At 61.0% G+C, this 230,686-nt stretch carries 209 protein-coding genes and 2 pseudogenes (2 of these 211 running past the window's edge); 91 read left to right on the forward strand and 120 right to left on the reverse strand.

The window, feature by feature from the left end; translation table 11 throughout:
* Positions 1-466, forward strand: partial view of an aldehyde ferredoxin oxidoreductase family protein gene (locus F4X08_02465; GenBank protein ID MYD24659.1) — the end only. The gene continues 1,364 nt to the left of window position 1, outside the view; 466 of the gene's 1,830 nt are visible here — the last part of the coding sequence; its start codon lies off the left edge, out of view; its stop codon occupies positions 464-466.
* A 63-nt stretch (positions 467-529) separates the two neighbouring features.
* Positions 530-1,900 carry an NAD(P)/FAD-dependent oxidoreductase gene (locus F4X08_02470; protein ID MYD24660.1) on the forward strand — a complete coding sequence of 457 codons (1,371 nt, stop codon included), beginning with the start codon at positions 530-532 and terminating at the stop codon, positions 1,898-1,900.
* A gap of 6 nt (positions 1,901-1,906) precedes the next feature.
* Here the strand turns inward: F4X08_02470 and F4X08_02475 are convergent, their stop codons facing one another.
* A complete protein-coding gene (locus tag F4X08_02475; protein MYD24661.1) occupies positions 1,907-2,806 on the reverse strand; it encodes an outer membrane beta-barrel protein in 900 nt (299 codons plus the stop codon).
* A 174-nt stretch (positions 2,807-2,980) separates the two neighbouring features.
* Positions 2,981-5,572 carry a carbohydrate binding family 9 domain-containing protein gene (locus F4X08_02480; protein MYD24662.1) on the reverse strand — a complete coding sequence of 864 codons (2,592 nt, stop codon included), beginning with the start codon at positions 5,570-5,572 and terminating at the stop codon, positions 2,981-2,983.
* Between the two features lie 230 nt (positions 5,573-5,802).
* Here F4X08_02480 and F4X08_02485 point away from each other — a divergent pair, with 230 nt between their 5' ends.
* A complete protein-coding gene (locus tag F4X08_02485; protein ID MYD24663.1) occupies positions 5,803-6,762 on the forward strand; it encodes a threonine/serine dehydratase in 960 nt (319 codons plus the stop codon).
* 32 nt (positions 6,763-6,794) lie between these two features.
* Here the strand turns inward: F4X08_02485 and F4X08_02490 are convergent, their stop codons facing one another.
* From F4X08_02490 to F4X08_02510, 5 genes are all read right to left on the reverse strand, one after another.
* Positions 6,795-8,132 (reverse strand): DUF4097 domain-containing protein, encoded by a 1,338-nt coding sequence (locus tag F4X08_02490; GenBank protein MYD24664.1) that lies wholly within the window; start codon positions 8,130-8,132, stop codon positions 6,795-6,797.
* 47 nt (positions 8,133-8,179) lie between these two features.
* Complete coding sequence (locus F4X08_02495; protein MYD24665.1) at positions 8,180-8,953, reverse strand: DUF4097 domain-containing protein; 774 nt, start codon at positions 8,951-8,953, stop codon at positions 8,180-8,182.
* Between the two features lie 127 nt (positions 8,954-9,080).
* Positions 9,081-9,959 (reverse strand): DUF4097 domain-containing protein, encoded by an 879-nt coding sequence (locus tag F4X08_02500; protein ID MYD24666.1) that lies wholly within the window; start codon positions 9,957-9,959, stop codon positions 9,081-9,083.
* 236 nt (positions 9,960-10,195) lie between these two features.
* The gene (locus F4X08_02505) at positions 10,196-10,990 is read right to left on the reverse strand and encodes a phytanoyl-CoA dioxygenase family protein (protein MYD24667.1); all 795 of its coding nucleotides are present in this window, start codon (positions 10,988-10,990) and stop codon (positions 10,196-10,198) included.
* Between the two features lie 12 nt (positions 10,991-11,002).
* Positions 11,003-11,974, reverse strand: coding sequence for an NAD(P)-dependent oxidoreductase (locus F4X08_02510; protein MYD24668.1), 972 nt, complete (start codon positions 11,972-11,974; stop codon positions 11,003-11,005).
* Between the two features lie 314 nt (positions 11,975-12,288).
* Between F4X08_02510 and F4X08_02515 the strand changes: the two genes are divergently transcribed.
* Together F4X08_02515 and F4X08_02520 are read left to right on the forward strand one after the other, a co-directional pair.
* Complete coding sequence (locus tag F4X08_02515; protein MYD24669.1) at positions 12,289-14,286, forward strand: hypothetical protein; 1,998 nt, start codon at positions 12,289-12,291, stop codon at positions 14,284-14,286.
* 93 nt (positions 14,287-14,379) lie between these two features.
* Positions 14,380-14,817: a rhodanese-like domain-containing protein gene (locus tag F4X08_02520; protein ID MYD24670.1), complete on the forward strand. Its 438-nt coding sequence runs from the start codon at positions 14,380-14,382 to the stop codon at positions 14,815-14,817.
* Positions 14,818-14,877: 60 nt separating this feature from the next.
* Here the strand turns inward: F4X08_02520 and bshA are convergent, their stop codons facing one another.
* The 4 genes from bshA to F4X08_02540 are packed head-to-tail and all read right to left on the reverse strand — an operon-like array spanning position 14,878 to position 20,880.
* Entirely contained in the window at positions 14,878-15,999 is a 1,122-nt protein-coding gene (gene bshA / locus F4X08_02525; GenBank protein MYD24671.1) for an N-acetyl-alpha-D-glucosaminyl L-malate synthase BshA, read from the reverse strand.
* Positions 15,996-16,739 carry a bacillithiol biosynthesis deacetylase BshB1 gene (gene bshB1 / locus F4X08_02530; GenBank protein MYD24672.1) on the reverse strand — a complete coding sequence of 248 codons (744 nt, stop codon included), beginning with the start codon at positions 16,737-16,739 and terminating at the stop codon, positions 15,996-15,998. Before bshB1 ends, bshA begins: the two co-directional genes overlap by 4 nt.
* Complete coding sequence (bshC, locus tag F4X08_02535; GenBank protein ID MYD24673.1) at positions 16,736-18,370, reverse strand: bacillithiol biosynthesis cysteine-adding enzyme BshC; 1,635 nt, start codon at positions 18,368-18,370, stop codon at positions 16,736-16,738. The genes bshB1 and bshC overlap by 4 nt, the downstream gene beginning before the upstream one ends.
* A complete protein-coding gene (locus F4X08_02540) occupies positions 18,367-20,880 on the reverse strand; it encodes an MMPL family transporter (protein ID MYD24674.1) in 2,514 nt (837 codons plus the stop codon). The genes bshC and F4X08_02540 overlap by 4 nt, the downstream gene beginning before the upstream one ends.
* Before the next feature lie 237 nt (positions 20,881-21,117).
* On the opposite strand from F4X08_02540, the gene F4X08_02545 reads away from it, so the two are divergent.
* From F4X08_02545 to F4X08_02570, 6 genes are all read left to right on the forward strand, one after another.
* The gene (locus tag F4X08_02545; protein ID MYD24675.1) at positions 21,118-23,112 is read left to right on the forward strand and encodes a hypothetical protein; all 1,995 of its coding nucleotides are present in this window, start codon (positions 21,118-21,120) and stop codon (positions 23,110-23,112) included.
* 1 nt (position 23,113) lies between these two features.
* The gene (locus tag F4X08_02550) at positions 23,114-27,682 is read left to right on the forward strand and encodes an FtsX-like permease family protein (GenBank protein ID MYD24676.1); all 4,569 of its coding nucleotides are present in this window, start codon (positions 23,114-23,116) and stop codon (positions 27,680-27,682) included.
* Positions 27,683-27,701: 19 nt separating this feature from the next.
* Complete coding sequence (locus F4X08_02555) at positions 27,702-28,859, forward strand: amidohydrolase/deacetylase family metallohydrolase (protein MYD24677.1); 1,158 nt, start codon at positions 27,702-27,704, stop codon at positions 28,857-28,859.
* A gap of 98 nt (positions 28,860-28,957) precedes the next feature.
* Complete coding sequence (locus F4X08_02560; protein ID MYD24678.1) at positions 28,958-31,027, forward strand: peptide transporter; 2,070 nt, start codon at positions 28,958-28,960, stop codon at positions 31,025-31,027.
* Positions 31,028-31,104: 77 nt separating this feature from the next.
* Entirely contained in the window at positions 31,105-32,151 is a 1,047-nt protein-coding gene (locus F4X08_02565; GenBank protein MYD24679.1) for a dehydrogenase, read from the forward strand.
* Positions 32,152-32,168: 17 nt separating this feature from the next.
* Entirely contained in the window at positions 32,169-33,227 is a 1,059-nt protein-coding gene (locus F4X08_02570; protein MYD24680.1) for an Ldh family oxidoreductase, read from the forward strand.
* A gap of 79 nt (positions 33,228-33,306) precedes the next feature.
* Here the strand turns inward: F4X08_02570 and F4X08_02575 are convergent, their stop codons facing one another.
* Complete coding sequence (locus tag F4X08_02575) at positions 33,307-33,867, reverse strand: DUF2911 domain-containing protein (protein MYD24681.1); 561 nt, start codon at positions 33,865-33,867, stop codon at positions 33,307-33,309.
* A 63-nt stretch (positions 33,868-33,930) separates the two neighbouring features.
* Between F4X08_02575 and F4X08_02580 the strand changes: the two genes are divergently transcribed.
* The 6 genes from F4X08_02580 to F4X08_02605 all read left to right on the forward strand — a co-directional run bounded on the left by F4X08_02580 (position 33,931) and on the right by F4X08_02605 (position 41,624).
* Positions 33,931-34,860 carry an RraA family protein gene (locus tag F4X08_02580; GenBank protein ID MYD24682.1) on the forward strand — a complete coding sequence of 310 codons (930 nt, stop codon included), beginning with the start codon at positions 33,931-33,933 and terminating at the stop codon, positions 34,858-34,860.
* Positions 34,861-34,868: 8 nt separating this feature from the next.
* Positions 34,869-36,518: a urocanate hydratase gene (hutU, locus tag F4X08_02585; GenBank protein MYD24683.1), complete on the forward strand. Its 1,650-nt coding sequence runs from the start codon at positions 34,869-34,871 to the stop codon at positions 36,516-36,518.
* Positions 36,519-36,540: 22 nt separating this feature from the next.
* The gene (gene hutH / locus F4X08_02590) at positions 36,541-38,142 is read left to right on the forward strand and encodes a histidine ammonia-lyase (protein MYD24684.1); all 1,602 of its coding nucleotides are present in this window, start codon (positions 36,541-36,543) and stop codon (positions 38,140-38,142) included.
* A gap of 85 nt (positions 38,143-38,227) precedes the next feature.
* Positions 38,228-39,502, forward strand: coding sequence for an imidazolonepropionase (locus F4X08_02595; GenBank protein ID MYD24685.1), 1,275 nt, complete (start codon positions 38,228-38,230; stop codon positions 39,500-39,502).
* Positions 39,499-40,752 (forward strand): formimidoylglutamate deiminase, encoded by a 1,254-nt coding sequence (locus tag F4X08_02600; GenBank protein MYD24686.1) that lies wholly within the window; start codon positions 39,499-39,501, stop codon positions 40,750-40,752. The genes F4X08_02595 and F4X08_02600 overlap by 4 nt, the downstream gene beginning before the upstream one ends.
* 17 nt (positions 40,753-40,769) lie before the next feature.
* Complete coding sequence (locus F4X08_02605) at positions 40,770-41,624, forward strand: creatininase family protein (GenBank protein ID MYD24687.1); 855 nt, start codon at positions 40,770-40,772, stop codon at positions 41,622-41,624.
* A gap of 24 nt (positions 41,625-41,648) precedes the next feature.
* Here F4X08_02605 and F4X08_02610 read toward each other — a convergent pair whose 3' ends face one another.
* The 5 genes from F4X08_02610 to F4X08_02630 all read right to left on the reverse strand — a co-directional run bounded on the left by F4X08_02610 (position 41,649) and on the right by F4X08_02630 (position 45,408).
* Positions 41,649-42,533 (reverse strand): hypothetical protein, encoded by an 885-nt coding sequence (locus F4X08_02610; GenBank protein ID MYD24688.1) that lies wholly within the window; start codon positions 42,531-42,533, stop codon positions 41,649-41,651.
* A gap of 72 nt (positions 42,534-42,605) precedes the next feature.
* Positions 42,606-43,037, reverse strand: coding sequence for a cupin domain-containing protein (locus F4X08_02615; GenBank protein MYD24689.1), 432 nt, complete (start codon positions 43,035-43,037; stop codon positions 42,606-42,608).
* 44 nt (positions 43,038-43,081) lie between these two features.
* Entirely contained in the window at positions 43,082-43,960 is an 879-nt protein-coding gene (locus F4X08_02620; protein MYD24690.1) for a hypothetical protein, read from the reverse strand.
* 9 nt (positions 43,961-43,969) lie between these two features.
* Positions 43,970-44,728 carry a class I SAM-dependent methyltransferase gene (locus tag F4X08_02625; protein ID MYD24691.1) on the reverse strand — a complete coding sequence of 253 codons (759 nt, stop codon included), beginning with the start codon at positions 44,726-44,728 and terminating at the stop codon, positions 43,970-43,972.
* Positions 44,725-45,408 (reverse strand): class I SAM-dependent methyltransferase, encoded by a 684-nt coding sequence (locus F4X08_02630; GenBank protein MYD24692.1) that lies wholly within the window; start codon positions 45,406-45,408, stop codon positions 44,725-44,727. Before F4X08_02630 ends, F4X08_02625 begins: the two co-directional genes overlap by 4 nt.
* A gap of 183 nt (positions 45,409-45,591) precedes the next feature.
* Between F4X08_02630 and F4X08_02635 the strand changes: the two genes are divergently transcribed.
* From F4X08_02635 to F4X08_02655, 5 genes are all read left to right on the forward strand, one after another.
* On the forward strand, positions 45,592-46,998 hold the full coding sequence (locus F4X08_02635) for an aminotransferase class V-fold PLP-dependent enzyme (GenBank protein ID MYD24693.1): 1,407 nt from the start codon (positions 45,592-45,594) through the stop codon (positions 46,996-46,998).
* A gap of 466 nt (positions 46,999-47,464) precedes the next feature.
* Entirely contained in the window at positions 47,465-48,652 is a 1,188-nt protein-coding gene (locus F4X08_02640; GenBank protein ID MYD24694.1) for an ABC transporter substrate-binding protein, read from the forward strand.
* Between the two features lies 1 nt (position 48,653).
* A complete protein-coding gene (locus F4X08_02645) occupies positions 48,654-49,394 on the forward strand; it encodes a HAMP domain-containing protein (protein ID MYD24695.1) in 741 nt (246 codons plus the stop codon).
* Between the two features lie 14 nt (positions 49,395-49,408).
* The gene (locus tag F4X08_02650; GenBank protein MYD24696.1) at positions 49,409-50,716 is read left to right on the forward strand and encodes an OFA family MFS transporter; all 1,308 of its coding nucleotides are present in this window, start codon (positions 49,409-49,411) and stop codon (positions 50,714-50,716) included.
* 74 nt (positions 50,717-50,790) lie between these two features.
* On the forward strand, positions 50,791-51,450 hold the full coding sequence (locus F4X08_02655; protein ID MYD24697.1) for a hypothetical protein: 660 nt from the start codon (positions 50,791-50,793) through the stop codon (positions 51,448-51,450).
* Between the two features lie 19 nt (positions 51,451-51,469).
* Here F4X08_02655 and F4X08_02660 read toward each other — a convergent pair whose 3' ends face one another.
* From F4X08_02660 to F4X08_02670, 3 genes are all read right to left on the reverse strand, one after another.
* Positions 51,470-52,174, reverse strand: a complete 705-nt coding sequence (locus F4X08_02660; GenBank protein ID MYD24698.1) for an HAD family hydrolase — start codon at positions 52,172-52,174, stop codon at positions 51,470-51,472.
* Between the two features lie 112 nt (positions 52,175-52,286).
* A complete protein-coding gene (locus F4X08_02665; protein MYD24699.1) occupies positions 52,287-53,093 on the reverse strand; it encodes a class I SAM-dependent methyltransferase in 807 nt (268 codons plus the stop codon).
* A 12-nt stretch (positions 53,094-53,105) separates the two neighbouring features.
* A complete protein-coding gene (locus F4X08_02670) occupies positions 53,106-53,525 on the reverse strand; it encodes a GNAT family N-acetyltransferase (protein ID MYD24700.1) in 420 nt (139 codons plus the stop codon).
* Positions 53,526-53,636: 111 nt separating this feature from the next.
* Here F4X08_02670 and F4X08_02675 point away from each other — a divergent pair, with 111 nt between their 5' ends.
* From F4X08_02675 to F4X08_02695, 5 genes are all read left to right on the forward strand, one after another.
* On the forward strand, positions 53,637-54,113 hold the full coding sequence (locus F4X08_02675) for an HIT domain-containing protein (GenBank protein MYD24701.1): 477 nt from the start codon (positions 53,637-53,639) through the stop codon (positions 54,111-54,113).
* A 104-nt stretch (positions 54,114-54,217) separates the two neighbouring features.
* Positions 54,218-55,636, forward strand: a complete 1,419-nt coding sequence (locus F4X08_02680) for an RNA polymerase sigma factor (GenBank protein MYD24702.1) — start codon at positions 54,218-54,220, stop codon at positions 55,634-55,636.
* Between the two features lie 129 nt (positions 55,637-55,765).
* Positions 55,766-55,984, forward strand: coding sequence for a hypothetical protein (locus F4X08_02685; GenBank protein ID MYD24703.1), 219 nt, complete (start codon positions 55,766-55,768; stop codon positions 55,982-55,984).
* Positions 55,985-56,019: 35 nt separating this feature from the next.
* On the forward strand, positions 56,020-56,559 hold the full coding sequence (locus tag F4X08_02690; protein MYD24704.1) for a GNAT family N-acetyltransferase: 540 nt from the start codon (positions 56,020-56,022) through the stop codon (positions 56,557-56,559).
* Between the two features lie 13 nt (positions 56,560-56,572).
* Entirely contained in the window at positions 56,573-57,604 is a 1,032-nt protein-coding gene (locus F4X08_02695) for a hypothetical protein (GenBank protein ID MYD24705.1), read from the forward strand.
* Positions 57,605-57,606: 2 nt separating this feature from the next.
* Here the strand turns inward: F4X08_02695 and F4X08_02700 are convergent, their stop codons facing one another.
* Positions 57,607-57,999 carry a VOC family protein gene (locus F4X08_02700; protein ID MYD24706.1) on the reverse strand — a complete coding sequence of 131 codons (393 nt, stop codon included), beginning with the start codon at positions 57,997-57,999 and terminating at the stop codon, positions 57,607-57,609.
* 54 nt (positions 58,000-58,053) lie between these two features.
* A complete protein-coding gene (locus F4X08_02705) occupies positions 58,054-60,459 on the reverse strand; it encodes an FtsX-like permease family protein (protein MYD24707.1) in 2,406 nt (801 codons plus the stop codon).
* A 204-nt stretch (positions 60,460-60,663) separates the two neighbouring features.
* Between F4X08_02705 and F4X08_02710 the strand changes: the two genes are divergently transcribed.
* Positions 60,664-63,162 carry a hypothetical protein gene (locus F4X08_02710; protein MYD24708.1) on the forward strand — a complete coding sequence of 833 codons (2,499 nt, stop codon included), beginning with the start codon at positions 60,664-60,666 and terminating at the stop codon, positions 63,160-63,162.
* Between the two features lie 22 nt (positions 63,163-63,184).
* On the opposite strand, the gene F4X08_02715 is transcribed toward F4X08_02710, so the two are convergent.
* The 24 genes from F4X08_02715 to F4X08_02830 form a co-directional block, all read right to left on the reverse strand.
* Positions 63,185-63,826, reverse strand: a complete 642-nt coding sequence (locus F4X08_02715; protein ID MYD24709.1) for a prolyl oligopeptidase family serine peptidase — start codon at positions 63,824-63,826, stop codon at positions 63,185-63,187.
* 187 nt (positions 63,827-64,013) lie between these two features.
* Positions 64,014-65,018 (reverse strand): polysaccharide deacetylase family protein, encoded by a 1,005-nt coding sequence (locus F4X08_02720; GenBank protein MYD24710.1) that lies wholly within the window; start codon positions 65,016-65,018, stop codon positions 64,014-64,016.
* A gap of 15 nt (positions 65,019-65,033) precedes the next feature.
* Positions 65,034-65,837 carry a cysteine hydrolase family protein gene (locus F4X08_02725; protein ID MYD24711.1) on the reverse strand — a complete coding sequence of 268 codons (804 nt, stop codon included), beginning with the start codon at positions 65,835-65,837 and terminating at the stop codon, positions 65,034-65,036.
* On the reverse strand, positions 65,834-67,117 hold the full coding sequence (locus F4X08_02730) for a hypothetical protein (protein ID MYD24712.1): 1,284 nt from the start codon (positions 67,115-67,117) through the stop codon (positions 65,834-65,836). The genes F4X08_02725 and F4X08_02730 overlap by 4 nt, the downstream gene beginning before the upstream one ends.
* Before the next feature lie 12 nt (positions 67,118-67,129).
* Positions 67,130-67,483 (reverse strand): tRNA-binding protein, encoded by a 354-nt coding sequence (locus F4X08_02735; GenBank protein ID MYD24713.1) that lies wholly within the window; start codon positions 67,481-67,483, stop codon positions 67,130-67,132.
* Positions 67,480-68,070, reverse strand: coding sequence for a GNAT family N-acetyltransferase (locus tag F4X08_02740; GenBank protein MYD24714.1), 591 nt, complete (start codon positions 68,068-68,070; stop codon positions 67,480-67,482). Before F4X08_02740 ends, F4X08_02735 begins: the two co-directional genes overlap by 4 nt.
* Positions 68,055-68,504 (reverse strand): NUDIX domain-containing protein, encoded by a 450-nt coding sequence (locus tag F4X08_02745; GenBank protein ID MYD24715.1) that lies wholly within the window; start codon positions 68,502-68,504, stop codon positions 68,055-68,057. Before F4X08_02745 ends, F4X08_02740 begins: the two co-directional genes overlap by 16 nt.
* 72 nt (positions 68,505-68,576) lie before the next feature.
* Positions 68,577-69,104: an adenine phosphoribosyltransferase gene (locus tag F4X08_02750; protein MYD24716.1), complete on the reverse strand. Its 528-nt coding sequence runs from the start codon at positions 69,102-69,104 to the stop codon at positions 68,577-68,579.
* Between the two features lie 84 nt (positions 69,105-69,188).
* Positions 69,189-70,055: a hypothetical protein gene (locus tag F4X08_02755; protein ID MYD24717.1), complete on the reverse strand. Its 867-nt coding sequence runs from the start codon at positions 70,053-70,055 to the stop codon at positions 69,189-69,191.
* Between the two features lie 27 nt (positions 70,056-70,082).
* A complete protein-coding gene (locus F4X08_02760; GenBank protein MYD24718.1) occupies positions 70,083-72,497 on the reverse strand; it encodes an FtsX-like permease family protein in 2,415 nt (804 codons plus the stop codon).
* 106 nt (positions 72,498-72,603) lie between these two features.
* Positions 72,604-72,966, reverse strand: coding sequence for a hypothetical protein (locus F4X08_02765; protein ID MYD24719.1), 363 nt, complete (start codon positions 72,964-72,966; stop codon positions 72,604-72,606).
* 348 nt (positions 72,967-73,314) lie between these two features.
* On the reverse strand, positions 73,315-74,406 hold the full coding sequence (locus F4X08_02770; GenBank protein MYD24720.1) for an ankyrin repeat domain-containing protein: 1,092 nt from the start codon (positions 74,404-74,406) through the stop codon (positions 73,315-73,317).
* A 105-nt stretch (positions 74,407-74,511) separates the two neighbouring features.
* Positions 74,512-76,917, reverse strand: a complete 2,406-nt coding sequence (locus tag F4X08_02775) for an FtsX-like permease family protein (protein MYD24721.1) — start codon at positions 76,915-76,917, stop codon at positions 74,512-74,514.
* The gene (locus F4X08_02780; protein ID MYD24722.1) at positions 76,918-77,715 is read right to left on the reverse strand and encodes a phytanoyl-CoA dioxygenase family protein; all 798 of its coding nucleotides are present in this window, start codon (positions 77,713-77,715) and stop codon (positions 76,918-76,920) included. It abuts the gene before it with no gap.
* 214 nt (positions 77,716-77,929) lie between these two features.
* Positions 77,930-78,757, reverse strand: coding sequence for a hypothetical protein (locus tag F4X08_02785; GenBank protein MYD24723.1), 828 nt, complete (start codon positions 78,755-78,757; stop codon positions 77,930-77,932).
* A gap of 25 nt (positions 78,758-78,782) precedes the next feature.
* Positions 78,783-79,676: a tetratricopeptide repeat protein gene (locus F4X08_02790; GenBank protein MYD24724.1), complete on the reverse strand. Its 894-nt coding sequence runs from the start codon at positions 79,674-79,676 to the stop codon at positions 78,783-78,785.
* Complete coding sequence (locus F4X08_02795; GenBank protein MYD24725.1) at positions 79,673-80,518, reverse strand: carbon-nitrogen hydrolase family protein; 846 nt, start codon at positions 80,516-80,518, stop codon at positions 79,673-79,675. Before F4X08_02795 ends, F4X08_02790 begins: the two co-directional genes overlap by 4 nt.
* A gap of 102 nt (positions 80,519-80,620) precedes the next feature.
* Positions 80,621-82,168, reverse strand: a complete 1,548-nt coding sequence (locus F4X08_02800) for a hypothetical protein (protein ID MYD24726.1) — start codon at positions 82,166-82,168, stop codon at positions 80,621-80,623.
* Between the two features lie 141 nt (positions 82,169-82,309).
* Entirely contained in the window at positions 82,310-83,548 is a 1,239-nt protein-coding gene (locus F4X08_02805; GenBank protein ID MYD24727.1) for a hypothetical protein, read from the reverse strand.
* Positions 83,545-84,393, reverse strand: a complete 849-nt coding sequence (locus F4X08_02810) for an alpha/beta hydrolase (protein ID MYD24728.1) — start codon at positions 84,391-84,393, stop codon at positions 83,545-83,547. The genes F4X08_02805 and F4X08_02810 overlap by 4 nt, the downstream gene beginning before the upstream one ends.
* 94 nt (positions 84,394-84,487) lie before the next feature.
* Positions 84,488-84,946: an HIT family protein gene (locus F4X08_02815; GenBank protein MYD24729.1), complete on the reverse strand. Its 459-nt coding sequence runs from the start codon at positions 84,944-84,946 to the stop codon at positions 84,488-84,490.
* A complete protein-coding gene (locus F4X08_02820; protein ID MYD24730.1) occupies positions 84,933-85,577 on the reverse strand; it encodes a hypothetical protein in 645 nt (214 codons plus the stop codon). The genes F4X08_02815 and F4X08_02820 overlap by 14 nt, the downstream gene beginning before the upstream one ends.
* 132 nt (positions 85,578-85,709) lie before the next feature.
* Positions 85,710-86,876 carry a VCBS repeat-containing protein gene (locus F4X08_02825; GenBank protein ID MYD24731.1) on the reverse strand — a complete coding sequence of 389 codons (1,167 nt, stop codon included), beginning with the start codon at positions 86,874-86,876 and terminating at the stop codon, positions 85,710-85,712.
* 48 nt (positions 86,877-86,924) lie between these two features.
* Entirely contained in the window at positions 86,925-87,980 is a 1,056-nt protein-coding gene (locus F4X08_02830; protein ID MYD24732.1) for a peptidase M19, read from the reverse strand.
* A 176-nt stretch (positions 87,981-88,156) separates the two neighbouring features.
* Here F4X08_02830 and F4X08_02835 point away from each other — a divergent pair, with 176 nt between their 5' ends.
* Positions 88,157-88,828, forward strand: coding sequence for a hypothetical protein (locus F4X08_02835; GenBank protein MYD24733.1), 672 nt, complete (start codon positions 88,157-88,159; stop codon positions 88,826-88,828).
* A 73-nt stretch (positions 88,829-88,901) separates the two neighbouring features.
* Here the strand turns inward: F4X08_02835 and katG are convergent, their stop codons facing one another.
* Entirely contained in the window at positions 88,902-91,034 is a 2,133-nt protein-coding gene (gene katG, locus F4X08_02840) for a catalase/peroxidase HPI (protein MYD24734.1), read from the reverse strand.
* Positions 91,035-91,305: 271 nt separating this feature from the next.
* Between katG and F4X08_02845 the strand changes: the two genes are divergently transcribed.
* Together F4X08_02845 and F4X08_02850 are read left to right on the forward strand one after the other, a co-directional pair.
* Positions 91,306-92,175, forward strand: coding sequence for a DUF4377 domain-containing protein (locus tag F4X08_02845; protein ID MYD24735.1), 870 nt, complete (start codon positions 91,306-91,308; stop codon positions 92,173-92,175).
* 99 nt (positions 92,176-92,274) lie between these two features.
* Positions 92,275-93,012 (forward strand): phytanoyl-CoA dioxygenase family protein, encoded by a 738-nt coding sequence (locus tag F4X08_02850; GenBank protein MYD24736.1) that lies wholly within the window; start codon positions 92,275-92,277, stop codon positions 93,010-93,012.
* A gap of 12 nt (positions 93,013-93,024) precedes the next feature.
* Here the strand turns inward: F4X08_02850 and F4X08_02855 are convergent, their stop codons facing one another.
* Both F4X08_02855 and F4X08_02860 read right to left on the reverse strand, forming a co-directional pair.
* Positions 93,025-93,783, reverse strand: coding sequence for a DUF1295 domain-containing protein (locus tag F4X08_02855; protein MYD24737.1), 759 nt, complete (start codon positions 93,781-93,783; stop codon positions 93,025-93,027).
* Positions 93,784-94,923 (reverse strand): DUF1295 domain-containing protein, encoded by a 1,140-nt coding sequence (locus F4X08_02860; protein MYD24738.1) that lies wholly within the window; start codon positions 94,921-94,923, stop codon positions 93,784-93,786.
* A 105-nt stretch (positions 94,924-95,028) separates the two neighbouring features.
* Here F4X08_02860 and F4X08_02865 point away from each other — a divergent pair, with 105 nt between their 5' ends.
* The gene (locus tag F4X08_02865) at positions 95,029-96,444 is read left to right on the forward strand and encodes a hypothetical protein (protein MYD24739.1); all 1,416 of its coding nucleotides are present in this window, start codon (positions 95,029-95,031) and stop codon (positions 96,442-96,444) included.
* A 5-nt stretch (positions 96,445-96,449) separates the two neighbouring features.
* On the opposite strand, the gene F4X08_02870 is transcribed toward F4X08_02865, so the two are convergent.
* The 5 genes from F4X08_02870 to leuB all read right to left on the reverse strand — a co-directional run bounded on the left by F4X08_02870 (position 96,450) and on the right by leuB (position 101,695).
* Positions 96,450-97,253 carry a phytanoyl-CoA dioxygenase family protein gene (locus tag F4X08_02870; GenBank protein ID MYD24740.1) on the reverse strand — a complete coding sequence of 268 codons (804 nt, stop codon included), beginning with the start codon at positions 97,251-97,253 and terminating at the stop codon, positions 96,450-96,452.
* 3 nt (positions 97,254-97,256) lie between these two features.
* Positions 97,257-98,390: an SDR family NAD(P)-dependent oxidoreductase gene (locus tag F4X08_02875; GenBank protein MYD24741.1), complete on the reverse strand. Its 1,134-nt coding sequence runs from the start codon at positions 98,388-98,390 to the stop codon at positions 97,257-97,259.
* Positions 98,391-98,443: 53 nt separating this feature from the next.
* Entirely contained in the window at positions 98,444-99,370 is a 927-nt protein-coding gene (locus tag F4X08_02880) for a phytanoyl-CoA dioxygenase family protein (GenBank protein ID MYD24742.1), read from the reverse strand.
* Positions 99,371-99,489: 119 nt separating this feature from the next.
* A complete protein-coding gene (locus tag F4X08_02885) occupies positions 99,490-100,596 on the reverse strand; it encodes a citrate synthase/methylcitrate synthase (GenBank protein MYD24743.1) in 1,107 nt (368 codons plus the stop codon).
* A gap of 13 nt (positions 100,597-100,609) precedes the next feature.
* Positions 100,610-101,695: a 3-isopropylmalate dehydrogenase gene (gene leuB, locus F4X08_02890; GenBank protein MYD24744.1), complete on the reverse strand. Its 1,086-nt coding sequence runs from the start codon at positions 101,693-101,695 to the stop codon at positions 100,610-100,612.
* A 171-nt stretch (positions 101,696-101,866) separates the two neighbouring features.
* On the opposite strand from leuB, the gene F4X08_02895 reads away from it, so the two are divergent.
* Both F4X08_02895 and F4X08_02900 read left to right on the forward strand, forming a co-directional pair.
* Positions 101,867-103,090: a MerR family transcriptional regulator gene (locus F4X08_02895; protein ID MYD24745.1), complete on the forward strand. Its 1,224-nt coding sequence runs from the start codon at positions 101,867-101,869 to the stop codon at positions 103,088-103,090.
* Between the two features lie 401 nt (positions 103,091-103,491).
* Complete coding sequence (locus tag F4X08_02900; GenBank protein ID MYD24746.1) at positions 103,492-104,277, forward strand: hypothetical protein; 786 nt, start codon at positions 103,492-103,494, stop codon at positions 104,275-104,277.
* Between the two features lie 117 nt (positions 104,278-104,394).
* Here the strand turns inward: F4X08_02900 and F4X08_02905 are convergent, their stop codons facing one another.
* The 7 genes from F4X08_02905 to F4X08_02935 all read right to left on the reverse strand — a co-directional run bounded on the left by F4X08_02905 (position 104,395) and on the right by F4X08_02935 (position 108,682).
* Entirely contained in the window at positions 104,395-104,595 is a 201-nt protein-coding gene (locus tag F4X08_02905) for a hypothetical protein (GenBank protein MYD24747.1), read from the reverse strand.
* Positions 104,583-104,804 (reverse strand): helix-turn-helix transcriptional regulator, encoded by a 222-nt coding sequence (locus F4X08_02910; protein ID MYD24748.1) that lies wholly within the window; start codon positions 104,802-104,804, stop codon positions 104,583-104,585. The genes F4X08_02905 and F4X08_02910 overlap by 13 nt, the downstream gene beginning before the upstream one ends.
* Before the next feature lie 17 nt (positions 104,805-104,821).
* A complete protein-coding gene (locus F4X08_02915; GenBank protein MYD24749.1) occupies positions 104,822-105,241 on the reverse strand; it encodes a hypothetical protein in 420 nt (139 codons plus the stop codon).
* Between the two features lie 138 nt (positions 105,242-105,379).
* Positions 105,380-106,237: an inositol monophosphatase gene (locus F4X08_02920; protein MYD24750.1), complete on the reverse strand. Its 858-nt coding sequence runs from the start codon at positions 106,235-106,237 to the stop codon at positions 105,380-105,382.
* 18 nt (positions 106,238-106,255) lie between these two features.
* Positions 106,256-107,191: a class I SAM-dependent methyltransferase gene (locus F4X08_02925; protein ID MYD24751.1), complete on the reverse strand. Its 936-nt coding sequence runs from the start codon at positions 107,189-107,191 to the stop codon at positions 106,256-106,258.
* The gene (locus F4X08_02930; protein ID MYD24752.1) at positions 107,121-107,933 is read right to left on the reverse strand and encodes an aminoglycoside 3'-phosphotransferase; all 813 of its coding nucleotides are present in this window, start codon (positions 107,931-107,933) and stop codon (positions 107,121-107,123) included. The genes F4X08_02925 and F4X08_02930 overlap by 71 nt, the downstream gene beginning before the upstream one ends.
* 74 nt (positions 107,934-108,007) lie before the next feature.
* Positions 108,008-108,682 (reverse strand): HAD family hydrolase, encoded by a 675-nt coding sequence (locus tag F4X08_02935; protein MYD24753.1) that lies wholly within the window; start codon positions 108,680-108,682, stop codon positions 108,008-108,010.
* Between the two features lie 218 nt (positions 108,683-108,900).
* Between F4X08_02935 and F4X08_02940 the strand changes: the two genes are divergently transcribed.
* Positions 108,901-109,665 carry an HAD family hydrolase gene (locus F4X08_02940; protein MYD24754.1) on the forward strand — a complete coding sequence of 255 codons (765 nt, stop codon included), beginning with the start codon at positions 108,901-108,903 and terminating at the stop codon, positions 109,663-109,665.
* On the opposite strand, the gene F4X08_02945 is transcribed toward F4X08_02940, so the two are convergent.
* Genes F4X08_02945 through F4X08_02955 form a run of 3 tightly spaced genes read right to left on the reverse strand, consistent with a single transcriptional unit; the run spans position 109,619 to position 112,633 of the window.
* A complete protein-coding gene (locus tag F4X08_02945) occupies positions 109,619-110,458 on the reverse strand; it encodes a phytanoyl-CoA dioxygenase family protein (GenBank protein ID MYD24755.1) in 840 nt (279 codons plus the stop codon). The two genes, F4X08_02940 and F4X08_02945, sit on opposite strands and share 47 nt — an antisense overlap.
* Before the next feature lie 40 nt (positions 110,459-110,498).
* Positions 110,499-111,164, reverse strand: a complete 666-nt coding sequence (locus tag F4X08_02950; GenBank protein ID MYD24756.1) for an HAD family hydrolase — start codon at positions 111,162-111,164, stop codon at positions 110,499-110,501.
* Complete coding sequence (locus tag F4X08_02955; protein MYD24757.1) at positions 111,161-112,633, reverse strand: arylsulfatase; 1,473 nt, start codon at positions 112,631-112,633, stop codon at positions 111,161-111,163. The genes F4X08_02950 and F4X08_02955 overlap by 4 nt, the downstream gene beginning before the upstream one ends.
* A 48-nt stretch (positions 112,634-112,681) precedes the next feature.
* On the opposite strand from F4X08_02955, the gene F4X08_02960 reads away from it, so the two are divergent.
* The 3 genes from F4X08_02960 to F4X08_02970 are packed head-to-tail and all read left to right on the forward strand — an operon-like array spanning position 112,682 to position 114,851.
* Positions 112,682-113,608: a hypothetical protein gene (locus F4X08_02960; GenBank protein MYD24758.1), complete on the forward strand. Its 927-nt coding sequence runs from the start codon at positions 112,682-112,684 to the stop codon at positions 113,606-113,608.
* Positions 113,609-113,611: 3 nt separating this feature from the next.
* On the forward strand, positions 113,612-114,337 hold the full coding sequence (locus tag F4X08_02965) for a decarboxylase (GenBank protein ID MYD24759.1): 726 nt from the start codon (positions 113,612-113,614) through the stop codon (positions 114,335-114,337).
* A gap of 28 nt (positions 114,338-114,365) precedes the next feature.
* Positions 114,366-114,851, forward strand: a complete 486-nt coding sequence (locus F4X08_02970; protein ID MYD24760.1) for a DUF3830 family protein — start codon at positions 114,366-114,368, stop codon at positions 114,849-114,851.
* 55 nt (positions 114,852-114,906) lie between these two features.
* Here F4X08_02970 and F4X08_02975 read toward each other — a convergent pair whose 3' ends face one another.
* The 5 genes from F4X08_02975 to F4X08_02995 all read right to left on the reverse strand — a co-directional run bounded on the left by F4X08_02975 (position 114,907) and on the right by F4X08_02995 (position 117,286).
* Positions 114,907-115,515: a GNAT family N-acetyltransferase gene (locus F4X08_02975; GenBank protein ID MYD24761.1), complete on the reverse strand. Its 609-nt coding sequence runs from the start codon at positions 115,513-115,515 to the stop codon at positions 114,907-114,909.
* Between the two features lie 27 nt (positions 115,516-115,542).
* Positions 115,543-116,349: an HAD family hydrolase gene (locus tag F4X08_02980; GenBank protein ID MYD24762.1), complete on the reverse strand. Its 807-nt coding sequence runs from the start codon at positions 116,347-116,349 to the stop codon at positions 115,543-115,545.
* On the reverse strand, positions 116,232-116,552 hold the full coding sequence (locus F4X08_02985) for a HigA family addiction module antidote protein (protein ID MYD24763.1): 321 nt from the start codon (positions 116,550-116,552) through the stop codon (positions 116,232-116,234). The genes F4X08_02980 and F4X08_02985 overlap by 118 nt, the downstream gene beginning before the upstream one ends.
* A gap of 11 nt (positions 116,553-116,563) precedes the next feature.
* Complete coding sequence (locus F4X08_02990) at positions 116,564-116,845, reverse strand: type II toxin-antitoxin system RelE/ParE family toxin (protein MYD24764.1); 282 nt, start codon at positions 116,843-116,845, stop codon at positions 116,564-116,566.
* Positions 116,846-117,019: 174 nt separating this feature from the next.
* The gene (locus F4X08_02995; GenBank protein MYD24765.1) at positions 117,020-117,286 is read right to left on the reverse strand and encodes a HigA family addiction module antidote protein; all 267 of its coding nucleotides are present in this window, start codon (positions 117,284-117,286) and stop codon (positions 117,020-117,022) included.
* 88 nt (positions 117,287-117,374) lie between these two features.
* Between F4X08_02995 and F4X08_03000 the strand changes: the two genes are divergently transcribed.
* Together F4X08_03000 and F4X08_03005 are read left to right on the forward strand one after the other, a co-directional pair.
* Entirely contained in the window at positions 117,375-118,289 is a 915-nt protein-coding gene (locus F4X08_03000; protein MYD24766.1) for an aminoglycoside phosphotransferase family protein, read from the forward strand.
* A 42-nt stretch (positions 118,290-118,331) separates the two neighbouring features.
* Complete coding sequence (locus F4X08_03005) at positions 118,332-119,348, forward strand: phosphotransferase (GenBank protein ID MYD24767.1); 1,017 nt, start codon at positions 118,332-118,334, stop codon at positions 119,346-119,348.
* A gap of 7 nt (positions 119,349-119,355) precedes the next feature.
* Here F4X08_03005 and F4X08_03010 read toward each other — a convergent pair whose 3' ends face one another.
* Complete coding sequence (locus F4X08_03010; protein MYD24768.1) at positions 119,356-121,758, reverse strand: FtsX-like permease family protein; 2,403 nt, start codon at positions 121,756-121,758, stop codon at positions 119,356-119,358.
* 270 nt (positions 121,759-122,028) lie between these two features.
* A complete protein-coding gene (locus F4X08_03015) occupies positions 122,029-122,706 on the reverse strand; it encodes a GrpB family protein (protein MYD24769.1) in 678 nt (225 codons plus the stop codon).
* Between the two features lie 34 nt (positions 122,707-122,740).
* On the opposite strand from F4X08_03015, the gene F4X08_03020 reads away from it, so the two are divergent.
* Genes F4X08_03020 through F4X08_03030 form a run of 3 tightly spaced genes read left to right on the forward strand, consistent with a single transcriptional unit; the run spans position 122,741 to position 125,183 of the window.
* Positions 122,741-123,610, forward strand: a complete 870-nt coding sequence (locus F4X08_03020; GenBank protein ID MYD24770.1) for an ATP phosphoribosyltransferase — start codon at positions 122,741-122,743, stop codon at positions 123,608-123,610.
* 2 nt (positions 123,611-123,612) lie between these two features.
* The gene (hisC, locus tag F4X08_03025; protein ID MYD24771.1) at positions 123,613-124,677 is read left to right on the forward strand and encodes a histidinol-phosphate transaminase; all 1,065 of its coding nucleotides are present in this window, start codon (positions 123,613-123,615) and stop codon (positions 124,675-124,677) included.
* Between the two features lie 53 nt (positions 124,678-124,730).
* Positions 124,731-125,183, forward strand: a complete 453-nt coding sequence (locus F4X08_03030) for a GNAT family N-acetyltransferase (protein ID MYD24772.1) — start codon at positions 124,731-124,733, stop codon at positions 125,181-125,183.
* Positions 125,184-125,546: 363 nt separating this feature from the next.
* Here the strand turns inward: F4X08_03030 and F4X08_03035 are convergent, their stop codons facing one another.
* The 7 genes from F4X08_03035 to F4X08_03065 form a co-directional block, all read right to left on the reverse strand.
* Entirely contained in the window at positions 125,547-125,933 is a 387-nt protein-coding gene (locus tag F4X08_03035) for a nuclear transport factor 2 family protein (protein MYD24773.1), read from the reverse strand.
* A gap of 40 nt (positions 125,934-125,973) precedes the next feature.
* Positions 125,974-126,855, reverse strand: a complete 882-nt coding sequence (locus F4X08_03040) for an alpha/beta hydrolase (GenBank protein ID MYD24774.1) — start codon at positions 126,853-126,855, stop codon at positions 125,974-125,976.
* Between the two features lie 67 nt (positions 126,856-126,922).
* Positions 126,923-127,366 carry a DUF393 domain-containing protein gene (locus tag F4X08_03045; protein ID MYD24775.1) on the reverse strand — a complete coding sequence of 148 codons (444 nt, stop codon included), beginning with the start codon at positions 127,364-127,366 and terminating at the stop codon, positions 126,923-126,925.
* Between the two features lie 38 nt (positions 127,367-127,404).
* Positions 127,405-128,259 (reverse strand): phytanoyl-CoA dioxygenase family protein, encoded by an 855-nt coding sequence (locus F4X08_03050; GenBank protein ID MYD24776.1) that lies wholly within the window; start codon positions 128,257-128,259, stop codon positions 127,405-127,407.
* 117 nt (positions 128,260-128,376) lie between these two features.
* Positions 128,377-129,456, reverse strand: a complete 1,080-nt coding sequence (locus F4X08_03055) for a DUF2961 domain-containing protein (protein MYD24777.1) — start codon at positions 129,454-129,456, stop codon at positions 128,377-128,379.
* Positions 129,457-129,556: 100 nt separating this feature from the next.
* Entirely contained in the window at positions 129,557-130,639 is a 1,083-nt protein-coding gene (locus tag F4X08_03060; protein ID MYD24778.1) for a DUF2961 domain-containing protein, read from the reverse strand.
* 140 nt (positions 130,640-130,779) lie between these two features.
* Positions 130,780-132,639, reverse strand: a complete 1,860-nt coding sequence (locus tag F4X08_03065) for an MBL fold metallo-hydrolase (protein MYD24779.1) — start codon at positions 132,637-132,639, stop codon at positions 130,780-130,782.
* Between the two features lie 304 nt (positions 132,640-132,943).
* Here F4X08_03065 and F4X08_03070 point away from each other — a divergent pair, with 304 nt between their 5' ends.
* Positions 132,944-135,130, forward strand: a complete 2,187-nt coding sequence (locus F4X08_03070; GenBank protein MYD24780.1) for a hypothetical protein — start codon at positions 132,944-132,946, stop codon at positions 135,128-135,130.
* Positions 135,131-135,135: 5 nt separating this feature from the next.
* Positions 135,136-135,912: an exodeoxyribonuclease III gene (gene xth, locus F4X08_03075; GenBank protein ID MYD24781.1), complete on the forward strand. Its 777-nt coding sequence runs from the start codon at positions 135,136-135,138 to the stop codon at positions 135,910-135,912.
* 172 nt (positions 135,913-136,084) lie between these two features.
* Here xth and F4X08_03080 read toward each other — a convergent pair.
* The 8 genes and pseudogenes from F4X08_03080 to F4X08_03115 form a co-directional block, all read right to left on the reverse strand.
* A pseudogene (locus tag F4X08_03080) lies at positions 136,085-136,390 on the reverse strand (ATP-binding protein).
* Entirely contained in the window at positions 136,339-136,596 is a 258-nt protein-coding gene (locus F4X08_03085) for a type II toxin-antitoxin system VapC family toxin (GenBank protein ID MYD24782.1), read from the reverse strand. The pseudogene F4X08_03080 and the gene F4X08_03085 overlap by 52 nt, the downstream one beginning before the upstream one ends.
* Before the next feature lie 9 nt (positions 136,597-136,605).
* Complete coding sequence (locus F4X08_03090; protein MYD24783.1) at positions 136,606-136,848, reverse strand: ribbon-helix-helix protein, CopG family; 243 nt, start codon at positions 136,846-136,848, stop codon at positions 136,606-136,608.
* Positions 136,849-137,074: 226 nt separating this feature from the next.
* The gene (locus F4X08_03095) at positions 137,075-137,476 is read right to left on the reverse strand and encodes a type II toxin-antitoxin system VapC family toxin (GenBank protein ID MYD24784.1); all 402 of its coding nucleotides are present in this window, start codon (positions 137,474-137,476) and stop codon (positions 137,075-137,077) included.
* Positions 137,473-137,709 (reverse strand): AbrB/MazE/SpoVT family DNA-binding domain-containing protein, encoded by a 237-nt coding sequence (locus F4X08_03100; protein ID MYD24785.1) that lies wholly within the window; start codon positions 137,707-137,709, stop codon positions 137,473-137,475. Before F4X08_03100 ends, F4X08_03095 begins: the two co-directional genes overlap by 4 nt.
* Before the next feature lie 176 nt (positions 137,710-137,885).
* Positions 137,886-138,338, reverse strand: a complete 453-nt coding sequence (locus F4X08_03105; protein MYD24786.1) for a hypothetical protein — start codon at positions 138,336-138,338, stop codon at positions 137,886-137,888.
* A complete protein-coding gene (locus F4X08_03110) occupies positions 138,335-139,369 on the reverse strand; it encodes a hypothetical protein (GenBank protein MYD24787.1) in 1,035 nt (344 codons plus the stop codon). Before F4X08_03110 ends, F4X08_03105 begins: the two co-directional genes overlap by 4 nt.
* Positions 139,370-139,386: 17 nt before the next feature.
* Positions 139,387-139,749 (reverse strand): DUF2089 domain-containing protein, encoded by a 363-nt coding sequence (locus tag F4X08_03115; GenBank protein MYD24788.1) that lies wholly within the window; start codon positions 139,747-139,749, stop codon positions 139,387-139,389.
* Between the two features lie 390 nt (positions 139,750-140,139).
* Here F4X08_03115 and F4X08_03120 point away from each other — a divergent pair, with 390 nt between their 5' ends.
* Positions 140,140-140,652 (forward strand): hypothetical protein, encoded by a 513-nt coding sequence (locus F4X08_03120; GenBank protein ID MYD24789.1) that lies wholly within the window; start codon positions 140,140-140,142, stop codon positions 140,650-140,652.
* 289 nt (positions 140,653-140,941) lie between these two features.
* Here the strand turns inward: F4X08_03120 and F4X08_03125 are convergent, their stop codons facing one another.
* The 3 genes from F4X08_03125 to F4X08_03135 all read right to left on the reverse strand — a co-directional run bounded on the left by F4X08_03125 (position 140,942) and on the right by F4X08_03135 (position 143,808).
* On the reverse strand, positions 140,942-141,700 hold the full coding sequence (locus tag F4X08_03125; protein ID MYD24790.1) for a carbohydrate-binding family 9-like protein: 759 nt from the start codon (positions 141,698-141,700) through the stop codon (positions 140,942-140,944).
* A gap of 107 nt (positions 141,701-141,807) precedes the next feature.
* The gene (locus F4X08_03130) at positions 141,808-142,542 is read right to left on the reverse strand and encodes a hypothetical protein (protein ID MYD24791.1); all 735 of its coding nucleotides are present in this window, start codon (positions 142,540-142,542) and stop codon (positions 141,808-141,810) included.
* 93 nt (positions 142,543-142,635) lie between these two features.
* Positions 142,636-143,808 (reverse strand): asparaginase, encoded by a 1,173-nt coding sequence (locus F4X08_03135; protein MYD24792.1) that lies wholly within the window; start codon positions 143,806-143,808, stop codon positions 142,636-142,638.
* A 17-nt stretch (positions 143,809-143,825) separates the two neighbouring features.
* Between F4X08_03135 and F4X08_03140 the strand changes: the two genes are divergently transcribed.
* From F4X08_03140 to F4X08_03160, 5 genes are all read left to right on the forward strand, one after another.
* The gene (locus F4X08_03140) at positions 143,826-144,518 is read left to right on the forward strand and encodes a hypothetical protein (protein ID MYD24793.1); all 693 of its coding nucleotides are present in this window, start codon (positions 143,826-143,828) and stop codon (positions 144,516-144,518) included.
* A gap of 112 nt (positions 144,519-144,630) precedes the next feature.
* Positions 144,631-145,488: a phytanoyl-CoA dioxygenase family protein gene (locus tag F4X08_03145; GenBank protein ID MYD24794.1), complete on the forward strand. Its 858-nt coding sequence runs from the start codon at positions 144,631-144,633 to the stop codon at positions 145,486-145,488.
* A gap of 13 nt (positions 145,489-145,501) precedes the next feature.
* Positions 145,502-146,266: an SDR family oxidoreductase gene (locus tag F4X08_03150; protein MYD24795.1), complete on the forward strand. Its 765-nt coding sequence runs from the start codon at positions 145,502-145,504 to the stop codon at positions 146,264-146,266.
* Positions 146,267-146,297: 31 nt separating this feature from the next.
* On the forward strand, positions 146,298-147,737 hold the full coding sequence (locus tag F4X08_03155) for a gamma-aminobutyrate dehydratase (protein MYD24796.1): 1,440 nt from the start codon (positions 146,298-146,300) through the stop codon (positions 147,735-147,737).
* 10 nt (positions 147,738-147,747) lie between these two features.
* Entirely contained in the window at positions 147,748-148,614 is an 867-nt protein-coding gene (locus F4X08_03160; protein ID MYD24797.1) for a bifunctional 5,10-methylenetetrahydrofolate dehydrogenase/5,10-methenyltetrahydrofolate cyclohydrolase, read from the forward strand.
* A gap of 4 nt (positions 148,615-148,618) precedes the next feature.
* Here F4X08_03160 and F4X08_03165 read toward each other — a convergent pair whose 3' ends face one another.
* Both F4X08_03165 and F4X08_03170 read right to left on the reverse strand, forming a co-directional pair.
* Positions 148,619-149,644 carry a hydroxyacid dehydrogenase gene (locus tag F4X08_03165; protein ID MYD24798.1) on the reverse strand — a complete coding sequence of 342 codons (1,026 nt, stop codon included), beginning with the start codon at positions 149,642-149,644 and terminating at the stop codon, positions 148,619-148,621.
* 95 nt (positions 149,645-149,739) lie between these two features.
* On the reverse strand, positions 149,740-150,366 hold the full coding sequence (locus tag F4X08_03170; GenBank protein ID MYD24799.1) for a transcriptional regulator: 627 nt from the start codon (positions 150,364-150,366) through the stop codon (positions 149,740-149,742).
* Positions 150,367-150,612: 246 nt separating this feature from the next.
* On the opposite strand from F4X08_03170, the gene F4X08_03175 reads away from it, so the two are divergent.
* Together F4X08_03175 and F4X08_03180 are read left to right on the forward strand one after the other, a co-directional pair.
* The gene (locus tag F4X08_03175) at positions 150,613-152,382 is read left to right on the forward strand and encodes a Rieske (2Fe-2S) protein (protein ID MYD24800.1); all 1,770 of its coding nucleotides are present in this window, start codon (positions 150,613-150,615) and stop codon (positions 152,380-152,382) included.
* A pseudogene (locus F4X08_03180) lies at positions 152,379-152,540 on the forward strand (glutathione S-transferase). Before F4X08_03175 ends, F4X08_03180 begins: the two are co-directional and overlap by 4 nt.
* 225 nt (positions 152,541-152,765) lie before the next feature.
* Here F4X08_03180 and F4X08_03185 read toward each other — a convergent pair.
* The gene (locus tag F4X08_03185) at positions 152,766-153,806 is read right to left on the reverse strand and encodes a hypothetical protein (GenBank protein MYD24801.1); all 1,041 of its coding nucleotides are present in this window, start codon (positions 153,804-153,806) and stop codon (positions 152,766-152,768) included.
* Between the two features lie 441 nt (positions 153,807-154,247).
* Between F4X08_03185 and F4X08_03190 the strand changes: the two genes are divergently transcribed.
* The 3 genes from F4X08_03190 to F4X08_03200 all read left to right on the forward strand — a co-directional run bounded on the left by F4X08_03190 (position 154,248) and on the right by F4X08_03200 (position 157,575).
* Positions 154,248-155,483, forward strand: coding sequence for an anhydro-N-acetylmuramic acid kinase (locus F4X08_03190; GenBank protein MYD24802.1), 1,236 nt, complete (start codon positions 154,248-154,250; stop codon positions 155,481-155,483).
* A 38-nt stretch (positions 155,484-155,521) separates the two neighbouring features.
* A complete protein-coding gene (locus F4X08_03195; GenBank protein MYD24803.1) occupies positions 155,522-156,958 on the forward strand; it encodes a SpoIID/LytB domain-containing protein in 1,437 nt (478 codons plus the stop codon).
* 80 nt (positions 156,959-157,038) lie between these two features.
* On the forward strand, positions 157,039-157,575 hold the full coding sequence (locus F4X08_03200; GenBank protein MYD24804.1) for a hypothetical protein: 537 nt from the start codon (positions 157,039-157,041) through the stop codon (positions 157,573-157,575).
* Positions 157,576-157,657: 82 nt separating this feature from the next.
* Here the strand turns inward: F4X08_03200 and F4X08_03205 are convergent, their stop codons facing one another.
* Entirely contained in the window at positions 157,658-160,045 is a 2,388-nt protein-coding gene (locus F4X08_03205; GenBank protein ID MYD24805.1) for a tetratricopeptide repeat protein, read from the reverse strand.
* A 212-nt stretch (positions 160,046-160,257) separates the two neighbouring features.
* Between F4X08_03205 and F4X08_03210 the strand changes: the two genes are divergently transcribed.
* Together F4X08_03210 and thiO are read left to right on the forward strand one after the other, a co-directional pair.
* Positions 160,258-161,331 carry a Gfo/Idh/MocA family oxidoreductase gene (locus F4X08_03210; GenBank protein MYD24806.1) on the forward strand — a complete coding sequence of 358 codons (1,074 nt, stop codon included), beginning with the start codon at positions 160,258-160,260 and terminating at the stop codon, positions 161,329-161,331.
* A gap of 157 nt (positions 161,332-161,488) precedes the next feature.
* Positions 161,489-162,598 (forward strand): glycine oxidase ThiO, encoded by a 1,110-nt coding sequence (thiO, locus tag F4X08_03215; protein ID MYD24807.1) that lies wholly within the window; start codon positions 161,489-161,491, stop codon positions 162,596-162,598.
* Positions 162,599-162,648: 50 nt separating this feature from the next.
* Here the strand turns inward: thiO and F4X08_03220 are convergent, their stop codons facing one another.
* Positions 162,649-164,283 carry a thiamine pyrophosphate-requiring protein gene (locus tag F4X08_03220; GenBank protein MYD24808.1) on the reverse strand — a complete coding sequence of 545 codons (1,635 nt, stop codon included), beginning with the start codon at positions 164,281-164,283 and terminating at the stop codon, positions 162,649-162,651.
* A 7-nt stretch (positions 164,284-164,290) separates the two neighbouring features.
* Positions 164,291-165,277, reverse strand: coding sequence for a threonine/serine dehydratase (locus tag F4X08_03225; GenBank protein ID MYD24809.1), 987 nt, complete (start codon positions 165,275-165,277; stop codon positions 164,291-164,293).
* A gap of 230 nt (positions 165,278-165,507) precedes the next feature.
* On the opposite strand from F4X08_03225, the gene F4X08_03230 reads away from it, so the two are divergent.
* Positions 165,508-165,849 (forward strand): cupin domain-containing protein, encoded by a 342-nt coding sequence (locus F4X08_03230; GenBank protein ID MYD24810.1) that lies wholly within the window; start codon positions 165,508-165,510, stop codon positions 165,847-165,849.
* A gap of 23 nt (positions 165,850-165,872) precedes the next feature.
* On the opposite strand, the gene F4X08_03235 is transcribed toward F4X08_03230, so the two are convergent.
* From F4X08_03235 to trpS, 3 genes are all read right to left on the reverse strand, one after another.
* Positions 165,873-166,793: an ion transporter gene (locus tag F4X08_03235; GenBank protein ID MYD24811.1), complete on the reverse strand. Its 921-nt coding sequence runs from the start codon at positions 166,791-166,793 to the stop codon at positions 165,873-165,875.
* Positions 166,794-167,933, reverse strand: coding sequence for a TonB C-terminal domain-containing protein (locus F4X08_03240; GenBank protein MYD24812.1), 1,140 nt, complete (start codon positions 167,931-167,933; stop codon positions 166,794-166,796).
* Between the two features lie 128 nt (positions 167,934-168,061).
* Positions 168,062-169,105 carry a tryptophan--tRNA ligase gene (trpS, locus tag F4X08_03245; protein MYD24813.1) on the reverse strand — a complete coding sequence of 348 codons (1,044 nt, stop codon included), beginning with the start codon at positions 169,103-169,105 and terminating at the stop codon, positions 168,062-168,064.
* Between the two features lie 351 nt (positions 169,106-169,456).
* Between trpS and larE the strand changes: the two genes are divergently transcribed.
* The gene (gene larE / locus F4X08_03250) at positions 169,457-170,239 is read left to right on the forward strand and encodes an ATP-dependent sacrificial sulfur transferase LarE (protein MYD24814.1); all 783 of its coding nucleotides are present in this window, start codon (positions 169,457-169,459) and stop codon (positions 170,237-170,239) included.
* A 104-nt stretch (positions 170,240-170,343) separates the two neighbouring features.
* Positions 170,344-170,919: a hypothetical protein gene (locus tag F4X08_03255; protein MYD24815.1), complete on the forward strand. Its 576-nt coding sequence runs from the start codon at positions 170,344-170,346 to the stop codon at positions 170,917-170,919.
* 43 nt (positions 170,920-170,962) lie between these two features.
* Here the strand turns inward: F4X08_03255 and F4X08_03260 are convergent, their stop codons facing one another.
* Positions 170,963-172,297, reverse strand: coding sequence for a replication-associated recombination protein A (locus tag F4X08_03260; protein MYD24816.1), 1,335 nt, complete (start codon positions 172,295-172,297; stop codon positions 170,963-170,965).
* A 173-nt stretch (positions 172,298-172,470) separates the two neighbouring features.
* Here F4X08_03260 and F4X08_03265 point away from each other — a divergent pair, with 173 nt between their 5' ends.
* The 6 genes from F4X08_03265 to F4X08_03290 all read left to right on the forward strand — a co-directional run bounded on the left by F4X08_03265 (position 172,471) and on the right by F4X08_03290 (position 184,389).
* Positions 172,471-174,912, forward strand: a complete 2,442-nt coding sequence (locus F4X08_03265) for an FtsX-like permease family protein (protein MYD24817.1) — start codon at positions 172,471-172,473, stop codon at positions 174,910-174,912.
* 41 nt (positions 174,913-174,953) lie between these two features.
* Positions 174,954-177,401 (forward strand): FtsX-like permease family protein, encoded by a 2,448-nt coding sequence (locus F4X08_03270; GenBank protein ID MYD24818.1) that lies wholly within the window; start codon positions 174,954-174,956, stop codon positions 177,399-177,401.
* A 119-nt stretch (positions 177,402-177,520) separates the two neighbouring features.
* Entirely contained in the window at positions 177,521-179,956 is a 2,436-nt protein-coding gene (locus tag F4X08_03275; protein MYD24819.1) for an FtsX-like permease family protein, read from the forward strand.
* A 146-nt stretch (positions 179,957-180,102) separates the two neighbouring features.
* Positions 180,103-180,705 carry a porin family protein gene (locus F4X08_03280; protein MYD24820.1) on the forward strand — a complete coding sequence of 201 codons (603 nt, stop codon included), beginning with the start codon at positions 180,103-180,105 and terminating at the stop codon, positions 180,703-180,705.
* A gap of 260 nt (positions 180,706-180,965) precedes the next feature.
* Complete coding sequence (gene nrdR / locus F4X08_03285) at positions 180,966-181,457, forward strand: transcriptional repressor NrdR (protein ID MYD24821.1); 492 nt, start codon at positions 180,966-180,968, stop codon at positions 181,455-181,457.
* Between the two features lie 163 nt (positions 181,458-181,620).
* The gene (locus F4X08_03290) at positions 181,621-184,389 is read left to right on the forward strand and encodes a vitamin B12-dependent ribonucleotide reductase (protein MYD24822.1); all 2,769 of its coding nucleotides are present in this window, start codon (positions 181,621-181,623) and stop codon (positions 184,387-184,389) included.
* A gap of 167 nt (positions 184,390-184,556) precedes the next feature.
* Here the strand turns inward: F4X08_03290 and F4X08_03295 are convergent, their stop codons facing one another.
* Both F4X08_03295 and F4X08_03300 read right to left on the reverse strand, forming a co-directional pair.
* Positions 184,557-185,696, reverse strand: a complete 1,140-nt coding sequence (locus F4X08_03295; protein ID MYD24823.1) for a flippase-like domain-containing protein — start codon at positions 185,694-185,696, stop codon at positions 184,557-184,559.
* Between the two features lie 171 nt (positions 185,697-185,867).
* Positions 185,868-186,173, reverse strand: coding sequence for a HigA family addiction module antidote protein (locus F4X08_03300; GenBank protein ID MYD24824.1), 306 nt, complete (start codon positions 186,171-186,173; stop codon positions 185,868-185,870).
* Between the two features lie 116 nt (positions 186,174-186,289).
* Between F4X08_03300 and F4X08_03305 the strand changes: the two genes are divergently transcribed.
* The 5 genes from F4X08_03305 (at position 186,290) to F4X08_03325 (ending at position 191,883) form a co-directional block, all read left to right on the forward strand.
* Positions 186,290-187,501, forward strand: coding sequence for a UPF0261 family protein (locus F4X08_03305; GenBank protein ID MYD24825.1), 1,212 nt, complete (start codon positions 186,290-186,292; stop codon positions 187,499-187,501).
* A gap of 6 nt (positions 187,502-187,507) precedes the next feature.
* Positions 187,508-188,623 carry an o-succinylbenzoate synthase gene (gene menC, locus F4X08_03310; protein ID MYD24826.1) on the forward strand — a complete coding sequence of 372 codons (1,116 nt, stop codon included), beginning with the start codon at positions 187,508-187,510 and terminating at the stop codon, positions 188,621-188,623.
* A 62-nt stretch (positions 188,624-188,685) separates the two neighbouring features.
* On the forward strand, positions 188,686-189,636 hold the full coding sequence (locus F4X08_03315; GenBank protein ID MYD24827.1) for a type I pantothenate kinase: 951 nt from the start codon (positions 188,686-188,688) through the stop codon (positions 189,634-189,636).
* A 145-nt stretch (positions 189,637-189,781) separates the two neighbouring features.
* Positions 189,782-190,882, forward strand: a complete 1,101-nt coding sequence (locus F4X08_03320) for a hypothetical protein (GenBank protein MYD24828.1) — start codon at positions 189,782-189,784, stop codon at positions 190,880-190,882.
* Between the two features lie 62 nt (positions 190,883-190,944).
* Positions 190,945-191,883, forward strand: coding sequence for a DUF4268 domain-containing protein (locus F4X08_03325; GenBank protein ID MYD24829.1), 939 nt, complete (start codon positions 190,945-190,947; stop codon positions 191,881-191,883).
* Between the two features lie 69 nt (positions 191,884-191,952).
* Here F4X08_03325 and F4X08_03330 read toward each other — a convergent pair whose 3' ends face one another.
* On the reverse strand, positions 191,953-193,542 hold the full coding sequence (locus F4X08_03330; GenBank protein MYD24830.1) for a carboxypeptidase regulatory-like domain-containing protein: 1,590 nt from the start codon (positions 193,540-193,542) through the stop codon (positions 191,953-191,955).
* Between the two features lie 281 nt (positions 193,543-193,823).
* Here F4X08_03330 and F4X08_03335 point away from each other — a divergent pair, with 281 nt between their 5' ends.
* From F4X08_03335 to F4X08_03365, 7 genes are all read left to right on the forward strand, one after another.
* Positions 193,824-196,586 (forward strand): altronate dehydratase, encoded by a 2,763-nt coding sequence (locus F4X08_03335; protein MYD24831.1) that lies wholly within the window; start codon positions 193,824-193,826, stop codon positions 196,584-196,586.
* Between the two features lie 54 nt (positions 196,587-196,640).
* On the forward strand, positions 196,641-197,687 hold the full coding sequence (locus tag F4X08_03340; protein ID MYD24832.1) for a succinylglutamate desuccinylase: 1,047 nt from the start codon (positions 196,641-196,643) through the stop codon (positions 197,685-197,687).
* Positions 197,688-197,955: 268 nt separating this feature from the next.
* The gene (locus F4X08_03345; protein ID MYD24833.1) at positions 197,956-198,417 is read left to right on the forward strand and encodes a class I SAM-dependent methyltransferase; all 462 of its coding nucleotides are present in this window, start codon (positions 197,956-197,958) and stop codon (positions 198,415-198,417) included.
* A gap of 42 nt (positions 198,418-198,459) precedes the next feature.
* Entirely contained in the window at positions 198,460-199,386 is a 927-nt protein-coding gene (locus F4X08_03350; GenBank protein ID MYD24834.1) for an NAD(P)-dependent oxidoreductase, read from the forward strand.
* Positions 199,387-199,484: 98 nt separating this feature from the next.
* Positions 199,485-201,179, forward strand: coding sequence for a hypothetical protein (locus F4X08_03355; GenBank protein MYD24835.1), 1,695 nt, complete (start codon positions 199,485-199,487; stop codon positions 201,177-201,179).
* An 80-nt stretch (positions 201,180-201,259) separates the two neighbouring features.
* Complete coding sequence (locus F4X08_03360; GenBank protein ID MYD24836.1) at positions 201,260-202,372, forward strand: lytic murein transglycosylase; 1,113 nt, start codon at positions 201,260-201,262, stop codon at positions 202,370-202,372.
* Between the two features lie 133 nt (positions 202,373-202,505).
* The gene (locus F4X08_03365) at positions 202,506-202,988 is read left to right on the forward strand and encodes an SRPBCC family protein (protein MYD24837.1); all 483 of its coding nucleotides are present in this window, start codon (positions 202,506-202,508) and stop codon (positions 202,986-202,988) included.
* 26 nt (positions 202,989-203,014) lie between these two features.
* Here the strand turns inward: F4X08_03365 and F4X08_03370 are convergent, their stop codons facing one another.
* Positions 203,015-203,806 (reverse strand): sugar phosphate isomerase/epimerase, encoded by a 792-nt coding sequence (locus F4X08_03370; protein ID MYD24838.1) that lies wholly within the window; start codon positions 203,804-203,806, stop codon positions 203,015-203,017.
* Between the two features lie 149 nt (positions 203,807-203,955).
* Here F4X08_03370 and F4X08_03375 point away from each other — a divergent pair, with 149 nt between their 5' ends.
* Complete coding sequence (locus F4X08_03375) at positions 203,956-204,177, forward strand: redoxin domain-containing protein (protein MYD24839.1); 222 nt, start codon at positions 203,956-203,958, stop codon at positions 204,175-204,177.
* Positions 204,178-204,195: 18 nt separating this feature from the next.
* Positions 204,196-204,531 carry a peroxiredoxin family protein gene (locus F4X08_03380; GenBank protein ID MYD24840.1) on the forward strand — a complete coding sequence of 112 codons (336 nt, stop codon included), beginning with the start codon at positions 204,196-204,198 and terminating at the stop codon, positions 204,529-204,531.
* A gap of 63 nt (positions 204,532-204,594) precedes the next feature.
* Here the strand turns inward: F4X08_03380 and F4X08_03385 are convergent, their stop codons facing one another.
* From F4X08_03385 to F4X08_03410, 6 genes are all read right to left on the reverse strand, one after another.
* Positions 204,595-205,014: a hypothetical protein gene (locus F4X08_03385; GenBank protein ID MYD24841.1), complete on the reverse strand. Its 420-nt coding sequence runs from the start codon at positions 205,012-205,014 to the stop codon at positions 204,595-204,597.
* 56 nt (positions 205,015-205,070) lie between these two features.
* Positions 205,071-205,394, reverse strand: a complete 324-nt coding sequence (locus tag F4X08_03390) for a nucleoside triphosphate pyrophosphohydrolase (protein MYD24842.1) — start codon at positions 205,392-205,394, stop codon at positions 205,071-205,073.
* A gap of 25 nt (positions 205,395-205,419) precedes the next feature.
* On the reverse strand, positions 205,420-205,803 hold the full coding sequence (locus F4X08_03395; protein MYD24843.1) for an isochorismatase family protein: 384 nt from the start codon (positions 205,801-205,803) through the stop codon (positions 205,420-205,422).
* A 9-nt stretch (positions 205,804-205,812) separates the two neighbouring features.
* Positions 205,813-206,739, reverse strand: a complete 927-nt coding sequence (locus F4X08_03400) for a hypothetical protein (GenBank protein MYD24844.1) — start codon at positions 206,737-206,739, stop codon at positions 205,813-205,815.
* A gap of 147 nt (positions 206,740-206,886) precedes the next feature.
* Positions 206,887-207,879, reverse strand: coding sequence for an aminoglycoside phosphotransferase family protein (locus F4X08_03405; GenBank protein ID MYD24845.1), 993 nt, complete (start codon positions 207,877-207,879; stop codon positions 206,887-206,889).
* Between the two features lie 15 nt (positions 207,880-207,894).
* Positions 207,895-208,200 (reverse strand): HigA family addiction module antidote protein, encoded by a 306-nt coding sequence (locus tag F4X08_03410; protein MYD24846.1) that lies wholly within the window; start codon positions 208,198-208,200, stop codon positions 207,895-207,897.
* A 169-nt stretch (positions 208,201-208,369) separates the two neighbouring features.
* Here F4X08_03410 and F4X08_03415 point away from each other — a divergent pair, with 169 nt between their 5' ends.
* Positions 208,370-209,524, forward strand: a complete 1,155-nt coding sequence (locus F4X08_03415; GenBank protein ID MYD24847.1) for a methionine gamma-lyase — start codon at positions 208,370-208,372, stop codon at positions 209,522-209,524.
* Positions 209,525-209,540: 16 nt separating this feature from the next.
* Here the strand turns inward: F4X08_03415 and nhaA are convergent, their stop codons facing one another.
* The 6 genes from nhaA to F4X08_03445 all read right to left on the reverse strand — a co-directional run bounded on the left by nhaA (position 209,541) and on the right by F4X08_03445 (position 216,640).
* Positions 209,541-210,767 (reverse strand): Na+/H+ antiporter NhaA, encoded by a 1,227-nt coding sequence (gene nhaA / locus F4X08_03420; GenBank protein ID MYD24848.1) that lies wholly within the window; start codon positions 210,765-210,767, stop codon positions 209,541-209,543.
* A gap of 23 nt (positions 210,768-210,790) precedes the next feature.
* Positions 210,791-211,849, reverse strand: coding sequence for a Gfo/Idh/MocA family oxidoreductase (locus tag F4X08_03425; GenBank protein MYD24849.1), 1,059 nt, complete (start codon positions 211,847-211,849; stop codon positions 210,791-210,793).
* A gap of 75 nt (positions 211,850-211,924) precedes the next feature.
* On the reverse strand, positions 211,925-213,307 hold the full coding sequence (locus tag F4X08_03430) for an MATE family efflux transporter (GenBank protein ID MYD24850.1): 1,383 nt from the start codon (positions 213,305-213,307) through the stop codon (positions 211,925-211,927).
* A gap of 156 nt (positions 213,308-213,463) precedes the next feature.
* A complete protein-coding gene (locus tag F4X08_03435) occupies positions 213,464-214,213 on the reverse strand; it encodes an SDR family oxidoreductase (protein ID MYD24851.1) in 750 nt (249 codons plus the stop codon).
* 71 nt (positions 214,214-214,284) lie between these two features.
* Positions 214,285-215,544 carry an enolase gene (locus tag F4X08_03440; protein MYD24852.1) on the reverse strand — a complete coding sequence of 420 codons (1,260 nt, stop codon included), beginning with the start codon at positions 215,542-215,544 and terminating at the stop codon, positions 214,285-214,287.
* Between the two features lie 28 nt (positions 215,545-215,572).
* Positions 215,573-216,640 carry a peptidase M42 gene (locus F4X08_03445; GenBank protein ID MYD24853.1) on the reverse strand — a complete coding sequence of 356 codons (1,068 nt, stop codon included), beginning with the start codon at positions 216,638-216,640 and terminating at the stop codon, positions 215,573-215,575.
* Positions 216,641-216,925: 285 nt separating this feature from the next.
* Between F4X08_03445 and F4X08_03450 the strand changes: the two genes are divergently transcribed.
* Genes F4X08_03450 through F4X08_03460 form a run of 3 tightly spaced genes read left to right on the forward strand, consistent with a single transcriptional unit; the run spans position 216,926 to position 219,355 of the window.
* A complete protein-coding gene (locus tag F4X08_03450) occupies positions 216,926-217,462 on the forward strand; it encodes a hypothetical protein (GenBank protein ID MYD24854.1) in 537 nt (178 codons plus the stop codon).
* A 34-nt stretch (positions 217,463-217,496) separates the two neighbouring features.
* Positions 217,497-218,447: a hypothetical protein gene (locus F4X08_03455; protein MYD24855.1), complete on the forward strand. Its 951-nt coding sequence runs from the start codon at positions 217,497-217,499 to the stop codon at positions 218,445-218,447.
* 44 nt (positions 218,448-218,491) lie between these two features.
* Positions 218,492-219,355 (forward strand): carbohydrate kinase, encoded by an 864-nt coding sequence (locus F4X08_03460; GenBank protein MYD24856.1) that lies wholly within the window; start codon positions 218,492-218,494, stop codon positions 219,353-219,355.
* A gap of 35 nt (positions 219,356-219,390) precedes the next feature.
* Here the strand turns inward: F4X08_03460 and F4X08_03465 are convergent, their stop codons facing one another.
* Genes F4X08_03465 through F4X08_03480 form a run of 4 tightly spaced genes read right to left on the reverse strand, consistent with a single transcriptional unit; the run spans position 219,391 to position 225,187 of the window.
* Positions 219,391-222,252 (reverse strand): molybdopterin-dependent oxidoreductase, encoded by a 2,862-nt coding sequence (locus F4X08_03465; GenBank protein MYD24857.1) that lies wholly within the window; start codon positions 222,250-222,252, stop codon positions 219,391-219,393.
* 31 nt (positions 222,253-222,283) lie between these two features.
* Positions 222,284-223,930, reverse strand: coding sequence for a 4Fe-4S ferredoxin (locus tag F4X08_03470; protein ID MYD24858.1), 1,647 nt, complete (start codon positions 223,928-223,930; stop codon positions 222,284-222,286).
* A gap of 20 nt (positions 223,931-223,950) precedes the next feature.
* Positions 223,951-224,529 carry a flavin reductase family protein gene (locus F4X08_03475; GenBank protein MYD24859.1) on the reverse strand — a complete coding sequence of 193 codons (579 nt, stop codon included), beginning with the start codon at positions 224,527-224,529 and terminating at the stop codon, positions 223,951-223,953.
* Between the two features lie 19 nt (positions 224,530-224,548).
* Positions 224,549-225,187 carry a porin family protein gene (locus tag F4X08_03480; GenBank protein MYD24860.1) on the reverse strand — a complete coding sequence of 213 codons (639 nt, stop codon included), beginning with the start codon at positions 225,185-225,187 and terminating at the stop codon, positions 224,549-224,551.
* A 208-nt stretch (positions 225,188-225,395) separates the two neighbouring features.
* Here F4X08_03480 and F4X08_03485 point away from each other — a divergent pair, with 208 nt between their 5' ends.
* From F4X08_03485 to F4X08_03505, 5 genes are all read left to right on the forward strand, one after another.
* Positions 225,396-226,025, forward strand: a complete 630-nt coding sequence (locus tag F4X08_03485) for a sigma-70 family RNA polymerase sigma factor (protein ID MYD24861.1) — start codon at positions 225,396-225,398, stop codon at positions 226,023-226,025.
* The gene (locus tag F4X08_03490) at positions 226,012-226,470 is read left to right on the forward strand and encodes a hypothetical protein (GenBank protein ID MYD24862.1); all 459 of its coding nucleotides are present in this window, start codon (positions 226,012-226,014) and stop codon (positions 226,468-226,470) included. Before F4X08_03485 ends, F4X08_03490 begins: the two co-directional genes overlap by 14 nt.
* Positions 226,467-226,994 (forward strand): hypothetical protein, encoded by a 528-nt coding sequence (locus F4X08_03495; protein ID MYD24863.1) that lies wholly within the window; start codon positions 226,467-226,469, stop codon positions 226,992-226,994. Before F4X08_03490 ends, F4X08_03495 begins: the two co-directional genes overlap by 4 nt.
* A 204-nt stretch (positions 226,995-227,198) precedes the next feature.
* A complete protein-coding gene (locus tag F4X08_03500; GenBank protein ID MYD24864.1) occupies positions 227,199-227,804 on the forward strand; it encodes a hypothetical protein in 606 nt (201 codons plus the stop codon).
* 165 nt (positions 227,805-227,969) lie between these two features.
* Positions 227,970-228,416 (forward strand): hypothetical protein, encoded by a 447-nt coding sequence (locus F4X08_03505; GenBank protein ID MYD24865.1) that lies wholly within the window; start codon positions 227,970-227,972, stop codon positions 228,414-228,416.
* Positions 228,417-228,487: 71 nt separating this feature from the next.
* Here the strand turns inward: F4X08_03505 and F4X08_03510 are convergent, their stop codons facing one another.
* Positions 228,488-229,726 carry a hypothetical protein gene (locus tag F4X08_03510; GenBank protein MYD24866.1) on the reverse strand — a complete coding sequence of 413 codons (1,239 nt, stop codon included), beginning with the start codon at positions 229,724-229,726 and terminating at the stop codon, positions 228,488-228,490.
* A 161-nt stretch (positions 229,727-229,887) separates the two neighbouring features.
* Here F4X08_03510 and F4X08_03515 point away from each other — a divergent pair, with 161 nt between their 5' ends.
* On the forward strand, positions 229,888-230,686 hold the beginning of the coding sequence (locus tag F4X08_03515) for a hypothetical protein (protein ID MYD24867.1). 1,049 nt of this gene lie beyond the right edge of the window; 799 of the gene's 1,848 nt are visible here — the first part of the coding sequence; its start codon is at positions 229,888-229,890; its stop codon lies off the right edge, out of view.

Raw genomic sequence — 230,686 nt, forward strand, 5'->3', positions numbered from 1 at the left:
CCGCGGTGCCTGTCACCTGCGGGCGTGGACGCCCGGCATCGAGACCAGCGGCGAGTACGATCCCCACGGTACCGACGGGAAGTCGGTCTGGGTGGCCGAGGAGCAGAACCGGACCACGGCCCACGACGCCACGGGCATCTGCATGTTCACCACGGCGGGCGCGCCCCTGGACGACCTGATCCCGGTGCTGTCCTCGGCCACCGGCGTGGACTACACCATGGACGACTTCGTGCACATCGGCGAGCGGATCTGGAACATCGAACGGCTTTGGAATCTGAAGGCCGGTCTCACCGCGGCCGATGACACGCTGCCGAAAAGACTGATGGAAGAAGCCCACAAGGAAGGACCTTCGGCGGGGGTGACCGTCGATCTCGACGCCATGCTGCCGGACTACTACGCGGCCCGGGGCTGGACGGCGGACGGACAACCCACCAGGGAAAAACTGATGGATCTGGGCCTCGCGTGACGAAACCAAACCACGGATGACCTGTACTTCGTTTTCAGGTACTTTCTTTAGAAGGAGCGGATTATGGCGACAGAACACGTGATTATAGGCGGCGGACCGGGCGGGATGAATGCCATCGAAACGATCCGCGGTTACGACGCGGACGCGTCCATCACCCTGATCTCCGACGAGCCGGCCTATTCCCGCATGGCCCTGCCCTACTATATCTCGGGGAACATCCCGGTCGATCAGGTAAATACCGGTGACGACGACTATTTTGGCAGGCTGGGGGTGAAGACCCGCTTCGGGGTCAGCGTCTCCGAGGTGAATCCCCACGCGAGCATGCTCACGCTCAGCGACGGATCCATGGTGCCCTTCGACAACCTGCTGATCGCCACGGGATCGTCCGCTCAGAAGCTGAACATACCCGGCGCGGACGGCGACGGCGTCCATAATCTCTGGACCGTGGCCGACGCGGAGAAGACCGTGGACGCCCTGGGAAGCGATGCCGAGGTGGCCTTCATCGGGGCCGGGTTCATCGGATTCATCATCCTCAACGCGATGCACAAGCGCGGCGCTCGCCTGAAGGTGATCGAACTGGAAGGCCAGGTGCTGCCGCGTATGCTGGACGCCCAGGGCGCTTCCCTGGTGGGCTCCTGGCTCGAGTCGCAGGGCGTCGAAGTCCACACCGGCGTGAGCGTGCAGGCCATCGATCACGGCCACGACGGCGTGAAGACCCTGCAGCTTTCCGATGGGTCGTCCACCCGCGCGGACGTGGTCATCGTCGCCACGGGGATCAAGGCCAACATCGGCTTTCTCGATGGATCGGGTATCGAGACCAATGAGGGTGTCCTGGTCAATAACCGGTGCCAGACCAACGTGGCCAACGTGTATGCGGCGGGTGACGTGGCCGAAGGTCCGGACCTGTCCACCGGAAGCCAGGCGGTGCACGCCATACAGCCCACCGCCGTCGACCACGGCCGGATCGCGGGAGCGAACATGGCCGGCCAGGACGTGGAGTATCCCGGCAGCCTGCTGATGAACATCCTGGACGTGTGCGGCCTGCAGTGCGCCAGTTTCGGCGACTGGTCCGGCGAAGGCGACGTCACCGAGGTCATCAACGCCAATCGTCCGGTCTACCGAAAGCTGATCTGGGACGGCTCCACGATCACCGGCGCCATCATGCTCGGACCTGCTGACGACGTGGCCATGTTGAACGACATGGGGATGATCAAGGGACTGATCCAGGCCAAGACGGATCTCGGCGCGTGGAAGCAGCACATCCAGGCGAACCCGACGGACATCCGGCGGCCCTACGTGGCCACGAAGACCGCGGAGAAGATGCTGGCCCTTACCTCGCTCGGCAAGCCGTCCGAGCACCGGTCATACCAGCATGCGCAGGATGCCGGCAAGGACCGAAGCGCGCACCAGGTCTTCGTCGATTCTACGGGATAAGAAGGGTCAATTTCCAAACAGGAAACGCACGTTCAGTGTCAGGGACCAGTGGTTCGTGGCGCTGAACGTGTTTTTGTTTGTAAGCGAAGGATCCGTATCGAAGTGGGGATGGTACTCGTACGTCCCGATGTGTTCGACGTCGTCCACCCTCGAATAGGCCGCTTTCAGGCCGACTGCGGCACGGTCGTTCAAGCTGTAGTCGGCGCCCGCGTACACATGCCCCGCGAATACCGTATCGGATAACCTGGTATCCTGCTTGCTGTTGTAGAAGGAAAGCGGAGGATCGTAGATCGTTCCCTCTCCGGAGGGGTCGCTGTATTCGATCGAAAAGAAGATCCGGGTCAGTTCTACGAACGCAATGCCGGTTCCCACCCCCACGTAAGGCGTGATCCTGCTCGGTCCGACGGGAAGGTCGTAGTAGGCGTTCAGGGTCACCGTTCTCGTCACGAGGTCTTCAAAGAAATTCATGCTGGTAGCCTGAACAAGCCCCCGTCCGAGGAAGGAACTGGCGCCCGCCGTGCTGCCATCGAGGTAAGTGATTTCAAGCGGCGGACCCTGGTCGACCTTGTTTCTCCGTTGCGCGTACGCGACCTCGATACGGGTGCGGTCGAACACCCGACCGACGGCCGCATCGAAACCGATACCCCGGTCGGCGGATGGGTCGTAACGCCACCGGTAGCCGGGGATGTCCCGCAGAATCATATCGAAACAGGCGCTGGTGGGATAACACGTGGATTCCGTGTTCGAGCCCGACTGGTCCAGGCCGTAGGCCAGGTTGCCGCCCAACCCACCGGAAACGTACCACCCGGAAGTCCTCCGATCCTGGGCCGCCGCCTCGGTAACCGAAACGAGGATCAGGCAGATTGTCATCGAGAAAACCACAACAATTGGTTTCTGTAAACTCATAATCAATCGTTCATCCCGGGTTGTTTCCCATTAGTTTGAAGGCCGGCAGGCAGGTCGGCCGGCAACGGCAATGCTAAGGCTTCAATCCCTTTTCAACGAACAGGGATTTATACAGTTCCCTGACCCGAATGTCAATCAGGAATGATTCCTTAATCCCCTGCGGAAGGAAACTGCCTACAGGTTGAACAGGTAGGAGACTTTGGCCACGATCTGCTGGTCCCGCAGCCTTAGCGGCGTCCGTTCGTAGACCCCGAAGCTTCCGTCGGTATCGAGGTCGTCGTCACGGAACTGGTTGAAGGCCAGGAAGAAAGAGTGGCCGAAGGGCGACCGGTAGGCGAGAAGGAGGTTCATCGTTACGGTATTCGTGTGGAAGTCGTCGATCTCCCGTTGCCGGTCCGCGTTGAACTGGATGAAAGAGGAAAACGATAGGTTCGGCGTGAATGCGTAACTCATCCGGACGCTCGGTATGAGCTGGGTACGATGATCGTATTCGTCGTCCTCCAGCCCCTCACGGTTGCCCCGGTCGACGCGGCTGCGCGTGATGCCCGGTTCCAGAGCGAAACGGGGATTCGGCTTAAAGGACAGTTCGCTCGATAGACTGAGCAGATCGGCGCTGTAGAACCGACCGTACCGGACATTGCCCCGCAAGGAGACCTTCCGGCCGCTGTCGGTGAAGAGGAACATGTTCCCCTGGTTGTAGGAATAGGATCCTTCGGGGAAATGCACGCCGGCGATACGCGTCGTCTTGCTCAGCGTATCGAATCGCATGTCGTACGAAGCGGAAATCCACAGGCCCCGCTCCAGTTCCAGGAACACGTTAGGCTGGAAGGACCAGGAATCGGCATCGGAGAAGCCCGTGTCCTTTCGGGTCACGTAATTACTCCGAAAACCCCCGTTGATGCGGCGTATGCCAAACCGGCGCAGAAAGGTGTTTGCCGTTAGTCCGCCCCCAATCCGCTGCAGGCCCTCGTCCCGGACCAGTCCGGTCTGGCTGATGAAATCGTCTCCGATGTCCAGGAAGGAAACGCCGTACATCAACCAACGATTCTGCCAGCGTTGGATAGCCCGGAAGGTCCAGTCCTGGTTGCTGGTGCTCAGCGTATCCGTCCAGCTCTTGGCGAAGGTGATCTGTCCCCGGTGATTGGTCGCCCGCGAGGCCAGGTTAAGGTCGAAGCCCACCACCCGGTTGTAGTCCGATTCCGCGTATCTGGGAATGGCCATGCCGATCCGGTCGTCAAACCGTGGATTCGGTTCCTTGAAGGTGGCCAGCATGCCCACGCTCGACCGTGTTCCAAAGTCCTGCCGTACCCGCAAAGCCTGCCAGTTGGTCAGCGGTTCCGTCTTCTCCTCCCCGTCGTCGTCGTACTGGGTCTCCCGGGTCTGGACGTTCAGGAACCCCACGGTCGTGTGACCGAACTTTCCGGTAAGGCGCATCCCCAGATCGATGGGAACGGTCTGTCCGTCCGGCAACTGCCGGCCGACGCGCCGGCTGAAGAAGAGCTGGGGCGTCAGGTCACCGAAGTTACGCTGGGGCCCGCGGCGCTGCGGCCGCTCGTTCAGGGTGAAGATATCGCTGCGCTCCAGGAAGAAGGGCCGCTTTTCGGTGAACTGGAATTCGAAGCGGGAAAGGTTCACGACCTCGTCGTCCGCTTCCACCTGGGCGAAATCGGGGTTGACCGTGGCGTTCAGCGTCATCCCGGAGGTAATGCTGACCTTCAGGTCGCCGCCCATTTTCCGCTGCATGTCGTTGTCGAGGGCCGTCGCCGCGATGGGAAGGACGGGTGACGGGTCGGTTTCCGTGAACCGGGAGGACTGGGCGCCGAGTACGGTGAAGGGCGTCGCCTGCACCCGCCCGCCCGGCGTGATGTCGGACAGGGCCGTCAGCCGGCCGCCCTTGCCGAAGCGATAGAGCGCCTGGTCACCGTCCCTCAGGCTCAGTGGAACCCAGAACGATTCCTCCCGGGTGCGCTGAATGCGGCGTCCGAAGTTAATGCCCCACGTCTGATCGCGGCGTCGCGGAAACCTGAGGGTATGGAACGGGATCACGTACTCGGCCGACCATCCGTAATCATAGATCTGGCTGGCCGCGTTCCACAGCCCGTTCCAGTCACGGTCGGAGTTATTGCCTTCGGCGCTGACGAAGGAGTCGGACCGGGCGCCATTGGGGTTGGTCTGGAACTCGAAGGCTTCGCGGAAGTGATCGAGCGATGCGATGACAACGGTGACCATGTCGTTGGAAAAACTCATCCGCGTGTCCCGTTGCATGTCCGGCGCCATGATCTGCTCCGGATTCGGGTCGAAGCAGACGAATCCCACGTACAGGTTCTTGTCGTCGTACATTACCCGGACTTCGGTGGGATAAGTGGCCGGTGCGCCTTCGATCGGCTCGAGCTGGAAGAAATCGTTGGCGACGTCCGCCTGCTGCCACTCGAGTTCGTCCAGATGGCCGTCCACCTGGATGGCAGAACTTACCCGCTTAGCCTCCAGCATGAAGTCCGCGGGATCCAGGTTCCGGTAGTCGAAGGGCGACTTGGATACGGGCAGGGGAACGCTGAACGGCCGCGGGTCCGACGTCCGGTCGATCTCCTCCGTCATCGCCATTACGGATTCCGTCATGTCCGTTTCAGTCGCGGTCCGGTCATGCGGCGATTGCGCCCCGGTGATGCCTGGAAGGAACAACAGACAGGCCAAAATGAAACACGTGCCGCCGGTTTTGCGGACGGATGGGAATAATGACATTAAGTCCTCCAGCATCGGACGAAGCATTCAGGAACAACGGACATCGACGTTCACTTCCATCTTATATTCTACAATCCGGCAAGCGTAAACCTTCAAGTGACGCCCGTAGCCTGTCGGGCGGGCGGAATATAGGGACCGTTCGCGGGTTTGTCCAGAAAGACACATGTTTTTCTTTGACAACGATCGTCCCGTCGCCCGGCGATAGTGAAGTTGAAAACGCTTGACGGCATGATGTCCCGGCACAGATTGTGTGGACCATGCTGATTACCCTCGAAGAAATCGAACAGGCGAGAAGGGAACTTCCGCCGGAGGTCGTCTACACGCCCGTCCTGCGGTCGGGAGCGATTTCTGACGCGACCGGCGCGGACGTCTGGATGAAGGCGGAAAACCTGCAGGTGACCGGGTCTTACAAGACGCGCGCGGCCTATACCATCCTGAACCGCCTTACCGCGGACCAGAAGAGGAAGGGCGCCGCGATCTCATCCTCCGGTAATTTCGCGACGGCGTTCGCCTACATGGGCACGCTGCTCGGGATTCCGACGGCGATCGTGATGATGGAAAAGACCTCGCCCTACAAGGTGCGGCGCACGATGGAATACGGCGCCGAAGCGGTGCTGTGCGAAAACCACAACCAGGCAAGGTGGGACACGCTGGACCGGCTGGGCAGGGAACGGGGGATCACCGCGATCAATACGTGGGAAGACGAGAACGTCGTTCGGGGCCACGGCAGCATCGGCGCCGAAATCATGGAACAGGCTTCGGATCTTGACGCCGTGATCGTCCCCGTGAGCAGCGGGGGCCTGATCGGCGGCGTCGCCACGGCCGTGAAAACGTTGAACCCCGCGGTGAAGGTGATCGGGGTACAACCCGAAGGGTCGCAGGCGGTTTACCGGTCTTTTATGAAGAAGGAGATCTGCGAGGTGCCAGAACCGGACACGGTATGCGATTCACTCGTGGCGCCCCGCCCCGGGGACCTCACCTTCGAGCACGTAATGGCCTACGTGGACGAGATGGTCTTGGTATCGGATGAACAGGCGATCGACGCGGTGAAGTACCTGATCGGGACGACGAAACTTGTAGTCGAGCCGGGAGGCGCGGTTGGCGTCGCCGCGCTTCTGAACGGGATCGTACCTCTGGAGGGCAAGAAGGTCGTGGCGCTGCTCAGTGGCGGGAACATCATGCCCGAGCAACTCGCGGGGTATCTGGGCGCGGCCTGATCCGAGAAGTCAGGTCCGCACCCGTCAAGGGCTCAGGACGACACTTTCTGAATCCTTATGTCGCCATCGCTTGTCTTGAGCCTGATGAGATGTCCGCCGCCATTGATATCGCCAGTGGCCCTTACGGTTTTACCGTTACGACCGCCATCGTCCTGCTCGTCCAGGTTGAAATCCGAATCGATACGATATTCCTTGTCACGTCCGAACCAGGATCTCCCGATCTGGATCTCCGCTTCGAGCGAGGCTTGCAGATCCTCGGGAATGCGGATGGTCAACTCCCCACCGGACGATTGCAGCAGCCAGTCTTCTTCCAGCGCGCTTACCGTCGCCGTTAAACCGGCTTCGATGTCGCCGCCCGAGGTCTTCGCCGTCACGCCCCCGCCCGTCGCATTAACGATCGAGATATCGCCGCCCGAGGTGCCCGCCTTCAATCTTCCTTCGGCGCTGTCGATGGTGACGTCGCCACCCGAGGTATGCACGTCCACCTCGCCATCGGCGCGCTCGATCGAGATATCGCCGCCGGAAGTCTTCGCTTTCACTTCTCCCGTGGTATGGCCTATCCTGATGTCTCCGCCCGAGGTAGTCGCATCGGTGTTTCCCCCGGCTTGATCTATTTCGATATCGCCACCGGAAGTTCTCACCGTCACTTCACCGTCCGTACGGCCGATCTTGATGTCGCCGCCCGAGGTCTTGGCCGATACTTCACCGGCCGCGTCGCCGATCGTGACGTCACCGCCCGAGGTGGTCGCATCCACCGCGCCCCGTGCGTCACGAATCTCGATATCCCCGCCTGAGGTGGACACCTTCGTCTCCCTTGCACCTCCCTTTACGGTCACATCTCCACCTGACGTGTGAACCCGGATCACGGCGTCCGTAACGTTGCCAACGTTGATATCGCCGCCCGAGGTGCGGGCAAGCACGTCACCCCGCAGGTCTCCGACATCGATGTCGCCGCCCGAGGTCTTGAGGTCCAGGCTGTACGTTTCCGGCACCTTGACCTGTACATCCACCGATATTCCTTCGTTCCCGTATTTCCGATCGCGCTCTATCCGGATGTTGACGTCGTTCTCCCGTTGGGAAATATCCACCGACACTTCATCGAAGGCGTCGCGGGCGCTGGCTTCGCTGATACCCGTCCGACGTTTTTCCACCTCGACGTCCACTTCGTCGTTGGACCAGCTTTCGACACGGATCGATCCGAAGTCGGTCTCTACGGTCAACGTGCCGGCCCCATCCACCGCGTATTTCTGGTAGGTTCTTTCCACGTGACCCATACCGTCGCGCATAAACGTGACCTCCTGTGCGCTGCATGCGTATGCCGAGGCAACGAGCAGACCGACACCAACCAGGTTTAGTAATAGACGCATCATTCCTCCCAATTGTCAAAACAAACGGTATTGCCATCGCCAGCGGCTTGTTACGTAGAACCGACCCTGACTTTGCCTCCCAGGGTCTTGGCCGACACTTTGCCCGTAGCGGATTCCACGGTGATGTTTCCGCCCATGGTGTAGGCAGTCAGGTCACCTTCGGTGCGTCCGACGCGGATGCTTCCACCCATCGTCTGGGCAGACACGTCACCCTTCGCGTCACCTATTTCTATACTTCCGCCCAGGGTCTTCGCGGACACGCCCCCTTCGGTCGGGCCGATACGGATGCTTCCACCCAGGGTCCGGGCGTTCACGTCCCCTTGCGTGGCGCCTATCCGGATGCTTCCGCCTGCCGTCTTGGCCATGATCTCGCCGTCCAGGTCCGCGATTATGATACTGCCTCCTGCCGTCTCGATGTCCAGATCGTAGGTATAGGGCACCTGGACCGTCATCTCGATGGACATGCCGTTGCGTCCCAGCCATCGCGAATGGTCGACGCGGATGTGCACGTCGTTGCCCCGCTGTTCCGTGGTTACCTCCACATCTTCGAAGGCGCGGCGGGCCTCGTCTTCGGAGCCTGCCTTCCGTTGCTTTTCTACGAGGATCTCCACCTTGTCGGTGGTCGCGGTCTCGATCCGAACGGATCCGAAGTCGGCATCGATATTCAGCTCGCCGCCGGGATCGACCGTGTACGTCGCCGTGGTGCTCTCCACGAATCCCCGTTCAGTTCGCGTCATCTCGGTGTCCTGTGTGTTCTGCGCGACGGAGTTCAGATTGACAGCTATGCCTACGCAGGCGACCGCCAGTTTCCAAAACGTATTCATGGGACCCGATTCCTGGTGTGGTGTGGTTAATGTTCATCGAGCTGTCGGTTCTGCGATTAAGACTCCGGCGATGATTAAATAGTTGCGTCGCCGCTAGAGGTTTCCTTCGACCGTGCCGGGCACGGCGTTACCGTGTATGGTAATTACTTTCGATTTTGCCGCTGAGGGTCGAGGTTTCCAATTTTCCCCCCACATGGCCAGTTTTAATATTCCCCGAGGTCGAAGAGACCGTCGCGTCACCATTCACAGGTCCAATCCTGATGTTACCACTTAAGGTCTCAGCGTTCAGATCTCCTTTAACGGTATCAGTTTCAATTCTGCCTGAGGTGGAAGAGAGCGTCGCGTCACGATTCACGGGTCCGATCTTGATATGCCCACTTAAGGATTCGGCGTTCAGATCTCCCTCTACGATATCTGTTTCGATTCTGCCAGAGGTTGAAGAGAGTGTCGCGTTACCATTCACCGGTCCAATTTCGATGCTCCCACTCAGTGTTTTGGTATGTACCCTGCCTACTACGCGACTGGCTCTGATATGCCCGCTGGTCGTTTCTATGCTCAAATTACCTTCGGTTGGACCGGTCGAAACGATCCCGGAAAGCGTTTCGGCCGTCACGTCTCCTTTGATGTTTCCAGTCTCGATACTGTCACTAATCGTACTGAGGTCCAGATTGAATTCCACGGGAACCGTTACTTCGATTTCCACGCGGGTTTTTTCCTGCCAAAACCAATTCTCTGCGTTGTCGTCGATTCGGTCGACATCGATTCGTACATCGTTATCCGTCTGTTCAATTCCGACTTCGACATTACTGAATGCTTTTCGAATCTGGCCCGCATCGGTTGCCCGATATCGCTTTCTCACCAGGACATCTACTTCATTTAGGATTGAGCTTTTAATGTGAATTGCCCCCAATTCGGCATCGACCGTCAGTGTACCCCCGGGGTTGACCTCGTAATTCTGCCGAAAGGTCTCGGTATAGTCCTGCCCATCACGCTCAATACCGTTCATCTGCCCGTCGCGCTCGAATCCGAACTCCCGGGTGCTGCACGCGCTTGAAATCCAAACGCACGCACATAATACCGCGACAACTCCAGTCCGGCTCATAACCTCCTCCAATCGAGATGTTTAGAATCGAAATGGTTTGCTGCGATTCTTGAACATTAGACTGATGCGACGGGAATAATGTTTCAGGAACCCAAGTAATGGTTAACTAAGGAGAGTCTTGCTGAAGGTATAAAGAAATCCTACTCCACCCAGTGAGACACGAGGGGCTTCAGCTCACCGGGCAGGCCGTCGAAGACGTCTTTGGGGAGGGTGGGGACCAGGTTTTCCGTTATGCCGGTTTCGTCCACCAGGAGCCGGCGGTCTTCCGAACCGGGCCGCAGCACGTTCAGGTTCAACCACCAGGGCGCGTAGCGGACGACGACGGCCACGCGGGGATCCCTGGAGGAGTTGGCGGCCGTCGAATGCCAGAGCCGGCTGTCCATGACGAGGACGCTTCCCGCCTCGCCGGTCACGTTCAGCTCGTTCGGATGGGGTTGATCGGGCGGTACCCCGTTATTGCCGGTGGGATTGTTGTCCTTGCGGTGGCTGCCCGGGACGATGAGCGTGCCTCCGTTTTCGCCGGTGAAGGAGGAGAGCATCCAGATGGTGGTGAGGTGCATGACCGCGTCGGGGTACGGAGCGGGCACATGTCCCGCGTTCCGCTGGTTGAAGGGCCAGTCCGCGTGCCAGCCTCCGCGGTCGTTACCGGGTTCGTTGATGGTGGCCGTGGTGAAGGAGATGCGAAAATGGCGTCCGAGCAGCGCGCCGGCCAGGTCGAGGAGCCGCCGGTCCGCGAGCCAGGGTGCGAGCGACTGGTCGTACTTCAGAAAACCGCTCACGTGGCCGATGTTCGCGGGCGCATCGGGATTCCGGTGGCGGTTGGTGGAAGCAATGACCTGGTGGCGTACCTCGTCCAGCCTGTCCCCCGGGATGATGCCGTCCAGGACGCACCAGCCGTCGAGCCGCATGGCCTGTATCAGTCGCTCCAATGACATGCCGTTTCGTCCCTACAGGTCGTCCGTGCTCAGCGTGCCGGCCTCGTGATGGCGGCGGAATACGTCCCAGGTCTCCCGGATCCCCTCGTCCAGCGGCGTGTAGGGGATCTCGCCCACGTCCTCCTGGATGGCGCGGTCATCGAGGTCGGGCGCGATGGGCAGGTTAAGATCCAGGTGGGAAATGAGTCCCTCCGAACCCGGAACGACGCGCTCGATGGACGCGATGACTTCGTCGATGGTCACGACGTCGCCGCGAATGCTGTAGGCCCCGGCGCCACTGGAGGCGGCCTCGGCGCATCGGATGAACGTACGGGCGGTGTCGTTCACGTACTGCATGTTGTTTCGCCCGCCGTACCCTATCTCGTACGGCCGGTTCAACAGGGCGGCCTTGACCGCCTTCGTGGGGTCGGAGGTCAGTCCGAAGTCCCGGCCCGGCCCGTACACGGTCCATGGCCGCAGGCCGATGCTGGAAATGCCGTGGTCGAGGTAATACACCCGCGCGTTTGCCTCGTTGCACTGCTTGAAGACGCCGTAGTGGGTCACGGGCCGCAGTACCGCGTCGTTGCCCACCGGACCCGCATCGTAGTCGTCCTCCATGCCGTAGACGGCCGCGGAACTCGCGTAAACGACGCGCTTCACGATATCGTCGTGAGTTTTCGCTGCCTCGAAGACGTTCAGGGTGCCGATCACGTTGACCGTGGCGCCCTTGATGGGGTCGGCCCGGCACACGGGCACCTGCAGCCCGGCCAGGTGGATGATGCGGGACGCGCCCGTTTCTCCGACCACCCGGGTGAAGTGGGGCCCGTCGGCGATGTCGCCCTCGATGTACCGGACCCGGGCGATCTGATCCCAGTCCATGATCAACGCCATGCGGGCGGTGTGTTCAACCAGATCGTAGATGGCAACATCGTGTCCGTCGTCGACCAGGTTCTTCACGATCCACGAACCGATGCAACCATATCCGCCGGTGAGCAGATACTGCATGAAAACGGTCCTTTTCAGTGGGAAAACAACGGCCGAAAAACAACGGCCAAAAACCTCGTTCATGGTAGGGCGCGCAGGGGCCGGTGTCAAGGGAAACAACCGCGTTCCCGCAGCCTGTTCGCCGCCCGTCCGCTGCCCGTCTGCAGCCGTTTTAGTCCTTGATCGGACCCCGCCTCGCAGATACATTGTGCGCATCCCGGAACGACCGGAGAACGACCGGCGATCGGCCGATGAACGGCCGGTGAACGGTCGGAGAACGACCGGCGATCGGTCGGTAAATCCAGTACATTCCACTCCCTCGAGCGACCCGTCCCATGAGCGTACGCGAGCGGTCTTCCGCGCCGTCCGGAAAGCCGGATTCCCATCCTCCCGGAGCGGGTGCTCCCGCCCGGCATGGGGGCCTGACCTCTGGGATGACGCTCCGGGCCGTGGGTCTCGGACTGGCACTCTCCGCGTTCATGGCGTGGTGGGTCGTGCACTCCGCCTTCGAAGCCCACTCCTCCTACCTTTCCATAACTCACCTGCCCATGGCGGCGCTCTTTCCCTTCATGCTGGTCGTATTCGTCATAAACGGCCTGTTGAAGCGCTTCGCGCCCACGCGGATCTTCACCGCGCCCGAATTGATTATCATTTTCTTCATCGTGTTCACGGCATCGGCCATTCCGGGGTGGGCCTTTACCACCTACTGGGTCGCCGTACCTTCGATCCCCCACTACTACGCCAATGCCGAGAACAGATACGTCGAGTTGTTCTTCGAGTACCTGCCGACCTGGCTGATTATACCCGACGAGCGGCGCGCCGTGCACTGGTTCTACGAGGGTCTGCCCTCTTCGGGCGTCATCCCCTGGAGGGACTGGATCATCCCCATGAGCTGGTGGGGCACCTTCTTCCTGGCGCTCTTCTTCGCCAGCGCATCGCTCATGGTGATCCTGCGCAAACAGTGGATCGAACGGGAGCGGCTGACCTTCCCGCTGGCCCGCGTTCCCCTGCTGCTCATCGAAGAGGACGGGAGCGATTCCGTGCTGCCCCGGATCGCCCGGTCGAAGGTATTCTGGTACGGTTTCTCCATCCCCCTCTTCGTCATTCTGTGGAATATCGTCTCCTACTGGGACGTCGTGCCGCCCATCAGACTGGGCGGGGACTACCGCATTCCGATCACCCTGGCCGAGTCCTTCCCGCCGATTCAGTTCAAGATAAACTTCGCTTTCATCGCAATAGGGTTCTTCACGGACCTGAATATCCTGTTCAGTATCTGGGTGTTCTTCCTGCTGGCCACGATACAGATCGGCGTCATGAGCCGGTTCGGCATTCCGAAGACAGCCGAAATCGTGACGGCCCAGCACCTGGGCGGATTCTTCATGTACACGCTGTTCGGACTATGGATGGCGCGGCGCCACCTCTACGACGTGGTGCGGAAGGCCATCGGCCGGGGACGCGACATCGATGATTCGGGGGAATTCTTCTCGTACCGGACCGCCATGGCTGGCGTGGTGTTCGGCATCGTCTACATGTTCTTCTTCCTGATCAGCATGGGCATGTCCTTCGCCGCCGCGGCAACGCTGCTGGCCACCTGCATGCTGCTCTTTATCGGGGTCACCCGCGTGGTGGCGGAAGCGGGGCTGATCTACCTGGACCTGCCGTACAATGCCCATGAATTCACGGTTTTTTCCTTCGGATCGGCGAACCTGCACCGGGCGGACCTCACCATTCTGACCCTGTCGCAGACGTTCTCGCGGAACTGGCGCACGCTGGGCATGTGCGCCATGGCCCACGTCAACAAGGTCGGCGACGAGGTCGGCGGCGCCCGGCGTGGCATATTTCCCGTCATCGTCTCGGCCCTTCTTATGGCCGCGGTCATATCGGTCATATACACCGTCTTCCTCGGTTACGATACGACCGGGGCGGACGGGTTCAAGGACGCCTTCGGCAACGCGAAGCGAGGTTACGAGACACTCGCGTCGTGGATCAACAACCAGACGCAGTTGACCGGCGGCGAGTATGCCGGCCTCGGGATCGGCGCCTTGATCGCCTGGGTGCTGATCCTGGCCCACCACAATTTCCACTGGTGGCCGCTGCATCCCATCGGCTGGGCGGTCGCCAAGACCTGGGCTATCGGAATGATCGCCACGTCGATATTCATCGTGTGGCTCATCAAAGCTATTATCCTGAAACTGGGCGGCACGAGACTCTACCGCCAGGCACAGCCCTTCTTCATCGGCATGCTGGTGGGTTACGTGCTGGGCGTAGCGCTTTCCTACGGCGTCGATGTGATCTGGTTTCCCGCCTCGGGGCATATCGTGGAGACGTGGTAACCGTCGGCACACGACAAGTCACAGAAGACTGGCGGGATCGCGTTCGTCCGAGACGTCGATCGCGTAAGTGGCAAAACCGAAAGGAGAATTAAAATGAGTGTGGAACAGGTCATGCCCGACGAGGCGGCCAGGCTGGTCGAATCCGAGGGATACGCATACATCGACGTCCGGTCGGTTCCCGAATTCGACCAGGGCCATCCCGCGCCGGCCGTGAACATCCCCTTGCTGCACGCGGACGAGCAGACCGGGCAGATGACGCCCAACCCCGATTTCGTCCGGGTGATGAAGGCGAACTTTGAGGAGGATTCGAAGCTGGTACTGGGTTGCCGGACGGGCCAGCGCTCCAATCACGCCGCCGAATTGCTGAAGTCGATGGGATACCAGACGGTCGTCAACATGCGCTGCGGGTTCAGCGGCGAGATGACGCCCTTCGGCCAGGTGGTCAATCCGGGTTGGGAAGAGGTAGGCCTGCCGGTGAGCCATGACAGCGGTGAGGGCGTGAGTTACGCGTCGCTGGCGGCAAAAGGGTGAGTCACGCATCGCTTGCGGCTAAGTCGGAAGTGGACTGACGGGGTTGTCCGCGGGTTCCGTCTATCCCCGCAACACCTCTTCGTAGTAGGCTTCGTAATGCGGGACCACGGCCTCTTCCGCGAAGTGGTCCAACACCCGCTGCCGGGCCTGCCGGCCGACCGCCTCTCGAAAGTCGTCGTTCACAAGCAGGTCGGTGGCGTGCCGGGCCATCTGCCGGATGTCGCCCACTTCGGTGATATAGCCCGTCTCTCCGTGGCGCACGAGTTCCGGCAGGCCGCCGGCGTTGGCGCCGATCACCGGGACGCCGCAGCTCATCGCCTCCAGGGCCGACAGGCCGAAGCTCTCCTGTTCGCTGGGAAGCAGATACAGGTCGGAACAGGAGAGGATCCGGTCCACACCCTCCTGCTCTCCCATAAAGACCACGCCGTCCTGGAGCCCCAGTTCCCGGGCCAGTTCCTGCATGGGGATGCGCTCCGGACCTTCCCCCACCAGCAACAGCTTGCACTTTACTTCGCGCCGCACCTCCGCGTACATGCGGATGATGTCCCCGATGCGCTTGACCGGCCGGAAATTTGACACGTGCGCGATGACCTTCTCGTCATCGTCGACGAAATTGCTGATGTCGCAGTGGCCGTCCCCCCGGCGGAACCGTTCGACGTCCACGAAATTGGGGATCACACGGATGTCCTTTTCGATGTCGAAAAGGGACAGCGTGTCGCGCTTGAGGGACTCGGAGACCGCCGTGACCCCCTGGCTTTCCTCGATGCTGAACCGGGTGATCCGGTAGAAGGACTTGTCGCTTCCCACGAGGGTGATGTCGGTGCCGTGGAGCGTCGTGATGACCTTGACGTCCCGGTCGCTCAGCATGTGCCGCGCCAGGAAGGCGCAGGTGGCGTGGGGCACGGCGTAGTGCACGTGGAGTATGTCCAGCTCCGCCTCGGAGGCCACGTCCGCCATTTTGGCCGCGAGCGCGAGGGTGTAGGGCGGGTACTTGAACAGTGGGTAGGGCATGACCTCCACGTTGTGGAAGGAGATGTTCTGGCTGTATTCCTGCAGGCGGAAGGGGATCGAATAGCTCACGAAGTGGACCCTGTGCCCCTTCCGGGCCAGCGCCTGTCCCAGTTCGGCGGCGATGGCGCCGCTTCCTCCATAGGTGGGATAGCAGGTGATGCCGATGTTCATCTGTTGCCGCCTATGCCTCTACCTTCGCCCACGAAGTGGGCCAGGGGATCGTCGATCGAAAGGTACTCCCGGACGACGAAAGGCTCTCCGTACCGCGCGCCGATCAGCTGTCCGTAGTAACGGCTCTGGGCTTCGACCTCTTCGAGGAAACCGGGCCGGCTGATGAAGGTCTCCGGTTCGGTGGAGTCCGGGTCGTGGAACTGCGACCGGTGGGCCTTCACGGCCTCGATCTTGCGGCTGTACGTAGACGTGATGTCGACGATGAACGATGGCCGGGGTTCCTGGTAGCGGTGGTGGGTAAGGTAGAAGACCACTTTCCGGGGCCGGAAGGCCGGGTGGTCCGTCTCGAGTTTCTCCAGGCCGGCCAGAAAGGCCGCGTCCCGGGCCAGCCGGGCGGTCGCCCCGTGATCGGGATGGCGGGCGATCTCGTGGGGAACGAGGAGCATGTCGGGCTGGTACCGGCGTATGGCGTCGATGAGGGCGTCGCGGTGCGTCGGGCAGGTACCGACGTGGGCGTCCGGCAGCTCCAGGTTCATCCTTTCGGACAAGCCAAGCACTTCCGCCGCCGCCGCCGCTTCCCCTTTCCGTCCGTCGACCGTTCCCCGGGTTCCCATCTCGCCAAGGCTCATGTCGACGATACCTGTGGCATATCCCAGGTCGGCGAACCGGATCATCAGTCCGCCGCAGTGCAACTCCACGTCGTCCGGGTGCGGGGATACGGCAAGCACATCGAGTTTCATAGCGGGGTCATCCTGTGTCTGAAGTCCGTTTCGTCCGTGGCCTCGATGAGGGTATTCATGACGTCGAAACCGTGAAGGGCGACGTACTGCCAGATGTTGGCCACCCGTTCCTGGAGGTGTCCGTTGGGATACAGCAGGCGGTCCGCCCGCATGATCTGGCCGCGCATGACCCCGTCCGCCTTCTTCAGGGCGCGGAGGGTCTTTTCTTCCAGCCTGCCCAGGGCGAAGCGGGTCTTCCGCTCCGAAGCCTCGACGATCCGGCTCAGTCCGGGATCTATGGACGTCACGTGTCCCTTCAGGTTTCTGTAGTGGGCTTCCACGTCGCCCCGTGCGGCCCGGAGACCCTCGGTGACCGGTACCGGCATCTCTTCCCGGAGTTTCCGGTCGACCACGGATTCGATGCCGTGGACGAAATGGGAGATCGCGAGGCCGTGTTTCTCCAGGACCCGGGCGGTCCTCGCGCCCACCAGCGTATGGGACGCACGGGGATAGACCACTGGGAAGGGCAGGCCGAACTGCCGGTAGACCCCGCCGAGCTGGCCGTAGTAGGCGATTTCCGCCGGACCGCCGATATAGGTCAGCGTCGGAAACAGCGTGTCCTGCACCAGGGGCCGGGTGATGACGTTGTGCGTGAACCGACCGGGCGTATCCTTAAGCATTCCTAGCAGTTCCTCGCCGGTAAAGGAGAGGCTTTCGTCCCGGCTGCTGAACCGCCCTTCCTCGTAGCGCAGGGCGTTGCGCTGCCCGTCCCGGTACAGAAACAGGTTCACCGCGTCCGGGGACCGGGAGACCTGGGGATGAAACCCGGCGTCCTCCAGATCGCGGGACGCCTCCAGGACCGAACGCGTGGTCGCGAGCGGCGCGCGGATTTCCCGCTCGAACACGGGGCGCATAAGGGGTTTCAGCGCCGGGTCGGTGGGGTCGACGAGAACCAGGCCCTGTTCCCGGAACAGCAGCGTCATGAGCCGCGCGAAGGCATCGGACAGCGAAGTCTCGGCGGTGCAGTGCCGCCGAAGCGCCTCGATGGCGGACGGACGGTACTCCGAGTCGGGCAGGGCCTCGGCGAACTGCCCGAGCAGCGTTTCGATACCGGGTCCGAGCAGGCGGTCGCTCGCGGACCGGCGGTCGTTGGGGTCGTCGGGGCTCAGCTCGAACCTGAGGGCGTCCCCGTCCGTCCGGCAGACGTGGACATGGTTGATTTCGGCGTAGTCATGGTCGTCGGCGGCCATCCAGAAGACGGGCACGGCCCGCACGCCGGTTTCCTCCGAGACCCGCCTCGCCAGCTTGACCGCCGTTACGGCCTTGTAGATGGTGAACAGCGGTCCGGTCAACAGGCCCGTCTGCTGTCCGGTGGAAACGACGAAGGTATCGTCCCCGGCGAGGGAACGGGCGTTGGCGATGACCGTCTCGTCCGCCCCGAACCGGTCGTTCTGGACCTCGAGGATCCCGGCAAGCGCCTTGCGCGGCGGCGGCACGGCGCGAGATCTGACGGCCTCGATCATGCGCGGCCATACCTCCGGATCGCGTGGATCGTGGGTGTAGAAAGGCCGCAACGACTCGAAGTCTTCGAGAAAGGTATGCAGCAGGTGGTTCGGCAACACCTGGCGGTAATCCACTGCATGAGTGTTCATGAAACCGGCCTTGTTCGGCGCTTTTCCATGATGAGCAGGTAGGCGGGCAGGGCGACCAGGGCCGTCGCCAGCGTGGCGATCTCTCCCACGTTGGCCATGATCCCGAAGGAATGCAGGCCCCGGTTGGACGTCAGCATGAGCGAGGTGTACCCGATCAGCGTCGTGGACGAACACATGACCAGAGCCGAGCCCGTATGCTGTACCATATTACGTATGGAACCCCGTCCGTCAAGGCGGTAGCGTTGATACAGGTTCACGCTGTAGTCCACCCCGATGCCCAGCGTTGTGGGGATGACGATGAAGTTGAAGAAGTTCACCTTGATGTCGAAGACGGCGATGACCCCGCCCATCACCAGCATGCCGCCCAGCAGGGAGGCCAGGATCACCACCGACGCATGGATGCTCCGGAATGCCAGAACGAGGAGCGTGATCACGCCCACGAAGCAGGCGATCGTGGCGATGGGTCCGTCGCGGTCCACGGCCTTAAGCATGTCGGCGAAGACCACGGCCTCTCCGGAAGAATAGATGACTTCATCGTCCGGCAGGCGGTTGGAACGGACGACCTCCGCGAACCGGATCAGGTTCCGGCCGTTCCAGAGCCCGGCGTCCGACCGCGGGTAGACGTAGATCAGGCGGCCCACCGTCCCGTCCCGCTCCTCGTAGGGCCGCGTGAGCGCTTCCGGCAGGTCGTCCACGGTGATCCCGTCCAGGCTCAGGTTGTCGCGGAAATCGTTGATCTTCGCGAGCTGGTCGGGCGGTATCCCGAGTTCGTCGGGCGGATTCGTGTCGAGCATGTACTCGATGTCCCAGAGGACGTCGATCTTGTCTTCCTGGTCCTCCGGCAGCAGGTCGTAAATAGTCCGTACCCGGTCGATGGTCGGATTGGGAACTTCCTTTTCGGCCTCTTTCTTGTCCAGCACGGCCCGGCGTATGCCCGGCACCTGGTCCAGGCGGTCCGCCAGGATGACGGCCGGCGACTGCGATATGCCGAAGAGGGCGTTGACGCGGTGGTTGAGGATCCGCTCGTAGGTGTCGCCCCGCGGCTCGTTGCGGAGTTTCGAGAAGTCGTACTCGAAGGAGTTCGGTAGCCACCACACCAGCATGGCGGCGCCCAGCACGACCAGGGAGAAACTCGTGCCCACCACGGCCCGCGGTTTCTTCTGCACCAGGTTGGCGAGGCGGCTCATCGACCTGCCCCGGGAGACCTTCCGGGTCCAGGTCTTCCGCCCGAACGCGGTACGGTCCCAGAGCATCAGCAGCGCCGGCAGGATGGAGAAAGTCGAAAGCCAGCACAGCAGCATGCCCAGGCCGCCGATGAACCCGAAATGATTGAAGCCCCGGAAATCGGTGATCATGAGGGTACCGTAGGCCAGGCCGGTGGACGCCGCCGAGGTGACCGTCGCCGTGAGCGTGTTCCGGAAGGCGATCTGCACGCCGTCCCGTGCGTTCTCTCCCCGCAGCCGCTCTTCCTTGTATCGGGACATCAGGATCAGGCCGTAGTTGATGCCGTTCCCGATGATGATGGCGCCCAGGAAGGCGGTCTGCATGTTCAGGTAGCCGATGCGGAAGTAGGTCAGGCAGAACGTCCAGAGGATGCCGACGACCACGACCAGCGTGATGTTGATGACCGGGACGATGGTGCGGAAGTAGAGGAATATGGCCAGGGCGACCAGGGACAGCGTGACGCCGGCCGACGTGAAGATCTCCCGGTTAACGGACTCGTACTGGTCCAGGATCAGGCGGTACTTGCCGGTGAGCCCGACTTTCAGCGACGGGTGGTAGGACGTGGGTTCGAGGCCTTCCGCGATGGCCAGGACCCGTTCGCAAAGGTCCCGCGAGAAGGACACGCCGGTCGACGATCCGAAGGGTTTCAGGACCATGACGAGAAACCGCCCCTGCTCGTCGTGTCCCGTGAAATAGCCGTCCACCCACTTGTCCAGCTTCTCCGACGCCTCTTTCTCGTACTTCTCCTCCAGGTCGCTCACGGTGAACGGTTCGTCATCCGTCTCCAGGCCGAGGTCTTCCTCGGAAACGAAAAGGGGATTCTGTTCCAGTTTCGTCTTCAGTATCTGCCGGCTCAGCCGGCTCTGGATCTCTTCCAGGTCTTCCAGGTCGGCGTACAGGTACTTGTGGTCTTCGTAGAACCGCTTTTCGTCGTCCACCCGGTACTCGATGTAGCGGACATATCCTTCAGGGAGATCGGACCGGAGCCTGCCGGCGAGGTCGTCGGCGTACCGCTGGGCGGCCGCCAGGTCTTCCGTTTCTATGACGACGGTCAGGTTGCCGATGCCACCGACGCGCTCCGTGAGCCGGTGTATGTCGTCGACGCTCCGGTAGCCTTCGGGGAGCAGTTCGACGAAGTCGGTTTTAAGCTGAAGCCTGGAGGCGAAATGGACGGAAATCGAGGCGGAAAGCAGCGCGAACAGCAGGACCTTTACCGGATGGCGGCAGATGAAGGCGATGTAACTGTTCAGGAAGCGGTCTAGGGCGGCTCTGGTCTCGGCCTTCACGGTGCATTCCTCGTGTGAATCGCGCACATCCAAGGTATGGAAATATCCCGGTAAACCACTGGGGTGTCAACCACTAAAACGGCGAATGCAACGGGGCTGAAGGGCTTCGGCGAAAGGCGTTTTTCTTTGACTTATCCCGCGCCCGACCTTACATATGCTGGACCCGTTTTTTTAATACAAACCATTGCTAAAAAAAGCGAAAGCCGTACTCCGCCCACTACATATTCCGCCCACTCCATGGCCTCAGTACAGCAAAGTGTTTCCGCCTCGGCTGTCCGTGCGACCGCGACCCGGATCATTACGCCGCGATCCATTCTCCTGGGCCTGACGAGCGTCGTACTGATTTCCCTCATCGTCCCCTATTTCCAGTACACCATGGCCTCGTCCCAGCTGGGCGCGGATCATCTCCACATCGGCGCGCTGTTTCTGGCCTTCGCGTACCTGGTCGTATTCAACGTGGTGCTGGCCAGGTGGAAGAAGGACTGGGCCCTAACGCCCCACGAGTTCGTCATCCCCCTGGCCATGGGCATGGCGGCATCGGGGCTGACGACCAACGGCATGGGCGCCCCGTTCATCTCCACGCTGATGGCCCCCTACCTGCTTGCGACGCCCGAGAACCAGTGGGCCGAGTACTTCTACCCGTACCTGAAGCCCTGGGCGACCGTCACGAACCAGGGCAACGCCCTCACGTGGCTGGTAGACGGCATCCCGCCCGGCGCGTCCATTCCCTGGAGCGTGTGGGGCATTCCGTTGTTCTGGTGGCTGACCTTCATCGTACCGATCATCTTCATGGGCCTGTGTCTCGTGGTCATCCTCAGGCGGCAGTGGGTCGAACACGAGAAGCTCGTCTTTCCCATGATGCAGATCCCCCTCGCCTTCACCCGCGGCATGGAATCTCCGAGCCGTGTCCCGGCCTTTCTCTCGGAGAAGCGTTTCTGGATCGGCTTTTCCATCCCGTTCTGCGTGATGATGTACAACATCGTCGGGTTCTTCACCCCGGTCGTGCCCCAGTTCCCCTATTTCGGGTCGGCGCCGCCCATCGTATTCGGCGAGGGGTTCCCCCCGCTGGAAATCAACTTCCGCCCGGCCATCCTGGGCATTTCCTATTTCGTCAACCTGGACGTCCTCGCCGGTTTCTGGGTGTTCTACATGATCGGGATCATCCAGGTGGGCATCGCTCACCGGATCGGGTACGACATCCCGGGACGGGACAACTACACGTCGATCCACCCCATGCTGGACTGGCAGAACATGGGCGCGTTCATCCTGTTCGTGGGATGGGGGCTCTGGCGAGCGCGGTTTCACATCCGCGCCGTGTGCTCCCAGGCCTTCGGCCGCAGGTCGGACCTGGACGACTCGCAGGAAATGCTGCCCTATCGGGTCGCAGTCTTCGGATTCATCGGGGGTTTCGTCTACGGGGTGGTCTGGCTGAACCAGCTGGGCATGAGCGTGCCCATCGCCGTGTTCCTCCTCGCCGGCGTATTCGTCATTTATATCGGCGTGTCCCGCATCATCGCCGAGGCCGGGCTGCCCTATGTGCGTTCGCCCATGATCGCCCAGGTGCTCGTGTTCTATTCGGTCGGGTCGGCCAACCTTTCCATGTCCACTATGACGGCCATGGCCCAGACGTACGGACCCGTCAGCGAGATCAAGTCGACCTTCATGCCCGCCTTCATGCAGGCGGCCAAACTGTCCGAGATCGGTACACGCTGGCAACGCGGCCTGGGCTGGTCGATCCTGGCCGCCGCGGTGATCGGCGTGGTGATCTCGCTGGTCTGGACGATCTATATGGGGTTCGACCAGGGCACGCGCCAGTTCACCAACGGCTGGTGGTTCGGCCGGATCGGTTCGACCATCCCCTACAATGAAACGCTCACCAAGATCCGGGACCCCTTCGGTCCGGACACGTCGCGGCTGATGTTCTTCCTGGTGGGCGGTGCGCTCATGTTTCTGCTCATGACACTGAGGGCCCGGCTGCCGGGCTGGCCGCTGCATCCCCTCGGATTCTTCCTTTCATACTCCTGGCCCGCCCGGGCGATCGTCTCGTCCATGTTCGTGTGCTGGGTCATCAAGAGCATCATGATGTGGGTCGGCGGCATCGAACTGTACCGGAAGGGACAGCCCTTCTTCCTGGGCCTGATCTTCGGCGTGGTCACCGGTGTGATTATCTCCATGTTCGTCGACTACGTGTGGTTCCCCCACGCGGGCCATCATATCTACGGGATAGACTAGCGTGTATTCGCGCATATTCGGTTACTTTTTCCTCGCCGTGGGCGTCCTGTTGTTTCTCGCCGTGGCCGTCGCCGGCCCGGCCTGGGTGACGGAGCACGTGATCCTGAGGATCGTCTCCCTTCCCGAGGACGTGCCGCCCAGACCCCTCGAGGAGGCGCCGGTGTCCTGGGAAGAGGTCTCCGAAATCGTTACCCGGGAACACGTGGAGGCCCATGTCCGGGCGATGAGCGAAAACCCGTCCCGCGTCGTCGGCTATCCGGGCAACCGGGCGGCCATGGAATACGTGGTCGATGCCTTCCATGCCGGAGGCCTGTCCGACGTAGCCGTCGACACCTTCACGGTATCCTCTCCCGTCGACCACGGATTCACGCTGACCGTGCACGACTCCGTCGAGACCGAGATACCGGTGTACCAGTTCTGGCCCAACCTGGTCCGGCTGAATTCCTTCCCCGACGGGATCCGGGGGGCCCTGCACTACGGCAGGCGGGGCGAATTCCAGGCCTTCAACGGGAAGGAGATCGAGGGGAGCATCGTCCTGGTCGATTTCGACGGGCGCGACCAGTACCTCAACGCGCGGATGCTCGGTGCCCAGGCCGTGCTGTTCCACGACAGCGGCCCCGGTTCCGTGACCAACAACCAGGCCCAGCGAAAGATCCTGGACGTGCCCGCCGACGTGCCGCGCTTCTGGGTCCCGGACCCGCATGCCGCCGAGGTCCTGGCGGCCGCGCGGTCCGGCGAGGTCGAAGTGACGATCCGGGGACGCATGTCATGGGAACGGGCGGAGACCTGGAACGTCATGGGGTGGATACCGGGCAAGGACGAGCCGCTGCCCGGAGGCGACGGCACGGAGAAGTGGAAAGACCGGATCGTCGTGCTGTCAACGTTCTACGACGCCATGTCGGTCGTACCCGGACTGGCGCCGGGCGCCGAGAGCGCGGGGGGCGTCGCCGCCATGCTGGAGCTGATAAACGTGCTCCGGGCCCATCCGCCGGGATACACGGTGCTGTTCCTGGCCACGTCCGCCCATTTCCACGGGCTGCAGGGCGTGAACGACTTCCTGGACCGTCACCAGAGGAAAGACGAGTTCTTCCTGGAACGGATCCCCGAAGCGGACCGGATCCCCTTCGACCTGTTCCTGGGCCTGGACCTCACCAGCAGGGCGGACCAGGTCGGCCTGTTCAGCTACGGCGATTTCATCTTCTTCACCTCGAATCTGGAGATTCTGTACGAACCCTATGCGGACCGGTACCTGAATTACGCGCGCAAGGCCGGGGTCCACGACGAAGCGGACAGCCGGACGGCCTACCTCAACACGCTGACGCACCCGCTCCGGTCGCAGGAAAGCTTCATGCCCGCCGGTCCCGCCTTCGACCACGAGATGGTCACGCTCGCCGGGCTCAACGGCATGACCTTCGCCACGGTAAACGACAACCGGCTCCTCATCGATACCCCGAAGGACCGGATCGAGTACGTCGATTTCTCCAACCTGGTCCGGCAGATCCGGACGCTGGGCACCCTGCTTCCCGCCATGCTGTCCGATCCCGAGGCCTTCGACGTGGACGAGTCGATACGGCTCAAGGACGAGGGCCGCGATATCGAGGGCCGGGTCCTCGAATTCGACCGCACCGTCGATTTCTTCAAGCCCAATACCCCGGTTTCCGACGCCCTGGTCGTCTACGAGCCGGGATACCAGAGCCACAGCGGCGTGCGGGGGTTCATGGTTACCCACGCCGACTCGCTGGGGTATTTCCGGCACTCCATGGTCCGGTTCCCCCGGGGACCGACGGAACTGCGCAGCTACGGCCTGGGCGCCGACGGCCGGATCGTGTACGCCCCGGACCTGGGTGAAGAAGGCAACGCCACCTTTCCTCTCGCGGTGCCGAATGCTGCAAAGGTGAACAATACCATACAGGTCCTCTTCCCCTGCGAGGAGATCAACCTCTTCGATATCGTGGACCCCGGCGTCTTCGTCGCCCTCGACAACCTGACCGTACTCGGCCGGGACAACAGTCCGTTGCGCAAGTACGGCGCAGCCTTCGTGGAAGACCAGAGTTTCTTCGGCAACTGGATGACCAACGCCGCAGTGGTCTTCGCCAGGCCCGAGGACCGGGTCAAGATGTTCATGAGCTCAGGGCCCCGGGGCGTCAAGTATCTGCTGACCAACACGCCCGAATCGTGGCTCGACGAACCGCCGGAGAGTATCTCGGACGACGCCATGGCCCTGGCCCAGGGACGGGGATTCACGGCGGACCACGGCCTGATCCTCTACCCCTTCTACCAGAGCGCCCTGGACCTGTGGTCGCTCAACCGGGCCCGCCTGATGAAACTGGAGGACCACGGCGTGACCAACGCCCGGGCCGCCGAACTCCACGAGGAAAGCACCGAGGCGCTTCGGGCCGCCCGGGAAGCCCTGGAGAATCGCCGCTACGACGCCTTCGCCGCACAGTCGCGGGAGGCTTGGGGCTACGAGGCGCGGGCCTATCCCGACGTGCGGTACGCCGCGGACGACACGGTGGACGGCATCGTGTTCTACTTCATGCTGCTGGTCCCTTTTTGTTTCTTCCTCGAACGGCTTTTCTTCGGTTTCACGGACATTCGGAAGCGGCTGGCCTCGGTGGGCGTGATCTTCGCGGCGGTCTTCATGCTGCTGCAGAACGTGCACCCCGCCTTCCAACTCAGCCTGACGCCGTACATGGTCTTTCTCGCCTTCCTCATACTGGCCATGGCGCTGATCATCATCACCATGATCGTGACCCGGTTCGACACCGAGATGAAGAACCTGACCCGGTCTGCAGCCGGACTCCACGAGGCGGACATCGGCCGGCTGAGCGCCACGGCCGTGGCCATATCCCTGGGGATATCGAACCTGCGCAAGCGGAAGATGCGCACGGCGCTGACCGCGGTCACGCTGACCCTGCTGACCTTCACCGTGTTGTCCTTCACTTCCTTCCGGACCGGCATCCAGTTCTATACACTGGACCGCGAGAACACCCCGCCGTACGACGGCGTCCTCATGCGCAGCCTGTCGTGGCACTCCCTGCCCACCTCCTTCCTGCCCTACGTGGAGAATGCCTTCGAAGACCAGGCGGACGTGGTGCCCCGGTCCTGGTACGAGCCGGAGGACATGACCAGTCCCTATATCGATCTGCGCGTTCCGGGCAAAGGGACCGCCACCACGGTACAGTCCGTCCTGGGACTGCACGCCGACGAACCGGCCGTCACCGGCCTGGACCGCTACCTGGTGACGGGCGGACGGTGGTTCGCCCCGGACGAAAGGACGGTCTGCCTGCTGCCCACGGAACTGGCCGAGCGGTTGAACGTGGGGCCGGAGGACGTGGGTACGGCGGAGGTGGAGATCCTCGGGGGACGCTATACCGTGATCGGACTGCTCGATTCCGATGGATTCGACGCCTACCGGGACATGGACGACGAGAGCATCATGCCCGCCAGTTTCTCCATGACCCGGACCCTGACCGAAATGGACATCGAAGTGTTCATGTCCACTATCCAGGCCTCCGAGCACCTGCCGTCCCGCAACGTGCTGGTCCTGCCCTATCGGCAGACGCTCGACCTGAACGGGTCCACACGGTCCGTGGCGATCGCGGGGTTCGCCGACGGCGATCAGCTACGCGATTCCGTGGAGGCCTTCATGTCGCGGGTCCTCCTGGCCGTGTTCGTCGGCATGGAAGACGAAGTAAGGGTTTACAGCTCCCTGGGCGCCACTTCGGTCTCGGGCCTGGCCAACCTGATCATCCTGGTGCTCATCGCAGCGTTCCTGGTGTTGAACACCATGATGGGCGCCGTGTTCGAACGGTTCCGGGAAATCGGCGTGTACAGCGCGGTGGGCCTGGCGCCGAATCATGTCGCCGCCCTGTTCATCGCCGAAGCCGCCGTATTCGCGACCCTCGGGGCCGTCTTCGGTTACCTGGCAGGCCAGATCATTACCATGGGGCTCTCGCAGTGGGACCTGCTGGGCGGCATGTCGCTCAACTATTCCTCCCTGTCGACCGTATACGCCACGATGGTCGTCATGGCCATCGTCTTCCTGTCCACCCTCTACCCGGCTAAGAAGGCCGCGGACATGACGGTAGAGGACGTGACACGGCGCTGGTCGCCCCCGCCGCCCGATGACGACGACTGGTGCTTCGAGTTCCCGTTCACGGTGACCGTCCCCGAAGCGTTGCCGCTGTCGGGTTACCTCAACCACATCTTCCAGACGCACGAGGACAGTTCGGCGGAGGACTTCGTCGCCGAGGGGACCTCGCTCGACGCGATACAGGGGGATACCTTCGATACGTATCACGTGGCGTCCACCGTCTGGCTGGCGCCGTACGACCTCGCCATCAGCCAGGACGTGCGGCTTGAACTGGAGCCCGTGCTCCACGAGAGACTGTACCGCATCCTGATCGTGATCCACCGCCGCAGCGGAGACCTGGCGCAGTGGCAGACGATCAACCGGCGGTTCTTTTCCGTTTTGAGGAAGCGGTTTCTCGTGTGGCGGACCCTCGCCGAGCCCATAAAGGCGCGGTACCGGGATATCAAGGCTTTCGATCGCCACACGGCCCTGTAGCCGGCGGAGAGGAGCGGCGATGTACGATTTGATCATCAAAGGCGGCCACGTCATCGATCCGGAGAACGGCATCAGCGGAAGCCGGGACGTCGCCGTCGACGGCGGCCTGATCGCGGCGGTGGAGCACGACATCCCGGCGGAACACGGCCGGAAGGTCGCCCGCGTCCACGGCCATTACGTCACGCCAGGGCTGCTCGACATCCACATGCACGCCTACGGCGGTTACCGGGGGTGGGTGTTCCCCGACGCCCACGTGCTCCCCAACGGGGTGACCACTGTGCTGGATACGGGAGGCGCCGGCTGGAGGAAATTCGAAGACTTCAAGGACACGGTCATCGCGGATTCCACAACCCGGGTCCTGGCCCTGATCAATATCGTGGGCGCCGGCATGGAAGGCGCCGTGGAGCAGGACGTTTCGGAGATGGACCCGGTTCCCTGCGGGGACATGATCAGCCGGTACCCGGAGCACGTCGTAGGGTCCAAGACCGCCCATTTCGGCGGTCCGGGCTGGGAGGCGGTGGACGGCGCCGTCGAGGCAGCCCGGCGAAGCGGCACCATCGCCATGATCGATTTCGCGCCGAAGCCGACCCGGAGCTACCGGGACCTGCTGCTGAAGAAGCTGAGCCCCGGCGACATCCATACGCACCTCTACGCGCAGCACATCCCCCTGCTGGACGAACACGGACGGGTGAACGACTACGTCCGGGAAGCCCGGGACAAGGGCATCCTCTTCGACCTGGGCCACGGCGGCGGCAGCTTCTGGTTCCGCATCGCCGTGCCGGCCATCGAGCAGGGGTTCCTGCCGGATACCATCAGCACGGACCTCCACAAGTACAGCGCCCTGATGCCAAACGCTAGCATGAACACGACCATGTCGAAATGCCTGAACATGGGGATGACCCTGGAGGACGTGATCATGCGCTCCACGCGAAACCCCGCACGCGCCATCCGGCGCCCCGAACTGGGCACGCTGAGCATCGGCGCGGAGGCGGACGTCGCCGTGCTGGAGCTGGAATACGGAGAGTTCGGTTTCGTGGACTCGGGCCATGCGCGCATGCGCGGCGACCGGCGGCTGAGGTGCCTGCTGACGGTGCGGGCCGGTGAGGTGGTCTGGGACCTGAACGGCCTGACGCGTCCGGACTGGGACAAGGCGGGGAAGTACATCAGGACCGAGTAGGCGGATGGGCGAAGGCGGAAGGGTGGCGTAAGTAAATGAGCGAGGAAACAGGGATCCGGGCAAGCGGAAGCACGAACGGATAGGGACTGGGATAGCGAATGAGTGACACCAGCCGGGAACAGCGGGAACAGAGGGAACGGGACGAGAAGGCCGCCGGACAGGACGCGACTTCCAACGGACAGGACGACCGGTGGCAAATCGTGCCGGACAGCCTGCCCTACGAGGACGGGTTCAGCAGCAGGATTATCTGGGCCGCCTTCTTCGTTGGGCTGGTCATGCTCCCGGGGGCGATCTACCTGGAACTGGTGACCGGAAAGAGTTTCGCGGGCGCCGCGGAGTGGGTCACCATCATCATGTTCATCGAGATCGGGAAGCGCCTGTTCATCAAGCTGAAACCCCAGGAAGCCATCATACTCTACTGGCTTGCCGCCGGTCTGGCGGCGACGGGCCTGGGCGCCAGCGGCATGGCGGCCGGATCATCGGTTCACGGCGCGCCTTTCGCCAAGATGATCTGGTTCCAGTATCTGATCCAGTCCCCCCAGGCCGACGGGCTGGCCCAGCTTCTACCCCAGTGGGTATCGCCGCCCCGGGGTTCCGATTCCCTGATCACCCGGACCCTCTTCTCCATGGAGTGGATGGAACCCATCCTGCTGGCCATCCTCGTGTCCATTCTCGGCCTGGTCAACGCCCTTTCGCTGGGATACGTGCTCTTCCGCATCACGGCGGACACCGAGCGCCTGCCCTTCCCCCTGGCGCCCGTACAGGCGGCCGGCGCCACCGCGCTGGCGGAATCGTCGGCGGGCGAGGAGACCTGGCGATGGCGCCTGTTTACCGTCGGCGCCATGATCGGCCTGGGCTGGGGCATACTTTACGTGGTCGTCCCGACAGTATCGGGCGTGGTGCTGACCAAGGGCGTCGAGGTCTTCCCCATTCCCTTCGCGGACTTCACGCCGCGGGTCCGGGACGTGCTGCCCGCGTCGCCCATCGGCATCGGCACGGACATGGCCACGCTCCTGGTGGGTTTCGTCCTGCCCTTCTGGATCGTGGTCGGCACCTTCATCAGTTCTTTCGTCGTCACTTTCATCGCCAATCCGGCCCTCTACCACTTTGGCCTGCTACACAGCTGGGCGCCGGGGATGAGCACCATCCCCACGTCCATCAACAACACCATCGATTTCTGGCTGAGTTTCTCCTCCATCGGCACTTCCCTGGTCATCGGCCTGATCGGTCTGGTCGCCTTCGCCCGCGCCCTGAGGCGAGACCCGGACGGCGCATCCGGAGTCCAGGGACCCCGCCGGCCGCCGCCGGAACGGGGCGATTTCAGGCTGCCCATCCCCATCGCGCTCTGGGCGTTGTCGACCCTGTGCTTCATCGCTCTGGTCTACTACCTCGAACCCACGTTCCCGGTATGGATCTCCGTGGTGTTCGGGTTCTTGTGGACGCCCTTCTTCTCCTACATCGGCGCCCGCATGATCGGCCTCACGGGCTCGCCCTACGGATCGTCCTTCCCCTACGCGAGGGAGGGGTCCTTCTACCTGTCGGGCTACAAGGGCGTGGCCATCTGGTTCGCGCCGGTTCCGCTCTTCGATCACAGCGGCGTGGTCGCGACCTTCCGGCAGCTGGAACTCACCCGAACGCGATTTCCAAGCCTGGTCAAACTGTATATATTGAGCCTGTTGCTGCTTATCGTGTTCAGTTTCCTGTTCTATGCCCTGATCTGGAAACTGGCGCCCATACCGTCCGCGGCCTATCCCTTCGTCGAGAAGATGTGGCCGCTGCAGGCGACGATGGAGACGATCTGGATCAAGTCGACCCTGCCGGGCGGATCGGATGTGATCGGGCAACTCATCAAGTGGGAGTACATCGGCGCCGGGATGGGGTTCACGGTGGCCCTTTACGGGGTCCTGAGCCTGCTCAAGGCGCCGCCGCTGTTGTTCTACGGCCTGGTGGCCGGACTGGGTACGGGGGCCTGGATACACTACACGCTGCCCACGTTCATCGGAGCGATGCTGGGCCGGTTCTATTTCGGGCGGCGGTACGGAGAAAAAAGGTGGCGCGCCTACGCGCCCGTGATCCTGGCCGGATACGGGTGCGGACTGGGACTGATCGGCATGGCCGCCGTCTCCCTGGTGCTGATCGCCAAGTCCACGTCCCAGATCCTGTTCTGAGGTCCCGGACCTCGTTCTGACGTCCCGGATTCTGTTCGGATTAACTCTGATTCGTATCCGAAAGGTACCTGTAGTTTATGCCCGATGATTTTCGCGTAGCCCTGGTCGCCGACCTGCGGGGTTCCGACGGCGGGGTCGTGTTCGACAATTTCGGCGTCGACCTGCTGGACGAAGCCGGGGTCTTTCATGCCTTCCTGGAAGAGGACCGGTCGCCCGTAACCCCGGATCAGCTCGAGGATTTCGACGCGGTGATCTCCATGGGCCAGCCCTACACGCAAGACTCCTTTGCCGGGGTTGAGCGCGTGGCGCTTATCGCCCGGACGGGCGTGGGCTACGACATGATCGATATGGACGCCGCGACGGAGGCGGACGTCATGGTGACGATCACGCCGGAGGCCACGCGCAAGCCCGTGGCCAGCGCCACGATGGCCCTGTTGCTCGGTCTCTGCCATCGGGTGACGATCAAGGACGCCATCGTACGGAACGACGACTGGGATATCCGGTTCGATCACATGGGATGTGAGATCCGGGGCCGCGTGGTCGGCCTGATCGGCATGGGCATGATCGGGTGCGAGGTGGCGCGCATGCTGGCGCCCTTCGAACCATCGGAGATCCTCGTTTCCGATCCAGCTGTGACCGCGGAAGAGGCCTCTCAACTGGGCGTAACGCTGGTGGACCGGGAGACCCTGCTCAGGCGCAGCACATTCGTCACCATCCACTGTCCGTTGAACGAACACACCCGGTACCTGATCGGTTCAAGGGAGCTGCGCATGATGCGGGAGGACGCCTATCTGGTCAACACGGCGCGCGGTGCCATCGTAGACCAGAAGGCACTGGACCAGGCGTTGCAGGAAGGCTGGATAGCTGGCGCGGCCATCGACGTTTTCGAGCAGGAACCACCAGACGCCGACGATCCCCTGCTTTCCCTGCCGAACGTCATCCTGGCGCCTCACGCTTCGTGCTGGACCTACGAGCTGTTTCGGGATATCGGACACGACTGCATGAAGGCGGCCCTGGCCGTTTCCAGGGGTGAAGAGCCTCCCTACGTGGTCAACCGGGCGGTGCTCGAGCGTCCGGGAATGAAGAAGAAACTGGAGCGATTCAGGACACAGAACGCAGGTTAGACCAGGAAAGGAAGATAATGCCCGTAATTACCCCCGAGAAACTGCATCGAATCGGCTGCGAAGTGATGGAGGCGGCCGGCTGTACGGCGGACGACGCCTGCAGCGTCGTAGACCACCTCGTGGATTCCAACCTCTTCGGCCATGATTCCCACGGCGCCATCCGGATCCCGGAATACGTCAAGGCCATCAAGGACGAGGGTCGCTTCAAGGCCCGGGCGGACGTGCGGATCCTGAGGGAGAGCCCGTGCACGGCCGTTGTGGACAACGGCGGCGCGCTCGGCCAGGTGGGCGGTACCGTCGCCATGCAACTGGCCATGAAGAAAGCCCGAGAACACGGTACGGCCACGGTTTCGCTCAGGCGTACCAGCCACGTGGGACGCGTGGGCGCCTATCCGCTCATGGCTGCCCGGGAGGGCCTGATCGGACTGGCCTTCGTCAACGCGGGCCGGTTCGGACGCCAGATCCCGCCCTTCGGCGGTATCGACGGGCGCATCAGCACCAACCCCATCGCTTTCTCCGCGCCTCGCCGGGACGACGATCCTGTCATGGTGGACCTGACCACTTCGGTCGTCGCGGAAGGCAAGGTGCGGGTCGCCGCGAACAAGGGCGTGCGGGTTCCCGAGGGCTGGTTGATCGACCACGAAGGGAATCCCACCACGGACCCAACCGTGATCAAGGGCCCGCCGCCCAACGGCGCCATCCTGCCCATGGGCGGCATCGTCGCCCACAAGGGCTACAGCCTGGGGCTGCTCGTGGAGATCCTGGGCGGCACGCTGAGCGGACAGGGATGCGCGCAGGGCGAGCAGACCGTATCGAGCAACGGGGTGCTCTTCACCGTCTACGATATTTCGTTCTTTACGGACCTGGACTGGTACTACGAGGAAGTCGAGGGGTTGATCCGCCACGTGAAAGCCAGCCGGACGGCACCCGGATTCGACGAGATACTCATACCGGGCGAACCGGAGTTCAGGCTGGCGGCGAAGCGCCGGGAGGAAGGCATCAGCATCGACGACACCACCTGGCAGCAGATGAAGGAAGCCGGGACGCGGGTCGGTCTGAATCCCGATGAATGGTAAGCCCGCTGAAATGAAAAAGGGACAGGAGCATAACTACCCCGGTCCCTTTAGAGATGTTCTTACAGGATAGCGGCGGAAACTACTTGGCGGCGAAACTGCCCTTGAGCCGGTGGGTTCCCCACGAAACGGACAGCCTTCCCTTCCCATCCGAATCCTTGAGCTCCACGGTGAGCCGCTCCACCGATTCGTCGCCCGTGCTGTAACTCAGCGGTACTTCCAGCACGTCGTTCTCCCGGCTGGCGCCCGGTGCGCCCCAGATCCCCACCTCACTGTTGAAGATGAGCGACCACGAATCGCCTTCCACGTGCTTGATCCATGCGCTGTAGGATCCCTTGGCCAGGGTCTGGTCTCCGAACATTAGATCGGCGTCAGAAGCAAAAGTGGTGGACTTGTTGCTGCCGAAGCGCCATACGAATCCTGCCGGCGCCATGGCGAGCATGTCCCTGCCCTTCATTTCGGGACGGCCGTAGTCGATGGATACCTTGCCGCCCGACAACGCGACTTCCGCCATGCCCCGGCCGGGATCCATGCCTTCACCGCCGGCTGGCATGGTTGTCTGGGCATCGGCGGTCCCGCCGCCCAGGGAAGTAAGGGCCATGGCAAGGACCAGGCCGCCGATCATACGGGTAATGCGTAGCATAAAAACCTCCTGAAAACGGTACTTGTTCCGACATCCTTTGAAGCAGGTCGTACGGGCCAAAAAATGAAAAGAATCAACGTTGCTGTCAACGGATTTGCATCGACCCGACGTTGCCCGGGAAACGGACCAGGGCAAAGTCGACACGCATGCCGCGACCAGCCTCGGGAGACGGTAGGCCGGCGGTGTATTTCCCTTGATTTCTGGTTCTTCCCGGTCGATTTTAGCCCGTGGGGCTCTACGTTCAACAACCCCTTCCTGCTGCGACGATTCTATATACGTCCGATAACTGTAATTCTTCAATTTAAAGGAGCTACTGGGATGACCCGTGTAGACGATGCCGTATTGAACGGTCTGGCCGGATTCGACTCGGCCACGGTTTACAACGCCGTGGAGAAAGTGCAGGGCGTTTCGAATGACGATTACACCGGACCGGAGATTCAGTACCTGACGCCTGAATTCGGCGCCGTGATCGGGTACGCCGTGACTTCCGAGGTCACCCCGCTGGACGCCACACCGGCCAATATGAGCTGGTCCGACTACTACGACGTGCTGAACGAGACACCGGGTCCCATGATCGCGGTAATGAAGGACGTCGACACCCGTCCGAAGCGCGCCGCCCTCTTCGGCGACGGCATGGCGCATATCCACAGGAAGCTCGGCGTAGTCGGCGCCGTGGTCGAAGGCTGTGTCCGTGATCTCGAGGGCATCCGGGCAGCGGGTCTGCCTATATGGGGCCTCGGTACGGTATCCGGCCACGGCCCCTTCAACGTGCGGGCCGTAGGCCGGCCGCTTGTGGCCGGACAGTTGCTTGTGCAGACCGGCGACCTGTTGCTCGCCGACGTGGACGGCGTGGTGAAGATCCCGCTCGACATCGCGGAAGACACCCTGAGAAAGGCGAATGAGACCAGGACCTGGGAACGGTCCCACTTCGACATGATCAACAGTCCCGAATTCACCTACGAAAAATGGAAGAACCGGGAATCGCAGGCGTAAGCCGCCTATTGGACCAGATCGTGAAATCACCAACGGGCACCGAGCTGAATTGCAGAAACTGGCTCATCGAAGCGGCCTACCGCATGATCCAGAACAACCTGGATCCGCAGGTCGCCTTCGATCCCGAAAACCTCGTCGTATACGGCGGCAGGGGCAAGGCCGCCCGGAACCGGGAAGCCCTTGAAGCCATCCTGAACGCATTGCGGAACCTGGAACCCGACGAGACCCTCATGGTGCAGTCGGGCAAGCCGGTGGCTGTGTTTCGCACGCACGAGGACGCGCCGCGCGTCCTGATCGCCAACTCGAACATGGTGCCGGCCTGGGCGACGCAGGAGAATTTCGACGCCTGGGAGCGCGAGGGACTGACGATGTACGGCCAGATGACGGCCGGCAGCTGGATCTACATCGGCACGCAGGGCATCCTGCAGGGTACTTACGAGACCTTCGGCGCGCTCGCTCGTAAACACGGTTGGGGCAGCCTGTCGGGAAAGCTCGTGGTTACGGCCGGCCTGGGCGAGATGGGCGGTGCCCAGGCGTTGGCCATCACCATGAACGGCGGCGTGGGCCTGCTGGTGGAGGTGGATCCGTGGCGCGCGCGCCGTCGCCTGGAGCTTCGCCAGGTGGACACCGTGGCGGAGAACCTCGACCTCGCGTTGAGTTGGGTGGACGAGACCCTGGCCGCGGGCGAAGCCCGGTCGATCGCCCTGATCGGAAACGCCGCCGAGGTCCTTCCCGAACTGTTTGGTCGGGGTATCGTGCCTGACGTGGTCACGGACCAGACCGCGGCCCACGATCCCCTCTACGGATACATTCCCGCCGGGCTGTCGCCTGAAGAAGCGCGCCGGTTGCGCGAGCGCGATCCGGACGCCTACCAGGAGCGTTCCCTCGCTTCCATGACCGTCCATGTCCAGGCCATGCTCGCGTGGCAGCGGAAGGGGGCCGTGGTCTTCGACTACGGCAACAACCTGCGGCAGCGGGCCTATGACAACGGGGTGGAGCAGGCCTTCGACTATCCCGGTTTCGTCCCGGCCTACATCCGTCCCCTGTTCTGCGAAGGCAAGGGTCCCTTCCGCTGGGTCGCCCTCTCGGGAGATCCCGAGGACATCTACCGGACGGACCAGGCCATTCTCGAGCTGTTTCCGGAGGACGATCACCTGTTCCGCTGGATCACCATGGCCCGGCGGCACGTGGAATTCCAGGGGCTTCCGGCCCGAATCTGCTGGCTGGGATACGGAGAAAGAGCCCGGGCGGGACTGAGATTCAACGAGCTGGTCGCTTCGGGCGAGGTCACCGCGCCCATCGTCATCGGTCGCGACCACCTGGACAGCGGTTCCGTTGCCAGCCCGAACCGCGAGACCGAGGCCATGAAGGATGGGTCGGACGCCATCGCGGACTGGCCCGTACTGAACGCGTTGATCAACACGGCGAGCGGCGCGACCTGGGTGAGCTACCACCACGGCGGCGGCGTGGGCATCGGATACAGCCTCCACGCCGGGCAGGTCATCGTCGCCGACGGCACGCCCGAGGCAGCCGCGCGCCTGGAGCGCGTGCTCACCAACGACCCGGGGATGGGCGTGGCCCGGCACGTGGACGCCGGCTACGAAGAAGCGCTGGCCGTGGCGAGATCCCGCGGCGTCAAGATCCCCATGATGGACTGAACCTCAAAAGCAGTGATCGAATATGGCTGGTTCACGGAAACCCCCGGTCCATACGGACCCCCTGGCCCTCACCGGCCACGATCTCACCATAGACGACGTGGTCGCCGTCTCGCGGGGCCGAACCGTCGCCATACACCCCGATGCCCTTCCCCGCATGGAACGGTCCCGGGAGGTCGTGGACCGGCTGGTCTCGGAAGGACGGATCGCCTACGGCATCACCACGGGGTTCGGCCGGTTCAAGGACAAGCTGATCTCGGCCGGCCAGGTCGCCGAACTGCAGTTGAACCTGATCAGGAGCCACGCGGCCGGAACCGGTCCGGAACTGGACGAGGAGACCGTGCGGGCCATGCTGGTCATCCGGGCAAATACGCTCGCCATGGGCTATTCGGGCATTCGGACCGAAGTCGTGCAACTGATGGCGGACATGCTGAACGCGGGCGTGCATCCCTGCATACCCGGACGGGGATCCCTCGGTGCGAGCGGAGACCTGGCGACCCTGGCCCACATGTCCCTGGTGCTCATCGGCGAAGGAGAGGCCGTGTGCAGGTCCCGTCGGCTCGACGGCGCATCCGCGCTGCGGGAGGCCGGCCTCCGGCCCGTAACCCTGGGTGCCAAGGAAGGCCTGGCGCTGACGAACGGCACCACGCTCATGGCCGGACTCGGCGCTTTGCTGGTCCACCGGGCGACCCATCTCGCCCTTACGGCGGACATCGCCGCCGCCATGACCCTGGAGGCGCTGGCAGGCACCGACCGCGCCTACGACGCGCGGGTGCACGCCATACGGCCCCACCCCCGGCAGATCGCCTGCGCGGGCTTCCTGCGGGACATCCTGAACGGCAGCCGGCTGCTGCGTTCCGACAATCCGGGCAACGTCCAGGATCCCTATACCCTGCGCTGCGTCCCCCAGGTACACGGCACGGTCCGGGACACGATCGACTACGCCCGGTGGGTGGTGGGCATCGAACTGAACGCGGCGAACGACAATCCGCTGGTCTTCGCCAGCGACGATCCCGCCGACGCGGAAGTCATCAGCGCGGGCAATTTCCACGGCGAACCCATCGCCGTCGCCATGGACAGCATGAAACTGGCACTCGCGGACATGGGCAACATGAGCGAGCGGCGTGCGGCCCGGCTCGTGGATGCCGATTCCAACGAGGGCATTTTGCCCATGTTCCTCACGGACCACGGCGGACTGGAAAGCGGCCTGATGCTCGCCCAGTACACGGCGGCGGCCCTGGCGTCGGAGAACAAGGTGCTTGCCCACCCGGCCAGCGCCGACTCCATTCCGAGCGGCGCAAACACGGAAGATCACGTAAGCATGGGCGCGGCGTCGGTGCACCACACGCTTCAGGTGGTGGAGAACGTGGAGACCATCGTCGCCATCGAATTGATCGCCGCGGCCCAGGCCATCGATTTCAGATGCAGGGAACCCGGGATCACCCCGGAAGCGCTGGGCGCCGGTACCGGCCTGGCATACCGGTTGATTCGCCGGCACGTCCCCTTCCTCGACCGCGACGTCCCGCTCTCTCCACTTTTTGAGACCATACGAGAACTCGTCGCGCGGGGCGATGTGACCGCCGCGGTCGGAGAGAAGGTGGAGATTCCCGGACCGACGCTGGATTGATCCTTTCATCCCCACGGGTCGAACACGTCCCGGCAAGAACGTAAAATTCGATTTGACGTTCGCCGCCGGATCATAGATGAGTAAAATGGAAACCGTAGATCTGTACCTCCACAATGCGGAGCAGGTCGTGACCTGCGCGTCCCGTGGACCGAAGCGCGTCCCGGCCATGGCGGAGGCCGGTGTGATCGAGCGCGGCGCCGTGGCGGTTAAAGACGGGCGTATCCTGGCGGTCGGGCCGGCCGCACAACTGGACGGAACACTCGCGGCCGAACGCGTGATCGACTGCACCGGCCGGTCCATCTGCCCCGGCTTCGTGGACGCCCATACCCACACGGTCTTCGGCGGAGACCGGGCGGCGGAATTCGAGCTGCGGATCAAGGGCGCTTCGTACCTGGAAATCATGGCGGCCGGCGGCGGTATCGTCAGTACCGTCCGGCATACGCGGTCGGCATCCGTGGACGAGCTCGCGCGCTCCGCCACTGCACGCCTCGACGAAATGCTGGCGCTGGGCACCACGACCGTGGAGATCAAGACCGGTTATGGCCTGAGCGCTTCCGACGAACTGAAGATGCTCCAGGTCATCGAAGGGCTCGACCGCGACCATCCCTGCGACATCGTACCCACGTTCCTGGGAGCGCACGCGGTGCCTCCAGAATTCGACGGGAATGCCGAAGCTTACACGCGGTGCGTCATCGACGAGATCCTGCCCGAAGCGGCAGCCTGGCATTCATCGTCCCGGTTCGCGGCACGCGGCGTTCCCATGTACGTCGACGTGTTCTGCGAAGACCACGCCTTCGATCTCGACCAGTCCCGCCGCGTGCTGGAGGCCGGGATCGAGGCCGGTTTCAAGGCTAAATTACACGTGGACCAGTTCAATAGTTTCGGTGGCGTTTCCATGGCCCTGGAACTCGGCGCCGCTTCGGTAGATCATCTCGACGTGACGGGCCATGGTGAAATCGAGATGCTCGGGGGATCCGATACCATCGCCGTACCGCTTCCGGCTGTCAACTTCAACCTGGGCATGACGGACTATGCCGACGCCCGGGCGATGATGGACGCGGGCGCCGCCGTGGCCCTCGCCACCGACCTGAACCCCGGTTCCGCGCCCTGTCTATCCATGCCCGCGGTCATGGCCATCGCCTGCAGGTACCTGCGACTCACTCCGGCGGAAGTGCTGAACGCGTCCACCATCAACGCGGCCCACGCGATCGGGGAGGGCGAGGAGGCGGGCTCCATCGAAGTCGGCAAGCGGGCCGATATCCTCGTGCTGAAGGCGGGAGATTACCGGCATATTCCCTATTTCTTCGGTGGAAATCCGGTGCAGACCGTGATAAAGCGGGGGCGGGTAATGAGCCTATGAACCCAGGGAACGATGCGCCTGCGATTCGTTTCGAAGCCGGCCGCTGGATCATACCTGGCCTGGCCACGGCCCACTCCCACGCCTTCCAGCGCGCCCTCCGCGGGCGGACCCAGCGGCGCACGACACGGGCCGGGACCTTCCGGGGCTGGCGGGACGAGATGTACCGGCTGGTCCAGGGGATCGGACCGGACGACCTGTACGCGATTTCCCGTTTCGCCTATACCGAACTGGCGATGTCCGGAGTCACGGCCGTCGGGGAGTTCCACTACGTGCATCACGGCCCCGGTGGGCGTCCTTACGAGGTACGCACCGAACTGGCGGACGCCGTGGTTCGCGCGGCCCTGGACGTCGGCATCCGTATCTGCCTGATCCGAACGGCCTACCTGCGAGCCGGTTACCGGCAGTCCGCGGTACCCGCGCAGGAGCGATTCATCGACCCGTCGATCGATCTCGTGATGCAAGACCTCGATGACCTGCGAACGCGTTACGCAGACGATCCTCACGTGGCCGTGGCCGTGGCCGCGGCCGTTCATAGTGTTCGGGCGGTGCCGATACCCGGGATTCGGACGCTGGCCGCGTACGCGGACGAGCACGATATTCCCTTCCACATGCACGTCAGCGAACAACGCGGCGAGCTGGAGGAATGCAGGGCGGAGCACGGGACGACGCCCGTGGCGCTGCTTTCCAATGAAGGCGTGTTGTCCCCGCGCTTCGTGGCCGTGCATGCCACGCATCTGGAGGACCCGGAAGTCTCCGCACTGGGCGAAAACCACTCTTTCGTGTGTATTTGCCGTACCACGGAAAGGGATCTCGGCGACGGACTCCCGCCCACGTCCGGACTACTTGACGCCGGCGCGCGCCTCTGTGTCGGCGTGGACAGCCACGCCTGCGAGAACGCCTTCGAAGAAGCGAGGGCCGTGGAACTCGACGAACGGTCCCGCCTGGAGAGGCGACACGCCACGGCGGAGGGACGGGATCTGCTGGACGCGGCTACGAGACAGGGCTACGCGGCCTGTGGATTGGAACCACAGTGGCAGGAGGATCGAGTCCATCTGGATGGGAACGATCCGTCCATCGCCGCCATCGACCTGGATTGTGCACCTGACGCGATCTTCTTCGGCGCCACGCCCAGGGCGGTAGAATCAGTCGTCGTTGCGGGGCGGCAGATCATAGCCGAGGGCTGTCACGCCCAATACGACGAGACATTGGCGCTGTACCGCAAGTCACTGAAAAAACTGCAGTTGATTTGAATCAGAAGGAGGTTTTAATGGCATCGATCAAGTATGACTACGCGGAGATGATCTGGAACGAGGTCAGAGACGCCGCGGCCCAGGACCGGGTCGCCCTGCTGCCGGTGGCGACCTACGAGGACCACGGACCCCATCTGCCGGTAGACGTCGACGTGGTCCTGGCGACGGAGATCTGCCGGCGCGCCGCAGCCCGCATCCCGGAAGAGGTCGTCCTCGCCCCGCCGGTGACCCACGGCTACAGTCCCCATCACATGGATTTCCACGGGACGATCACCATTCGGTGGGACACCTTCATCAACTACGTCCGGGACGTATGCTGCAGTCTGGCCTATCACGGTTTCAAGCGCATCCTGATCATCAACGGCCACGGGAGCAACACCTCACCCCTCGACCTGGCCGCCCGCCTGTCCGTGATCGATTTCGAAGGACGTATCCTGTGCGCCAGTGCAAACCACTGGGGACTGAGGCTGGCGAGGGAGACGGGTAATGCGCTCCGTGATTCGGACTACGGCGGGACGTCCCACGGCGGGGAATACGAGACGTCCCTCTACCTCGTCCTGAAACCCGACCTGGTCGAGATGGGCAAAGCCGTGGACAACAGGAGCCCGCTGCCCGACAGTTTCAAGACGGATCTCCTGTCCGGCGGCCATCCCGAGGCTTCCGACGCCCGCCTGGTACCCTACTGGAGTTCGATTTCACCCAGTGGGGTCATGGGGGACGCCACCAAGGCGACGAAAGAGAAGGGCGAGAAGTTCCTGGAGGCCGCCATAAACGGCGTGATCGAACTGATCCGGGAGTTGCGCAAGACGCCCATACTGGCGAGGCGCGTCCAGCACGGGGATGTGCCGGATACGAAGTGGAAGATGACCTAGGGGATTGCGAGCGACAACCCCCACTCAGCCCCGCGATGGCTCGCTCATGGTTTCCCGGGCCTGGCGGCTCAGTTCCGGCAGGTGATCGTCATTGGCCATGACCTGCTCGAGGTGACGCAATCGATCGGGGGAAGCGGTTCGCAGCATTGCCGGACCGTACGCTTCGTCCAGCCAGAAGCGGGATGCGCCGCTGATGTAGTCGCGCAGTTCCGGGATGAGATGCTCGGGATAGCGCTGGCACAGGTTCATGGTGAACATCCGCCGGCGTCCACCGCCGCCGAACGAGGCGTGCTTGGTATTGTGGTTGAAGCAAACGATGTCACCTGGACGGGTCTCCAGCGCCATGGCCGGCACATCCCGTGGATCCGTATCCCACAGAGACGAACTCTCTCCGACGTTTTTCTGCAATGCGTTCCCATAAACGTCATCCCGCTTGTGACTGCCGGGAATGACCCGCAGGCAGCCGGTGTCCCGCGTCAACGTATCCAGGTAGAAGGCGATCTTGATATGCAGGATTTCGGGATGCCATCCATCGGAGTGCCACCTCGTATCGCCGGCATAGTAGTTACCGTCGCTGCCCATGTAATTGAAATCGTCGCCCAGGAGACTGGTCGCTATCCCCCGGATCCGTTCGTCGTCCAGCAGCGAGGATAACCGGTCATGCTGGTCGATGAACGGTACGATGCAGGAGCGTTCCTTGCCGTCATGAGGCTGCCCGTGGTGCCCGCCTCCGCGTTCTGTCCAGACCTCCTCGAAGTCGTTGATGATGTCGTCGATGCGATCATCCAGCAGACCCGGGAATCCCAGGTATCCGAACGTATCGAAGAAGGCGAGTTGCTGCGCAGTAAGATAACTCATGACCTTATCCTCCTTGACCGGACAAGCCGGCTTTACCCGGCAAACCAGCATGTCGCGGGGTCATCGATCGAGACGTTCAGCGGTCCGCGAGCGTCAGTGTCACAAAACATGATCCTTCTCCGTCTACGGATTGGGAGGAGAGGTGCAGATGAGTACGACCAGGGTTTCGGTACCGGTGTTTTCTATACCGTGCAGACACCAGGGCGGAAGATAGACGAAGTCGCCCTTTTTCACGTCACGTTTATAATTCGCGAAGGTCATTTCCCCCGATCCCTCGAGGATGACATAGGTCTCTTCGGTGGGATGCGAACCTGGTTCAAGAATGACATGGGGCGGCACGTAAAACAACACCAGCCCCATGTTCTCCGCGGGGGCGTTGGGATTCACCGGATGCACCACTCTGACCCCCAGCCCGTTGCATCCCGGATAGACGACCGGCACACCGTCCTGGGCGTTGACGATCATGGGATCCGGTGGCGTCTCCGGTTTGGGAATGTCGGGGATTTTGGCCTGGTCTTCACTGGTGTATCCTTTGAATTCGGTGATCTTCGCCATGTGATGAGCGCTCCTATGCTTTTGCAGCTGGGGCGATTTTTGTGTTAACCGTCACGTCTCGACGTGTATTCGAAATCGAACTCCAGTGTATCGCCCAGAGGCACGTAGCCGATTTTCTGATAGATGTGGTTGGAGGCCGGGTTCGACAGGTCGGTATGCAGGTTACAGAAACTGTACCGGCCCGCAAGCAGTTTCTTCGTCAACGCGTAGACGCACGAAGTCGCGTATCCCCGGTTTCGTAACGCGGCAGGAGTGTAAACCATTGTGACGTTCGTACCGTTTTTCATGGCCCGCGACTGCCTGGCGATCGACACCGGTCGATCGTCCTCCCAGATGTACAGATTTCTCTCCGCGATGTACTTTTCAGCGTTGCGTTCCGCCTTCCCCGGTCCGGCATCCTCCCCGACCGCTTCCCGCGTGAACGCCGCGACCCACTGCGCCATCAGGCGTTGGTCCGCCATTTCGGCCGGCCTCAGCCTGCCCGGGGCGAGCGGCACGTCGATCACGCTTCGAGCCTCGAATACCCGCAGCCGTTTTCGCGGTATCGCTGAACACCCGGGGAAAGTCCTTATCCACTGACTGGAAAAGTTCCGGGCTTCAGCCTCCGGTCCCACTACGCCCGGCACCCGTACCTTCCCACTTTGCAGGTGCCGAACAAGCCGGTACATGGCACCATCGATTTCCGTGTCGTGTATGCTCAGGACGAGTCTGTAGGGCGGCGACCTGACCGCTACACCCACCGGATCGCCGCTTTCCAGAATGCTCAGGAGCAGCGGCGGATCGTCTCCGTAGTAGTACGGATCAACGGCCAGCGTGTACGCCAGGCCCAGGGGCAGGTTGTTCTCGCTCTCGCGTTTTTCCAGGTAGGAACCGGACAGCGCCAGAAGTTCACGGGCGTGACCATGTTGCACGATGTCGTACATGACGCGGCCTCAGGACAACTCGTACCGGATCCACCACCAGTAGTTGCCGATATGCACCATGAGGTTTTTCGACAGGGGCTCGAATATGCGCCTCAGTTCGTCTTCCGTTGGATCATTCTCGACCATGACGAATTCCGAACCATCGGACAACTGTCTTGTCGTGAACTGGTCCGCGTGACCTTCGGCCCTGAAGAGCCTGCTCACGGCATCGGGACTCGTCGGCCTGGACGACCGCATGAACACGACAGATCGCTCCTCGAGCCGTGCGTGGAAGCCATGCAGAAACTCCGCATGCCTCGAAGAAGGACAGGTGTGCAGAAACCCCGCCGCGAAACCACCGTCAAAACGCTCGCCTGGCGCGATGGATCCAAGGTCGAAGGCGTCGCCGACCAGGTAGTTTACGTTGGGCGGGTTGTCGTTTCCCGCGGCCAGGTTCAGCATGTTGGGAGCGATCTCTACCCCCGTGACAGACACCGCGGTTTCTGCGATTTCCCGGGTCGCAGTTCCCGTGCCGCTCGCTACCTCGAGCACTCTCCGGCCCCGCATGGCCTCCTGCGATTCCCGGACCATCCTGGCCTGTTCGGGGGGCAGATCAGGCGCGGGCCCCCGGGGGATCTTGTGCGGCATGTCGCCGTGGACCTGGCGCAGGTTGTAATACTCGATGGTCGCCCGATGCAGGTTCTCCGGTTGCAGATTGTCCGGATCCGGCACTGGCCCGCGACCGTGCAAATCCGGCGCTGGTCGACGGTCGCGCGTTTTCCCGCTCATTGGCGCACCGTTCCCGTGACGGCGAGGTAGAGCTTTCCGTCGTATTGCACGGTGAAATCCATTTCGCAGGTATCGGACATCCGGTCGAAATCGGCCCCGTCGAAGTACCGCTTGTAGATCTCGAATTTCCGCCCGTCATTGAGGGTACGTACCGTGGTGCCTTCCTTGGGCCGGGATCCGCGGAACCGCGTCCAGTTGGAGTCCAGGATGAGCACGCGGCCGCCCGGATTCAGTGCGTTTCGCAGCCCCTTTAGAAAAAGGTATATCTGGCTGTCCGTGACGTGGCTGAGAAAGAACCCCACCAGTACGGAATCGAAGGACCGGTCTTCCAGCGTCACCTCGAGGGCGTCGGTCTTCATGAATTGGGTGATCGGCTCGACGCCATGGGCGCGCGCCTTCTCCCTTCCCTCCCCGAGCATGTTCTCCGACTGGTCCACGAGCGTGATCGCCGAACAGTTTGCCGCGTAAAACTGTAGCCAGTAGCCCGTTCCGCAGGGGATATCCAGGACGCTGCCGCGACAGTGTTCCCGAACGAGATTCCCCAGGGACCGGGCCTCTTTCTTGTACAGCTCCGGATCCGTAACCGTACCGGGCGGCCGGCCCAGCGTGTAGATTTCGTCAAACTCGGCCGCCCGTTCGTTGTAATACTCGTTCATGCTTTGCCGCAGGCGTGGGTCCATGGATGCATCACTTTTAAGGTCGAAGCTACAGGTTGTTGTGTGATGTCTTGAATGTCCTGGGAATCCAATGTGTAAAACTGTTTATTACGCAGTCAAGGATGCATTCCCTACGCAAGCACCGATCCGAAGCCAGGATGCTGGATTGAGGATGCCGGAAGCCCCGAGAATCAAAGGAGTTTTGTCATGAGATCGGAAAACAATGCAATCGACCTTCCCACGGGACGCCGGAATACCATGGAACGGCGGCATTTCCTGAAAACCGCGGGCGTGACGGCCGGACTGGCCACGTTCCTCGGCCCCGATTCCTTCCGGGGCGTCGAGGCCGCGGTTAGTGAAATCGCGGATCTCACGCCGCAAGAGGCCGCCCGTGACGAAGGGCTCTGGCGCGAAGTCAAGCGGGCATTCACCGTGGACCGCAGCCTGATCAACCTGGATAACGGCTATGCCTGCCCTACGCCCCGCGTCGTCACCGAAGCGTTCATTCGATACATATGGGAACAGGAACAGAACCCGTACGGGGTGTTCGTTGACATGGCCAGGGACCGCATGAGTACCGTGAAGAAGTCCGTGGCACGGCAGTTCGGGAGCAGCCCCGATGAAATCGCCCTCGTACGCAACACCACAGAAGCGCTCAAGACGGTCCTGTACGGCATCCCGCTGAACCGGGGTGACGAAGTCCTCACGACGACCCATGACTATCCTTCCCTGGTGCGGGTCGTTCGGGATCGGGAGAAGAAGGAAGGGATCAAACTGGTCGAGGTGCCCGTACCGTATCCCGCCGGGTCTCTGAAAGACCTGGTCAAGGTCATCGAAGATGGCATTACATCGAGGACCCGCGTGATCATGGTGTCCCACATCACGTACACCACCGGACAGGTGTTTCCGATCCGGCAGATCTGCGACCTGGCCCATCGGCACGGGATCGAAGTCGTCGTGGACGGCGCCCATGCCGTCGCCCAACTGGATTTCAAGGTCTCGGACCTGGATTGCGACTATTACGGAGCGAGCCTGCACAAATGGCTCAGCGCGCCGAAAGGGACCGGCTTGCTGTACATGAAGCGCGAGCACGTCGAGAAGATCGAGCCGCTGTACGGCCCGACCATGAGTCTCAGATTCAACCCCCTGACGAGCATGCAGAAATTCGAATCCGTCGGTACCCAACCTCTACCGCCGTTCCTCGCCATCGGCGAGGCCGTCGCTTTTCACAACGCCATCGGACCGAAGCGCAAGGAAGAACGGCTTCGGTACCTGAAGAATTACTGGGCGGAACGGCTTCAAAGCCATCCCCGGATACGGCTATACACCCCGACGACCCCCGAAATGAGTTGCTGTATTGCGGGGGTCGGTATCGAAGGGGCCGATCCGACCGGTATTCGGGACTACCTTTGGAATGAACATCAGATTCGGACATCCCGGGGCCGGTACGACCGAGAGGACACCGGTCGAACGTGGGTTCGTATCACGCCGAATCTGTACACCACGCTGTCTGAGCTTGATTACTTCGGCGACGTGATGGAAGAGGTGGCGGACAACGGCCTGCCGGATCCGTACAGCGAGTACACGTTCGATCCGAGTATAATGCGCAGGTAGGATCTCCTCTGAGAGGCGGCAGTCCGTCACCCGATGTTTGAAGTGGCTTAAGGTGCCCCAGGGCATTGCTCACGGTCGCAAAAATACCTTGCAACGGGGTAATCCCGGTCTTATCATTTTGAATCATTATAACAGTTTCCAAGACGAAAATAATCGGTACATTTCCCATACCAGAAATTTGTACTGCGATTCCCGGTATAGTCAAGGTACCGGCCCGGATTCGGTTGCCGGACGGCCGTGAGATGCACGAACAGGAACCTTCACGGCTCAATTGATGACGAGGAAGCGTATGAGTGGGCGTGACGGTAAAGGTCAATCAGGGGATAGGCCCGGGTCGCCTGCGCCGTTGTTAACGCGGAGGACCATGTTGCGCCGCGGCCTGGCGGGACTGCTTGTGGTTTCCTGCGCGGGCTTGAAGGACGCCGGTACATTTTTTGGAGGTTTGAACATGGTCTCAGCACAGGAAATGGAAACCGGATTCGAAGGTGCGACGGATGATGAGATCATCCTGGGCATGTCGGCCGCGTTCTCCGGTCCTTCCAGGGGTCTTGGCAGCGAGCTGTATCGCGGCGCCATGGCCTATTTCAATCATGTAAACGACAACGGCGGCGTGGCCGGACGCAAGATTACCCTGAAGCTCTACGACGACGGTTACCAGCCGGATCCATGCGTCCGGAACACCATGAAGCTCATGCTCGAAGACAACGTGTTCCTGCTCTTCGGGTACGTGGGCACGCCGACCGTAACGCGGGTGCTGCCCCTGCTGAAGAAGTTCCAGGACGAGCAGGTCTACCTCTTCTTCCCCTTCACCGGCGCCCAGCCCCAGCGGGAGCCGCCGTACGGTGATTTCGCCTTTAACCTGAGGGCGTCTTACCGGCAGGAGACGGCCGGACTCGTGAACAATTTCCTCGCCGCGGGCAAGAGGAAAATCGGCGTGTTCTACCAGGCCGACGCCTACGGAAGAAGCGGATGGGCCGGGGTGAGGGCGGCGCTGGACCGGCACGGCGAGCGGCTCGCGGGTGAGGCGACCTACCGCCGGGGCTCGCGTTTCACCGGCAGCATGCGGGAGCAGGTGGAGATCCTCAAGTCCAATTCCCCGGATGCCGTCATCTGCATCGGGTCGTACGCGGCCTGTGCGGCCTTCGCCCGCGACGCGGTGGACCGCGACCTTCGAGTACCCATCGCCAATCTCTCGTTCGTGGGCAGCGAAAACATGCTCCAGTTGCTCAGCGACCTGGGGGAGGACGTGGAGACCTACTCCCGTTACCTCGTCAATTCCCAGGTGGTCCCGAGCTACGAGGACACGTCCATCCCGGCCGTTCGGGAATACCGCGAACTGATGGAACGCTACGATCCGGAGGTTCCAGAAGAACTCGTCCAGGAGTCGTACAGTCCCTTTCCGCAGAGTTTCGTGAGTCTCGAGGGTTTTCTGGACGCCAAGCTGATGACCGAGATCCTGCGGCGCCTGGGAGGAAGTCCCGACCGCGACGGGCTGGAGGAAGCCGTATTCTCGGTCGACAACTACGACCTCGGGATCGGCGAGCGGGTCTCCTTCGGACCGGACCGCCGGCAGGGTCTGCAGACCGTCTACTACACCGTCGTCCAGGAGGGCCGGTTCGTGACCCTGGAAGACTGGCAAGGCTGGCTATCCTAGCATGAAAGTACAGAAGCTCTTCCAGCGCACCCGATTCGGGATCTTCCTGCTCTTCGGCGTCATCGTCCTCTGCACGTCCGCCCTATGTATATACACTGTAGATACACAGTTGACGTCGGAGTACGAGACCAACAGCCAGAACATCGCCAAGAGCATCGCCGACTCCAGCGTCGACATCCTGCTCAACCGGAACCTGGCCACATTGCAGTCCATGATCGATCAGTTCGTCGAGATCCAGGGCATCCGGTATATCTACATCACCAGCGAGGACGGCGAGTATCTCGCCCATACCTTCGTTCCGGGGATTCCCGAGCAGATACTCGCGAGCGATCACGCGAGTACTGAGCCGGTCGAACGAAGCATCCCCGGCCTGGGCGATTTCCTGGAGGTCGGCAGCCCCATCCTGGCGGGTGTCGCGGGCACGGTGCACGTCGGCATGGACCAGGATGAGGTCGCCCTCAAGATCCAGCGCGCCATCGGCCAGCAGGTTATCCTCATATGTATTTTCCTGGTCGTGGGCGTCCTCGCATCGATCTGGCTGGTCAATCTCGCTGCGAAGCCCCTCGCGGAACTGCTCGCCTATGCCGTCAGCATCGCGGGCAACAAGGAGACGGAATCCACGGCCGACGATCTTCTCGGACGCGACGATGAAGTGGGCGACCTGGCCCGCCTCTTCCAACACATTTCCGATCAGCCGTCCGGCACCGGTTCGTCCGGCGCGCCACCGGAGAACGTCCGGTAAGAGGAGGATAAGCGATGCGCATTCCCCGAAGCGCCATCGCGCTCTTCTGCACGGCGCTTCAGATCTGCTTCGGAACGGTCTACGCCTGGAGCTTCTTTCAGACTATACTGGTGCGCCAGATCGGCTGGACGCACACCGAAACGGCCTGGGCCTTCAGCATCGCCATCTTCACCCTGGGCGTATCGGCGGCTTGGGCCGGGAACATGCTGCCGAAGATGGGGCCGCGCAAACTCGCGCTGATCGGCAGTTTCATGTTTGCCTGCGGGTACCTGATCTCGGGCCTTGCGCTGGAGATGGAGTATATCCCGCTGTTCTATCTCGGATACGGGGTGGTCGGCGGCGCCGGCATCGGGCTGGGATACGTCACGCCGGTCGCGACGGTCGCCAAGTGGTTCCCGGACCGCAAGGGACTGGCTACCGGCATCGTGGTCATGGGGTTCGGGGTCGGGGCTTTTCTGCTCAGCAAGGGCCTGGCGCCCTTCCTCATCGTGCGGACCGCGGGCGCCCTGCCGGAAGTCTTCATCTGGCTCGGCGTCATCTTCGCCCTGATTCTCATCCCCTGCAGCCTGGCCCTTTCCGACCCGCCGCCGGACGCTACGGGACCTTCAACCACGGCCGCGGCCGATCCCGACGAGGCCAACGAACCGAAGTACGCCCGCACCTACCTGGGCACCACGCAGTTCGTCTTCATGTGGATCGTCTTCTTCTTCAACATCGCGGCCGGGATTTCAGTCGTCAGCTTTCAATCTGAGATCCTCCAGGAAATCTGGGGCCTGGCGGATGATACCATCGAACCGACCGTACTGGCCGAATACGGCGCCACGCTCATCGCGGTGAGTTCGATCTGCAACGGCCTCGGGAGGCTGTTCTGGGGACTGCTGTCCGACAAGTTCGGACGGGTAACGGTCTTCAGGGTGCTGCTCGGCAGCCAGATGGTGGTCTTCGGCATACTCATGACGGAGACCAACCCCTGGGTCTTTTCCGCCCTGGTCTGCTACGTGCTGCTCTGCTTCGGTGGGGGCTTCGCCACCATGCCTTCCTTCGTCCTCGACGTGTTCGGCACGAAGAAGATGTCCACCATCTACGGCGCGGTGCTGACCGCGTGGGCGGCCGCGGGGATCTTCGGTCCGCTGTACGTCGGGTACCTCAAGGACGTCTATCCAGACCGAGCGGTCATGTACTGCTTCCTCATCGGGATCCTCATGCTCGGCGCCGGCTATCTGTTCTCCTACCTGCTGAACGACGGCCGGATCCGCCTGGGTCGTCCGACGCTCGAGACCACGCTGCAGCGGTACGGGATCGCCGTGCCGGGGCGGGGTTGAGGCGGGTTGAGGTGAGGGACTGCGCAAATCCAACTTATCATTCAATTTAGAGCGATATCTACGAGGGAAATACGATGCGAAACCTGAGATTCGGGTTCATTGCCGTCTTACTGCTGGGTCTGGATGCATCGCCCGTTATTGCACAGGGGGTTACGGGATCCGTTCAGGTGGGCACGCTCGGAATCGGGGCGCAGGTCGCTACGCCACTCGCAAGCCGGATCAACTTCCGAGGGGGGATCGATTTTCAGCCGGTCAGCTTCGAAGTACTCGCGGATGATGTGGAGTTGGATGTAGAACTTCCCGCGGCCACCGTGACGGCCGTGGTCGATCTGTACCCGAACGAAAGCGGTTTCCGGCTGAGTGCGGGCGTGCTCTACTTCGGGGGGTCCCTTGGACTCGAGGGTGCTCCGACGGAAGATGTGGAGCTTGGGAACAACGTATACACGCCGGCCCAGGTGGGCACGATCCGCGGCTCGCTCGGGACCTCCAGCCTTGCCCCCTACGCAGGCTTCGGGTGGGGAAATGCCGTCGGAACCGGTTTCGGCTTTGCACTGGATATCGGGATTGCCTACCACGGGACGCCGGAATTCAGCCTCGAGGCAACCGGCCCCGTATCCTCGGACCCGCAGTTCAGAAGGGACCTGGATGCAGAAGCCGAATCGGCCAACGAAGACATCCCCGGCGTCGCATCCGTGTACCCGGTCCTGAAACTGGGGCTCAGCTACGGGTTCTAGCCAGATGGCGGAATCTGCCTCAGTTCCCGATTTTACCTAGACCTAAAACCCCGGGCAGGTCGGCCAGTGAGGTGATTTCAACGTCGGCTTTGACCTCAGCATTGTTTTCCATCCCTTCGCGGTTCAGCCAGACCGTTTTCGCGCCGGCTCCATGCGCACCCATTACGTCGTTCTCGAACGAATCTCCGACATGTAGAAGCTCGTCCAGTGTACAGCCCGCTTCCCGTGCGGCGATCTCAAAGATTCTCCGATCGGGCTTTCGAACCTGCACATCCTGCGAAAAGACCACGAAGCCAAAACGGCCCTCGAGCCCACATCGCTCGGGGTAACTGTTCCCGTTGGACAGCAGTCCAAGCTTGAAGTGCGGCGCAAGCCGATTGAGGGCCGGAATCACGTCCGGATACAGCTCGATGTCTTCGAAGCGATGCTTGAGGTAGAGCTCATTCAGATGGACGGCGAGATCGCGGTCCGGAGAGCCTATGCTTTCGAGCGTCCGCTCGAAGGCGAGGAGTCTGAGTTCCTCGTGGTTCCTGGTTCGCCCCTGCTCTTCTTCTTCGACCCGGCTGCGGATCGCGATCATCTCTTCCACCGAGAGGTCCGCGGCGCCTTGCGACGGAACCAGCCGGCGCAGTTCCGCCAGGGCTTTCTTCAATGAATGACGCATGACCTTCCGGAAGTCCCACAGGGTCATGTCGCCGTCGAAGGATATGGCTGTAATCCGCAAGATATCGCCTCTACAATTGGCCCAAACTCTTGGACCAATCAAAAAGGTGTAGGTAACCCTAGATTTCCCTATGAACCGCTTCGCCTTAACGCTTTGCTGATGCCGGCACTCGTCAGGGCGCTTTCGCGACGGTGAGGATGTGCGCGCTCACGCCGATGAGTGAGGTTTCCGACTCGACCAGCTTCAAGAAAGTGAGCAGATCCTTACGCTTGGCCTCGTCCGCCCACAGATCATCGAAATTACCGAGAAGCCAGGCAGGACCCTCCAAGCCGATAGTCTTCACCAGGTCGAATCCCGCAGCCGTGATCTCTTCTTCGAGTGCTTCAGGCCGGTGGAAACATGCCGTAGTAAAGTAACGGGGATCCATGTCCGGGTTTTCATGTCGCCCTTCATTCAGGTCTTTCAGTACGATACGGGCGAACTCAGGATTGAAGAGATACCCCTGTTTCATGCCGTCCATGAATGAAGCGAACCTGGAGATGGCCGCACAGATCAGCACACCTCCCGGTTTCAGCACACGTAGGGATTCCTCTAGAGCCGCGATCCGGTCCGGCCGTTCTTGCAGGTGATATAGAGGACCCATCAGAAGGACCGCGTCCATGGAATGCGTCTCGAAGTCCAGCGTTCTGGCGTCGCCGACCGCCGCGCTCTTCAGAATTCCGTTTTTGTTCCATTCCTTCGCCTGCTCGATGTGGCGTGGAACGATGTCCAGCAAATGCACTTCGTAGGACTGCCCGGCAAGCCAGAAGGCATAGGCGCCCGGCCCTCCGCCTGCATCAAGAATGCGGGCTGGCGGTGCGGGGAGATGTTGCCGAAGGATCTCCCTGGTCCTTTCGCCTTCCAACCGGGCGGTTCCCTTCTCGAGCCGCTCGGATTCGTTCTCCAGTTCTTCGTAATATCGGATTACGTTACGGTCCACTTCGAACTCCGGTCATGGTTTGATCTGTTTTGAAATCCATATTTCCTCAGGGCATCGGGGGTTGTCCGTCCTGGATCGCTTGTACACCTTGAATCCGTGTTTCCAGTAGAATCGTCTGGTCAATTCGTAGGGTTGGTACGCGATGCTTTCGCTCAGCGTGTACGTCGCCAGTTCGTCTATTCGCAGTTCCCGTGCCATTGCTTCGGCGGCGTCCAGGAGACGGCTTCCAATACCATGCCCTTGCATCTGCCTATCGACTGCGAGCCATCCGATGTGCATCCGTCCCTCTGCGACGTACAGGGTAATAAACCCGATCACCCATTGATCTGAGACGGCCACAAATCCGGTTTGATTCCGTAAGTCGGTGGGGACAGACCTGGTTCTGGCGGTATCGTCAAACCATTCGGGAAGGTTCTCTACAACGGCAAGAATCCCGGAATGATGTTTTTTTCAAGGGGTTCGATATGGGTACTGACCGATTCGACTCGCACACGCCTATGACCGATTTGATACGATAACAGGTGATTTGAATTTAACCCTGATCTGGTACTACATTCGGGTGTAAATTACATACCGATCCCTGGCCCGTCTAATCTTATTAATCAGGCAGATCCGGAGACCAAGCGTCGTTCCGTCGTAAAACTGGAAGGAGTGTGCTCAGTGGCACGGAGAGATTGGTACTGTGAGGATGTTCTTTCAGGTAAGCTCGACGTGGATTGTGTCTACGAAGATGATCGTGTACTGGCGTTTCATCATCCACGTCCCGTATCAGAGGTCCACGTGGTCGTCGTACCAAAAGCCCACGTAGGCGGTCTCATGGACGGGGCCGCATTGGATGGAAACCTTCTTTCCTCGATGGTCCAGGCTGTCCAGCAAACTGCGACCTCCACAGGTCTCTTGAATGGCGAAGGCTTCTATGTCCGAGCCAACGCGGCGGCGCCCGGCGTTACGCCACATATGCACTGGCATGTTATCGGCCCGGGAGCTGGCGCCGACTGGCCGGATTCCGGATCACGATGAGCAAGCCAATTACGCCATCGCGCTCCTCGATATTGCGAATGATCTCGCCCACTGAACCTTTTCCCTTCGAACTTCGCCCTGTTAGATGAAGGGAGAGCGATCTAATGGGGTTCCTCGATGATCAGATGCTGGTCCAACAGATCCGCGCCGGCGAAGAGCAGGCCTTCGTGACGCTGATCCGCCGTTACGAACGTTCGCTGGTTGCACTGATCCGGGATCGAATCGGTGCCGTGGACGCGGTCGAAGACGTGCTGCAGGAGACGCTCGTACACGCCTGGTCGGGACTGCGTGATCGAGCTCCCCGGCATGTGCGGGCCTGGCTCTATCAGGTCGCGCGCAATCGTTGCGCCGACTACCTGCGTTCGACGCAGCGCAGGGAACGATTCGTCGAGTCCGAGGAACTCGCGACGATGTTGAACCGTTTCGGTGTGCTTAAGGCCCGGCAACGCCGGGCAGCGGAGGACGTGGTCGATGCTATCGATCACGTACCCGAGAACGAACGGGCGGCACTCAGGTCGTTCTACCTGGATGGGTTGAGCATAGCGGAAATCGCGGCCCGGCATCGCTGTCCGCCGGGCACCATCAAGAGACGGTTGTCCCACGGCAGGGACATGGTCCGCACCGAACTGGGCGTGACCACGAATAGAAGGAGTACGGCCATGAGCGCAGAAAGCAGAAGAGAGAAAGGGGCCTTTCCGGAACTTCGGCCCGACATATCCATCGAGCAAAGTTCAGGTACCCCATTCCCCATCGATTTCCGGGAGCTTGCCTGGTGGTTCATCGTTCCGGAAACCGGCGATCGGGTGCGATGGGCCGACTACGAGTCAACCCGAGATGGTACGGCTTGGAAGTTGACCGAGGAGAAGACCGCAACTGCCTGCCGTCGTGCGATCATTCACGGACGGGAATGCGTCGAAATCGAGATTGAAGAACATCGCCATAAGGACCGGGAAAGGCTTCTACCGCTCAACCACGATCCGGATAAGGTAGCCCGACATACCCGGTTCTGGGGTCGTCTGACAGAGACCGAGGTGCATTGGCTGGCCGTCGAGAGCATGAAGTCCGATGGCACCAGGGAACTGCTGACCTGTCTCGATGAAGACTTTGGTTGGGATTGGGGCATGGCGGCTCGTCGTGTCGAAGACAAAGGCATCCTGTCGGAGCAGCCGGACGGAACGTATATCCAAAACCCTGAGGCGCCGCAGGTGTTCTCGCATGGCCTCTACACGGTGCACATCGGCGACCGGGCTTTCGAATGCATGCGCGTGTTCGACATCGACGAAGACGCGTCCGAACGGGCGGTGCTGGTCATGGCGTACGTCACCCGCGCGGGTCGCACGGTCCTGTTCCGTCGATACAACGGAAACCTGTGGGGAAAGCGGGAGAAGCCACCCCACTCCTGGGGCGTCGAAATGACGTGGGATGAGGATCTGCCGCACACCGACCGGCTCGTGATCGAAGGCGTCAAGTACGTGCATCACTACGACAGCCTGACGGACGTGGCCTGTGGACTGAGCGCGTAATCGGAGCAGTAAATAACGGAGCGAGTGCGTGAATATCACTAGATTCAACACCAAGAATCCGACTACACTATAAAGATCAGAGTATCATCGATATTCACGACGTTTACTGTTATAGAAGGAGTTGATTTCATGGGATGGCTTTACGAATCAATAAAGCAACGACACAGGGAGGAAGGTCGTGAAGAGGGTCGTGAAGTGGGTCGTGAGGAGGGTCGGAGAGAAAGAGACCAGGCCTACAGAGAGTGGATCAGCAGGGAACAGGAGGCTGGGACACTTGGCACACCGAAGCAAAGTCCGCCACCGTTTCTTGATGATGCTGTCTCACAATCAGAACGAGGCTCGGTATAAACCGAATTAGCACGAGTCGTCTGGAACTGGTATCGATGTGCCCGGAACTGCTGGAAGCGCTGCTTGCCCGGAATCGGGAGTTGGCGGAGAAGATAGGCGGCTTCACGATACCGGAAGATTTCGTGATTAACGTTCGCACTTTACGAACTCGACTGAGACAGCTACATGCTCGTCCGGAGGCGCAGCCCTGGTTGTTGCGGGCCATTGTCTTAACGCAGTCTCAGACGATGTGCGGACGAATCGGTTTCCATTCCGAGCCGGGTCCCGAGGAGCTGCGAAATGTAGCGGCGGATGGAGTAGAACTCGGCTATGAAGTTGGTGAATCCTTCCGCAGACAGGGCATAGGCAAGGAAGCGGCAATTGGGTTGATGAATTGGGCGTATGAAGAACATGATCAGCGGGTTTTTGTCCTGTCGATTGACCCGGGTAACATCCCATCCTTGAAATTGGCCCGGTCGATGGGGTTCCGAGAAACAGGCTCACATATCGATGAAGAGGACGGCCTGGAACTGTACTTCGCGCGCCGGCTGCAATGTTGGCCTGCCGAATGGGCAACAGCATACGGGCGCTGTTGAGTAGGGAGCTTGAATGCCGAGTCAGGATTTTAGAAACAGGCCTATCGAGGAAGTAAAGGCTTTGCTCGATAGCCAGCGTGGTCTTTTGCCGCTCGAACTGCACTGCGACACCCGTGAAATCTCGTGGCTCGACTTTGGGGACATGCATCTTCGCGAGACCTTTCTCGAGATCTCCGCGGAAGAACGACTGTCGCAGCATGCCGACGCTATGTCCGTGGTTACCAATTTCGATGTACTCGAGACGCCGGATCTATATGCTGACACCCTTGCGCCTTCAGGCTTCATCTTCCACGTCGGGCGATGCGGATCGACCTTGCTTGCCAAGGTGTTGTCGAGCCTGGACCGGCACATTGTTATCAAAGAAGCGGAACCTGTACAGCAACTATTGGGTGTTGAATACGAAGAGGTATTCAGGAACACACGCCCAGCGTATTTTCGGTCGCTGCTGAACATATATGGTCACAGACGGCTGCCGGTACAGGAACGCTTCTTCGTCAAATTCTCCAGCAATCATGTTAAGCGGTTGAATATGGTCCGAAGACTGTATCCGGGTGTTCCCTGGTTGTTCCTCTATCGCAATCCTTACGAGATCATTCCGACCTTTCTCGAAGGACCCGCCTGGTTCATCCGCAACAAGAATACAGCCGAAGGCGCTTTCGATGCCGTTCTTCCGATAGAAGCGGTCGAAGGGATGAGTGACCTGGCCTTCAGCGTGCGGGTTGAATCGTCCACCCTCCGGATCGCCATTGAAAACACCTGCGATCACTGCTTGTTCGTGGACTATACGCGGTTGAAGCCCGAAAACCTCCCGAGGATCCTGCGCTTCTTTGGACTCAAGGTGACCAGGGAGGAATATGATAAAATGTTCGAGCCGTTCGGATTCTACTCGAAGAGCGATGGGGAGTCCGTGCCGTTTGTACCAGACAGCGTAGCGAAGCAAGATAAAGTGACGGACGAGATCAGAGAGGCCATCGAGGAGGAACTGTGGGATCTGTATCAGTCCCTCCATCACTCGGAACGTAACCTGGATAAGGTCTTTTCCTGAAGCTATACCTGGTGGGGGATCTCGGCCATGAGCGCCAGGAGGTTCGTCTCGCTGTCCCGGAAGAACGCCATCCATAGCTCGTGATCCTCAAGATCGGCGATCTTGTGTGGCCGTCCAACGAACCGTACGTCCCGGTCCTTCATAATCCGGTAGGCGTCCTGGATATCGTCGACTTTGTAATACAGTATTGAAGTGTGGATATCTTCAAACCCCTCCTCGGGGATATTCAACATGAGACGTACGCCCGCGCAGTCGAAGAACGCCATGTTCGGCACCTGGAACAGGAACGGCATGCCCAACTGATCGCGATAGAAGGCAACGGCTCGGTCGAGATCCTGCACCGTGACGGAAACCTGGCCGATGGCCGAAAGGCCGAATTCGTTTTGTTGCGACATGTTGGACCTCCTGTTGACCGCTCGTCGACTCCAGTCACTTTCGTGACCGTAACTTCAGTTCTGCTTCAGCGCGTTGACCGGGTTTCTGCCCGCCGCAGCCAGCGCATGCGCCCCGATCGTCAACCAGGCGATGACGAGCGCGACGACGCCTCCCGCGATGAACCACGCAAAGCTGATTCCCGCCGAATAGGCGTAGTTCTGCAGCCATCGGGACATGACGAAATACGCCAGCGGCCAGGCGATGACGTTGGCCAGCAGGACATACTTCATGAAGTCCCTGGAGAGCAGCAGCACGATGTCTGAAACGGTGGCTCCGAGCACCTTTCGGATCCCGATCTCCCGGGTTCTCTGCTGGATTGAGAAGGAAGCCAGACCAAGCAGCCCAAGGCACGCGACGAGGATCGCAAGAAAGGCGAAGACCGCGAAGACCGTGCCCAGTTGCTGCTCGGCGCGGTAGAGGCTGTCGAAATCGTCGTCGAGGAACGTGAATGCCAGTGGGTAAAGGGGATCGACCTCCTGCCACACCTCCTGGATCCGGGAGATGGTGTCCGTTACGTCCTCCGGCCTGATCCGGATAAGCACATCGGTGAAGTAGGGGGGATAGTGCGTGAATACGATCGGCTCGATTTCCTCGCGAATCGACTGAAGGTGAAAATCCTCCACGACCCCCAGCACGCGTCCCCGCAATCCACCGTATTCAATCCATTCAACTGACTTGCCGATCGCATCGGGAGGCGCTTCCCAGCCCAGTTTCTGTACCGCAGTCTCGTTCAACATGATGACCATGGTCGAATCCATACCCCATTCGACCGGAAAGTTCCGGCCCGCCACGAGGTCTATTCCCATGACGTCCAGGAACCGGTCGTCCGATGTAAGCAGGGATACAATGAGATTGTCCTCGGGGCTCATCTCATCAGAACGGACGGCCATAATCCGCGGTGCCTTCACGCCCGGGACCCCATCGGTCGTCGCCATTCCGACCACACCGGGCAACTGCGCCAGCCGCTGTTTCAGTACCGGGGTGCTTTCCCGTTGCTCACGTCCTGTGATTTTCACGACCATCACGTGCTCTTTGTTGAAACCGAGTCTCATGTCCTGTATGTACGTGAGCTGGTCGTAGATGACAGCGGTGCTGACCAGCAGAAAGATGGACATGACGAATTGTATCACGACCAGGACCTGACGGAGTCTCATCCCATGTGTTCCCGACTTCAAACTTCCTTTCAATACTTCGGTGGGCAGGAAGCCTGAGAGATAGACCGCGGGATAGCTGCCGGCCGCTACTGCGATCACGAGGGTACCCGCCACGAGCGCCACCAGCACCAATCCGTTCGACAGCGCGAAGTCCAGTTGCTTTCCGGCCAGCGCGTTCACGCCGGGCAGGCAGAGGTACACAAGCGCGACCGCGACGACCATGGCGATTCCCGCCATAACGACGGCTTCTCCCAGGAACTGCCCCAGCAACTGCAACCGGTTGGCCCCCATCACCTTGCGCACGCCCACTTCCCTGGCGCGCATGGCCGACCGCGCCGTGGCCAGGTTCACGAAGTTGATGCACGCGATGAGCGGTATGAGGAACGCGATGATCAGGAAGAGCACCACGTAGCGGAAATCACCGTTGGGCTCGAGTTCGCTGTCCCGTTGCGAATGCAGGTGAATGTCCAACAGGGGCTGCAAAGAAGGTCTTAATACCTTGGTCGATTCGCTGAACCTGCCTGATTTGTTCCGTTCCAGAAAGGCGGGCAGTTGCGCTTCCAGGTCATCCGGAGAGGCGTTTTCATGCAACCTGAGATAGGTATATTGATTCTCGTGCATCTCCCATTCATCGAGGCTGTTCGGATACAGGGCATTCCGAGTCACAAGGGATATGATCATATCCGGGCGCATATGCGAATTGGCGGGGATGTTCCACATGACGGCGGTCACCGTGAAATCCCACAGGTTATCCCCCCTGAGGACTTTCCCCATGGGATCATCGTCGCCGAAGTACTTGAAGGCCATTTCCTCCGAGACCACGATCGAATACGGTTCGGTCAGCGCGGTCCGGGGATCGCCGGTGACGAAGGGAATAGAAAACATGTCAAGCAGGGCCGCGTCGGCCCAGATGACCTTTTGCTCGTAGAAACGCTTTTCCTCATGCATGATGAACCAGGCCGATGTCGTGCCCCTCACCCGGGCGAACAGCTCGATTTCAGGAAAATCACGCTTCAGGGCGGGTCCCCAACCCGAAGGCGATCCCGCCGTCCGGACGGTCTGTCCGGCGCTTTCTATGTCATCGACGATCCGGTAGACCCGGTCAGCATTGGGATGATACCGATCGTAGCTCAACTCGTCCCAGACGTAGAGCAGGATCAGCATGCAGGCCGACAGCCCGATCGCGAGCCCCACGATGTTGATGAGCGTGTAGGCAGGGTACCTGAGGAGGTTGCGAACGGCGATGGTGAGGTAGTTTTGGAGCACTTCTGTCTCGCGTAAAGGAAGATTAAGTGCTATGCTGGAACGTGTTATTTATGCAAGATACATCCTGATTTCAGTTACTCAACATAAGTTACTATCGCAATCCTGGAATCCCGGAAGTTGATGATGACTGATCCCTCGACCGATCCGATGACCGACACTTCACATCAGGCGTCGATCCCCGTAATCCGCCATGAAAGACCGCGGTTGTACAGGCCTGCCGACGATCCTGGCTTCCGTTTCGAGGCTCCGGCCGATCCGGTCCGTCGTCGCATCCTCTCCAAACTCCTGGCCGACTGTGAACTGTATGCAGGCCAGCGTCCCTGGCGACGGGTTCCGCGTCGGGCGCACAGCCCCCATCCGAACCACCAGCTCTACCTGACCTTCTATACTGCCATGCACGCCACGGCCCTGATCGAGAATTACGCCTTTGCCTGGCGACTTACGGGCGACCCGCGCTGGCTCGGACGGGCCTGCGCATGGGTGCGGGCCGCGGCGAACTGGGACCACGGCGATCACGTGGAGGAGCACTTCTACACGGTCAACCGGTATATGCAGGCATTCGCGCTTGCTCTCGACCTGATGGACGAGGTATTGCCGGAAGTGGAGAAGCGCCAGGTCCGCGACTGCCTCGTAGGGCTGATGGATCGCTGGTGGCCGTACGTGGACGAACGACGGCACTACACGGCAGGAGGGCACCACACCGTCGTCGACTATGGACACTTCGGCGTGGCCGCGGTTCACCTGCTGGGTGAACACCCCCGGGCGGAAGCCTGGGTACAGGCGGTTGTAGATCGTTTCCGCGGCGCCCTCCTGCCCAACGGATGCGGTCCCGGCGGAGAGCCCATCGACGGTCCCACATTCTGGGGATTTGAAAACCTCTGGCTGCTGCATTTCGCCGATGCAATGCGCAATGTGACCGGTGTCGACCTGCTAAGCGAGGCACCCGCCAGACTGCGTCTGCCGCTGAACTGGTTCCGCGCCCACTGGACGGCGCTTCGCGATATTCCAGATATGGTCTACTATCCCCCCAATGCAAACGTCCTGCTCGGTGGCCAGCTCAACGTCAATTCGCCCGTACTCCTGAGGCTGGCCCAGGAAGCCGGAGACGGGAGACTGCGGGACGTGGGCCTTTCCGATCCCCGCCTGGGCCGACTGTATCGCTTCGGAATGGGCGCCAGGGGTACGACGGCGGAGTGTATGATTTCCTACGGACCGTACGCCTATTGCTACTACGATCCCGCGTTCCGGCCGGCCAGGGCGCGGCGCGTGACCACACTGGCGGGACGTTTCGACATGTACACGGGCCGTTTCGCCGTGATGCGCAGCAGTCATGGTTCCGATGCGGCTATCCTGTGCGTCAGCGGTTATGACGGCGGTCTGGCCGCCTGCTTCATGGAACTGCACGTTCAGTGGTCGGGCAGCCCTTTGCTGCGTACCATCAGCGCCTTCGAGGCCCAGCCGGTGCGTTGCGGCAGCCTGCCCTGCGTGGGCGGCCAGAACGAGAACGTCGCCAAATTGGGCGGCCTGAAGCGCACGAAGGACTGGCAGCGGCTGCTCGTCTCCTCCCGGCGAACCGAGCATGAATACTGGATTTCTCGCGGAGATCATCCGGTCCTGCTCGTAGCGCTGAGGCGACGTATGCGCGGCGTGCGGAAAGTCGCTGACGGCAGTTCGCTGGTCCGGCTGCGTGGCGGCGACGTCCTGCAATACGAAGCGGAACGCTGGTTCCGCGCGAATGGGGGACGCCTGCGGATTCGCTTCCGCCTGCGGGGACGCGCGAGCGTACACGAAAATGCGAGCGGACTCGAAAACGCGAGCGGTCCCAGGGTGCTGTTCAATGCAGGGAACGGTGTCGGCGGGCATTTCGGGACGGGGGTCAACACCTTCGCGCTCTTCGTAGACACGGACGGCCGATTGTGTTTCAGCGTGCAAAGCCAGAACAGCAACCTGGTTACCGTGCATGCGCCGGGTACGGCAGGCGTGGGAACCTGGCACGAAGCGCAGATCGCCTGGGACGGCTTCAACCGGCGCGGCGCCAATCCGTGGATGGAGATTGCCCTTGATGGCAAATCGAATCGACTGGACGACCCGGCGGTCTTCGGCGAGCTGGGACGGGACTCGCAGGGACTCGCTTCGCGGAAGGAGCCGCGCACGTTCTACGCCAGGCCCAATACCGCCCTGGCCTTTGGCGGCTCGATACAGACGCCCGGAGTAACGGCGGACTGCGATCTGTCCCTGATCGACCTTCGATGCCCGGGCAGGCGCCGGCTCACCGTGGACCCGGCCGTTGGCCTGGGACCCGAGACCGGTGGCGGCGAGCTGACCTACAAGCTGAATCCCGTGGAACTGCTCGGCCTGGAGGGAGACCGCGCCCGCCTTGGTGCGGGATCTCGGGAGGTGGAGTTGATTTCAGTATTAGGTAGCGGCCTGACCATTCGGAAGGAAGAGGTGCCCTATGCGCCTCCGGGGCTCGCAGCCGGTAGCCTGGTCAGCTTTCTTCCGGATGCTACCGAGCCATCAACGCGGCTGGTGGCGGGTACGGACGGTGACATCCTGGTCCTGGCATTTAGCGACAGTTCGTCGAAGGCTCGAATTTCCCGGGTGGACGACCGGTTCAGACTGAGTGCGGGCGGCCGGGCGTATGCGTTTGAAGTTTCGCGGAGCCGTGGTGGGATACTGCGCCTTCACCAGGGACCTGAGTAGAGTTTTCCGGATCGCGTTGGCTTCAATCGTCCCGCCGCTGCTTCACCAACCAATCCCAGAGTTCAGGATCGCCATACGCGTTTTCCCATGCCCCGACATGTCCCGCTTCCGGGTACACGGTAAATCGGACATTGCCCCCGGCCTTCTCAAGCGCATCGACCATCTCCTGCGATCGCTCCAGCGGAACGGCCTCGTCTTTAGCGCCGTGGAAGACCCAGGTCGGAATCTCTTTCATCAGCGGTGCCTTCTCCGGCTCCCCGCCCCCACAGATGGGAACGGCTGCGGCGAACAGGTCCGGATAGGTGTAGGCCAGTCCCCAGGACCCGTATCCGCCCATGCTGAGACCGGTCACGTAGATCCGGGACGTATCGATGCGATGCGTTTCGACGACTTCGTTGATCAGCGCATGAAGCGTTTCGATTGACCACCACACACCTTCAGGACATTGCGGTGATATGACCACGAAGGGGAAGTCCTCGCCTTCCGCGATCATCTTCGGCGGACCGTGGACCTTTACCAGTTCGAGGTCGTCTCCACGCTCGCCTGCACCGTGCAGGAAAAGGAGCAGCGGCCATTCCTGCTCGTTCGTTTCGTATGCCGGTGGCAAATACAGGAGGTAATTCATCTCACTGGTCTCTCCATTGCTGGTTGGTGCCAGACGCATTTCAGCCTGTCGTTTAGAGGACTGGGCAGCGCCTGGGTGGTCGATCAGCAGGTTGCAACAGAGCGCAAAAACTAGTGTGAAGAATAGACGTGAAATCATGGCGGATTTCTCTCCTTCGATATAGCGGAGTCGTGGATGTTCGGCGGGAGGTACTATGCAAGGTCGTGCGGGAACGTATTGGAACCATTCAGGATCTCGGCCGGTCACCCATCTCGACCACTGTCCCGTCTCGCACCTGCGTCGTGAAACGCAGCACACCGGGCCGTGCAACTTCTGCGGCCAGTTCCACACCGTCCACCACGACACGGGGATCGCGGCACCAGGCCGGCGGGACACCGGCTTCCAAAGTCAGACTGCGAAACGGAACCTGGTTGGGCAAATCCGGCAGCCCAATTCGGTAGCGTTTCGAGTCGCCCTCACCACCCGCCTTCTCAATCTGCGCATGCCTTCGCATAAGGTGGTAACTGAGCGCTTCTTCGGGCACTGCGCACCAGACATCGTCGCCTCCTTCGGACAGGACCGTTTCAAGGCGTTGCCTGAGCTGGGCTTCGGAGCAGTCCTTGTTGGGATGAACGGCCGTCTCCAGCGGGCAGTGGCAGTAATCGATGAGCCAACCCTGCACGGTCTGGGCCTGGCGGATATTCCGGAAAGGATCGTAGGCGCTGTAAAAGGGCGGGTAGTAGTGGTCGTGCAGCGGAGTTCGATTGATCCAGAACAGTTCATCTTCGGGGAGATTCAGCGCGTCCGTCAGGCTCATAGCGCCCAGGTAGCCGTAGCGGCGGCAGGCTTCGAGGACGTGGTCGGCCATGTTGGTGTTGTCGCCTGGTGAGCAGTAGAGGATGATCGATTCGCCGAGGGCTTCCTCCAAAACCTGCTTCGCGTGGCCAATCTCTTTATCCGCCATCTCTGGCGTAATAACGTCGTGGCTCCACGAGTGGTTGCCCACGCCCCAGCCGCGGGCGAGCAGGTCGCGCAGCTCGTCGCCGTTCATGTGGCGATAGCCGTTGAAGCTGGAGTTACCGATATTGCGGACCTCGCCCATCTGGCCGACGACGACTTCCACGTGGCCGGGGATCTTGTACTCTTCGTGCATGGGAACGGCGAAGCGATGCAGGTCGGCGAGGGCCTCGTCATAGGTGATCGAGTAAACCCAGCGTTTGCCGTATTTCCAGGGACAGATGTCCAGGCTCATGGCGCGTGTCTCACATCAGTTGGACCGATCGTCCTGAATTTGCTCTATAGCCTGCTGGAACTGCGCAAAGGTACAACCATGTCCGAGGGTCCACTCGAAGATGTGGAGCCCATAGTTGGTCGCCAGCCGTTGCGGAAAGGTGTCCGGCGACTCGACGCCGACAGTCGCATCTCGCATCACCACGCAACGATAGCCGCGCGCCAGCATGGGCCGGGCGGCTCCCTCGGCGCCGAGCAGGCACATGTCGGCCGCGAATCCCATGTAGATGAGCGTTTCGATGCCGCGTTCCCGCAGGTATTCGTCCAGCGTGTCGGAGTAGAAGACGAGGGGCTCGTCGCCAACCGGAGAAACGATTTCGGCGCGCTGCATCTCCGCCAGGGGCGAGCGGGCCATGTAGTCCTCGCCGTGGGCCCGATCGAACAGCTCCTGCCTGACCGGGTGAACGGTTGCCGCAGCGTTCGACCGCCGTGATTCGATGTGGGGATACTTCCGGTCCATCCAGTCCGTTTCGACGTGGCAGACGGTCATCCCGATCGAGCGCGCCAGGTCCATGGCCGGGCGGATGACATCGGCCATGATGCGGGCGGCCTCCGCCGTCGCCTGCGGCCAGCCCATGCCGACACAGTAGTTGGCGTCCGTGGCCGGACCGTCGGGACAACCGATGTTCCAGCAGTGGAGGCCGACCAAAGCGGTCTTTTCGATGGGCAGCGAAAGGGTGACTTCCACGTATCCCGCGTGGTCTGTGGGTACGGAACGATAGTAACGGGCGGGAACGCGCAGCGTTTTCTCCACCGAGTGATTTTCGTCTCTTTCGCTCATATCCGGTTCTCGTCGGCAACGCGGTGCACGATCGCGGCCGCCTGTTCGCAGTGGTGGGGCTCGTACTTGTCGCAGAACGAACTCCAGCGGATGTAGCGCTCCAGGATCTCGTGTGCGTTCGGACAGCTTTCTGCGTCGTATCGGTAGGCACGTGACGCCGGGGGTTGTGAATAGGGGAAGCGTTGCCGCGTTGCCGCATCGTTCAGGAAGGGCAGGGCCACCGGCAACAGGTAGTAGCGCATCGGACTCGCCCCGGGGATGCCTCCTGTCGCCACCTGCGCACCAAGTGCCTCCACGTCGCATCGGAACTGTTCCGGGTCGATGGTGAATCCCGCCATCCAGCAGGAGTATACTTCGGTCTCAGGGGGGATCGGTAATGCCGCAATGCCCGGAATCTCGTTGAGGAGCGCGCTCAGCATGCGGATCATGCGATCACGCTGCTCAACCTGTGGACGGATGATCTCCAGCTGGGCCAGGCTGATTGCCGCGGTGGACTGCGTCATGCGATGGGCGAAGCCGTTCGCCGTGTGTATACGCCCGAAGTGCTCGACCATTTCTCCAGCACGACTCTGGCCGATAAACCGCGCCCGTTCGGCCAGCGCATCGTCGTCGGTGAGGATGCAGCCGCCCACGTCCGAGCCCATGGTCTTCTCCGCGTCGAAGGAGAACCCCCCGGCCGTCGCCAGGGTGCCGGCATAGCGGCCCTTGTAGCGGCCGAAGACCGACTGGCAGGCATCCTCGTAGACCACCAGTCCGTGGCGCGCGGCGACTTCGTTGATGGTGTCCATGTCGCAGATCAGGCCGCTGAGGTGCACGGCGAGGATCGCCCGGGTTCGATCTGAAATGCACGCCTCGATGGTCTCGGCGCTCACGTTGATCGTACCGGGCGCGGTGTCGGCGAACACGGGAATGTACCCGGCGCTGATCACCCCCTGCACGGTACCGAAGTCACTGACCGAGCTCACGATGATCTCGTCACCGGGTTCGAAGTCGAATGCCGCCGCCAGTACGGCCAGTGCCGGCGTGCATCCCGGCGTGGCGATACAGTGGGCGACGCCGTTTGCCTCGGCGAAGGCGCGCTCGAACCGGCCCACCATGTCGCAGGTCAGCCCGGAATCGACGACCTCGGCCAGGTACTCCATGGCGCGCGGACCGATCTCCCGGGGAAAAGGCTGCGGCAGCGGACCGTCGGATGCCTGCTGGGTATCGGCCCCGTAGCGCGCGTGCTCGCGCTCAAGGCGGTCGGATACTGTTTCGGACGCCATCCTACCTCCATTCATGCTTTGTGCGCGTCAACCCGCCCTTGCACCGTCTGGTACAGGTAGTTCGGGTACCAACAGGCATGGTGTAAGCCCGTCCGCATACCCGATGTCGAAGAGCATTCCCTGGGAAACCTCTCCAGCCATCTTCCTCTCAGCCAGATTCACCACGAAGAGGGCTTGCTTTCCTTCGATTTCCTTCGGATCTGACCGCTCTTGCTTGATTCCCGCAAGGATCGACCGGGTGTGATCCCCGAAGTCGACTACCAGCTTCACGAGTTTGTTCGACGCGGCCACATCTTCGACCGTGGTGATCGTACCGGCGCGAATGTCGAGTTTCTCGAAATCCTCGAAAGAGATGGTTTTCTTTAGTGGAGCGGGTTTCATGATTTAATGACCTCGAATTCTGATTTCAAAATGCCGAACACTATCCTGTCCCAGCGTTGATTGGACCAGTACACGGCCTCGCGTTCGCGTCCTTCCTCGCTAAATCCAAGCTTCTCCAGTACCCTGATGGCGCCAGCGTTGTTCGAAATGGTCGCGGCCGAAATCCTGTACAGGTCCAGGTGCTCAAACCCGTACCGAAGCATAACCCTGGCAGCGTCCGTGCAGTACCCTTTACCCCGGTCTTTTCTGCGTGCAATGCCGGCACCGAGGCTCGCCGTGCGATTCCTCCAGTCGATACCGGACAGTTGTATGTCGCCAACGATGTTGCCTTCATCATCGAAGATGCCTAGGTAGATTTGACTCTTTTCCTGTTTTTCCTGGATCTCCTCAAACCATTTATCCGAACCTTCGACTGAAAGACCCGGCCTGACCAGTTCAGTCGGCACGGGTTCCACGGGCTCGTAGTTTTCCCACAGGATGCGGCAATTCGCGCGTTCCATGGTCTGCAACACCACTTTCTTACCACGCAATTCAATCATCAAAGTAACCCGCCATCTAAGATATCCCATCGCTATTTTGTTGGCCATACCAGCTTGACCGCGAACTCAGCCAGCGGTCCAAGCGGCAGTTCCCGAACCCGGTTTTCGGTCAGCCACTCACAGTGATCGGTCGATCCTTCTTCTTCAGGTCTCAGATCGAACGTAGCGAGAACAACCTCATAGACGATTCCGATGTGGTGAACCGGGTCGCCCTGCCAATCCGTTCGGCCTTCATAGGCATGGGAATACACGGCAGACACTCGGTACGCCTTGATGTCTACGAGTCCCGTCTCCTCCTCCAACTCGCGGCGCAACGCGGCATCCGGATGTTCGCCCCATTCGATTCCGCCGCCAGGCATCGTCCACAGACCTCCGTCCTCGAGACCGGCCGTCGCACGAACCAGGAGCAGGCGATTTGAGGGGTCGCGGCACAACGCGTAGGCGCCGATGTGAACGTGCTGACTATCGGGTTCTGTGGCCATTATGTTTTTCTCTCGCAAAGTATATGGTCTGGGTTATCTGTTCTTGACGGCACACCGATTTCGTCACCGGTTTCAACGAACGATGGGCATGTGAATAGCATGCACGTTGTACTTGTCGATCAGATGTTCCGTCTTCCGGCTTCGGTCCGCCACCAGCACCGAAACACCCAATACCTTTCCCTGTAGGCGCTCGATCAACTTGATCATGGCCTTAACCTGGGCGCCGGTGTCGATCACATCGTCAACGATCAGAATGCGTTCACCGGGTTTTATCAGGTCTTTATTCACCTCCAGGGACTTTTTTCTGTTCGTGTAGTCTACAAAAGAGATTCTCGACCGGTGCTGACGATGGATGGGAAGTTCCCCTCCTTTACGGAAAGGAATGAAGCCCCGGTTCAGCCGCTGGGCTACGGCACTGCCCAGGATGAATCCCAGTGATTCCGGACTCGCCACCTTGTCAAGATCGACGTTGCGGAATGGACGGGCGAGATCGAGTATCAGGTTCCTGCGGACTTCCGATTCGTTACACAGGGGCGTCAGGTCTACTTTGTTGCCGGGAACCCGCCGGTCAATATGAGGACGGTAGTAGTCCCACTGCATAGTGGTATCTTTCGGAATGATGGTTTGGTGTCCGTGGGTGGCTGTCCGTGGGCGGGTGTCCGTTGGTATGCTCCTGCTGTATGTTCAGTCTTCTAATTGCAGCCTCAATCCGTCATAAGCCAACCGGTAGCCGTGCCCCCTGGCGTATTCGTCCAACTCGTCGTGTTCCAGGTTCCCCTCGTGGGACAGATGGGTCGCGTAAACCACGCCGCCATCCTTGAGCAATCCGTGCTCTCGAAATCGATCCGCGTGAGCGGCGACGTCCTTCGAAGCGAGATGGTCCGCCGGCCTGGACTCGAAACCGATTCCGTAGGTGTGATCGAGAATGACCACGTCATACCGGATGCGTGCTCGCTGCAGGTGTTCCCAGACCGCTTCGGACAGCACCGACGTGTCGGTACCATAGAATACGGCCTGGTCTCCCAGCTCGATTGAATAAAGCAGAAACCCCTGGTCGTTGCCGTGGTTGGCGGGATATCCGGTAACTCGATAGTCTCCCATACGGTACGACTCAAAAGGCTTAGAAGACAGGATTTTCAAATTCAACGCAGACTGCGTTTTCGGGTCGAAAAGGCTCCCGTACGCACTCTGTTGGCGGACAAGCGCATCGATCGCATGAAGCGTCTCATCAGAGCCTCCAAGCAACAGATCGCCTGATACCGTCGTCCCGTATTCGGCATGCCTTGCGAGAATGAATCCGATGTCCAGGTGGTCTGTATGCGGGTGCGTCTGAATACATAGGCCGATGCCGGCGAGCGAAATTCGGTGCTGGAACGACGCCGTGGCGATGTCGGGTCCGATGTCCACCAGCAGATCATCGTTGATCACCATCGACGATCTCCTGCGGAGATTCTTGCCTCCAATTCTCCTGGCTTCCGAACAGACCATGCAGGTGCAGAAGGGGATCGGCATCGAAGGCGCGGCCGCGGTTCCGAGAAAGGTTAGGTTCATCTGTCCGTTCGTTACGATTCACCGACTTCATTCAGACCTAAGGGTCTCCACCGGGTTTACCATAGCGGTCGCAATCGCTTTTACACTGACCGTAACCAGGGCGATCACCAGCGCCAGAAGACCAGCGACCAGGAACCATCCGGGACCGATATCGACGCGGTACGCAAAGTTCTGCAGCCAGTTGCTCATGGCCCAGTAGGCCAGGACCCAGGCGACCGGCACGGCAATCGCCACCAGCTTGAGGAAGTCTTTTGAAAGCATATAGAATACACGAGCCACCGAAGCCCCCATTACTTTATGGATTCCGACCTCCCTGGTCCGCTGCCGGGTGGCGAATGAAGTCAGGCCGAACAGGCCCAGACACGCGATAAAGATGGCCAGGAAGCTGAAGGCGCCCAACAGATTTGCGGTGCGTTGCTCCGACAGGTACAGTCGCTCGAAATCCTCATCCAGAAACGAATAGGCCAGGGGGTAATGGGGAAATACCGAAGCCCATGATGCTTCGATCGCACTGATTCCATCGAGTATATTCCGCGCCTGCAGCCGTATCGCCGACTGACCGCCGCCGCGTCTCAAGAGCCTCAACTGCATGGGGCCAGCCGCGTCATGAAGGCTTTGCATATGGAAATCCTCGACGACGCCGATGATCCTGATTGGCGGGCCTGTTCTGTATCGTATATGACGTCCTGCGACTTCCTCCGGCGCGGCCTGGCCCATTCGTTCAATCGCGGACCGATTCAGGATTACCGCGTTATTCGTATCATCGTCCAACGCACTAGAAAACGCGCGCCCGGACAGCAATTCAAGGCCAAGGGTCTCTACAAAACCGGTAGATACAAACAAGGCGGGAATCCCGATCAGGTCTTCTTCCGGCTGATCCGCCATGCGTGTCGGAAAGGAAGGAATCATAGCGGAACTGGCCATGCGTCCCGGCATCAGAACAGATCGAGTCATACCCTGAATATGCGGACTCTGGGAAAGTCGTGTCTTGAAGGTGTCGAAATCCTGCTCCACCCCTGCGACTAGCGGAATAACGACGACCTGGTCCTTGTCGAATCCCAGGTTTCTACTTTGCATGTAATCCAGCTGTTGGTACACAATCGCGGTGCTGACGATCAGCAGAATCGATAGCGTAAACTGTACCACCACAAGACTTTTTCGCAGCATGGATCCTGTCATGCCGCTCGTCATTTCATCCTTGAAAATCTGGATCGGGTGAAATCCGGAGACAAACAATGCCGGATAGCTGCCGGACAACAGGCCCGCAAAGACCGCGATGCCCAACAGCCATAGCAACATCCCGGGGTTGTCCAGGTAACCGATCTGTATGGCTTCTCCCGCCAGCGTGTTGAACCAGGGCAGGATGGCCGTAAAGAGCCCCAGGGCCACGATAAAGGCCAGGCCGGCCGAAAGCATGGCCTCGCCCATAAACTGTATCAACAACGCGCCCCGCTGGGCCCCGAAGGTTTTCCGAATGGCCACTTCTTTGGATCGGGCGGCGGACTGCGCCGTGGCCAGATTCATGAAGTTGATACAGGCGATGAGCACGATAAAAACCGCCACAGCCGTGAAAACGTAGATATAGCCGATATCACTGTTGCCGCCCATATCCCGTTCCAGGTGCGACCGCAGATGGATGTCGGTCAACGGCTGTAGCCGGGGACTGAAGGACACACCACGCGCCGCGAGCGTTTGAAGAGGCACATAGGTATCTACCCACCTGGCGATTTTGTCCTCCAATTCTCCAGAAGCCGTACCCTTCGCCAGCAGAATGTACGTGTAGTGCTGCGCACCTTGCTGCGCACCAGACCAGGACGTTGCATAAACCTCGCGGCGGTTTTCGATATTGAGATTCTCGCTGACAAGATAGTCGGCGGCGAAGTGGGAATTGGACGGAACCGCTTCCATGATGCCCGTCACACGGAAGTCGTACCTGTCATCCGCGCGGATGAACTTGTCCATGGGATTCTCATCGCCGAAGAGTTTGGCCGCCATGGGTTCACTGATGACAATAGCCCGCTCGGGATACGCGAAATCGTCCAGCGCAGTTTCCGGGTTGCCCTGTTTGAGCGGAAAGGAAAAGACGTTGAAGAAGCCTTTTCCTACCGTATAGACATCGCTTTCCAGAAACGTGTTATCCCCATAGGACATCATCCAGATATTCGTTGTGCCCCGCATCCGCACGAACTCTTCGACCTCCGGAAACTGCTCTTTGAGCGCCAGCCCCAACGCGGGTGGCGTGCGTGCGAAGTTGCCGTTTACCACACGGTAAATCCGATCGGCTTTCTCATGGAAACGGTCGTAGCTCAATTCGTGCTGGATATACAATACAATCAGCATGCAGCACGTGATGCCGATCGCCAGTCCGAGGATGTTGATACTGGTGTATCCCGGCTGCCGGATCAGATTACGGAAAGCAACGCTGAGATAATGAAATACCACGAGTACCTCAGATCGAGGAAACGGTTGGCGGTGAGGAATTGCTGAGGAGAACGAGTGGATGCGCTACATGCTCAGTTAACGGATGAATCTGCCAAACTTTCCTGGCTCAGTTTCCCAGTCCCAGGCGTCGTGTGGTTCGATCTGTTGGACGGCCTTTCAGTTTACCCAGCCAGGCCAGTACTACAATAACCACAGGCCACAACATTGTGTTGATAAGATCGTGAATACTTGCTGTCAGAGCAGCCATACGAATGAAACCCTGATCTGTATAGTCATCTCTAAGGTCAAGCAACTCCATCAAGGACGTGACAATTACCACAGGAATCAGACACCGAACATCAATCGAGCCCTTTCTCCATAAGATTACAGCTGCAAAAAACACGAGCAATCCTACATGAATGTGGACCGCGTCCTTTGAAATCTCCAGGATGGACAGGATTACCAGCTTCAAGTTCTGGTATTCGGACATTTCCCAATCGATCTCCTACCGCTCAATCACCCCTGTCTCAGCGCGTTGACCGGGTTCCTGCGCGACGCCCCGACTGCAAAGGTCTAGTGCCCTACCAACAGCAACAAACCATGGGCACGGACGTGTCATGTGCTGTGGGTAGATATTCCTTTACGAATCCCCTCAAGATATCCTTGAGCTTTTCCGCTTGCCCAAGCCAAATCTGGTGATGCGCATGCTCAAGAAACTCCAACCGCGCGTTCGGCAACAGTTGAGCAAGTTGCTCGACTGGCCAACTCGGCCTGATATCCTGTCTGCCATACACAAAGACCCATTGCACACAACATTTCACGAATTACGACCCCCAACTTATTCCTTCAGTTTCCTGCAGTCCAGCCGCGCCACCTGCAGCGGCGTCTTACCGTTCTTTGATTCCAGCTTCGTGGCCGCACCCAGCTCTATGAGCGCTTCCGCCGCCTCCAGACGGCCTTCGTAGGTAGCGCGGTGGAGGGGAGCGCGGCCCTTTTTATCCTGTACATTCAAGCTGGCGCCGTGTTCCGCAAGGAGGCGGATCGGCTCGGTCTGTCCCCTCTCAGCGGCCAGGTGCAGGGGGGTTCGTTTCGTGACGGTCTCGGCGTCGACCTCGGCTCCGTTCCGCAGCAACCATTTCACACACCCGGTTGAACCGGCGCGCGCCGCCCAGTGCAGCGGCGTCATCTCCGCCTCTCCCCTCAGTGTCACCGCTTTTGCATCCTTCCCAGCCAGTTCGCGCACCCGCTCGAGGTCGTTTAACCCGCACGCAGAGAAGATATCGTAGAACGCCCCATGCTCAAGGAGAGCACGGACTGTGTCAGCTACCAATGGGTTCCAGCGCTCGGTCCCACGGCGTGCCGCCGCCTCCTGCAAGGGCGTGTTTCCTCGCTCCCCGTTCCCGGAGAACGGCGCTTCCGGGTCGGCGCCGTACTCGAGCGCGAACTCGGTGTACTCGACCGGTCTGCCGACCGCCCAGAACAGCAGCGAGGTGTTCGCCGGCCATCCCACGTGAGACGTGCTGATGACGGAGGCGTCGGTGACACCGGCCTCGAATACCGTGCGCAAGGTATTGAAGTTTCCGTGGTAGAACGCCTTGGTTACCGGCTCGTGCTGGTGTTTTCTGTCAAGTCCGGTCTCGCAGTCGTAGAATTGGTAAATCCCGCGATCCAGCAGGAAGCGAACCGCTTCGTGCGTGCCGTGGTAGGAGGCCGCCATCGAGAGCGCGACCGAACCAACCGTTTCGAGAAGCGAGGGACTTTCCTTGAGCAGGGCTTTCATTCGGGGGACGTCGCAACTGGCATGGCTCAGGTCCGTCGCGTCGTGCGCCGTGGCTCTCAGGAATTGGTTTTCGAGCGAGGTCAGCTTCCTGCCCTCTTTCATTTCGAAAGCCCGCGTCATCTTTTCCAACAGGTATTCGGTGTCGTTCATTAGAGGTGAGCCTCTTATGTGGACTTACATCTCTGGAGTTTGAAAGGTGCCGCCATGCTCGGACCCAAAGTCACCTCTCCGGTGGCCTGTGACCGTTCGGTGTAATCACCCCTGCCTCAGCGCATTCACCGGATTCCGGCGCGACGCCGCGACCGCATGCGCCCCGATCGTCAGCCAGGCGATGACCAGCGCAACGATACCGCCAGCAAGGAACCACGTGAAATCAAGAGCCGCTGCGTAGGCGTAGTTCTGCAGCCAACTACTCATGACGAGGTAGGCCAACGGCCAGGCGATCAGGTTCGCCAGGATCACGTACTTCATGAAATCCCTCGACAAGAGAATCACGATACCGGAAACCGATGAACCGACTACTTTGCGGATCCCGATCTCCCGGGTGCGTTGCTGGATCGAAAACGAGGCGAGACCCAGGAGGCCCAGGCACGCCACGAAGATCGCCAGAAACGCGAAGATCGCGAAGATCTCGCCAAGCTGATGGTCGGTCCGGTACAGTGCGTCGAAATCCTCGTCCAGGAACGTATAGTCGAGCGGGAACCGGGGATCCACGTCTCTCCACACTTCCTCGATGCGCCCGATGGTTTCGGGGATATTATCAGGCGCGATCCTGATCAAGACGAAAATGTGATAGGTGCTGGTCATGATCGCCGCGGGCTCGATCTCTTCGTGTATCGTCCGTAGGTGAAAATCTCGAACCACACCAATTACGCGCCCTGGAACCACTCCTTCAAAGGACAGCCGCTCAAACTGCCTGCCGAGCGCGTCGTCGGGCGTTCCCCATCCCAGATTCCGGACGGCCGTCTCGTTCAGCAGGACTCCACCGGTCGTATCCGTGCCCCAGTCCGGCGAAAAGTTCCGGCCGGCTATGACATCGATATCCATGACATCCAGGAAGTTCTCGTCCACGTGTAGCGTGGCCATCATCAGGTGGTCCTCGGGCGGCATCCCATCGGGCCGGACCTCCATGATCGGCAACACCCTCATGCCCGGTACGCCGGTAGTCGTAGCGACACCGACTACACCCGGCATTCCGGACAGGCGCTGCTTCAGCACGGGGGTATTGGGTACCTGGTGGGAGCCTGTGATGGGGACGACCATGACGTGCTCTTTGTCGAAACCCAGCCGCTTGGTCTGGATGAATTCGAGTTGATCATGGATGACGGCCGTGCTGACCAGCAGGAAGATGGACATGGAGAACTGGACCACCACTAGTACCTGTCGCATGCCCAGGCCTTTCTTTCCCGTTTCTGGGTTGCCTTTCATTACAATGGCGGGCAGGAATCCTGACAGGTACGCCGCCGGATAGCTACCGGCGGCCAAGCCGATCAAGATCGTACCAAGGACCAGCACGACCAGCACCATCCAGTCGGTCAGCGGCAGCACGAGTTGCTTCCTTGCGATCTCGTTGACGGCGGGCAGCGCCAGTTGAACCAGTAGAACCGCCACGATCGCGGCGAGGCCTGCCATGAGGACCGATTCTCCAAGGAACTGCCGGATCAACTGCAACCGATTGGCGCCCATCACCTTTCTTACGCCTACTTCTCTGGCGCGCATCTCGGAACGGGCTGTGGCCAGGTTGATGAAATTGATGCATGCGATGATCAGGATCAGGAACGCGATGGCCATGAAAAGGGCTACGTACCGGATATCACCGTTAGGTTCGTGTTCACTCTCCCTGTTAGAATAGAGTTGGATGTCAACGAGGGGCTGGAGCGATGGCCGCAGGCCGATGCCCGCCTCCCGGTACTGGTTGCCCGCGTGACGCTCCAGGAAGGCCGGCAGCTTCGCTTCGAAATCACTCGGTGATACGTTCTCACGTAGCCGGATGTAGGTATACAGGTTCCGGTGAAACTCCCAGTCGCCCAGGTCCCAGGACCCGATCACGTTCATCGTGGTGTAGGATACGAACATGTCCGGCCGCATGTGGGAGTTGGTCGGGATGTTCTTCATGACGCCCGTCACCATGAAGTCCCAGCGATTGTCGAGATTGACGACTTTCCCCACGGGATCTTCGGCGCCGAAGTACTTGAAAGCCAGATCTTCCGAAATCACCATTGAGTACGGCTCGTCCAGCGCGGTGCCCGGGTCGCCCAGGACCAATGGAATGCTGAACATTTCAAACAGGTCCGGTTCCGCCCAGATGACCTTGCGTTCGTAGTAGATGGTGTTTCCGAGGTCGACGAGCCAGGCGGATTCGGTGCCTCTCATGCGGACGAGGAGCTCTATCTCGGGGAAGTCGCGCTTCAGGGCGGGTCCCCAGGCCGTGGGCGTACCGGCGGTCTGTACGGTCTGGCCCCCGCTCTCGATATCGTCCACGATCCGGTATACACGATCGGCATGGGGATGATACCGGTCGTAGCCGAGTTCATCCTGGATATACATGAGGATCAGAATGCACGTGGCCATGCCGATGGCAAGCCCAGCGATGTTGATGAGCGAGTAGGCGGGATGCCTGCGGAGGTTGCGCAGGGCCACGCTGAGATAATTGTGGAGCACTTAGGCCTCTTCCAATCTGTCCAGTCTGCGGACCCGTTCCGTTATCACGATTCTCGGCCGGTCGCCGCGGTTGGGAGATGCGGCATGGATGATCCAGGGGTGCATGAAGATCACGTCGCCAGGATCGCCCGTGAATTCGACGGCCTGTACGGGAATGCCGGAGACGTCGACGGGATTCACAAGGAATCGGTCTTCGCGGTCTCCGCCCAGGTCGCGGGACCATAGATCCCGCAGACTCGGGGAAGCCCGCTTGACCGCATTGGTGATGTCTTTGGACCGGCCTTCGCCGATCAGCTCCGGTTGACGTGCGATATGGCGGACGAGCCGGTGGGAACCGGCGAGGGCAATCGTCGCGCCGCCGCGGTCGGCCAGCGGTTCCAGTATGGCGAAAACCTGTACGCCGGGGTTTTGCTCTGACGCAGTGTCTACGGCAATCTGCAGGTCCATGTGCCATGATTGATTGGGCAGAAACCACGGGCCCGCAGCGGGGAAGGTAAGCAGAAGCGCCCCCCAGGGACTAGGTTTTTCCCAGTGTCCAGGTTCGAGGAATTCGTCTATCGCATCCTTTACGGCCTGGTTGCAGGTAGGTTCGAAGGCGCCGGACCGCATCAGCCTGTTGAAACCTTTCGGCTTTGCTTCCGGCCAGGTTTTTGGGTCATCGCGCGGAATCCCGCACCTTTGCTCCAGGTCGTCCCAGACGCGGTCGAGTACGGACTGGACCTCCGTATCCGGAAGCATGCTCGGCACGCGGACCCAGCCGTGCTCGTCGAATTCGGATTTCTGCGCAGCGGTCAACATGGTTGTTCAACTGTTACATTCGGGACTACGGGTTGTTATGACGGCTTTCTTGCTATAATCTCAGACCAGTCCAAATCATACGGGAGAACACTTATGAGCTCGAGCCCTGAGCACTTGATCAATGTCTTCGATTTACCAAGAATGGCTGTGTTTTCGAAGTCATTTCCAGCGTAGTCTCGGTCGCTATTCATCGTAGACTCGTGTATCTCAAAAGTCAGACAACATTCCAACGGACTTTGTAGATGTGTTCTCCCGGAAATTGAAGATCGGAATCAGGATTCAAGGTGAGGATTGTCTCTGACCACCATTCGCCCGGATCCGCCCGGACGTAGACCAGTTGATCTGTGTCAGGATGTATCGATATGCTTTTAACGTCTTTTTCGTTCGCAAGCCGGGGTAGAGGACTGAAGATCATTCGGTCCCGGTCAAACAACCAACAATGTTTCTCCGTACTGACCGCCAGGAACGCTGTGTCGCCAACCGGAATCAGATCGTGACCCGATACATCTGGGAGGTCAATCGCCTCGACCGTCGCAAGAGACGGATTAGAGGTGTACCAGTACTCTAGATGGTACGTCCAAAGTTTGGTATCGGATAGCGCCCAGAGAACTTGGCGAGTCTCATCCCAAACTACGCCATGCCCCCATGACAGTTCTTCACTGAATAGTTCCTTATCCGGGGTGCTAAGATCGTAAACAATCAGTCTGTCGCCACCGGGGGCGTGAGAGGCGGCAACTGCTACCCTGTCCCCGGGAAGCAAGTCGGCGGAGTGAGCATTCGGTACGCTCGCATAGAAAACAACCGAGCCTGTTTCGCGTTCGATGAGCGCGGCCCCACCGCCGGATGACGTGATCAGTATTCGTTTGCCACCGTCAATGGGCTTGCACTCATCGGTTGTACCAAACCGCGTCCTCATATAATCGGGCAATTCGTTACGGTCGGATGCTTTCCAACTCCAGACCTTTCGCTGGGTCCCGTCCTTCGTTTGACCGATTTCCAGGACAAACACTTCATCCCAGCCACAGACAATAAGTTCACTCATATCTTCGCCGGTTAAAATGTATAGATTACTGTTCCGAACCCAGCCGTTTGAGTCGGCCCATCCGTTCGGACTCGTTGTCCACCAGCCAACCGTCTTTCGACAGTTCCTGATAGGCGCGGCCAAAATGGGGCCGTGCTTCATCCGGCCGGCCCAGCGCATACAGGCACTCGGCGACTTCCTCGAAGACGTATCCATCCGACGTGCCGGTCGCTTCGTGTTCCTTGAGTAGGGACTGCTGCATGACCAGCGCTTCTTCGGTATGTCCGAGTGAGCGCTTCGCACGCCCCACGGTCCATTTAGCGATCCGCGTCGCCTGAGGATTGTCCCGCTCGGTACGCCAGGCAAGCCCCTTTTCGAAGAGTTCCAGTGCCTTTTCGTACTCGCCCGCGTCGTGGTACGTCCACCCGGTGTTGTTGTAGAGCGGTCCAAGCCAGTCCTTTGCATGCGGATCGTCCGATGCTTCCGCAGCTTCCATCGCCCTGTTATTCCACATAAGGGATGCATCTGCCGGCTCGCATATCCCCAGCATGTGGGCCGCGTCCACGGCGTGATAGTCCTCGCCGGCCTTTCTCGCCAGTTCCCAGGCCTCCTTGAAGAGTGGTCGTGCGGAATCTGTGTCGCCGGCCGAGTTGAAGGCGCGGCCGCGTTCGAGGAGAAGCCGGACCCGGGTGGTCTGTGTTGGGTCGTTGGAAGGGTTGTCAATATTGACAATCAATGTTTCAGCGTCATCGAGGACGCGGTGGGCTGCGTCGAATTCCCGTCGAAGGCTGTGGGTGCGCGCGATTTGCGAGAGAAGTTGGGCGTGGTAGTCGTGGCTACCGGCGCTTTCGGCGATGGGTAGCAGACCTCGGAAGGCCTTCTCGGTTTTCGCCGGATCGTTGTAGTCCCAGAGTTTGTCGAAGTCGGGGAGGTTACTCAATTGGAATGCGACTCTATTTGGGATTCGGACTCGTGTTGGTTTGCTGTTGGGGTTACTACGACCGTGCTATCGACTCTACTTATCTCAAACGACCGCATTTCTTCTTCTGTCCGAGAGGCCTGATCGAGAATTCGTCCCGATACGTCGCAGGCAATAGATCCACCCAGCATTCGGCGATTTTCTAATCCTGTTTGAGTGGAGATTTCTGACGCATAGGAAAGATAGTTGGATTGGATCACAGGGACGTTGTAGCAACTGGCGATTTTCCTCGCAAACTCAGCGTTCCAATCCCTGGTTATGTCTTTGTTTTCGTTGTACTCGCTCCCGCATACGCCGGGCCAGAGTATGACGTCGCTTCTCTCCAGACCTTTGCCTTGTGTGTAGTCGAGATTCAGCACTTCGGCGCAGAATATCGAACCGAACAGAATGCCCTGGAAGTTCACGGGAAGGCGGTCATCGGGTTCTACGAATCCCCAACGATTCCTGTCCCCAATGGGCAAATGAGACCTCGCTCCTGCCAGTACAGCTTCTCTTCCCGGCTCGAGCAACACCAGCGCGTTGAGTTGTCCTTCGCCAAGAAAATACGGCAATCCAACCAAAGCGCTGGTTCCAGATCTGTCGACCACGCTGCTTAGAGTTGTCAGTGCTTTATCGACCTGTTCAGGCCAACTGGCATCCTTAAATAGATCATGTAGATGAAAGTCGTAACCCGATAGCATCATTTCGGGAAAGACGACTAAGTCGGCACCTGATTGCGCCGCTTCTTCAATCCACCTGGTGGACTTTCTCACACCGTCATCAATCGAATCAGGCATGCTAGGCTGAATGGTGCAAAGCTTCATGGTTGTCGCCCGATCCTGTTCTGAGGAAATTCAGTGATCCGGTCGTCTGTCGTTCTCTGACGGGCTGGCATCCCCTGATTAGGCATTCACGCCTGCCCGCCATCACATCTGCCCGCCCACGGGCACGAGGGGCTCATCGTACTCCACGATCAATTCGACCTGGTGCAGCACGCGGTCGCCGCCCATTCCGGTGAATCGTTTATCCAGCACGACCTCGAGTTCGTTTTCCCCTTCGCGAACCAGATCGTGGGGCAGATCGAAAGTGAACCAGAAGTGAGTCAAGATGCGTTCCGGAAGTCCGCTTCTCGCGGCCGTGTAGGAGACGATGCCGCCGTAATGGTGCGTGCGCTCAGACGGCGTGACGGTCTCGCCGTTGAACCGGAAGGAGATCTCGTCCTCCGGGCAGCAGTGCCCGATGCGCACACCCAGCGTCACGCCTTTGAGTTCGCCGTCGTCACGGGCATCGGCCAGCCTGTCCCCCACCTGGAACGGCACGCGGGCGGGCACGCCTTCTTCGAGATCCACCGGGAGATACCGTTCGGGGACGTGCGGTTCCGCGTTGGGTTCCCGTTGCGCCGGGAAATAGTGCTTCTTCTTCCTGAGATGGATATCCGGATCGGCCATCTCGCGAAAGACCTGGTATTCGCGTTCGGTATGTGGCCAGGGCAGGTCCAGAAGGTACAGTCCGTCCGCTCCCATGGCGCGATAGTTGGCCGCCGCGGCCCGGTACATCTCGATGGTCGGCAGGTGGTGCCGATCGTCGTAGGGCGATCGTCCCAGCATGGGGTGTACCGGCGTCTTCGATCCGGCGGCCGCTTCGACCACCCACCCGATGGGCATCTCCTGATCGAAGAGGAAGCTTTCGGTCCAGGGAATGACAGTGTCCAGGAGACCCTCCTCGAGCCAGGCGCACACGTCCATGCCCAGGGCGAGGTTCGCTTCCTCGGTAGCGCGCACCCTGGCGGCCAGGCACAGAGATTCCCCGCGCGCCTTGCCGAGGCGATCGAGCAGTTGCCTGATCTCCCGTATGAACTCCGTGAGCACCGGCGCTTTCTCCCGCGCCTCCGACGGCTTGAAGAACACGCCCATGTAGGGATCGAACTCCAGCCCGTCCATGCCGTACCGGACGCACACCTCCTCGATGACGCCAAGCCGCTCGGCCCGCACCTCATCACGGGTGTAGTCCGCACAGCCGGCCGCCCGGGGGTAATCGGGATGGTTTTCGCCGATCATGACCTCCGGGTGCTCCAGCTTGAGACGGCCCAGCATGTAGGGGTTGTCGTCGTCCGGCGAAGTGGGCTCGGTCATTCGCAGGCTGCCCAGTATGCGCCGTCCCTTCTCGTGCGCCCGTTCTACAGCCACTTCGAGCGGATCGATACCCGCCTCAAGCGCCAGGTTCAGGTTCTTCGTCGCCCACCACCACATCATGCTCATGTTGTGCTCTTCGACGCCTTCTCCCCACTTCAGGCCGGCCTTCGTGTCGTGGAGAAAGGTCTCGCCGGAACCCAGGCCGTAGACCAGGGTATCCACGTCGGTTCCCAAGATCTCGTCCACGGGTTGCCGCCACTGGTGCAGGCTCATCGGCGGCTCATAGCGGTAGATGCTGTAGTGACGGGCGTCGTTGTAGTGGATCAGCTTCGGTTTTCGCATGACTGCCTCGCTCTGGTAGAACGGCTTCCGGCCATTTCGACCGGAAGCAGATAGGCTTACCGTATTGCTTCCGAACTGTTATTGTACAATTGTACAATAGCCAAGTCCGCAAGCGACCCATGTCCGTCTGCACGCGGTTCTTCACTTCTCGAGCACGACGCCTTCGCGCTCAATGCGGGCGAACATCTCCCGGTACGCATCGGAACCGTCGTCGTCCCAGTACTCAGTGGTAATGAGCGCGTCGTAGCTCATGGGGACCATGCCGCGCCGCCGGTCGGGCCGCACCATGAAAATGGAATCCTCCGGGTCGGCGATGTTGTACATCCGGGCGCCGTTCTCGTACCTCGACCTGATGATCCACCTATCCTGGCGCGGCAACTCGAGTCGCTTGAGCCGCTCCAGTTCTTCGCGGTCCAGCGTGACCCCTAGCCCGGGAACTTCCGGAACCCGCACGAATCCGTTGACGGGCTCGAACCGTTCCGTGACCACATCGCTCTTCCAGGTCTCCGTCGCGCTGATGAAGTGGAAGTTCGCCGACGGGAAGACCGCTGTCATGTGGGCCGTCATGGCCCGGGTGATGTTCCCACCCACGTTCTGAAGCATGAAGGGACTGTCGTCCGCGGCGAACAGGCCCGCCCGCCGCACCGCCTCGCCGATCGGTTGATGCCCCAGCATGTACGCGTCCGCGGGTTTCATCAGCACTTCGTAGGTCGCCCCCATGGGGAAATGGTGCAGCACAACAGGCAACCCGGTGCGATTGCGCAGCTCGATGTAGCCCTGGATGTCCCCCGGAGGCAGGGGGTCTTCGAAGCAACCGGCCACCGGGAACCGTTCCAGCTTGTCCAGGAGTTCGGGCATGTGGTCGTCGGTGCCGTGCATGGTGAAATCGTAATGGATCCTGAATCCATTCGGCGCTGCCGCCTGCATCGCCTCGGTCTGATCCATCACGTTCTCGAAGGGCGAGAGGTGGTACTTCATCCAGGTGTAGCCGCGCGCAGAGTACTTGCGCACCGCTTCGGCCATGCGGTCCGGGTGTGTAGACACGGTCCAGCTTCCCACCGGCACCCAGGACCTGACTTTTTGTCCGAACAGCTTGTAGACCGGCACGCCCGCGGCCTTGCCCATCAGGTCGTACATCGCCGTGCCCAACGCCAGGGAGGTTTCGTCACCGACCCATTCGAAAGGGTTCGTCCCGATGTACCGGTCGACCACTTCCTTCGGTTCCGAGTCACCTCCTTCGCCCAGTCCAATGAGCCCGTCGTCGGTATGCGCGACGTAGACCGTCCGCTTCGCCGGTCCGTAGAAATGGTTAAGCTGGTAAGCGATCCAGTCCTCGTATTCGAGGGTGATCTCGTGTGCCTCGATCTCGGTGACTTTCATGGGTTGTTCCTGTTCGTCTGATAAAACGCGATGAGTTCCTTCCGAACCGCGCTGCACCGATGGACGACGCCGTGAGATTCATCAGGATACATGATGAATTCGGCTCCGGGGATCTTCGCCGCGAGATCCCTTCCCCATGATACAGGCACTTCCCGGTCATTGGAACCGTGGACTACGCGTGTCGGAACAGCTATGCGAGCACACGCGTCCGTCAGGTCCCGGTCTAGATAGGCGGCGATGGCCCGAAGCTGGGTTTCATACCAATGCACGAGGTCCTTCCAGGTGCACTGCTTCAGGGACTGTGTAATGCGATCCTCGTACTCGGTCAGGACACCTCGCTCCTTCATTTCCTCCCGCTCCCACAGCACGTCCAGTGAAAGCACGACGCCTGGCGGCCGGTTGTCCCAGGCCGCTTCCGCGCCCCGTTTGTCGAGGATATCCAACTGATCTTTGACAATCCGGGTTACCGGGTCTTCGTCCGGCCAGAGATTCGCGGCGGTCCCTGCCAGCACGAGGGTCCGGGTTCTTTCCGGGTAGATAGCTGCGAAAAGGATCGCAATGGGTCCACCTGCGGACGAGCCGATCACATGCACTGAGTCTACTTCGAGGTGATCCAGTAACGCAACCAGATCTCGTGCCTGGTTCTCCAGATCATACCCCGACTCCGTACGGGCAGACCGCCAGCAGCCCCGGCGATCGTACGCAATAAAGCGGTAAGCCGCCGCGAAATCCGTCTCCCATGTCCACGCGCCAATCGACGGTGCGCGAAGATGCATGTCAATGGAAGGGAACCCGCCGTGTATGAGGACGACGGCCTCACCCTCTCCCTGAACTTCGTAGAACATCCTGTAGCCGTTCAGGCAAGCGAATGGCAATGTATCTACCTTGTGTATACTCTCTGATTCCGCGAGAACAGGTGTCGTTTGGATGTTGATTCTGTTACGCTGTTTCTTTTTCAAGCGCTTCTGTCAATGGTCCCGAAATGTCCTTCAGAGACGGCAACGAGTATTCCCGGCGCGCACGGCCGGCGAGATCCCGGGGATAGACGACGAGATGTCCATCATCCGTGTATCTCGGGAATACATGCCAGTGAACATGCGGCACTTCCTGAAACGCCGCGGGGCCATTCGACTGCCAGATCGACAGTCCTTCCGGCTTGTAAACCCGGCGAACTGCCCGAGCGACTTTGCAGACTGCACTGGCAAGAGCGGCAGCCGTTTGTTCGTCAAGATCATAGATCTGTTCGAAGTGGTTTTTAGGGACGACCAGGACGTGCCCTTCGTTGCTCTGGCGAAGATCCAGGAACGCCAGGGTTGATTCATCTTCGTATACGGCCGCGGAATCCAGTTCGCCGCTGATGATGCGACAAAAGACACAGTCGTTGTCATGAACCGTCATGGACCTCTCCCGCATTGCTCCGATCGGTGCGTCCAGCCTGCCGCGCTTTCTCCCTCAAGGTCATCCGCCTATTCTTTTCTTCCGCCTTTTGTCTTTTCTTCTCTTCCTTGAGTTCCCGCTCCTTAACTGCCTCCGCATACTGTGCTCGACTCGTCCGCACCTTGTCCAGCCATTCCTGCCGGGTGGAAAGGATCTCGGGACTGCTTCTGCTCCCATAGCTCAGATGGTTCAGAAAATCGATGACTTCGTTGGGCTTCCCGCCGATGAGATCGCGTGCTCCGGGTCCGGTCAGACCACCTTCGAGTTCCCAGTGATACCGGTGGATCAGCGTATCTATGAGGATCAGTTTTTCCTGGGGTGATCTCGCAACCCTGTACTTCTCCACGTATTCCTTAAGGAAGGAGGTCATGCCGGACGCAATCAGGTGTTTGCCCTGAAACGATTTCTGGTATTCGGCCCAGACCAAATCCCAGTTACAGACCTCGCAGCGCAGCAGAAACGACGGGTCGAAGTCGTGTGGGATTTCGCGCTGGCATAGCGGGCAACTCGCGAGGCCGCTGTTCGCTTTCCTGGCACGGAAGATGTGCTCGATTCTCACCAGCAGGCCGATACCCACATCGTCGATCAGCACTTCGTCACAGATTCCGAGGGCCTCCTTCTTGTACAACTCGGCGATCTTGTGGCGGGGAATCCGGCCTGGCCAGGTTGGTCTGTCGTGCCGTACTTGGGTCATGGGGCCTGCCTCGACGCTACCAGCCACATCTCACTCCGGCATGTACAAATACAGATTATCCACCAACTGCGGCCGCGGCGCGGTATCCTGGAGCCAGCGGTAAGGCTTGCTGATGATGCCGAATTTGCCGTCCAGCTCTATGACCTGGGCTTCGTGCGTACCGATCCCTGTGTCGATGACGTGCTCATCCATGTGGTCGCCGCGGCTCAGAAAGAGCAGTTGCCGGGGCGGATGCGGTTTGGTCCAGTCTCCCCGGCCCATCTCGCCCACGTAGATGTCGGGCCGGCCGTCTCCGTCGAAGTCGGCCACCTGCAAGGTGTGCGCATCGAGGAGCCGGTCGTTGAGCACTTCGGCCTCCCACGGTTTCTCGACGTCCGCGCCCGGCCTGAACAGCGCCAGCCGTCCATAGGTCTGCCCGATGTCCAGGGCCACCTCGCACACAGCGATTTCGACTCGCCCGTCGCCGTCGAAATCCGCCGCCCGGACCCGCACGCCGCCATACCCCTCGGCGAAGACGTGCCGCTCCCATTCACCGTTCGGCAGCAAGCGATACCACGAAGTCCCGGCGATGAGTTCCAGCCGCCCGTCTCCGTCCACGTCGGCGGCCGCGAAGTCCTGTTCGCTTACGCCGGTGGCCACCTTACTGACGCCGGGCCACGGAGTCACGAAGGGATCATCGGGCACCGGGACCGAGAAGATCGTCCCGGCATCGGGGTTCCATACATACAATTCGTTCCGGCCGTCGCCGTCGATATCCGCCACCATCAGGTCATGGATCCGGCTATCGGGAAGTTCGAACACCACGCGACGAGCCCAACGCTGCGTGGGATCGTCGGGGCACGCCCACCAGAATACGTGGTTGCCCCGGTCGCTGGTGCCGGAGATCAGATCGAGTCTACCATTCCCGGTGAGGTCGACGAGAGCGGTACCGACACTGATGCTTGGAAAAGTGTCATCCATCAGGTGCGGTACCCACGTGCCCTGATCGGTGCGGCCGAACCAGTGCAGTCCGTCCGGATTCCGGGTGGCGATGACGAATTCCTGCACGCCGTCGCCGTCGAGGTCCCCCACGACGCAGTCCATGCGCTCGGCGGGACCGCCTTCGTAGATGGTGTGACGATGGAATACGGGGGCTTCAGGCATGAAGCGGCCTTTTTTACAGGGAGTGAATGCCGGCCTCTTGGTACTGCCGATCATTTTCGTGGTGCCTGGTTCGGACGCGAACGAAAGCGACGCTTTTCGACGTCAACCCCACGCCGCGCGCAGCGTCCGGACCCAGTTGCCATGCATGATGTCGGCAATGTCGGTCTCCGAATAGCCGCGGCTTTCGAGGATGGCGGGGATCTTGCGCAGGTCGGCAATGGTCTCGAGATCGGCAGGACACTGTTCTTTGCCGTAACCGCCGTCCACGTCGGTGCCGATGGCCGCGTGCCGCGCGCTCCCGGTCAACTGGCAGACATGGTCGATATGATCCACCACGGTTTCAAAGGTGATGGCCGAATTATCCATGGCGACCGGATCCCACAGCGGGGAGATCATCCATATATCCATGGCTGTGCCGATGACGCCGCCGCGCTCGGCCAGGGCCCTGATCTGTTGGTCGTCGAGCTGGCGGTCGTGGTCGCACAGGGCCCTGCAACAGTTGTGGGTGGCCAGCACTGGGCCGTTGAAGTGGTCCAGCGCTTCCCAGAAGGCCTGCTCGGCCAGGTGGCTCACGTCCAGGATGATCCCGGCCGCCTCCAGGGCTTCGAGCATGGGGCGGCCACGGGGCGTCAGACCGCCGGGCGCCTGGGTCCCGTGGGCATAGGAACTGACCCCGTAGTGGCACAGGCTCACCACCCGGAGACCTTCGTCCCACCAGCCTGCCACCTGCTCGGGCCCCACGATGCCGTCCGCGCCTTCCATGCTGAGGACATACCCCAGCGGCGTCGTAAGGGGGTCGGCTTCCCATTCGGCCAGGTGGGCGTCGAGTTCGGCCCGGTTGCGCACCTGGCGAAAGACGCCCCTGGACTCCATCAGGCGATAGTAGGCCAGTTCGCCCATGCACCGGGCATAGGCGATGTCCTGGGTGCGCACGCCGGAGAAGCGCTTGCCCATCGAAGCGATCCGGCAGTTCACCGTGACAAACATGAGCCCGATTCCGCCGCGGCGTAGCTCCTCGAAATTCACCACGCCGAGGCCGCGGCCCTTCTGTGCCATGCCGGCTTCTGCCTCGCGGATTTTTGCAATGGGCTGGAAAAGGTCCCGGTCCCATTCGAGGGCGTTGTAAGCGATGTCCAGGTGGGAATCGACGATCAGCATGAAGGTTCTCCCAAAGTCAAGTCCGCGTATAGAAGCATTGCCGAACCAAGAAACTTGTACAAATCCGATCCGGAGGGTTACCTTGGATTCAAGGAAAGGCGCGCATCGACGAAAAAGCGCGCGAGAAAGGAATGGCGCGCTTCAAAGGAACGGCAAACCGAGAATAGGAGATCGGGATGGCACCCGGACTGTTCGCCGCGCTTGCGGTCGTGTTCCTGACGCTGCTCGGTATTGGAACGCGCTACTACGTCTTTAGCGACCTCAACGCCATACACAGCCTGTTGAGTCTGTTTTTCTCGGCCAATCTGCTGGTTTGCTACTGGGAGATCTGCCTGTTCCTCAAACGGGACTATATCGAGGAACGCACCGAATACTGGCGCGCCCGGAAACGCGAAACGGGCCGTACACCGGCGGTCGAGTTTCTACGGACCAGGGTGCCTTTGAGGCGGATATTCTCCCCGACGGTGTGGGCGGACGTCTGGGCTACATATTCCCTGATCGACGGGTCGTTCTCGGACCGCCGCACCTGGGGGTTTAACGTCGATGTCGCGAACGGATTCTTTACACCGATTCCGACCCTGGTCCTCTACGCGGCCCTAACCTTGAACATCATGCCGGCTGTCCTGGCCGGTATGCTCGGGCTGGTACTTTCCTGGCAGTGGACCTACGCCACGTCGGTCTACGGGGTCAGCTTCTTCATGGCCGGGCGGCAGCGTCTCATCACCAGGACCGAGCTACTTGGCTATGTCGTCGTCCTGAACGCACCCTGGGTGCTCTTCGGGTTGCTGGGCATGTACGTGTCGGCGCGCCTGATCCTGGACGGCGACTACCGCGTGCTGGGCTACTGAACCGCGGCCTGCGCCTGGCGTGCAACGCGAGTCATGCCCGGCGGGCCGAATTATCGTCCCGCACACGCCAAGACTACGCCAGGTCGAACCGGTCCAGGTTCATCACCCTGGTCCAGGCGGCCACGAAGTCGTTCACGAACTTATCCCGCCCGTCATCGCTGCCATAGACCTCCGCGTAGGCCCGAAGCTCGGAGTTCGAACCGAAGACCAGGTCCACCCGGGTGGCGGTCCACTTCACCTCGCCGGTCTGACCGTCGCGTCCCTCGTACACGTCATCCCCTTCGGACGAAGCGCTCCACGCGATATCCATGTCGAGGAGGTTCACGAAGAAGTCGTTGGTCAGCGTTCCCGGCCAGTCGGTGAGCACGCCGTGCTTCGACTGCCCGGTGTTCGCGTCCAGGGCCCGCAGGCCCCCGACGAGCGCCGTCATCTCGGGCGCGGTGAGGTTCAGCATGTACGACCGCTCCACCAGCAGGTCTTCCGGCTTGCCGTCCTGGCCGGCCTGGAGGTAGTTGCGGAACCCGTCCGCGGTGGGTTCGAGCACGGCGAAGGACTCCGCGTCGGTCCATTCGTCCGTCGCGTCGGTGCGTCCCGGCACAAAGGGTACCTGCACGCCATGACCGGCGTCCCGGGCAGCCTGTTCGACGCCCGCGCATCCGGCCAGGACGATCAGGTCGGCCAAAGAGACCCGCTTGCCGCTCGACTGCCCTTTGTTGAACTCCGCCTGGATCTGTTCAAGTTTCGGTAACACCTCGCCGAGGGCGGCCGGGTCGTTCACTTCCCAGTCCTTCTGCGGGGCGAGGCGGATGCGCGCGCCGTTCGCGCCACCGCGCTTGTCCGTGCCGCGGTAGGATGACGCCGCGGCCCAGGCCGTCGAGACCAGACGTGAAATGGACAGGCTGGAGGCCAGGACCTGCTCTTTCAGGGCGGCGACGTCCTGCTCGTCGATCAACGCGTGATCGACCGCCGGGACGGGGTCCTGCCAGAGCAGCGATTCCGCGGGGACCAGCGGACCGATATACCGGCTGCGGGGGCCCATGTCGCGGTGAAGCAGCTTGAACCACGCCCTGGCGAAGGCGTCTTCCAGATCCGCGGGACGCTCGAGAAAGCGCTCGGTGATCGCCGCGTATTCGGGGTCCGCCTTCAGGGAAAGGTCCGTGGTGAGCATCATGGGAGCATGCTTCTTCGAGGGATCATGGGCGTCCGGCACGTTGGCCACCTCGGCGGCGTTCCTGGGCGTGTACTGCGATTTGCCCGCGGGACTCTTCGTCAGCTCCCACTCGTGGCCGTAGAGGTTCTCGACGAACTCGTTGTCCCACTTGACCGGGTTGCTGGTCCATGCGCCTTCCAGACCGCTGGTGATCGTATCGCCGGCCTTTCCGCTTCCGTGGCTGCTCTTCCAACCGAGACCCTGCTGATGAATACATGCGCCTTCCGGCTCGGGACCGACATGGTCCTCGGGTCCGGCGCCGTGAGCCTTGCCGAAGGTGTGTCCGCCGGCGATCAAGGCGACCGTCTCCTCGTCGTTCATCGCCATATTCTTGAAGGTCTGGCGGATGTACTGCGCCGCCAGTGCCGGGTCCGGATTGCCGTTCGGCCCTTCCGGGTTCACGTAGATCAGGCCCATGTGGTCCGCCCCGAGCGGGCACTTGAGCTCACCGTCTTCGCTGTGGCGCTGGTCGTCGAGCCACGTCGTCTCCGAGCCCCAGTCCGTCTCGTCCGCCTCCCACACGTCCGGGCGGCCGAAGGCGAAACCGAAGGTCTTGAACCCCATGGATTCGAGCGCACAGTTGCCGGCGAAAATGAGCAGGTCGGCCCAGGAGAGGTTCCGGCCGTATTTCTTCTTGATCGGCCAGAGCAGGCGGCGCGCCTTGTCCAGGTTCCCGTTGTCCGGCCAGCTGTTGAGCGGCGCGAAGCGCTGGTGGCCGGAACCGCCGCCGCCCCGTCCGTCGAAGATGCGGTAGGTGCCCGCGGCGTGCCAGGTCATGCGGATGAAGAGTGGTCCGTAGTGGCCGTAATCGGCGGGCCACCAGTCCTGCGAGGTCGTCATCACCGCTTCGATGTCTTTGCGAAGTGCATCGACGTCGAGGTCCTTGACCGCCTCGGCGTAGTCGAATTCCTCGTCCATCGGGTCGGATTGCGGCGCGTTCCGGCGCAACGGTTTCAGGTCCAGTTGATCCGGCCACCAGGTCTGGTTGGTCGTCATTTCGATCCTCCGTTAACGTGTGCTGGATGATGGTAAAACCTATGGGATGCGCAGTTTGTCGGACATAGGAACTTACAGCTAGGAAAAATACCGATTTTACCCGTGCTCAGGCAAGAGGAATATGGGGGAAAATGAACGCTTTCGTGGAACCACCTCGCCGCAGAATCGTCTTGATGATACAGAGGAAATGTTGCAGTTTTAAATACAGATCCGGTAGTTCCATCCAGGGCAAGACACCAACCAGGCAAGACACCATCCAGAGCACGATACCATGGCATCCTCGTATACTCAAACCTGTCGCTGCGAAAGCTTCTTTCTGCCGCTCCTGGTGGCCCTTTTCACTGTCAGCGTTTTCGCCGGCTGTGACGGCGACAAGGATCCGACAGGCCCCGGCCCGGACGGGCAGGAGTACATCGAGACCCGGGTCGTTACTGTCGGCCCCACTCTGGCCAAGTGCTATGGCGTGGGCCTGCGAACCTGCATGGTGGTCGACGGCGGTTTTTTCTACGATGCGATCGAAGGTTTCGAGTACGAGACCGGCTACAACTATCGCCTCAGGATCGGAAAGTACGATCCATGGGGCGGGCGGGAGCCGCCGCAGGACGCCAGCCGTTACGCCTACCGATTGCTGGAGCAGTTGGAGAAGAACCCGGCGCCTTCCACGAAGGTAACCCTGACGGTAGGTCCCGCGCGTGTTGTATGCGCCCGGAGCGACGACTTCTGTCCGGTGGTGAATGGCGTGCCGTACGACGACACCATCAACGACTTCGATTACGAGGCGGGCTACCACTATGTCCTCGAGGCGAACCGGTACGACGATGGCCGGTACGTCCTGACGAGCGTGGTCTCGAAGACCAGGGCTGAAGGAACAGAGGATGAAGAAATCACCATCGATTGGGGAAGGGTCGAGTGCGGCGACGGCCATCCCGGGTACTGCAAGGTCTTCAACGGCACCCCCTACCGCGGCGAGATTGTCGGCTTCCACCCGAGGCACGAATTCGACTACCGGCTGCGCGTCGAGAAGTTCAGCATGTCTCCCGACGACATGACCGGATCACCCGGCAGCATGACCGGATCACCCCTGGTTCCGGCTTACGGCTATCGTTGGCTGGAGACACTCGAGGAAACGCAAGGCGGTTGATTCCGCGGCTCGGTACCGGTTACCGGAGCACGCGTCGCTAAAAAACGGCGATAACCAGGTTCCAGGTAGGGTGAACGCCGCCATTCCAAAGAGGTGCTCATGTTGAACGACGAACAAGTCATTCGTTACCGGGAAGACGGTTTTCTCGTTTTCGAATCCCTGTTACAGGGCGAGCGACTGGCCTGGTACAAGCAGGTATTCGACGAACTCGTCGCCGAGGGCAGCCGATTGACCGGACAAATGCCGCACTGGTCACTCGAGCTGAACGAACGGGGCGAACCTCGGGCGGGCTTGCTGCACAAAGTCCAGGGGGTATGCGTGGTCGAGGAACGCGTGCTGGAACTGGCGCGCGAACCGGCGATCGTAGACCGCGTGGCCGAGTTGATCGGCGAGAATCTCGACGTGTTCGGCACCAAGTTCTTTCCGAAGTTGCCCGATGGCGGTACGTCGACGGGCTGGCACCAGGACAACTTCTATTTTGGGACCGATACGGATCGCATCGTCAGCTGCGGGATCTACCTGGAAGATGCGGACGTGGAGAATGGTTGCCTGCGGGTAGTGCCGGGCAGCCACCGGATCGGCGAAATTGTCGAGCACCGCAGTGAGCTAAGCAGGCATGGCAGCTGGACGAAGGTCGATGAGGCGCAGGCCGTGGACCTGGTTATTCCCGCGGGCACGGTCGTGCTGTTTTCCGCCAATCTCCTGCACGGCGCCTACGACAACCACAGCAGCCGCACCCGCTACAGCACGGCCTGGCACTATATGCCCGAAGAACTCAATCCCGAGAAGTTCCTCAAAGGGGTTTACGAAGACCGGCACGTGGCGAGGAAGGTTTGAGCGAGCTTCTCTTCAGTACACCCCAGGAATAAGAGCCCAGCGACCCGGCGGATAATCCGGTAAGCGTTCCCGGTACCAGCGGTGATTGCTGTGGGCTCTGGGGACCAGGTTGGCGATCGTGAAGACACAGAACGCCAGCCCCGCGAGCGACCAGGTCGCAATCGCCCATCCCGTCCATTCCAATATCTCACCGAGATAATTCGGGCAGGAGACATACCTGAAGGCGCCACGGTCGGGGATGGCGTACCCTTTTCTTCCCTGTTTCCGCAGGCACACCAGAATGTGGTCGCTGTGCAAGTTTAGTAACATGCCACACGCGAAAACCAGCAGTCCGATCAGAAAACACGGCTGGGTCAACCATGAAACGCCGTACTCGCCGAAGTGAGATATGAACCGGGCGTTCACGTATGCGTTCAGTACATTGAAGAAGAACCCCGATGCCGCGGCGACCAGGGGCATGCTTCGCCCGGTGCGGATCCGGAACGGGTAAATGAGCGTCCGGTTGACGTAGTGGAACTGCCACATCGCCAGGAACACCAGCGGGACTGTGTCCCACGTCGCGTTTCCCTGCAGATAGATGTACAGGAACAGGAAGACCGCCGGGAACTCCATGCCGATCCATCCTGCCCTGCTGGAGACGGTGAGTCCCCAACCGGTTCCCTTAAAGTGTCGACCGTATGGTGCCGGTCTCCAGAGCACGAACAGGAAGGCCGCGGCGGCCAGTACGAATATGGTCCACACGACCAAGCGATAGATCTCGGGCTCTGACATTTAGTAGATCCCCGGCACGATCCGGTACTTCACCCGCTCCCGATATTCCGCCCACTTCTCGGCGCCGTATTTCTCGGCGCAGTGACGGTCGTCGTCCCATTGCCGGTACATGAACAGGGACACGATGAAGATGAAGTAGGTCCAGGCCCAGAAGTTCGTGAAGTAGCCGAATATCAGGGCGATGGACAGGGCAAGGAACCCCTCTCCCATATAGTTTAAGTGGCGGGCGACGCCCCACAGGCCGCTGCACAGGATCCTGCGTTCGCCGGCCTGGATGTACTTCGGCGCGATGAGGCCGAGGAACTTGCGGTCGGGCCATCGCTTGAAGGTGTATTTCTGCAGGTTGGCGCCGCGCGAGATGCTCCAGCCGAACAGGAACAGAGCGGACGCGCCGATGAGCCAGAAGTTAGTCCAGGCGGGCGAGAATTCGGGGTTCGGGTGAGCGGCCATGCCCCACAGTGGGAGAATGAACAGCCAGCCGTAGACCACGAGGCAGCCCCAGATCAGCTTGAAGCCGACATTCTCGTGGATCAGGTCGTAGGTATAGAGCTGTACGCGCTCGAAGACCATGTAGTCCATGATGTAAAAGGTGAAGAACGCCGCGTAGAGGATGACGCCCGGATTGGCGTTTTCGCCGAAGAGCTCGTAGTGATACACGGCGCCGGACAAGGCGTTGAGCGACAGCATAGTTCCCCCGACGACGTACATGTACATCTTCACGTCGATGCGTTCGTTGAAGAACGAAATCTCCTGCGCGCGGCCGAACCACCACGCCAGGAACCATTTCTTCACCTTGCCTTCCGGTTGAGTAAACACGGCGATCAGGGTGAAGATTATGCTGAAGACCGTTCCACCGGCCACGGCATAGACCGAGGACCGGTAAAACCAGTCGTGGGGAAGCCCGGTGAGTTCAAGCGCCCACACGACGATCGCGATCAAGAACACGAGCATGCCGTTCAGGCGGTAGTTGCGGGGCTCACCGGTCTCCGGGTTGACGACGTAGCCGGGGACCCACCTGCCGGGAAGCATGAGCTGGACCACGAAAAACACGGCGTAGATGATCAACGGGGTGAAGAATCCCCAGATGGCTTCCGTCCGGGACAGTTCGAAAAGGTGTTCGATACCCAGCCATTCGATCATGATCGAATTCCCCTTTCTAAAATGTGATGTGGATGCTTTATGTTAGTCTGTATCAACTTGCGGCGAAAGGAAAACGACGACACAGGGTCCGAAGAAAGGAAAACCATGGACGCGTCAAGCCATTTGAGCGCCGGCGCGGCGATGATCGACATATCCCCACCCGAAGGAACGCATCTGGCGGGCAGCGGGGCCGGTGACCACCGTCCGACCCAGGCCGTGATCGATCCGCTCTATGCCAAAGCCATCGTATTCCAGGCGGGCGGGCGGCGCGTCTGCCTGGTGATCCTGGATCTCACCATCGTCACTGGTGACTACACGGACCGGGTCCGCGCGGAAATCTGCGAGCAGACAGGCATTGAACGGGACGCGATCATGGTCCAGGCGACGCAGACCCATTCCGCCCCGAGCCTCGGCTACTTCATGCTGGATCCGGATTTTCCGCTGGAGACCAGCGAGGAGACGGAGTATCTGCGCGGGGCCGAACGCGCTTATGGCGATCGGGCCGCGTCTGCGGCCGTAGAGGCCGCGATCGAAGCAGCGGGCAGGCTAGAGCCCGCTCGTATCGGGCTGGGCCGCGGCGTGTCGGGTGACCTGGCTTTCAACCGGCGTGGCATACGCCGGGACGGCACCATATTCATGCCCAGGCCACAGGGTCGGGAGCGGCAGCCCTTCGGGATCTCGGATGTATGCTACCTGGAAGGTCCCATCGACCCGGAGGTGGGCGTGTGCTGCGTCCAGGATTTGAACGGAAAACCGCTGGCCTTTCTTCTGCACTACACCTGTCACCCGGTCAACGCGTACGGTAACAGCGAGACCTTCCTGGCCGCGTCTGCGGATTGGCCCGGCGCCTGGTCCCACGAGATGCAGCAGGCCTTTGGTGCCGACACAGTTCCGCTGGTCGTCAATGGGTGTTGTGGCAACATCAACCCCTGGCATCCCTACGACCCGGATTTTCAGCCGGACCACCGGCGGATGGGCCACGGATTGTCCGGCCTGAGCGAACATATCGTGCGCGAGATGACGTACGCTGAAGAAGCCGCGCTGGATACCCGGATCGACACGATAGGCCTGCCTTTTCGGGGAATCCCGGACGAGCGCCTGCGTGAAGTCGATGCGATACTCACCGAGCATCCGGAGCCGCCGCGTGAAGCGGACGGGCAGGTGGATCCGCACTGGTTCCGGGCGGCATCGACCCGCAGCGTCGAACTGTGCAGGCAGCGGGACGTTGCGTTCAGCTACGAGATCCAGGCCTTTCGCATCGGCGACCTCTGTATTATTGGACTTCCCGGGGAACCCTTCGTGGAAGGGCAACTGGCACTCAAAGTAAACTCGCCGGCTTCCTATCTGTTTCCGGCACATCTCACGTCGCACTATGTAGGTTACCTGCCGACAAGGGAGGCCTATCCCCGTGGTGGGCACGAGGCCAACGAAGACGTTACCTACTGGGCCAAGCTCGCCCCCGGCTGCCTTGAAACCGTGATCGAGCGGGCGCGGGACATGGTGCAGGAGCTGTTTGGGTAATCGAATTACCGAGGGTCGTCCTCGACATCCAGGACGTAGCGCGCCAGCGGGGACAGGCGTTGGGCCGTCTCGGCCTGGAGATACTCCCGCTGATTCGTCTGCTGGGGGTGTTCACGGGCGATGAAGGCGCAGTGCAGAGCGCGCCGGGGGGCGTCGCTTCGGTTTACATAGGAGCTGTGCCAGAGGCTGCCGTTGAATACGGCCACCGAACCGGCGCTTCCCGTCAGGTATACCTGGTCGGGGTGGTCCGCCAGACGATCGGCTATGTGGTCGGTAATACGGCCGGGTATCCGGTGGCTGCCGGGTACGCATCGCGTCGCACCGTTGATCCGGGTGAAATCGTCGAGCATCCACATGGAGTTGACGACGTGGTAGGGTCCGCAGGGCGCGGCGGGTTGGCCCCAATCGGCGTGCAGGATTTGCAGCCCGCTTCCGGGCAGCGGGTCGTGCCCGTTGAGCGAGTGCAGCTTGAACGGCCGCTGCAGGACATGGTAGACCGCCGTCAAGAGCTCGGGCTGCAGGTAGACCGCGTCGAATACCGATCCCTTGTTAATCAGATCGGCAAGCCGGCGCAAGCCTTCCATCTGCGCGACCTCCTCGCCGGCCTTGTCGCCTTCGCGGTCATGGATCTCATCGAAAGCGTGGCGCAAACCGGCGAGCCAGTCCGGCGAGATGATTCCCTCCAGCACGATGAAGCCATCGGTGTCCAGCGCCCTGCGATGCGCGGACGTCAGCGACCAGGGTACGAATCCCCGTTCCAATAATTTGCCGTCCAAAGCGGAACTTCCCGAGGTTTGATTCTCGTGGATTGATTACGGATTTGCGTTGCGCACTGTGCGGTGTGCAGCGTTTTGCGCGAGGGTCCCGACCCACCGTTCCGACTGCTCCCACAGGCGTTTCGAGGCGTCAGCGTCCAGGCTGTCAGCGCTCGGTTCGGCGACGGCGCAACGCTCGTAGTATTTACTCCCTTGCAGCGGGTGCTGGCTTGCACACATCACGATGGTCTGCGCCCCGGCAGTCGGGGACAGCAGGACCAACGAGGCCAGCGCGGAACTGATACGATGCGTAACCTTGCCGATCCGTCCTCGAAACGCCTGCGGCAGGGTCAGGTTGGTCATCACGACGCCCGGGTGTACGGCCACCCCGTGCAGGTTGTGTGATTCGGCGAATCGTCTTTCAATTTCAAAGGCCATGTGATTCATCGCCAGTTTCGACTTGCCGTACGCGTCCCAGGAGTGGTAGCGCGGCCTATCGTGGGGTGGCAAATCGCCATGCGGCAAGTTGCGGCGCGACAAATCGCGGTTCGGCCGGTGGCGGTGCGCAATCTCGCCAAAAAGATCCGCGTTCCCAGCCCGGTCGTGGAGTCCGGAGGACACGTTGACGACCCGCGCGTCGCCGCTTTCGAGTCCGCCTGTCTGCAGGAGGGGCAGCAACGCCCAGGTCAGGTGAAAGGCGCCGAGATAGTTGGTCCGCCAGTGGACCTCGAAGCCATCTTCGGTCAATGGTGCTTCGCTGCGCGGGGCCAGGGTCTTCCTGTGGATGCCCGCGTTGTTGACCAGGACATGGAGCTTGCCCTGGTGTCGGCCTCGGTACCAGTTGGCGAAGGCGGTGACGCTGTCCGGATCCCGGAGATCGAGTGCATGCGCAGTGAGGTTGTCCGCGTCGGCGCCGCGCTTGCGCAGATCATCTTTCAGCGACGATCCCATCAAAGCGACATCGCGGACCCGGGTCGCCACGACCGTCGCGCCCCAGCCAGCGAGGATCCTCGCGGTTACGTACCCGAGCGAACCGGGTGACGCCCCCGTCACGATCACGTGGCGCCCCGATAGATCGACCGGCGCCGCCATCGGTTTGGGCAGAAACATCCGCACCAGGTGCTGGGCAGTTTTGGTAAGGGGATTGGGCATATCCGGGTGTATCCAGGTTCGGGCCGGCGTGGTTTCCATGGTACGCGCTGCGATGCTTGCCGCGATGCGCGCCGTGACACCCACCGCAACGCCTAACGCGGCTCCCGCTTGACCACGTCCAGGTCCCAATCCCTCCAGTAGTACTTTACCGGATCGTACTCATCCCAGTTCTCGTAAACCTGGTCCCACGTTAACCAGTTCATGTGGGGCTGGAGGGAATCCTCCCGGACAGGGTGGCTTCTCGGCTGGTACCGGTAGTCGGACGACAGCCGGAGCCGGTCGCCGGAGAGGTTGTCCCGGCCCTGGTGGATGGTCAGGCTGTGCAGGATGATCACGTCGCCGCAGGCATAATCGCCACCGACCCACGCGGTAGCGTCTTCGACGGGTACCTGGCGTCCGCCCGGCCCCACGCCCTCGGTCGTCTCCAGCATGCCGCCGCGGTGGGATCCCCGGTTGACGGCGAGCCCGCCGAGTTCCTCCGGACAGTCACCCAGCGGGATCCAGGCCGTCCATGTCTCGTCCGAACCGCCGATGAAGTAGTTGTCCTGGTGAGGCGGGGTCGAGTGGGCGTTCGTGTCCGGGAACACGAGCCGGCAGATGTTCCGGCTGTGGGCAAGCACGGGTTCTCCGAACAGCACTTCGAGCATACCGATCACAGCGGGATCCAGGGCCAGTGCGTGGAAGTCGCGGATCCGCTGGACATCATCATAGAAAGCCTGCCATCGGGAGTCGTCGCCTTCGAACACGCTGATACCGGAATTCGCGATGCCGGCATTGAGATCCGATCCGGGGGCAAGCCACCCGTGTTCCCGGCACACGGCGAGTACCTGGCGCCGGACCTCCATCACGCGCGCCGGATCGAGCAGACGCCGGAAAAACAGGCAGCCGTGCTGCGCGGCGCGTTGCAGCAGTTCGTCAGGGCGCGCCAGCAGTTCCGTCGCGTCCTGCAGGGCGTGGATCTGCTTCATGTCGACCATCGCCATAGACTGTTCCTTTCCCAGTATGACCCTGGTGACCATTCCGAAATCATGCCGATATCCGTATCGATGTCTCAAGTCGATATTATGCGGAGTTCGAACGCGATATGCCAGCGTTAAGTCGATGATGAGCGTAGCAAAGCGCCGCCTGTGGAATCGCGCTACCGTTCGTCAATGGGCGCCCACTGCCTGGTCTTATCGCCCGAGTAAAGGGACTCCGGACGAAAGATGCGGTCTACAGCCCGCTGCTCGATGCAATGGGCGGTCCAGCCGGCGACGCGTCCCACGGCGAACATGGGGGTGAAGAGGTCCGGGTGGAGACCCAGCCCCTTGAGGACCAAGGCGGTATAGAACTCGACGTTGGTCTGCAGGCGCCGGCCGGGTTTGTATTCTTCGAGGAGTTCGAGGGCGGTTTTCTCGACGTGCACGGCCAGGGCGTACAGGTCGTCTTCACGGTCGAAGAATGCGCGGGCTGCGCTCGAAAGGACGTCGGCCCGCGGGTCGCGAACCCGGTAAACCGCGTGTCCGAAGCCCATGAGGCGTTCACCGGATTCGAGTTTTGCACGAAGGAAGGACTCGGCGTTTTTGACGACGCCGATCGCTTCGAGCATCGAAATGACGGGACCGGGTGCGCCGCCGTGCAGCGGCCCCTTGAGCGCGCCGATCGCACCCGTAACGGCAGAAACGAAGTCGGAACGCGTGGAAACGATGACCCGCGCCGTGAAGGTGGAGGCGTTCATGCCGTGGTCGATCACCGTGTTGAGATAGGTCGTCAGTGCACGTACACGGTCATCGCCCGGGATTTCACCGTGCAACATGTACAGCAGATTGGCCACATGGCCGAGACCGGCTTCAGGTTCTACCGGCTCTTTGCCGTGCAGCAGACGCCAATACGCCGCCACGATGGTCGGCAAGCCGGCCACCAGGGACCGGGCGTCGGCCGTGTCGTCGATGGAAGGAAGGGACGCGACGGCCATGCGGACGGCGTCGATGACGGGGCGTCTTTCTTTCGCTGCACCGCGCAGCAGATCGAAGGTGACACCGGGCAGCGGGCGGCTCGCGGCTAGTTCACCAGCGAATCCATCAAGGGCGACCGCGGTGGGCAGCTTTCCATGCCACAGTAGGTATACCATCTCCTCGTAAGTCGCGCGTTCCGCGATCTCCTCGAGTGGATATCCCCCGATGACCAGTATGCCGGCTTCGCCATCGACATGACTCAGGCGGGTTTCCGCTGCAACGACGTCCTTGAGACCGGGTGAAAATGACATGGTATGCTTCCTGTCAGGGAATTCGTGTTATCCTGTTAACCACCAGATCGCCCATTTCCGAGGTGGATACCCGCTTTTGATCGTCGGTTCTACGGATGTCTGCCGTTCTGTAACCGTCTTCGATCACCCTGCCGACCGCACGATCGATCTCGTCGGCGCCGTCCGGACATGCCAGGCTGTGTCGCAGCATCAGGGCGCCGCTCAGGATCATTGCGATGGGATTCGCGATGTTCTTCCCTTCGATGTCATTCGCGCTCCCGTGTATCGGCTCATACAGCGAAGTGCCGTCCAGTGAGATCTCCGCGGATGGAACCATTCCGATAGACCCGGCAAGCACAGCCGCCTCGTCGCCCAGTATATCGCCGAACATGTTGGGCATGACGATCACGTCGTACTCGGCGGGCCGCTGAATCAGGTTCATGGCGCCGGCGTCGACGATTTCATGCCGTGTATCGACATCGGCATAGTCCGGTGCTACTTCATCGACGACATCGCGCCAGAGCCTGGAGGATTCGAGGGCATTCCACTTCGACATCGAGGTCAGTCTGCCACGCCTTTGGCGCGCCAGTTCGTATCCGTATCGCGCCAGTCGTTCGACCTGGAAATCGTAGTACTCGATGGTGTCGACGGCCCTTCTGCCGCTGGGGGTGACTTCGTTGAACTTGGGTTGTCCGTAATAGGCGCCGCTGGAAAGCTCCCGCAATATGATGAAGTCAACGCCCTCGCTTATGATATCGGCTTTGACCGCGGACGCGTCTTCCAGCCCCGCGTACAACCTGAACTGCCGCAGGTTCACGTAGACGTTTAGTTCCTGCCGTAGTCGAATCAGGGCATGGTCCGCCCGGTCCTGCATGTCCAGGTGGTCCCATTTGGGGCCGCCCACCGCGCCAAAAAGAACCGCATCGCTGCGCCTGCAAGCTTCCACGACCTCATCGGACAATGCGACGCCCTGTGCATCGAGCAGTGCTCCCCCGACCAGGTGGTAGGTGAAGACGAGATCCAGTTGGTGCCGCTCCCCCACAGCCTTCAGTACCTTAACGGCCTCGCGGGTGATTTCAGGTCCGATCCCGTCACCGGGTAATACGGCAATTTGGTGCAAAGTGTTGCTCCTATATCAGGCAGATGGCCAGAGGGTCCGTCTGTATCTAACAAAAAGTGATTTGACATATTGTCAATATTGATTAAAATATCAATCAACATAAGTTTTTGAAATGGGACATACCCCGGCGGGCCATCAATCCGAGCGGCCATCAAAACGAGAGGATCTTTCATGAACAGCCGAAGATACATGACATCCACCGAAGCGGCTTCCGCGCTGAACGTCAGTCCGTCGACGCTCTATGCGTATGTAAGCCGCGGCATGATCCGGTCCGAAGCAAGCGGCGACGGCAGGCGGAAGCGGTTGTATCGCAGTGAGGACATCGAGCGGCTGAAGGCCCGCAAGCGCGCCCGCCGGAATCCGGGATGGGCGGTAAAAAGGGCCCTGCACACGGGAGATCCGATCCTGGAATCGGCGATCACGCTGATCACGGATGAACGGCTGTTCTACCGGGGCCGGGACGCGACGATCCTGGCGGCGAACGAATCGTTCGAACGCGTCGCGGCTTTGATCTGGACGAATGACAAGCGGTTTTCTTTTCCGATTTTCTCAAACACCTACCAGCGGGACTACCGCGAAAGCTGGTTGAAATTGAATAAGCTCAAACCCGTCGAACGCTTCCAGACGCTGCTTCCCCTGGCCGAGGCGGATGACCTGGCCGCACTGGACCTGCGACGGGACACGGTCGCCGCGACGGGCATGCGGATTCTCTGGTTCATGACAGGCGTGGCCACGGGCGAAGATCCGATGGGCGGGATCGCCCAGGCGGTGCGAAGGGCCTGGGCGCCGGACATTGAAGGCGCGGCGGAGCTGATCAATACGACCCTGGTGCTGTTCGCGGATCACGAGTTGAATGTATCGACCTTTACTGTGCGATGCGCCGCATCGGCGGGAACGACGCCCTACAGCGCGGTCTGCGCGGGACTCGCGGCACTGCGCGGCTATAAGCATGGCGCAGCCAGCGAGCGTGTCGAAGCGCTGTTTCAGGAGGCGGAATCGATCGGCAGCGTTGAACGGGCGATCGCCAACCGGTTGCGGATCGGTGAGAAGATCCCCGGGTTCGGGCACGCCGTTTACCGTGACGTGGACCCCCGGGCGAGCCTGCTGTTGCGCAAGCTGGAGGATCGGTTTCCGGGATCGAAGGACCTGCTGCTTGCGCGGGAAATCATCGAAACGACCCATCGTCTGGTCCCGGACCGGTACAACATCGACCTGGCCCTCACGGCGCTGGTTCGCGTTCTCAACATGCCCGAAGGCAGCGCCATGGCTCTGTTTGCCCTCGGCCGCACGGCCGGCTGGATCGGACACGCGATCGAACAGTATGAAAGGGACCAGCTCATCCGGCCGCGGGCCAGATACACCGGGTTGCGGCCGCCCAGTGTTTCCAGTTCCTGAATGGCATCCAAAAAACCGGCCCGTGGTGCGTCTGTTCACCCTTTTCCGGGAACCAGACAACCACCGCGACAGTAAAACAGGGTAGATACGCCGTCAGCCTCGACGTGCCCCGGAGGAAAGACCATGATCGGGCTCTGGATGTGCAAATGCTTCTCTTTTTTGCAGGCCAGGCTGTCTCTGGACGGGTTGGTGGATTTGTGCGGTCTGCACGTCAACTCGTTGTCTCGCAAGATCCTGCTGCCCGTCTCTACCTCTCCGGTCATTCGCGTCGACAGCGATTCAAACACAAACCACGGGTTGCCAGATGTCATAAGCAGCAGCTGGCAGTCGAGATCTCCTCCGTGACCTCATGTCCGTAGTTCCTTCCTGTTCACTTTCACACAGCAACAAGGGAGCTACCCATGTCACGGTCAAACCTGGTTTCCTACTTTTTGGTTCCTTTACTCGCGGTCACGTTCGTGGTCGCCTGGATCGGATTCTCAGATTCCACGCCGTCACCGCAGGTGAAGCCGTCAACGGAGCTGTCGCAGCCGGCGCAGTATACGCAATCGGTACTGGCCACCTTCGACACGAAGTACCTGGTTCGGCCCGTGCACCACGGACCAAACCATCCTCCGATCGTTAACGACCCGGTCTATGATCGATATCGCATCGTCCAGTTCCCTGCTGGTCCCGGGACGGACTTGGAGTTCGAGGGGGATCCGGCGTCGGACTATGAGGAGGACGTTATTACCTACCGGTTCGGTATCGCGATTCCCGGCAGGCTGGGCATTCGATCCCCCGAGGAAGCGCTGCTCTGCGTCGATCGGTATGGCAGTCGATTCATCATCCGGCCACGGAGTTCCGTAACGCCGGCCGAGTTCGCGTCTGTATACGGGAACGTCGGTATCGTTCCCGTATTGCCGGCGGTCATCTACGCCAGTGACGGCAAATCGGAAAGCAAGCCGGTGCTATTAAACCTTACGCTGGTGTATGACGAATCCACCGGGCATTCGAAGCCCTCCGATTCTATGGGAGGATATTTCGAGGAAAACACCGAGCCCGCTGACCAACTTGAAAGGGTATCGGATTCGTTTGTCATAACGCTTGCCGATCTGGAAAAAGTTGCGGCTGAATCCCGGGTATGGCGGCTTGATCCGCCGTTACCTTACACCGGTATGGTCCGGACGCTTCAGACCACGAGATAGAAGGACGTCTCGAGGCGAAGCGTCGCCTCGCATCGTGAACCGGTCGTTCGCGGCCAGGCGTGGCCCCGTGGATGGCGCGGGGCCACGTTATCCCTGACTTCCACAGAGGGAAAGCAGCTAGATGCTGCCGACGACCTCGACGGTCGGCACCAGCGTCCGCTGTACCGAGGTCCATGTTTCTGCGTTGTTGGCGCACAGCAAACCACTTCGGTCATCCACCTGCGAATACTCGGTGCCGTCCAGCCTTCGCACGAAACCGCCCGCCTCCTGCGCGATCAGGACGCCGGGGGCGTGGTTACTTGCGTCTATCCCCGACACCCGGTAGCGTCGACGAACTGAAACACTTCTTCGAGCGGCTCCCCGAATACGTGGGCTATCCGGAACGCAACTTCAAGCGACGGCGAGTATTTGCCTCGCTCGATCGCATTGACCGTCTGCCGGGTGACACCGACCCGGTCGGCGAGTTGCTGCTGCGTCATCTCGCCTTGGCGGAACCGCAGGATCCGGATCTGGTTGCGGATGCTCATCCTCGATCTAGCCACGTTCAGATCCCCCGGCGGTAGTAGACGATCTGCAACACGTTCTTCGTCACCTCGGATACGAACAACGAGATGAGAAGCAAGTGAGCCACCCAGACGCTGCCAACTGAAAAGATCAGCGCCGTGATCGCGCCAATGACGCCGAGACCCAGGATCCACGACGACCCGCTTTCTGCGCGCCAGCCAATGAGCCGATCACGCTCGTCGACCTCGTCCGACCGGCTGGTGGCTGCCGCGACGATGTGTCCTACGATATTTACGGCCACGATGAAGACGACCGCCACGGCGAAGACCGGCACGAAGGGCGGCAAGGCACTGACACCGTTTGACAGCATGCGGCCGGCGACAATCATGTAGCCGCCCAGGCCGATGAAGTAACTGACGAATTCAACCCAGACACTCTTCTCTTCAAAGGACATGTTCATGGCGTCTCCCAATGCGGACGAAATGACTGATATACTTGACATGATGTAAAAAATAATAGACATCGACTGGTGTGTCAAGAATTTTTGACATCAGCTGTTGTCCGGTACCTAAAGTCGTAGCGGAGCCTTACGCGGAGCCTAACCGACTACCGATACTGACGGCACCAGCGTCCGCTGTACCGATTTCCACGTTTCCTGGTTGTTGGCACACAGCAGCCCCTTGCGATCATCCACAGGGGAGTACTCGGTGCCGTCCAGTCTTCGAACGAAGCCGCCCGCCTCCTGCGCGATCAGGACGCCCGGCGCGTGATCCCAGACCAGGGTGCGATAGAAGAACAGGAACTGCAATTCGTTCTTTGCGAAAGAAGGATAGTTATAGCCGGCGCACCGGGTGCGTTCTATGAATTGGAAGCTATCCTTCGCCGCTTCGGCGGTGGGTTTGAGCGCATCCGGGAGATACCACGTCATGGCCACGCCACGGGCACGATCCAGGGGCAGGGGCAATGGGTCGACGACCAGGCGCGTGGAATCGGCGTCCAGGCGCCCACCATCCTGAACGGCACCACCTCCCTGGAATGCGCCACCTCCCCTTTCTGCACTCGTCAGGACGCCATCTAAAGGGTTGAGAATCCACGCTCCTAACGTCGTGCCCGCCTGAATAAGGCAGACCATGATGGCGAACTTCGGCTCACCTGCCGCGAAGTACCGCGTGCCATCCAGGGGATCGATGACCCAGACAGGCGCGTCCGTTTGCAACATGTCCAACAGGTCGGGATCGTCATAAACGCTTTCCTCGCCCAGGACCAGCGCACCTTCGATCAACCGGGGTAGGTGAGATGCCAGGAAGGCCTCGCACCGGGTATCGGCCGACGTTGTCAAATCGCCAGCACTCTTCTCGGAAACGTCCTCCCGACCCAGGTTTCTCCAAAGCGGCATGACGATCTGATTGGCCGCCTCGCGAAGGAGGGCCTCGACCTGGGTGTGGGGGATGTTCATCGGGAGACCTTCGTCTTTCTATGCCAGCGGCCTTCCCCAGGCAACCCTGGTCTGCAGCTGGAAGTGGATAATCCCTTCGTCATCGGAAAAGTCTGCGAGGATCCGGGACAGTTCGGCGTCGAAGTCCCTGACTTTACTGTCGCCCATGTGTTCCCTGGACATGCTCTCTCTCGAATGAAAGGACGCGACGTAGTCGTCTACAGTCTGGGAGAAGCCAACCGGGACCGTCCTTCTGTCTCCGGCCAGGAGCAGATGGTTTCGATCCACAAGCACCTTAATCAAGTCGATCTGTTGATAATGACGATTGGTGGAATACTGTCGTATGAGTTCGCGCTCCGCGTCGCTCCAGGGCGCATTGAAGGGGCGGTCTCCCTCAATGATCGCAACGTTCCCGTCCGGTGTCAGCAACTCATGAAACTTCCGGAACACCACGCTCCAGTCCATCCAATGGATGCTCGCTCCGGCGGTTACCAGCGAGTAGCCCGGTTTTAGCTCAACCTCTTCGACTCGACCCAGAATCCAGTTGAGTTTCGGATGGCTGCCCTTATCCAGGGATCTGCCCACGCGGATCATCTCGCGCGAGAAGTCGACCGCGTCCACGCCCGCCACGTGGTCAACGAGCGATCTTGCTATCCTTCCCGTACCGCACCCAACGTCAAGGACGCTTCCTCCCGTCACTCCGGGCAACCCCAACAGTATCCTGAAGGTTTCATCCGGATAAGGAGGCCTGCCCTCATATGCTTCCGCCATGCTTCGATGCTTGAAGCGGGCGGCGTATGCGTCCTGGTATTGAGGCAGTCTGGGCGGACTGCGGTTCAATACTGGCTCCGTGGTGGGTACAGGTTTTGCGTCTCCCGTCGCGGTGTCGTTCGCGCGCCTTTTCCTATTGAAAAACAAATTCGAAAACGCTTTGCCAGGTCCCCATTTTCTCTCGGTCGGGATGCTCGAGACCATAGGCGTGGAAAAACGGGGAGATCCACTCTTCGCCCAGGTTTCTCTGTATCGTCCAGCTCGCGGACACGAAATCCAGGTACCGGTCGCCGACACCCGCGAAACCAAGGTCTATGAATCCGGTCAGTTCGCCGTCCTTGAACAGGACGTTGGGCAGGCAGTAATCGCCGTGTGTGAAGACCAGGTCTTCCTCTTCCGGAACGGCCTCCTTTATATCAGACAGTTTGTCGAGAAGAATGGTTCGGTGCTCGCCTTCCTTTAACTGGTCGTCCAGCGCACCGCTTTCGATCAACTCTTCCGCCCACTGAAAGAACCGCGACATGCGCCAATCCATGGGACAGGATCCGATATCCAGTGCGTGTACATCGCGCAGGCCCCGTGCGAACTCCTCCACGAGGCGCGCTGGATCGCCGGTCGCTTCCGGATGTATTCCCGATACGCCTTCCAACTGCGTCATGAGCAGGTACTGCGTATCGCCTTCCACGTGAAAACACCGGTACTCAGGCACAGGGAGTTTGTCCTGCAACCAGGTAAGGGCCACGGTCTCCGCCAGCAGGTCCAATTCCTGTGGTCTCAGCCGGATGTCCCTCGTCTTCAGGATCAGACCGCTCTTCAGCGGATGCGTGTAGAGGAATACGTCGGAGCAGGATTCGGTCCGGAGGTTTCGGCCGTCGGAAGAATAGCCCCTCAGGCGGGACTGGACGGGTTCGGGAAGGCGATCAGAAGCGGACGGATGGGAACGCATGGTTTACTCATTAAATCGATAGCAACCGGCATCAGCAGCTTCAGCAGGATACTGTACCGCCTGGGTTCGGGGCGTCAACCAAACCACGAGCGCAGTGCGGTAGACACTTCACGCACATCGGCCACTGTCGCATCGGGAATATCATCCGGTGTGCGAGGTTCCATGATACTGTAACGCCCCCACCGAATCCAGATGGTCTTCATGCCGATTCGCTTGGCCGGTATGATGTCGTTATCGAGCCGATCGCCGATCATGACCGATTCAGACGCTTGCGTGTCCGCATTTGCGAGAATGGTCTCAAAGAACCGTTGATCCGGCTTCATGATTCCAATACTCCCGGATATGTCGGTATGTGTGAACCAGCGCAATACACCGAATACATCCAGTGATTTCAGTACCGACGCAGGCGCATTTCCAGCAAGGCCAAGGGTGAAATCATTTGCCAACATCTCAAGCAGTCGATCCACACCGGGATAGAGTCGGCTTTCGATCTGCCTGATTTCATCATATTGCGAACGAATCTTGCGAGTTATGTCGTCATACAGACCTTTATCCGGATTCGCAAAATGCCACGTAATCGCATGCATTGCACTAGGCACGAATGACCTGGTCATCGCATCATCCAGCTGCCGGTATTCGTCCTGCGATATGGGAAAGCCAAAGTCCTCCAGGACGTTTCGGTGTACATCCATCAACGCGTCCATCTGTGATCCGGCGTCCAGAATGGTTTCACCGATGTCGAAGAACAACGTTGTAATCAACGGTAGACTTTCTCAGAATGGATCGCGCGTTTACATTGGGCCATGATACAAGTGATTGGCACGTTGGAGAGAAGCTTGCCCACAGGCTGGCGGTTCAGACCTTACTATATCCAAAACTACGCGATTACCGGATGATGTTCAAGGAAAGGGACGCGGAAAGAACCAAGAGGTGATTGCTGAATAAAAAGAGGTGTACGCCGGAACGCATGGAGAGAGCGATTGTATTTGATTTCGACCTGACGTTAGCAGATTCGACAAAAGGCGTGATAGAGTGTGTCAATTTCGCGCTGGATGGAATGGATCTGCCCCGGGCTGATGATGAGCGGATCAGGCATACCATCGGTTTGTCACTGAAGGCTACTTTTCAAAGCCTGACAGGACAAAAGCGGAATGAGGACGCCGACGTGTTCGTTAGCCGCTACGTCGAACGAGCTGACCAGATTATGGCCGATCTGACGGTGGTATATGACGGTGTTCAGGACACGACTGCTCAATTGATCGAAAACGGTTTCGAATTGGGGATCGTGTCGACCAAGTTCCGGTACAGAATAGAAGATATCCTCGAGAGAGAAGGGCTTTCAGATCGCTTCAGCATCATCGTAGGTGGAGAAGATGTAACGGAACACAAGCCGCATCCCGAAGGATTGCTAACTGCTGTGTCCAGCCTGCGTATGAAAACCGGCAATGTGTACTACGTAGGAGACAGCATGGTGGATGCGTTAACGGCCGAACGGGCCGGAGTACCCTTTATCGCCGTACTGACGGGTACTACGTGTGAAAGCGATTTTAATAAACTCCCCAACATTGCGATTCTCGACGACGTTTCAGCCTTGCCCCGTCTGTTCGATGCCCTGTGTAGTACCTCGTCTCGAAAGCGTCGAGCATCCGTATGTCCATTACAAGCAGTTACACCTTTTCGTCCGGCTATTCCGCCCTCCACTCCCCGTCGAAACCCGTGTAACCGTCGGTGAAGTGCTTGAGGCGATCGGGTAGCCGTTCGGCGAGGGCGGCGACGGAAGCGGGAAGGGGCCACGGCGCGTAGATGCGCCACGCTTTCGGGCGGAAACCGATGCCGCAGGAGTAGCGCCGCTCGCGGGTGGCCATATTGGCATGCCAGGTGAGCGAGGCGAAGCAGATCAGGTCGCCCGGGTCGGCGAGGACCGGGACGCAGCCGGGCACGGACATGGGGTCGTAGGGCGTGTCGGGCGTACCGCCCTCGGGGTACAGGCCGCTTCGTTCCGGTCCCATGACGAACCCGTCGGGGCCGTCCCACTCGAGATAGTGGGACTTTTCGATAACCGCGATACCGCTGCGATCCGGATGGCTCCCGTTGAGATAGAACCATGCACCGCTGGGGATGGGATAGCGGTTGAGGACGTCATTGGCCCGCTGCGGATTTTCGATATGTCCCCGGTGATCCTGGTGCCAGCGGCCCATGCCCTCGCCCGGCGTGCGCAGGATGGCCGCGGAACGATGCAGGCAGAGGTCGGCCGTGCCGTGGACGGTCCGAATGAACTGCATGTAGGCCGGGTTGTCCACCAGATCCCAGACGGGCTCGCTGTCCTCGGCGAAGGACATGTGGTACCGGTTGGAAGCCGGGGCCAGGTCGCCCTCCGGATCCAGGTGCCGGTCGATGGATTCCTTCAACGCTGCGACCATGTCCCGGTCGATCAGCTGTTGGATGACGCAGAACCCGTGTTCATCCAGGCAGGCCAGGGCCGCCTCCACGTCATCACGATGGAAATGATAGTTGTAATCGGGCATTTTCCGTTCCAGTTACGACGCTGTGACGATCTCCGCCAGGTCACCTTCCGGCCTCCTGCAGCAGCCGCTCTACCTCACCGGGGTGGTCCAAACCGGTGTACGGGCCGATCTCCGCAGCGGCCTGCTCGAAAGCCAGCGTTTCCGATTCGGATTTCGACCAAAGGGCCGCGAAGAATGAGACTCCCGCGGCCGTCGCGGCTTGCAGGTCATCGACGGAATCGCCGACGTAGACGGTATCGGAAGGTGAAGCGCTCAGGTTGCTTATCGCCTTCACGAGACCTTCGCTATCCGGTTTGGGTGCGGATACATCGTCATCGAAGACCAGTGTATCGAATGCGCCCAACCGGGTGTGTTCGCGTGTGATCTCCCAGGCGCCCCGGCTCTTGCCTGAAACGATCCCCAATTTGATGCCTTGGCTTCGCAACGATTTCAGCAGTCCTTCAACGCCGGGATAAACGCCATCGAAGTACCTGGCGTGCAGTCCGCGGTAGTTTTCCAGGAATCGCTGGTGGGCGCCTTCAACCTCATCCGGAGGATAGAAATGGGCCATAAGGCGCGGTTCGGAATTCAGGCGGAGCGCCAGTACTTCCTCCAGGGACAACAGGTCGTGTCCGGTCGCCTGCAGCGTCTGGACGACCGCCCGAATATACAGATTCAACGTGTCTATCAGCGTACCATCCAGATCGAAGAGGACACATCGGGTCATTTCGCGGGAGAGGGCCTTTCCGCGATGTCTTCCGACTTCACCCTTTGCAGCAACTGCGACAACTCCCGGACGAGATCGGGATGGTCGCCGTACCGGTTTACCCGTTCCGAAATGTCCTTATCGAGATCGAAGAGTTCGCCGGGGAAGTCGTGGGCGGTATAGCCCCGCTCCTCCTTGAACCAGTCGGGTTCGCGGTTGTCGTCTCCGTCCGGGGCATCGATGAAGACCCAGTTGCCTCTGCGGATGGCGAAGGTTCCGTGGCAGCTGTGGTGAATGGCGAAATCCCGCACCGGATCACTGGTCTCCCCCTGCAACAGCGGAAGCATGCTCACGCTGTCCTCGCCTTCGTCCTCCCCGAGATCGACGTCGGTCAGGTCGGCACAGGTCGCCATGAAGTCGCCCAGGGTGGTGAGCTGGTCGCAGACCGCGCCGGCGGGTACAACACCCGGCCACCGGGCAAGGAAGGGGACCCGATGTCCGCCTTCCCAGACGTCGCGCTTGACGCCGCGTAGGTCCCCCATGCTGTAATGACCGTGGCGGCGCGCGTGTTCGTAGCTCCCGCCGTCCGCGGCCGAGGCGCATTCCGGTCCGTTGTCGCTGGTGAAGATCAGCAGCGTGTCGTCGGCGATTCCGCGGCGCTCCAGGGCAGCCATGATCTGGCCCACCACCCAGTCCACCTCGCAGACGAAGTCGCCGTAAAGCCCCGAGCCGCTCCGTCCAATGAACGGCGCGTTGGGCACGATGGGCGTGTGGGGCGACGTGAGCGGGAAGTAGAGGAAGAACGGATCGGGTCCGGAAGATTCGATGTAATTGACCGCGCGGCGTATGAAAGCGGGGATCATCTCCTCGAGCGACCAGCCCGGTTTCATGATGCCGGGCCATCCGAACATCTCGTCGGGCTTAGGTACCGTCGGCTCCCCGGCGAGCCGGTCCTGCTCGAACCAGGTGTAGGGCGGGAAATTCGGCACATCCACGCCGAAGTACGTGTCGAATCCACAGTCAACCGGTCCCCCGCGCATGGGCGCGTTGAAATCGACCTGCCGTTCCCGCTCCTCCCGCAGTTCCCGGTCCAGCCTGCCCACCGCGGTACCCTCGTGCGCGGGCTTCCCGTCCAGTGTGGCCCATTCCCAACCGAGGTGCCATTTCCCGATGCACGCGGTGCGGTAGCCCTGCTCGCGAAGCAATTCCGCCGCGGTGAGGCGGCCGGGCTCGATCAGGGGCGGATCGTAGGGCCATAGGACGCTGTTCTGCAGGGGCGTGCGCCAGCAGTAGCGGCCGGTCAGCAGGGCATACCGGCTCGGTGTGCACACGCTCGAAGGAGCATGGGCGTCGGTGAAGCGCATGCCTCCCTCGGCGAGCAGGTCCAGGTGGGGCGTCGGGATCTTCGAATCGGGGTTGTTGCACCCCATGTCGCCGTATCCCATGTCGTCGGCGAGGATGTAGATGATATTGGGCGTGGAATTGGGCATAGTTACGTTCTGGCGGTTAACCTGTTGGTCTCGAGACCGCCGACTGAAATGGCAGTAGCGGACACGGGTGTAAACGTTGACGGGGACACTGACGAAGATGTTGGTGGATTCATCCTGTACCTAATATGCCAATCGTTTAAGTTAATGACAAGTTGCATGGTCGCGGACCTTGTCGCTGGAGATCCGGAAATGAGACTCAAACACGAAGACGGCTGGAATATCCCGGCTGGGAGCCCCTTTTATCCCCCGCTTCCCGCAGTTTATCGAAACGTGCGGTTCCAGTTCGTCTTCTTTCACGCCGCGCCTCCCGCCGTACAGGGCTTTCTCCCGGAACCCTTGCAGGCGGCGAAGGACGGGTTGTGCGTGGCTTCCGGGTTGGAGGTGCCGGATTGTGAGCTCTACGGCCCCTTCGAAGAGTCCTTTATCGTGATGAAGTGCCATTTCCGGGATCAAACCGGGTTCTACTGCTCCCACGTCTTCCACAACGGTCCCGCCGGCATTGCTGCGGGCCGGGAGATCTACGGGACGCCGAAGGTGTACGCGGATTTAAAGGTGACCCATGCGGACCGGTCCATGATGACGGAGACTTCCTATGGCGGGGTGCCGGTATTGACTATCGCCTCGAGCGTGGAAGCCGACGCTCCCCAGGATACCGGTGCCAGCCACGACGCACCCCACGACGCGTCCCAAGACACGATGCCCGCCCTTACTCCGGCTTGGCGCTTGAAGATCATACCCCGAGCGGACGGCCCGGGACCTGCCCTCAAACAACTGATCGACTGCACCGAAACGACCCGGGACGTGGAAGTGCACGCTTTCGCGCAGGGGAAGGGCACAATCGTACTCGGCGCTTCACTGCGGTGTGACCTCACCCCGCTCGCGCCGCTCGAATACGGAGATGCCTTCCACATGGAGAGCAGCTATTCCGAGGGATATGCGCGGGTTGTTTACGACTATCTGAGCGAGAAACCGTAACCGATGGGTGACACACTGAAGGTCGGGATACTATACCCTCTTCATTCCGCGGAGGACGACTACCCTAGCCTGGCCGCGTCGCTGAAGCCCGCGGTGGATGTCCGGGTGGTCCATACTGACAGTCCAAACCTGCACCGTATCGACGAGACGCTGATCACCGGCAGCCGGGAATACCTGCTCGCCGGAGTGGAGGAGCTAATTCCTCAAGACGTCGACGTTTGTATGTGGGCGTGCGCGAGCGGGAGTTTCGTCTTTGGGGTGGAAGGCGCGCGTCGCCAGGCGCAGGACCTGGCCGATGCGCTCGGTGTTCCAGCATCGAGTACGTCGCTGGCGTTCCTCAGTGCCTGCAATGCCCTCGGGCTAAGACGGGTTGCGATTGCGGCGACCTACCCGGAAGAACTGTCGAAAGCCTTTCGTACTTTTCTCGATTCGGATGGCATCGAAGTGGTCCACATGGGGTATCTCGGGGTCTGGACGGGGGATGAGTCCGCGCTCATTGAACGCGATGAGGTGTTGCGCTTTGCACGGGCCAACGATCATCCCGATGCGGAGGCGGTCCTGATTCCGGACACCGCGCTGTACACCGCGGCTTTCCTTCCCGAACTCGAGACGGCGGTGGGCAAAACGGTGCTGACGGCGAACCAGGTGACGATGTGGGAGGCCCTGCGCCTCGCGAACCGTCTGAAGCCGCAGTCTGGACTGGGACGGTTGATGGAAGTCATCGCATGACGTTTGACAGGTACCTAAGGAGATCGGCATGGATCGTTTTATTGAAGTGACCTTGAAGAAACGCGGTGTGAGCTGCATCGCGCGGTTGCTGGATGACCTTGCGCCGAAGACGTGCGAGGCGGTGTGGAACGCATTGCCGCAGGAGAATGATGCCTATCACGCCAAGTACGCGAGCAACGAAGTCTATACCCTCGTCCCATCCTTCGCGCCAAGCGAGATTGGTATGGAGAATCCCACCGTTACGCCGATCACCGGCGATCTGCTTTACTTCTTCTTCCCCCCCGGCGCCGTCAATGTGCCATCGTTGCGCGAGGCCGCGTTCAGTACGGGTCTGGTCGATCTTGCAATCTTCTACGGACGGGACAATCTGATCCTGTCGCCCAACATGGGCCTGGTCCCCGGTAATCGCTTTGGCGAGGTTACGGAGAATCTCGAGGAGATGGTGGAGGCGTGCACGAGCGTCTGGCGCGAGGGATTCGCCGGAGAGCGACTGGCGTTCAGCCGGGTGGAGTAGATCGGATCACTTCACCCATTGTGTCGCTCTTAAAGGTTCTTTCGTTGAGCCTGCCTTATGGATTCTGATCGGGATGAATCGGGCGTTGCCGGACGTATTCCGATCGCGTGATCTCGAAATCCAGCTTTCTGTCCGACGATTCGCCTGCGATTCTCAGTCCGCAGGCCCGCCATAGCGCGACGGAACGGGCGTTGTCCACGGAAACATCTAAGGGACGAAGCCGGTCGATTCCCAGCTCTTCAAACGCGTACTCCATCAAACAGCATACTACTTCCCGGCCATATCCTCGGCCCCACAAGGACTTGTCCCAAATCCCGATCGGCATGCGCATCACCTTCTCGCCCGGAATCTTTGCGCGGTCCAGATTCATCCACTGAAGACACACCTCGCCGATCGTCCGGCCGCTCGCCCTTTCCACGATCGCAAAAAGAAACCCTTGCTCTGCCATGATCCTGCCCACCCGCGTGAGCGAATCCGCCGTCGGAGGATCGGCCGGCGGTTCTCCTTCCATGGCGTTCAGGAATTCGGGATCCCGGTAGTAGGCCTCCGCGATCTCGAAATCTGCCTCCCGGAAAGGACGAAGTTGCAGGCGCGCGGTTTGCAGATGGACCTGGTGCCCGGCAAAGTGATCTGGCATGTCCGAATGATGTTCCTTGACCTTCATTTCACGTGAATACGTTTCGAATCAGGCTCAATCCAGACTTAACAGGGCAGGAAGTTCGGTCAATGTAGCGATTTGATAATCAGGTTCTATTCCCGTATCATTGAATGCGCCATTGCGATTCAACCACACCGCATGTACACCGACCGCCTGTGCGCCTTTGACGTCCGTTTCCAGCGAATCTCCCACGTGTAGCAGTTGGTCCAGGCTACAACCTGCTCGTTCCACCGCGATCTGATAGGTCCTCGGATCCGGCTTTTCGATGCCGATATCCTGTGCGTAGACGGCGAAGTCGAAACGGTCAGCGAGCCCGAAGTACTCCGGATAGTTGTTGCCGTTCGACAGCAGACCAAGTTTGTAATGCCGGTCGAGGGCATCGAGCATGGGTACTACATCCTCGTAAGGTCTGATGTCGTTGTACCGGTGTTCCAGATATGCTTCGTTGAGACGCACCGAAAGATCGGGTCCCGTGTATCCCACGTGATCAAGCATCCTGTGGAAGGACCTCCGCCGTATCTCGTCGAAGTCTCTTACCTTTCCCACGTAATCTTTCTCTTCCCGGTCACGAATAGACCACATCTGCTCAACCGTCAGGCTCTGGGATCGCTTGCCCGGTACGCGCTTTATCAGTTCATCGCGAGCGGACTCCATGGACCGCATGATGACCCGGTCCGTGTCGATAAGGGTCTGGTCCACGTCGAAGGAAATTGTGGTGATGTTCAAGAAGATGCCGCCCGTGTTACCAATGGATGCGGTCGGACCTCTGTCTCCAGGCGATCTGCAAGTTCGTCTTCGGCAACGTCGAGCGCATAGTCCATCTGAATACCCATCCAGAATTGTGGTGACATGCCGAAATAGCGCGCCAACCTGAGCGCGGTATCGGCTGTAATACCTCGCTTCCCCAGGACGATTTCGTTGATGCGACGTGCGGGTACGCCCATGGAAAGTGCGAGCCGGTTCTGACTCAAATTCATCGGCTTGAGAAATTCTTCCATCAGAATCTCACCTGGGTGTACAGGAGCCAGTTTTTCATTGCGCATGGCAGAATCTCCTAATGATAGTCCACGATTTCAACATTGTAGGCATCGCCGTTTCTCCACGTGAAGCATATACGCCACTTTGCGTTTATCCTTATGCTGTACTGGCCAGCGCGATCTCCGCGTAGTTTCTCGAGGTGATTTGCCGGTGGTACCCGAAGATCATCAAGTATGGTCGATCGGTTTAGCATGCGAAGTTTGCGAACGGCTATCCGCTGTATATCGTGTGGCAACTTCCGGGATCGGAAGCGACTGAACACCAATTGAGTTTCACGATCGCCAAACGACCGAATCATATTATTATAACGTTTTACGTTAAACGGCAAGGGTTATATCTGATGCACTCCACAATTTCACTAAATCAGAGAAAGCGTTTTGTATGATGCGATTTGCCCAGCTGTTGGCATAACACTGGAATCAATCCCACTACACCGATAGTTTGGCAGATGTTCCGGCAAACTTACCCGTAATCAATCGGTCGATTCCAGTCGTTTCTTCACGAGATCATGTTTCCGTTGGAGATTCAGCCAGAACCCCGGAGTCATATCTAGCGCTTGAGACAGCTGCCACGCAGTCTCGGGAGTAACTCCTCTTTTACCCTGAACGATCTCATTTAGCAGTTGAAGTGGCATGCCGATATGGTCGGCGAACGCCGCCTGAGTCATGCCCAGTGGTTTTATGAATTCTTCGAGAAGCATCTCACCTGGATGAGTGGGGATTCGATTATCTGGTAACATTGTTCCTCCTTTGGATTATCATTTGTTATCGTATTAGTAGTTAGAGGTTTGGATGATCTAGAAACAAAACTTTGCACGACTGATTCCGATGACCTATTCAAAGCTTGTCAAAGACGACAAAGCATTAGCCGAACACATTCGTCGCACCTTTGACCTCGGCAGCTCCGCGTTTCCACTTCACAGGATAGGTAAGGGATTCAAAAGCGTCGTCCTGGGAAGCCCCGCCGGTCTGGTCTTTCGGGTGGCGCTAAACAAGAAGGCTCAGACCGGACATAAAAGAGAGTGTTACGTCCTACCAAGGCTCAAATCACTTCTACCTGTTGACGTGCCGAATATCCTGAGTTATTGCGAGGAATCGGACGACTTCCCTTTCGGGGCCATGATGCAGAATAAAATCGAGGGACCGGCCCTGGGTTCGGTACTCAAGCGATCGCCGCGGGTTAAGCCAATCGCGGGTTTAATGGGCGAGTTGGTTCTTGCCATACAGACGATCAGGCAGGACGACCTGCCGGAACTGCCGACATCCTCGGCTCCCCAACCGGAAGAAACATGGTCGTACGCGCTCTCCTACCTTAAAGCGAACCTTTCGCCACGCGAACTGCGCAACGCACAGAACTGGTGGGAACAATACAGCGAGGACTGGGAGCAGGGTTGTCCGGTCCAACGGTTTTCTCACGGTGACCTGTGGCATGAGCATGTCTTGTTTCATGCGACCGATGAACCACGGGTCGCAGGGGTTCTTGACTGGGAATACGCGGGATTTGGTGATCCAATCTTTGATTTCGTGCCGCAAATGCGCCTGTGCCGCGAATATGTGACCTGCATGCTTGAGGCATATCAGGAGAATGGAGGCGAATTCGGACCTGGCGCCCTCTCTCGCATTGAACTGTACCTCCATTACAGGGAACTCGGTGGACTGTGCTATTGCCTGGAGACCGGTAATGAGCGTGAAGCTCAGTTTTGTTTAGAGAAATTCAGAACCGTTCTGGGTCCGCTTGAATAGATTGGCAGGTAGATTGCCGCATCCTTCTGACAACCAACCCTCTTGGCTAGAAAAGGCAGATCGATCATTCAGTACACTGTTGTGACCACCCCGGATGTTGAAAACCTGCTCGTCAGCCTCGGACTGGATCACGGTCGAATCCATCCCATCAAGGGAGGCTGGTCTTACTGGACTTTTGAAATCGAATACAGGTGCCGCGATGAGCACACCGAGTCCTCGAACCCAGGCTGGATCTTTCGTTTTCCCCGAAACAGTGTCGTCGCCAAAAACCTGAGAAAGGAGCAGGCGGTACTGCCCGTTGTCGCTCCACAGGTCGAGTTCGCCGTACCGTGTTTCGAGTATGTGGGAACCTGGCGCGGACAGCCCTATGCGGGGTATCGGCGGATTCCGGGTCGTCCTCTGTCCAGCCGTCCATATACCCACACCAAACTGGCCGGTGAGGTGGCCGAATCCATAGCGGCCGCGCTGTCCTCACTTCACGACATCCCCGCCTCGCTGGTCTCCGAGGCCTGTGGCATGGATCCCACTGTCGAGGCGTGGCGGCAGCGCTACGACGAACTGAGGGAAACTGTCCGTATCAGTATATCGCCCTTACTGGACTCACGTATGCGTGAAGCCGTCGAACGCGGTTTCAACCGGTTTCTCGACGAGGAACTCACGACGCTTGATGACGTCGCCCTGGTGCACTGCGACCTGGGTTGCGAGCATATCCTGATCGAAGAGGACGGGGTGGCCGGGCTGATTGACTTCGAAGACGCGACCATCGGCGATCCGGCGATCGATTTCGTCGGTATTTATGTTACTTACGGCATGGAGGCCGTTGAAAGGATACGGGACGGTTATCAGCGCGAGTCAGACGTCCAGGGCGCATCCGTCGTCCAGCACACGTCATGCATCCATCGCGCACTGGACGTCAACTTCGTGAACAGGCTCCGGTTCTACACCTGGATGGCTTCCTGTCACGAGGTCATCTACGGTTTGGAGGAAGGAAGAGCGGATCTGGTGGAGGAAGGTATTGCGGGCTTGCAGGCCCGACTCGGCCACGCCGGATTGCTTTGAAGCCGCCCTACTCATACCGTAGCGTGTCCACCGGGTTCGCCCGGGCTACGCCGATGACACGGAAACTCACCGTCACCAGGGCGATGGCCAGGACGACCGCGCCGGCGGCGAAGAACGCGGCGGGACCGACGTCCGCCCGATAGGAGAACAGCTGAAGCCATTGCCGCATGGCGATGTAGGCGATGGGCGCGGCCAGTACCGTAGCGATCAGGACCAGGTAGAAGAATTCCCTCAGGAGCAGACCCGTCGTCTGGACGACCGTGGCACCGAGGATTCTCCGCATGCCCACTTCCCTCGTACGCCGCGCCGACATGAATGAGGCCAGGCCGAACAGCCCGGCACAGGCCATAAAGACCGCGACAGACGAGAAAACGCCGAAGACCTCGCGGAGTGTCGCCTCGGCCGCGTAAAGCCGGCCGTAATCCTCATCGAGAAACGAATACACCATGGGGATATCCGGCATCTGTTGCTTCCAGGTTTCCTGGATCCACGAGACCGTACCGGTCACGTCATCGGATTGGATGCGGATCGCGTAGAAGGGCAGGTTTTCCCTGGGCCAGTGCCTGATGATCATCGGTTCGATGCGATGGTGAAGCGACCGCATGTGGAAATCCGCGATCACGCCGATGATCCGCCGATCGTGCGCCCAGGGATGGCCAATGTGGATCAGGACCTCCTGATCGACGGCCTCTTCGGGCGCGTTCCATCCCAACTGCCGCATGGCGGTTTCGTTGATCATCACGGCTTCCTCCCGGTCCGCCAGGCGCGAACTCGACAGGCTCCGGCCGGCCAGCAACTCCATCCCGAATACCTCGACGAAATCATCGGTGATCGCCCAGTCGAGCAGGTTCTGCGCTTCCGCCTGCGGCCGGTCGGTCCGCCGCGTTCCCGTTGTGGCGAGCAGGCCCTTGCGTCCCGTGCGGCCGGGCAGCATCAGGGTGGTACCAACGCTTTCGATCTGGGGGTATTGCTCGAGCGTTTCCCTGAAAACCGGATACTGATCCACGAAGGTCGGGAAACTGGACGGTCCCACAAGCACCCGTTCCGGCTGCAGGCCCAGCCGTTTGCCCTGAATGTAATCCAACTGTGCGGTGAACACCCAGGTGCTCCCGAGCAGCAGGATCACCATCATGCACTGACCCATGACCAGCAGCCTGCGTACCAGGTGGCGGGTTGCGCCGGTCCCGGTCCGGCCCTTCAGGTGTTGTGCCGGCGTGAAGGCCGCTGTGAAAAACGTGGGGTAGCTGCCGGAGATGAACCCCACCAGGAGGGTCACCGCGGCGATGCCCGTCCAGAACTGCCAGGATCGGAAGATGTCGAGCGCGATGGCCTTCCCCGTGAGGTCCTGGAAGAAGGGCAGACTGAGCGCGACGAGTATCAGCGCGGTCACGATGGCGATGCATGTGATACCGAAGGACTCGCCCATGAACTGGCGGACCAGCTGTCCCCGGTTCGCACCGAAGGCCTTCCGAAGCGCGACCTCGCGGTTACGCGTGAGCGAACGGGCGGTGGCCATGTTCATGAAGTTGAAACAGGCAAGCAGGACGATGACGACGGCCAGGGCGCCGAGCAGCAGCAGGTACGTGCCGTTGCCGTTCTCTCCGGCCTCGTTCTCGAGTCTGGAGTAAAGGTAGATGTCGGTCAGCGGTTGCAACCGGGGGTTCATCGTGATGTTTTCCGCTTCCCATCGCGCGCCGAACCGGTCTTCGAGCACGTCCGGCAGTTTCTGCGCGAAGGCGATGGGATCCGCATCCGGCGACAGCAGCAGGTAGGTATAGAAGGAAGGCCAATCCCACTGCTCCAGGTAATCATTTCCCAGGATACCAAGCGACCCCTCGATCCCAAGGAAGAAGTCCGCCTGGAAATGGGAATGCCCGGGCAGGTCCCGCATCACCCCGGTGACGGTGAAAGGATACGTATCCAGCGTAATGGTCTCACCGAGCGGATCCGCGTTCCCGAAGTACTTGCGCGCCATGGACTCGGTGATGACGACCGATCCCGGATCCTGTAGCGCCTGCTTGGGATTGACCCGCACCAGTGGGAAGGAAAAAACATCGAAGACTTCGGGATCCGCCCAGAACACGCGGTCTTCGAAGTACGATTGGTCTTCATACCGTATGATCCACCCGCCAAAGGGTGGGCTGAGTCGGGCGAATGACTGAACTTCCGGTAGGAGTTCATGTATGGCCGGCCCGAGGGCGGGGGTCGTTTTCGCGTTGGTCCCGTTCACGACGCGGTAGATCTGATCCGCGTTCGCATGGTACCGGTCGTAGGCCCGTTCGTCTTGTATATACAGACCGATGAGGACCGCGCAGGCCATGCCGACGGCCAGATTCAGGATATTGAGCGCGGCATAAGGTTTATGCCTGAGCAGATGCCTGGCACAGATTGTGAAGTAGTGTTTCAACAAGGCGAGACTCCGTTACCGGGCATGCAGCATCTCCATGAATGCCTGGCGGTTCGAAAAGTCTTCAGAATGCCTGTGTCGGTTACATGTCTGTATGTATTCCACGTTTTGCGGATGCACACATCTCCCAGAACGTCTCGTACCGCGGCGACGTACAAGTCGTCTTCGAAACCGGCACTTTCGACCAGGGTCCCATCGATGTCGAATATGACGGCGATCATTGTAGTCGTACCCATGATGTTCGTATGATGCCGCGTCCGCGTGAAATGTCTATCAACTCCGCGTAGCGCGCGCCTTTTGCAACACCTCTTCGATAAACTCCGTCTTGGCGGCCTGATATGCCACGCGGTCACCAGCCAGACGATCCAACAGGGCGGACTTCAAGCGGGCATATTCATCCGCAACGCGCTGATCGGATCTCAGGTAATCCCGAAACAGGATCAGCTTCGCCCACTCGTCGCTGGTTTCTTCGACCATGTGAATATGGTGTGTACAAGGCTCGCCCTTCGTGAAATAGTGTCGGCGGGGTATGCCATTCTCGCCCTTGAACGTATATCCCAGCGCGGCGAGCGGCGCGATGCACACACTGGCCTTCTCGAAGTTCCCTGTCGCAATCGCGATATCGAGGATCGGCTTGGCAGGCATACCGACGATCGCGGTGCTGCCTACGTGCTGGATCTCGACGATATGATCCCCGATTGCTGATTCGATGGTCTCCTGCTCGGATTCGTAAAGCACCGGCCATTCGTCGCGGTAGGTAGAGATGCGCAGTTCGCCGCTGTTCAGTCCGAGGGGAAGCGTTGGGTCTTGGGAGTCGGGTCGGTGGTTATGCAAGGATTGGTTCTGGTTTAAGATCGGTCCTAGTTTCAATAGTAATGGACATTCCCGGCGTGTCGTGCTATTTTCAGGCGGTTTTGAAATCGACAGATCGTAGAAGGTAACACAGGGAATCGATCCCTACAAGAGTCACGAGGAGAACACTGAGATGTTAGTCAAACTGGCGCTGCCGAAAGGAAGCCTGCAAGAATCCACCTTTGAGCTCATGCGTAAGGCGGGTTTCCATTGCACGGTAAGCAGCCGGTCTTATTCCCCCTGGGTGGACGACGAAGAACTGGAGATCATGCTGATCCGGGCGCAGGAGATCGGCCGTTACGTCGAGGACGAGGTGTTCGACGCGGGGCTTACGGGCAAGGACTGGATCGTGGAGACCGGGGCCGACGTGGTGGAGGTGGCGGAACTGGTCTATGCCAAGCATACCCGCCAGCCCCTGCGGTGGGTGCTGGCCGCGCCCGAGGCGTCGGACATTCACAGCGTCCAGGACCTGGAAGGCAAGCGCATCGCCACGGAAGTCGTCAACATCACGGAAGCCTACCTGAAGGAACACGGCGTGAACGCGAAGGTGGAGTTCTCCTGGGGTGCCACGGAGGCCAAGGCCCCGGACCTGGTGGACGCGATCGTGGAAATCACCGAAACGGGCGGTTCGATCCGGGCCAACAAGCTTCGGATCCTCGATACCTTGATGGTGTCCACCAACCGGCTCATCGCGAACAAAACGAGCTGGCAGGATCCGGACAAGCGGCGCAAGATCGAGAACATCGCCCTGCTGCTCAAAGGCGCCATGCTCGCCGATGAGATGGTCGGTCTCAAGATGAACGTGAAACGCGCCGACCTCGACGCCGTGTCCGAACTGCTTCCCGCGCTGCAGAACCCCACCATATCCCCCCTGGCCGATACGGAGTGGGTGGCCATTGAAGTAATGATCGAGGAGCACACCATCCGGCAGCTGATCCCGGCGCTTAAAAGGGCCGGCGCCCAGGGCCTGGTGGAGTATCCGCTGAACAAGGTGATTTACTGACGGTGGCCGCTACGAGCATAAAACCCGCCGTCCGCGCCATGTCCGGTTACACCCTGGTCCAGCCGGACTGTCCGGTCAAGCTCAACCAGAACGAATGCCCTTTCGACGTGCCCGAGGAACTTAAGCGGGAAATCGTGGACGAGGCCCTGGCGAGCAACTGGGGGCGCTATCCTGGATTCGTTCCCGGCGAGGTCAAGGCGGCCATTGGCAGGCGCCATGGGATGGGCCCCGAGCACATCCTGATCGGAAACGGCTCGAACGAACTGATCCAGTCGATCTTCCAGGCTACGGTCTCGACGGGCGATGCGGTCGTGCTGCCCGCGCCGACCTTCACCCTGTACGCCCTCATGGGCAGGATCGCGGGCGCCGACATAAGGACGGTACACCTCAAGCACGATTTAAGCTTCGACGTCGATCGGCTTGTGGAAGAAAGCGCCCATCCGGACGTCAGGCTGGTGGTGCTGTGTTCGCCGAACAACCCGACCGGCTCGATGATCACCCCGGAAGATACGGCACGGATAACCGAAGCGACCACGGGCCTGGTCGTGGTGGACGAGGCCTATTTCGAGTTCGGCGGCGTGTCGTGTATTGAACTGCTGGACCGTCATCCCAACCTGGTGATCACACGCACGTTCTCGAAAGCCCTCGGCGCGGCCGGCCTTCGCCTGGGGTATCTTGTTGCCGATCCTGCCGTGGCGCGGGAAATCGAGAAAGTCAAACTTCCCTACAACGTAAACATCATCTCCCTGATTACTGCGCGAAAGTTGATCGGCCAGGATGCACTGATCGAGGAACGCGCGTCGCTGATCCGGTCGGAAAGGCAACGGGTCTTCGAAGCCCTGCGGGACCTGCCGGGCATCAAGCCTTATCCGTCGCACGCCAACTTCGTATTGTTCGAGGCGGACCGGCCGGTCGCCGGGATCTTCCACGGACTCATCGAACGGGGCGTGCTCATCCGCGACGTCAGCCGCTATCCCATGCTGGAGCGGGGCATGCGCGTGACGATTGGCCTGCCGGCAGAAAACGATGCCTTTCTCGATGCGCTGCGGGAAGTGCTGGCCACGTAATTCGTGTGATCGCCAGGATCATCCAAAGTCCCCCCGAAGTCGGACGTTTCCACATGCACGTCAGGTTAGCCGTTCCGGAAGACACTGATCGTCTGCTCGAACTCATGAAGGGGCTGGCGCGGTACGAAGACTACATCGACCAGTTCGCCGTGACGCGGGAGAGCATCCTCGAGCACGGATTTGGGGATGAGCGGCTGTTCACCGCGTTCGTCGCCGAACACGACGATGAGCTGGTCGGGATGGCAGTTACCTATCCGATCCATTGGACCTATACGTTACGACCAAAGCTCGTGCTCAAAGAGCTGTTTGTCGTCGATTCCGCCCGGAATATGGGCGTGGGAAAGGCGTTGATGGCGTCGGTGACTGCGCATGCCCGGGCCATGGACGCGTCCGAAGTCATCTGGACTGTCATGACCGGGAACGCCGACGCCGAGAGATTCTACCGGTCTCTGGGAGGCCTGCCGGACCACAAGTGGAACAACTGGACGCTGCGTCTCGATACGTAGCGGTCGTACGCCGGTCCGTGACCCCCGGCAGTCACTTTTTCCGCGATCGAAGCCTGGCCTGAACGATGTAGATTACCAGCGCCAGCGCCCCACCGTAGATCGCGAATGCAGGCGTGTCCGCGCCTTGCTCGCCCAACATGAAGTTCAACGCGCCGCCGGCAAGGATGCCGAACATCATGGCGACCAATGCCTTAACAAATGCGGGCATTTGGGAACGGGGTCTGCGTTCTGTCACTTTGAATCCTCCTTTTCACATCCTTCATCTCCATCAGCCGCGACCGCAGGGCCTTCTCCGTTTGCACTTCCGGAAGCGAGGACAGGTACGCGTCCACCTCTTCCAGGGCGTGTCGGGTTGGCTTCGGCCTACTCAGCGTCCAGGGCAATCGAGTAGGAGGTCATGGTTTTTATCTTCATACTCGACGCACTGGTGAATTGAACGACATCGCAGAAGGCGTGAGCCTGGCCCGAGTTGGATCGGATCACGCCGTTGACCGCCGCCTCCCGTCCATGGGTGATGATGGATTCGATGACCAGGTCGCTCGTTCCGACACCTTTCATCGCTTCCAGCAATGCGCGTACGTTCTCTTTTCCCTCGATCACGCTGTCGCCCACCAGGTTCCAGACGATATCGTCGCTCATCGGCGATAGGACACCTTCGATATCGGCGTGCGCGAAGGCCGAAATGAAATCCCGCAACAGGGCCTTCTTCGGCGCGTTCTTGCAGTCGGGTCTTACGGTGATGTCGGGCATATCGTGGCCTTTCGATTATAGACCGGACCTGCAGGCAGTCTCAGGTTTCGAGCAACGAATGCACGGCCTGAAGTACGGTAGGCCACGTCACGGAGCCCGGTACCATGAACTCGTGATGGCCGGCGTTCGGGATGATGACGTATTCGGCAGGGTCTCCGGCCGTGCGGGCCGCGGCTGCGTAGGCCTCGCCCAGTTCGGGCGGAACGACCCAGTCGTGTTCCGTACTGATCATGACCTGTGGAAGACCCAGGGGCAGTAGTTCTACGGGCGAACAGCATCGAAGTCGACCTTCCGCACGCTGCTCAACATTATCGGATGATACGCCTTGACCCCCAAGCAGTTCCGATACGACGCCTTGCCGGCATTCCGCGTCCGCATGAGGAACAAATCGCTTCAGATCACCGGGGCCGCCCAGAACGACGGTGCCGCGCAACGGCAACGGGTCCGCGGTCCAGAGCGGGCTTTCCGTGGGCAGCCGGTGGCGTGCCGCCGTCCAGAGCGCCAGGTGACCTCCCGCCGAATGACCGATCGTGATCACGCGATCCAGGTCGAGATGGTGATCCGCGGCCAGAGAACGCAGGTGGTCCACTGCGAGCCCGGCGTCGAGAAAAGTCCCCGGCCATCCACCGCCTTCCTGGTCCACGCAACGGTATTCGACGTTCCATGTCGCTATGCCCTCGTCCCGTAGCGCGTCGGCCAGCGCATCCGCGTTGCGCAGGTCCGCGTAGATCGACAGCCAGCATCCACCGTGCAGAACTACGGCCACCGGATGAGGAACACGCCCGGCCGGTATGCGCAATTCGCCGAACTGGGGAGGCATTGGTCCGTAGGACGATCGGAAATCCGCGGGCTTGCTCGGTAGCGCGTTGACTACGTCGGGAGTAACGAAGGGATGGTTGTCTGAAGTGAACCTGTCGGTCATGATGGGATGATCGCGAGGAGAGGGACGACACAGGCCGAATGGTCAAGACACAAACCGCTGTCGCCCGTCACGGCAGGAACCGATCGCGCTCTTCGGGCGTGGGCAGCCTGCATGCTTCACGCCTGCCGAACCAGCGGTACCGGTTGCGCGCGACGATGCGATAGACGAAATCGCGCAGGGGACTTGGAAAAACATACAGCACGGCGATCAGGCGCCATGCGCCACCCAATCGATTCAGGGCGTGCAAAACGGCACTTGATTGCTCGAAACGCCTGTCTTTATCGAGAAAAATGAAAGATCGGAGATCGCCCGCCTGGGGAGTGCCCGGCTCGAGGCCGCCGGGAGGAGCGCTGCCCGCCTCGAGGCCGCCGGCCCGGTCATCCATCTCCAGGAGTCTGCGCGCGGTTTCGCCCTGCAGCGGCGAATACCGGAACCTGTCCTTGCTGTCGACCCGAAGCATAAAGTCGACGAACCGGTTGCAGAGGCCGCACACGCCATCGAAAAACAGGATCGGCTGCCTGTATTCCGATTCGTATTGGGCTGGCGCGTTCACCGGGCCCAGGTCTTGTTCTCGAGAACCGACTGGGTTTCGTAGATCGAACCGCCTCGTTCCGGGCCGGGAAGGGGCATGCGTACGGGCAGGTCGGCCATGCGCGGCACGTTGGTCGGTTCGCCCCGGAGGAGGTTGCCGTTGAAGGTGTCCCAGTCGCCCGCTCCCGTGAGTGGCCAGGCGTCGGCGGCAGCCATCTGGAACAAGAGCAAGCGCCGTGGTGCGCCGGAATAGTTCGGCGCCGATCCGTGCAGCGTCCGGACGTGATGGATGGATATCCCGCCCGCGGGCACTTCGAGCGCCACGACGTTGTCCGGGGTGAATTCGGGATCGCTCACCGCACCGCAGAACCGTCCGTCCTGGTGGTGGTCGTAGGTCGGGCCTTTATGGGAACCGGGAATCACCAGCAAGGCGCCGTTGGCTTCGGTCATCTCATCGATGCAGACGCCCACGGCCAGGATATCGTCGTTGGTATGGGGATAAAAGGACCAGTCCTGGTGCCATTCCACCGGGCTGCCGTAGTCGGCGGACTTCATGTTCAGCTTGTTGCCGTTGGTCCGTATGTCGTCGCCGATCAGCTGCGCCACGATGTCGAGGATGCCGTCGTGCTCTATGGTGCGCCTGTACACGTCGTGGTGGTCGATCGGGCTCTTCAGGCGGCGCACCTGCGGATCATCCGCCGAGTGACCGGGTTCGAGATCGTAGAAGTCCGTATGTTCGGTGATGACCCGGGCCTTATCTACGAATTCGTCCGTCACCCGCTGCAGATCCGTGACCTCCGCGTCAGAAAGCACTTTGTCGACGGTCATGTAACCGTTCTCGTGGTAGAATTCAACCTGATCCTGGGATAACATTTGGACCTCCGTATTTGGACTTTCGTCGTTCGCTCTTCTGCCTTACAACGGCCGGGTTGCCCGCTCTCGGCACTGCTCCTCCTCAGCCGTGCGGCTCGCCCGCAGGGCTGCTCACTCTCAGCCGTATCGCTCCTCGTTCGGCCGCGGCAGGCGTTTGTCGACCGACAGCAGGGCCGGACCGCCGCGCCGAGGCTCGGAGAGGTAGTAATAGGCCGTGCTGGCGTAATCGTTGCTCAGCTTGTTCGCATGGCCATGCTCGATGGACATGCGGAAGCTCTTCCGGAACCGGATAGGATCTTCAATGTGATAACGGTATACGGTGTTCTTGCCCTTGAACCTCCAGTCCGGGTTGCCGCTGTAGAGAATGATCCCGTGGTACGGCGCCTGGAACTCCGTCGTCGGACCGTATGCGCCGTGATACCAGTCCTCGGTGCCCGTGCCGTGCAGCGACGGGGGCCACGCCTCGCCGTCGATGAACATCATGTCGTCGCCTTCGCCGTACCAGTCGTTCGGGTTCCGCTGAAAACAGTCGATGTCCAGGTGGGCGCCGCAGTAGGTGCCATCGCCCTCGACGTCGCAGATGACGTAGTTGTCCTGATCGCTCGTGTTCTGCCAGCGCGGGTCGTTCCGGTACTCTTCGGGTTTGAGCCCTTCCTCGAAGGCCCAGCCCTTCGTGTCGGCTTCCCGGCGCCACTGTACGTGAAAATACGCCTGATCCGCCACCGCGTCAACGGTGGGATAGGCTTCGCAGTCGATGTAGAAGTAGTGGAAGTAGCCTTCGTCGCCCTGGTTTTCCACTTCCACCACGGCCTTTTCCCTGAATGGCATGGGCCACCACGCGTTGAAACCCTTGCCGTCCTGGGGGCTCATCTGCAGCGGCGCGGTGATGAAATCCTTGCGCATGCCGTGTCCCAGGCCGAAGAAATCGCCGATTGGACACTCCACGCTCGGCTCCACGCAGCCGTCCCAGTACATGCGCAGCACGATGCGCCGGCAGTAGTCCTCGGACGGGATCCCGAGCGTCATCCAAATGTGCTTGATGCAGCCGGGGCCGTCGATCTGCCCGATGACGCGTTTCTCACCGGCCTCGATCCGCCACGCGTCGGTGTTGGCGCCCGTCGTGTCCCAGCTCGAAATCCGGTGGCTCCTGTACGTGCGCAGCGTGGGCAGCGACGCCAGGCTGGTCTGACCGATCATGGATCCTCCCTTGCAGGTTGGTGCAGAATCGCTCCGCAATAGGGCGCATGGACCGCATGGACCGACCCGCCCATCATGTGCCGCCCTCCTCGTTTATCCGTCACCCTCCGTATCGCGGTTCGTCCGGACGCGGAATCCGGTCGTCGACTGGCAGCAGGGCCGGTCCGCCGTGCCGCGGTTCGGATAGGTAGTAGTACGCCGTGCTTGAGTAATCGTTGCTCAGCTTGTTCGCGTGACCGTGCTCAATGGAAATATGGAAACTCTTCCGAAACCGGATCGGATCCTCGATGTGGTAGCGGTAGACCGTGTTCTTGCCCTTCCACCGCCACTCGTCGTTGCCGCTGTAGAGGATGATGCCGTGATAGGGCGCGTTGTACTCGTCGGTCGGGCAGTAGGCGCAATGGTACCAGTCCTCGGTGCCGGTCCCGTGCAGCGACGGCGGCCACGCCTCGCCGTCGATGAACATCATGTCGTCTCCCTCGCCGTACCAGTCGTTCGGGTTCCGCTGGAAACAGTCGATGTCCAGGTGGGCGCCGCAGTAGACACCGTTTCCTTCGACGTCGCAGATGACGTAGTTTTCCCGCTCGCTCAAATTCGACCAGCGCGGGTCGTTCCGGTAGGCTTCCGGCTTGAGTCCTTCCTCGAAGGCCCATCCCCGGGTGTTGGCTTCCCGCCGCCACTGTGTGTGAAAATACGCCTGGTCCACCACCGTCTCAACCGTGGGATACGTCTCGTAATCGATGTAGAAATAGTGGTTGTATCCCTCGGTTCCCTGGTTCTCCACTTCGATCACGGCCTTGTCCCTGAAGGGCATGGGCCACCAGGAATTGAACCCCTTGCCGTCCTGCGGGCTCATCTGCAGCGGCGCGGTAATGAAATCCTTGCGCATGCCGTGGCCGAGGCCGAAGAAATCGCCGATGGGGCACTCCACGCTCGGTTCCGTGCTGCCGTCCCAGTACATGCGCATTACGATGCGGCGGCAGTAATCCTCGGCCGGAAGCCCGAGCGTCATCCAAAGGTGCTTGATGCATCCCGGTTCGTCGATCTCGCCGATGACGCGTTTCTCGCCGGCTTCGATGCGCCAGAAATCGGCGTTTTCCCCGGAGGTATTCCAGCTGGAAATCCGGCGGCTGTCGTAAGCGCGCAGCGAGGGCAGCGACGCCAGGCTGGTCTGACCGATCATGGATCCTTCCTTTCGGGTTGTTGAGGAATCAAGTAATTACTGTTATAAACACCAGGTATAAGTTATTGAAATAATTGAATATTCTACACACTCACCCCGACTGCTTCACCCCGGCGGATCCAGCACCCCGGCCCGTTGACTCACCACTTCGGCATCCCCACCGTCACCAGGGCCTCGGTCACCTGCCCGAAGGGCCGCCCGCCCACGGTCAGGTTCAGCGCCACGGGCTGCCTCCGGCACTGCGTACCCTCCGGAACGTGAAGCACCAGGCGGATCTCCTTCTGCTCACGTGGACCCAGGGACAGGGTCACCGTCTCGCACTGCCAGCCATCGGGCCCCACCAGGCGGATACGGACCGGCTGTTCCGTGGGGAAGGGGTTGAGCACCCAGCCGCTGAACTCGATCGGTCCGCCCTCGGGCGCGTGGGCGCGATAGGGCACCAGCTTGCCGCCCTGGGACTCGGCGCCGAAGTGGGCTTCGTCGTCCTCCAGCAGCATGAGCGTGGTGTGCACGTCGTCGAAGGCTTCGGCGGCCCGGCCGATCTCGGCGTACCATTCGGGTGACGTGCGGTAGGGTCGGGTATGGCCCGTGATGACCAGTTCCGGCTCGAAGCGCTTCAGGTCTTCCAGGAACCGTTTGTAGCACCCCAGGTCCAGCCCGTTCTTGTAGACGTGATTCGTGAACATGCGCGCGCCGGCCTGATAACCTAGCCCGCCCTCCGTGTCGAAGAAGGCTTGATCGCCGGTGTGGGCCACGCGGGTCCCGTCGATCTCCATGCAGATCAGTGTGGCGAAGCGGGTATGCCCCGACATAGGATACAGCGTGATGGGGATGTTCTCCCAGTGGACCGTCGTCCCGTTGGGGATGTGCCGGCCCACCCGGATCGGCTCGTGCCAGAGACAGGGCCGGTCGTACTTCATCGGGTTCTCTAGCAGGTCGCTGAACTGCTCGCCCGCCAGGACCTCCGTCCCATAGAGACGCTGGAGCATGGGGATGCCGTTGACGTGGTCGTCGTGGAAATGGGAGACGAGCGTCGCGTCGATCCGGTCGATCCCGAAGCGCTTCCTGAGCCCGCTGATCCCGTGGAGGATCGGCCTGCGATTAGATACGTGCGACTTCTCCGGCCTGAATATCGCATTCAGGTTGTATCCGTAGTCGATGGACATGACCTTGCCCGTGTCGCTCAGGACGAAGTGGGTCTCCGCGCCGGCGTACTTCGAGCGGTACAGGTGGGGCAGCACCTCTTCGATATCATCCTCGTCCGGGTCCTCCAGCGGTTCGGCGACGCCGGGCTGGATCTCCTCGAGGTGCTTCAGGTTCGCCTTGAAAGCCGCGATGGCGCCGGCCGGGTCCTCCACCGGGTCCCCCAGGCTCGGGAGCAGCCGGTCCGCACCGACCGCGAGCAGCCGGTTGACGGCATGGTACAGGTTCCACGCGCCGGTGTAGTCGTTGTAGTTGTACTGCAGGGGCGCCAGGCGGGTCGTCTTCCCGGTCCCGCAGATCACCTCGCCGACGAATCCAATACGCCTTTCGCCGATGGTCACGACGTAGCTGCTCGCGCCGTTGGTCATGCCGGGCGTGGGCACGACCTCCCACGACAGCCCCGCGATGTCCCGCGTCTCGTAGTCCATCAGCCAGCCGTCGACCGGCACGGTCCGGACGGGCGAGAAGCGGTCCCACCGGTTATCGTAGGAGTTCCAGTGCTGCCGTTCCCGGAAGTGCTGTTCCGGGTCGACGAGATACTCCTGGTCCCAGTACGGGCCGAGGATCCGGGCCCCCTTCTCGTGCAGCCTGATGGCGCCGTCCGTGTGGTCGCGGAAGTGGTGGGTGAGCAGGACCGTCACCGGCCTGCCGCCCGCGATCTCTTCGAGGTGGTCCTCGGCCTTGCCGGTGCCGGTGTTGACCAGCACGACGCCCTCCGGTCCTTCGACGGCATAGACGATGCAGCTGTCCTGAAAACGGTAGATACCTTCTTCGATTCGTTCCCAGTGGAAAGGCATGGATCTGAGGCTCCTTGGTTCGTCTCGCCCGGTGGACCCGGTCGGTGGCTGGCCGGAATGACCGGTTTCCGGGTCAGGTGGCGGGCACACCACGCACAACCTCGTCCATTATGCATGCGAAGGGGCCCGCGGGCAACCCTTACCGCATGACACCGGTACAAATGTATTGTAATCCGTCCATTAAACGTATAAGTTCAATGCAGCGATTGCTTTATTCCTCGGAATCTGATGCGCGCCCGTACAGATTCCGGCTCGCATTCGTACGGAAACCGATACGTGTTCCTTCCACTGCCGGGGTCCGATCTTGGCCGACGTAGAAACCCTATACGACCGCTACTTCCTCGCATACGCCACCTACGTCGTCAAGAACCGGGCGATTCCGGAGATCGACGACGGCCTGAAACCCGTTCAGCGCCGCATCCTGCACACCCTCTTCGAGATCGACGACGGCAAGTACCACAAGGTGGCCAACGTCGTCGGCCAGACCATGCGGTTCCATCCCCACGGGGACCAGTCCATCTTCGGCGCCCTGGTCTCGCTCGCCAACAAGGACCTCTTCATCGACAAGCAGGGCAACTTCGGCTCGGTGCTCACGGGCGGCCAGGCCTCGGCCGCGCGATATATCGAATGCCGGCTCACGCCCCTCGCCCGGGAGGTGCTGCTTAGCCCCGAAATCACGGAGTACGTGGACTCCTACGACGGGCGCGCCCGCGAACCCGTGGTCTTCCCGGCCAAAGTCCCGGTGGCGCTCATCCTCGGCGCCGAAGGCATCGCCGTGGGCATGTCCACCCGCATCCTGCCCCACAACCCCATCGAGGTCATGGAAGCCCAGGTGTCCTGCCTCAAGGGCGAGCCCTTCCACCTGTACCCCGACTTCCCCACCGGCGGGCTCATGGACGTGAGCGAATATGAGGACGGAAACGGGCGCGTGTATACCCGCGCGCGGCTGGAGCCCCGGGACGACGGCGTGGTCATGGTCCGCGCGCTGCCCTTCGGCGAAACGACGGAAAGCCTGATGAAATCCATTGAGGAGGCGTCCCGCTCGAAGCGCATCGCGGTGTCCGGTCTGACCGACTATACCACCGACGGCGTGGAGATCGAGATCCGGACAAACCCCGACGCGGAAACCGGCACTGACGTCAACGACATCCTGCAGGGCCTCTACGCCTTCACGTCCTGCGAGGTCGCCCTCGCCGCCAACTTGCTGGTCATAAGCGACGGCCATCCCCGCGTGATGACCGTGACGGACATGATCCGGCACAGCACGCACCGGCTGCGGGAGATCCTCGAAGCGGAACTGAAGATCGAGGAGCGGGATCTGCGCGCCCAGCTCCGGGCCCGCAGGCTCGAGCAGGTCTTCATCGAGAACCGGATATACAAGGACATCGAGGATATCGACAACATCGAGGGGGTATACGCCGCCGTGCGCGAGGCCATCGCCAGTTACAGTCCCGTTTCGACCACGGCCCGCGCCGTGGACCGGGGCATGATCGAACTCAACGAGGCGCCGCCGGAGATCCGCGACGCAGCCCGCAGCCTGCTGACGACCGTCTACCGCAGCCTGGATTTCGAGCACTACGGTCCGAGCCGCGAGATGATCGCCCGGAACCTGGACGCGGTCGGCCACGGACCGGAGCCGCATCGACGCCTGGTGCGGTCGCTGCTGGCGGCGATCCGGCACGAGCTGACCGCGACGCGGCGTATGGCCGCCGTGGAAGACATCATTACGGCCGACAACCTGACGAAGGACGACCTGGACCGACTCCTCGACATCCCGATCTACCGCATTACCCGGTACGGTATCGATCGCGCGGAAGCCGAGATGCGGGAGATCGAAGGCCAGCTCAGGACGGTGCTCCACAACCTCCATCACCTGACGGATTTCGCCATCGATTTCCTGGAGCAACTCATCCGCGGCTACCGCGACGAGCACCCCCGCCGTTCGGAGGTCAAACCCTTCACGCCGGTGCAGGAACGCGACGCCGCGGCCCGCGACTTGGTGCTCCGTTACGACACCGAATCCGGGTACATGGGCTACACTATCGAGAGCGGCCAGCCGCTCTTCAACGTATCCCTCTACGACCGGGTCGTGATCGTCCGATCCGGGGGCGTCGCGGGCGTCCACAATACCCTTGACAAAATGTACGTCGATCTCGATATCCTGTACTGCGCCATGGAGGAACCGGGCCGCGTGTTCACCGTCGCCTACCGCGATCTCGAAGGCTACGCCTGCATCAAGCGCTGCACCATGGACCGCTGCCGGATCAACCAGCTCTACGAACTCGTGCCGGGGGATTCGGAGTTGCTGGATTTTACACCGGAGGCTGATCCGGAGATCGTGCTGATTTCGAGGGATGCCGAGGTCCGGGAGACGCTCAAGGCGGACGATTTTCCCATCCGAAGCCACCGTGCGAGAGGCGACCGGATCGAGCGGACGGATGTCGCGGATGTGGAGTTTGTGACCAATAACAGCATAAACCAGGAAAGGTGATCTTCATGTCTTCATGGAATCTGTTGAGTTGGAACGTAAATGGGGTAAGGGCGGTGACGAAGAAGGGCTTCATCGAGTGGTTCCAGGAGGAGGCGCCGGACATCCTCTGCATCCAGGAAACCAAGTCCCAGGAGTCGCAACTGGACGCCAAGATCACGGATGTCGACGGATATAGGAGTTACTGGTCGGAAGCGGAGAAAAAGGGATACAGCGGCGTAGGCGTCTACACGCGCCACGAACCCATCAGCGTCGAGAAGGGATTCGGCGAGGAGCGGTTCGATTCGGAAGGCCGGACCCTGGTGCTGGAGTACCCCGATTTCACCCTGTTCAACGTGTACTTCCCGAATGGCAAGCAAAACGCCCAACGGCTGCAGTACAAAATGGATTTTTACGCGTCCATCCTGGCCCACTGGGAATCGCTCCGCGCCGACGGCAAGAAACTGGTCATCTGCGGCGACGTGAACACGGCCCACAAGGCCATCGACCTCGCCCGTCCCAAGGACAACGAGAAGATCTCCGGATTCCTCCCCATGGAACGCGAGTGGATCGACAAGATCGTAGATATGGGTTACGTAGATACTTTCCGGCAATTCGACGAAGGGCCGGACAACTACACCTGGTGGCACCTCATGTCCGGAGCGAGAAAGCGGAACGTGGGCTGGCGCATCGATTACTTCTACGTAACCGAGGACCTGATGCCTTCAGTCTCCAACGCATGGATCATGCCGGACGTCATGGGTTCGGACCACTGTCCGATCGGGATTGAAGTGGGGGTGGGGTGACGATTCTATTAAGATGCCTTCAATAGGTCGAGTGATGAACCTAAAACATATCGGAGATCAAAGTTACGCCATACAGATTTCTGCGACGGTTAGGCAGGTTCAGCAGTAAACCCGGAAAGAGACTTGCTTATAGTCCCAGACTAGCCTTAGACACGACAGATATAACGTTAGACTATTCCACCATTTCTAGTTTACTAGGAGTGGGATCCATCGTAACTAAAACCGGGCGGGACATACTAGTGAAGGAAGCTACAGCTTGACCGGGTGCTAGAGACGGCATGCGTCCCCAAAGGCTATCGTCTACTCCACCTATAGAACGACGTAGACGGTTGATTACGTTTGAATCGCTGATTTTGTGGAGAATCCAGTTGTTTATGAGACCTAAGACTTCATCAGGGAGTTGTTGTGGTAATTGAGTAATGAAGGTTAGCCCCAACCATCTCTTTCGACCGCGCCTTGCAATCTTTGCCAACTGTTTTCTGTGGTTACTGGCAGTGCCGCAAACTGATCCAGGAGTTCGAGGGCTAACGGTTCAGATTCGGGAGGGAATCCAGCCAGCGTCTCCGCGCGGGTAATGACGGAGATCACGCAATCTCGACCGTTAGCGGTCAGGAACTCCGTCGCTGCATCAACGCCATTGAAGTGGTCAATGACGATAACCGAGTCCAGCAGGTACCTCGCCATGACTCAATGTCATTCCTTGCGAATTCGCATTTGGTACTCGAGGCCGTCGCCGGACTGCCAGATGCCTGCAGTCTGTTCCAGTGCCTTTTGCAATGAAACATCCGAGCCCCGCCTTTCCTTGGCCTGGTATTCGCTGACTGCCTGACGAATCAACGAGGCCCTGGAAACACGCCGCAGTGCGGCCTGACGATCCAGCCACGCCTTCTGCTTGTCTTCCAGGTTGATTACTGTCCTAACTAGTCCTTTGCTCATGGATGCTCCTTTGGCGTTGTTTGGCGAACGTCTCCAATTCAATAACGTTCATACGGGCACTCCGTGCAAGTAAATGCCACAAGCGTGGATCGTGTTTTGGAATCATGATATTCACACATTCGGACCGTCACGTACGCCACCAACGCCACATTCATCTCATCAACAACAACGATATACTCGCAATGATGCCGTCAAAATTCCCTTGCGACGATACACCAGAAACAAACTACGGCTTTGCAGTACCGGGCAATTGCAAAGCGACGTCATCGAAGGTGTAAACAGTGCTCAACTCGTCGCCTGCGGCAGCCAGCTTTTCTGCTTTGCACGCGATCAGGGCATCGGCGAAGTCCGCCTCCGTCCTGCGATAGGCCTGCAGGGCGCTCCAGACCACCTCGTCATCCTCAAACCGAAGATTTGCATCTTGCAGTAGGTTATGTATCAGGTCGATCAGGTCGGCCCGGGTCGCGCGATACCGGCGGCCGGCTAACGTCCACACCGTTTCCGCCAGTACAACGTCCGTAATGAGCACGCGCTCGCCGCCTTCAATCACGCGACGCGCACGTTCAGCTTGCCCCTCGTCGTCTCTCAGGAGATAGCGCAGCAGGACATTGGTGTCGATTGCGATCAAGGTGTCTGGTCCTGCTTTCCTTCTATCGCGTCCTGACGCGATTCCTCATCTGAAACCGTCGGATCGCCTTCGAGATGCGCCAGGCATCCCCAGGCGCTACCGGGCTCCTCGCGGACTATGGTAATTCGTCCGTCGGCCACGTAGCTCTGGCACTCGTCTCCCGGCTCGATGCCTACTAAACGGCACTGTTCAGCCGGGAGTGTGATTTGCCGCTTGGCGCTGACTTTAGGCACGTTTCGCTCCTGTGATGAAAATCGGCTAATAAACGATCAGTCAACTCACTTTACTTGCAGTAATATACCAAGAAAAATGGTTAATGTAAAGAAAATCATCAAAAAGTAAAGAAGCGTGGTACCAAGGACCGTCAAGAAGAATCGTGCCGGTAAGTTCGAACTACGTGGTCAGGATTTCACTCAGCCATTGAATTCGTACTGACCAGCGCCTCCTCAAGCGCGGCGGCCAGGACCCTGGGCTCATCCGTCCCGATGCGGCAGGTCTTGCCGCTTTTCATCTTCAGTTCCACCGCCTCCAGTCCCGAAACGTTGTATAGCCAGCCCCGCGGCGTAAGTCGTATTCCCCAACCATAAAGCCAGGAGTTTCTGACCGGCTGGCAGGACTCGATCTGATCCAGGGCGAACCGCTTCCGGATCAGGCCGATGCCGAAACTGATGCGCAGGTCCTGGCCATCGATCGTGACGGTCAGGTTGTGGAACAGCGCCAGGACACCGAGCAGGAAAACCAATATCATCCACGCGAGGGGTGCCGCTCCGGCCATCCACGCGGGCAGAATTACCAGCGGAAGGATGGCGATAATGATGACGACGTTGACCGTGCCGAACTGGGTGTGGCGATAGTTGCTCATAGCATTTCATCCTGCCAGGGTTTGATCCAGAGACCCGCCAGCATGCCGTCGCGGTCGAGGACGACGCGCACTTCAGGTGGCCGGGACGCGGCCCCGTACCGGCCTTTGAAGCGGTGGATCAGCAGGTGCGGCTGGCTGTCCATATACCGGGTTTCGATGTAGTCCAGGCCCTCGAAGGCGCCGAACATCAGCCGTATGGTCTGGTGGTTGTGGCGCTGTACCTCCGCGGTGAAACCCGTGCGAAATACCTCGGTGGCCTCCTCTGAGTTCAGGGATTCAAAGCGACCCTGTTCGTGCCCCTCGAGGATCCGTGTGGCCAGCTGCGCGGCCCGATGGTGTTGATCGGACTGGACGGTTACGCTGGCAACGGGCTGAGGAGCGACGGTGCCCTGCAGGAGCTGTCCCGTCGCACCGGTGGCGATCTCGCCCACGGCGATGGCGGCGATGAATGCACCAATCGCCCAGCCACCGGCGACATGGCACGAAACGGCAAAGCCACGGTACATCAGAAGCACGATCCAGACCAGCAGCAACACCATCACCGTACCTATTGCAGTGAGGGCCGTAAGCTGTGCGACCGAGAAATCCGTGGCGCCCTGGGCAATCAGAGAGGTCGTGAGGTCTTGAAAGGGCGGCGACAACACGATCAGGGCCACGAGCAGTCCAGGCGCACGGGCCAGGGCCTGGGTGCCGAAGACGTCGATGAGGCGGACGCGGCTACGGCTGAGACCGCGCCCGGCGAGGTAGAGCAAGGCGCTGGGTACGATCCATGCCGTAAGGCCCTGCGTTATGGCGAGCCAGATTGGCGTCGGCGTCGAAAGCTGGAAGGATAGCGTGCCCGTGTAGCGGTAATCGTATGCGCCGCCAATCCAGGCTGCCAAGACGATGCATGCCAGTCCCCAGGCCAGCGCGGGCCCACCGGCCAAAAAGTGGAAGGGATTGAACAGCCACATGCGCCACGTGCGCCGGACTGTAGACTCGCGCGTGTTAGAAGCGCGTGTGTGGGAATCGAGGGTGTGGGAAGCGTCCAAGACTGGCGTCCTTCTATCTATTGCGAGAAGCTACTTGCTTCGCCGAGTTCTTCCTCTGGCCGATCCGCCGCCACCAGCGAATCCAGATGCGCGACCAGGTCATCGAGGCGGTTCCGCAGCGTGGGGTAGGAGACGCCGTAGTGTTCGGCCATGTCCTTGAGATTGCCGCCGGTCTGGAGGAAGCAGAGCACGAAGGCCTGATCCTCCGGGGCAAGCCGGGCCAGCGGCGGCAGGTGAAAGCCGCCGATCACGGCCGTATCGCACTCGGTGCAGTCCAGGCGGGTGACCTTCAGGGCCGAGGCACAGCCCGGGCAATGGGCGGGTAAACGCGGGTTCGGTATCTGAACAGAGTCGTTATTCAAATCGGTGTCGCTGGTCATAGGCGGTCCACGTTTCGTTGTTCTTTTTCAACATCGATTAAAATGTAAACAGAAATTCATATAAACGCAAGTAGAGTTTAAAAATAGTAAATCAGAATTATGAATAACATAAGTAAAACTCGCATAAATGATTCAAAGAGATGATCATAGACAAGATCTCCGCCATGCCAACCGCTTTTAAATAAAGTAAAACACGAGATAACACGTGCGCTCTACTACTGATACGATTAAAGGGCGTTGATCCGGAGGATTATCGGCGCCGATCCCCGGAGGTGGACTTCAGTACGAGCGAGTCAGAGAGCGTAGAAAGCAACCCGGATCGTTGGCCGCGTCCCACATGCAAATCGGTATAGTTAAAGAATCACCAACCAAATCAAAAGGACAGGTGCGATGAACAATCCAAAAAGCAAACGACCACTCGGTGAAACCGGGATGAGTTCACGGGAAATCGAGGCGTCCATCAGGCGGATCGAAGATGATCTGTATTTCGGGTCGGACAACATCAAGATCCGCTTGACCAGGATAGAAGAAAAACTGGAGCATGTAACCACCCGAGATGATCTAAAGGCATTCGCTACTCGGGATGATCTGAAAGCGTTTGCCACCCAAGATCATTTGAAGGCATTCGCAACCCGAGACGATCTGAAGGCATTCGCCACAAAGGAAGATCTGAAGGTATTTGCCACAAAGGAAGATCTGAAGGCATTTGCCACACGGGAGGACCTGAAGGCATTTGCTACACGAGATGATCTGAAGGCGTTTACCACACGGGAGGACCTGAAGGCATACGCAACTCGAGAAGACATTGCAAACGTGAAGAACAGTATGATCCGGTGGTCTGTGGGTAGCATGCTCGCACTGACGGGAACTATCGTTACGGCGTTCAAATGGTTGCTGCCATAGATCGTCTCTAACAAACAGAAATCGAGGCGTCCATCAGGCGGATCGAAGATGAGTTGTATTTCGGTTCGGATAACATCAAGATCCGCTTGACCAGGATCGAGGAAAAGCTGGACATCATAGTGCCAAGTCAGGATCTGGGACGTTCGGAGTTTGATATAGATGAAATCATATCGGATCTAAAAGCCCACTTGAACAATCGATTTAGATGGACTGTTGTAACTGTTGTGTCCTGCACGGCGATTATCATAATCGTAGAGAAGCTAACCTGACCGGGCATGGCGACCACCCGTCACATCTCCGCCGTTCCCACGACCGTATCCGAGAACACCACGTGCCCCCACATCTCGGGGAGGTGCATGTTGATCTCCCCCTGGGGGGACCAGACCCAGTTGTCGCAGGGAATCCCTTCTTTCTTCAGATAGCCGTCCTTGTAGCGCTCGAACTCCCACTCGACCCGTGAGAAGTTGACCCGCCAGGAATCCCCGGCCTTCGGTGGACAGTCCACCCCGGCGTACTCGGCCATGCTGGTCCAGGGGAAGGCGATTTCGGTGGACCAGCCGCGGTCCACGTCGTGGGAGCAGTTGACCGTTCCGTCGATATGGACGGCGTGCCGCACACCCTCGAAGTCCCAGTCGTGGTCGGCTTTTCCGCCCTTGTTGTAGGGTTTGGGCAGGTACAGGTCCCAGGCGGTGTTCAGCGGGTTGATCTCGAACTCCATGTAGTGGTTGGTGTCCCCGTCGGGATCGATGAACACCTCGAAGTCGTTGTCGAGGCAGATGACGGAATCCCGTTTGGTCAGCGTGCCCCAGACGTCTGGTTCCTCCATGTCGGCCGCCACGTAGAAGTACTCGTCGTCCCACAGCATCATGGCGCGCGTGCCGAACCGCGGGATGGGCTTGAGGTCCCCTTCGATATCGACGAAGAGGTCGGTGCGGGGCGCCCGGATCCATGACGGGTCGCTCAGCTTTCCGTCGATCGTGATGGGGCCGCAGGCACGGTAGCAGGTGTAGGTCTTGGGGACGATTTCCGGCGATGGCGAATCGGACATGATGGTTCTTTCTCTTAGGATAAAGGTGACGATTGAATTGCGAATTGGACGATGGGGGAAACGCGGGGTCAGGCCAGCAAATAAACAGCCGGCCCGGAACCGTGGGCTCAGGTCCGCATGCCCGACTGCGACTCGAATCCCAGCAGACGCTTCAGAGTCGGCGTCGCCCGCTCGACGACTTCGGAGCTCGCCAGCCTGAACTGGTCCTGCTGCGGCTTCATGAACGAGCGGCAGAAGAACCCCAGCAGGATCATCCGTTCCTCCTGGGTTCGATTGGCGCCGCTGCTGTGCCAGGTCGCGCCGTGGATGATGACGATATCGCCCCTGCGGGCGTCCAGCTGGATGACGTCGTCGTACTCCGTTTCCGGATCGGGGGTGTATCCGCGCTTGTAGCTGCCCGGAACGATCCGCGTGGCCCCGTTCTCCGGCATGAAGTCGTCGAGCACGAAGATCGTGTTGGAACAGAAGGCAAACGGTGGAGGCGGCTGCGGGAACCGCCCCAGCGGGAAGTCGACGTGCAGGCCGCCGGCCGGCGCGCCGGGGCCGATGAGATTGACGGTAAAGCTGCTTAAGATGCAGTCGTCGCCCAGCAGGTGTTCGTGGAGCGCAAGTACCAGGGGCAGTTGGATCATTTCCTCGTAGATACGGCCCTTGTTGACCAGGTTCCACACCCGCTGTGCCTGCCCGTCGAAGTAGACGTGTTCTCCGTTTCCGGCCTTCTCCTGCTCGGCCAGTTCGGCCGAGCGATCGCGCAGGGTATCGGCCTGTTCCGGGGTCAACGCCTCTCTGAGCACGACGTAACCGTGTTCGTCGAGATGGGCCTTGGCGTCCTCCAGCTTCATCCGGGATGCTCCTCCGGGTTTATATGCGATGGGATGGCCCGAAGACCTCGAACGGCCTCGAACGGCCTGGTCGGTTTTCTTGGCCGGTTTCCCTTATTCGCCTTCGTATGGCACCGAGATGCCTTCGACGAACTCGGGCTCGTCCATGTCGGCCGTCATGTAGACGTGGCTGCCTTTCCGATCGCTCGTGGTCCCCGCCATGTGGGCGCCGCTGGCGTCCAGGGAGATGATCTGCACGCCGCCCACGCGCTGGGAGTCCAGTTCGTTCATGTCCCGAAGCCCCTCGGCGGTGGCCTCTTCGAGCGACATGCCCATCTTCATGTAGGTGACCACGTTCCGGGCCGCGCCGGTCCGGATGGCCAGCTCGCCCGTGCCCGTGCATGCCGCGGCACCGTAGCGGTTGTCCGCGAAGCCGCCCGCGCTGATGACCGGCGAATCACCCAGGCGTCCCGGGTACTTCCACCCCCAGCCGCTCGTGCTGACGCCCACGCAGATGTCGCCGTTGCCGTCCTGCGCGATGAAATTGGTCGTGCCCCCTGCCTTCTGCGGATCGACGGCCAGGTGGCTCAGCTTCCAAAGTTCTTTGGTGTGCTGGAGTTCCTCGGGGTCGTCGATCCCGAGCTGTTCGCGCACGTGCTTCGCGTAGATCTCGGGCATCTCGGGGTCCACGTAGGTGCTCTTTTCGAAACCCATTTCGCTGGCGAACCGCTCCGCGCCGTCGCCGACGAGGAAGACGTGGATCAGCTTCTCCATGACGCAGCGGGCGATCGAGATCGGATGGTCGTAGCCCGTCACCGCGCCTACGGCCCCCACGTCGCGCGTGCGGCCGTCCATGATGAGGGCGTCCAGCTGGGGATAGCCGAGGATGTTCGGATAGCCGTGCAGGCCGACGCTACGATCGGGCCGGTGCACCTCTACCTCCCGGATGCCGATCTCGATGGCGTCCACCGCGGTCTTTCCTTCCCTGAGCGCGTCCACCGCCTGCCGGATGCCCACGTCGCCGTTGTTCGTAGCCATGACGATCATTGTGTGGTCCTTGCTTTGAGGGTTTAAGAGTTTAATTCCAGTGCATTGTAACGAGGAGGAATTGAATTGCAAAGTGTTATTATCAGGCGGCTTTAACCAGTAACCCGGCGAGGTATTAACCGAGGTTTTAACCGAGGTATTAACCCTTGATATTTCCGCCGTTTTCCTTATCGTGTTATTCAGTTCGGCAAGTCCTTGACAGCGATTGCGCCCGTGGCTGGCTTGCGGGTCTGCGCACATTGGAAGGCTGGCGCCGTTTGATCATCTGGATTCGCATCGGGACCCTGGTATCCTATAACAGGGACGGCCGGGATTTCAGGCTGAAGAGGCGGCTGGAAGAGATCTCCGGGCAGCCGTGCCTGATGCTGCACCAGGAGCAGATGACGCCGGAGATCGTGGCCCCGCTTAAGCCCCGAGCCATGCTGCTCAGCGGTTGCGGGACCTTCTTCCAGCATTTCAAGCCTGAGACGTTCTACGGCTTCGAAGACACGCTGAACGCGATGGCGGACGTGCCCACGATGGGACTGTGCGCCAGCCACCAGCTCATGGGGTTCATGTTCAACGACGGTTTTCGCAACCTGACGAAACTCGAAGACGAGATGATGCGCCCACTGCGGTCCGGCGAGCCCGACGTGCTCGATCCCAATCCCGACGCGCTAGGCTATTTCTGCGAAGAAGGATTTTACCCGGTGAATCCGGTACAGTCCGATCCGTTGTTCGACGAACTGCCCGACCCGGTGGTTGTCCGGCAGTCCCACTACGCGGAGATGAAGACCGTGCCCCCGGATTTCGACCTCATCGCGTCGAACGAGAACTGCCGGATCCAGGCAATCAGGCACCGAGAGCGGCCCCTGTACGGCACGCAGTTCCACCCGGAATACTACGTCGACGTCTATCCCCACGGCCGGAAGATCCTGGAGAACTTCTTCCGCCTGGCCGGGGTGCTGTAACGACGTGCCTGGCGACGGTCGCGACTCGCAGGGGTCATTGCTGGCGCGACCTGGCCGACTGTAGTAGCGGCCCGCGCGGTCCATCCGTCGATACGATGCAGAGGAGGAGGAAATGTCCATTCAGCAGTTCGGCATGAGCGAGCTGGCCCGGTTTGCCGAGGAAGGCTACCTGCGTCTCGGCCGGGTGGCTTCCGACGAACACCTGCGGGCCATGCGCGACCGCATCGACGACATCATGATGGGCAAGGTCCGCTACGAAGGCATGCCCATGCAGCGCGACACGACCACGGGCGAGTACGGTGAACTGCCGACGAGGACGTTCGAGGAAAGCGAGGAGACGCTCGCTTACCGGCGCATCGACGATCTGCAGCTGGATCCGCTGTATCTTGGATACATGCAGCATCCGTTTTTTCGGGAGGTCACGGAGGCCCTCATCGGTCCGAACGTCTCCATCTTCCGGGCCATGTTCATGAACAAACCGGCCGAGCATGGCACCCATCTTCCCTGGCACCAGGACGTCGGCATCGGGTGGGGACTCGATTCGAATCCGGAGACGACCGTCTGGACCGCCCTCGATGGGGCGACAGTCGAAAACGGCTGCATGCAGGTCGTGCCCGGCAGCCACAAGCACGGCGTGATCAACGAGATGCACTTCCCATCGAAGGAGGACCAGGCCAGGTACGCGCGGGAGGAAGACTGTATCCACCTCGAGGCGGAGGCGGGCGAGGCCATTCTCCTCAACAACCTGCTCCTGCACCGGTCGGCCCGCAATCCCACCGGCAAGCCCCGCCGGGCATTCAGCATCGCGTACATGGACGCGTCCACGCGGGCAGTCAAAACGGGCGAGACCTTCCCCGTTATCTTCGGAGAAGATGCGCTGACCGGCGGCGAGCTGATCGATAGCGCGCAGACCAATGGCGCGCAGACCAATGGCGCGCTGGCCGAGGGCGCAGTGAACGCTGGCCGCTGACCGAGAACGCAAACTGGGAGAACCGGCATTGAAACTGGAAGGGCGCGTCGCGCTCGTCACGGGCGGAGGAACGGGGATCGGGGCCGCTACGGCGAGGCTCTTTGCCGAGGAAGGCGCGGCCGTCTGCGTCACGGGGCGCAGGAAGGCTCCGCTGGATGAAGTCGTTACCGCCATAGAGTCTACCGGCGGACGAGCTTTGGCCGTTACCGGCGACGTATCCATCACCGCGGATTGCCAGCGAATGGTCGACCAGACGACGGCCACCTTTGGGAAGATCGACGTGCTGGTCAACAACGCGGGGACTGGCCCATTGATGGACGCCGAAAGAACCACCGACGAAATCTGGGACCAGATTATCGGGACAAATTTGTCGGGAGCGTTCCGGCTCATCCGCGCCGTCCTGCCGGGGATGGTCTCCCGGAGCGCCGGGAGTATCGTCAACGTAAGTTCGATCCTCGCGCAATCGGGTATGAAGAAGTCGGCGGCCTATGGCGCCTCCAAGGCGGGACTCGACCAGTTGACGCGTGTCCTGGCCGTCGAGTTCGCAGATCGCGGGATACGGGTCAACGCCGTAGCGCCTGCCTGGGTGGATACCCCTATGACGGAATCCGTACAGGCTCATGCCGCCATGTACGAACGGCTGAAGAAAAAGCACCCCATGGACCGTTTCGGAGTGCCTGAAGAAGTGGCACAAGCCATCCTGTTCCTGGCTTCCGACCAGGCATCCTTTACGACCGGATCGGTGTTGATGGTCGACGGGGGTTGGAGTGCGGCCTGATTGAAATCATGAAACTGACCGGAGACCGAAAATGGGTTTGAGAACGGCTGAACAATACCTGGAAGGATTGCGGGACGGAAGGACGATCTACTTTCGCGGCGAGCGGGTGCCGGACCTCATGGAGCACCCGGAACTGCGCTTGGGCGCCGAGCACACGGCGCTGGACTATCACCTCGCCGAGGACGAAGCGCACCGGGACCTGTTCACGGCGATCTGTCCTGAGACGGGTGACCGCGTCAGCCGCTACTTCATCCCGCCGGCCAACACGGAGGACCTGCTGAAGCGCCGGGAGATGATCGAGACGAGCACCCGCGAGGGCAGCGGGGTGGTCCTGCTCATCAAGGAGATCGGCACGGACGCCCTGTTCTCGCTCCGGCTCGTCGCGCGGCAGATCGACGAGAAATACGGCACCGGGTACCTGGATCGCGTGAAGAACTACCATGCCGAATGCCGCGACCGCGACCTGAGCATGGCCGTGGCCCAGACGGACGCCAAGGGGGACCGCAGCCGCCTTCCGTCCCAGCAGACCCATCCGGACTACTACGTGCGGATCGTGGAACGCCGTCCCGACGGCATCGTCGTCCGGGGCGCCAAGGCCCATACCACGGGGACCGCCTTCGTGGACGAAGTGGTCGTGCTGCCCACACGGGCCATCTCGGAAGAGGACAGCGACTACGCCGTGGCCTTCGCCGTGCCCGTCAACACCCCGGGGGTCCGGCTCATCGCCAGTCCTTTCGGGTTCTCGGGCGAGAGCACCTATCACCACCCGGTCAGCTCGAAGCACCACCTGGTGGAAACCCTGACCGTGTTCGACGACGTCTTCGTCCCGAACGAGCGGGTCTTCCTGGCCGGCGAGTGGGACTTCGCCGGGGTGCTGGCCAACGCCTTCGTGGAGTTCCACCGGTTCACGGCCGTGTCCTACAAGCCGCCGCTCCTCGACCTCTTCATCGGCGCGGCCTCGCTGATCGCCGTGTACAACGGGGTGGAGAAGGCCAGCCACATCCGTGACAAAGCCACGCGGCTCATCACCTACACGGAGACGGTCCGCGCCCTGACCCGCGCGGCCGCCATGGACTGCAAGGTGGTGGACGGCATCGCGGTGCCGCACACGCTCACGACCAACATCGCCAAGTACCATTTCGCCAACAACTACCACGAGGCCGTGCGGGACGTGCAGGACATCGCCGGGGCCCTGCTGGTCACGGGCCCGTCGGAAGCGGACTGGCACAACGAAGAAACGAAGGAAGACCTGGAGCGTTACCTGGGCGGCCGCAAGGGTGTGCCGACCATGGACCGGATGAAGGCCATCAATCTCATCCGCGACCTCACGGCGTCGGATTTCGGCGGGTACCACGAGCTGCTGGCCATCCATGCCGAGGGCTCGCTCGAGGCGCAGAAGATCACCATATTCCGCGGATACGACCTGTTGCGGTGTATGGATGTAGCGAAGAAGGCCGCGGGGATCGAGTAGGGGAAAGCCAATGAGTTCCGGTGAAGGCCCGGTCATCATGAGCGGCCGCAAGCTGGCCGACGAGATGCAGGCTAGGCTCGCGAATGAAACGGCTAAAATGCGGGAGCGGGGCGTGGTGCCTGGCCTGGCGACGATCCTGGTCGGGGACGACGGGCCCAGCGCGACCTATATCTCCATGAAGCACCGGGCGTGCGAGGAGATCGGCATCCGGTCCATCCATACCCACCTGCCCGCATCCACTACACAGGAAGAACTGCTGCAGACCATCGGCCGCATGAACGAAGATCCGGAGGTCGACGCGATCCTGGTGCAGATCCCGCTGCCGGATGGACTCGACGAGGACGAGGCGCTGCTCTCCGTGGCGCCGGACAAGGACGCGGACGGGCTCAATCCCATCAACCTGGGCCGGCTGGTGATCGGCAAGCCGGGGCCCCTGCCCTGCACGCCCAACGGCATCCTCGCCTTGCTGGTCCATTACGGTGTGCCCATCGAAGGCAAGAATGTGGCGATCGTGGGCCGCGGATTGACCATCGGCCGGCCGCTGGCACTCCTGCTGTCGTTGAAAAGACCCCACTGCAACGCGGCGGTCACGGTGCTTCATTCGGCCGTGCCCGACATGGCCGCCCACCTGCGCGAAGCCGATATCATCATAGCCGCCGCGGGATCGCCCGGACTGATCACGAAGGACATGGTGAAGCCCGGCGCGGCCGTGGTGGCAGCCGGCATCACCCGGAAGGGCAAGAAGCTCCTCAGTGACGTGGACGAGGACGTGGCCGAGGTCGCCGGATGGATCACGCCCCGCATCGGGGGCGTCGGTCCCATGACCGTGGCCATGTTGATGGAGAATACGGTGATGGCGGCGCGTCGGCGGGTTTAGGCCCCTACGCAATCTGCGCCCAGTTTTCCAGGTCCACCTCTCCCGGTACCGGTTCCCGTCCCGAGAAGAAGTGCTCCAACGCACCCAGCGTGATCTCGCCGATCTCGAGGTGGCCGTAAGCGCCGGTGCCTGAGCTGTGAGGCGTGATGACGACGTTTGGGAGCGCGCGCAATCGGTGGTCGGGCGGAAGGGGTTCGGGCGTGGTCACGTCCAACTGGACCTGGATCCTGCCGGTCTTCGCTTCTTCGTACAGCGCGTCGTGGTCCAGGACGGAGCCCCGCGAGGTGTTGACCAGGACGCCGTCGTCCCGCAACATCCGCAGCTGCTCCGCGCCGATCATGCGGTCCGTCTCCGGGATGGACGGCGCGTGGATGGTCACCAGGTCCGATGCCTCGAACAGCTTGTTCAGTTCCAAGCGTTCCACGTTCATGCGGCCGGCGTCCCAATCGCTCAGGTAGGGATCGTAGACGAGCATGCGGACGTTGAAAGGCCGGAGCAGCCGGATCACCTCCCGTCCCACCATGCTGGCGCTGACGATTCCCACCGTGGCGCCGCGCAGGAACTGGTTCGACCAGTTCTTGTCCGGATCCCGCCACATGCCCCTGTTACGGATATTGAGCGCGTCGTGGACCCACCTGCGGCTCATCATGATCAGCGCGCCGACCGCGTGTTCCGCCACGTTGAGGGCGATGGCGCCCCGCGCGCTGACGACGCGGATCCCCCTGGGCAACAGTTGGCCGGTTACCATCTCCGAAGTGAACAGGTACTTGACCGATCCGGCGGAGTGGACGACGATCCTCAGCTTGTCCGCGCACTGCAGTGCGGCTGCGCTGATCGGCAGGACGCCCCAGCCGGTGACCAGTCCGTCGAAGCCGGCGATCCCTTCTTCCACCTCTTCGGCGGTCAACGCGCGGTCGGTTTCGTTCTCCACCACGTCGAAGCCGGCCAGTAACCGTCGGTAGGTCTCATCCTTGAAGACGCCGGCGGTGTGGGATGGCATCGGCAGGTACCAGATACGTGGTTTGCTCATGGGAAGTGTCCTGCATTCAAAAAGACGCAAAGCCGGCCGTCAGTCTCGTTGTCGGACCGGGCGGACCAGATAGATCAGAAGTAATGAACCGGCCGTCAGTCTCGTTTCCGTACCAGATACCGGCAGCGGTCGTCTCCGGCTATCTTGTGCTCGTCCCTGTGCACCCCGGCATCGAGCGTACGTTCGAACAATTCCTGTTCGAACTGGCAGACCTTCGGGAAACGGCGCGCTATTTCGTAGATCGGGCAGTGGTGTTCCACCAGGATGAACTCATCGTCGTCCGCGTGGGATTCGGCCATGTATCCCTCCCGGTCCCGGATTTCAGCGAGAACGCGCACCTGTTCCGGGAGGGGCTTCCCGGCCATCTGTTGTTTGTATTCCGCTTCAAGTCGCTCCGTGCGCGAGGCGAAAAGGCTGTCGACCTTCTCCGGTCCGTCGGTTTCGGCGATCTGCTCGAGCAGTTCAACCGCGAGTTGGCCGTACCGTACCGGGAACAGGCGCTCCGCAGCATTCGTCAGTACGAAATAATGGGCGGGCCTTCCCCGGTCCTGCCGCACGACCCGCGTCTCGACCAGGTCGTCGCGTTCCAGGCCGCTGAGGTGCTGGCGAACGCCCATCGAAGTGATCCCGATCTCCCGGGCGAGTTGACCGGCCGTCATTTCGCCCTTGCGTTTGAGCAACTCCAGGATCTGACGGCGGGTGGTGCTTTCAGCGTGTGGCATGTTTCTTCTCCGCGAACGAAGCGGCTGGTTATCCAATGTAGATTCAATACAGATCCGGTGACAGTTACGCGTGCATCTCAGTCTATTGTAACGTGCTATCCCAAATATGGAACAATAAAAAATAAATATATAATATAAATTATAATATTGATTTATTGGTTTGGAGTGCCTATATTGAATGGTAATACGTATATTCCATTCAGATACAATGCACGATCATCGATCTGCAGCCTGAGGAGCATCATCATGAACAGCACCCCGAAAACAGCCCTGCGCGACCCGATCCGGGTCGCATCGATGGACGAACTGAAGGAAAAGGGCAGCATCGTCGTCAACGGGCACGACGGTCCGATCGCCGTGTTCCACCACGGTGACGGGCAGGTGCACGCCGTGGACAACCGCTGTCCCCACATGGGCTTTCCGCTGCACCGCGGCACGATCAAGGACGGCATTCTGACCTGCCACTGGCACCACGCGGACTTCGACCTGGAGAGCGGCTGCACCTTCGATCTCTTCGCGGACGACGTGCCGGTGTACGCGGTCGAGACCCGGAACGGGGATGTATGGGTTTCGGGGTCGCGGGACCAGTCGGGCGACGCGGAGTACTGGCGCAACCGGCTGCGGGAAGGCCTGGAGCAGAACATCTCGCTGGTCAACGCCAAGGCCGTGATTGCCCTGCTGAAATCGGGGGTGTCCTTCAAGGATATCGCCGAGACCGGCGGCCGGTACGGCGTGCGGTACCGGTCGTCCGGATGGGGACCCGGCCTGACCATCCTGACCGCGATGACGAACCTGTGCGGCTATCTGCCTCGAGACGAGCAGATCCTTCCGCTCTACCAGGGTCTGACGCACGTCGCCCGGGACAGTAATGGGCAGCCGCCGCGATTCGACCTGCAACCGTTGGATACGGAGAATCTGTCGTTCGATCAATTGAAGCGCTGGTTCCGCCGCTTCGTCGAGGTGCGCGACTCCGAAGGCGCCACCCGGTGCCTGCTTACGGCCGTGTCCATGGACAGCGAACCCGCGCTGCTGGTGGACATGATGATGAGCGCCGCCACGGACCACGTGTTCCTGGACGGCGGGCACGTCGCGGATTTTATCAACAAGTCCACGGAACTGCTGGACCACATTGGTTGGGAGCACGCCGATGAAGTGCTGCCCAGCACGGTCGGTCAGCTTTGCGCCGCAGCGCGCAGCGAGGAGCGGAACGCCTGGCGCCATCCCGTCGACCTGGCCGCCATTCTTCGCGGGGCGAATGCCGCGTTGCCCGGCGCGCTGGCATCGACGTCCAACGGCTACGCGTGGGACGGTCCCGGTGAACTGGCCGAAGTGATCCTCGGGGACGATCCCCAGGCCACGGTGGACACCATGCTGGCCCGCCTGCATGACGGCATGACGCCGCTGCAACTCAGCCAGGCGGTCACCTATGCCGCCGCGCTGCGCATCGCCCGGTTCCACACGCAGAACGAGTTCAACGACTGGATCACGGTGTTGCACACCTTCACCTACGCGAACGCCCTGCACCAGGCCCTGAAGCGGACGGGTTCGCCGGAACTGATCCGTGGCGTCTTCCACGGCGCCATGGCCGTGTACCTGGACCGTTTCCTCAACGTCCCGCCCGCGCGGTTGCCGGGCGAAAGGGCCACGGCCGAACTGGCCGGCGAGACCGACGAGATACTCGACGCGTTCCTGACCGAATTGGACACGCAGCAGCAGGTGGAACCGGCTGCCAGGCTAGTCTATCGCTACCTGGCCGACGGGCACCCGGTGGACCGGCTGTTCCGCACGCTGGCGATCTCGCTGTTGCGGGAGGATGCCGAGTTCCACAGCTTCCAGATGCTCGAGGCCGGCATCCGGCAATACGAGGAACTGAAGGGACGCGCCGAGGCCGACCACGTGTTGATCGCCACGGCCCGGTATCTCGCCGCCCACGCCCCAACGCAGCGTGCGCTCAACCAGACCGCGCAGATCGCGCTTCGGCTGAACCGCGGCGAGGCGATTTACGAGGAGGAATGACGATGCCCGTTCTCGACATCGCCGATTGCATCAATCAGACCTGCCCCTGGTCCGGCGATCCAGTGCAGGCCGATTCACTGACGGAAATTGAAGGACACGTTGTGGGGTTCTGCAATCCCGGTTGCCTCGAGAAATTCGAGCGTGCCATCAACCATTTCAGATCGGCCATCGCCGGCGTCGAAGATTCTGCGGGAGCGTGTGGTGGGAGTGGAGCGAGTGGTGCGGACGGTGCGAGTGGTACGGACGGTGCGAGTGGTGCGGGCGGACCGGCAGCATCCAGCTCCTGATCACCGGAATAGCAAAAGGCGCGGACCCTGTGTGTTGCTCAATACACGATCCGCGCCTTCTAATGTTGCTTGTTGCTGGCCTTGCCCTTCAGCCGCCTATTCCCCGGTGATGACGTACTTCCTCAACATGCGGGGACCGACCTCCGCGCCGTACACGTTCCCCATCGCATCCACGGCGACGCCTTCCGCGCCGGTCGTCCCGGCGTTATCGGCGTCCACCACGGGATCGGGGATGAAGGCCGATATGAAGCCGCCGTCCCGGATGCTGCCGATGCGGATGCCCCGCTTCCAGCCGGGGTTGGCTCCCCAGGTCGCATTCGACTCCGAGTCGGCACTATAAAGCACGTCGTTGGCATCGATGAAGAGGCCGCTCGGCCGGCCGAACTGGGTCCAGGTGGCGATGTATTCGCCTTCCTGGTCGAAGATCTGGAGCCGGGCGTTGCCCCGGTCGCCGACGTAGAGCCGGCCCTCGGAGTCCATGGCCAGAGCATGGGGATCCCGAAACTGGCCGGCCGCCTGTCCCGTTCCGCCCCAGGCCTTGATGAACGATCCGTTCGGCGCCAGCTTGACGATGCGGTTATTGCCGCGGGAACCGTGACCGTCCGCCACGAATATGCTCCCGTCAGGCGCCACCAGGACGTCGGAGGGCTGGTTGAAGATGCCGTCCCCTTCGCCCGCGACTCCGGCGATACCCAGGCTCATCAGCAACTCCCCGTCCTCGCTGAACTTGTGGACCTGGTGGCCGATACCTACACCGCCCCGCGCGTCCGTCACCCAGACGTTGTTCTCCGAGTCCACGAAGATGCCGTGGGGCCAGACGAACATGCCCGCGCCGAAGCTTTTAAGGAGATTGCCGTCGCTGTCGAAGAGCAGGATCGGCGGCACGTCCTCTCTGCCGACGCAGGAGTTCTGGCCGCATCGTTCCGCGACCCAGATATTCCCACTGCCGTCCTGGGCCGGGAAGACCGCACTCGTGGAGCCCCAGGTCCTGTCCCCGCCCAGCTTGCCCCAGATGCCTTCTACGGTGGTATACGGATTCGGTGCGTGGTTCTGGGCCGTGGCAGGACTGTTCAACAGCGCAATCGAGATTCCAACGGCCGAAAAAACGACCCACCGGATCCAGGTCGATGTCCTCATGAGTATCCTCGCTTTACTTGGTGAATAGGGATGGTCCCGTCCCGGATTAGGCAGACCAATCGGCCGTGCGGTTAGACGAGTCAACCGTGCCGGTCAAGGCCTGACGGACCATACGGATGCGCAGTCAACAGGACCAGTCAGACGGAACAACCGTACCGTTCAAGTCCAGTCTTGCCGGTCAAGACCAGCCGGACCAACCGGCCACGCAGCCAGGCGGACCACATTACCCCCGGGTTGTACGGTTTGTTGATATATTCGATATAATAGATTCCAGGCGCGTAGACGCAACGATTTTCGAATGCCGCGCCGATGCCCAACGGCCGCCAAAGGCCGCACCAATAGCTGCCGAAGGCCGCGCCAACGGTCGCCGCGTGCCGCGCCAACCGGCTTGACAACCGAAGGACGGCGGGTCATATTTCAGCAGCGAATTCGGCGATCGAGATGACCTGGTGGCAAGTTGCACAATCAGCCGCGCGAGGCAGCACTGTCGTGTTATCGGGATTCCAGACCACACAGGACCGCCGGATCATCGGACTGATGTCGGGAACGTCCGCCGATGGGATCGACGCGGCCGTGATACGGCTGGGCGAAAAGGACGACGGGCTTTCCCTCGACGTGCTGGGCTTCGATACGGTGGCCTTTCCATCGGGCTTGCGCGATCGATTGATGGAAGTCTCCGATTCGAAGACCGGCAGGATCGACGAGCTCGGCCGGCTGCATTTCGAGCTGGGGGAACTCTTTGCCAGGGCGGCTGTCATCGTTGCTGATTCCGCCGGACTAACCATGGAGGAAATCGATCTGATCGGTTCCCACGGCCAGACCGTCCAGCATCTCCCCGACAGGGAAAACAGATTCGGCGTGGAAACCGGGGCGACGCTGCAGATCGGCGATCCTTCGGTGATCGCGCAGCGAACCGGCGTGGTGACAGTCGGCGACTTCCGGGCGGCGGACGTGGCCCGGGGCGGTCAGGGCGCTCCGCTTGTGCCCTATGTGGACTACCTTCTCTTCAGGCATTCCGAAAAGGCCCGGGGACTCCTGAACCTGGGGGGGATCGCGAATCTCACTGTGCTGCCCGCGGACCCTAAACCCGAAGACGTGCTGGCTTTCGATACGGGCCCGGCCAACATGCTGATCGATGCCGTCGCCAAAACGGAACTGGGACGCGACATGGATGCGGACGGCGCGGCTGCTCGGCGCGGAAGGCCCGCCGAGAACCTGGTGGCGGGCGTGCTGGCCATGCCCTATTTCGAGCGGCCTCCGCCAAAGTCCACGGGCCGGGAACTGTTCGGAGACCGCTGTGCATCGGATCTGGTCCGCGCGGGGCGGGAGGCCGGGCTCAGCAGCGAGGATCTGCTTGCGACCGCCACGGAAATCACCGTTCGTTCCATTGAGGACGCCTGTCGACGGTTCGTCATTCCCGTCGTCTCCCGCCTGGACGAATTGATCGTGAGTGGCGGCGGTGCCAGAAACGGATTTCTGCTCGAGCGACTCGCCCGGGTGCTGGCGCCTGTCGAGGTATCCACTTCAGATGATCACGGCCTGTCTTCGGACGCCAAGGAAGCCGTGGCCTTTGCAGTACTCGCCGACCGGACGGTCCGGGGTCGGCCGGGCAGTCTTCAGGGAGCGACGGGCGCGGACCGGCCCGCGGTGCTGGGCAAGATCTGCCTGCCCGGATGATGTAGCACGCACAGGCAGCATGGAGAGGGAAGTTCGTGATGGGCTTCAGCACGATATTCAGGCAGCACATCGAAGACCGGATCCCGGCCGGCATCGTGACAGACCGCGCCGGTACCATGCCTGACCTCGTGCCGGAACATGGAAGACCCGTACAGTCCGCGTGGTGGCCGGCTCAATTTCCGGTCCCCGCGTGGGTCGCGTGGTGGCCGTCCCTGGTGTTGTCCCTGGTGATCCTGGGATGCGCCGGCAGGCCGCTTCCATCTGATCGGACCGCGCGGCCGGCTCCTTCCGAGACCGCGCCGACATCGGGGGCGTTCAAGCCCGGCCAGCTTCCGATGATCCGAATCGGCTTGCTGGTGAACCGGGATTCGGCAAACCTGACCGGCACAGGCCGCTTTCGCGTCGTGGACCGGGCCAGCGGCGAAGTGATCGGCACATCCTCTTCCGGGCAGATCTGGCGAATGCAGGCGAAAGGCGCGTGGATCGACGTGTCCGCTCCAGGCGGCGCGGCCCAGGGACTCTATACCGGTCCGATCCAGGTGAACCCGCTCGCACGGGAAGGACGGATCAATGCCGCGGACCGGGAGTACCGCGGATCGATGGAGGTGGTTTCGAACAAGACCGGCAAGTTGACCGTCGTGAACATCCTCGACGTGGAGAACTACCTGCGCGGGGTCGTCCCCCCGGAAATCGGCAAGCTCAAGGAAGACCGCATCGAGGCGTTGAAGGCCCAGGCCATTGCGGCCCGGACGTACACGGTGGCGAACCTGGGCAGACGCAAGGCCCTGGGATTCGATCTGTACGGTACCGTGGCCGACCAGGTATACCGCGGCTACAGCGCGGAATGGCCCGTCGCCGACCGGGCGATATCGGAGACCCGCGGCGTGATCGCTATGTACGAAGGCAAACCGATCGCTGCCCAGTACTCCTCGACCTGCGCGGGCGAAACCGAATCCATCGAGGACGCCTGGGGGGGCAATCCCATTCCATACCTGCGTTCCGTGCGGGACCGGGACCGCGGAAGCGGCGACTTCTGCAACCATTCGCCCGTCTATACATGGCGCGTGGAGTGGAACAAGAATACGCTGGAGAACATCCTGGCGACGAGGCTTCCCGGGCTGGACCCACGCAAGCGGGGTGAGTTTTCACTACGCAGTATATCCATCAAAAGTCGATCGCCGACCGGGCGCGTTCAACTGCTCGAGATCAAATCGAATCACGGGACGACGACACTGCGCAGCGGGCAGATACGTTCCGCATTGCGCCGGCCTGTCCGGGGCCAGCCGATGCTACGCAGCACGAAGTTCGATCTGAGGTTCAGGCAGAACACCGTCGTGGCGGAAGGCGGCGGCTATGGCCATGGCATCGGCATGTGCCAGATGGGCGCTATCGGGATGGCCGGCCAGGGATACAAGTACGACCGGATCCTGAAACACTACTATCGCGGCATCGACCTGGACCGCGTGTATAATTAAGCGTGCTTAAAATGCGTACGACTGCGCCCGCGCCGCGCGTACCAGGGCGCCACGCGTACCATTAAACACGCAGAGTAAGTATGGAGAAGAGCATGATTAATCGAAAAACACGACGACACCCCGCCGTCTTCCTGATCCCGTTGCTTTCCGCCTGCATGGTGGTTACGGCGTGCTACTATTCCACTTCGCAGGGATCGCGCGCCGGGGACATTCGTAACATCGTCATACCGCTGTTCGACAATACCACCGTGGAGACCGGTATTCAGGAGACGCTGACGGACGAGGTGATCGAACGGTTTCTCACCAATGGTGAATTTAGGATCGTGGATCTGCGGCAGGCGGACGCGGCGATCATCGGCGTGATCACCGATTTGCAGGAGGAGTCCGTGGCGTTCTCCGCGGGAACGGTGGCCCGGGAAGTCCGACTATGGATCGTCGTGGACGTCCGTTTCGAAACCGTGGACAAGAAGGAAGTGATCTGGGAGGAAAGGCAGTTGCGTGCCTTTGGCGACTACGCCATCGATACCGGTACGGAATCCGACCGCGAGCCGGCCCTCACGACCGCCATCGATAAAATGGCCGACGAGATCCTGAACCAGTCCATATCGGGGTGGTAGTCCTCTATGCTTTACACGACAGCCACTGGCCGCGACCTTGCAGCCGCCATAACAGATACGTGATAGCCATCGACGCCGGGACCTACCGTGCCCGGTTTGCCTGGCTGGCTGGCCCGTCCGATCCGTTCTGCTGATACCACCGGCATCGGTCTATCCAGGCTTCCGCCGTCCTGGCCACGCCGCCCGAGCCCACCAACGCCGCCATGCGTCCGAAGGCTTCGGCCGACTGATCGTAGCGCTCCAGGTAGAAGTGGGCCATGGCTTCCAGTCGCAGGCTTTCCTGCCGCACGACATCGTCCGGGAGTCCGATCACATCCGCTTTCGCCAGATACGTCAGCGCCTCTTCATAGGATCCTGAGAGGAACAGCCAGCGGCCCAGGAGGTAGTGGCCCGTCCCGTAATCGGGCGCGAGATCGCCCGCGTCCCGGACGGACAGGACCAGGCGCCAGTGGCCGGTCACGGCAGTCAGGTAGGTCATGATCGTATCCCGGATCGGCTCCCGGTCGAGCACCTCCAGCCGGATGGACGCGGCGCGCGACATGGCTTCCGACGCCTGCAGGCCCACGACCGCTTCGTAACTGCGCCGGGCATCGTCCATCCTCCCGGTCTTCCACGCCGTATCTCCGCGGACCAACTGGGTGTCCGCCAGCAGTCCGACGGTCTGGTCCGGTCGTTCGATCCGCTGGGCGACCGACTCTATCCTTTCGTAATCCCCCTGCCGGTATATCCCGTACAGCAAACCTCTCAGGGCCGATGGGTTCTCGGACTCCAGCGCAAGCACGCGGTCGAAATCGCGCACAGCATCCCCATAGCGTTGTCCATTGTAGGCCTGCCAGGCCCGGTCGTTCAGCGCGGCCACTTCGTGAGGACAGTGCCGGCTGAAGATGGCGGGACGAATGAACCGCTGGCGGGCGATTCGGAGCTGATCTTCACGCAAAGTGATGCCGTCCACGAAGGTTTCCCACTCGGCGATCAGTTCCGCCGGTGACCGGCCGTAGGACGCCTCGACGGCGCCGTCCGGAAAGGCCTGCTTGAAGGCGGGCAGGCCATAGCGTTCGATCAGGAAGCGAACGAAAGATCCGCACAGCGTGTAGCTGCGCGAGGACGCGGCCGTCCAGAATCCCGTCATGCTCAGCAGGTTCTCCAGGGAAGGCGCAAGGCCGAGTTCGCGCATGGCCCGGCTCCACTCGTGCGGGTTCATGGGGGTGTCCTGCCAGTCCACCGCCTCCGCCAGACCCTCGTGGAACCCTATCCAGTAACTGCCTCCGAACAGCGCGTTCCCGAAAGCGGCGGACATGACGTGCACCAGTTCATGTCTCAGCACGGGATGGGGAAACGACGCGTTGTTAAGGTGCATTTCATCCGCCCCGGGTCGTTCGATGGACGTATGCCGGGCGCCCATGAGCCGCTTCTTCTGGTCCGCGCTGCCATAGATGTAAGACGCGATGCGCGCCCGAGGGGCCGGCACGTCAAGGTAGGTGATGACCCGGTCGAGCTGGTACTCGTGATCCCGGGCGATGAGATCGATGTTCCAGGCCGATATGGAGTTCGAATCATAGAAGATGTCGAAGTGGGCCGTCTGCCGGTGGCCCCCCAGGGTCTGCTGGATATGCGCCCGGTCGATCACGATGCCCAGGGGCGCCCGGTAGACGTAGGCCACCGCCAGCACGACCACCGAAACCAGGAACAGGATGCGCATGGTCATGCCGGTCGCGGCACTCCCGCCGGCCGAACCACCGCTCGGACTTCCGCCGCGAATCTTCCATAACAGCGAGGGACGGATCTTCCGGGCCGACGGATCGAAACAGGCGCAAAGGCCGGCGACCATCGCGAGGACGCTGACGAGCACGATCGCCCGCGCTGCAAGCAGCGTCGAGGTGATGACCACCACTTCATCGTAAATCGGTCCGGGAAAATACCCGATGATCGGGTTGTAGGCGAATACGGGCGGGTTGGTGGCCAGACGAAACAGGCTGATGCCGACGGAAACGAACATGACGCCGAGAAAAAGGAGCGTGGCGTGCCGTCTTCGTTCCGCGGACAGCGCGCAGACCAACGCGACGGCGGTGGCCCACAGGACGCTGATGCCGGGAAGCAGCAGGTAGAACGCAAGTCCCTCGGGCACGTTGCAGAAACCGCTTATCCAGCTTTTGACGAACATTACGACCATCGGCAGCAGGAGTGTCGAAAGGGAAAGCCCGAAGAGCAAGGCGAGTAGCGCCGAATGGTGGGTATTGCGCGTGCCGTCTGTTCGCAAACCGTCCCTTCGCCAGCCGTTTACGAGATGGACGGTCATCACGCCCGTGGCGAAGGTGGCGATGGCGGCGGTGAAGAAGGCGAACTCGAAACCGAGGTCATCCACGAGGGGCATCTGCGTCATCGCCGCCGCGGCTGCCGTAAGGACCGCGATCGCGGCCATGTACGGCTTGCGGCGCAGGACGCTCGCTATGAAGTGCTTGTCCGGGCTCATGAAAGGACCTGCGGTGGTGAAAAGGCTTTGTGATGTTGAGGCATTGAAATTCGATCCGGATCCGTAATGTGATTCTGAATCCGTGGTTGTGCATGATATACCGGAAGGCTCTTCAGGGCCAGATGATTCGAAGCGTTTTTCCTGTCGGGTCTGCCCGCGCGGCGGTATAATGTCTGCGTTTCCGATGAACCCGAAACAAGGAGGTAGGCGAGATGAACCTGGATCTGGAATACCGCCCTGTACTGGGCACGAAAACGGACTATGGCATCGGCATCATCGGGGCGGGTGGAATCGTAAACGCCGCGCACCTCCCTGCCTACCGGAAGGCGGGGTTCAACGTGATCGGCTTGACGGACAAGGACGTCGACAAGGCGAACCGAACCGCCAGTGATTTCGAAGTGCCGAAGGTATTTCCCACCGTGGAGTCGCTGCTCGACGACCCCGCAGTCGAGATCGTGGACATCGCCGTCCCGCCCTGGAACCAGAAGGAACTCGTCCGGAAGGCGACGGCGGCCGGCAAGCATCTGCTGTGCCAGAAACCGCTTTCAAACGTATACGCCGAAGCCGTTGAGATCGTCGAGATGGCGGAGGAGCGCGGCGTGACACTGGCCGTGAACCAGCAGATGCGGTGGGACCAGGCGGTGAGGGCGTCCAGGACGCTGCTGAACCGAGGGTTGCTGGGCGAACCCGCTTCGGCCGTGATCGACGTGAGCATCCTGACCGAATGGCGGGCCTGGCCCTGGGTCCTCGAGGCCGGGGGGCTCGACCTGATGTTCCACAGTATTCATTACTTCGACAGCATGCGTTCCCTTTTCGGAGACCCCGTGCGCGTCTGGTCGTCCGGCGCCTCCTATCCCGGGCATGTGGCGACCGGAGAAACACGGACGATTACGGTGTTTGAGTACTCGGACACTTTCAGCGCCCTGGTGTCCGTCAACCACAACAACTGGACGGAAGAGAACTTCGCGACGCTGCGCATTGACGGGACGGAAGGATACGCCGCGGGGACATTTGGCCTGCTGTACGACTATCCCCACGGCCGGCCCGATACGCTAGCCTGGTCCAGTCGGAAGTTCGATGCCGGCAACACCATCCATCACCGGTTCGAAGAGCGGTGGATACCCGACTCCTTCATCGGCACCATGGGGGAACTGATGTCCGCCATCGAACAGGACCGGCTTCCCGAGACCAACGGGCGAGACAACCTCAAGACGCTTCAGCTGGTCAACGCAGGCTATCTGTCCATGGCGGAACACCGGGCCGTGGCTCCGGGCGAAATCGGATAGCGGCGCGTTGAGCCTGACCGGTCCCGCTTACGGCGCGATGCATAACCTCGCCGGGCTATATTGTTTGAAAGCGGATTTAATATATTGTCAATGTTGATTGAAATAAAAATCAACATATTATTTTGAATTGGGATACCCCCCCCCCGGGCCCTTCTCCATGAAAACGGACGTTTTAATAGTAGGCGCGGGCGTGATCGGACTCTCCATCGCCCACGAACTGCTGCGCCGCGGAACACGCGTTACCCTTGTGGATCCGGGCGAGCCGGGCAAGGAAGCTTCCTGGGCCGCAGCCGGTGTGCTTGCGCCGCAGGGCGCCCGCCCCGTTGACCGGGACTATCTCCACCTGTGCCTGGCGGGTCTGGATATGTATACCGACTGGTCCGCCGCGCTGCTCGAGGAAACCGGCATCGATGTCGAGTACCGGACCGAAGCGGGTCTGCAGGTCGCCTTCGACGACGAGGAATCCGAAGAGCTGGACCAGCGATACCGCCACCAGCAGGATCTAGGGCTCCCGGTCGAGCAGCTCACCGGCGAGGAGGTCCGCACGCTCGAGCCCATGCTGTCGCCCGAGACACGGTGCGGCCTGCTCTTCGAGAGGATGCACCAGGTGGAGAACCGGCGGCTGGTCCAGGCCCTGGTCGCCGCCGTCCGGGCCCGTGGAGCGGTATTCCGAATCGGGAACCCGGTCGTCGACCTGATCGTACGCAGGAACCGGGCGGCCGGCGTCGTCGTCCCCGGCGAACGCATCGGAGCGGAACACGTGGTTGTCGCGGCCGGCGCCTGGTCCGGCTTACTGAAGTGGATCCCGGGCCCGCCGCCGCCGGTCCAGCCCGTACGGGGCCAGATGGTCTGCGTCGACGGGCGCGGCGTCCCGCCCCTGGGCCGCGTCGTCTACGGCCTGGAACTGTACCTCGTACCCCGCAGGGATGGACGCGTGCTGATGGGCGCCACGGTGGAGAAGACCGGGTTCGACGCCAGCGTGACCGCGGGCGGCGTGTCCAATGTGATCAGGGAGGGGCTGCGCATGGCGCCCGGACTGGCGGAAGCGCCGGTCGTGGAAACCTGGGCGGGACTGCGTCCCATGTCGAAGGACGGCAAACCCATACTCGGCCCGACGGGCCTGGAACGCCTCGTCCTCGCCACGGGCCACTTCCGCAACGGCATTCTCCTCGCCCCGATAACCGGCCGGCTCATCGCGGACCACCTGGAGCACGGCGCGGTGCCCACAGCCATGGCACCGTTCCTGGCGGATCGTTTCGACCGGTAGGCCGAGCGGCACGCGGTGCGCGGCGTGCCCGGACACGGCGCCGCCAGCCGTTAGAAGAAGGAGAAGTCGATTTCTTTGCTGGTCATGAACTCCAGCAGCGCCGGCACGCCTTCCTCCGTCTTTCTAATCCCCCGCTTCAGCGCCGGGATGATCTCGTCGGGAGACTCGACCCGCTCCCCATAGCCGCCGAAGGCCTCCGCCATCAGGGCATAGTTCCCCGAAATATCGGTCGCTCCGTACTTCGCCTGCGACGTAGGCATGACGGGAATCTCGATGGCCATGGAGTGGTTGTTGAACAGCACGGAGAGGATGGGGATGCGCTCGCGCACGGCCGTCTCGAAATCCATGCCCGTGAACCCGATGGCCGCGTCGCCCCACACGTTGATGCAGAGCCTGTCCGGGTGGGCCAGTTTCGCGCCCATGGCCAGCCCGAGTCCGTAGCCGAGCTGGGTGGTCTTGCCCCAGCCGATGTAACTCAGGGGCGTGGTCGAGGGCCAGAAGGGGGTCAACTGGTCGCGCGGACTGCCCGCGTCGTGGGTGATGATCGTCCTGTCGATGTCGACGGTGTCGATCATGTCGCTGATGACCCGATAGGGCGAGAAAGGCGTGGAGGAATCCCTGAGTTTCGGCATCCAGGCGTTCATCCAGCGCTGCCTGATCGCCTGGATTTCGCTCACGATCCCTTCGTACCGGCCGCGCGGCTTGTTTTTCAACCGGTCAGAAACCTCGTCGATGAGGGCCCGGAGAGTGAGCGTGGCATCGCCCACGATCGGATAGTGGCACGCCACGTCCTTGTTGATGTCGCCGGGATCCAGCGTGGCGTGGATGTAGGTCTTTCCCTCCGGCATGGTCAGGCCGAAATTCGTCCGGGTGAAGCTGCACCCGATGCCGAAGATCACGTCGGCGTTCTGTACGAAGACGTGCACAGGCTCCGGCATCGATCGGCCCCCGTTTCCCAGGGAAAGCGGGTGGTTTTCGGGGAAGGCGCTCTTGCCGTCCAGGCTGGTGGTAACCGGCGCCTCGAGCAGCTCGGCCAGTTGTTTCAGCTCGGACCACGCCTCTGCGTAGTGCACCCCCTGCCCGGCGTAGATGACCGGCCGCTCCGCCGCAACCAGGGCCTCGGCGGCTTCGCGCACCGCGTCCGGATCGGGTCCGACGCGCACGGACGGCGTCGGCCGGTAGTCGAAGGGCCCGGGCACCTCTTCACCGAGCAGGTCGGTCGGGAACTCCACCAGCGCCGGGCCGGGCCGACCGTTTTTTACCTGCGTGAAGGCCCGCCTCATGACCTCCGATACGGTCTCGGGGAGCACCAGGTATTCACAGGACTTGGTGATGTGCTGGAAGTTGAGATAGGCGTGGAAATTCGGCGACAACTGGGCGACACTCCTCCGGTACCCCATGGGGAGCACAACAATGGGCACCGATTCTCCGAAGGCCTGTGCCACACCGCCGTAGGCGTTCTCCGTGCCCGGCCCGCTTTGCATGCAGAACACCCCGATCTTGCGGCCGGACGTCAGCCGGCTCATGGCATCGGCCATGTGGAGGCCGATCCGCTCCTGGCGGACGATCACCGTGCGGATGTCCAGTTCCGCGGCGCTTTCGATCAGTGGGTTGACCGGGTACGCGAAGAGGTATTCGACGCCTTCCTGCTTCAATACGTGGGCAACCGCCTGCGCTACGTTCATTTCCGCGTCACTCCTTCTCGTTCAGGTTGTGGACCATCTCCCGCACGCCGTCCATCCCGAGATTGCCGCCGCTGAACAGCGCGGCGACGCACCGGCCCCGCCACGCCGCCGCCTCGCGCATGCACAGGGCAAACACCGCCGCGGCGGCGCCTTCCGCGACAAACCCGGTGTGTTCGAGGACGACGGGGATCGCCCGCTTCATTTCTTCTTCGGTGACGAGATGCATTTCGTCGACCCGGTCTTTCAGGACATCGAAGGCCAGGCCGCCCGGATAGGTCGTCGCCAGTCCCCCGGCAAAGGTGTCGCAGGTCGCTGTGGTCACAGTCCGGCCTTCCTGCCAGGACCGGTACACCGACGGCGCGTTGGACGCCTGGACGCCGATGAGACGAACGTCCGGATGGGTGGCCTTGATGGCCGTGCCCACGCCCGCGATCAGGTTGCCGCCGCCCACGGGCAGCACTACCGCGTCCACGTCCGGCAGGTCCTCCACGATCTCCAGGCCGATGGTGCCCGCGCCCGCCATAAGGCCGAAGTCCTCCCCGTCTTCGATGTACACCATGCCGGTCTCTTCCGCGATCTCCCGCGACCGCGCGAATCCGTCGGCAATCGTTTCCCCGTGGACGACCAGCTCCGCGCCGAGCCGGCGGATGGCATCGCTCTTCACCACCGGCGTTCCGTGGGGTACGACCACCGTGACGGGAACGCCCATCACGCCGCCGCCGTAGGCAATGCCCTGGCCGTGGTTGCCGGTGGACGCCGTGGTGACCCCCCTCGCCCGCTGCTCATCGTCGAGCAGGGACATGGTGTACAATCCGCCCCTCACCTTGAAGGAGCGGATGGGCTGGAAGTTTTCGTACTTAATGTGGAGTTCCATCCCCAGCATCTCGCTGAACGCGGCGGACCGATACATGGGCGTCGGAGACAGGTGCTGATTGAGGAACTGGCGTGCTTTAGTGATGTCGGCCTGCGTGGGGTGGGTGGGCATAGGGTGCATTATTCGTTATTGGAAATAGATCAAAATATAAGTAGCACTGGATCAAGTTAATAGGGTATCAGGTAGGTGTCAACGGCGACTCCTTTTGCTAATTCCATAGTACAAATTCGTGGCCATTTGCAGGTCACTTCGGTACCTTGGGACATTACATGCCACCATGTGTTGAATGGGTCCAACGAAGGTAAGCGGAATTCAACTCAAAATACACTTTACCTGGTTGAAGGAGGAACATGCAAAGACACACCTGCAAGCGCATCACCCCCGCGGAAGCCGCCGCGAAGATTCCCGCCCCGAACGGGGACCGGTTCCACGTCGCCCTGGAGCGCGGCGAACTGCAGATCGAGTTGTACATGCCCCGAGACGTGGACGATCAGAAACCGCACGACCGTGACGAGTGCTACGTGATCGTCGAAGGGAAGGGAAAGTTCGAAATGGGGGGAGAGTTGGTGACTTTCGAGGCCGGGGATTTCTTTTTCGTGCCCGCGGGCGTAGATCACCGGTTCCTCGATTTCGGCGAGTCGATGACCACCTGGGTCATCTTCTACGGGCCGGAAGGCGGCGAGCAGATCTGAATACCGGCCATCGCCGGCACGCGTCAACTATCCCCACTGTCCGCATCCGTCCGGCCGCGCAGAGACTTGAGCCGTCTCGACAGTTTCTGGATCTCTTCCTCGATCAACCCGATTTCATCCCCCACGCTGATCCGGCCGTCCCGCTCCAGGTGCCTGCGCCTTTCCTCCGACTCCCGGTCGGCCTGGGCCTCGGACATGGAGTTGATGATGACCCCGATGAAGAGGTTCAGCATGATCATGGTGCCGAGCATCACGAAGGAAACGAAGAAGGCGGCGCCGAGGAAGGGCATGGCCCGGGAGGCCTCGCGGAGGTGGGCCTGGGCGAAATCCGCGTAGTTCGGATAAGCGTCGCTGCCGTACATCTGGATATACATCACGTCGGTCCAATCCTCCAGGGTCACGACCCGGAAGAGGGTCAGCAGCGCCGTCGCCAGGTCCTGGAAGTGCACCGGATCGTTGCCGCGGAAGAGGTAGACGCCCAGCACCGCGTAGACGTAGAACAGCACGGCCAGCAGGAGGCCGACGTATCCCAGCGACGTGACCGACTTGAGCAGCGAGTTGACCAGCAGTTGCAGTTTCGGCACCGCGGTCACCAGCCGCAGCGCCCGGAGCACCCGGGCCAGGCGCAGCACCGCCGCGTACTGTCCACCCGCGGGCATCAGGCAGGCCACCACGATGAGGAAATCGAACACATTCCAGCGGTCGCCGAAATACCGGTACCAGTGACGGCCGTGGCGCGCCATCTTCAGCACGGCTTCCACGATGAAGAACAGCAGGACCAGCTGATCGAGCCGGTGCAGCCAGACGCCGTACCGGGCTACCATTTCCCGCGAGGTTTCCAGCCCCACCAGGATGGCGGCCGCCGTGATCACCCCGAGTACGGTGTGCTGAAACGCCTTCGAATCGACCAGTCTACCGATTTGCGCTTGCAACGTTGACCTCATTTACCTCGCACGCAGGATCTGGTAGTAGAAGGTGCCGGTGATTTCCAGGAATGGATGGAGGAAATCGGCGGGAAGCGGAGGGAAGGGGCTGGCCGACTCGATGGCGTTGCGGCTCGAAGCCACGAGGGACTGGTAGGGGATGTCGTTGTCCCGGTAGGACAGGACCTCGAGATCGCGCAGCGCGCCGTCGGGCATGATCTTGAACCTGATGATGACCCGCCCGCTCACCAGGCCGAGGTTGAAGGCCTCCGGGGCGAACCAGCGCCGTCTTACCCTTTCGCGGAGGATGTACAGGTAAGGCGCGTAGTCCCAGGCGTAGGTGCTGAGCGAGAAATCGCCGTAATCCCTGACCGAGGTGTGGCGGTTATCCGTCCTGGGCACCCGCGGTCCGGTACTGCCGAATCCGAATCCGAAGCGCCGGTGCCGCTCGTACGCGGGTTGCCGGGATTCCTGGGCCAGTTCGTTCAGGTCGTCCTGGGGAATGAAGACCGGGGCTTCCGGACCGGTAGGCCGGGGCGCCGATGCAATGACCTCCCCTTCCATCCCGCCTTCACCGCGGCCTTCCCGTCCTCCCCTTCCCCGGTATTCGGGCCGGATGATCATGTCGGAGGTCCACATCGGCGGGTCTACCAGTTCGTTGAAGTCCTCGATGCCGCCCGCCCGGGGGGTGAGCGGTACGCCGCCGGCGAAGGGGTCGTGCTGTTGATCTTCCTCTTCTTCGGAATCCTCCATCGTCCTGATTTCCAGGTCGCCCTCAGAATAAGCCAGCCCCTCGGGCAGCTCCGTATCCTCCATCAGGTCGCTCGCGGCGGCGTTCTTGTCCGCCACGTCGGCGTCGGGGTCGTCCGGGGGTTCCTCCACGCGCGCTTCTTCCGGCACGTCGACCAGGGTCGGCGGGTTCTGCATTTCCATGTAGGCCTGTTCGAGCTGCTCCAGGCGCTCATAGGGCGCGAGGGTGAGCTCGATCATGTTCTTGTCTTCGAGCAGGCCGGTGGCCAGGAGGACCACCAGGAAAAGGCTATGGAGCAGCCCGGCGGCCGCGAAGGCGATCAGGAGGTTCTTGGCCGTACTGCGGCGAAAGGTTACGGTCCGTCCCAGGAGCCGGGAATGGTGGGCGTATTCTTTCGAGTAAATATCCATGCATGATTCTTATGGGCGGGGAGGATATACCATCACGTTGTAATGAACGCGGTGAAGGGCAAGGGGTTCCATCCGGTGTAGATACATAGTGTCTACAGGGAACACTGGTTGCCTCGGGTGACCCCGGCCTACCGCAATCCCAGGTTTTCCCGGACTTCCGTCATGGTGTCCGACGTCAGCGTCCTTACGCGGTCGGCGCCCGTGGCGAGGGCGTCCCGCACGTCGTCGGGCCGGCCGGTCAGGTCTTCGTACTTGTCCTGGATCGGCGTCATCGCGGTTTCCATGTTGTCGCCCAGCTTCTTCTTGCAGTCGACGCAGCCGATGCCCGCGCTCCGGCATTCCGTATCGATGGCCGCCACTTCGTCGGGACTGGAGAAGGACTTGTGCAGCGTGAAGATGTTGCAGATGTCCGGGTTGCCGGGGTCCGATCTCCGCAGCCGGTTCGGGTCGGTATAAGCGGTGCTGAGCTTCTTCCTGACCGTATCGCTCCGGTCCTTCATCGCGATGTAGTTGTCCTGGCTCTTGCTCATCTTGGACTGGCCGTCCAGGCCGAGGATGCGAGGCGCGGGGCTGTAAAGCGTCCTGGCCTCGGGGAACACCGGGCCGTACAGGTGGTTGAACCGCCGGGCGATCTCGCGCGTCAGCTCGAGGTGCTGGGACTGGTCGTCGCCCACGGGCACGCCGTCGGCCTTCACGCCCAGGATGTCCGCCGCCTGGAGCACGGGGTAGGTGAACAGGCCCGCGTTGATGTTCTGCTTGTGCTGGGCGGCCTTGTCCTTGAACTGGGTCATCCGTTCCAGGGCGCCCAGTGCGGTGACCGTGCTGAAGATCCAGGCCAGCTCCATGGTTTCGGATACGTGGGACTGCACGAAGAAGGTGCAGTGTTCCGGGTCGAGGCCGCAGGCGATGCCCATCGTGGCCGTGTCCAGCACGGCTTCCCGCATGGTGTCCGGGTCGTATTCGATGGTGATGGCGTGGTAGTCCACGACGCAGTAGATGCAGTCGTACTTTGGGATGAGCTTGGCCCAGTTGGCCACGGCGCCCAGGTAGTTCCCGATGTGGATGTCGCCGGTGGGCTGGATGCCGCTGTACAGCCGGGTCGGTTCGCTCGATCCGTTTTCCGAACCATTTCCCGCCGATGCGATGGATTGCGTCCGTTCTTCCAGGTTCATGCCTGATCATGCTCCTTCGCGTGACTGCAGGGACGCAGGGATGCAAGGACCTCCCGGCCCCTTCGTTCACGGCGATTTACCGCAAAAAACCGTTGTCTCGAATCCGTATCCGCCCTATCTTTAACTTACTAAAAACAGACGTGTTAAATTGCGGCGGAACCCCCTTTCTGTCAAGCGAAATCATGGTGGGTGTTCCCTTGCCGGCGCGTGCCGTGAAGGCGTTTCCGCCGAGATCGATACCGGTGCCCGCCTTCCATTAAACCGGGTTCTATCGGGGAACAGGACGTGAGCCGGAACCAGGCCTCCACGCTGGACGAAAAGTACCAATCGCTCCGGGATGATCTGCGCGCCATGGGCAGCGTCCTGGTGGCCTACTCCGCCGGCGTGGACAGCACGCTGCTGCTGAAGGTGGCCTCAGACGTGCTGGAGGACCGCGCCCTGGGTGTGACCGGCGTGTCCGAGTCGCTGCCCGAAGAGGAGAAGAACGAGGCCGCCGAACTGGCCGAATGGATGGGCGCCCGCCACCGCTACGTGGACACGGAGGAAATCCACAACGCGGAGTACATGCAGAACAACCCGCGAAGGTGTTATTTCTGCCGGGATGAATTGTATTCGCGCCTCGAGGTGATCGCCCGGGAAGAAGACGCCGCCTTCATCTGCGAAGGCAGCATCGTGGACGACATCAGCGATTTCCGGCCCGGCATGCTGGCCATCCGGGAACACGGCGTGCGCAGCCCGTTGAAGGACGCCGGCTTCACCAAGGCCGATGTCCGCGCATTGTCGGAGAAGCTCGGACTGCCCACTGCGGACAAGCCGTCCCTGGCCTGCCTGTCGTCCCGCTTCCCCTACGGCGACCCGATCACGATCGAAGCACTCGAACAGGTCGGCCGGGCCGAAGCCTTCATCCGCGGCCTGGGTCTGCGGCAGTTCCGGGTGCGGCACCACCGAAACATGGCCCGCATCGAGACGGAGCGCGCCGATCTCGCGAAGGTAATCGAGCACCACGACGAAATCGCGGCGTACTTGAAGGAAATCGGCTACGACTACGTCACGCTGGACCTGGAAGGATACCGCACCGGGAGCATGAACGAGGTGCTTAAAAAAGGGAAAGCGGCGTCCGCCGGGACCCCGTGAAACCGGGGCCGGTGCCCGCCGAAGCCCGCGACACCGGGACCTGCGCTTCCCTGACCTCGTGACCCCGCGATCTGTTTCGCACCTGCATCACGAAAGGACCGATCATGTCTGCCTTCGACCCCGCCGCCTACGGATCCGTTTTCGCGGCACTGCTCAAGACGCCCCGCATCATGGCGCTGGACCCGGGCGAAGAAAACGGTTCGGCGAAAGCGGGCCTGGAAGCCCTGGACCTGGACGAGGCTTTCGCGCCGAACCGCATCAGTGACCGGATGATGGCCGAGGGATGCCGGTCCGCCCTGTGGCTGTACCACGACTTCCTGGTCACCTCGCACACCATCAGCCAGCAGATCACCACGCCCACGGGCAGCTACTGGCACGGCATCATGCACCGCCGCGAACCGGATTATCCCAACGGGAAGTACTGGTTCGGGCGCGTCGGCGACCACGATGTCTACCCCGAGTTGAGAGACGAGGCGGCGACCATCGCGTCCGGTACGGACAACCTGCCGGGCGAGGCAGCGTACCTCATGTCCCAGTCCTCCTGGGATCCTTACGCTTTCATCGATTTGTGTGAAGGTGCCAACGTGGGCGGCGTCCCGGCCGGAGATCTCTGCCGCGGCATCCAGCAGCGCGAATGGGAACTCCTCTTCGACTACTGTTACCGCAAGGCGATCGCGTAACAGAGTTTGTACCGGTCGCGCGAGGACCGGGCGGACCGGCCCGTCAGCCGCCGTCCCTGACCTTCCGCATCTTTTCCATCCACACACGGATCTTCTCTTCGCGGCCCCGGTCGGTGGGTTCGTAGTAGCGGTGCCCCTTGATGGACTCGGGCAGATGCTCCTGATCCACGGACGCCCCGTCGTAGTCGTGGGCGTACTTGTATCCCTTGCCGTGGCCCATTTCCTTCATCAGGCGGGTCGGCGCGTTGCGCAGGTGCATGGGTACGGGTTCGTCGCTCGTCTGTTCCGCGTCCTGCCGCGCCTTCGAAAAGGCCGCGTAGACCGCGTTGCTCTTCGGCGCGGTGGCCAGGTACACCACTGCGTGGGCGAGCATCAGGTCGCCTTCGGGCTGGCCCACGAAATGGACGGCCTGCTGGGCCGAGGTGGACAAGGTCAGGGCGAAGGGGTCGGCCAGCCCGATGTCCTCCACGGACATGCGGATGATCCGGCGCGCGATGTACAGGGGATCGTCGCCGGCGATGAGCATCCGGGCCAGCCAGTAGAGGGCGCCGTCCGGATCGGAGTCCCGCACGCTCTTGTGCAGGGCCGAAATGGCGTCGAAGTGCCAGTCCCCGCCCTTGTCGTACTGCGGCGACCGGTGCTGCAGGGCTTCGTCGATCTCCTTCACGGTCAGCCGGATCAGACTCCCGTCGCCGCGCGGCGTGGTCATGGCCGCCACTTCCAGGGTGTTCAGGGCGATCCGGGCGTCGCCGCCGGCCACGGAAGCCAGGTGGGCGGCCGCCTCGTCATCCATCTCGATGTTCCGCCAGCCCAGTCCGCGTTCTTCGTCCTCCAGCGCGTTGCGAACGATCCTTTGCAGATCCTCCTCCGAAAGCGGCTCCAGGCGGAGTACCCGGCAGCGGGACAGCAGGGCGTTGTTGACCTCGAAGGAGGGGTTCTCCGTGGTCGCGCCGATGAGGGTCAGCGTGCCGTTCTCCACGGTCGGCAGCACGGCGTCCTGCTGCAGCTTGTTGAAGCGGTGGATCTCGTCGATGAACAGGATGGTCCGCTTGCCGTGCATGCCCAGCCGGTCACGGGCCTCGGCGGTCGCCTTGTGCAGGTCCTTTACGCCGGCGCTCACGGCGCTCAACGCGACGAAATGCGAATCCGTGGCGCGGGCGATGATGAAGGCGAGGGTGGTCTTGCCCGACCCGGGCGGCCCCCACAGGATCATCGAAAAGGGCGTGTCCCGCTCGATGGACTCGCTCAGGAGGCGTCCCCGGCCGACCAGCCCCTGCTGGCCCAGGAAACCCTCCAGCGAATCGGGCCGCATGCGGGAGGCCAGCGGCGCTTCCCGTTGCAGTTGCTTTTCGGCCTGGTCGGAGAAGAGATCGGTCATGGTAAACTTGCACAAGGGTGGAAAGATGGGTGCAGTTCGTGCGCCACAGCGTTATTATACAGTTGTACTTCTGCCAGGGTTAAGGGAATAAGGTGCTGATGCATCCCCAATTGGGAGAAAACGAGTACTTTTCGATGGTCCCGATTGGCCGATAGACTGATTCAAGGCATCCCATGTTCAGCAACTACTTCACGGTAGCGTTCCGTCACTTTAATCGCCAGAAGGGCTATTCGTTCATCAACGTCATGAGCCTGGCGCTTGGGATCGCGTGCTGCCTCCTCATCCTGCTCTTCATCCGGGACGAGCTGAGCTATGACCGTTATTATGACCGCTCGGACCGAACCTACCGCGTAACGGCCGAACAACGGCAGGGAGGCGAGGTCGTTCGTACCGCCGATGTCCTGAGACCCACGGTCTGGTACATGCGCCAGGACTTCCCGGAAATCGAGGACATGGTCCGCCTCGTCCCCCCCGGCAACGCCTGGATGGTCAAGTACGGCGACAAGGGTTTCTACGAGCGGAACTTCTACCTGGCCGACACGACGGTTTTCGACGTGTTCCAGGTTCCCCTGCTGACGGGCAATCCTAAGACGGCGCTGACCGGGAACGACAAGATCGTGCTGTCCGAATCCATTGCCAGGAAGTACTTCGGCGACGAAAACCCCATGGGTAAGATCCTGGACTCCGAAGGGACCTTTCACCTCGAAGTGACCGGTATCATGCCGGACCTGCCCGCCAATACCCACCTCGGATTCGATATTCTCGCGTCCTTCAAGATCCAGGAAGCCTACTCCAGGAACGTCAACGAGTGGGGATGGCGCACGGCCCATAGTTACATCGTGCTCCGGGAGGGCACCGATCCGGCCGAACTGGAAGCCAAGCTGCCCGCTTTCGTGCAAAAACACCTTGGAAACCGCTACGAAAGCGGTGAGGCCACACTGACATACAGGCTGCAGCCGGTAACGGACATCCATCTCCATTCGCGCCTGGAACGGGAACTGACGCCTAACAGCGATATCAGGTACATTTACCTTTTCATCGCCATCGCGGTCTTCATCATCGTCATCGCCTGCATCAACTTCATGAACCTGGCGACCGCCCGGTCCGCGGGCAGGGCCAGGGAAATCGGCCTCCGAAAGGTTTTCGGCGCAGTCCGGTACCAGATGGCGCGGCAGTTTCTCGTTGAATCGCTGCTGATGAGCGGATTGGCCGTGTTGCTCGCTTTGATGCTCGCGTGGATCAGCCTGCCGTGGTTCAACCTGCTCACGGGCAAGACCATGTTCCTGGATGCTGAAACCGCCTGGTTTGCCCTCGGCGCCGTAGTGGTCATCGGTGTCATCGTCGGGTGCGTATCGGGCAGCTATCCCGCGCTATACCTGTCCGGCCTGGCGCCGATCGAGACGCTCAAGGGAACGCTCGCGTCCGGTTCCGGCACGGCCGGCATGCGCCGGGTGCTGGTCGTAAGCCAGTTTGTCATTTCGATCGCCTTGATCATATGTACCGGTGTGGTTTACAGCCAGATGGATTTCATTCAGAAGAGAAACATGGGGCTGAACACGGACCTGGTCGTGGCCGTCCCCCTGACTTTCGACCCGGTCCAGGAGACGGCGAGGATTTACAAGCAACGCGTGAAGGAAAGTCCGTACATTACTAACGCCACCTCCACGTACATCCTTCCCGGTCACAAGAACGCCGTGATACCCATCACGTTGCAGCGGACGGGCGAAAGCGAATTCGAGAAGATCGATATGAGCCAGGCCTGGACGGATGAAGACTTCGTCGAGACGTTGGGCATTGAGCTCGTCACGGGCCGCTACTTCGACACTTCCTTCGTCAGCGACTGGGGCTGGGAGACCGCGGGAGGCGGGGCCGTTCTGAACGAGGCCGCCGTAATGAGGCTGGGATTCGATTCTCCGGAAGACGCCGTAGGCAAGGAATTGAACTGGGTGCGGGAACTGCGGCAGGGATGGCAGGAGGAAGGCAGGCAACTGCGCAGGATCGTCGGCGTTGTGAAGGACTTTCACTACACGTCACTGCACCAGCCCATAGGACCGTTGGTCATGTTCGCCGACTACCAGGGCGGTCACGTCGTCATCAAGATCAAGCCGGAATCCCTGTCTGAAGGCCTTGAAATGATCGAAGACGTATGGCAGGAAGTGAACCCGGAGTTCGCCTTCGAGTATTTCTTCGTGGAAGACATCTTCGGGCGCCTGTATGAGGCCGAACAGCGATTCGGCAGGATATTCGTCAGTTTCGCCGCCCTGGCCGTGCTGATCGCCTGCCTCGGACTCGTCGGCCTCTCCTCCTTTACCGCGGAACGGCGGACGAAGGAAATTGGGGTCCGCAAGGTCCTGGGCGCTTCCATACCGAACCTGTTTCGCCTGCTGTCCAACGAATTCGTCCGGCTCGTGATCGTGGCCAACATCTTCGCCTGGCCGGCGGCCTACCTGGTGATGAACCGATGGCTGGACAACTTCGCCTACCGCGTCGACCTGGGTTGGACCACCTTCATTCTGGCTGGCGTCCTGGCCATGGCGATCGCCCTCCTGACCGTGAGTTTCCAGGCTGCCCGGGCCGCCACCGCCAATCCGGTGGAGTCGCTGCGGGCCGAGTAGATCGCATCGCTCGTTCCTTTTAATAGCGGTAACATTTCACCATGTTCAGAAAATACGTCACGGTTGCCCTCCGGCATCTGAGCCGCAGGAAGGGTTACTCGTTCATCAACGTGATGAGCCTGGCGCTCGGGATCGCGTGCTGCGTCCTCATCATGCTGTATATCCGGGACGAACTGAGCTATGACCGTTATCACGCCAAGGCGGACCGCATCTACCGCGTGATCGCCGAGGAACGCCAGGGCGGCGGAGTTATTCGGACCATACGGACCGCGGAAGTCATGACGCCCACGGCCAGGTTCATGCGAGAAGACTTCCCCGAAGTGGAAGACATGGTACGTCTCAACCCGCCCGTGAACGCCTGGATGGTCAAGTACGGCGACCGGGGATTCTACGAACGCGATTTCTACCTGGCCGACAGTACTGTTTTCAACGTGTTCGATGTGCCGCTTCTGGCAGGCAATCCCCGGACCGCGCTGAGCGGAAGGAACCGGGTCGTGCTGTCCCAGTCCGTGGCCCGGAAGTATTTCGGCGACGAGAATCCCATTGGAAAAATCCTGGACGCCGAAGGGACCTTTCACCTGGAAGTGGCCGGCGTCATGGCGGACCTGCCGTCCAATACGCACCTCGGATTCGACATACTCGCGTCATTCCGGATCCAGGAGGCGTTTACAGAGCAGTCGCTCGACGATTGGGGCTGGCGAAAGTCGTACAGCTACGTCCTGCTCACGGAGGGAAGCGATCCCGCCGAACTGGAAGCCAGGTTGCCCGCTTTTGTGGAGAAGTATGTCGGCGATATCTACGACGGCGAATCGTCAACGCTGACCTACCGGCTGCAGCCCGTGACGGACATCCACCTTCATTCCCGGCTCGAGCGAGAACTGACGCCGAACAGCGACATCAGGTACGTGTATCTCTTTGTCGCCATCGCCGTGTTTATCATCCTCATCGCCTGCATCAACTTCATGAACCTGGCAACCGCACGGTCCGCGGGAAGGGCCCGGGAAATCGGCCTGAAAAAGGTATTCGGCGCGGGCCGCGGCCAGGTGGCGCGTCAGTTCCTGAGCGAGTCCCTGATCATGAGCGGAATGGCAGTATGCATCGCGCTGCTGCTGGTTGGGTTCGGGTTGCCGTGGTTCAGCCTGGTATCAGGCAAAACCATTTCACTGGGCGCGGATACCGCGTGGTTTATCCTGGGCTCCGCGGCGGTGACCGGCATCGTTGTCGGGCTGATATCGGGAAGCTATCCCGCGCTTTACCTGTCCGGACTCGCTCCGATCGATACCCTGAAGGGCGCGTTGTCCGGGGATGCCGGCAACGTGGGCATGCGCAGAACGCTGGTCGCGGGCCAGTTCGTAATCTCGATCGCCATGATCATCTGTACAGGCGTCGTGTACGACCAGCTCGACTACATCCGCTACCGCAACCTGGGGATGGAAACGGAACGGCTCGTCGCCGTGCCGCTGACGTTTACCCCGGTCATTGAAAAGGCGCGACTATACAGGCAGCGGGTGAGGGAAAGTCCGCACGTGGAGGATGCCACGGCTACCTTTATCCTTCCTTTTCACAAGAACGCCGTGATCACCGCCGTTGTGCGCAGATCGGGCGAAGGTGATGACGCCAAGATCGAAATGAACCAGGCCTGGACGGACGACATGTTTTTCGATACGTTCGGCATGGAACTGGCCGCCGGAAGGTTCTTCGACCGCGCGTACGTCGCCGACTGGTATGGTGCGGGCGGCGGGACGATATTGAACGAAGCCGCCGTTTCCCGGCTGGGTTACGGTTCCGCCGAGGAAGCCCTGGATGGTCGGTTTGACTGGGTTTTTGACGAGCGACACGGTTTCGATGAGGAAACGGCGGAACCGCGCAGTATCGTCGGTGTCGTGAAAGACTTTCACTACGCTTCGCTGCATGAACCCATCGAACCTCTGGTACTATTTCCCGAATCTGACGGCAGCCACGTGGTCGTCAAGATCAGTGCCAATCAACTTTCGGAAGGCCTGTCGGCGATCGAGGAAGCATGGCGCGACACAAACCCCGACTTCGCCTTCGAGTACTTTTTCGTCGAAGATACCTATGCGCACCTCTACGAAGCCGAGCAGCGCTTCGGCAGGATATTCGTCAGTTTCGCCGCACTGGCCGTGTTTATCGCTTGCCTCGGTCTCGTGGGCCTCTCCTCCTTCACCGCGGAACGGCGCACGAAGGAAATCGGAGTGCGCAAGGTCCTCGGCGCGTCCACGCCGAACCTGATCGGGTTGATGTCGGGGGAATTCGTCCGGCTCGTGATCGTGGCCAACGTAATCGCCTGGCCGGCCGCCTATTTCGCGATGAATCGCTGGCTCGACGATTTCGCGTATCGCGTCGACCTGGACTGGATGACCTTCGTTCTGGCCGCCGCGCTTGCCCTCGCCCTCGCCCTCCTGACGGTGAGTTACCAGGCCGCGCGGGCCGCTACAGCAGATCCTGTCGAGTCCCTGCGGACCGAGTAGGACGCGGTCCATTCTGACGCAGGACGCGTAGATCCCGACGCAGGACGCGTAGATCCCGACCAGGACGCAGCAGAACGCGTGTTTTCGTTTAATCGCCCATCAGTTAAAATGAGTGCGCCATGTTCCGTAACTACCTGACGGTGGCCTTCCGCCATCTGAACCGCCAGAAAGGCTACTCGTTCATCAACGTGATGAGCCTGGCGCTCGGGATCGCGTGCGCGCTCCTCATCCTTCTGTACATCCGCGACGAGCTTAGTTACGACCGGTACCATGAGAAGGCGGACCGTATCTACCGCGTGATCTCGGAAGAGCGCGACGGCGACCAGGTGGTCCGCACGGCCGAAGTGATGATGCCCACCGTCAGATTCATGCGCGAAGACTTCCCGGAAGTGGAAGATATGGTGCGCTTCAATCCCCCCGGCAACGCATGGATGATCAAGTATGGAGACAGGGGGTTCTACGAACGGGATTTCTACCTGGCCGATTCGTCGGTTTTCAAAGTCTTCGACGTGCCGCTGATATTCGGCGATCCCCGAACGGCCCTGGCCGGTATCGACAAAGTCGTCCTGTCGGAGTCCATCGCCCGCAAATACTTCGGCGATGAAGATCCCATGGGGAAGATCCTGGATGCCGAGGGATCCTTCCATTTCGAGGTGACCGGCGTCATGCGGGACCTGCCCGCCAACACGCACCTCGGATTCGACATCCTCGCGGCGTTCAGGATCCAGGAGCACTACTCGCCAAATCCGGCCGACGTGTGGGACTGGCGCAAGTCGTACAGCTACGTCCTGCTTCGCGAGGGCAGCGATCCCGACGAACTGGAAGCCAGGCTGCCCGCCTTCGTGGAGAAGTACCTGGGCGACCGCTACGACGGTGTATCGTCGTCCTTGACCTTCAGGCTGCAGCCGGTCACGGATATTCACCTGCATTCTCATCTCGAGCGGGAACTGACCCCGAACAGCGATATCCGGTACGTCTACCTCTTCGGCGCCATCGCCGTATTCATCATCCTCATCGCTTGCATCAACTTCATGAACCTGGCGACCGCACGGTCCGCGGGCCGGGCCGGGGAAATCGGCCTGAGAAAGACCTTCGGTGCGACCAGGGCCCAGGTGATCCGGCAGTTCATCAGCGAGTCCATGTTCATGACCGGGCTTGCGGTTGGCATTGCCCTCCTGCTTGCCATGCTGAGCCTGCCGTGGTTCAACCTGCTCACGGGCAAATCCCTGTCCCTGAATGCGGATACCGCCTGGTTTGCCCTGGGTGCCGTCGCGGTAATCGGCGCCGTGGTGGGGTTGGTCTCGGGCAGCTATCCGGCGTTTTACCTGTCCGGGCTCGCACCGGTCCGGGCGCTGAGCGGCCTGCGCTCCCCGCGTGCCGGAAACACTACCATCCGCCGGGTCCTCGTCGTGGGCCAGTTCGTGATTTCGATCGCCCTGATCATCTGCACCGGCGTGGTCTACAGCCAGCTCGATTTCATACGCGCACGGAACATGGGGCTCAATTCCGACCAAGTCGTCGCGGTGCCTCAGACCTTCGCGCCTGTGGTCGTAAAATCCAGCGTTTACAAAGCACGGCTGGAGGAGATACCTGCGGTGACGAACGTCTCTATGAATTTCCTTCTTCCCGGGCACAAGAACGCCGCGGCGCCGATCAAGGCGCGCAGACGGGGCCAGGACGAATCATCGACGATTGATATGTACCAGGCCTGGGTGGACGATGATTTCATCGAGATTTTCTGCATCGAACTGGTGGCGGGTCGGAACTTCGATTCCGCGTTCCCCGGCGACTGGACGGCGACGGGTGCGGTCGTAGTCAACGAAGCGGCCGTTGACCGGCTTGGCTATGCATCCGCCGGCGAGGCGTTGGGAAAGGAGATCGAAGGGTTGCAGGAACTGATCACAGATTCCGATGAGCGCGGTGAACTGCGGCCGTCAATCGTAGGCGTGGTCAGGGATTTCCACTACGCCGCCTTATACGAACCCATCGAACCGCTGGTGCTGTTTCCGAACTATCCGGGCGGTTACGCCATGATCAAAATCGATGCCGGTCGCATGGCGGAAGGGCTTTCGGCGATCGAGGAAGCATGGCATGAAGTAAATCCCGATTGGGCTTTCGAATACTTCTTCGTGGAGGACACCTTTGCGCGCCTGCATGAAGCCGAGGAGCGTTTTGCCAGGATCTTCGTAAGCTTCGCCGTACTGGCCGTTATCATCGCCTGCCTCGGGCTTGTCGGGCTGTCCTCCTTCACCGCGGAACGGCGTACGAAGGAAATCGGAGTCCGCAAGGTCCTTGGCGCATCTGCCCCCAGTCTGATCGCACTGTTGTCCGGCGAATACTTGCGGCTTGTGATCGCGGCCATCGTGGTGGCCTGGCCCGTAGCCTACCTCGCGATGAACGCCTGGCTCGAAGGTTTCGCCTACCGCGTCGACCTGGGTTGGACCACTTTCATCCTGGCCGGCGCCCTCTCTATGGCGATCGCCCTGTTCACCGTCGGACTCCAGGCCGCGCGGGCGGCCGCCGCGAATCCGGTGGAGTCCTTGCGGATGGAGTAGCTGCGAGATTGCCGCAAACTTCGAGCGTATGCAACTACATTACTCTCCTGGGAGAATATTGACATTTCGCAGTGTATTTGGTATAAACAAAATATACTCAAAACAACAATTCTTCCGTGCTGTTCAAACGTCAAAGGAGCAGTTCTATGAGGCAGGTAGCGATTACCTTGCTGGCCGCGGCTGTTCTCGTGTCGATATCCACTCAAGAATCTGTCCATGCACAGGAGATTTCACCGTCGTTTATCGTAGGAGGCGGTTTGGGAATTCCCATAGGCACCAAAGTAACAAACAACGGACCGGCGATTCGGGCCGGTGCATCGGTGCCGGTTTATCAGAACTTGCATGCGGTCGTGGAAGGTCACTACAGCAAAAATGTTGCTGAGTTCAAACGGGCTGAGTTCGAACAGTTTGTACCCGGTCCGAGTAGTGCGAGTTCGGATGTTACACTTTTGGGAGCAAACATCGGAATCATGCTGCGTTCTCCTACTTCTTCACCCGTCAGTGTCTATGGGCAAGGAGGAATAGGGGTAACGCGAGCTGAAAGAAGTGCATCCGTCTTCTTGCTTGGTGAATCTCCCGGTGTAAGCGACATCGAGACCGTTTTAAGTTTTACGATAGGCGGAGGCGTCCAGATTCCAATCAACCCATCTATCGGCGTGGCAGTTGACGCCCGATACAGTCATGCGGCGACGGAAGTCGAGGCCACAAAGAGGATGCCGATCACCGTATCCCTCGTGTTCGGTCTCTAGCGCAGACACCTGGTGCCATGATCTGAAGTTACGGCTACAGATTTCGGATAATCATTACAGACGCCCCTTGGCAGACGATGCCGGGGGGCGTTTTTCATTGCGATGGTGCTCCATGAGGGTTAACTAAAAAAGTTTCAAAAAGATACTTGCCTGTATGCGAATTATACAATATCTTGTTTGCTACGTGTCTTTGCACCACTACACCTTGTGATTCTTAATTCTTAAATTATCAATCAATTACATTTGGAGATCCGCCGCAGATGCGATGTCCTGCGTGTGGCACGCTCAACAGCCACGTTGTAGACTCCCGAACCATCCAGAGCGGTAGAACGATCCGCCGCCGCCGCGAGTGCCTTTCCTGCACCAAGCGATTCACTACTTACGAGGCGATCGAGGAAGAGGAACTGATGGTGGTGAAATCCGATGGGCGCCGGGAGGTCTTCGACCGCGGAAAGATCATGCAAGGGCTGAAGCTGGCCTGTACGAAGCGCATGATCTCCGCCGATCAACTCCACGAACTCGTGGACCGTGTCGTGTACTACGTAAGTAACCTCAACGAACGCGAGATTCCTTCGGACCGGATCGGCGAATTCATTATAAGGGAACTGCGGAAGATCGATGAAGTAGCCTATGTGCGTTTCGCCTCGGTCTACAGGGATTTCAAGGACAGGAGCGAGTTCGCGGAAGAGCTCGAACAACTGGAGAAGCAGGAGCTGGCTGCGGTCGTCAAGGAACAGCCCGATCAGGGCTGATTCAGGTATTTAGGTACCTGGTCTGCGTTTTCAGGATCAGGTATTTTTTGTTGACACAATAGTTCCATAGTTTCGACGTTCATATCAAAGAAGGCGATTTTAGGGGGCACGTATGGCTGAAGACAAACTAGAATTGAATCTGGAAGAAACCCACGATCTCCTGATGGAAGAGACGGAGGAATCCGCTGCCGGAGGGGCTGCCGAAGTGTCTGTCGATGACACGACCGCCGTTGACACGCCTGTCGACACGCCCGTCGAAGTGCCGACTGCAACCGGCGGCCTTTCCGTCGAGCGGTTGTACAGCAATCCGGGCCATGATCCCTACGCGGGCGTGGAATGGGAGAAGCGGACGGCCACGATCGCCGGGGACGGCGGCGATGTCGTCTTTGAGCAGAAGGACGTGGAGATCCCGGCCGACTGGTCGCAGCTGGCCACCAACGTCGTCGTGTCCAAGTACTTCCGCGGACCCCTCGGCACCCCGAAGCGCGAGAACAGCGTCAAGCACATGATCGACCGCGTGGCGGACACGATCGCGGGCTGGGGGCGCGCCCAGGGTTACTTCGCCTCGGAGGAAGACGCCGACGCCTTCCATAACGAACTGAAGCAGATCATCCTCAATCAGCGAGCCACGTTCAACAGTCCGGTCTGGTTCAACGCGGGTGTCGAGGACACGCCCCAGTGCTCGGCGTGCTTCATCCTGTCGGTCGACGACTCCATGGAATCCATCCTCGAGTGGTGCAAGGTCGAGGGCATGATCTTCAAGGGCGGGTCGGGCGCCGGGGTGAATCTGTCCCGGATCCGTTCGTCCAAGGAGATACTGTCTTCGGGCGGCCAGGCCTCCGGGCCGGTCTCCTTCATGCGGGCGGCCGATTCGGTGGCCGGGTCCATCAAGTCGGGCGGCAAGACCCGGCGGGCCGCAAAGATGGTCGTCCTGGACATCGACCATCCCGACGTGGTGGAGTTCATCTGGTGCAAGGCGAATGAGGAACGCAAGGCCTACGCCCTCGGCGACGCCGGTTGGGACATGACTCTGAACGGCGACGCGTGGAGTTCAATCCAGTTCCAGAACGCCAACAACTCCGTACGGGTGACGGACGACTTCCTGGACGCGGTGGAAAAGGACGGGGAGTGGACGCTGCAGTCGGTCACCAAGAAAACGCCGGTGGAAAGCCTGAAGGCGAAGGAAGTCATGTCCTGGATCGCGGAAGCCGCGTGGCAGTGCGGCGACCCGGGCATGCAGTACGACACGACCATCAACGACTGGCACACCTGCTCCAACACGGACCGCATCAACGCGAGCAACCCCTGTTCCGAGTACATGCACCTGGACAACAGCGCGTGCAACCTGGCCTCGATCAACCTGCTGAAGTACCTGACCGACGAAGGCACCTTCGACGTGGTGGGATTCATTCACACGGTCAATATCATGATCATGGCGCAGGATATCATCGTCGACAACGCGAGCTACCCCACGGAGAAGATCGGCGAGAACGCCCGCGCCTTCCGGCAGCTGGGACTGGGCTACGCCAATCTCGGCGCGCTGCTCATGGCCATGGGCCTGCCCTACGACAGCGACGGGGGCCGCGCCTTTGCCGGCGCTATTACAGCGCTGATGACCGGCCAGGGATACTACCGGTCTTCGGAGCTCGCCGAGCACCTGGGCACCTTCGACGGCTACGATGTCAACAGCGAACCCATGCTCCGGGTCATGCAGAAGCACCGGGACGCCGTGGACGACATCCAGGCGGAGATGGTGGACAAGAACCTGCTGGACGCCGCGCGCACCGCGTGGGACAATGCCCTGGCCCATGGCAAGATGCACGGGTACAAGAACAGCCAGGCCACGGTGCTCGCGCCCACGGGCACCATCGCCTTCATGATGGACTGCGACACGACCGGCATCGAGCCCGACATCGCCCTGGTCAAGTACAAGCGCCTGGTGGGCGGCGGGACGATGAAGATCGTGAACCGCACCGTGTATTCCGCCCTGGAGAAGCTGGGTTACTCGAAGCCGCAGATCGAGCGGATCGTCCATTACATCGACGAGCACGGGACCATCGAAGGCGCGCCCCACTTGCTCCAGGAACACCTGCCGGTCTTCGACTGCGCGTTTCGGACCGAGAACGGAAGCCGTTCCATCCACCACATGGGCCACGTGAAGATGATGGCCGCGGCGCAGCCCTTCATTTCGGGCGCCATATCCAAGACGGTCAACCTGCCCAACGAGGCGACGGTCGAAGACGTCATGAACGTGTACATGAAGGGCGGAGAACTGGGGCTCAAGGCCCTGGCCATCTACCGCGACGGGTCGAAGCGCACCCAGCCGCTCAGCACCAAGGCGTCGGAGAAGGAAGAGGCCGCCGAGGTCCAGCCCGTTCGTCGCCGGCTGCCGGACGAGCGCGAGGCGGTCACGCACAAGTTCAGCATCGCCGGCCATGAGGGCTACCTGACCGTCGGTCTCTTCGAAGACGGCCAGCCCGGCGAGATCTTCCTGAGGATGTCCAAGGAAGGCAGCACGGTGTCCGGCATGATGGACGCCTTCGCCACGGCCATCTCCGTGTCGCTGCAGTACGGCGTGCCCCTGGAGAGCCTGATCCGCAAGTTCAGCCACATGCGGTTCGAACCGGCCGGGATGACGGGCAACAGGGACGTGCCCATCGCCAAGTCCATCACCGATTACATCTTCCGGTGGCTCGCGGTGAAGTTCCTGCCCGAGGACAGTCATTCCGAGATCGTGGCGGACGAGGACATGGACAACACCATGCACTCGAACGCCATGGACCAGACCATGACCGCGCAGGAGAACCAGGAGCACGAAGTCTATACCGCCCAGGCCGACGCACCGTCCTGCTCGGACTGCGGCAGCCTGATGACCCGCAACGGTTCGTGCTACGTGTGTCGTGAGTGTGGATCGACGAGCGGGTGTTCGTAAAGTATCTGCATTGAACCTGCATAAAACTGCCGGACACCGGGGAATCAAGTACCCGGGGTTCGGCCCTGACCGGGTGCGGTGATGCGCCGGGGAGACCCGGCACCTTCTCCGTGCCCGTACGGTCAGGTCTGGTCCGGCCGGGCTCATTCCCGCCAGGGCTCCTTCGATCAGGCCTCTTCCAGTCCCAGCCTTTCCTTCCATTTTCTATCCGTAACCATGTAGTACAGGGCGCCCACGGCGGCGACGGTGACCCGCACGATGCGGTACGTCAGGGCGGCGGCCAGTCCCGTGGCCTGGGCGACCGTACCCGGAACCGATCCATCGGCGGTCGTGCTGACGAGGTGGTAGATGTAGATGACCGCGCCTTCCAGCGCGCCGACGCCCCCCGGCACCGGCGCGAAAGTGCCGATGATTTCGGCCGCGGGGATCAGCATGAGGTGGGTCCAGTAATCCGGCGCGGCCGCCCCGGGCAGGAGCGCCATCGCGCAGCAGTAGAAGGCCGAAAGCATGAAGACCTGGCCGGCCAGGCCGATGAGCAGCGCCTCGGTCAGCGCGCTGCGGCGCGTCTGGTAGAGTTCCAGGCTGCCCGCCAGTTCGGCGAAGAATGGCCCGACGAACCGGAGACGGGTAAGCCGCTGGAAGAAGGTCCAGTTCAGCAGGCGAAAACGGAGGGATACCACCACGCAGATCAGTCCGGTCAGGGCGCCGCCCCAGAAGACCAGGACGGCGATCATGATCTCCCGGTGATGCCAGAGGTCCTGGTTCAGCAGCGCGGCCGCCGATCCGACGATCAGCAGCGCCAGCATGCCGATCAGCCGGTCGAGCAGTACTGTCGCCGCGGCGACGGTCCGCCTCGACTTCTGACGCCTCGCGATGCCCACGGCGCGGACGATGTCGCCGCCCGCGGTCCCGGGCGCCAGGTAGTTGAACAGGTTGCTGACGAAACCAAGGCGGACGGCCTCGCGGAATCCCAGCACCAGCTTCTGGCCCCGGGCGAGAAGGTACCAGCGGAAAAAGGCCAGCACGGTCGCCGTCGTGGCCAGCACGATGCCGATGCCCAGGAAGGTGAAGTCGATTTCGCGGCGGATGAAATCGGCGTACTGTTCGCGGTAGAGATAGATCAGGTAGGCGAGGATGCCCAGCGCGATCAGCCACCGAAGCCATCCCCAGGCCTTCTTGAGCAGGTTCAGTTCCCCTCCTCCTCGGCCTGTCTGACCTGGGCCGGCGACTGTAGCCGGACGCAATGCAAGCCCGTATACGGAGCGTGTTTTCGGAACAGGCCGTAATCTTCCCGGCAGGACGTACAGCTATACCGGGCGCCCCGGACGCGGCGCAGTTGTCCTCCGCAGGATGGGCAGGGAGGGACTCGTCGAAGCATCCGGTGGAGTATAGGAGTTCCGGCGACCGCCGTCAAGGTATCCGGGTTCGAGATAGAGACTTGGCTTGACTTTCGTATTACCGTTCATTTGACAAATTACCTAACTGAATAAGACTGTGACCACGCGCCAGAGTTCCACGCTATTTACAGCACTTAAACGACGATAGTCAGCCTCGAGTCCCAACCAGATACTGGCATCAACGCCTAACACAGATTCGAATTGGAAAGCGGTCTCCCGTGTAATCGGAGCCTTCCCCGCGATGATGTCACTAATGAGCTGCGGTGAACGGTCGCACCTGCGAGCGAATTCAGCGTGTGTGAGACCATGCGCGTCCAATCTCTCTTCCAGGACCATTCCTGGTGACACTACGTAATCCGGAAGGTACTGGTTTTTACCCAACGACATCTCCCTCCCTCCTTTGGTATAAAGGTATGTACAATAGATTCGTACACTTGTAACTTGATTAGTCGGAAAAAGTTGGATTGTATCGACACTCGAGAATAGACTTTAGAGGTGAGTTCATGCCAAAAACCATAGCCATCGTTGGCGCGCTGGATACCAAGGGCGATGAATTCGCCTTCGTCAAAAGCGAGATCGAGCGGCGGGGTCACGGGACGCTGGTTATCGATACGGGCGTCATTGGTGATTCAACCGTCGAAGCGGACGTGTCTCGGGAACAGGTCGCCGAAGCCGCCGGCACGACGATCGACGCGTTGAAGAAACACGGCGACCGCGGCGAGGCCATCGACGCCATGGCGGCCGGTGTCGCGGAGATCGTGCAGGGCCTGTATGAAGCCGGCGTGTTCGACGGGATCATCAGCATGGGTGGATCGGCCGGCACCGCGGTGGGGACGAGCGCCATGCGGGCGTTGCCCGTAGGCGTGCCCAAGGTGATGGTATCCACCGTGGCCGCGGGGGACACGTCCAACTACGTGGGGATCAAGGATGTGTCGATGATCCCCTCCGTCGTGGACGTGGCCGGAATCAACCGGATCAGCCGCAGGATCTTCGCCAATGCCGCGGGTGCGATCGTGGGCATGGTGGAATCCGAGGTGCAGGAAGCGGCGGAAGACAGGCCGCTCGTTACCGCCAGCATGTTCGGCAATACCACCGAGGCCGTGGACCAGGCCCGGGCCATCATGGAGGCGGCAGGTTACGAGGTGCTGGTCTTCCACTGCACCGGCGCCGGCGGGCGGACCATGGAGGGCCTGATCGACGAGGGCCTGATCGAGGGCGTGCTGGACATCACCACCACGGAATGGGCCGACGAACTGGCCGGAGGCGTGCTGACCGCCGGCCCCGAACGCATGGACGCGGCCGGCAGGGCGGGCATACCCCAGGTGATCGTGCCGGGCTGCATGGACATGGTGAACTTCTGGGCGCCAGACACGGTGCCGGAGAAATACCGCGACCGCAGGCTGCACAAGTGGAATCCGAACATCACGCTGATGCGTACCAACGTGGAGGAGAACGCCCGCCTCGGCGAGATCATCGCGGAGAAGGCCAACGCTTCCAGCGGTCCGGTGTCGATCTTTCTGCCCCTGAAGGGTGTGTCCATTCTCGACAGCCCGGGGAACGAGTTCTGGTGGCCCGAGGCCGACCAGGCGCTTTACGACGCCATTAAGTCGAACGTGTCCGCCGACGTGACGGTGACGGAAATGGACTGCAACATCAACGATCCGGCCTTCGCGGAAGCGGTCACCGGACGGCTGCTCTCCGATCTGAGGGGGTAGGGCGCCATGCCCGTCATCGACGCGGTCGAGCTCTATCACGTCGCCATGCCCCTGATCTACCCATGGCGCACGGCCTACGGCAGCGACGACGTCATCGAGAGCGTCCTCGTGAAGATGCATGCCGGCGATGCCGTGGGCTGGGGCGAGACGACCCCGCTCGCGAAGCCGACCTACAGTCCGGAATACACGGCCGGTGTCTTCGCTGTGACCCGGGACGTCCTCGCTCCCCTGCTGGTCGGAAAGCGGATCGACAGCGGTGACGACCTGCACGATGCATGCAGCTGGGTCGCCGGAAACTTCTTCGCCAAGGGCGGCCTGGACGCGGCCTGGTGGGACCTGCACGCCCGGTTGGAGGGCAAGCCGCTCTGGCGTGTGATCGGCGGCAAGGGGCCGGTCATCGACGTCGGGGCCGACTTCGGCGTACAGGACAGCACCGACATGCTGCTTGGCAATATCGAAAAGGCTGTGGAGGCTGGATTCAAGCGGATCAAGCTGAAGTACAGCCGGGGGTGGGACCTCGACATGATCGACGCGGTCCGTTCGGCTTTTCCGGACCCGGTCTTCCATATCGATTGCAACAGCGGATACACGCTGGACGACCTGCCCATGTTCAGGAAACTGGACCGGTACAACCTGGCCATGATCGAGCAGCCCCTGATGCGCGACGACCTGGTCGACCACGCCGAACTGCAACGTCAGATCGAGACGCCGGTCTGCCTGGACGAGAGCATCACCTCGCCTGGCAAGGCCCGCAAAGCGATCAGAATAGGCGCAGCCCGCTGGATAAACATCAAGCCGGCACGGGTCGGCGGATTGACCCAGGCGATGGAGACGAACCGGATCTGCGAGGAGGAAGGCGTCCCCTGCTGGACGGGCGGCATGCTGGAATCGGCCCTCGGCGCGTCGTTCTGCATGGCGCTGGCAACGCTGCCCAATATGAAATACCCGTCGGATGTCTTTCCGAGCACGCGGTTCTACGAACGGGACCTGAGCGCGCCGCCGCTGGAGCTCTCGGGCCCGTCGCAGATGGTCTTAAGCGATACGCCCGGTGCCGGCGCGGAACCCATTCCCGAACTGCTCGAACAACAAACAATCGACAATGCCGTGATCGACGGATCGTGAAGGCGGTCTGAGCGCGCCGGTCCGATCAGGTGGCCAGAAAACCCGTAAGCGGAACGACACCCATGTCCCCATCTTCATCCCTTTCCCCCTTCAACCACATGTCCCGCGAGGAGTGGTCGCAACTGCGCGCCGCGACGCCGCTGACGCTGTCCGAGGAAGACCTGCAGGAACTGCACGGCATCAACGAGATGGTGTCCCTCGATGAGGTCGCCGACGTGTACCTGCCCATGTCGCGGTTCCTCAACCTGCACGTGGGCGCAGCCCAGCACCTCTACCGGGTGATGGATACTTTCCTCGGCAAGCCGGCCGCCAAGGTGCCCTACGTCATCGGTATCGGCGGCAGCGTGGCGGTGGGCAAGAGCACGACGGCCCGTATCCTGCAGGCCCTGCTGAGCCGCTGGCCGAACCATCCCCGGGTGGACCTGGTCACGACGGACGGGTTCCTGTTCCCTAACCGAGTATTGGAAGAAAGGGGGCTCATGCAGCGGAAGGGTTTTCCGGAAAGCTACGATCTCCGGCGCTTGGTTCGGACGATGGCGGACGTGAAGTCGGGCCGCGAATCGGTCACCGTTCCGGTGTACCGGCACCTGATCTACGATATCGTTCCGGGCGTCGAAAAAACGATCACGCAGCCGGACATCATCATCCTGGAGGGGCTGAACATCCTGCAGACCGGCCATCACCTGACCGGCGACGCGTCGCCTCGCGTCTTCGTCTCCGATTTCATCGATTTCTCGATCTACGTGGAGGCCGAGGAACACGACCTGGAGCAGTGGTACGTCGATCGTTTTCTCAGGCTGCGGGATACAGCCTTTCAGAACCCCGAGTCCTACTTTCACCACTATGCGAGACTGAGCACGGAAGAAGCCGTGGAAACGGCCAAAGGGATCTGGCGGGACATCAACCTGGTGAACCTGCGCGAGAACATCATTCCGACGCGTGAACGGGCGGACCTGATCCTCGAGAAGGGCACGAACCACCGCGTGACGGGGGTGTACCAGCGGAAGTTGTAGTAGGTGCGTTCCGTGGCCAATGCAGGGACATCAGGTGCAATTGGACTACAGCAGAATCCAGCCTACGATACAGTGTAATTAACAAAGTTATTGGATAACTATTAAGAAGTCCAAATCAGGACTTTATTCTGATCGAAGGAGACTCATGAGCGGTATATGGACGAAGATGGATGGTGAATGGCGAGCAGCCTCATCGAGAGATTTCGAAAGTGAAAAAGAACTTCATGACCTCGTTGAGAAGAACATTGGAATGTTACCATTAGCCGGTTCTCCTCGTCTATTTGTGCTTGGTCGAGAAGTACCGTTGGGTGGTGGATACGCCGATTTGTTGGCTGTGGAGGCATCCGGTCGCCCAGTCATAGCCGAAGTAAAGCTTGCCAGGAGTTCTGAAGCCAAACGGGCGATTGTGGCGCAGGTGATTTCGTATGCGGCGTTTCTTCAGGGATTCGAGGTCGAATCTCTGGCAAAGGGACCTTTGAGCAAATCGCTGTCTGACCAGAACCAAGTGTCTATTTTAGGCATGGCAATGACACAGGATCAGGAAGATGAGATTGACTCTGAATCATTCGAGTCTTCGTTACAGGAGTATCTGACCAACGGCATGTTCAGGCTCGTACTCATTATGGACGATTCATCAGTAGAGCTAGAACGGGTGATCGCATATCTCGATGCCGTTACGAAGCAGTCACTTACGATAGATCTAATTACATTCCGGATTTACGATGTAAATGGAATTGAAGTCGCAATGCCGCAGCGAATTTCACCAGATCTCAGTTTGACGTCTGATTCTTTGAGTAGACCGTCGTCCAAAAGGACATCCAAAGCTATCCGATCCGATGGTCCGGATGCTTTCATCGCTTCGTTCGCTGAAATCGAAGGTGAAATTCGAAAGGTGTTTGATCAACTAGTGAATTGGGCACTAGAGATTGAAAAAATGCAGGGAGTAAACCTGTATACGGCTACAGGTGTGGACAAAAGCAGATTTACGCTACTGCCCAGACTTGCAACAGAAAATGCTGGTCTCGTCACGATTTGGAACGATAACAAAAAACCATACATTTCGTTTTGGCGTGGAGTTTTTGAGAGGCGAGCACCAAACTCGATTGAAGCAGTGGAAAAGGCCGCGGGCATAAAAATTGGCCATGGAAATGTCGTTAATGAAATTACATCAGCTTTATTGCATGCATTAAAAGCAGCTTATCAAGAAGCGACAGGAGTTAGAAGCTCAAAATCAGCATCGAAGTGAGGTTCGAATAACCCGGACAAAGTTTCGCTTTCTTTGTGGATGGAGGATCAACAGTGCCGGACTTGGGGAAAATAGAAAAATGCGATCTTAGGGAAGTATGGCCCCTTGAACTCGACTTCTCTCGATGGCTTGCCAATCACATCCAAGCCTTAGATGAACAGGTCAGATGGAATATCGATCCGACTTCGATCAGACAGGAAGTGACCAAAGGTAAGCTTCGCGTAGACCTTCTTGTCGATGTTGTAGACCCGGAAACCAACAAGTCATCCGAGGTAGTAATTGAGAATCAGCTTGATGCGACCAACGATGGCCATCTCGCTGGTGTGATGACCTACCTGTCAGCATTTAAGGCTAGTGGATTCGTGTGGATTGCAAGTGATGTTACACAGGAGTACGCAGAGACAGTACAGTGGCTAAACGACAAAAGCGAAATCGACGCCTATTTGTTCAGACTTGAAGCCATACGGATTGGAAATTCACGACCCGCACCTCTTTTGACCAGAATAGTCGGTCCACTTAAATTTCCCAGTGGAGGCCGTTCGGGTGATCCCGTGAGAAGCCAGAAAATCCGAGATTGGTGGGAACGAGTACTGAATAAAATCGGTAAAACGCATGTCGAATGGAATTCGCTGCGTCCATCGGCTCAGTCTTACAACGGCCCCACTATCCCCAAAGCACCGGGCGAAGCGATTGCTTGGTATGTAAACGCAACGGATCACTACTCATCAATTGGTCTTTGGATAAAGTCTGGACCTCCAGAAGAGGTCGCATATTACCATAGCCAACTAAACTACATGCGGAAAGAGATCGAATCCGTGTTTGGTGATGATCTGTTGTGGACTAGTAAGCGATTTGTATACTGGGCGAATCCCCGACAAATCGGTTATGCCGACAGTCCATCCGAGCAGGAAGAAGCGATTGAAGTTCTGGTAGAGGCGATGGATCGCTTGGTCACGGCCACGAAAGACATCGTTCCTACGATAACACCGTTCCAGCGCTAAATTGCTTGTACTCCCTAGGTTGGAAGGTGTTGTGAAGTTTAACATTCACTACGACATAAGCGATCATCGTCACTTCAGAAACCGCTTCAGCACGTTGGACGTGACCCTGGACACCACGTCGTCCACAAGGATCGATGACGGGTAGGTGATCGATCCCGCCGAGAACACCATCCCGCCGCTGTCCGTCTCATGGACGACCATCTCGGCCCCGCCGTCGTCCACGTTGGTTCCCTTGGCGATCAGTTGGGTGTTGGCCGGTGAATTGGGCGTGATCTTGTCGGTTTCGTGTCCCGATGCCCCGCCGGGCACCCTTTCGTGCAGGCTTGCTTCGCCGAAGATTTCGCCTGCCGCGACGCCGGTGCCTTCAAAGACCCAGTGGTCCGCGTCGATCACGCGGTAAGGCGCGCTGGTCATGATCCCCGTGCGGGTGAAGGCCACGCCGAGGAGGTTCGCCTCGGACTCGTTGTAGATGTTGAAGCGGCTTTCGATGCCCTCCCCGGGACGGTCGAGCGAATCGATATTGCCGTTCTTTACCTTCATCGTGTATTTGTCGACGAATTCGACCTCGCAATTCAGTCCATTGCCGCCCAGGTACATGAGCCGTCCGCCGGATTCGAACACCCAGTCCTTGAGCCGGTAGTACATGTCCCGCGACCAGTATTCCGGATGGGTGGTAGTGATGAGCACCCGGTACCGGTCCAAGGGCAGCGTGCCGTCGTGGAACTGCGTCTCGGCGTAGAGGTCGTAGCCGAATCCCTCACGCTCCATCCACGCCAGGAACCGCCACTCGGCGGGCGCCACATGGCAGGCCGCGCGGCCCCGGATCATGTCGGTGGCTTCCGTGTCTTTGGGGACGTGGTTGATGGGTTCGGGCCGGTCGAAGGAGAGCGGCGCGTAGTCGTCCGCGCTGTACATCCGGTGCTCGGAGTCGGTGTACCGCTTCAGGTCGTAACGGGCGTTGACCGTGGGGGTCATGGGAAAGTCGTCGGTGTGGATGTAGTTGCTGCGGCCCCCGAAGTTGTTGTAGGCGTTCCAGTTGATATTGGCGGCCAGCACGGCGACGTCGGTCGTCGGCGCGGCGGGCGCGACGATCCAGGGGAAGGAGAAGAATCCGCCCGCCTCCGTGGACGCGTGGAGGTAGTACAGGCCGGACCGTTCCGGCGCCTCGATGTACTGTTTGTGGGCGGGATTCGTATAGCCCTGGGTATTCCACTTTACGCCGGTTCGGGTATAGTCGCCGTCGGGCGTGATCTGCATGGTGGCGCGGGGGCCATGCTCGTCATACCAGCCGATGTTCCGGACAAACTCCTTCTTCCATCCGTAGCGGTACAGTTCGAGCTGGTAGGCCTCCACCGCGTGCACGCGGAACTCCGATTTTTCACCGGAGCGGACCCACTTGGGCCACATGTACCCCAGCAGGCCGTCCCGCAGCAGCCGGAAATGGTACGGCTCGTCCTCGCGCGGGGTCATGTACACGCTCTTGTATCCGAAATCCCGGCCTGCAAGCGTGACCCTGTACTCCCGGCCTGGCGTCACGTCCGCGTAGACCGCTCCCGTGGCCCGCGAGCGCGCCTCGATGGACGCTCCACCGGCTTCGAACTCCAGCAGGACTTCGGGAATAGCGACGTAGCGTTCGTCACTGACATATCCGACAAGCATTCTTGAACCTCCGGCTGGCGGATGTTTTGGTTCGGATTCCGGCCGTTGTGAGCATTGCAGGCTTGCATGGTGTCTGGTTGTGCTGAGGACCGGACCCGACCGGGCCAGGCCGAGCCAGATGGACCAGACCCGGAAGACAATGTACACCGAACATTCACGTCGTCAACCGTGCCGGCGAGCGCCGAATTACCTTTGACACGGAATTGGGACGGATGTTACCTTGGCAGTCCGTGTAGTGAGCCGAATCCCTCGTACGTTTTCTATTCGACAAGGACCCTGGCATCGTGCCTGCCTGCCGGTTCAAAGATATCGCGCGCCTGGCCGAACCCGGCGACAACGTGGCCATCGTCTCCCAGCGGCTGGAAGCGGGAACGGACGTGAGAGACGACGCCGGCGCGTCCTTCTCCCTCGCCCATACCCTGTTGGAAGGGCACCGGTTCGCCGTCCATCCCATACCCGCCGGGGAGTTCGTCCTGTCCTGGGGCCTGCCCTTCGGCCGGGCGACCCGGGACATCGCGCCCGGCGACTACCTCTGCAACCCGGACATCCTCGACGCGCTCCGCGTCCGAAAAGTCGATTTCGCCCTCCCGGACCAGCCCAATTTCGAAGACCGCGTAGTGCCCTACGAACTGGACGAATCCACCTTCAAAGCAGGCGAGCAGGTACCGCTCAGTGACCGTCCGCCGGAGTTCGACGGTTTCGACCGCGGTCCGGCGCGAGGTGTCGGGACCCGAAACTACATCATTCTGCTGGGCATTACGTCGCAGACGACGGGTTTCGTGCGGCGCCTGGAATCGCTGCTGAAGGACCAGGTGGATCGGTACCCGAACATCGACGGGGTGGTGGCGGTAGCCCATACCGAGGGCGGCTCGGGCGTGGATCCCAACAACCGGGAACTGGTGCTGCGGACACTGGCGGGTTTCATGGTCCATTCCAACGTCGGGGCGGTGCTTGCGGTGGACCGCGGCACCGAGTTCGTCTCGGACAGGATGCTCGAAAACTACATGCGGCTCAACCGCTATCCATTGAACGATGTTCCCCACCGGTTCGAGACGCTCAAGGGCGGGTTCGAAGAGGACCTGGAGCGCTGCGCGGGGATCGTCACCGGATGGTTCGAGACGGTCAACCGCGTTTTGCGGAAGCCCGCCTCCGCGTCTCATCTCAACATCGTGCTTCAATGCGGTGGTTCCGATTCCTTTTCGGGCATATCGGGCAATCCCTTGGCCGCGCTCGTGGCCCGGGAGATCATACGCTTCGGCGGGAAGGCCAATCTCGCGGAGACGGACGAGCTCATCGGCGGCGAGCCCTACGTACTGGACAACGTGCGGGACATCGAGACGGCCCGTACCTTCCTCCATATGATCGAGCGGTTCCAGGAACGCACGGCGTGGCACGGCCAGTCGGTGGACGCCAATCCTTCCGGTGGCAACAAGCTCCGGGGGATCTACAATATCGTGCTCAAGTCCATCGGCGCGGCCCGTAAGCGACACCCCGACGTACGCCTCGACTACGCCATCGACTACGCGGTCCCGATGAAGGAACCAGGGTACTACTTCATGGACAGTCCGGGCAACGACCTGGAAGCCATCGCGGGCCAGGTGGCGTCCGGCGGCAACCTCATTTTCTTCATCACCGGGAACGGGTCCATCACCAACTTCCCCTTCGTGCCGACGATCAAGTTCGTGACGACCACGAAGCGGTACGAGATGCTCTCGGGGGAAATGGACGTGAACGCCGGGGCCTACCTGGACGGCGTGTCCATGGAGGAACTGGGCCGGCAGACGCTCGATCTGACGCTGCGCGCGGCATCGGGCGAGTTGACCCGCGGCGAGCGGGCGGGCCACAGCCAGACCCAGATCTGGCGCGACTGGCGGCAGACCGACGGAAGCCGGCTGCAGGACCTGCGCGACCGTCCCGCGCCGGCGGGCAGGCCGCTGGTGGTCCGGTCGAACGGGGAATCTACGCCCCCGCCGGCTTTCAGCTTGCCCGTGTTCGAATCGAACGGATCGCGCGCCACCGAACGGATCGGCCTCATACTTCCCACCAGCCTGTGCTCCGGCCAGATCGCCCGCATGGCCGCGGAACGGTTGAGCGAAAAGGGCGTGGGGCAAGGTGCCGGCCTATCCCGTTTCGTCGCCCTGGTACACACCGAGGGGTGCGGCGTATCCGGCGGCGTCTCGGAGGAGATATATATCCGCACCATGGCCGGCTATCTGACCCACCCGATGACGGCGGCCGCCCTGCTCCTGGAACACGGATGCGAACGCACGCACAACGATTTCTACCGCCAGCAACTGGTCGACCGCGGCCTGGATCCCGCAAGTTTCGGCTGGGCCAGTGTGCAGCTCGACGGCGGCATCGAGAAGGTCATCGATTGCATAGAGCAGTGGTTTAACGGGACCCTGGACGAGTGCGCGGGGCCGGTCGCCGTCGAAGCCGGCCTGTCTACCCTCAGGTTGGGGGTGGCCACGGTGAGTCACACTACCTCAGCCGGTCCGGCCACCTCTGCGTGCCCGGCTACCACGGCCGGTCCGGTTTCCGATGACGTTTCCGAAGCACTGTCGCAGTTGATCTTCGATGTCGTAGACGCGGGCGGCACGGTCGTCGTGCCGGACAACGACGCGCTGCTCGAATACCCGGCTTTCATGCAGCGCCTGGAGGATGGAACCATATCCCCGACATTGTCCTATGGAGAGCCCGCTTCGGTACCTGGGCTTCACGTCATGGAGACGCAGACTGCCCACTGGGTAGAGACCCTGACCGGGCTGGGCGCGGCCGGCGTGGAGCTGGTCGTCGCCGGCGTTGGCGGCCACCCCCTGCCCGGCCATCCCATGATCCCGGTGCTGCAGGTCGCCGCGGACGACCTGGCCAGCCCTTTCCGTGAAGACGTGGATCTCATCCTGACCGGGGAACCGGTGAATCGGTGCCAGGCCGTGCTGGACCTGATCCGGAATACGGCCGCCGGGAGGCATGCGCCGCGGGCCGTGGTCGTAGGCAACACGGATTTCCAGATAACGCGCGGCCTCCTCGGCGTCTCGGTGTGATGCGAATGAGCCGCGGACGGACTCCTCGGCGTCTCGGTGTGAAAGGAATCCCCCATGCCTCGTGAAGTCGTCCGGCCCGACAAACTCGATCTCGATTCGCCCGGGCGCCGGGACTACTGGGTCGCCCTCGAACACGATTCACTCTGGGCGGACCATCTCATCCCCCTGACGGTCATGGTCGGATCCGACGTGCGCGAAGGCGAAGGCCTTCTCGCCACAGGTTCCAACCACGGCAACGAATACGAAGGACCGGTGGCGGTCAAGGGACTGCTCCAGGAGATCGAGCTGGCAGCCGTCAAGGGGCGGCTGATCTTCATTCCTGTGCTCAACCCCGCGGCCTTCCACGCGGGCCGCCGGGCCAGTGACGCCGATGACGGGGTCAACCTGAACCGGGCTTTCGTGGACGGTGCCGGCACCTCACCGGCCCTCGCGGGCATCACCCACCGGATCGCCGGGTTCGTTCGGGAACATCTCTGGCCCCGCGTGCACGTCGTGACGGATATCCATTCCGGCGGGGCCGAGCTCGACTTCGCCCTGTGTTCCAGCTTTCACGAGGTGGATGACCCGGACCAGGCCGCCGTCATCGAAGACACGGCGCGCTGGTTCGGCACGCCCTTTCTGATGGCCTACCAGAACGAGACCCCCGGGCTGATGGTCAGCGAAGCCGAGCGGCTGGGAAAGATCACGATCGGCACCGAACTGGGCTGGGGAGAGTCGGTCAATCCGGACGGCGTACGGTACGCGCGGCACGGTATTCGGGCCGCGGCCATCCACCACGGCCAGCTTGCCGGTGACATTCAGCCTATCGCCCATCACGCCGACGGCACCCAGAAACTGACGGCCATCATCGACCGGGCCTGTTACGTTCCCGCGCCTTTCCCGGGTCACTACGAACCGCTCATGGCCTGCGGCGCGCGCGTGGCGGCGGGGCAGATCGTGGGAAACCTGCACGACTTCTACCGCGTGGACGATTCTCCCTGGCCGGTGCGGGCGGGTGTGGACGGTTTCGTGCTGTCCCAGGCGTTCCGCCAGCCGGTCAGGCAGGGCAGCCACATCCTCGTCGTGGCCCAGGAATACCAGGCGCGGTCGAGTCCGGCGTAATCGATCCTGGCCGGTCGTCAGCCGACCGGTCGTCAGCCGTCCGTCGGCCAATGGGCAGTCGTCCAGTGATCAGCCGGCCGGTCGTCCCTCGGCCATCGGAAGCGTATTCGCATTAAAGAACACGGAGCCCCGCACGCAACGACTCGAAGACCATCCAGACCGGCTGAAGTGGAACGCAAGGTACCTGGCGCCGAAGCGTCTGGCGCCCAAAGGTTTTTGCCCACTGTACGACCGGGCGGCGGCCCTGGGATTTCCGGACGGTCCCGTAATGGAACTCGCCTGCGGCCTGTCGGACCAGGCCCTCGCCCTGGCGGAGGACGGCCGCGAGGTGCTTGCCGTCGACATATCGAACGTGGCCCTGGACCACCTGCGTGAGGCGGCGGCGGAACGGGGTATCGGGTCCCGCCTGACCTGCGTGGAAGCGGACCTGGTTTCCTGGCGTCCGCCCGCCTGCAGTAAATTCGCCCTCGTGATCTGCGTGATGTACTGGGAGGAGGCGGTCTTCGACTATGCCTGGCCCGTGGTCGCCGACGGCGGACTCATCGCCTGGCAGGGCTTTACCCTGGACCACCTGCGGTACCGGCCCTCGCAGAACCCGGACTGGTGCTTCAAGGCGCATGAACCGGCACGTCGGCTTCCCGCCGACCACTTTAACGTACTGCACGAAGAGGACGTGGACGAAGGCCACCGGGTGATCAGGCACATGGTGGCCAGAAGAAACCGAAGCTGAGATCCGGCCAACTGACAACCTGCAGCTCACATCCGGCAGGAGATGAGCATGAAGGTACATCGTATCGCCATATTGAGTCCGGGAGAGATGGGCCACTCCGTGGGGCGGTGCCTCCTGGAGGGCGGCTTCGACGTGGCCACCTGCCTGACGGGCCGGAGCGAACGGACCCGCACGCTGTCGGCGGCCGCGGGCATCCGGGACGAACCGGACCTGGACGAACTGGTGCGGAACTCGGACCTGATCCTGGCTATCCTGGTGCCCGACCAGGCCCGGGCGCTCGCCGGCCAGGTGGCGGAGGTGATGGAACGAACCGCGTCCTCGAGACGGACCGGGACCTCGCCGGCCTACGCCGACTGCAACGCCATCGCCCCGGATTCGGCGCGGGAGATCGACCGGGTCATTACCGCCGCCGGTGGCCATTTCATCGACGCCGGTATCATCGGCGGGCCACCCGGCGCGGACGAAAAGACACGCTTCTACGCTTCCGGCCCCCACGAGACCATACTCTCACAACTGGACGGCCACGGCATCCTCGTCCGGCCGCTGGGCGGCGAAGTGGGCCGGGCGTCGGGCATCAAGATGTGCTATGCCTCGGTCACCAAGGGGACCTCCGCCCTCTATGCCGCGGCGCTGACGGCCGCCGAAGTCATGGGCCTGAGCGAGGAACTGCTGGCGGAATTCTCCGAAAGCCAGTCACAGCGGCTCAAGGCGATGGGCGGCGTGAACAGCCTGTCGGCCAAGGCCTTCCGCTGGATCGGCGAAATGCAGGAGATCGCGGCGACCTACGACCGGGCCGGGGTATCGCCCGGTTTTCACGAAGGCGCCGAGCACATCTTCCGCCTCATCGCCGAAAGTCCCATTGGCCACGAACGGCCCGAGACCGTGGACCGCAACCGCACCCTGGAGGAAACCGTGGCCATCTTTGCGGACGAGGCGCGGCGGCGGGCACGCGAATCCGGGAAAGGGTAAGCGCCATCCCTTCGATCCAGACCATTGGCATACCGGTCCGCAGCGTCAACTGGGTCCGGGTCTTCCCCACGCTGGACGGGGCCGGCCGGGACTGCCTGGTGGCCGTGATGGGCCAGCAGGCGGCGGGATTCACCGTCGTGAAAATCGATCCGGCCACCGGCGCGACGTCCCAGGCGACTTCGCCCGATCCCACCGCCAACTTTCCCACGGGCGCGTTGCGCACCCGCGACGGCCGGGTCTACGTCGGCGCCGCCTACGCCGGGCATCTCCACTGTTACAATCCCAAGACGGAACAGTTGGACGACCTGGGCGCCATCAACCTGCCCGACGATACCTTCCCCTGTAATATGGATGAAGATGAAAACGGCGTAATCTGGATCGGATGCTACGGGTCGGCCGGCCTGACGAGCTACGACCCGACGTCCGGTGCGTTCACCCGCCACGGGCGGATGGACGGGACCGACATGTACTGCTATCCCTACGTGGGCGCCGGGGGAACGGTCGCCTGCAACATCAGGATGACCCATCCGCACGTGGTGGTCTACGATCCAGTGTCGGGCAGGCGCGAGACCGTGGGACCCGTGGTGGTCACGGAGGACGGGGGATCGCTTAACCTGTACAGGGCGGCCGACGATCAACTCTACATCCGGTCGACCGCAGGCGATTTCAGACTGGACGGCTTCGAGGCCAAACCCGTTGCAGCCCTCCCCGACCCGGCGCCGCCGCTGACGATGTCCGACGGATCCACGGCGGATTTCGCGGACCGGGAAATCCAGATGTTCCGCGAGATGGCCATTACCCGGCCGGAATCCGGCGGGACGCGCACCCTGCCCGTAGCCTATGAATCCGCGGGAAGCGAGATCTTCCTGGTGCATCGCGGGCCCGACGACAACCTGTACGGCTCGAGTATCCTGCCGCTTCACTTCTTCCGCCATGATCCGTCCACCGGCGCTGTGGACGACCTGGGCATATGCACCACCGCCACCGGGGAAGCCTATTCCATGGCAAACATGGACGGCAAGCTTTACATCTGTTCCTACCCGGGCGCCGTGCTGTCCGTCTACGATCCCGCCCGGCCCTATCATTTCGGGAAGGACACAGGCAGCAACCCCCGCGACCTAGGCCGCATGGACGAATTCTCCTATCGACCACGTTCCATGGTCGCAGGTCCCCTGGGCCGGGTGTGGACGGCCTCCGTACCGAACTACGGCATGTGGGGAGGACCGTTGTCCTGGTACGATCCGGTCGCGGATGCGTTCGGTACCTATCGCGATATCGCCGGGGAAGCCAGTTGCTGGTCACTGGCCTGGCTGGAGGCCCATGGCCTGCTGGCCATCGGGACGACGATCGACGGCGGCACCGGCACGCAGCCGCGCGTAGACCAGGCGTCGCTGTTCCTCTGGGATTACGAGAAGGAGGAAAAGGTGTGGGAAGGCCGGCTTCCGGTAGAGGTTACGGCCGTCGACGCGCTGGCCGTCATGGACGGCGGCCTGCTATGCGGGACGGCCCGCGCGGGATCCGGGTCCATCCTCTTCGTTTTCGATGCAGGTGACCGGCGGTTTGCGCACCTGGCTCCCCTGCCGGGCGGCCGGTCGCTGGAGGGCGGCCTCCAGACCGGTCCTGATGGCGGGATATACGGATTTACGACCGAATGTTTCTACCGTTTCGATGCCGCCGCCGGCGTCGTGACCACGATTCACGAAGCGCCGTCCGCCTTCCAGAATCCCGGTCCGATGTACGGGGACGGTGTCTACTTCACAAAGAAACACGAGCTGAAGAAACTGGTGTTCTGAAAAACGAAGGATCGTAGTTACCACGACGCAAAGGTAGAGGATGCAAACTGAAGAGATAAAGTGTATAAACTATTGAAAATATGAATCATAAGTATAGTACTCCACGCCGTACAATGACCTTGACAGATTCGGCCGCATACGGTAACTATGCATTGGCTTTTGTTGAGCATCGCCAACCAATCACAAGGATCCGTCAGATGAGATACCCATACAGGTCGTGGAAAAGGTCAATGTTTCTTGCCGGTCTGGTCTCGCTGTTGCTGATCCGGCCGGACCCGGTCGCCGCGCTGGATGCCCCGCAATCCTGGGAACTGCGTAAATCCACGATTATCGACCTGCCGCGGTCCCATCCCGCAGCGTCTTACCTGCCCGACCTGATCAAGCGTCTCGCGTCCGGACAGGGCGGAGGATCGCCCGTGTCCGAGGTGGAATTCCTGGCCCTGTTCGACCGGCCCGAAAGCCGTACGGTCTACAACAACCAACTGATCAAGGTGGCCACGCCCCGGAGCGTCGCGATTCAGAACAAGGCCCACGAGGATTTCTCGCGCGTCTTCCTGACGGAAAAGCGGGTGAAGCGGGGTGTTGCGTTCCTCGAAGAGAAGAAAAACCTGCTGGACCGGGCGGAGAGGACCTACGGTGTGGCCCCGAAGGACATCGTGTCCATCCTGATGTGGGAATCCGGCCTGGGCGAGTTCACGGGAAACTACCGCGTGTTCAATGTCCTGGTCGCCCAGTTGTTGTACCTGGAGGAAGCCCAGCAGGCCGCCGTGCGACGCATTACAGCCGGGGGTGAAGCCGATCCGCTCGCCTCGTCCTCGGTAGCCGAAAGACAGCGGGAACGATTTGCGAAAATCCGCCGCAGGTGCGTCGGCAACCTGGTGGCGCTCCTTCGCCATAGCAAGGCCACCGGCGTGGACCCACTTTCGCTCCACGGTTCCTGGGCCGGCGCCATTGGGTATCCCCAGTTCATGCCGGCCAGCATGCCCCATGCCGCCGATGGAGACGGGGACGGCGAAATCAACCTGCATTCGTGGCCCGATGCCATCATGAGCGTGGCCAAGTATCTCAACGAACGGGGCAAGTACGGCACAGCCGATGCCGCACGCCGCAGGGCCATCTTCAGCTACAACCCCATCGATTCCTACGTAAACGGCGTGATCAAGTACGCCGAAGCCATCTCGAAGGCGCGCTGAAAACAGCCCCTTCCTGCGATTAGCCAAGACCTACCCGGAAAGGCCGCGCCGGAAACCCGGTAAACTCACCTGGGCCAATGCCGACCCGCCTCTACTTGAACCCAGGGGCGTTGTCGAAAAAGGCGGTCAGCCCATGACCATGCACGACGACATCGATCCAGCCCTGGATCTCGTCCTTGAGCGCCACATCCCGGACGTCACGCCTGCCCAGCTATGGCGAGCCTGGACCGAGCCCGAGACGTTAAAGCGATGGTTCACGCCGAAGCCGTGGGAGACGACGGCCTGTGAAATCGATCTGCGGCCCGGCGGCGCCTTCGGCACGACTATGCGCTCACCCGAAGGCGAAGAGGTATCGGGCACAGGGTGCTATCTGGAGATCGTCGAGCACCGGAGGCTCGTATGGACCGATGCACTGGAGCCAGGCTATCGTCCGGGTGCGTCACCGTTCATGACGGCCATCATCACGATGGCGCCCGAAGGCGACGGTACGCGCTATCGTGCGCTTGTACGGCATCACGACGAAACCGCACGCCAAAAGCACGAGGAAATGGGGTTTTTTACAGGCTGGGGAACGGCACTCGATCAACTCGTTGAGCACGCGCGGAAACTTGACTGACGAGTTCTCCAGGCCAAGATCCGTATCTACAGGGCGATGATCTGCCGGATGCGCTCGGCGGTCTGACTCATTTTGTCGTCGTCGCCGCCGACCTCGCTCACCAGGGCTCCGTCGAAACTGATGCCGCGCAGTTCGGCCATGACCGCAGGCCAATCGGTGTCGCCATCTATCAACTGGACCCAGGCGCCTTCCCCGCGCCGGAAGTCCTTCACGTGCACCTTGAAGATCCGGCGACCCAGTTCCCTGATCCACATGTCGGGGTAGCCGTAGAGGATCATGTTGGCGGTGTCCAGGTAGATCCCGACGGCGGGCGATCCTACCTCGTCAACGAGCTGGCGGGCTTCCCGGGGACTCAGCATGAACTGGTTCCACACGTTCTCGATGCCGATCCGTGTGCCGCGACGTTCCGCCTCGGGCGCGAGATCACGCAGGGCGTCGCGAAAGTTGTCCCAGGTCGTCCCGTAGGAACTCGCCGGATCGAGCGCTCCGGGATGCAGGAGGAGGGCGTCTACACTCAGGATCTCGGCGATTTCGAAGCCGCGCTCGAGGATGGCAACCCGCTTCGCCCGTTCTTCCGCGGACGGCGACAACAGGGATCCGGCATTACTGCGGATGGCGATCATGGAACACAGTTCGAGTCCATGATCCCTGCAGGCCTCCCCCACGGCGGCAATCTCCGAGGTAGAGGCGTCTATGTCCGGTGAACCCTGGTCGGAGAAAACCAGTTCGATGGCCTCGTAGCCCAGATCCCGGGCCTTCGAGAGATCCGCTTCGAGATCCTGGCGGGCGAGACAGAGTTGCGTGATGCCTGGCTTCATGGGGAGGCGGCTCCTTGGAATCGTTGCGGGCACATGAATTCGTTGCGGACGGCGGTAATTTTGAAGTTAACAGTCGTGTCGGGGTAGGTTATATTATAAGTAACAAAACGCAAGCGAATTGCGCTGCATCTGAAACGAGGAGGAAGACCATGATTCATACACTGGCGCGGTGGTGCTTCGCCCTGGCCCTGGTCGGCCTGGTGGCGGAGTCCGCCGACGCACAACCCCGTAACCTGGCGCCGAGGCTGAGTGAGGCCGCACCGGAGTTCAGCCTGCAGGACGTCAACGGCGAAACCGTCAACTTCGCCGATTACAAGGGCAGCAAGAACCTGCTTGTGGTCGTCGACCGCGGCTGGATAGGCTACTGGTGACCCCTTTGCTTACGGCAACTGGGGCAGTTGCAATCCGATTACGAACGCATAGCGGCACTCGACACCGAATTACTCTTCATCAATCCCGAAGACCTCGACCAGACCAGGGACTTCGTCGCCAAGTCGAAAGTCACGCGGGAGGCGCTTTCCTTCCGCGTTCTCGCCGACCCGGACCGGGCCATTCCCACCAAGTTCAAGATCCAGAAGTCGACCGACAAGGGAACGGAAGTCATTCCCACGGCCTTCATCATCGACAAGGAAGGCGTCCTTCGGTTCAAGTACGTGGGTTCGGATCCCTTCGACCGGCCGTCGACCGACAGCCTGGTGGAGATCCTGGGTATGATCGAAGGGTAGTAAGTCGGTTTTGAAGTCGAGATGAAGTTAGATTGAGGTAGAGTTTACGAAGCGAAGTTGACGTCAGGACACCAGATTCCTGATTTCGTCGGATACGAATTCGACCAGGATCTGGGTTTCCAGCCAGACTTCGTAGAGCGGTCCGCCCAGCCTCGGCCGAAAGCGGTGGTGAAGTCCATGCGATTCCGCCACCGCTTTCAAATGGTCGAGGCTTTGCTGCGTTTCAAGCAGAAAATGGGTCGAATTGAAATTCTGTACCTCTTCAACCGGTCTGAATTCCGCGGCGTGTTCCCCGGGGCAGAGCAGGTAGTTGTTCGGGATAAACTCGATCATCTCGCCGGACTGACGGTCCCAGGCGCATACCCAGGCACCTTCCATGGTCCTCGATGTGAATGGATATACTGATCCATCCGTCAATTCTGCCAGAACCCTCGCTGCCCTTTCGGGGTTTGATGCCGTAATGGAAAGGTGTTTGATCTTCATATGGCGATGCGACTCTATATGGGTGTGTAATCTGCAGAACGCTCACAAGCGTTGCGTTATTCACGCGGTTCAGTATGGATAAGGAAGACCTTCGTTTCAAATCCTCCTCTTTTCTCCTTCTTCGCGTTTCTCATTTTCTCGAGTTGTATCGGATCAATTCCCATTCGAGACGCAATAGCGTATACCACCTCCAGGATATCAACTAATTCCTCGGCGTCATTGGAAGTGTTGAATTCCCCGACTTCCTCCACAAGTTTGCGTCTGAGTTCATGAATATACTCGGCCCTGTCGAGAACTCGGGTCGTCGGACGATCGCCCGCAGCAGCAATGATATCGGGAATCCTGTCCCGCACAAGCTTGTTGTGGTCAACTCGTTTCATTGCTGCACCCTCCACGGCGTAATTGTCAAAACCGAACCTGGCCTGCAGGTGTCACGTCTGCGAAGTCACCGAGGATATCATTATAGTGAGCGATAATCTGCTCTGCTGTAAGTACATCGGAATCGAAAGTACTGTGTCCATCCTTGACTAGCGTTATCGAATATCCCGCAATACGAGCATGATGGCAGGTCGAGCTGATACAGTTCTCGGTTTGAACGCCCGTAATGATTAACCTGCCGATCTCCTTTTCATTCAAAATAGATGCTAACTGAGTTTCGCAAAACGCATCCGGAGTTCGTTTCTGAACGACGATATCTCCCTTCTGCGGGAAAACCCGTTCGTGCATATGCCATCCTGGTGAATCCGTCTGATCCGGGTCGCCTGGATTACCGTTGTGTACGTTGCCCAATGTCGTTTCCTATATGCATTCCACGATGCGGTCTTCAATCTCAGCCAGTTCTTCGAATTGCCCTACCGTGCTTTTCCAGTCTTCCTGCGTGGCATAGTACTGCGCCAGTCCGTATGACTCGGCTTTTTTAACCAACCATTCCGCGGTTTCAGCCTGGTCTGCCGACTTCATGAAATCGGCCGCATCGAGGCAACGACGGGCACCCATCGGCAGGACGAAGTGGACCAGCATGGCGGCGAATCCTTTGGGCGGTATACCGCGGATCACCTCGGCGGCCATCCGGAACGCCTGCGAACCTCCAAAAAAGACCGGACCGGAGGGGGCGGCATGAATCAGTTCTCGTGCGTTTTCCAGCGTAGCCTTCTGCATGTCTTCGGTCGAAACCGGGCGATCTTCCCGGAAATCGCCGCGCAGGGTGTATGCACTTGTTGCGTAGCCTAGATCAGTGGCATTCCACGCACGCAAAAGGTCATCGATCGGCAGTACCGCGAATGGATAGCATTGCGGGTCATGCACCTGCACACGGTCGCCTTCGAGTTTCAGAGCTATAATGAAATGGTCTCCGCCACGTTTCAGCCGGTGATTCGGGTCATAGGGCAGGAAACCCAGGTCCAGGGGACCAAGCAGTACGGGTCCGTTCTTCAGGTTAGCTTTTAATGCTTCAAGAGCCGATTCAACATCGTCACCCTCCCACAGTGTACACGTCCAACCCAGAATGCTGAGCGCACGGGACATCCCGCTGTTTGGATTCAGGTCGGCGTGGCTTGGGAAGAACAGTGGAGTATCAAACTGCAGGAACAGCGCGCCGAACGGCATACCCGTCATGCATTCCAACAGGCCGGGTTCCGGAAGATCGGCCATGCCGGCGTGCTGCAGACACATGTGAAGGCTGTTGCTGTAACAGTAATGGCTGTTCCCGGTATAAGCGATGTGCATGTGCTGATCCTCTCGTCAAATATCGCAATGGACCGAAGAAACCCTCATTGTTTAAATGGGGTTCATTCAGATCATTATACTATATATTTGTTTAGTATATGTCAAGAAATACGAGAGGAAACTTCCAGGTTTTTGCAGAAAAAACATTCAGGGCATTCCGAGCGTCCGACCGATACTGTCCACCACGTCATCGATCCTTTCCAGGTACCGCATCGCCGCCTTGTAGGTGGGCATGAGTACCCGCTGCTCATCCACCTCGCCATCCAGGTACTGGTTGGCCATCCAGAGATAGATGGAGAGTTCGTAGATCGTCCATTCAGGATCTTTCGGGGTGTTGCCGTATCCTTCATAGAAAGCGGCCGGTGTGGGGCCGATCGGCTTCAACCGGAAGATCTCCAGCCTGGCCAGGTCCCAGGTCGGATCGCCGGACCAGGCGTACTCCCAGTCGAGCCAGGCGGAACACCTCCAGTGGCCGGCATCCTCGTGAACCAGCACATTCCAGGGATGGGGATCGTTGTGCAGCAAGGCCAGTGGTCTTTCGTTCAGCAGGGGTACCGCCTGCTTCAAAACGCGCTTCATCGACGACAGTTCGAAACGAATTCCCAGTTCCCGCTTCAGCAGGTTCTCCGCATGTCGAATGGCCTGATGGTAATGGAATTCACCCCAGGTTCCTTCGTCAAAGGGCTGAATGCGTTGACCGACGATCAATCCCGCGTAGCGATCGGGAAGTTGGATTGAGTGCACTTTTCGTAACGCGGCGCCGACGGTCCGCCAGGCTTTAGCGCGCTGATCGTCGGTCAGGGACTCGACTACGTTACCCAGCAGGGGTCCTGGCTTGTATTCCATCAGCACGGCGCGTCCGCTTTCATCATCGTGATGCGCGACAATGGCCGGCACGGGTACGTCATGCTTCAGCAGCAGATCGTGTAAATAAAGTTCTTTTTCGACCCTTTGCAGGTCGTCATCTGTAGCGTAAGGCCATTCGTATTCGCGGAGGATGTAGCGTGTGTCGTCCCGGAGTTTTAAGTGGGAGGTTCGATTGGTCACGCCGGTATTGAGCGGCTCGACAGACCGGATGGGATTACGGCTTTGCCCGGCTTCGGCGAGTAGTCTAGGAAGGAATGCAGGAAGCTGGGACATGGGGTATGCACGCTTTCAGTTCGATCGGTTCAGCACGCGTACTTCTGTCTCCAATCGTTCTCCCAGCCGATCTTTCTGCAATTCCAGGTCAAAGTGAGTCTGCAGATTCAGCCAGAATCGATCCGTAGTTCCGAAATAACGAGCCAGCCGTAAAGCCGTGTCGGCCGAAATGGCGCGTTTGCCGTGTACGATCTCGTTTATTCGGCGCGGGGGTACTGATATATCCACGGCAACACGATACTGACTCAGACCTGGTGGTTCGAGAAACGCTGCCTTGAGGATCTCACCGGGATGAATCGGAGGCATAATAGCAGCAGGCATGTTTAACTCCTGGTGGTAGTCTACAAGTTCGACCACAAAAACGGTCTTTGAACGATAGGATCATGCCGATACTATAGTAACGTTACGTGGAAACTTTTGACACTGTTTCCGCATCGGTTCTGACGCCAACACACAACAACCACTCGATTCGTTTCCGAGGACTCCCGCCATGCCCAACGACCACGAACTGCGGTTTGCCGCCGACGACTACAAGTCGGCCGAAAACCGGGATTTCACCACGGACGCCATACACGGGGGTTACCACGGCACGTCGTCCGCGGTGCCGATCTACCAGGGGAACACCAATTACCGCGAGGGTTACGAAGGGACGAACTCCTACGGCCGCGGGCTGGACAAGGCCGGAGGTCCCACCAGCGGTGCGCTTGAAGAACAGGTGAGGATCCTCGAAGGCGCGGAGTGGGCGCAGGCGACCTCGTGCGGCATGTCGGCGGTCAGCCAGACGTTGTTCGGCCTGTTGCGGAGCGGCGACCGGGTGGTCTGCCACGAGACTGTATACGCCGGTACCCACATGTTGTTCCAGGACGTGCTGCCGGTGAAATGGGGCGTGGACGTCGAGATGGTCAACCTGTGCGACCTCGACGCCTTGAAAATTGCGCTGGAGAAGTCCGTCCGGATGGTCTATTTCGAACCGTACGCCCACTCCATGGAGTTTATCGACCTGGCCCGCGCCACGGACATGGCCCACGAAGCCGGCGCGCTGGTCGTGGTGGACAACACCTTCCTCTCCCCCTACCTGCTACGTCCCCTGCACTACGGCGCCGACGTGGTCCTCCACGCCATGACCAAATACATGGCCGGTCACGGAGACGCACTGTCCGGTATCGTTGTGGGCCGTGACGAAGAGATACGGAAGCAGATCCACTATATGCGCATCCTGATGGGCGGCGTGCTGGCGCCTATGAACGCCTTCCTCGTGCACCGGGGACTCAAGACCCTGGCCTTCAGGATGGAACGGCACTGCGCCAGCGGTCAGAAGGTGGCCGAATACCTCGACCGGCACGAAAAGATCGCCCGGGTCGACTACCTTGGACTGCAAACCCATCCCCAACACGAAGTCGCGACCGGGTATCTTCGAGGCTATGGAGGAATGATGCGGTTCTTCTCTGGGTCCGGCGTCTCACTCGACACTTTCATCGGTCGGCTAAAGATGTGCAAGCCGTGGTACAGTCTGGGCGATGTGGAGACGCTGATCCTGCCCTCGGGCGAAGGCGCGGACGGTGGTTTCGAAGCGCGCGTTTCGGTGGGCCTGGAAGATCCGGATGACATCATCGCTGACCTGGACCAGGCGTTGGATGCGGCGTAGAAACCTGCGTTCAACCTCACACCACCCTCTCTACCTCTTCCTCGACCGGCTCGACCTTCTTCTCCGCGGGTGGCAGGCTGTTACGGAGGACGATGTAACCCAACACTCCGGACAGCAGCGAACCGGCCATGATGCCCAGTCTTTCGTCGAATACCCCGTAAGTGTCGATGTCTGTGAAGGCCAGCGACCCGATGAAGAGGCTCATGGTAAACCCGATACCACATAGGGCGCTGGCGCCATAGAGGCCCGACCAGGACATGCCGGAGGGCAGGCTGGCCCATTTGAGTTTGATGAATAACCAACAGAGGCCGAAGATACCGATCTGTTTTCCCAGGAACAGGCCCAGCGCCACACCGATGGGAACGCCGTGAAGGACCTGTTCGAGCGTCATGCCCTCGAAATTGATCCCGGCGTTGACGAAAGCGAACACGGGAAGGATGACGAAGGCGACGACCGTATGCAGATCGTGCTCCAGGATCTTGAGCGGCGAGACGTCGGGGTCGGTTCTGGAGCGCATCGGAATGAATATGGCCAGGATCACGCCCGCCAGCGTCGCGTGCACTCCGGACTTCACCAGGGCGATCCACAGGATGACGCCGACCATCATGTAGGAACTGTGGGAGACCCAGTTCCTGTTGTTCAGGAAGACCAGCACCAGTACGCAGCCCGCGGCCACCAGCAGGGCGGTCACCGATATTTCCGCCGTGTAGAATACCGCGATGATCGCAATGGCCCCGATGTCGTCCAGTATGGCCAGGGAGGTGAAAAAAACCTTGATCGAAATGGGCACGCGGGAGCCCAGGAGGGCCAGCACGCCGAGGGCGAAGGCGATATCCGTGGCCACCGGAACGGCCCAACCTCGCAAGGCGTCAGGATCGCCGCTGTTGAAGAGCAAATAGATCAACGCGGGGATGATCATACCGCCGATGGCGCCCACGCCGGGCAGGATGATGTTTCGCCGGTCCGACAGCTCGCCCTCGAGGAATTCGCGCTTCAGTTCCAGGCCGACGAGGAAGAAGAAAATGGCCATCAGCCCGTCGTTGATCCAGAGCAGCAGCGGCTTGTGGATATCCAGCGCGGCGATGTGGATCTGAATCGGTATATTCAGCAGGAAGTGGTAGAGCGGTTCAAGGAACGAGTTCGCAAAAATCAGGGCCAGCGCGGTCGCGAGCATCAGTAGGATGCCGCTGGCGGATTCCAGGCGTAAAAAGGCGTCGATGAACGGTAGTTTCTGATTCGACATAAGCTGTGTTACCCGTACCTCCCTCAGGCTGAGCCCGCCACCTGCCCGACCATCTCCTCAACGTCGACGGACCTGCTGCTGCGCGAGGCCTCGATGGCGGCGAAGACCATGGCCACGCTTCGGATGTTATGTTCCAGGCGCGTATCCGGCGGGGGTCCGCCGTCGATCCAGTCCAGGAACTCGTTGATCTGCCACTGGTGCCCGTCGTACTCCGGAACGACGGGACTGACGTCCTCGACGCGCATGCCCTTGCCCGGCGTGTGCCGGTACATGCGCGTGACCCCGTCGCTACCAATGGCGACGGCGCCTTCTTCACATTCGGCCCGGTAGTACTCCTGGTGCCAGCTGTTCTGCTCGGAGGCACCCAGGCACGAACCTTCGTAAGCCGCCTTCACCCCGTTGGTCATGTCCATCACGTACATGGCACAGCAATCCCCCTGGAAGGTGCTCCACGGCCGGTTCCACTCCCAACCGGCGATCGTCTTGCAGTCTCCCCCCGAGAGATTCCGCATCATGTCAAAGTGATGCACGGCGCCTTCCACGAGCAGGGTGTGCGGTATTTCGTAGCGGAAGGCGCCCCAGGCGCCGTGCTTCCGGTAGTCCGCGGCGAAGCGGCCCTGGATGTGGTTGATTCGTCCCAGTTCTCCGTCCCGCAGCACCTGCCGCATGGTCAGCATGCGGCTGGAATAGCGGTAATTCTGAATCACGTGCATCTTCAGGCCGGCTTCCGTGACCGCCCTGTATATATCTACGCATGCGGGCCACGTGTCGGCAATCGGTTTTTCACTCAGGATGTCCAGCTTGTGTTCCACCGCCAGCATTACGGCGTCCCGGTGGACGGCCGGTGGGATCACGATCGTACAGTAGTCCGCGTCCACCTCCCCGAAGGCGGTGGCCATGTCCGTGTATCGACGGCTCCGTGGAAGCCCCAGGAATTTCCCGGCATCGTGGAGGATATCCGCGTTGATATCCACCAGGGCGACGATTTCGTGCCGGTCTTCGAACCGGGGATAGAATCGGCGTATCCATGCGCCGGCCATGCCGCCGCCGCCGATCATCAGGCATTTCTTGTTATTAGACACTCAATACTCCATTCTCCTGTTGGAAATCGCCCCGCATTCGATGATAAACGGCCGCATTCGATGTAAGACACCACGCTATATCACCATCCTCTTCCAGGCACCTTGCCGGAACCGGTAGACGCAGGCGATTCCGAGCAGGCAGATGTAGATCGTCGCACTCAGCCAGGCGCCCCAGAAGTCCAGTTCCAGGGTGAAGGCGAGCAGGTAGGTCATCGGAAGGAAGATCACCCAGGCGCCGATGAAAGCGGCCACGGCAGACCACCGGGTGTCGCCGGCGCCGCGCAGGGCGCCGATGAATATGACCGCGAGGGCGTCGAAGGCCTGGAACAGCGCCGCGTACAGCAGTCCCTGCCTACCGTAGCGGATGACGTCGGGATCGTCGTTGAACAAGCTGACCAGCGGTTCGGGAAACAGCAGGAATGCCAGGCCGACAAAGACCATGATGCCCATCGCCAGTTTCAGGGCGCTGTAGGCACTGCGTTCGGCCAGCGCGATACGTTTGGCCCCGATGTACTGCCCCACGAGGGTGGCGGCGGCCATGCCGATGCCCAGGCCGATCATGTAGGAGATGGACATCAGCTGGATGGCGATCTGGTTCGCGGCCAGCTGGGCGTTCCCGAGCCTTCCGATGATGGCGGCGAAGATGACGAAGCTGCCGATGTCGAGAAACCGTTGCAGGCCAATCGGGGCGCCGACTTTCAAGAGCCGGACCTGGTCCAGCCACCGGGGCCGCGGCACGTTCCGGTTGTCGTAGGGACGAAGCCGCCGGGACAGGTACAGGACGAGGTAAATTCCCCCGCCCAGTATGCCGGCCAGCGCCGATCCCATGGCCGATCCCTGTACCTCGAGGCGGGGCAGGCCGAAGTGTCCGTAGATCAGCCCGTAGTTCAGGATGACGTTGATGATGTTGATGGTGATGCCGATCTTCATCGGCGTCTTCGTATCGCCGATACCACGGAAGAAACTGGCCGCGGTCATGGCGACCATGAAGGCCGGACCGTCGATCAGCCGCCATTGCAGGTAGGTGATCCCCAGGCGCCGCACTTCGGCGGAGGGCCCCGCGAGGTCGAACAACAGGGGCACGAAGGGGATGACGAGCAGGATCAGCACGCCGCTGGCCACGGCCATGTACAGCCCCTGCCACGTCATGTAGCCGCAGTCCTTCCGGTTGCCCGCGCCGTAGCTCTGGGCGACGAAGGTGTTCAACCCCATGGCCAGCCCCAGGAACGGAAGGTAGAAGAGCCAGGCGAGCATGGATCCGAGACCCACGGCGCCGATCTCGGCCACGCCCAGCTGGCCGACCATGTACGTGTCGACCACGCCCAGCAGCGTTTCGGACATGTTGGCCAGGATGATTGGATAGGCCAGCAGCCATACCTGGTTCACGCTTCCCGAAGAGGGATGGATGGCGGGTACCGTTTCCTGGGCCGAAGGTTTCGATGTATCGGAAACGCTCATTTTTTTCGGAAAGTGGTGGCTTGATCACAGGGAACAACGCCGTTCCTGACACTTCGCATTTTACGAATCAGTCGGATCGATTCACGCGAATCTCGCAGGAAAGTGCGCAACACTACGCGTCCCTGCCGGAGATGCTACGCGTCCGTACTGGAAACGCTACGCGTCCCCGACGATGGTCAGTCCGCCGTCGACCACGAGGCTGGCCCCGGTGATGAAGGACGCCTCGTCGGACGCGAGAAACACCACGGCGGACGCGATGTCTTCCGGAAGGCCCAGCCGCTTCATGGGCGGCCGGTCGATGTAGGGCCTGCGAATCGAGTCGTCGAGGCCGTCCCAGGCATTCGTCAATATGGCGCCGGGCAGCACCGCGTTACTGCGGATTTCGGGTCCGTAGTCCACGGCAACGGCCCGCGTGATCCCGACGACCCCGCCCTTGGCGGCGTCGTAGGCGGCGTAGTCCCGGAATCCCACCAGGCTGTGTACCGACGCCGTGTTGACAACTGCGCCTCCACCGGATTCCCGCATGACCGGGATGGCGTGCCTGCAGCCCAGGTAGATCGCTTTCAGGCACACGTCGAGCGTCCGGTCCCAATCGGCTTCCGCCAGGTCGCACACCGGTCCGGGCGCGTGCCAGTACGCGTTGTTGTGCAATATCTGCAGTCCGCCGTAGGTGTCGACCGCGCACTGGACCATGTGGCTGACCTGTTCGTCCCGGGCCACGTCGGCGACGCAGGCCGTGGCCGTCCAGCCATCCCGGCGGATCGATTCGACCGTCTGTTCCAACCCCACTTCGTTGATGTCCACGGCCACGACCCGGGCGCCTTCCCGCGCCATCCTCTCCGCGGTGCCCCGTCCAATGCCCGAGGCCGCGCCGGTTACGATCGCCGTCTTGTCTGCCAGTCTCATGGTTCTGCTCCGTTGCTATGTCGCTGAGTGCAGGCTGTGTCGCGGAATTGACGCGTGCCCCGGAATCCGAGTTAGCGCTCGGTAACCGGCGACTCCCGGGTGCGGCGCCACAGGTCGTCGAACTCCGCGGTCCCGTCCTCCCGCCAGTATTCGGTCCGGATGCCGGGCGTATAGGCCTCCAGTTCCCAGCCATGGCGGATGTTGCCAAAATGGACGCGATGCCCGTCGGGAAACACCGCCGTGCGGATGAAGCGCGGCCTGGGAAAGTCGTAGGGTTCGTCCCGGTCGCGAAAAGGTCTCATCACGTCATCCGGGACGAGGAAGCCGTGCATGGCCTCTTCGTCCACTTCGACGCCCAGCCCGGGCCCGTCGGGGACGCGGTGGAAGCCGCCGACCACCTCGATGGGGTTTTTCAGCAGGTGGTGGCGGTACAGGTTGATGCAGGTGATTGCGGGCCAGGTGGCGTGGGTGAGCACGGCGCCGAGATGGGCGGCCCAGGTGGTGGTGAGTCCGTTGCCGACCATCTGGAGCCAGAAGGGCATGTTGGCCTCCGCGCTGAGGATGCCCTGGTACTTCACCCGCGTGGCGCCGCCGCTGACGACGAAACCGTCGCAGACCGCCTCGCGGATCGCGGTGGTGTAGGGCGGCGATCCGAAATGCATGGCGATGGGACGGCTGATGACCTGCCGCAACTGGCGGTTCCCCAGGAGGTCGGTCTGCGGGATGGGCGTCTCGAACATGGCCACGATATCGAACCGCTCCAGGCCGCGCATGACGGGCATGGCCGCGGCGGCGTTGTGCATGGAGCCGTTGGCGTCGAGGTCCACCCGGAAGTGGCGCGGCACGTTGGCGTCGATCGCCGTCATCTGTTCGTGGATGTCGTGCCACGGCCGTTGCTTGAGCTTGATGGTCGTGTACCCGTTGTCCACGGCGTCCCGGACCTGGCGGACCCAGTCGTCCGGCGGCCCCTCGTTGGACCACCAGGATATGGGGACCCAGTCCCGCACTTTGCTGCCCAGCAGCTTGTGAACCGGGACCTCGAGCGCCTTGCCCACCACGTCGAACAGGGCCATCTGCAGCCCGGCGCCGATCGTATCGTCCTGCATGAAGTCCGCCGGGCTCTTGCCGATGACGCGCTGCACGCTCTGGTCGGTCACCCGCGAATGAATGTAGTGGACGATGGTCTCGCCCCAGCCCACGAGGCCGGCGTCGGTGGTGACCTTGCACAGTTCGAACACGGACCAGTTGTATACCGTTCGCTCCGCCATGGGCCGCTGTCCCTGCGTGAACGGCACGGTGACGGTGAAGCGTTCCACGTTGGTGACTTTCAGGGGCATGAAGTTGCTCCGTTCCTCTCGGTTACACCGGTTTTTCCAGGTAGGCCGCCAACAGGGCGGCGCAACGGACCAGGCTGTTGCGGGGTATGATCTCGAAACCGTGGGTGTTCTCCGTGGGGATGCATAAAAGGCCGGCCTGGGGCGTCTGTCCCACGGACTTGGCCATGGTGGCGTCCGAGGCGTAGCTCTGCCAGTACGCGCACTGGGGTTCCATGTCCAGCGTCCGTCCGCACGCCAGCAGGCGGTCCGCGACGGCCTTGTCGTAGAGTCCCCGCCCGTCGCCGTAGACCACGATGGGTTCGTCGGAGAGTGCCACGCCATACTCCTCGCAGGCCGGGCCGGAATCCACGGCCAGGGACACCTCGCCGGGCAGGGTCCGCGCGGCGTAGGCAGCGCCGTGGCCGCCGATCTCCTCGCAGGTGGTCATCACCAGGTAGGCATCGCCCGCGGGCCGGACGCCCTGGTCCCTCATGCTCGTTGCCGCACCGATGGCGATGGCGATGGCCGCCCGGTTGTCCATGAAATACCCGCCGATGCAGTCTTCGATTTCCCAGAAAGCGCGCCGAGACTGGGCGATGACGACGCGCGTACCGGCGTGCACGCCCGCCTCCTTCAGCTGCTCAGCCGTCCGGCGCGTGAAGACGTACACGTGATTCCAGTCCATGGCCACGTTGCCGCCCTTGGCCTTCGTTTCCCAGATCCGCGCGGAATCGGCCGTCGTGTGCTGCGGACCGACAGAGAGGACGCCCGGAACGATGCCGTCGTCTGCCAGGATCTCGACGGGGCCCTGCCCGTAATTGGCGGGATAGATGCCCCCAAGGGGATTGACCCGGAGCGTGCCGTCCTCGTTGACGCGCTTGACGACCAGGGCCAGTTCGTCCAGATGGGCCATCACGCGGATAACCGGGGCGTCCGGCGAGGCGCCCTTCAGCATGCCGATAACGTTGCCGGCGGCGTCGATCCAGGTCTCGTCGCAAAGGGACTGCAGTTCCCGTTCACATACCGTCCGCACCTCGTCTTCCTGGCCTGACGGACCCCGGGCGTGAACGAGTTCCTGGAGCAATGAAACGAGGTGGTCGTCGGCGGACATAGATCGCTCCTTGCGGGTTGAATTGAACGGTCGCGGTCGTGGTGCGTCTGTCAAAAAGATATGCGTAAAATAGTACTTTTCGATCGGCTTCAGATCAAGGGTAAAGACTTGACAGAGGGCATGTTATGTATAAACTCCAGATATCGTCGTCCTGGTGTACGGAGTTGCCGCCGTCCTGGATTCGGGCGTGGTCTCAGAAGCGGAGATTGGTGGCGCCGTGAACCCCGAAGCGGTTTCAGGCGCAGATCGCCGTCCTGGATTCGGGCGTGGTCTCAGGAGTGGAGATTGGTTCAAGCCTCTCAACTGAAGCTGGCGGCAATCGTCATAAAAACGACGGTCGTGCACACTGTCACTTATTTCGTCGCCGGTGCGCTGGCCTACGCGTTTTTCGACTACCAGTCGCTCTGGGATGAACCGGTCTTCAACGTGTACATGCGGCGCATGGACGATCCGGTCCTGATGGCCGGACCGCTCTTTCAGCCCATCCGAGGGGTGTTGTTCGGCGTGGTGTTCTACCTGCTGCGCCGCGAATACTTCGGCCGGGCTTACGGCTGGCTGACCATCTGGGCGGTCCTGGTCGTGCTGGGGATGTTGAGTACGTTCGGTCCGGCACCGGGTTCCATAGAAGGCCTGATCTATACGACGATTCCCTTCGGCTCGCAGTTCGGCGGCGGGAGCATCGAGACTTTAGCCCAGGCGCTTACCTTTTCGTTTATCGTGTTCTACTGGGTGCGCCAGCCCGATAAGCGGTGGTTGACTTGGGTGTTGACGACTGCGTTTCTCCTCGTCCTGGCGTTTTCACTCATCGGGATGCTACAGTGATCCTTCCTGATTTACCTATTTTACAGGAGTCATTATGTACCGGAATCTGATGGCAATACTCGCAGGTGGCGCATTGGTGACCATGTTGTCGGCCTGCGCGGCCACGGAAGAGGAAACGGCTGCGCCAGAGTCCGAAACCACGGGTGACGCTGAAACTGCGGCCGACGCCGACGTCCTCACCACGACCCTGACGCCCGAGTCGGACCGGGCCGCCATCGTCGCCCACCTGCTGGAAGCGGAGCGGAAGAAGATCAATACCGAGGCCATGGCGATCAACTTCCCCGACATGGACCGTCAGACCGCCTACGACATCCAGGCGGACATCCTGGCCGAGAAACTGAAGAATGAAGAGCGCGTCGGCTGGAAGATCGGGTTCTCCCGCATGCCCGAGGACCCTGCCACGCTGGATCCTATCTACGGCCACATCATGGCGTCGAACGTGTTCGAGCCCGGGACGCCCGTCGAAGCCTCGGCATTCGTGCCCGACTCGGCGACCGTGGAAGGCGAGTTCGCCTTTTTGATCGGCCAGGATCTCCCCGGTCCCGATTTGACCCGCGAGCAGGTCGGCGATGCCGTCACCGCGGTGGTCGGCGTGATCGAACTGCTTTCCACGTGGACGGCCGGTACCGAGGAGAATCCGTCCACGCGCGACCATGACGTCACGGGCAACGTGTTCCACGTGGGCATCATCCTTGGCGAGACGCGGGTGCCCCTCGATGAGATGGATTTCACGATGGAAACCGCGACGGTAGTGATCGACGGCGAGGAAAGGGCCTCCGCGCTGGCCACCATGAACATGGGCGTGGATCCTCTGGAGGCGCTGACCTGGCTGGCCAACGAGTTGACCACCTACAGCGACGAGTACCTCCGGGCGGGGGACGTGGTGATCACCGGAACGGTCTTCCCGCCGCCCCGCATGGGTGCCGGCAGCAAGGCGGTGATGAGCTACACGACCCTCGGCACGATCGAGGTGGAGCTAAAATAAAAAACTGCTACGTCATCGTCGGCCTGGGTGAATTGCTCTGGGACATGCTGCCGTCGGGCCCCCAGCTCGGCGGCGCTCCGGCGAACTTCGCCTACTTCGCGTCCCTTCTGGGTGAAGAGGGCATCGTAGCGAGCCGGGTCGGCCGGGACGACCTCGGGGACCGGGCCGTGGACCGAATCGCCGGTCTCGGCCTGTCCACCGACGCGATACAGCGAGACGAGCACTATCCCACCGGGACGGTCGACGTCGCCCTCGGACCGGACGGGCAGCCTGAATTTACGATTAACGGTGATGTCGCGTGGGAGCACATGGCGTGGACGCCCGGCTGGTCGGCGCTGGCCGCCCGGACGGATGCCGTGTGCTTCGGGACGGTGTGCCGTCACCAGGCGGCTTCGACGAGCGCGGTCACGGCGTTTCTCAAGGCTCTGCGGCCCTCCGCCCTTCGCCTCTTCGACGTGAACCTACGGCAGGACCGGTACACCCCGGCCCTGTTGCATGAATCCTTCCAGCATGCCCACATTGTCAAGCTGAACGACGAGGAACTGCGCACGGTCTGTCCCCTGCTGGACCTCGGGGGAGTGGATCTCGAGTCCATGGCGCGGCAGCTACGCGAGCGGTATGAGCTGGAAGTGGTCTGCGTCACCCGCGGCGCGGAAGGCAGCCTGCTGGTCACCGCGTCCGAGACCGTGGCCCACCCGGGCGTGCCGGTCGACGTGGTGGATACCATCGGCGCCGGCGACGCCTTCACCGCGGTCCTGGCCAGCGGGTACCTGCGCGTCGTGCCGCTTGAACGGGTGAGCGTAGCCGCCAACCGGCTCGGCGCCTGGGTGGCGTCGCGGACCGGCGCCATGCCGGCGGCCGACGAGGCGGTGTGCTCCGCGGTCCGGAATACCCTGCGGGAAGCATAAAGGAAGCACAAAGAAAGCGTAAGGGAAACGACGGATTATTCAGGCAGGTAGTACGTCTCTTCCGCCGGCCGCAGGGGGCGATTGAGCCAGAGGGGCCGGCGCAGTCCGCCCGGTCCGGGCGCGGGGCGCGTCTGGTCCAGCCATTCGCGGTACACCTCGAAGGACTTCTCCGTATCCACCAACACGTCTCCGTAGGCGTCCTCGTCGCGGGCCTTTTCGACCCTGACCTTCTGGTGCCAGCAGTGCATGCCGCTCACGGGATCGGGGTGCACGGGGAAGGTGATGTTCTGGTGCACGCCGCCATCCCGCCAGAAGATGCGGGAGGAGTCGCGGTCGGCGCTTTCGTAGGGCCGGATGCCGTCCATCACTTTCATACGCCACTTGCCGCCGGATGCTTCCTGGATATCCACCAGGTTGACCGACCAGCGGTTGCCGTCCGCGTCCTGCTTGCGCCGCCAACGGCCCAGGTGGTGTGAGCAGGCGACCACGCCGGGCTTCATGGCCTCGGTGACCCAGACGCGGTCCACGAAATGGCCGATCTCGGTGGTCACCCGGACCAGGTCGCCCGTGGTGATGCCCATCCGGTCGGCGTCCTGCCGGTGCATCCACACGGGGTTGCGGTTGGAGATCTCGTTGAGCCACTTGGCGTTACCCGACCTCGAGTGGATCAGCGTGGGCAGCCGGAAGGTGGGCACCAGCGGGAACTCGCCCTTATCGCGGTCGAGCGCGTCGGGGTGCACGTGGCTCTTGATGTAGGTGGGGATGGCGTACTCCGGCCAGCCCCAGTCCACCATGGTCTGGGAGTAGAATTCCTGCTTGAGCGACGGAGTGGGGAAGCCCGCGCGCGGTGTCCCGTCCACCATGACGCCCACGGTCTTGCCGTCGGCGACCAGGGTATTCGTCTCCGGATCGACCTCGGCCCCGGCGGCCGTCTCGTCATCCAGCTTCTTGAGGTGCTTTGCGTAGGCCGTCTTCTCCACCTCGAAGGCGCCGTACTTGCGCATGTAATCCAGGGTGGACAGCCCTTCTTCCGCGGCGGCCTCGGGCAACCCGTCCACGTGGTCGAAGATGTACCGGTAGTATTCGTCGACGGTGATCTTCTCGCCGGGCCGGTAAGGTGAAATGAAATGGTCCCTGATCCCCAGGCTGCCGTCGGGATCGATGCGCCAGGACAGCTCGATCCAGAACTCGTCCTCTTCCCACACCTCGCCCGGGTTGGCCTCGTAGGTGAAGGTCACCGGATCGCCCATGCGCCGCCGCGCCTCCCGCAGGACGGGCTGGCGGAACCCGATCCAGGTGCCCGAGTGGGTCTCATAGCTGATGATGTCGTGGCGCTCGCTGGCGTGGCCCATGGGCAGCACGTAGTCCGCGAAATAGGCCGTCTCGTTCCACGTGGGCGTCAGGGCCGCGTGCAGCCCCACCTTCTCCTCGTCGCGCAGCGCCTCGACCCAGGTGAACCCGTCCGGATACGTCCACACGGGATTGAACACCCGGGTGAAGTAAACGGCCAGCTTTCCCCGTCCCTCTTTCAGGAAATGGGGCAGGAGAAAGCTCATTTCGTAATGGGAGAGGGGGTATTCCTTCGGGAAATGCAGTTCGTTCCAGAACTTCTGGTCCGGGGGGTGATCGAAGACGTTGGGCTTGAACTTGTTCCAACCGCTCGGCGAGGTCCCGCCCTCCGTGCCGACGCTGCCCGTGAGCACGTTCAGGAAGTGGAGACACCGCGCCACAGCCCAGCCGCCGGCGTTGCCGCTTCCCGCGCTGCGCCAGTTGTGGGTGGCGAACCGCGACCCCGCCCGGCCGATCTCCCGGGCGATTTCCACGATCTGCGCCGCCGGTACGCCGCTCTCCTGCTCGGCGAACTCGGGGGTGTATTCGCTGTAGACGGCCTTGAGCGCCTCGATGAACCGCTCGAAGGTGCGCGGCCCGTCGGGGTGTTCCTTCTCCAGGTAGGTCTGCCAGTTCACCCACGTCTTCATGAACTCCCCGTCGTAGGAGCCGTCCTGCAGGATGACGTTGGCCATGGCCAGCAGTACCGCGGCCTCGCTGCCCGGATAGGTCGGCATCCAGTGGTCGGCCATGCTGGCCGTGTTGGACAGCCTCGGGTCCATGACGGCCAGCTTCGCCCCCTTCATCATGCCTTCGATGATGCGCTGGGCGTGGGGATTGAAGTAGTGTCCCGATTCCAGGTGGGCGCTGATGAGGAGGATGAATTGCGCGTTGGCGTGGTCCGGCGACGGCCGGTCGAAGAAATGCCAGAGGGCGTAACCGAAGCGCGCGCCCGACGAGCAGATGTTGGTGTGGCTGTTGTGCCCGTCCACGCCCCAGGCCTTGAGCACCCGGTCGATGTAGCCCTCGGCGCCGGGTCGGCCCACGTGGTAGGCGATCTCGTTGTTGGCGCCCTGCTGCAGGCGTTCGCGGATCCGGCCGGCGATGTCGTCCAGCGCGTCGTCCCAGGACACCCGTTCCCACTCGCCGCTGCCCCGGGCGCCCGACCGGCGCACGGGATAGAGGATGCGGTCGGTGTCGCGGATCTGGTTGATGGTCGCCGGACCCTTGGCGCAGTTGCGCCCCCGGCTGGCCGGGTGGTAGGGATTGCCCTCGAACTTGCGGACCTCCATCGTCTCCTTGTCCACGTAGCTGAGCATGCCGCACCCGGCTTCACAGTTGAAGCAGGCCGTGGGCACCACCATGTAGCGTTTGGTCTGCTGCCGCGGCCAGTCCTGGGCCTCGTACTCCACCCAGTCGTCCCACTGGTCCGGCGGCGGGTAGTCCGTGAGCGCGCCGCCTTCGGTCAGGCTCGGGAGATCCGGTCCGTCCACTTCGTGCAGGTTGGGGATCAGGCCGATCTTCTCGGCCAGCGATTCGATCAATCCCGGTTTATGGCGTATGGACATGGAGTCTTTTCCATCCTCGATCGTCAGTGCGTTAACTCAGCGGAATGTCCTGCGGCGCTCTGACCCAGACGTACTCCGTCGCGTAGAGACCGATCAGCACGCCCGCGCCCGCCGCGGCGAGGACCGCTTCACCGCCGATCCAGGCCAGTACGACGGGCACAAGATTGCCGATCGCGATACCAAGCAGCCAGAAGTATCCCCGGTACCTGCCACGGACGATGGCCTGCACGGCTTTTCGGGCGTCGGCCGTGGGATGGGGCGTCAGCATCTCGGACGCGATGACCAGCAGGTTCAGGATGATGGCGACAATTAACGTGTTCCGCACGAAGGCGGTCCACGCCTCGCCGGGCTCGCCGAAAAGGTGCGCCAGGGCGAACACCGCCGCACCGGCCAGTACCGCGTGGAGCAGCATGTGCAGGACCAGCGTCGGGCTCTGCCAGAAATCCCGCCCCTTGGCCTGGGCGAAGAGAAAGGCCGTGTATACTGCCGTGACGACCGCCAACACTGCCGTGATCCAGCCGATGATTTCAGCCGCTCCGGTCCGACCGGTCCACATGGCCGCGGCCCAGAGCGTGAGCGCCAGCCCGTAGAGGGTCAGGGCGTAGCCGCCGAGCACGAGCCAGGATTTCCACTGGGGACGAAGCAGCACGTATAGAAAGCGTTTGGGTTGGGTCAGGTCGCTGACGAGCAGGATCGTCGTGGCCAGGAGGAACGTCAAGGCCACGGTGCAGCCGGCCCACGCGAGCACGGGATCGACGGCATACCCGAAGACCGAGGCCGCGAAGGGAAGGAGGAAGGCCCCCGCCGAAATGGCCTTGGTCCACACGTAGGCTGCCACGTCGTTGCCCCACAGGACGCCCTTGTCCGGTGCGTCGTAGACCCGGCGCGCCGCGGCGTCTTTTCCATTGCCCCGATCGCTGCCTGGTTCCGCTCCAGCCCGGCCACCAGCGTCATCCTGTCGGTCGCCGCCAACCTGCCCGTCCTGTCCCATCCCCCCAAGCTGCCGGATCATGTCCTCCGGATCCGCCTTGGCGGTCCGTTCCTCGATATACCGGGCAAAATGGCCGACGCCGTCCGACTGCGAACTCCACATGTAGTTGTCCGACGTCGCGGTTTCCCCGGGCGTCAATGAGGCCTCGTCGCCGTCGATGTAGTACAGGCGGGGCTTCGTGTCCTTCTCGATCTTTCGGACCGTCACCTGTTCCTTCGCGAGCAACTGGGAGATCTCCGTCGAACCATCGTCCATATCGCCTGAGATGATGGCGTGTTCCGGGCAGACGTTCACGCAGGCGGGTTCGAGACCGATATCCACTCGGTGGGCGCAGTAGTTGCACTTGGCCGCCGTATGGGTGTCCGGATCGATATACAGGGCGTCGTAGGGACAGGCCTGCATGCAGCCCTTGCATCCGATGCATCGCCGCGGATCGAAATCGACGATGCCGTCCTTCCGGGTGTACAGCGCCGTCACCGGACAGATCTCCACGCAGGGGGCGTCCTCGCAATGGTTGCACCGCATGACGGAGAAATGCCTCGACGTGTTCGGATACGTCCCTTTCTCGATGTACTTCACCCAGGTCCGGTTGACGCCGAGGGGCACTTCGTGCTCAGCCTTGCACGCGACGGTGCAGGCGTGGCACCCGATGCACTTCCTGTTGTCGATGATGAAACCGTATTGCATGGATGCTCCGGATGATGCGGTCAGCCGGAAAGCGTTCCGTACTGGCCGCCGTAGAAGACCAATGGGCGCCCTTGCCCGGCGCCGCCCGCAACGATCTCGCCGATGAAGATGTCGTGATCTCCGCCCTGCAGTATTTCTGTGACGCGGCAGTCAACGTAGGCCAGCGCTTGCTCGAAAACGGGCGAACCCGTGGCCTCGGTCCGGTACGCGATGCCTGAAAAGTCCTTTGGACCGTGCTTTGCGAAACGCACGGAGATTTCTTCCTGTTCTTCGGTCAGAATATTGACGGCGAAGCAGTCGCTGGCCCTGAGGTAGGTGTTCATCTGGGCCTTCACGTCCACCGATACGAGAATGAGCGGGGGATCCAGCGAGAGGGAAGCCACCGCATTGGCGGTCATGCCCTGCGGCCTGTCCTCGTAGCAGGTGGTTACGACGGTCACGCCGGTCGCGAAATGCCCCATGATCCGTCGTTGTTCCATTTGATCAAAAGCCATTTTACCACGCTTGTCAGGGAGTTTTCCGCGATCGGGCAACTGTCTCCCACTGTGATGCATCGTCCCGTCAAAGTCAATGTATTTAAAGATGGTCCCGCGTTTCATTCCCGGTGGCGTCTCAGGGCTACAGCCGAATCACCACGGAAGCGGTTACGGGTATCCACCGGGCGCTTTCATCGAACACATTGCGTGCATGGTTGTACCTCGCCTCCAGGGACAACCGCACGTGGTCGCTGACGGTCAGGTTGACCCCCAGGCCGAACACGAACATGAACGAGTGGTCGCTGGTACCGGAGTCCGCGTCTTCACCCGCGGCAGTGCGATCGGATCGGCCCGTGAAGCGATCGGGCCGACCTGTGGCCCTGACCCATCCCACGCCCCCGTGGCCATAGAATCCCACGGGATCCGCGATCCCCTCAATCAGCAGGCCCACATTGCCACCCGTCAGCGTTTTATCGGCAACCGATGCCGACCCCTCGTTAGCCATCCCTTCATTCGAATGCGAAAACGCCGAGCCTTCAATTCCGAAACGACTGTGATGGCCCTCGAGCAACAGGAAGTAACCTTCATCGACGGGTATCGCCAGGCCAGCGACCAGAAAAGGGCCGGCCGAAGCCGTACCGTCCGCCAGGTCACCGATGGGCATGGCGGGTCCGCCTCCAAACCTGACATTCGCCTGCCCCTCGGCCTGCAGCGGTGAAAACATACACGCGATCGCCAGACAAACACCACGCACTTGAGAACTCCCTTCATGCAGCATCATGTCGCAACTTCGAATTCACCGGAAAGAACGGACCGATTTTTTGGCTCAATGAGCAGGTTCCGTGTGAAAGAAGTAACTTATTTCTGAATTTTGTGGGAATAGAATCGGCGCCGGCGTGGTCTAATCAGTAGGCAGCGACAACCGTTCGGATCGATCTCCGGTACTTTCGAGATGCGTTAACGGGCCGCGCCGGCCGACAGTCCGTTGGATGCTGACCATATTGTTCCGGCCATTCGAGGGAAGCGGGATGAGGGAAGACGCCTTGACGGACGAAGCACTGGTCGACGCCGCCCGCGATGGGTGCGAGGACGCCTTCCGCACCCTCGTGGAACGATACGAAGGCCGCGTGGCGTCCGTCGTGATCCGCATGCTGGGGAACACTCCCGAAGCCGAGGACGCGGGGCAGGAGACTTTCATCCGGTTCTATCGCGGCTTGCGAGGATTCCGCGGTCAGGCGTCAGTCGGCACCTACCTGACGCGGATCGCCATCAACCTCTCGCTCACCGAACTCAAAAAACGCCGGCGACGTTCGATCTTCGTCCCCTTCACACCGCCGGGCAGGGAAGACGACACACCGGAACCGGAATATGCCGACCCGGCGGCCAGTGCCGAATACGACGACACGGCCGACCGGATTCAGGCGGCGCTGAACCGATTGAAGCCCGAATTCCGTTCCGTGATTGTACTCCGGCTGATAGAGGGCTACTCGACGAAAGAAACCGCCGAGATCCTGGGCTTGCCCGTCGGGACGGTACTGTCCCGCCTGAGGAGGTCCCAGGAGAAACTGAAACGCATGCTTATTTCCTCTAACAGGGAGCTTGTCCATGAAACGGTCTGAACTGGATCTGCTGTACCGGTCGCTGGATGCGTCCCTGACGCCCGGTGAACAAAGCCGCCTGGACGCGGCGTTGCGGCGCGATCCCGGCCTGCGGGACGAATACGAGCGACTGGTCCGGCTGCGAAGCCAGGTCGAAAACCAGGAATCGCCCTCGTTCCGGGCGGATTTCTCCCAACGCGTCATGGAACGCCTGGCGGCGGAATCCACGGCCATTCCGGCGTCGAATCCTGAAGGTGGGACAACGCCTGAATTCGAGGACGCGCTGTCCCTCATGTTCCGCAAAGTGGCGGTGGCCGCTTCGGTCGCTGCCGTCCTGTTGTTGACCTACAACCTGGCCACGTCCGAAAACGTCTCCATCACCACGTCGTTCGGGCTGACCGAGGAACTGTATCCTGAAGACCTGTACGACGCGCGGATCGCGCTGGAATCGGAGGGCGAATTATGAACATCCATCTGAAGACCGCGGCCATTCTGCTGGCCACGTTGATCATCGGCATGGTCTGCGGCGCGCTCATCCTGGGCGCTTTTGCCCGGGACCAGTTGCAACCTCCGCCCCAGGTGACCCGGGAACGCTTCGTGGAACGGTGGGTCAGGATGGTGCGGCCGGACCCGGCGCAGATGCAGAGGATCCGGGAAGTGGTGAACGAGCACGAACCCGGGTTCCGGGAGAACTACATGCGCCACCGGCAGGAGATGCAGGTCCTGGTCGATTCGTTGCACAGGGACCTGGAACCCATCCTTACCGAAACGCAACTCGAGCGGATCAAGCGGATCCGCGAAGGACGCGAACGCATCCGCGAGTTCCGCCGTGATGGCGATCACGAATCGCGCAGAGACCGTCCCCGACGGCCGCCCGGACGCAACCGGGCCGGCGAGGGCCCCCGGGGGGATCGTCCTGACAGCATTCGTTCGGAAGGGCGCGGGAGCGACGACCGTACGGAAGGGCGCGGGAACGGCGGCGACCACTGACTCCTCGTTCCGACAGGCCATGAGTGGCACGATCGCCGGTTGAATGCCCGGCCTCTGGACCCGCAACCGGGCAATGTACGGATGTAAAGAAAGTCGGAATAAACTTCACCCGGCCACTGTCTAATCCTGTAGAGCAGCACGAAGACGATCTCCGGAGATCGCGGTTCATACATCCGCCAGCATTACCACGAAGGGAGCGACAAAATGAAAAAGATCATTTCAGGAACCATCGCCGGCGCGCTGAGTATCGTCGTACTGACCTGGACTATTGTCGTACTGGCCTGGGCTTCTGATGCGATGGGCCGGATCGGTCATGAGGATGCTGACGTGCTCGACGGAGTAGCTGAACTCGCAGCGGCTGGATCGTCCGGCGAGTTCGATGACATCCTGGCCGTCGATCTCGCCGATGACGACGCGGATGACGTGCGGACGCGTCTGTCCCGGAGAGGAATGTCCGGTCTCGAGCTCACGGACGAGCAGGAGGATAAGATCGAGACGCTGCGTTCTGCCTACACGCGGGAAATGATACAGCTTCGCGCCGACTCAAGGCTTGCGCGGGTCGATCTTCGCGAACTGATGAATGAGATCAGCCCGGACATCGACAGGGTGAAGGAACTGGCCGCGGCCGCATCGGCGGCCCAGGGCGCCGTATTCGAGCGAAGCGCGCTCTACCGCGCCGAGTTCAAGCATGTCCTGACCCCGGAGCAGCAGGAGAACCTGCGGGAGTCATTCCGCGACCGGCGCGACGGTCGCCGGGACTCCGGGATGCGTGGGCGGCGCGACGGCCGCGAATCGCGCAACCTGCGTTGAGCAGGTGTCGCAAGCTGAAGGAATTCGAAGCGCGTTAAGTGGTTTGACGCAGTGATCGTAGACGAACACATGCCGCGGAAGGATCCAGGTCCGGCCGCGGCATTTAACCGCGGAATCATGCCGCAACATTCAATCGCCAAATTGGATTAAAAAAGGAGTCGAAACATGAGATACCGTCTTCACCTGGCCATACTCGGCCTGATCATGACTGCGTTTGTCGTAAACGACGCGGCCGCGCAGCGAGGCGGATTCGGCCGCGGGGGCGGCCGTGGCCAGAACAACGCCATGATGGAACGAATGCGGGCGGTGAGTACCTTCCCGGTCGACCGTATCTGGCACGTGTTGAGCATCCGGATGGACACGACCGACGAACAGGTGCTCCAATTGCGCCCGGTCGTGAAGGAAGCCTCGTCTCAGAAGGCCGCGCTGGTGGAGCAGGCCACGAAGTCCGAGGACTGGAGCTGGCTGCGCGAACAACTGGAAGCGAATGAAAAGCAGTTTAAGGAGAACCTGAAGGGCATGCTTTCCGCCGACGAGTTTAAAGCGTTCGAGCAACTGGCGGAGGAAGCGTCAAGCCTGATGCCGGACAGGCAAGGCAGGCCCAGGCGTTGACGGTGCGGGTTCACCTGGTCCGTCCGGCTTACCCGGGTTCGCCGGGATTCGCCGGGATCGCACGGACCCGCCTATCCCGACCACCGATCTATTTTCTCTTCATCCAGGTCCATACCCAACCCCGGATTCTCGAAAGGAGCGAGTTCACCGCCGTCGAGGGTGAAGGGGTTGGCGCATACATCGTCCCGAAGCAAGCCGGGCCCCACCAGGTCCGAGGGTACCTCGACGTTCGCCGATGAAACGGCGAGATGCACCGACGCCGCGGTACCGGGTCCCAGTTCGATGGTGCTGCCCAGCAAGGCGGGCATCCCCGCAGTCTCCGCGGCGTGGAGCAGGCGGCCCGCGCGGCGAAGCCCGCCGGCCTGGCAAGGGACGACGTTGACGATGTCCACGGCGCGGTGGCGGATCAGGGCCGTCATGAAGGCGTCCCCGAGATCGGCGACATGCTCGATGATGGGTATGGGGGAGCGGCGGCGGACTTTCGCCAGCGCTTCGGCAATGCCCTCCGCATCCGCTTCAATCCGGGCGGGATCCTCCCGCGACATGGGCCGTGAGAGCGCGCGAATCGGCGTCTCGCACGCGTCGGCCCCGGCCTCCGCCATGTCGCGCAGCCTGGCCAGGGCCTCGTCTTCCTCCCAGTAACCGCTGGCATCCACCTTGATGTAGGCTTCGGGTCCCGCAATCCTGCGTGTAAGTCTCACCCGCTCGAGGTCCCGTTCGTGGTCCTCGCCCACCTTGAGCTTGAAGGCCTTCATGCCCGATCCCACTTGGTCGGCAACCTCCCGCTCAAGAGCACGCAGTTCGTCTTCGAGCGTGGCGTCGCCGCGCAGATAGGCCACCCAGGAAACGGATGCGGCGCGCCGGCACCGGCCGCCCAGGAGTTCGTACAACGGAAGGCTGTGCGTCTTTCCGACCAGGTCGAGCAACGCACATTCGACGCCGAAGAGCATCAATTGCCGGAGTTCGGGGTACCAGTCGCCGGGAAGCGCCTCGTCGACACTGTCATAGAGGCTGCGCCACGCGCGCACGTCGCCGTCGGCCAGCACGTCACTGCCGGCCAGCACGTCGCCACCGGCCAGCACGCCGGACAACAGGTCCCGCAGCACCGTGGGTGTAGGGGCGTCCATCCGCGGCGCGATATCGGAGACCTCGCCGATACCGGTCAAGCCATCCGGCGTCTTCAATTCGATGATCTGGTAGGTGGACCGACCGTGATCGATGGTGGCCTTCAGTAACTTGGGGTCCGCGCAGTAGGTATCGTAGATGCGCGGTACGGCCACCTGGCGCACGCGGACGTCGGAGATTCGCATTTCGGTATGTTACCGCCGTCGAGTTCCGGGGTCAATGGCATCTTCATTCGTCGTTCGCGCGGTTTCCCTGCCGGTTGCAACTTGCCTGAAGGGTACATAGTCTATATCTTTAAAGAGCCAGATTCCGAACACACAACCCGACTACACAGGGGAAGTACCTCATGTCTCGATATTTGAAACTGGTCTTGATGACCGGCTTGATCGCGCTGATGGGTGGTTTTTTGCAGACCGGACCGGGCGCGGAGCGTTCGGTGGCGACCGATCGCCTGCGTTCGGCCGACGACGCGGCGCGGACCGCGGAAAGCGCGATAAGCGCCGTGCCAATCTCGAAAAGCGCTGAAAACGCGGAACGAACTATCCGGGAGATCACCGGACTGTTCGGTCCATTCGGTCCGGAGGAAGCCTACGCCCGCCGCGGTTTCGGCGGTTTCCGGAGTTCACGGTCCCTTTGGAATCGCCGCAGTTCCTTTGGCCGGCGCAGCCCTTTCTCCCGGAGCAACACGGCTGCCGCCACGCGGCAGACACCGGCCCGCACGACGCGGCAATCCGCCACGCCGGCGCGCAGCACGTCGGCCGGGCAACCCTCGGCCACCGCGGCGCGTTCGACCCGGGCAGGCGCCGCATCCACCGGCCGGGCCACGGCGCGGTCTTCGGTCATGGGCCGGCGGGTCCAGAGCGAAACGGCGCGCCGGTCGCTGGCCACGCACCAGTCCAGGCAGGCCGGTTTCGCCCGGTCGTCCAACTCGGCCGCCAATACGAGCACCTACCGGGATAACGGCCTCTACAACCGGGGCTCGCAGAACCGCACGTCCTACGACAACTACTACGCAGGCCGAGACAGTTATTATGGGGGCATGGGCTGGAGGACGCCGGGATACGCCTTCATGTCATACCCCAGCTTCGGCATGTGGGACGCCCTGTTCATGTGGTCCATGCTGGACATGATGAGCAGCCGCCGTC

The sequence above is a fragment of the Gemmatimonadota bacterium genome (genome assembly GCA_009841265.1).
Taxonomy (GTDB): domain Bacteria; phylum JAAXHH01; class JAAXHH01; order JAAXHH01; family JAAXHH01; genus JAAXHH01.

Coding starts and splice junctions, on each gene's coding strand:
- F4X08_02470 (MYD24660.1), top strand. CDS start 530: ATGGCGACAGAACACGTGATTATAGGCGGCGGACCGGGCGGGATGAAT.
- F4X08_02475 (MYD24661.1), bottom strand. CDS start 2,806: ATGAGTTTACAGAAACCAATTGTTGTGGTTTTCTCGATGACAATCTGC.
- F4X08_02480 (MYD24662.1), bottom strand. CDS start 5,572: ATGCTTCGTCCGATGCTGGAGGACTTAATGTCATTATTCCCATCCGTC.
- F4X08_02485 (MYD24663.1), top strand. CDS start 5,803: ATGCTGATTACCCTCGAAGAAATCGAACAGGCGAGAAGGGAACTTCCG.
- F4X08_02490 (MYD24664.1), bottom strand. CDS start 8,132: ATGATGCGTCTATTACTAAACCTGGTTGGTGTCGGTCTGCTCGTTGCC.
- F4X08_02495 (MYD24665.1), bottom strand. CDS start 8,953: ATGAATACGTTTTGGAAACTGGCGGTCGCCTGCGTAGGCATAGCTGTC.
- F4X08_02500 (MYD24666.1), bottom strand. CDS start 9,959: ATGAACGGTATTGAGCGTGATGGGCAGGACTATACCGAGACCTTTCGG.
- F4X08_02505 (MYD24667.1), bottom strand. CDS start 10,990: ATGTCATTGGAGCGACTGATACAGGCCATGCGGCTCGACGGCTGGTGC.
- F4X08_02510 (MYD24668.1), bottom strand. CDS start 11,974: ATGCAGTATCTGCTCACCGGCGGATATGGTTGCATCGGTTCGTGGATC.
- F4X08_02515 (MYD24669.1), top strand. CDS start 12,289: ATGAGCGTACGCGAGCGGTCTTCCGCGCCGTCCGGAAAGCCGGATTCC.
- F4X08_02520 (MYD24670.1), top strand. CDS start 14,380: ATGAGTGTGGAACAGGTCATGCCCGACGAGGCGGCCAGGCTGGTCGAA.
- bshA (MYD24671.1), bottom strand. CDS start 15,999: ATGAACATCGGCATCACCTGCTATCCCACCTATGGAGGAAGCGGCGCC.
- bshB1 (MYD24672.1), bottom strand. CDS start 16,739: ATGAAACTCGATGTGCTTGCCGTATCCCCGCACCCGGACGACGTGGAG.
- bshC (MYD24673.1), bottom strand. CDS start 18,370: ATGAACACTCATGCAGTGGATTACCGCCAGGTGTTGCCGAACCACCTG.
- F4X08_02545 (MYD24675.1), top strand. CDS start 21,118: ATGGCCTCAGTACAGCAAAGTGTTTCCGCCTCGGCTGTCCGTGCGACC.
- F4X08_02555 (MYD24677.1), top strand. CDS start 27,702: ATGTACGATTTGATCATCAAAGGCGGCCACGTCATCGATCCGGAGAAC.
- F4X08_02560 (MYD24678.1), top strand. CDS start 28,958: ATGAGTGACACCAGCCGGGAACAGCGGGAACAGAGGGAACGGGACGAG.
- F4X08_02565 (MYD24679.1), top strand. CDS start 31,105: ATGCCCGATGATTTTCGCGTAGCCCTGGTCGCCGACCTGCGGGGTTCC.
- F4X08_02570 (MYD24680.1), top strand. CDS start 32,169: ATGCCCGTAATTACCCCCGAGAAACTGCATCGAATCGGCTGCGAAGTG.
- F4X08_02575 (MYD24681.1), bottom strand. CDS start 33,867: ATGCTACGCATTACCCGTATGATCGGCGGCCTGGTCCTTGCCATGGCC.
- F4X08_02580 (MYD24682.1), top strand. CDS start 33,931: ATGAAAAGAATCAACGTTGCTGTCAACGGATTTGCATCGACCCGACGT.
- hutH (MYD24684.1), top strand. CDS start 36,541: ATGGCTGGTTCACGGAAACCCCCGGTCCATACGGACCCCCTGGCCCTC.
- F4X08_02595 (MYD24685.1), top strand. CDS start 38,228: ATGGAAACCGTAGATCTGTACCTCCACAATGCGGAGCAGGTCGTGACC.
- F4X08_02600 (MYD24686.1), top strand. CDS start 39,499: ATGAACCCAGGGAACGATGCGCCTGCGATTCGTTTCGAAGCCGGCCGC.
- F4X08_02605 (MYD24687.1), top strand. CDS start 40,770: ATGGCATCGATCAAGTATGACTACGCGGAGATGATCTGGAACGAGGTC.
- F4X08_02610 (MYD24688.1), bottom strand. CDS start 42,533: ATGCTGGTTTGCCGGGTAAAGCCGGCTTGTCCGGTCAAGGAGGATAAG.
- F4X08_02615 (MYD24689.1), bottom strand. CDS start 43,037: ATGGCGAAGATCACCGAATTCAAAGGATACACCAGTGAAGACCAGGCC.
- F4X08_02620 (MYD24690.1), bottom strand. CDS start 43,960: ATGTACGACATCGTGCAACATGGTCACGCCCGTGAACTTCTGGCGCTG.
- F4X08_02625 (MYD24691.1), bottom strand. CDS start 44,728: ATGAGCGGGAAAACGCGCGACCGTCGACCAGCGCCGGATTTGCACGGT.
- F4X08_02630 (MYD24692.1), bottom strand. CDS start 45,408: ATGGACCCACGCCTGCGGCAAAGCATGAACGAGTATTACAACGAACGG.
- F4X08_02635 (MYD24693.1), top strand. CDS start 45,592: ATGAGATCGGAAAACAATGCAATCGACCTTCCCACGGGACGCCGGAAT.
- F4X08_02640 (MYD24694.1), top strand. CDS start 47,465: ATGGAAACCGGATTCGAAGGTGCGACGGATGATGAGATCATCCTGGGC.
- F4X08_02645 (MYD24695.1), top strand. CDS start 48,654: ATGAAAGTACAGAAGCTCTTCCAGCGCACCCGATTCGGGATCTTCCTG.
- F4X08_02650 (MYD24696.1), top strand. CDS start 49,409: ATGCGCATTCCCCGAAGCGCCATCGCGCTCTTCTGCACGGCGCTTCAG.
- F4X08_02655 (MYD24697.1), top strand. CDS start 50,791: ATGCGAAACCTGAGATTCGGGTTCATTGCCGTCTTACTGCTGGGTCTG.
- F4X08_02680 (MYD24702.1), top strand. CDS start 54,218: ATGGGGTTCCTCGATGATCAGATGCTGGTCCAACAGATCCGCGCCGGC.
- F4X08_02685 (MYD24703.1), top strand. CDS start 55,766: ATGGGATGGCTTTACGAATCAATAAAGCAACGACACAGGGAGGAAGGT.
- F4X08_02690 (MYD24704.1), top strand. CDS start 56,020: ATGTGCCCGGAACTGCTGGAAGCGCTGCTTGCCCGGAATCGGGAGTTG.
- F4X08_02695 (MYD24705.1), top strand. CDS start 56,573: ATGCCGAGTCAGGATTTTAGAAACAGGCCTATCGAGGAAGTAAAGGCT.
- F4X08_02700 (MYD24706.1), bottom strand. CDS start 57,999: ATGTCGCAACAAAACGAATTCGGCCTTTCGGCCATCGGCCAGGTTTCC.
- F4X08_02715 (MYD24709.1), bottom strand. CDS start 63,826: ATGCGTCTGGCACCAACCAGCAATGGAGAGACCAGTGAGATGAATTAC.
- F4X08_02720 (MYD24710.1), bottom strand. CDS start 65,018: ATGAGCCTGGACATCTGTCCCTGGAAATACGGCAAACGCTGGGTTTAC.
- F4X08_02725 (MYD24711.1), bottom strand. CDS start 65,837: ATGAGCGAAAGAGACGAAAATCACTCGGTGGAGAAAACGCTGCGCGTT.
- F4X08_02730 (MYD24712.1), bottom strand. CDS start 67,117: ATGAATGGAGGTAGGATGGCGTCCGAAACAGTATCCGACCGCCTTGAG.
- F4X08_02735 (MYD24713.1), bottom strand. CDS start 67,483: ATGAAACCCGCTCCACTAAAGAAAACCATCTCTTTCGAGGATTTCGAG.
- F4X08_02740 (MYD24714.1), bottom strand. CDS start 68,070: ATGGCCAACAAAATAGCGATGGGATATCTTAGATGGCGGGTTACTTTG.
- F4X08_02745 (MYD24715.1), bottom strand. CDS start 68,504: ATGGCCACAGAACCCGATAGTCAGCACGTTCACATCGGCGCCTACGCG.
- F4X08_02750 (MYD24716.1), bottom strand. CDS start 69,104: ATGCAGTGGGACTACTACCGTCCTCATATTGACCGGCGGGTTCCCGGC.
- F4X08_02755 (MYD24717.1), bottom strand. CDS start 70,055: ATGAACCTAACCTTTCTCGGAACCGCGGCCGCGCCTTCGATGCCGATC.
- F4X08_02765 (MYD24719.1), bottom strand. CDS start 72,966: ATGTCCGAATACCAGAACTTGAAGCTGGTAATCCTGTCCATCCTGGAG.
- F4X08_02770 (MYD24720.1), bottom strand. CDS start 74,406: ATGAACGACACCGAATACCTGTTGGAAAAGATGACGCGGGCTTTCGAA.
- F4X08_02780 (MYD24722.1), bottom strand. CDS start 77,715: ATGTTGACCGCTGCGCAGAAATCCGAATTCGACGAGCACGGCTGGGTC.
- F4X08_02785 (MYD24723.1), bottom strand. CDS start 78,757: ATGAGTGAACTTATTGTCTGTGGCTGGGATGAAGTGTTTGTCCTGGAA.
- F4X08_02795 (MYD24725.1), bottom strand. CDS start 80,518: ATGAAGCTTTGCACCATTCAGCCTAGCATGCCTGATTCGATTGATGAC.
- F4X08_02800 (MYD24726.1), bottom strand. CDS start 82,168: ATGCGAAAACCGAAGCTGATCCACTACAACGACGCCCGTCACTACAGC.
- F4X08_02805 (MYD24727.1), bottom strand. CDS start 83,548: ATGAAAGTCACCGAGATCGAGGCACACGAGATCACCCTCGAATACGAG.
- F4X08_02810 (MYD24728.1), bottom strand. CDS start 84,393: ATGTTCTACGAAGTTCAGGGAGAGGGTGAGGCCGTCGTCCTCATACAC.
- F4X08_02815 (MYD24729.1), bottom strand. CDS start 84,946: ATGACGGTTCATGACAACGACTGTGTCTTTTGTCGCATCATCAGCGGC.
- F4X08_02825 (MYD24731.1), bottom strand. CDS start 86,876: ATGATCGGCAGTACCAAGAGGCCGGCATTCACTCCCTGTAAAAAAGGC.
- F4X08_02830 (MYD24732.1), bottom strand. CDS start 87,980: ATGCTGATCGTCGATTCCCACCTGGACATCGCTTACAACGCCCTCGAA.
- F4X08_02835 (MYD24733.1), top strand. CDS start 88,157: ATGGCACCCGGACTGTTCGCCGCGCTTGCGGTCGTGTTCCTGACGCTG.
- katG (MYD24734.1), bottom strand. CDS start 91,034: ATGACGACCAACCAGACCTGGTGGCCGGATCAACTGGACCTGAAACCG.
- F4X08_02845 (MYD24735.1), top strand. CDS start 91,306: ATGGCATCCTCGTATACTCAAACCTGTCGCTGCGAAAGCTTCTTTCTG.
- F4X08_02850 (MYD24736.1), top strand. CDS start 92,275: ATGTTGAACGACGAACAAGTCATTCGTTACCGGGAAGACGGTTTTCTC.
- F4X08_02855 (MYD24737.1), bottom strand. CDS start 93,783: ATGTCAGAGCCCGAGATCTATCGCTTGGTCGTGTGGACCATATTCGTA.
- F4X08_02860 (MYD24738.1), bottom strand. CDS start 94,923: ATGATCGAATGGCTGGGTATCGAACACCTTTTCGAACTGTCCCGGACG.
- F4X08_02865 (MYD24739.1), top strand. CDS start 95,029: ATGGACGCGTCAAGCCATTTGAGCGCCGGCGCGGCGATGATCGACATA.
- F4X08_02875 (MYD24741.1), bottom strand. CDS start 98,390: ATGGAAACCACGCCGGCCCGAACCTGGATACACCCGGATATGCCCAAT.
- F4X08_02880 (MYD24742.1), bottom strand. CDS start 99,370: ATGGTCACCAGGGTCATACTGGGAAAGGAACAGTCTATGGCGATGGTC.
- F4X08_02885 (MYD24743.1), bottom strand. CDS start 100,596: ATGTCATTTTCACCCGGTCTCAAGGACGTCGTTGCAGCGGAAACCCGC.
- F4X08_02895 (MYD24745.1), top strand. CDS start 101,867: ATGAACAGCCGAAGATACATGACATCCACCGAAGCGGCTTCCGCGCTG.
- F4X08_02900 (MYD24746.1), top strand. CDS start 103,492: ATGTCACGGTCAAACCTGGTTTCCTACTTTTTGGTTCCTTTACTCGCG.
- F4X08_02910 (MYD24748.1), bottom strand. CDS start 104,804: ATGAGCATCCGCAACCAGATCCGGATCCTGCGGTTCCGCCAAGGCGAG.
- F4X08_02915 (MYD24749.1), bottom strand. CDS start 105,241: ATGAACATGTCCTTTGAAGAGAAGAGTGTCTGGGTTGAATTCGTCAGT.
- F4X08_02920 (MYD24750.1), bottom strand. CDS start 106,237: ATGAACATCCCCCACACCCAGGTCGAGGCCCTCCTTCGCGAGGCGGCC.
- F4X08_02925 (MYD24751.1), bottom strand. CDS start 107,191: ATGGTCTCGAGCATCCCGACCGAGAGAAAATGGGGACCTGGCAAAGCG.
- F4X08_02930 (MYD24752.1), bottom strand. CDS start 107,933: ATGCGTTCCCATCCGTCCGCTTCTGATCGCCTTCCCGAACCCGTCCAG.
- F4X08_02940 (MYD24754.1), top strand. CDS start 108,901: ATGGAGAGAGCGATTGTATTTGATTTCGACCTGACGTTAGCAGATTCG.
- F4X08_02945 (MYD24755.1), bottom strand. CDS start 110,458: ATGCCCGATTACAACTATCATTTCCATCGTGATGACGTGGAGGCGGCC.
- F4X08_02950 (MYD24756.1), bottom strand. CDS start 111,164: ATGACCCGATGTGTCCTCTTCGATCTGGATGGTACGCTGATAGACACG.
- F4X08_02955 (MYD24757.1), bottom strand. CDS start 112,633: ATGCCCAATTCCACGCCCAATATCATCTACATCCTCGCCGACGACATG.
- F4X08_02960 (MYD24758.1), top strand. CDS start 112,682: ATGGCAGTAGCGGACACGGGTGTAAACGTTGACGGGGACACTGACGAA.
- F4X08_02965 (MYD24759.1), top strand. CDS start 113,612: ATGGGTGACACACTGAAGGTCGGGATACTATACCCTCTTCATTCCGCG.
- F4X08_02970 (MYD24760.1), top strand. CDS start 114,366: ATGGATCGTTTTATTGAAGTGACCTTGAAGAAACGCGGTGTGAGCTGC.
- F4X08_02975 (MYD24761.1), bottom strand. CDS start 115,515: ATGAAGGTCAAGGAACATCATTCGGACATGCCAGATCACTTTGCCGGG.
- F4X08_02985 (MYD24763.1), bottom strand. CDS start 116,552: ATGCGCAATGAAAAACTGGCTCCTGTACACCCAGGTGAGATTCTGATG.
- F4X08_02990 (MYD24764.1), bottom strand. CDS start 116,845: ATGATTCGGTCGTTTGGCGATCGTGAAACTCAATTGGTGTTCAGTCGC.
- F4X08_02995 (MYD24765.1), bottom strand. CDS start 117,286: ATGTTACCAGATAATCGAATCCCCACTCATCCAGGTGAGATGCTTCTC.
- F4X08_03000 (MYD24766.1), top strand. CDS start 117,375: ATGACCTATTCAAAGCTTGTCAAAGACGACAAAGCATTAGCCGAACAC.
- F4X08_03020 (MYD24770.1), top strand. CDS start 122,741: ATGTTAGTCAAACTGGCGCTGCCGAAAGGAAGCCTGCAAGAATCCACC.
- F4X08_03030 (MYD24772.1), top strand. CDS start 124,731: ATGCACGTCAGGTTAGCCGTTCCGGAAGACACTGATCGTCTGCTCGAA.
- F4X08_03035 (MYD24773.1), bottom strand. CDS start 125,933: ATGCCCGACATCACCGTAAGACCCGACTGCAAGAACGCGCCGAAGAAG.
- F4X08_03040 (MYD24774.1), bottom strand. CDS start 126,855: ATGACCGACAGGTTCACTTCAGACAACCATCCCTTCGTTACTCCCGAC.
- F4X08_03050 (MYD24776.1), bottom strand. CDS start 128,259: ATGTTATCCCAGGATCAGGTTGAATTCTACCACGAGAACGGTTACATG.
- F4X08_03055 (MYD24777.1), bottom strand. CDS start 129,456: ATGATCGGTCAGACCAGCCTGGCGTCGCTGCCCACGCTGCGCACGTAC.
- F4X08_03060 (MYD24778.1), bottom strand. CDS start 130,639: ATGATCGGTCAGACCAGCCTGGCGTCGCTGCCCTCGCTGCGCGCTTAC.
- F4X08_03065 (MYD24779.1), bottom strand. CDS start 132,639: ATGCCTTTCCACTGGGAACGAATCGAAGAAGGTATCTACCGTTTTCAG.
- xth (MYD24781.1), top strand. CDS start 135,136: ATGTCTTCATGGAATCTGTTGAGTTGGAACGTAAATGGGGTAAGGGCG.
- F4X08_03085 (MYD24782.1), bottom strand. CDS start 136,596: ATGGCGAGGTACCTGCTGGACTCGGTTATCGTCATTGACCACTTCAAT.
- F4X08_03090 (MYD24783.1), bottom strand. CDS start 136,848: ATGAGCAAAGGACTAGTTAGGACAGTAATCAACCTGGAAGACAAGCAG.
- F4X08_03105 (MYD24786.1), bottom strand. CDS start 138,338: ATGAGCAACTATCGCCACACCCAGTTCGGCACGGTCAACGTCGTCATC.
- F4X08_03115 (MYD24788.1), bottom strand. CDS start 139,749: ATGACCAGCGACACCGATTTGAATAACGACTCTGTTCAGATACCGAAC.
- F4X08_03120 (MYD24789.1), top strand. CDS start 140,140: ATGAACAATCCAAAAAGCAAACGACCACTCGGTGAAACCGGGATGAGT.
- F4X08_03125 (MYD24790.1), bottom strand. CDS start 141,700: ATGTCCGATTCGCCATCGCCGGAAATCGTCCCCAAGACCTACACCTGC.
- F4X08_03130 (MYD24791.1), bottom strand. CDS start 142,542: ATGAAGCTGGAGGACGCCAAGGCCCATCTCGACGAACACGGTTACGTC.
- F4X08_03135 (MYD24792.1), bottom strand. CDS start 143,808: ATGTGCGCAGACCCGCAAGCCAGCCACGGGCGCAATCGCTGTCAAGGA.
- F4X08_03145 (MYD24794.1), top strand. CDS start 144,631: ATGTCCATTCAGCAGTTCGGCATGAGCGAGCTGGCCCGGTTTGCCGAG.
- F4X08_03155 (MYD24796.1), top strand. CDS start 146,298: ATGGGTTTGAGAACGGCTGAACAATACCTGGAAGGATTGCGGGACGGA.
- F4X08_03160 (MYD24797.1), top strand. CDS start 147,748: ATGAGTTCCGGTGAAGGCCCGGTCATCATGAGCGGCCGCAAGCTGGCC.
- F4X08_03165 (MYD24798.1), bottom strand. CDS start 149,644: ATGAGCAAACCACGTATCTGGTACCTGCCGATGCCATCCCACACCGCC.
- F4X08_03170 (MYD24799.1), bottom strand. CDS start 150,366: ATGCCACACGCTGAAAGCACCACCCGCCGTCAGATCCTGGAGTTGCTC.
- F4X08_03175 (MYD24800.1), top strand. CDS start 150,613: ATGAACAGCACCCCGAAAACAGCCCTGCGCGACCCGATCCGGGTCGCA.
- F4X08_03185 (MYD24801.1), bottom strand. CDS start 153,806: ATGAGGACATCGACCTGGATCCGGTGGGTCGTTTTTTCGGCCGTTGGA.
- F4X08_03190 (MYD24802.1), top strand. CDS start 154,248: ATGACCTGGTGGCAAGTTGCACAATCAGCCGCGCGAGGCAGCACTGTC.
- F4X08_03195 (MYD24803.1), top strand. CDS start 155,522: ATGGGCTTCAGCACGATATTCAGGCAGCACATCGAAGACCGGATCCCG.
- F4X08_03200 (MYD24804.1), top strand. CDS start 157,039: ATGGAGAAGAGCATGATTAATCGAAAAACACGACGACACCCCGCCGTC.
- F4X08_03205 (MYD24805.1), bottom strand. CDS start 160,045: ATGAGCCCGGACAAGCACTTCATAGCGAGCGTCCTGCGCCGCAAGCCG.
- F4X08_03210 (MYD24806.1), top strand. CDS start 160,258: ATGAACCTGGATCTGGAATACCGCCCTGTACTGGGCACGAAAACGGAC.
- thiO (MYD24807.1), top strand. CDS start 161,489: ATGAAAACGGACGTTTTAATAGTAGGCGCGGGCGTGATCGGACTCTCC.
- F4X08_03220 (MYD24808.1), bottom strand. CDS start 164,283: ATGAACGTAGCGCAGGCGGTTGCCCACGTATTGAAGCAGGAAGGCGTC.
- F4X08_03225 (MYD24809.1), bottom strand. CDS start 165,277: ATGCACCCTATGCCCACCCACCCCACGCAGGCCGACATCACTAAAGCA.
- F4X08_03230 (MYD24810.1), top strand. CDS start 165,508: ATGCAAAGACACACCTGCAAGCGCATCACCCCCGCGGAAGCCGCCGCG.
- F4X08_03235 (MYD24811.1), bottom strand. CDS start 166,793: ATGAGGTCAACGTTGCAAGCGCAAATCGGTAGACTGGTCGATTCGAAG.
- F4X08_03240 (MYD24812.1), bottom strand. CDS start 167,933: ATGGATATTTACTCGAAAGAATACGCCCACCATTCCCGGCTCCTGGGA.
- trpS (MYD24813.1), bottom strand. CDS start 169,105: ATGAACCTGGAAGAACGGACGCAATCCATCGCATCGGCGGGAAATGGT.
- larE (MYD24814.1), top strand. CDS start 169,457: ATGGGCAGCGTCCTGGTGGCCTACTCCGCCGGCGTGGACAGCACGCTG.
- F4X08_03255 (MYD24815.1), top strand. CDS start 170,344: ATGTCTGCCTTCGACCCCGCCGCCTACGGATCCGTTTTCGCGGCACTG.
- F4X08_03260 (MYD24816.1), bottom strand. CDS start 172,297: ATGACCGATCTCTTCTCCGACCAGGCCGAAAAGCAACTGCAACGGGAA.
- F4X08_03265 (MYD24817.1), top strand. CDS start 172,471: ATGTTCAGCAACTACTTCACGGTAGCGTTCCGTCACTTTAATCGCCAG.
- F4X08_03270 (MYD24818.1), top strand. CDS start 174,954: ATGTTCAGAAAATACGTCACGGTTGCCCTCCGGCATCTGAGCCGCAGG.
- F4X08_03275 (MYD24819.1), top strand. CDS start 177,521: ATGTTCCGTAACTACCTGACGGTGGCCTTCCGCCATCTGAACCGCCAG.
- F4X08_03280 (MYD24820.1), top strand. CDS start 180,103: ATGAGGCAGGTAGCGATTACCTTGCTGGCCGCGGCTGTTCTCGTGTCG.
- nrdR (MYD24821.1), top strand. CDS start 180,966: ATGCGATGTCCTGCGTGTGGCACGCTCAACAGCCACGTTGTAGACTCC.
- F4X08_03290 (MYD24822.1), top strand. CDS start 181,621: ATGGAAGAGACGGAGGAATCCGCTGCCGGAGGGGCTGCCGAAGTGTCT.
- F4X08_03300 (MYD24824.1), bottom strand. CDS start 186,173: ATGTCGTTGGGTAAAAACCAGTACCTTCCGGATTACGTAGTGTCACCA.
- F4X08_03305 (MYD24825.1), top strand. CDS start 186,290: ATGCCAAAAACCATAGCCATCGTTGGCGCGCTGGATACCAAGGGCGAT.
- menC (MYD24826.1), top strand. CDS start 187,508: ATGCCCGTCATCGACGCGGTCGAGCTCTATCACGTCGCCATGCCCCTG.
- F4X08_03315 (MYD24827.1), top strand. CDS start 188,686: ATGTCCCCATCTTCATCCCTTTCCCCCTTCAACCACATGTCCCGCGAG.
- F4X08_03320 (MYD24828.1), top strand. CDS start 189,782: ATGAGCGGTATATGGACGAAGATGGATGGTGAATGGCGAGCAGCCTCA.
- F4X08_03330 (MYD24830.1), bottom strand. CDS start 193,542: ATGCTTGTCGGATATGTCAGTGACGAACGCTACGTCGCTATTCCCGAA.
- F4X08_03340 (MYD24832.1), top strand. CDS start 196,641: ATGCCTCGTGAAGTCGTCCGGCCCGACAAACTCGATCTCGATTCGCCC.
- F4X08_03345 (MYD24833.1), top strand. CDS start 197,956: ATGGAACTCGCCTGCGGCCTGTCGGACCAGGCCCTCGCCCTGGCGGAG.
- F4X08_03350 (MYD24834.1), top strand. CDS start 198,460: ATGAGCATGAAGGTACATCGTATCGCCATATTGAGTCCGGGAGAGATG.
- F4X08_03360 (MYD24836.1), top strand. CDS start 201,260: ATGAATCATAAGTATAGTACTCCACGCCGTACAATGACCTTGACAGAT.
- F4X08_03365 (MYD24837.1), top strand. CDS start 202,506: ATGACCATGCACGACGACATCGATCCAGCCCTGGATCTCGTCCTTGAG.
- F4X08_03370 (MYD24838.1), bottom strand. CDS start 203,806: ATGAAGCCAGGCATCACGCAACTCTGTCTCGCCCGCCAGGATCTCGAA.
- F4X08_03375 (MYD24839.1), top strand. CDS start 203,956: ATGATTCATACACTGGCGCGGTGGTGCTTCGCCCTGGCCCTGGTCGGC.
- F4X08_03385 (MYD24841.1), bottom strand. CDS start 205,014: ATGAAGATCAAACACCTTTCCATTACGGCATCAAACCCCGAAAGGGCA.
- F4X08_03390 (MYD24842.1), bottom strand. CDS start 205,394: ATGAAACGAGTTGACCACAACAAGCTTGTGCGGGACAGGATTCCCGAT.
- F4X08_03400 (MYD24844.1), bottom strand. CDS start 206,739: ATGCACATCGCTTATACCGGGAACAGCCATTACTGTTACAGCAACAGC.
- F4X08_03405 (MYD24845.1), bottom strand. CDS start 207,879: ATGTCCCAGCTTCCTGCATTCCTTCCTAGACTACTCGCCGAAGCCGGG.
- F4X08_03410 (MYD24846.1), bottom strand. CDS start 208,200: ATGCCTGCTGCTATTATGCCTCCGATTCATCCCGGTGAGATCCTCAAG.
- F4X08_03415 (MYD24847.1), top strand. CDS start 208,370: ATGCCCAACGACCACGAACTGCGGTTTGCCGCCGACGACTACAAGTCG.
- nhaA (MYD24848.1), bottom strand. CDS start 210,767: ATGTCGAATCAGAAACTACCGTTCATCGACGCCTTTTTACGCCTGGAA.
- F4X08_03430 (MYD24850.1), bottom strand. CDS start 213,307: ATGAGCGTTTCCGATACATCGAAACCTTCGGCCCAGGAAACGGTACCC.
- F4X08_03435 (MYD24851.1), bottom strand. CDS start 214,213: ATGAGACTGGCAGACAAGACGGCGATCGTAACCGGCGCGGCCTCGGGC.
- F4X08_03445 (MYD24853.1), bottom strand. CDS start 216,640: ATGTCCGCCGACGACCACCTCGTTTCATTGCTCCAGGAACTCGTTCAC.
- F4X08_03455 (MYD24855.1), top strand. CDS start 217,497: ATGTACCGGAATCTGATGGCAATACTCGCAGGTGGCGCATTGGTGACC.
- F4X08_03460 (MYD24856.1), top strand. CDS start 218,492: ATGCTGCCGTCGGGCCCCCAGCTCGGCGGCGCTCCGGCGAACTTCGCC.
- F4X08_03465 (MYD24857.1), bottom strand. CDS start 222,252: ATGTCCATACGCCATAAACCGGGATTGATCGAATCGCTGGCCGAGAAG.
- F4X08_03470 (MYD24858.1), bottom strand. CDS start 223,930: ATGCAATACGGTTTCATCATCGACAACAGGAAGTGCATCGGGTGCCAC.
- F4X08_03475 (MYD24859.1), bottom strand. CDS start 224,529: ATGAAACGCGGGACCATCTTTAAATACATTGACTTTGACGGGACGATG.
- F4X08_03480 (MYD24860.1), bottom strand. CDS start 225,187: ATGATGCTGCATGAAGGGAGTTCTCAAGTGCGTGGTGTTTGTCTGGCG.
- F4X08_03485 (MYD24861.1), top strand. CDS start 225,396: ATGCTGACCATATTGTTCCGGCCATTCGAGGGAAGCGGGATGAGGGAA.
- F4X08_03490 (MYD24862.1), top strand. CDS start 226,012: ATGAAACGGTCTGAACTGGATCTGCTGTACCGGTCGCTGGATGCGTCC.
- F4X08_03495 (MYD24863.1), top strand. CDS start 226,467: ATGAACATCCATCTGAAGACCGCGGCCATTCTGCTGGCCACGTTGATC.
- F4X08_03500 (MYD24864.1), top strand. CDS start 227,199: ATGAAAAAGATCATTTCAGGAACCATCGCCGGCGCGCTGAGTATCGTC.
- F4X08_03505 (MYD24865.1), top strand. CDS start 227,970: ATGAGATACCGTCTTCACCTGGCCATACTCGGCCTGATCATGACTGCG.
- F4X08_03510 (MYD24866.1), bottom strand. CDS start 229,726: ATGCGAATCTCCGACGTCCGCGTGCGCCAGGTGGCCGTACCGCGCATC.